The sequence below is a fragment of the Roseovarius sp. B08 genome, from assembly GCF_051417955.1.
GTDB lineage: Bacteria > Pseudomonadota > Alphaproteobacteria > Rhodobacterales > Rhodobacteraceae > Roseovarius.
In genome coordinates this window covers 3,746,693-3,969,663 of sequence record NZ_JBPRLW010000001.1, presented here as the reverse complement: position 1 = coordinate 3,969,663, position 222,971 = coordinate 3,746,693, and the positions used below count along the sequence as shown (strand labels likewise).

Sequence of the window (222,971 nt, the reverse complement as noted above, 5' to 3'; positions counted from 1 at the left end):
CGCTGATCCGCGCCGCGAAGAGCCATGTGCAGGCCCGCGTGCTGCGGATCTCGAACCGGCGGCTTCAACTGGCGGGGGCGGACCTGTGAAGCCGGATTTCAATCAGTTGACCGAGTTCGTGATGGGCGATGCCCAGGCCGACCGGGTTGTGCCGCCCACGGGGTACACGGCCTCGCTGACCGTGTTCAGTGCCGGGGCGATGGCGTTCCTGGCAGTGTTCGCGCTGGCCCTTTCGATGGCGACAGGGCGGCTGGCCGACCGCTGGGGATCGGAACTGGCCCGGTCCTCCACCATCCGGATATCGGCGCCCGAGGGACAGATGGCGGCGCAGACGGCGGCGACGCTCAAGATACTGGAGACAACCAAGGGCGTTGCCTCGGCCCGGGCGCTGGACGCCGACGAGCAGCGCGCCTTGCTGGAGCCGTGGTTCGGCCCCGACCTGCCGGTGGATACCCTGCCGATCCCGCAATTGATCGAGGTCATCGAGGAAGGCGAGGGATTCGACGCGGGCGGGCTGCGGCTGCGGCTGTCGGCCGAGGTGCCGGGCGCGGTGCTGGATGACCACACGCGGTGGCGCAGACCGCTGGTGAGCGCCGCGACGCGCCTGCGTATGCTGGGGTATATCTCGATCCTTCTGATCGCGGCGGCGACGGCCGCGATGATCACGCTGGCGGCCAATGCGGCGCTGGCAGCGAACACGCAGGTGATCGGCGTGCTGCGCCTTGTGGGCGCGCGGGACAGTTATATCGCCCGGGCTTTCGTGCGGCGCTTCACCCTGCGGGCTCTGACCGGGGGCGCGGTGGGCACCGTGGCCGCCGGTGTGGCGGTGTTCCTGTTGCCCGCGGCGCAGGAGGATGGTGGCTTTCTGACCGGCCTGGGCTTTCGCGGCGCGCAGTGGCTGTGGCTCCTGGTCATCCCGCCGCTGGCCGCGGCCGTCGCCTTTGCCGCCACCCGCGCCGCCGCGCGCAAGACGTTGAAGGACACGCCATGAGATACGCGTTTCAATGGGTCCGATCGGCTGTCTTCGTGGGGCAGATCTATTTCATGATGCTGCCTATCGGCATCGTGTTCCTGCCCTGGGCGCTGGTGTCCTCGAAGGGGGCGAACGCGGCCTGCAAGACGTGGTGTGCCTGGGTGCGCTGGACCGCCCGCTGGATGGTGGGGCTGAAGACCGAGGTGCGCGGCACGCCCCCCACGCACGAATGCCTTATCGTTGCCAAGCACCAGTCTTTTCTGGATATCATCCTTATTTTTGGCAGCGTTCCGGCGGGCAAGTTCATCATGAAACGCGAGTTGATGTACGCGCCGATCATCGGGCAGTACGCGCTGAAACTGGGCTGTGTTCCGGTCGACCGGGGCAAGCGCAGTCAGGCCATCAAGAAGATGATCGCGGATGTGGGGCGGGGGCGTCTGCGGCCCGGTCAGCTGATTATCTACCCGCAGGGCACGCGGATCGCGCCGGGGGTGAAGGCGCCCTACAAGGTCGGCTCGGCCATCCTTTACGAAGAGATCGCGCAGGACTGTATTCCCGTGGCGACGAATGTCGGGCTGGTCTGGCCCCGCAAGGGGTGATGCGGCATCCCGGAACCGGGGTGGTGGAGTTTCTGCCGGCCATCAGGGCGGGGCTGCCGAGGGAGGAATTCATGACGCGGCTGGAAGAGACGATCGAGAGCAATTCCAACCGTCTGATGGGCGAAGCGGGGTTCGAGCCGGATGAAATTCATTGACGATATCAAGGGGTTGGAGTCGCTTTACGGCACGCCGGGGGCGGCCAGTACGCGCAAGGTGGTGCATCGGCTGACGCCGCTTTACCGGAAATGGATCATGACCTCGCGCTATTGCGTGCTGAGCACTGTGGGGCCGGGCGGCACCGATGGCAGCCCGCGCGGCGATGATGGCCCGGTGGTGCTGGAACTGGACGAGACGACCCTGGCGATGCCCGACTGGCGCGGGAACAACCGACTGGATTCGCTGAGGAATATCGTGTCGGACGGGCGCGTGTCGTTGATGTTCATGGTGCCGGGATCGAACACGGTGGTGCGGGTGAATGGCACCGCGAAGCTGACCGCAGACGAGGGGTTGCGCGCCCGTTTCGAACGGAAGGGCAAGCACCCCGCGACGGTGATCGTGATCGCTATTTCCGAGATATACAGCCAATGCGCACGGGCCACGATCCGGGCAGGTCTGTGGAGCCGGGACGACAGTGACGGCTTGCCGACGGTGGGCGAGTTGCTGGCCGAGGCCTCGGACGGGGACGAGGGCGGCGCGGAGTATGACGCCGGATGGAGTGCCCGGGCGGCGAAGACCATGTGGTAGCTGGTGCAGGGGTGGTTAACGCGATTTGGCGCGTCGGTATTTCAGTAGCATCGCGTCGGTGGAAGTGACGCCGGGCGGGACGGGTTAACATTCGCTGCTGTCCGCCGATGAGAAATCGCGCTCGCTACGGCGTAGGTCTGCTTAGAGCCCTTTGCGGACAAATGTGATTTATATCCCCGAGCGCCATCGACGGGCCGCGGCGCGGCGATCCGACGGTAGTTCGGCAGCACTTTATCCAGCCAAATCCAAAACAGGATTGAGCGATGCACCGAACTTCACCCAATCGCCGGGCCGTGGGGGCGGCCCGTCGATGGCGCGGGGCCTGCGGCCTGTTTCCGCGCCGGGTCTGTAGATCAAATGTCTTTTATGTCCGCAAAACCGACATTCTTGCCCTCCGCAACGAACGACGGGTTCCAGCCCTTGTGAGACGCTGGTTTCGAGCACCCAGCCGGTTAACAGCCGCGAAGCGGCCTGGCCATCGTCAGCCCCTCCCTTGGGCTGACGATTTGGCGAGGCTGGGCGCAACAATCATTCTGAGGATGTGTTTGGCAGGCATAAAGTGCTTCAGAATTTCCGTCGGATCGCCACCCCAGGGGCTGACGATGGCCTCAGTCGTGAATGGCGGCTTTGTACGCAAAGCGAACGTCCAAGGCGAAGCACCCCGCGCGGACTCCAGGTGCTGCTTGCTGCACCGCCGCGCATCGCGCCAGAGGCGCGTCACTTTATATGCGCGCCTTCGGCGCGACGGGCCGCCCCGTCACGCCAGAGGCGTGCCGACTATAGTTGGCGCACCCTTGGTGCGACGGCCCGGCGATTTGGCTGGTGACGTGCCACGCTCTCAGGTTGGATGTGCTTGGCCGGCATAAATTGCCCATCACAATCGTCGGTTCGCCGCACCACGGCCCGTCGATGCGCGTCTCCTCACCGTGGGAAAATGACGTCCGCTTCGTCCGTACGCCAGTCGTAGTTCCCTCTGACGCGTAAACCGTCCGGCGCGTGGGTTTTCACCCACCCTACGAGATGCCGGACCGGGCTTGTGATTGGACGGGCGGGGCGAACCCCGCCTGCTGGGACGCTTACGAGTGGATCGGGCCGTCGCCGCAGGCCAGGGCCGCTTCGCGCACCGCTTCGGAATAGGTCGGGTGGGCGTGACAGGTCAGGGCCACGTCCTCGGCGGCGGCGCCGAATTCCATGGCGACGCAGATCTCGTGGATGAGATCGCCGGCCATCGGCCCGATGATATGCGCGCCGAGGATGCGGTCGGTTTCCTTGTCGGCGAGGATCTTGACGAAGCCGTCGGCGGCGAAGTTCGCCTTGGCCCGGCCATTGCCCATGAAGGAGAACTTGCCGGCCTTGTAGGCGCGGCCCTCCTCCTTCAGCTGTTCCTCGGTCTTGCCGACGGCGGCGACCTCGGGGTGGGTGTAGATCACGCTGGGGATGACGCCGTAATTCACGTGACCGTGCTGGCCCGCGATGACGCAAGCGGCGGCCATGCCCTCGTCCTCGGCCTTGTGGGCCAGCATCGGGCCGGAGATGCAGTCGCCGATGGCGTAGACGCCCTTGACGTTGGTCTGCCAGTGGTCGTCGGTCTTGATCTGGCCGCGCTCGGTCATCTCGACGCCAAGGGTGTCCAGCCCCAGCCCGTCGGTGAAGGGCTTGCGCCCCGTGGCGACCAGCACGACGTCGGCATCGAGCGTTTCCTCGCTGTCGTCCTTGCGCAGCTTGTAGGTGACCTTGGCCTTGGTCTTCATCGCCTCGACGCCTTGTACGGCGGCGCCCATGATGAAGTTCAGGCCCTGCTTTTTCAGCAGCTTGTGGAAGTTCTTCTGCACCTCGCCATCCATGCCGGGGGTGACATGGTCGAGATATTCCACGACCGTCACGTCGGAGCCCAAGCGGGAATAGACCGAGCCAAGCTCCAGCCCGATGACGCCGGCGCCAATGACGACCAGCTTTTTCGGCACCTTGGACAGTTCCAGCGCGCCGGTCGAGGAGACCACGGTTTTCTCGTCGATCTCGACGCCCGGAAGCGTGCTGACCTCGGAGCCGGTCGCGATGATGGTGTTCTTGGCCTCGTGCGTATCGTCGCCGACCTTGACGCGGCCCGCCTCGGGGATGGAGCCCCAGCCCTTGAGCCAGTCGATCTTGTTCTTCTTGAACAGGAACTCGATGCCCTTGGTGTTCTGGCCGATGGTCTCGTCCTTGTAGGAGAGCATCTGTTTCCAGTCGACAGACGGGCTTTTGCCCTTGAGGCCCATGGCGGCGAAGTTGTGTTCGGCTTCGTGCAGCATGTGGCTGGCGTGCAGGAGCGCCTTGGAGGGGATGCAGCCCACGTTCAGGCAGGTGCCGCCCAGGGTTTCGCGGCCCTCGACACAGGCGGTTTTCAGGCCAAGCTGGGCGCAGCGGATGGCCGCGACATAGCCGCCGGGGCCGGAGCCGATTACGATGACGTCATAGGAAGCCATTTGATATTCTCCTTCGCGTGTCGGGCGTGTTGGTCCCGAACCTATGCTTTTTGTGGTGCAGTGTCACGATGCGGGCGGGGCGCAGTCCGGCACGGTTTTCAGGATTTCGTGCAGGAGGTCCGTCCACTCCGCGTCAGGATTGTTTTCCATGAAGGCGGTGGCGGGAACGAAGGCGTTGCTGAAGCCGGGATGAAAGGTTCTACCGTCCGCCCACCAGGGGGTGATGGTGCCGCTGACGAGGGTGAAGTCGATGATCTCGTCGGCAAGGTCCACCCGGGTGATCCGGAAGCAGCCGTTGCCTTCGCCGTCGGCCGGGGTGTCGGTGAAGGTGTTGGTGACATGGTCGTAATCACGGTGCATGACGAAATGCGTGCTCTCGGCGATCACGAACTCTGCCGAGGCCTGTGGGGCCGCGAGGACGAGGGCGAGGGCGGACGCGCGGATCATACCAATGCCGCGACGTACATCAGCGCGGTTGCGGCGAAGCCCACCATCCAGATCAGCGAGCGCCACGGGCGCAGGCCCAGGTAGTAGGCCGGGATATAGGCGATGCGCGCGATCAGGTAAGCCCAGGCGCAGGCGGTCGTGACCCCGGTGGATTGACCCGAAACGCTGATCACGACGCAGGCGATGGTGAAGAGGATCAGCCCCTCGAAATGGTTGTCCATCGCCCGGCCCAGGCGGGCGGTGCCGTCCGACATCCGGCGCGACGGTTCGCGGTCGCGCGCCGAGGTGGTGTAGCCCGGCCCGAGTTCGAGATTGGCGGGCACGGCGTAGAGGGCGAATTGCACCACTTGGAGCAGGGCGGCGAGGGTGAGGACGGTGAGTTCCGGTGTCATGTGCGGTAACACGTCCCGGGCTTGACCCGGGACCTCCTTGTTGCGGGGGCGGGCTCCCGGATCAAATCCGGGGCGGTGTGAGATGGGCCTGACGTCATGTCGCTTGGATCGCCTCTGCTATCGCCCCGGCCTTGGCATCAAACGTGCCGGTGCGGGCCGAGGGGTGGGGCGCACGGATGTGCGGGACGTCGAAGTGTTTCAGCACGCGGGCGGCATCGTGGCCGAGCGCGACGGGGCGGCGGCCGAGGCGTTCGTGCTGGCCGATGGCCTCCCAGCTGGCGCGGGCGTGGGCCGGCGGGATGGTGGAGGACCGCTGCGGTGTCAGAAGGTGAAAGACCGGCGTGATATAGATGTCGGCGCGGGCGAGATTCAGCAGCGCCAGCACCTTGTCGATGACCCGGTTGAAGGGGTTGGTGGAGAGATAGCCTTGCCGCGTGAGTTCCGCGCGGTGGCGGCGGACGGAGGGCGCGTCGAGCCAGTCCTTGGACACCAGCATGGGGCCGGTGAGGCTGCCGGAGGTCATCTGGATGGGCGAGACATAATGGCCGTCGAAGCCTTCCTCGGCCAGCGTAGGATAGCCGGGCAGGCGGAAGGCGCGGCGCGCGGTGACGGCGCGGGCATATCCGGCGGCGGGGGTCATCGGTGGGTCGCGTCCAGGGACCCGCTCGGGGTTTCTTGCCCTGGGAGGCCCCGGATCAAGTCCGGGGCGGGTAGCTCTTGGTTCATGCCGTCTCCAGCATGTGGGAGGCGGACGGGCCGTGCCCGAGGCCGGTTTCCTTGTCAACCCAGGCCTTGACGCGGGCCGCGTCGTTGACGCCGAAGAGGACCCAGCGGGTGCCCGTGCCCTCGCGCCACATCTGAAGCTGGGTGAGACCGGCATTGGCCCGGTCCTCGGCATGGGACTCGTGGGCGCTTTGGTCGAAGCTGTCGTAGCGGAGGAGGAGTTGGGTGGTCATGAGGTGTGTCCCGTATGGTGGAAGGGGCGGGGTGAACCCCGCCCTACCGGAAGTAGGGCGGGATTTATCCCGCCACCGATTTACAAATCCATCAACAACCGCCGCGGATCTTCCAGCGCGTCCTTCACGCGGACGAGGAAGGTCACGGCGCCCTTGCCGTCGACGATGCGGTGGTCGTAGCTGAGGGCGAGGTACATCATGGGGCGGGCCTTGATCTCGCCGTTCACCACCATCGGGCGCTGCTGGATCTTGTGCATCCCGAGGATGCCCGATTGCGGCGGGTTGAGGATGGGCGAGGACATCAGCGAGCCGTAGACGCCGCCGTTGGAGATGGTGAAGGTGCCGCCCTGCATTTCGGCCATGGAGAGCTTGCCATCGCGGGCGCGGGCGCCCTTCTCGGCGATGGCCTTTTCGATGTCGGCGAAGCCGAGCGCGTCGGCGTCGCGGATCACCGGGACCACGAGGCCGGTGGGCGTGCCTGTCGCGATGCCCATGTGCACGAAGTTCTTGTAGACGATATCGGTGCCGTCGATCTCGGCGTTGACCTCGGGCACCTCTTTCAGCGCGTGGCAGCAGGCCTTGGTGAAGAAGGACATGAAGCCCAGTTTCACGCCATGCTTCTTCTGGAACTCGTCCTTGTACTCGTTCCGGAGCGCCATCACCTCGGTCATGTCCACCTCGTTATAGGTGGTCAGCATGGCGGCGGTGTTCTGGCTGTCCTTGAGGCGGCGCGCGATGGTCTGCCTTAGCCTTGTCATCTTGACCCGTTCCTCGCGGCTGGCATCCTCGGCCGACACCGGCGCGCGGGGCGCCTGTGCGGGGGCCGACGAGGCGGCGGGCGCGGCGCTGCTGGCGGCGGACACCGCCTTGGCGACGTCCTCTTTCATCACGCGGCCGTCGCGGCCCGAGCCCTGCACCTGGTCGCTGCTGAGGCCCTTTTCGGCCATCGCCTTTTTCGCCGAGGGCGCGTCCTCGATATCGCGGCCCGCGGGCGGGGTGGTGTACTGGCCGCCATTGGCGGTGGCCGGGGCGTCATCCGTCTTGGCCGTGGCATCCTTTGGCGCGGGACGTTCGGCGGGTTCCACCGTGCCGTCCGCGCCGCCCGAAATCACGGCCAGCTTGGCGTTTGCCTGTACCGTGTCGCCTTCCTGGGCGAAGATATCGGTAAGCGTCCCGGCCGCGGGCGCGGGAACCTCGACCGAGACCTTGTCGGTTTCCAGCTCGCAGAGCATTTCGTCCTGGCTCACAGTGTCGCCGACCTTCTTGAACCATGTCGAGACGGTCGCCTCGCTTACGGATTCGCCCAGGGTCGGAACCATGACATTGGTGTCGCCTCCCGATGCGCGGCCGCCGCTGCCGCCGCTTTCGCCGCCGGACTTGCCGGACTCGGACTCGGCGCTTTTCTCTTCTGTCTTCTCGGCCTTCCTGGGCGCGCTGTCGGAGCCGCTGTCGCCTTCGGACAGGGTGGCGAGCAGGGCGTCGACGCCCACGGTCTCGCCCTCTTGCGCGACGATCTCGGCCAGTGTGCCGGCGGCGGGCGAGGGCACCTCGACGGTGACCTTGTCGGTTTCCAGCTCGCACAGCATCTCGTCGGCCTCGACCTTGTCGCCGGCCTTTTTGAACCAGGTGGCGACGGTGGCTTCGGTCACGGATTCGCCCAGGGTGGGCACGCGTACTTCGGTGGTCATTACGTGTTATCCTTCGATCGTCAGCGCGGCATCAATCAGCGCTTCTTGTTGGGCCTTGTGTTGGCTGGCAAGCCCGGTTGCGGGCGAGGCGGAGGCGGAGCGCCCGGCATAGACCGGACGGGTGTGCTTGGCCTTGATGCGTTCGAGCACCCACTCGATATTGGGCTCGATGAAGCTCCAGGCGCCCTGGTTCTTGGGTTCTTCCTGGCACCAGACCATCTCGGCCTTCTTGAAGCGTTCCAGCTCCTTGACCATGGAGATTGCGGGGAACGGGTAGAACTGCTCGACGCGCAGGAGATAGACATCGTCCAGCCCGCGGTTGTCGCGTTCTTCCAGAAGGTCGAAATAGACCTTGCCCGAGCACATGACGACGCGCTTGATCTTGTCGTCGGATTTCAGCTTGAGCTCGGAATTGCCGTATTGGGCATCGTCCCAGAGCACGCGGTGAAAACTGCTGCCGGTGGTGAATTCCTCGGCCTTGGAGACGCACAGCTTGTGGCGCAGAAGCGATTTCGGCGTCATCAGGATGAGCGGCTTGCGGTAGGTGCGGTGCAGCTGCCGGCGCAGGATGTGGAAATAGTTCGCCGGGGTCGAGCAGTTGGCGACGATCCAGTTGTCTTGTCCGCACATCTGCAGGAAGCGTTCGAGGCGTGCGGAGGAGTGTTCCGGGCCTTGCCCTTCGTAGCCGTGGGGCAGCAGGCAGACGAGGCCGGACATGCGGAGCCACTTGGATTCGCCTGAGCTGATGAACTGGTCGAACATGATCTGGGCGCCGTTGGCGAAGTCGCCGAACTGGGCCTCCCACAAGGTGAGCGCGTTGGGCTCGGACAGGGTGTAGCCATACTCAAACCCCAACACGGCGTATTCCGAGAGCATCGAGTCGATGACCTCGTACTGCGCCTGGCCTTCGCGGATGTGGTTGAGCGGGTAGTAGCGTTCTTCCGAATCCTGGTCGATCAGGCCGGAGTGCCGCTGGCTGAAGGTGCCGCGGGTGCTGTCCTGGCCGGACAGGCGCACGCGGTAGCCCTCGGTCAGGAGCGAGCCGAAAGCCAGCGCCTCGGCGGTGGCCCAGTCGAAGCCTTCGCCGGTTTCGAACATCCTGGCCTTGGTTTCCAGGAGCCGTGACACGGTCTTGTGCAGCGGCGTGCCCTCGGGCGGGGTGGTCAGGGCGCGGCCGATTTCGGCCATGGTCTTTTTCTTGATGGCGGTTTCGCCGCGCTGGTAATCCTCGTCCTTGCTGTCGAGGTGGGACCATTTGCCGTCCAGCCAGTCGGCCTTGTTCGGGCGGTATTCCTTGCCGGCTTCGAACTCGTCGGCGAGGTAGGACTGGAACGCGGCCTTCATGTCGTCGATCTCGCCCTCGGGGATGAGGCCGTCCTTGACCAGCCGCTCGGTGTAGAGCGACAGCGTGGTCTTCTGCGACTTGATCTTCTTGTACATGATCGGGTTGGTGAACATCGGCTCGTCGCCTTCGTTGTGACCGAAGCGGCGGTAGCAGATGATGTCGATCACCACGTCCTTGCGGAACTTCTGGCGGAACTCGGTGGCGACCTTGGCGGCGTGCACCACGGCCTCGGGGTCGTCGCCGTTGACGTGGAAGATGGGCGCCTCGACCATCAGGGCGATATCCGTGGGATAGGGCGAGGAGCGCGAGAAGTGGGGCGCAGTGGTGAAACCGATCTGGTTGTTCACCACAAGGTGCATGGTGCCGCCGGTCTTGTGGCCCTTCAGCCCCGAGAGGCCAAAGCATTCGGCCACGACGCCCTGTCCGGCAAAGGCCGCGTCGCCATGCAGCAGGAGCGGCATGACCGCGGTGCGCTCGCGGTCGGCCAGCTGATCCTGCTTGGCGCGGGATTTGCCCAGCACGACGGGGTTCACGGCCTCGAGGTGGCTTGGGTTGGCCGTGAGCGACAGGTGCACGGTGTTGCCGTCGAATTCGCGGTCCGACGAGGCGCCGAGGTGGTATTTCACGTCGCCCGAACCGTCCACGTCCTCGGGCTTGAACGAGCCGCCCTGGAATTCGTTGAAGATGGCGCGGTAGGGTTTGCCCATCACGTTGGCCAGCACCGACAGGCGGCCGCGGTGGGGCATGCCGATGACGATCTCCTTCAGGCCCAGCTGTCCGCCGCGCTTGATGATCTGTTCCATGGCCGGAATCAGCGCCTCGCCCCCGTCGAGGCCAAAGCGCTTGGTGCCCATGTATTTCACATGCAGGTACTTCTCGAAGCCCTCGGCCTCGACCAGTTTGTTCAGGATCGCCTTGCGGCCTTCGCGGGTGAAGGTGATTTCCTTGTCGTAGCCCTCGATGCGCTCTTTCAGCCAGGCGCTCTCTTCGGGGTCGGAGATGTGCATGTATTGCAGGGCGAAGGTGCCGCAATAGGTGCGTTTGACGATGGCGAGGATCTCGCGGATCGAGGCGACTTGAAGGCCCAGCACGTTGTCGATGAAGATGGGCCGGTCCATGTCGGCATCGGTGAAGCCGTAGGACTTGGGATCGAGCTCGGGCCGGTCGGGGCTTTCGCGCAGGCCGAGCGGATCGAGATCGGCGGCAAGGTGGCCGCGGATGCGGTAGGCGCGGATCAGCATGAGGGCGCGGACGCTGTCCAGAACGGCGCGTTTCACCGCGTCGTCCGAGACCTCAACCCCCGTCTCGGCGGCCTTCGACTTGATCTTGTCGCCGGCTTGTCGCGCCTCGATTTCGGTCGGGTAGTCGCCGGTCAGCGCACTCGTGAGGTCGTCCGCGGGCTGCGGCGGCCAGTCGGGGCGCGCCCAAGAGGGGCCTGCGGCCTCTTTCTTGACGTCCGTGTCCCCGTCGCCCAGTTCCCGGAAGAAGGCCTGCCACGCCTCGTCGACCGCACCCGGGTCATTGGCGTATCGCGCGTAAAGCTGTTCGAGATACTCGGCATTGTGCCCCTGCATGAAGCTGGAGGCGTGGAACTGGTCGTTGGGGGATTGGTCGGTCATCTCAGGCTCCCTCGTTGGGGTTGACCGTAGGGCGGGATTTCATCCCGCCGCTGCGGAAGGGCGGGTGGGGTGCAACCCCACCCTACGGGTCATTTTCCAATCGCTTTCAGCACGGCCTCGCCGAGGCCTGCGGGGGATTCGGCGACGGTGATGCCGGCGGATTTCATCGCCTCGATCTTGTCGTCGGCGCCGCCCTTGCCGCCCGCAACAATGGCGCCGGCGTGGCCCATGCGGCGGCCCGGAGGCGCCGTGCGCCCGGCGATGAAGCCGGCGCAGGGCTTGGAACGGCCTTTCTTGGCTTCGTCTTTCAGGAACTGGGCGGCGTCTTCCTCGGCGCTGCCGCCGATTTCGCCGATCATGATGATCGATTCCGTTTCATCGTCGGCCAGGAACCATTCCAGCACGTCGATATGCTCGGTGCCCTTAATGGGGTCGCCGCCGATGCCGACGCAAGTCGACTGGCCGAGGCCCACATCGGAGGTCTGCTTCACGGCCTCGTATGTAAGCGTGCCGGAGCGGGAGACGACGCCGACGCTGCCGCGCTTGTGGATATGGCCGGGCATGATGCCGATCTTGCACGCATCCGGCGTGATGATGCCGGGGCAGTTGGGGCCGATGAGGACAGAGCTGCTGCCCTCGAGCGCGCGCTTGACGCGCATCATGTCGAGCACCGGCACGCCCTCGGTGATCGCGACGATCAGCGGAACCTCCGCGTCGATCGCCTCGAGGATCGAATCGGCGGCAAAGGGCGGCGGCACGTAGATGACGGAGGCGTTGGCGCCCGTCTTGTGGACGGCTTCGTGGACCGAGTTGAACACGGGCAGGTCCAGATGCGTCTGGCCGCCTTTGCCGGGGGTCACGCCCCCGACCATTTGCGTGCCGTAGGCGATGGCCTGCTCGGAGTGAAAGGTGCCTTGCGAGCCGGTCAGGCCCTGGCAGATGACTCTGGTATTCTTGTCGACGAGAACGGCCATTGTGGCGTCTCCTTCCTTGATGATCTCTTCCCCGGCAACCGGGGTCTTGTTGGTCTTGGCGCGGGGTTCAGCCCCCGCGCGAGGATATCTTCGGGGCCTCAGATGCCCGTGGCATAGCCGAGGTCATAGGCGGTCACGGTGCGGCCCGGCGTGTCGCGGATCACCAGGATCATGTTGCCCTTGGCGCCCAGGTTGTAGACGCGCGCGGGCGGGGTGATCCGATCGGTCATGCGCGGCGCGCCGAAGCGTTCGGTCATGGCCTGTTCCAGCGTGTAGACATTGCCCGGGAACCGCGCGCTGACGGCACAGAAGGTGCGGCCCTCTGGCGTGCGGGTGACGGCGGCGGAAACGGCCTCGGTGGGCGAGAAGTTGCGCCCGCCCTCCTCGACCGTCAGGCCCTCGGCCACCATGCGCGCCTTGGCCCCGGCAAAATCCGGCCGGGTCGGGCCGCAGATGCTGTCGTTGAGCGTGATCACGCGGTCGAGGCTGACCGGGTCGGTGTCGGAGCGCGAGATCCCGTCGCCGCCGGTTCCGCAGGCGGCAAGCAGGAGCGTGGCGCCCAGGACGCCAAGGTTTATCGAGCGCGCCATCGTCAGCCTTTAACGGCCTTGACGATCTTCTGGGCGCCGTCCTTGAGGTCGTCGGCGGCGATCACGTCAACGTCGGAGTTGTTGATGATCTCCTTGCCCTTCTCGACATTGGTGCCTTCGAGGCGCACCACGAGGGGAACCTGCAGGCCCACTTCCTTGACGGCCGCGACCACGCCCTCGGCGATGACGTCGCAGCGCATGATGCCGCCGAAGATGTTCACCAGGATGCCCTTCACCTGCGGGTCGCTGGTGATGATCTTGAAGGCTTCCGTCACCTTGTCCTTGGTGGCCCCGCCGCCCACGTCGAGGAAGTTGGCCGGCTCGGCGCCGTAGAGCTTGATGATGTCCATCGTCGCCATGGCGAGCCCCGCGCCGTTGACCATGCAGCCGATCTCGCCGTCGAGCGCGATGTAGTTGAGGTCGTACTTGGACGCCTCCAGCTCCTTGGGGTCTTCCTCGGTGGTGTCGCGCAGCTCGGCGATGTCCGCGTGGCGGTAGACCGCGTTGGAGTCAAAGCCCATCTTGGCGTCGAGGCACTTCAGCTCGCCGCCCTCCGTGAGGATCAGCGGGTTGATCTCGAGCATCTCCATGTCCTTTTCCAGGAACATCTTGTAGAGCGTGCCCATCAGCGTGACGCATTGCTTGACCGCCGCGCCCTCGAGCTCGAGCATGAAGGCGATGCGGCGGCCATGAAAGGGCTGATAGCCGGTGGCGGGATCGACGCTCAGGCTGAGGATCTTTTCGGGCGTCTTTTCGGCCACTTCCTCGATGTCCATGCCACCCTCGGTGGAGGCGACGAAGCTGACGCGGGACGTCACCCGGTCGACCAGAAGTGCCAGGTAGAATTCCCTGGCGATGGCGGCGCCTTCCTCGATATAGATGCGGCCCACCTGCTTGCCGGCCTCGCCGGTCTGCTTGGTCACCAGAGTGCGGCCCAGCATCTTCTTGGCTTCCTCGGCGGCCTCGGAGACCGATTTGGTGATGCGCACGCCGCCCTTTTCGCCGGCGCCTTCCTCCTTGAAGGTGCCCTTGCCGCGGCCGCCCGCATGGATCTGCGCCTTGACCACCCAGACGGGGCCGTCAAGCTCACCCGCCGCCGTCTTCGCCTCTTCCGCGCGCAACACGACACGCCCGTCCGAAACAGGCGCCCCGTAAGAGCGCAGCAAGGCCTTCGCCTGGTATTCATGGATGTTCATGCGGATTTCCCATCTTTCTGTACGTTTGCATCTGGTATAGCCATAGGATGAAGCGGGACTTAACCCCTTTCGTGACATGGCCCGCGTTTTGCGGCGAATTTCCGCCATTTGTGATCACACGATTTTGCGCTGTGATCACAAAACAGGGCGTTGATATGCATGACGAATCGAAACGCTGGCGGTGTCAGCCCGCGGTCTGCCGAAACGAAAAACACGCGGGCCGATCCGGACCGCGCGTTCTGATTGCAGGCTATGGGCCGGAGTTCAGCCGAGCGAGCTGTCGATGCCCTTGCAGGCCTCGACCAGGCCCTTTACGGCCTTGACGGAGGTGTCGAACATTTCCTGCTCTTGCTTGTTGAGCTTGATGTTGACGATCTTCTCGATCCCGCCGGCGCCGATCACGGTGGGCACGCCCACGTACATGCCCTTGAGGCCGAACTCGCCGTCGCAATGGGCGGCGCAGGGCAGGACGCGCTTTTGATCCTTGAGGTAGGCTTCGGCCATTTCGATGGCCGAGGTGGCGGGGGCGTAGAAGGCCGAGCCGGTTTTCAGCAGGCCGACAATCTCGGCGCCGCCGTCGCGGGTGCGCTGCACGATCGCGTCAAGTTTTTCCTGCGTGGTCCAGCCCATGTCGACGAGGTCGGGCAGGGGGATGCCGGCGACGGTAGAGTAGCGCACGCAGGGCACCATGGTGTCGCCGTGGCCGCCCAGCACGAAGGCGCTGACGTCCTTCATCGAGACGTTGAATTCCAGGCTGAGGAAGTGGCGGAAGCGGGCGCTGTCGAGCACACCAGCCATGCCGCAAACCTTCTCTGGCGGAAGTCCCGAGAATTTCTGAAGCGCCCAGACCATCGCGTCGAGCGGGTTGGTGATGCAGATGACGAAGGCGTCGGGGGCGTTGGCGGCAATGCCCTCGCCCACGGATTTCATGACCTTGAGGTTGATGCCCAGAAGGTCGTCGCGGCTCATGCCGGGCTTGCGGGGGACACCGGCGGTGACGATGCAGACGTCGGCGCCGGCGATGTCGGCATAATCCTGCGTGCCCTTGAGCGCGGCGTCGAAGCCTTCGGCAGGGCCGGATTCGGCGATGTCGAGCGCCTTGCCCTCCGGCGTGCCCTCGGCGATGTCAAAGAGGACGACATCGCCCAGTTCCTTGATGGCGGCGAGATGGGCGAGCGTGCCGCCGATTTGTCCGGCGCCGATGAGGGCGATCTTGGGTCTGGCCATGGAAATTGATCTCCGGTGGGGTTGTTTTCGCGCTACGGGGTAGTCGCAAACCGGGGTCAATTCAAGTGTGCTGCACTGCGGCGCGTCGACGGCAGGCGGCCGAGGCACGGTAGGCTTGCCGAAAGCCGGTGAATTCTCAGGTGCTTAGGGTGCGCGCCTTGATGGCGGCGGGGCGCATCTAATTGGTTGCCCCCGGGACTGCGGCGGCGAATCTGCTGCGCGGCGGCGCACCGCCCGCGCGGTGTCAGGCGTCGTCGCCATCGACAGGCAGCACCTCATCCAGTTCCTCGAAGGACTGGCCGCTGGCGACAAGGCAGGTCACGCCATGCACCGAGGTGACGGTGATCGTCCAGGTGCCGGTCTCGGACGAGGCGAACACCTCGATCACCGCGTTGTTGGCGCCAAGGCCCATGGATTTCCGCGACTCGCCATACTTGGAGGCGAGCCGGTCGACGACCGCATCGCGGGGCGCGCAGTTCGCGGCGAAGGCGGGACCGGACAGACCCGTGGCCACGAGCGTGGCAATCATCATCAGTGTGGTCTTCATCGTCTTACCCTTTCTGCGTTGGGTCCCTGCCGTTTTTCTGGTGCAGACAGCGTGGAGGCGACAGTATCAAGCCAGGGTTAACGGACCGTTCGCAGTCGCTGGGGAGGGAGGCGCGGCAGGGGGCTATTCTGCAATGCGGCGAGAAAGGTCTTGAACTTTCGTTCCAAAAATGGCGAATTCCCGCGCAAGAAAATTTCGACCAGACAGCGGGGCACGCCATGGACCTGACCACCCATCCTTACCGATCCGTCCTTTACATTCCCGGCTCGAAGGAACGGGCGCTGGACAAGGCGCGCACCCTGCCCACCGACGCGATCATCTTTGACCTGGAGGATGCCGTGGCCCCCGATGCCAAGGCCGAGGCGCGCCAGACGCTGGCGCAGGCGCTGAGCGACGGGGGCTATGGCAACCGCGTGAAGGTCGTGCGGATCAACGCGCTGACCACCGAATGGGGGTTCGAGGATGCGCGCGTGCTGGGCGATGCGGGCGCGGACGTGATATTGCAGCCCAAGGTGAACACCTATGCGGATGTCGACAACCTGTCGGACCTCATTGGCACCGAGATCCCGATCTGGACGATGATGGAAACCCCCGCCAGCGTGTTCAACGCCCGCGAGATTGCGGCGCATCGGCAGGTGACGGGGCTGGTGGCCGGCACGAACGACCTGACCAAGGAGTTCGGCTGTCGGTTTCGCGCCGACCGGATGCCACTGTTGGCGTCTTTGCAGATGATCGTGATGGCGGCGCGGGCGGCACGGGGCGTGGTGGCGCTGGACGGGGTCTACAACCGCTTTCGGGATGGCGACGGGCTGAAGCTGGAATGCGAGCATGGCCGCGACCTGGGCTTTGACGGCAAGACGCTGATCCATCCCGACCAGATCGACATCGCCAACACGGCCTTTGCGCCCACGCAGTCCGAGATCGACATGGCGATGCGCCAGATCGAGGCCTACGAGGAAAGCAAGAAGCAGGGGCAGGGGATTGCCGTCGTGGACGGGCAGATCGTGGAAAACCTGCATGTCGTCGCGGCGCAGCGGACGCTGGCCAAGGCCGAGGCGATTGCACAGATGGCGGCGGAGTAGATCATGGGATTGCTGATCGCAGGTGTGCTGCTGTGGACCGGGGCGCATTTGTTCAAACGGATCGCGCCGGGGCCGAGGGCGGCGATGGGCAACGCGGGCAAGGCGGTGATCGCCGTGGTGCTGCTGGTCAGCATCTGGATGATGACCAAGGGCTACCAGGCCGCCGATGGCGCGTTTTTCTGGGGGCGGCACCCGGCGACGGTGGGGATCAACAACCTGTTGATGCTGCTGTCTGTTTACATGTTCGCCGCCGCCGGCATGAAAACCGCGCTGGCGCGCAGGATGCGGCATCCGATGCTGGGCGCGGTCAAGGTCTGGGCGCTGGCGCACCTGTTGGTGAACGGCGACGTGCCGTCCTTCGTCCTGTTCGGCGGGCTGCTGGCTTGGGCGGTGATCGAGATGATCGTGATCAACAAGGCGCAGCCGGAATGGGTGCGCCCCGACCCGGCGCCGAAATCCAAGGAGATCGCCGCGGTGGCGGGCAGTGTCGTGGTCTACGGCCTGATCGTGGCCGTGCATTACTGGCTGGGCTATCCGGTGTTTGGGTGAGCATATGAAACTTTATCGATTCCTGTCGGCCGATGACACGTCGGCCTTTTGCCACAAGGTGACCGAGGCGCTGAACAAGGGGTGGGAGCTCTATGGCAGCCCGACCTATGCGTTCGACGCGGCCAACGGCGTGATGCGGTGCGGGCAGGCCGTGGTGAAAGAGGCCGAGGGCACCTATACGCCCGACACCAAGCTGGGAGAGCAGTGAGCATGGCCAAGACCAATGCGGGGCGGTTCTTCGAGGATTACAGCGTCGGTGACGTGATCCCGCATGCGGTGCCGCGCACCGTGTCGGGGGTGAGCGGGCGCTTTACCATGCGCTTTATCCGGCGCGCCACGCGCTTTATTCCTCGGACGCGTTCGCGCGGGCGTGTGGCCTGCCCGAAAGCCCGATCGACGATCTGGCGGCGTTTCACATCGTCTTCGGCAAGAGCGTGCCGGACATCTCGCTGAACGCGGTGGCGAATTTGGGCTATGCCGAGGCGCGGTGGCTGCGGCCGGTCTATGCGGGCGATACGCTGCGCTCGGAATCCGAGGTGATCGGGGTCAAGCAGACCTCCAGCGGCAAGACCGGGATCGTCTGGGTGCGGACCACGGGCCTGAACCAGCGGGACGAGCCGGTGTTGCAGTTCGTCCGCTGGGTGATGGTGCGCAAAAAGGATGTGGATGCGCCCGCGCCCGAGCCCGTGGTGCCGGAGACCGCGCCGCATGTGGCGGCGGAGGATCTGGTTGTTCCAGCGGAGCTGGATTTCTCGGAATACGACCTGACGCTGGCGGGCGAGCCGCATCGCTGGGGTGATTACGAGGTCGGCGAGACGATCGACCACGTGGATGGCGTGACCATCGAGGAAGCCGAGCACATGATGGCGACGCGCCTGTGGCAGAACACGTCGAAAACGCATTTCGACGCGACCCAGCGCGAGGACGGCAAGCGGCTGATCTATGGCGGGCACGTGATTTCCATGGCGCGGGCGCTGAGCTTCAACGGGCTGGCCAACGCGCAGATGATCGCGGCGATCAACGCGGGCAGTCACGTGAACCCGTGCTTTGCCGGGGATACCGTCAGGGCGTGGTCCGAGGTGCTGGACCGCGCCGAGACCGACGCGCCGGGTGTGGGCGCGCTGCGGCTGCGGCTGGTGGCGACCAAGGGCGGCGAGGCGTTCAGCCTGCGCGGCGAGGACGGCAAGTACTTGCCCCATGTGTTGCTGGACCTGGATTACTGGGCGCTGATGCCGATTTGAGGCATGGGTGGCGTTTTCGCTTTGTTAACAGGTGGTCTGTAACCTTCGGTCCTGTGCGAAAGGAGGTTGCCATGCCTGATCCAACGCCAATTGAAGGCCCGCGCCTGCGGTGCCTCGTCCTCGAAGACAGTGCCCATGACCAGGAGATGATCCGCCGCGCGATGCGCGGGGCGCGGGTAGAGGCCGAGATTGACTTCGTCTCGACCATCGAAACCGCGCGCAAGGCGCTGTCGCAATCGCGCTACTCGGCCATCCTGTGCGACAACAGCGTGCCCGATGGCTCCGGCAGCGAATTCGCCGGTGAACTGGCCGGCGCGCCGGAGCTGTCGGACGTGCCCATTGTCATCGTCTCGGGCTGGCCGTCGCCCTTCATGTGGGACAAGGCGCGCGCGGCGGGGCTGTGCGTGATCGACAAGACGGACGATCCGATGCGCAAGCTGCGTGATTTCTTCCGCGAGTGCGTGGGGGACCTGATCACGCGGCGCGTGGCGGGACCGGTGCGTCGAAGCGCCTGACCGCCGGACAACGCGAATGTGAGCCGCCGAGCGGTTTTGCTGGGCAGCGGCGCCGGTTCGGCGCATGCTTTGGCCATGAAACGCGCTTTCCCGTGCCTGTGGCTGTCGGCCGCCGTGGCCTGTGGCGCGGCGGTATCCGCCGCCGCCTGCGAGGTGGCGTTGGTGCTGGCCGTGGACGTGTCGGGTTCGGTCGACGAATCCGAATACCGTATCCAGATGCAGGGATTGGCGGACGGGTTGCGCGATGGCGCGGTCAGCGAGGCGCTGGTCGTGGGCGAGGCGGCGGTGCTGGTGCTGCAATGGACCGGCACCTCTCGCCAGCGCGTGGTTGTGCCGTGGCAGCGCCTGAACGATTTCGATGCGGTCGAGGCGCTGGCGTCGCGGATCGAGACGACGCCGCGCGTGTGGCGCAACTTTTCCACCGCGATCGGCGAGGCGCTGGAGGTCGGCGCGGCGCAGTTCGCGGAGGTGCCCGATTGCGAGAGGCGGGTGATTGACGTCTCGGGCGACGGGTCGTCGAACGAAGGCCCGGAGCCGCGCGACATGCATGACCTGTTGACCGAGCAGGGAATCGTGGTCAATGCGCTGGTCATCGAAGGGGCGGAGCCGAGGATGACCGAGTATTTCTGGGAGAACGTCATCCACGGGCCGGGCGCTTTTGTGATCACAGCCAACGATTACGACGAGTACCCCGCCCGAATGCGTCGGAAACTGCTGCGCGAAGTCACCAAACCGATCTCGAAAGCGGTGAGTGATTCCTTTTTGCCAAATTTGTGATCACGCAGTTGGTGATGTGATCACGAATTTCCGATTTGCGACGAAATGCCTGCACTATTTGAAGAATACGGGTTTGCAGACGCCCCGGATGATTGGATAAAACGAACTCAAATCGCGGGGCAGGTCGGCCCACCCGGGTCGGCGCCACATCGCGACGAGAAAGGGATTGCCAATGGCAGACGTAAATCGCGGCAACCGGCCGCTTTCGCCCCACCTCACGATCTATCGCCCACAGCTGACGTCGATCACCTCGATCCTGACCCGGATCACCGGCAACGCCCTGATCGTGGCGGCGCTGCTGACGGTCTGGTGGCTGCTGGCCGCCGCGACCTCGGCCGACTATTTCGCGACCGCCGACGCGGTGATGACCGGCTGGTTCGGTGACGTGGTGATGTTCCTGTCGCTCTGGGCGCTGTGGTATCACACGCTGGCGGGGGTCAGGCACCTGATCTGGGACAGCGGGAAGATGCTGCAGATCGACCGCGCCGAGATGCTGGGCTGGATCGCGATCGGCGGATCGGTCGTGCTAACCATCCTGACCGTGCTGTTCATCTGAGAGGGCCGGACATGCGTTACCTGACAGACCGCAAGCGCGCCATGGGCCTGGGCTCGGCCAAATCCGGCGTTGGCCATTTCTGGGCGATGAAGCTGCAGAGCGTCGCGCTGCTTATCCTGATCCCGCTTTTCGTGTTCACCTTCGGCGGCATTCTGGGCAGTTCGTTCGAGGAGGTCACGGCCTATTACGCGCGGCCCTTCCCGGCCATCGTCGCGGCGCTGACGCTGGTGGTCGGCTTCAAGCATTTCGCCGATGGGTGCCAGGTGCTGATCGAGGACTATGTGCATGGCACGGCGCAGAAGGTCACGATCATTTTGGTGACCTGCCTGAGCTATGGCGCCATGGCGACGGGGCTGTTCGCCATCGCGCGCATGGCACTCTGAGCGATATTCAAGGGCAAGGCGCAGGCCGCCTTGGCACATGAGACCATACAGCCGGGGCCCGATGGCCCGAGCAGACGAACCGGAAAAGGCACGAAGCATGGCGGCTTACGAATACGAGACACATGATTACGACGTGGTTGTGGTGGGCGCGGGCGGCGCGGGGCTGCGCGCGACGCTGGGCATGGCCGAGCAGGGCCTGCGCACGGCCTGCGTGACCAAGGTGTTCCCGACGCGTTCGCACACCGTGGCGGCGCAGGGCGGCATCGCGGCCAGCCTTGGCAACATGGGACCCGATAGCTGGCAGTGGCACATGTACGACACCGTGAAGGGCTCGGACTGGCTGGGCGACACGGACGCGATGGAATACCTGGCGCGCGAGGCACCCAAGGCGGTCTACGAGCTGGAGCATTACGGCGTGCCGTTTTCGCGCACCGAGGAAGGGCGGATCTATCAGCGCCCCTTTGGCGGGCACACGACAGAGTTCGGCGAAGGCCCTCCGGTGCAGCGGACATGCGCGGCCGCCGACCGCACGGGCCACGCGATCCTGCATACGCTTTACGGGCAAAGCCTGAAGAACAACGCCGAGTTCTACATCGAGTATTTCGCCATCGACCTGATGATGAGCGAGGACGGCCAGTGCACCGGCGTTGTCTGCTGGAAGCTGGATGACGGCACGATCCATGTGTTCAACTCCAAGATGGTGGTGCTGGCCACGGGCGGCTATGGCCGCGCCTATTTCAGCGCGACGTCAGCGCACACCTGTACTGGCGACGGCGGGGGCATGGTGGCGCGCGCGGGCCTGCCGCTGCAGGACATGGAGTTCGTTCAGTTCCACCCCACCGGCATCTACGGCTCTGGCTGCCTGATCACAGAGGGCGCGCGGGGCGAGGGCGGTTACCTGACCAACAGCGAAGGCGAGCGGTTCATGGAGCGCTATGCGCCCAACTACAAGGACCTGGCGCCGCGCGACTATGTCAGCCGGTCGATGACGATGGAGATCCGCGAGGGGCGCGGCGTGGGCGAGCACGGCGATCACATTCACCTGAACCTCAGCCACCTGCCCGCCGAGGCGCTGAACCTGCGCCTGCCGGGGATTTCGGAGAGCGCCAAGATTTTTGCCGGGGTGGACGTGACCCGGGAGCCGATCCCGGTGTTGCCGACCGTGCATTACAACATGGGCGGCATTCCGACGAATTATTGGGGCGAAGTTCTGAACCCCGTCGAAGGCGACCCGCACGCGGTCGTTCCCGGTCTTATGGCCGTGGGCGAGGCGGGCTGTGCATCGGTGCATGGCGCGAACCGGCTTGGATCGAACTCGCTCATCGACCTGGTGGTGTTCGGCCGGGCTGCGGCCATTCGCGCGGGCAAGGTGGTGAACCCCGAGAGCGCCGTGCCGGCGACGAATACCGCCCAGGTCGACAAGGCATTGGATCGCTTCGACCATTTCCGCCATGCCGATGGCGGCATGCCCACGGCAGAGCTGCGGCTGGAAATGCAGCGCACGATGCAGGAGGACGCCGCCGTCTTCCGCACCTCGAAGACGCTGTCCGAGGGCGTCAAGAAGATGGATGCGATCGCGGCCAAGGTGGGCGACCTGAAGGTGACCGACCGCAGCCTGGTGTGGAACAGCGACCTGATGGAGACGCTGGAACTGACCAACCTGATGCCCAACGCGCTGGCCACCATCGCCGGGGCCGAGGCGCGCAAGGAAAGCCGCGGCGCGCACGCGCACGAGGATTTCTCGAAGCGCGATGACGAGAACTGGCGCGTGCACACGGTTGCGCGGGTGGATGGCACATCGGTCGAATTGAGCTATCGTCCTATCATCGAGGACCCGCTCACGACCGAATCCGAGGGTGGGATCAATCTGAAGAAGATCGCACCCAAGGAAAGGACATTTTGATGAAAGCCATTCTGAGAAGCGTCGCCGCCATTGGCGGCCTGACGATGCTGGCAGGCGCGGCGCAGGCCGTCGACACCACACCGGCCAACGTGGACCGCGTCGTGCAGGCATGCTTTGCCGAGGTCAGCCCCGAGGGGTCTTACGTGACGAACGTGCGGGGCAATGATGTTATCCTGACGCCCGTGCGCGGGTCCGGCGCGTCCACCTACGAGGCGCAGGCGCTGAACAGTTGCATCGCCTATCGCTTCGGCGCGTCGACCGTCACCGCGGCGGCGAAGCCGGACCGGTATATCTCGGTCGGTGAGCAGCGCAGCGCGATCCTGGACTGCAAGCACAAGTTCGGCATTGGCGGCGGTGTCCGTCTGGGCGGGCAATGGCAGGAGATTCCGATCGGTCAGCAGACGCGCATCTGGATCGTGCCGCATGGCCGGGTGACCGCCGAGGCGGCGAACCGGATCAATGCCTGTGCCGATCAGGCGCTTGGCCGTGGCGGCAGCCCGGTCCTCAAGGTGGTCGGTGTCGCGCGCAAGGCGGGGCTGTGCCCGAAACACGCGCCGGTCATGTATGGCGGCACGCACTACTGCATCGGCAACTGATCGCGATGCCCAAGGCCGCCACGCATATCACGGCAAAGCCTGTCCGCCCGGCGGGCTGGCCGCGTGCGCGGGGGCGGCATTACCTCGATGCGCTGGAGGTGCTGCACCGGACGAGACGCCCGGAGTGGTATCTGGAGATCGGCAGCGGGCGCGGGCATTCGCTGATGCGGTGCCCGGGCAGGGCCATCGCGGTGGACCCGGCATTTCGCCTGAGCGGCGACGTGATGGGCGACAAGCCGGCACTGCACCTGATCCGACAGACCAGCGGTGATTTCTTTGCCAGCGGGCAGGCGCAGGAGATTGCGCCGCGCATCGACATGGCGTTCATCGACGGGATGCACCTGTTCGAGTATGTGCTGGACGATTTCATCGCCACGGAAAGGCTGTGCCATCCCGAGGCGGCGATCCTGCTGCATGACCTTGTGCCGTTCTCGCCCGCCGCCGCCGAGCGCGAGTGGGACCCTGAGCGCACCAAGGGCTGGTCGGGCGACGTGTGGAAGATGACGCTGATCCTGCGCGAATACCGCCCCGAACTGGCGTTCGACGTGCTGAACCCGCGGCCCTGCGGGCTGGGGATCGTCACCGGACTGGACCCGCAGAACCGGGTGCTGGAAGACGCGCGGGACGAGATCGTGGCGAAGTTCATGGACCTGACGATCGAGGATTTCGGGCCGAGGAACCTCAAGCAGATCATGCAGATGTGCAAGGTCGAGGACGCTTTGCCGGAGCTGTCGGAACTGGAGGCGGCGGAATGAGGTGGCTTGCCATTCTTGCGCTGCCCCCGCTGCTGGCGGGGTGCGACGCGGCCAACGACGCCGCCGACGCCATCGCGCGGGAACGGGCGAAAACCGTGGTCAACGGCATCGTCGCGCGGCGCTTTCCGGGCGTCACCGTGGCGCCGGTCACCGACTGCATCATCGACGCGGCCTCGGCCGGGGAAATCATCACGATTGCCCGCGACACGGTCGGCGGGGTCCAGCCTGCGACGGTCGAGCTGGTGGTGGACATCGCGAGCCGGCCCAGTGCGGTTCAATGTATTGCTGAAAACGGTCTGGTCCTGCTGGGCCGTTGAACGGAGAGGACACGTAAATGGTACAGCTGACGCTTCCGAAGAATTCCCGGATCACCAAGGGGAAGACGTGGCCCAAGCCCGAGGGCGCGAAGAACGTGCGCAAGTTCCAGATCTACCGCTGGAACCCCGATGACGGGAAGAACCCGCAGGTCGACACCTATTTCCTCGACATGGACAAGTGCGGGCCGATGGTTCTGGACGCGCTGATCAAGATCAAGAACGAGGTCGACCCGACGCTGACCTTCCGGCGGTCCTGCCGCGAGGGGATTTGCGGGTCGTGTGCGATGAATATCGACGGGATCAACACGCTGGCCTGTATCTACGGGCTGGACGAGGTGAAGGGCGACGTGAAGATCTATCCGCTGCCGCACATGCCGGTGGTCAAGGACCTGATCCCGGACCTGACGCATTTCTACGCCCAGCACGCCAGCATCATGCCGTGGCTGGAAACCAAGACGAACCGCCCCGCGAAGGAGTGGAAGCAGTCGATCGAGGATCGCGAAAAGCTGGACGGCCTGTATGAATGCGTGATGTGCGCGTCCTGCTCGGCGGCCTGCCCGAGCTATTGGTGGAACGGCGACAAGTATCTTGGACCGGCCGCGCTGCTACATGCCTATCGCTGGATCATCGACAGCCGGGACGAGGCGACGGGCGAGCGGCTGGACGATCTTGAAGATCCGTTCAAGCTGTATCGCTGTCACACGATCATGAACTGCGCCAAGACCTGCCCCAAGGGGCTGAACCCCGCCAAGGCGATTGCCGAGATCAAGAAGCTGATGCTGGAGCGCGCGGTATAATGATGAAGCCGCGTCCCGAGCTCGATTTCAAGTCGAAGGAAGAGTTTCGGGACGTGTGCCGCCGCCTGTCGGGGCGGCTGCATTACCTGAACCGGACGGCGATCGGGGAGAGCAAGTTCGTCAGCGAACTGGCCGAACTCGTGAAGCGCGCCGGAAAGGTCTTTGACGAGCATTACGATGACAAGGATGTCTTCGCGGCCTTCGGCGACGGATGGGAGCCAGGCACCTTGTCGCGCGACGAGCGGCCCCTGGCGCTGTTCGGTCTGCTTTATCCCGAGGTCGGGTCGGACAAGTCCTGATCCAGCAGGCCGACAAGATCGGTGATGCGATCCAGTTGCCCCGGCTTGGCGCGCGGGGCGAGGAACGCGTCGAGCGCGGCATCGCGGGTCTGGACCATGGCGGCACGCGTGGCGCGGCCCGCCTCGGTCAGGTGCACATGCTTCAGGCGCTTGTCGGTGGCATCGGCAACACGGCGGATCAGACCATCCTTTTCCATACGGTCGAGCAGTCGCGAAACGCCGTATTGCGGCAGCATCAGGCCTTTTTCCAGTGATTTCGCGGTCTGGCTGTCGGGCCCGGCATCCAGGGCCGCCAACGCATCCAGCACGTCGAGCGGCGGCAGGCCCTCGGCCTTGAGCGCGGACTCCAGATGGCTCTGGAGGCGGCGATGGGCGCGCGACAGGACCTGCCACGCGGAAAGGTTCTGGGGTGTTCTGCTCATGCCCGGACCTTAAATGCAGGTGCATTTGCGGGGCAAGGGGCGTTCGCCGGCCTGCACGAAATCTGCGCAACCGGGGCTGGGGCGTCTGCACGGGCGCCTGTGCAAAACGAAGCATCGGAATAAGAAACGAGAGGACATTCCAATGCTGCGTTCCCCCGGATTGCGGTTCATCATCGTGGGCCTGCTGGTGCTGCTGATGACCATCCCCGTGTTTTTCGTCGGTGCGATCATCGACAGCCGCGCCGATTACAACCGCCAGACCATCGCCTCGGTCGGGCAGGAATGGGGCGGGCAACAGCTCTTGTCCGGCCCCGTCCTGATCATCCCGGTCCAGGAGACGGTGATGGTGCGCGAACGGGAAGAGGTGGTCGACCCACAGACCGGCGAACAGAAGCTGGATGGCGACGACCAGCCGGTGTTTCGGTTCCGCGAAGTGGAGCGCACTTTGCGCCGCGATCCGGTCTATGTCTATCCCGGTCTGCTGGAGTTGGGCGTGGAGAAGACCACGCAGGAACGCAGCCGGGGCATATTCTCGGTCCCGGTCTATACCGCCAAGGCCGAGGGCGCGTTCGATTTCAATGCGGAGGAGGCCGAGGAAGCGCTGCGCGGCGAGGAGGTGCTGCTGTGGGATCAGGCGGAGGTGCGGGTGTACGTGAGTTCCAACCGCGCGCTGCGGGGCGAGACCCGGCTGATGGCCGATGGCCGCGCGCTGGAGATGGAGCCGGTGGCGAGCGAGAACCGTTACATCGGCGGGCTGCGCGCACCGACGGGCGACCCGCGAGAGATCGGGGCGTTCGATCTGAAGATGGGGCTGAATGGTGCCGAGGCACTTTCGTTCACGCCGGTGGGGCGCGAGACGCGCGTGACGCTGACCTCGGACTGGCCGCATCCGGAGTTTCAGGGCGCGTTCCTGCCCGACAGCCACGCGGTGCGCGACGACGGGTTTCAGGCCAATTGGGTGATCCCGCATCTGGCGCGCCCCTTGCCGCAGGTCAGCCGCGCGGATCAGAACGAGGTGGCGCGGAATTCGTCGAGCTTTGGTGTGGGGCTCTATCAGCCGAATGACTTCTACCAGAAAGCCTATCGCGCGGCGCGGTACGGCGTGCTGTTCATCGGCCTGACGTTCCTGACAATCTTTCTGGTCGAAGGGCAAACCAAGCGGCCGACGCACCCGGTGCAGTATATCCTGATCGGGCTGGCGCAGTCGGCGTTCTTCCTGCTGATGCTGGCCTTGTCGGAACAGGTGGGGTTCGGCATGGCCTACCTGGTGTCGGGCGCGGCGACGGTTGGGTTGGTCACGGCCTTTGCCGCGACGGCGCTGAAGCTGGGCCGCCGTACGCTGGTGGTAGGGGCGATGCTGGCGGTGCTTTACGGCGTGCTCTATCTCATTCTGCGCAGTGCGGATTACGCGTTGCTGGCCGGGTCGATCCTGCTGTTCGCGGCCATCGCGGGCACCATGTTCGCCACGCGGAACGAGAACTGGTACGGCGAGCCGCGCGAGGGGCCGCGCCGGGGCTGGTTCCGCAAGCCCGAACCGCAGCCGCAGGCGCCCCAGCCCACAAGCTGACGCGACGTTTCCTTCCATGAGGCGGGGCGGCCGGGTTAGGCTGCCCCGTATGCTTGGGAGGAGATCATGTTGAAGACCGATATCGCGATCGTGGGCGGCGGGCTTGCCGGGCTTGTGGCTGCGCATGAGGCGGTGCAGCGCGGGCGCAAGGTGGTGCTGCTGGACCAGGAAGGGCCGCAATCCCTGGGCGGGCAGGCGTTCTGGTCCCTGGGCGGGTTGATGATGATCGACACGCCCGAGCAGCGGCGCATGGGCATCCGCGACAGCCGGGATCTGGCGGCACAGGACTGGATGGGCAGCGCCGGGTTCGACCGGCCCGAGGATGACAACCCCCGCCGCGTGGCCGAAGCCTATCTGGACTTCGCCGCCGGGCCGATGCGGGGGTATCTGCATGGTTTGGGGATGCGCTGGTTCCCCGTGGTCGGCTGGGCCGAGCGGGGCGGGGCCAAGGCCGATGGGCATGGCAATTCGGTCCCGCGCTTTCACGTCACTTGGGGCACGGGGACGGGCGTTGTTGCCCCGTTCGTGCGGCTGGTGCAGGAGGCCGAGGAGGCGGGCAAGCTGCGGTTCGCGTTCCGGCACCGGGTGACCGGGCTGGACGTGACCGATGGGCGCGTGACGGGGCTGCGTGGGGACGTGCTGGCCGAGGATGACGCGGTGCGCGGAGCCTCGACCAATCGCGAGGTGACAGGGCAGTTTCAGGTGCAGGCCGAGAGCGTGATCGTCGCCTCGGGCGGAATCGGCGGGGACCACGAGAAGGTGCGCAAGCTGTGGCCCGTCGACCGGCTTGGGCCTGCGCCCAAGGTCATGGTCGCGGGCGTGCCGGATTACGTCGATGGCCAGATGCAGGACGTGGCCAAGGCCGCAGGCGCCGGGGCGATCAACGAAGACCGGATGTGGCACTATTGCGAGGGGCTGAAGAACTGGGACCCGATCTGGCCCAACCACGGGATTCGGATCCTGCCGGGGCCGTCCTCGATGTGGTTCGACGCGAAGGGCGTGCGAATGGAGGCACCCTGTTTGCCGGGGTTCGACACGCTGAGCACGTTGAAGCGTATCCTCAGCACGGGGCACGAGCATTCCTGGTTCATCCTGACACAGAAGATCATCGAGAAGGAATTTGCCCTGTCGGGCAGCGAGCAGAACCCCGACCTGACCTCGGGCAAGTGGCGCGAGGTGCTGAAGGAGCGGCTGGGCAAAGGGGCGACGGGCGCGGTGGAGGCGTTCAAGGACCGCGGCGAGGATTTCGTCGTGGCAAAGGATTTCGAGACGCTGGTGAAGGGGATGAACGAGATCACCCCGGAGGCGCCGCTGGACGCAGGAGCATTGCGGGCGCAGGTGGCGGCGCGGGATGCGCAGCTGGCCAACCCGTTCGCCAAGGACGCGCAGGTGATCGCCATAAGGCAGGCGCGGGCCTATCGCGGCGACCGCTTGATTCGTACGGCAAAGCCTCATGCGATTCTCGACGCTGCCAACGGCCCGCTGATCGCCGTGCGGCTGAACATCCTGACGCGCAAATCGCTGGGCGGGCTGCATACCGATCTCAATGCGCGGGTGCTGCGCCCGGATGGCACAGTGCTGGACGGGCTTTACGCCGCCGGAGAGGTCGCGGGATTTGGTGGCGGAGGCTATCACGGCTACAATGCGCTGGAGGGGACCTTCCTTGGCGGGTGCATATTCTCGGGGCGCGCGGCGGGGTCGAGCGCCTGAAACTGATGTAGCGAAAACACAGTTCGAATCGTGCGGAAAAAATATTGGGCCGGCTCGCGAAAACTCTTGCACGACTCGGGGATTGGCCCCATGTGCACGATCAGACGCCAACGCACGCGCCTCTGTCCCGAAGGCCTTATACCCCAGCGGTTACGTAGCGACGGTAACGTCTCTGAACATTACCTCGCGGCCTCGCGCCGCCTCGTGACCTTTGGAGATGTCCATGACCGCTTTCGTCACCGACCTGTCGGGTGATTTCCGCCATGCTTGCGCCGCCCGTATCGAGGGCTTCCTGCGTACCACCACATTCGACCGCCCGACCCTGGTGATCGACACCGAAGTCGTGCTGCAAAACTATCGCGCGCTGGCGCAGGGGCTGGGCGACGCGCATATCCACTATGCCGTGAAAGCCAACCCCGAGCCGCAGGTGATCGAGGCGCTGGTGCGTGAAGGCAGCCGTTTCGACGCTGCCAGCCGGGGCGAAATCGAGCTGTGCCTGTCGCAGGGCGCCGCGCCCGAGCATATTTCCTTTGGCAACACCGTGAAGAAACCGGGCGATATCGCGTTTGCCTACCATGTCGGCGTGACGCTCTTTGCCGCCGATGCCGAGGAAGAGCTGGACAAGATCGCCGAGCACGCACCGGGTGCCGAGGTCTATATCCGCCTGATCGTCGAGGCGTCGGGCGCCGACTGGCCGCTGACGCGCAAGTTCGGCTGCGCGCCGGATCATGCCGTGGCGCTGATGGATTATGCCGCATCGCTGGGCCTGCGCCCGGTGGGCGTGTCGTTCCACGTCGGCAGCCAGACCCGCAAGCCCGAAATGTGGGCGCCGGTGCTGGACCGGATTGCGGACGTGTGGCGTGCGGCGCAGAAGGCTGGCCACAAGCTGGACCTGCTGAACATCGGCGGCGGCTTTCCGGCCTTCTATGGCGAGGAAATCGCGGCGCCGGCGATCTATGCAGCCCAAGTGCGCGAGATGGTGGCCGAGCGTTTCGGCGACGTGCCGCGCGTGATGGCAGAGCCGGGCCGGGGCCTGGTGGCCGAGGCCGGCATGATCGCCGCCGAGGTTGTGCTGGTGTCGCGCAAGTCGCCCGACGATCTGCACCGCTGGGTGTACCTGGATATCGGCATGTTCTCGGGCCTTGCCGAGACCATGGACGAGGCCATCCGTTACCAGTTCGTGACCGCCCGCGATGGCGAGCGCGCGGGCCCCTGCATCCTGGCCGGGCCGTCCTGCGATTCGGCGGATGTGCTGTATGAAAAACGCATGATCGACCTGCCGCTGGGCCTGAAGGCCGGGGACCGGGTGTTGATCCGCAGCTGCGGTGCATACACCTCGTCCTATTCCAGCGTGGGCTTCAACGGCTTCCCGCCGCTGGACGTGGTCGTGCTGTAGCTGCCCCCCGATCCGGGGCGGGCCGGTTGGCCTTGCCCCGCGGGACAGTGTAAGACCCACGGCATGTTCATTGTCGTGGGTCTTGTCATTGCGTTCATACTGGTGGCGATTTACGCGCGCCCGAAGATGCGCAATTGCCGCTGGCGCGAGGACCGGGGCGCGTCGAAGCCGGGCCAGACGGCCTTTCGCTGTGCGTTCTGCGGGGCGCGGGCCTTTACATCGGATGGCAAACCGCCTTTGGATTGCTTCAGGAACACGCCGCACTCCTGAGGAGCCCATGCCGGAACCCACCGATGCCGATCTGCGCCGGGCCGTCGCGCCTGTCGTCTGTTATCCCAACGAGACCCTGCCGGTGCCGGATTTGGACCTGTACCGCATCGCGCAGGAGGGGGCCGAGAAAGTGGGTGAGGTGATCGCGCCGCCGCGGGAGGCCGCCTGCTTTCGCGTGGCGGCGGGGCAGTTCTTTCGCATCACCAGTGTCGAGGGCCCGCAGGTGGGGGACCTGAACCTGTGGAACGCGAATGACCCGGGCGAGCGGTTCTATTCGGGCAAGTCGCGGGCGCTGCATGGCACGCACCTGACGACCGGCGAGCGGATGTGGTCGGGCTTTCCCTATCTGCGGCCCATGGCGACGATCGTGGAGGATACGCTGGATTGGTACGGGATCGACGAGTACGGCGGGTCGGTGCATGACGTGATCGGCACGCGCTGCGATCCCTATACGGGCAACCTGCTGGCCGGGTCGCAGTATCACCATTGCTGTCATTCCAACCTGATCCGGGCGGTGGCCGATGAACTGGAGGTGTCGCTGGAGGAGGCGGAGCCGCTGGTGCATGACGTGCTGAACGTGTTCATGTGCACCGGGTTCACGCGGGACACAGGCCAGTATTTCATGAAGGCCAGCCCGGTTCGGCCCGGCGACTACATCGAGTTCTTTGCCGAGATCGACCTGCTGGGGGCGCTGAGCGCCTGTCCGGGCGGGGATTGCTCGGCCGAGCATTCCAGCGACGCGGCGGCGTGCTATCCGCTGAAGGTGGAGGTCTTCGCGCCGGCTGAGGGGGCCTTGGGCGATTGGGTCAGCCCGCCGGTGAACGGGTATGACCGGACCCACGGGAGATAGCGGCATGGACCGGGTCGAGGGCGGGTGCCTGTGCGGGGCGGTGCGGATCACGGCGGAGGGCGCGCCCGACCGGGTGGGGCTGTGCCATTGCCTGGACTGCCGCAAGTGCCCGCGCTGCGGCGGGTCGGTGTTTTCGGTCCGCGACGGCGAGGTGGAGGTCCACCTTGGGGCGCTGGACGCGCCGAATGTGTTCGAGCCGACCTATGAGCTGTGGTGCGTGCGGCGGGAAAAGTGGTTGCCGGAGGTGCCGGGTCTGGCGCGGTTCGAGCGGGATGAAGAGTAGTGTCCCGCGAAATTCCTAACGACGTGTGAAGAGTGCGCTCCGCGCGGAATCGAAGCGCGGCCAGGCCGCGCCGCCGCGCGATCGTCTGTCGACCGAAAGGCGATTGCCTGCAATCGCCGAAAGGGGGCCCCCCCGGGCTGGCGATTAGGTGACGTGAGCGCCTCGATTTGAGGTTTTGCGGCTGTGGCAGGGATAAAGTGCCTTGAACGACCGTCGGATCGCCACCCCGCGGTCTGGCAATCGCGCGGCTCCCTACCGTCGGCTTGAGCCAAACGAAAAAACCCCGCCGAGGCGGGGTTCGTTCAGCAGAACCGGATCGCGGTCTCAGCCCTGGCGGGCCTTGAAACGCTTCTGGGTCTTGTTGATCACGTAAACGCGGCCTTTGCGGCGCACGACGCGGCAATCGCGATGGCGGTTCTTGAGCGAACGCAGCGAGTTCCGGACTTTCATCACTCGTCTCCAATGTCGTGGCGCGGGGCGCCGGGTTGCGGGTGCACCGGCAAGGCCGGGCAGTGAATATGGTGGGCGATACTAGGATCGAACTAGTGACCCCTTCGATGTCAACGAAGTGCTCTACCGCTGAGCTAATCGCCCTGATACCGGATTGGCATGGCCCCTAACGAATAGGGGCGCGGGAAACCGCGCCGGTGAGGCGTGTCTATAAAAGGAGTCGGGAAGGGGATCAAGGGCTTTTAGAACCTGATTTTCAGACTATTATGTCTGGGCAGGAGACAGAATGCCAAAAGCCGCGTTTACCCTTACACATCCTGAGCGTCGCACGACCTCGGTGGTGTTCGCGTCGCCCCATAGCGGGCGGGATTACCCGTGGTCCTTCGTGCGGCGCACGAACCTCAACGAGTTGAGCGTGCGCAGCTCCGAGGATGCGTTCGTCGACGACCTGTTCGAGGCCGCCCCGCGCAACGGGGCGCCGTTCATCAAGGCCGGCGCGCCGCGGGCGTTCGTGGACCTGAACCGCTCGACCGAGGAGCTGGACCCGGCGCTGATCGAAGGGGCGCGGCGGACGGGGCACAACCCGCGCGTGGCCTCGGGCCTGGGGGTGATTCCGCGGGTGGTGGCCAACGGCAAGGCGATCTATTCCGGCAAGATCAGCATGGACGAGGCGCAACGGCGCATCGACACCTATTGGCGGCCCTATCATGCGGCGCTGAAAACCCAGATGGACCAGGCGATGGGCATGTTCGGGCAGGCGATATTGATCGATTGCCACTCGATGCCGCACGAGGCGATGGACGCGGTCGCGCGCAGCGGGGCGCGGCGCCCCGAGGTGGTGCTGGGTGACCGGTTCGGCGCGGCGGCGAGCGACGAAGTGGTGGACCGGATCGAGGCGGCGTTCAGTGCCGCCGGGCTGAAGGTGGCGCGCAACGCACCCTTTGCCGGAGCCTATATCACGCAGCATTACGGCCGCCCGCAGGAGAACCGGCACGCGGTGCAGGTCGAGATCGACCGGGCGCTTTACATGAACGAGCGGCTGATCCGACCCAATGGCAATTTCGAGGCGTTCAAGATGCTCTTGGAGGGTGTCATCGCGCAGATCGCCGAGGTCGGGCGGCCCAAGCCGCAGCAACTGGCGGCCGAGTGAGGCGAATCGAAGCTTAACGGCGCAGAGTTCCCGAAATGTGCATCGGTATCGCGTCGGTATTTTCGACTGTATCGCGACGGTGCGGCTTGTCGACGGCCCGAGTTAGGACACCGGGCGCCGGAATCCGCGCGACAGGTCAGTACCGGCGCGTGTAGGTGAAGTGGACTTCCTCGTCGGCCTTGGTGTCGGTGACGGCGAAGGTCACGTCCGAGCGATCCTGGAAATCGTAGCGGGCGGCGAGCCCGTAGGCGGAGGTCGTGCTGCCGCGCGTGACCTCGCCGAATCCCGAAAGCGTCAGGTCGCGCCAGACATTGTAGTTCACGTCGAAGGCCACCGCGTCGGGGCGCTGGTTGGCGTCGGGGTGCAGGAAGGCCGCGCCGATATCGAGCTTCCCGTCCTGCCAGCGGGCGCCGAGCTTGGCGTTGATGCCGTCGAAATCATCCTTGGGGTCCCAGACGCCCTCGACCGCGGCGGCGAGGGTCACGGGCTGCGCCTGCCACTGGGCGGACGCGGCGGCGGAGCGGAAATTGCCGTCGCTGGCATCGAGCAGCGAGACGGCCCAGCGCATATCGCCCGTGGTGTCGCCATAGGAGACGCCCACGGGGACTGAGTTGAACCGAAGCGCCTCGGTCGTGGCGCGGGCGCGGGTGTATTCGGCGCGGGTCTCGGCGACGGAGGCGGCGGTGAAGTCGAAGGGCGAGATAAGCACCTGGTCATAGGCGGGTTTCACCACGCCGAGGCGGAACCGGTCGTCATAGACGAAGGCGGCATAGGTCTCGTGCGGGCGGTCGCCCTTGTAGTAATACCCGAAGGTTCCGAATTCGAACGCGACGGGGCTGTCGCCGATGTCGAACAGCGTGAAGGTCAGCATCGCGTCGATGCGGGACATGAAGGCGTTGTCCTGGATGCTGTTGGCGCCGACCGAGATGTCGCCGGAAAAGTCCACCCAGTCGGCGGCGGTGGCGGCATCGGGGCGCAGGCCGGTGGCGCAGAGCGCCAGAGCGGCGAGACAGGGGATGGGATGGGGCATTGCGCGTTTCATGACCGAAGCAACGTGACACGGGCCGGAAAGTTGCGCGAGTGTTCATCTGCGACGTCAATGTGATTTTCGTGCAACAGGGGATTGCCGGTAACAGTCTGCCATGGCAGGGAAAATCCGGCTCAGCGCAGGGAGCGGCCCTTGAGGATGGCGTCTGCGCCGAAGCGGGCGCGGATCTCGTCGGTGGCGCGTTCGGCGCGGCCGCGCTGGCGGGCCTGGGGGTCGAGCAGGTCGCCCGAGATCTCGGCCGCGGTTTCGGGAACGAGGTCCGACAGGCCCACGCCCAGCAGTCGGTAGGGCTTGGTGTGATCGACCTGGTCGAAGAGCGCGCGGGCGGTGCGGTAGAGCGTGTCGGCCAGCTGCGCGGGGTCGCGCAGCGAGACGCGGCGGGTCAGGAGTGAATGGTCGGAGCGCTTGAGCTTGAGCGTGACGACGCGGCCCGCCAGATGCTTGGCCTTGGCGCGGTCGGCGACCTTTTCGGCCATGCGCCAGATGTGACCGTCGAGGATGTCGGCGCTGGCGGTGTCCTCGCTGAAGGTGGTCTCGTTGGAGATCGACTTCATCGGGGTATGGGCCGAAACGCGGCGGTGATCCTGCCCGCGGGCGAGGTTCCAGAGCCGCTCGCCCATGGAGCCGAAGCGGGCCACCAGGTCGGTTTTCTCCCAGCGCAGCAGGTCGGCAAAGGTGCGGATGCCCGCCGCATCCAGCGAGCTGCGCGCGGCCTGTCCGACGCCCCAGATCAGGCTGACGGGCTTGTCGCGCAGGAAATCGGCGGTGTCGGCCTTGCCGATGATGGAAAAGCCGCGCGGCTTGTCGAGGTCGGAGGCGATCTTGGCCAGAAACTTGTTGTGCGAAAGGCCGATGGAGCCGGTGAGGCCAAGCTCGTCCTTCATACGTTTGGTCAGGCGGGCCAGCATCACGGCGGGCGGCGCGCCGTGCAGGCGATGGGTGCCGGTCAGATCGAGAAACGCCTCGTCCAGCGACAGCGGTTCGATATCGGGGGTCAGATCCTGCATCATGGCGCGGATCTGGCGGGAGATCTGGGCGTAAAGCTCCATCCGCGGCTTGATGATGACGGCGTCGGGGCAGAGTTTCAGCGCCTGGAACATCGGCATGGCCGAGCGCACGCCGCGGATGCGGGCGACGTAGCAGGCGGTGGAGACAACGCCGCGCCGGCCGCCGCCGATTATGACGGGTTTGTGCGCCAGGTCGGGGTTGTCGCGTTTCTCGACCGAGGCGTAGAACGCGTCACAATCCATGTGCGCGATGGAAAGTTCGAAGAGTTCCGGATGCGACAGCACGCGCGGGCTGCGGCAGGCGGGGCAGCGCGGGCCGGTGTCGAACCGGGTCAGGCAATCGCGGCAGAAGGCAGGCATGGGCGGGCTGGGCATTGGTTGCGATGGCGCTATTCTAGGCGCGAGGCGTGGCAGGGGAAAGACGCGATGCAGGCGACGGGCGAAGAAGAGATGTTCGAGGGCACCAAGCTGGCGCTGTTTTTGGGCGACTATCTTGCGGTGATCGAGCGCGACAACCTGGGCCATATCCCGTGGCCCGGCTTTCTGGACCTGCCGGGCGGCGGGCGCGAGGAGGGCGAGAGCGCCGAGGCCTGCGTTCTGCGCGAAACCCGCGAGGAGCTGGGCTTGACCCTGTCGCCCGGTGTGCTGCGCTGGCGACGGTATTATCCCGCGCCGACGCGGATGTGGTTCTTTGCGGCGCATTGCCCGGCCGGACTGGCGCAGAAGGTGGCGTTCGGCCGCGAAGGGCAGGGGTGGTGCCTGATGCGGCCAGAAGATTTCGTGAGGCACGACAAGGCGGTGCCGCATTTTGCCGAGCGGGTGGCGGCGTATCTGGATCGGTAGGGCGCCATGGTGGGGCGACGGTGGGTTTCACCCACCCTACGTCAGGCGATCTCGTTCAGGATCGCCTGGGTTGCCGCGCGGGGTCGTCGGCGGCCCATACGGGGCGGCCCACCACGATGTGATCGGCGCCGTCCGACAGGGCCTGTGCCGGGGTGGCGACGCGTTTCTGGTCGCCCAGGGCGGCGCCCGAGGGGCGCACGCCGGGGGTGACGATCAGCTTGCCCGCGGCCTCGGGCAGGGCGCGGATCATCGCGGCCTCCTGCGGGGAGGCGATGACACCGTCGGCCCCGGCCTCGAGCGCGCGGGCCGCGCGGGTGGCGACGATGTCTGGGATGTCGCCGGGGGCGATCAGCGACGCGTCGAGATCGGACCGGTCGAGCGAGGTCAGCACGGTGACGGCGAGGATCTTCATCGGCTTGCCCGCCGCGCCTTCGCGGGCGGCGCGGACCACGTGTGGGTCGCCATGTACGGTAAGAAAGTCGAGGTCGAACTGCGCCAGCTCGCGCACGGCGTTTTCCACCGTCGCGCCGATGTCGAACAGCTTCATGTCGAGGAAGATGCGCTTGCCGTGATCCTGCTTGAGCTCGTTGGCGAGCGCGAGGCCGCCGCCGGTGAGCATCCCGAGGCCGATCTTGTAGAACGACACCGCGTCGCCCAAGGTTTCCGCGAGGCGCAGGCCCTCGAGCGCGTTGGGCAGGTCGATGGCGACGATCAGGCGGTCATCGGCCGGCCGTTTGGGTCTGAGCTGGACGGGTTCGGGCATGGGCGCAACCTTTCGCGTCTGGTCGCGCCCTTCTTGCGGGCCGTGGCGGCGGCGTCAAGCCTGTTCGGCGGAGAGCGGCCAGGCCGTATCCTCGACCACGATGGCCTGGGGGGCGTTGCGAAATTCGGGCATCCGCCGGAGTTGGCGCAGAGCGTCCTGAACCAATGCGCGGGTCACGATCGCCGTTTCGGTCAAACCGCCGAGCATGGTCGCCGGCATGGCCGAGGCGCGCAGACTGAGCGAAGCCGTGTCGCCGTGCAAGAGAACCGTGGCGACGTGGGCCCCTGAATGTGGTGAAACCGCTACATTTTCCAGGGAAATTCGCTCGATCTTCATGACACACCCAACTTTACACTCGCAGAAATTGTGCCTCAATCGGGCACGGGTTGCGAGGGAAAAAAGGTTAACTGGTGTTCCCTCGCAATTTTTCGCCTGTTTTTCAGGCGGCTGCGGCGGCGCCTTGTGCGGATTCCGGCAGCGCTGAGCGCAGGTCATGTGCCTTTTGCGTGTGGCGCAGGCTGGCCTTTTGCGTGAGGCCACGGGCGATCAGGCCGTATTCCGCGTTGAGCGGGGCCCTGAGGTGCACCGGGTAGCGATAGATGTGACCGGAGTCGTGGATACGAACGGCCGCCTCGAACGCTTCCAGTTCGGGGTTGTAGCGGATTGCGTCGAATTCAAGCTTCTCGATCTGCATGGGTCTGCTCCTGTTTTGCGAGTTACCCGGGACACTTGGCCTGTGGATAACTGTGTGGATAACGTTGGGTCGGTCGAAATGGTTGCAAGGTTCACAAAAATCATGAGCAAGTTTTCGCGCATGTGGTGGTGTTGGCTTGCAGCCACCTCAACATCTGGGTGCCGCATCCGGGATGCGGACAATTTGCAGGGCCGACTTGAAGCTCACATGCGTGTTACCCATCTAATGGTCTGAGGTTCCCGAAGCCGCATGCCTAATGCTGGGTGCGCCACCGGGGTAACGCTTGTGAGAAGGAGAGACGGGATGGACTTGTCGAAGTTCACCGAGCGGTCGCGCGGTTTCATTCAGGCCGCACAGACGATCGCGATCCGGGAAAGCCACCAGAAACTGGCGCCCGAACACATACTGAAAGCACTGATGGACGACCCCGAGGGGATGGCCAGCAACCTGATCAAGCGGGCGGGCGGCAAGCCCGAGCGCGTAATGCAGGCTGTCGATCTGAGCCTGGGCAAGATCCCCAAGGTCTCGGGCGACTCGGGGCAGATCTACATGGACGGGCAGACCGTGAAGCTCTTGGACGAGGCTGGCAAGCTGGCCAAGAAGGCCGGTGACAGCTTTGTGCCCGTGGAGCGCCTGCTGACCGCGCTGGCGATGGTGAAGGGCCCCGCCAAGGATGCGCTGGAACAGGGCGGGCTGAGCGCGCAAAGCCTGAACGAGGCGATCAACGATATCCGCAAGGGGCGGACCGCTGACAGTGCCTCGGCCGAGGACAGTTACGAAGCGCTGGAGAAATACGCCACCGACCTGACGAAACGGGCCGCCGACGGCAAGATCGACCCCATCATCGGCCGTGACGACGAGATCCGCCGCGCGATGCAGGTGCTGAGCCGTCGGACCAAGAACAACCCGGTCCTGATCGGCGAACCGGGCGTGGGCAAGACCGCGATTGCGGAAGGCTTGGCCCTGCGGATCGTCAATGGCGACGTGCCGGAAAGTTTGCAGAACAAGAAGCTGTTGGCGCTGGATATGGGCGCGCTGATCGCCGGGGCGAAGTATCGCGGCGAGTTCGAGGAGCGGCTGAAAGCCGTTCTGAACGAGGTCACCGATGCGGCGGGCGAGATCATCCTCTTCATCGACGAGATGCACACGCTGGTGGGCGCGGGCAAGGCGGATGGCGCGATGGACGCGGCCAACCTGATCAAGCCGGCGCTGGCGCGGGGTGAGTTGCACTGCGTCGGGGCGACGACGCTGGACGAGTATCGCAAGCACGTTGAGAAGGACGCGGCCCTCGCACGCCGGTTCCAGCCGCTGATGGTTGAGGAGCCCACCGTGGAGGACACGATCAGCATCCTGCGCGGCATCAAGGAGAAGTACGAGCTGCACCATGGCGTGCGGATCTCGGACAGCGCCCTGGTGTCGGCGGCGACGCTGAGCCATCGCTATATCACCGACCGTTTCCTTCCGGACAAGGCGATCGACCTTGTGGACGAGGCCGCGAGCCGGTTGCGCATGGAAGTGGACAGCAAGCCCGAGGAACTGGACGCGCTGGACCGCGAAATCCTGCAAAAGCAGATCGAGGCCGAGGCCCTGAAGAAAGAGGACGACGCCGCCAGCAAGGACCGGCTGGAAAAGCTGGAAAAAGAGCTGGCCGACATGCAGGAGAAATCCAGCCAGATGACCGCGAAGTGGCAATTCGAGCGCGACAAGCTGGCGGGTGCCCGCGACCTGAAGGAACAGCTGGACCGCGCGCGGATCGAGCTGGACCATGCCAAGCGGGAAGGCAACCTGGCGAAGGCTGGGGAGTTGAGCTATGGCGTGATCCCGCAGCTGGAAAAGCAGCTGGCCGAGGCCGAGAAGGCCGAGGAGGACGGCGTGATGGTCGAGGAGGCCGTGCGGCCCGAGCAGATCGCCCAGGTGGTCGAACGCTGGACCGGGATTCCGACGGCGAAGATGCTGGAAGGCGAGCGCGAGAAGCTTTTGGGCATGGAAGGCAACCTGCACCGCCGGGTGATTGGCCAGGATGCCGCCGTGAAGGCGGTGGCCAATGCCGTGCGGCGGGCGCGCGCCGGGCTCAACGACGAGAACCGCCCCTTGGGCAGCTTCCTGTTCCTTGGGCCGACCGGCGTGGGCAAGACCGAGCTGACCAAGGCGGTGGCGGAATTCCTGTTCGACGACGACAGCGCGATGGTGCGGATCGACATGAGCGAGTTCATGGAGAAGCACTCGGTCGCCCGTCTGATCGGCGCGCCTCCCGGCTATGTCGGCTATGACGAGGGCGGCGTGCTGACCGAGGCCGTGCGCCGGCGGCCCTATCAGGTGGTGCTGTTCGACGAGGTCGAGAAGGCGCATCCGGAGGTCTTCAACGTGCTGTTGCAGGTTCTGGACGATGGTGTGCTGACCGACGGGCAGGGCCGGACGGTGGATTTCAAGCAGACGCTGATCATCCTGACGTCGAACCTTGGGTCCCAGGCGCTGAGCCAGTTGCCGGAAGGGTCGGACGCGGCATCGGCCAAGCGCGACGTGATGGACGCGGTGCGGTCGCATTTCCGGCCCGAGTTCCTGAACCGGCTGGACGAGATCGTGGTCTTCGACCGGCTGAACCGCGACCAGATGGACGGGATCGTCGATATCCAGATGGCCCGCCTGCTGAAGCGGCTGGCCGCGCGGAAGATCACGCTGGAGCTGGACGATGCGGCCCGCAAGTGGCTGGCGGATGAAGGCTATGACCCGGTCTATGGCGCACGACCGCTGAAGCGGGTGATCCAGAAGGCGTTGCAGGACCCGCTGGCCGAAGGATTGCTGGCCGGGGATATCCTGGATGGCGCGACGGTACCGGTGAGTGCCGGGCCCGAAGGGTTGATCATCGGCGAGCGCGTCGGGTCGACCAACCGCGAGCGGCCGGACGACGCCGTGGTGCATTGAGCGCGGTGACCGCGTGAACGCGGCCCCCGCCGGAGAGATCCGGCGGGGTTTTTCGTTTTTTGGGGGCGGTGAGTGTCGGCCTGCAATGGTGGGTTGGAAACCCACCCTACGAGGTCCCGGATCGGGTCCGGGACGGGGTGGTCCTGGTGCGTGCGATGGGGCAGCTCCCGAACGCAGGTTGGATTGGGGGCCAGCCCCCAAACCCCCGGGGATATTTATGGCCAGAGGAAGATGGAACGCGGGGCTGCTTGCGTGGGTGTTGCGGAAATGGCCTTTGCGCCAACAAATCGACACGGGTGTTGCGCGGATTCGCGGGGCGGGCGTATAGTGCCGCCAAAGGCGGAATGGCGCGGATTCACCGCGCGATAACCACATCAGATACAAGATCGGGCCATGGCCGAGCAGGACAGTTCAGCAGACGACATGCCAGCGATGCCGCGCTGGTTCGACGAGCTTCGCCCCGGCGGCGAGGGTGAGGGGTTCATGGAGCGGCATCTGCGGCATTCGCTGATGTTCGTGCGGCGGCCGGTGAACCGCCTGCTGGTCACCTTCGACAACCTTTCCAACGTCAACGACACCTCGGTGGAGCGGGAGCCCTGGGCGTTCAAGTTCGCGCGGGACGTGAATATCTCGCACCTCGGGGTCATGGCGCATGTGGCGGACTGGTACCGGGATTCCGACCTGATCGCGCGGTTCGAGAAGCTGCGCGACGAGGGGTTCTTCGAGGGGTATGACCGGGTGATCTTTGCCGGCGTGTCGATGGGGGGCTATGCCGCGATCGCCTTTGGCTCGCTGGTGCCGGGGGCGCATGTGGTCTCGGTCAACCCGCAGAGCACGCTGGATACCGAGCTGGTGCCGTGGGAGACGCGCTATGAGAACGGACGGCGGCAGGACTGGACGCTGCCCCTGTCGGATGCGGCGGCGCTGACGGCGGGGCTGGGGCCGGTCAACATCTTCTACGATCCCTATCATGCGCTGGACAAACAGCATATCGGGCGGTTTTCCGGCGACAACATCCGGGTCTTTCACTGCCGCCATTCGGATCACAAGACCGCCGTGTTCCTGCGCAAGATCGGCGCTCTGAAGCCGGTGATGCAGGCGGCGATATTCGACGAGCTCACCCCGCTCGAGTTTCATCGCCTTTACCGCGGTCGGCGTGACCTGCCCTGGTACAAGAACCAGGTGGCGGTCTATTTCACGGAAAAAGGCCGGGACGAGGTCGCGAACGGGTTCGGCATCGCGTTCCGCAAGCGGCTGAGGCGCAAGCAGCGCGAGGAGGAGCGCGCGGCGCCGGAGGACGATGGGCTGGGCGGCGAGGCCGAAGCGGACGATGCCGTGGACCAGGAGGCGGGCGAGGCGGCGCGCGATGCGGCCGAGGAGACGCCCAGGGCTAAGACCGACAAGGCGGTCAAGGCGAAGGGGCCGGGGACGCCCGAGCAGACGACAGAGGCCAGGCCCGAGGCCGCGCCGGACAAGAAGGCGCGCCCCATTCCCCGGTTCAACCCGAAATCGGTCCGGTCGGATCGGCCCATGGGCGAGCGGCGCAACGATCGCTGCGCCATCGTCACGACGATGAAGAACGAAGGGCCGTTCATGCTGGAATGGATCGCCTATAACCGGGCGATCGGGTTCCGGGACATTCTGATCTACACCAATGACTGCGACGACGGCACCGACAGGATCGCCATGCGGCTGGAGGAACTGGGCGTCGCGTCCCATTCCGACAACCAGTTCAAGAAGGGTGAGAGCCCGCAGCGGGTGGCCCTGCGCCGGGCGTTGAAACACGAGGCTTTCGAGAAGGCGGACTGGATCATCTGCGCCGATTGCGACGAATTCCTGAACATCCGGGTGGGCGCGGGGCGTTTGCCCGACCTGTTCGAGGCGACGGGGGACGCGGATGCGATTTCGCTGTGCTGGAAGCTGTTCGGCTGTGGCGATCAGGTGGCATACGAGGATAGGTTCATCCACGAACATTTCGTCTGGGCCGCGCCGGAGGATTTTCGCGCCAAGTACCGCGCGCTTGGCCTCAAGACGCTGTTCCGCCCGTCCGAGGTGATCCGCAAGTTCGGCGTGCACCGCCCGAAATTCTATGCCGACATTCCCGAGGGCTTCATCTGGAAGGATGCCGGGGGCCAGCCCATGCCGGATGCGTTTTTCCATCAAGGCTGGCGGGCGCACCCGACCTTTCGCCACGATTTTGCGCGGCTGCATCACTATGCCGTGCGGTCGGTCGACAGTTTCCTGGTAAAGCGCGACCGGGGGCGCACCAACCATATCGACCGCGACCAGGGCGTCGCCTATTGGTCGGACATGAACATCAATCTGGAAAAGGACGCGAGCCTTGTGCCGATGGCCGCGGCCACGCGCCGCGAGTTCGACGCGCTGATGGCCGACCCGGAGATCGCGCGCCTGCATGCGGAGGCCTGCGCGTGGCACCGCGCCAAGATCGCCGCGCTGAAGGCCAATGACGATTGGGCCGCGCTGCATGAGCTGCTGAAGATGATCAACCGACCCGGTGAAGATCTGGTCAACAGCGAAGAATTGCTGACGGATCTGGCGGGCGAATGAGCGCGCGGCCCTACATCGTCTTGCACGGTGGCTTTCACAAGACGGCCACCAGCCACATCCAGTCCATGCTGGCGCGCAATTCCAAGATGCTGGAACGGGCCGGGGTGCATTACGTGCATCACCGCAAGACGCGCAAGGAAGTGACTATTCCGGTTCAGTGCAACGCGTATATCAAGCTCGGCATCGGCTGGGATCCGAAGATATACGACGAGGAACTGTCCGCGATGACGGGCGCGTTCTTTGCCGATATCCTGGAAAACAAGCCCAGGCGGATCATCCTGTCCGACGAAAATCTTGCCGGGCATTGCGGACATTGCGTGCGCTTCGGCAAGCTGTATCGCTGGGGCGAGACGCTGATGCAGGTGTTTGGTACGCAGGTCCCGTCCGGCCCCGACGAGGTGCATTTCGGATTGCGCAACTACGCGGATTTCTTTTCGTCCGCCTATGTCGAATATCTGCGCTCGGTCAGCGGACAATGGTTCATCGACGAGCGTCACATGCGCCGCGCCGTGACCGCGCGGATGCCGAACTGGCACAAGGTTCTGGATACGGCGAAGAAAGCCTTTCCGACCGCCAAGGTCCATGTCTGGCGTTACGAGGATTTCCGCCAGCTTGACCTCGCGATTCTGGGCAACCTGTGCGGTCCGGATATAGATGTCACGAAGCTCAAGGAGCCGAAGGACAAGAACAAGCGCCCGACCGCGTCGGGCCGTGCCGTGCGGGAGTTGTTGCAGATGATCCACAAGGACGGGGCCGACGCGGCGCTGTCCCGGCGGATGGAGATCCAGGAGCGGTATCCGCGCGGCAAGGAATATGGCGGGTATGACCCTTGGACCCGCGGCGAGCGCGAGCATCTGACACGCATTTACGAGCGCGACGTTCGCGCGATCGAGGCGGACCCCGACATCACCTTCCTGCGCCCCGCGCAGGGCGAGATGCGCAAGGCGGTCTAGCCCAATGGAGACACGTGATGAGGGATAATGCCCAATCGGGTTACGAGATCGGGATGCTTTGGGTGGAAGGCCCGCTGAGCTATGTCGAGGTCCTGTGTGCCCAGTCATTCCTCGACGCCGGACACCACGTTAAGCTGTACCACTACAAGGACGTGCAGAACGTGCCCGAGGGCGTCGAGCTGATCCATGGCGACAGCGTGCTGAAGATCGACCGGTTCATCCAGCACGGGCGCACGGGCAGTTTCGCGCTGTTTTCGGACGTGTTCCGGTACCATCTGCTGCAACAGAACGACCGCATGATCTGGGCCGATCTGGATGCCTACTGCGTCAAGCCGTTCGAGACGCCGACGGGCCATTTCTTTGGCTGGGAGTCCGACAGCCACATCAACGGCGGTGTGCTGGGATTGCCCCCTGACAGCGAGGCGCTTGGCCTGATGCTGGAGATGACGGAAGATGAGTACGGCATCCCGGAATGGTTCGAGCAGGAGGAACAGGACCGGCTGCGCCAGTTGCAGGACGAAGGCAAGCCGGTTCACGTCAGCGAGATGAAATGGGGCACGTGGGGGCCGCACGCGGTCACGCATTACCTGCACAAGACGGGCGAGGCGAAATATGCGCTGCCGATCGAGGGGCTTTATCCCGTAAACTTTCGCGACCGGCGCAAACTGATGCTGAAACGCGCGACGCAGGAAGCGAAGGATATGGTGACCGAAAACACCTATTCGGTGCATTTCTACGGGCGGCGTGTGCGGGAATTCCTCTCGAACAAGGGCGGCCTGCCGGAACCGGACAGCTGGATGGATCTGGCGCTGAAAAAGCACAAGGTGGATTGCGACGCGGCCCCGGTGCTGTCGCGCGAGGAAAAGGAAGAGATCAAGCGTCGGAAACTGGCTGACGAGGTCGAAACCGCACCGCGCCTGCCCACGGGCAAGGGCGGCGAGAACCTGACCGACCTGGCCGACCGCTTCGGCTCGGATCAGGGAACGGCCAAGCATCGGTACACCGAGCTTTATCACATGCTGTTTCACCCCTACCGGCAGCGCCAGATCACCTTTGTCGAGATGGGCCTGCTGGCCCAGGGGCCGGAGCCGGGCCATGACGCGGACAGCGAGACAAAAGATTGCCCGTCGGTCCGTATGTGGCTGGAGTATTTTCCCAAGGCCGAGATTCATCGGCTGGACGTAGCGGATCTCTCGGGGTTCGGGCATGAGCGGTTCACCTATCACCGCTTCGACATGGACGAGCGCGACAGTATCGCGGCTGCGATCGAGGAGATCGAGACCCCGCCCAGCATCGTGATCGACGATGCGAGCCATGCGAGCCATCATCAGCAGAACGCCTTTCTGGAGGTTTTCCCGAGGCTGGAGTCGGGCGGGCTTTACATCATCGAGGACCTGCGCTGGCAGCCCGACGCCCATGAGCGGCCGGGGATCACCAAGACGGCCGAGTTGTTTCGCAACTGGGTCGAGACGCGCCATTTCGTGCATGAGGACCCGAAGGTCGCCGCCGAGCTGAACAAGCTGGCCGAAGATATTTCGGGCGTGCATCTGGCGCCGGCGCGGATGGTGCCGGGCAAGCGGCTGCAAATGGCGGTGATCCACAAGAAGTAGACCAACCCCGGAGGGCCATAACCATAATAATGCCCCCGGACCCAAGGAGCAGAGCAGGCCGCACAACAACGCGGCGGAGAGTGAGGCAGAATGAAACGCAGGATTTGCGCCGCGGAAGCGGTGTGTGACGCCAATGGTTGGGATTTCGACGAGACCTTTCCGTTTCAGTTCAGGTTGTCGAAGTCGCGTACAAGCCCTTCTGAAACGTGGATGCATTTCCGGCTGGGCGATTGGAGTTTGCATCATTGCCCACGGCTTCCGTGCCACGAGCTTGTCTTTGGGAGTGGTCGGACCGTTGGCATAGTCCTCGGCGTTGCAGTCGACCAGGACGGAGCCTGCCTGAATGGGCGGGTTGTTCTGGAAGGCAAGGGAACAATCGACGCGGTTGAAACCTATATCGAAGGGCTGGCCGGCCGGTTCATCGCTGTCGTGGCGGCATTCGGCACGAGGCGGGTCTATTTCGACCCCTCCGGAGGGCTGAGCGCCGTCTACTCGAACAAGGACAAGGCTGTTGCGTCAAGCGTCCATCTGGCGGTGAACCGGGACATCGAACCGCTGACGGCTGTTTCGGCCAAAGGCGTGCAGGCCCGCAAGGCGCAGTTTGCCTTGGGAGAGACCTGCGATATCCATTGCAGGCGCATCTATGCCAATCACTATCTGGATCTTGCCGATTTCGAACTGAAACGGCACTGGCTTGGTCCGGAGGATGACTTTCAAACCGCAGGTGAGGACCGCAACGGTCTGGCCGAGAGGATAACCGGGCGACTCGGGCAGGTGATGGCTGCACTGGCCGGCGGCTACACGACGGCGCTTCCCATATCGGGTGGAACGGATTCGCGGCTGTTGCTTGCCGCGGCAACGCCCGTGCTCGATCACATCGAACGGTTTTTCATGCACGACATAAAGTGGATCACCCAGTTCGATCGGCAGGTCGCAGTCGCAGTGGCGCAAGAAGTCGGCGTAAAGCTTGAAGTCATCGAGCGTGACGATCCCGAGTTTGAACGGTGCCTGACCGACGATCAGCTGACCACCTTGCGAGACGTCATGGCCCTGAGGACAAGCCGTACGTTCAACGGTATAGATAGCGCGACGGTACGTGCCGTGGAAATGGCCCCGGCGACAGAGCTTGTTCTGCGCGGAAACGGCGCCGAGATGACGCGGGCGAACAAGTGGACGCGAGCGACAGCCGCAAACGGGTGTTCCCTCGACGACGGTCTTGCAGCATTGCTCAATATGCGGGCTGAAGACCTGTCAGACCGTCTTGCGCCGGACCGGCTCGAGAGCTTGCGGGAGCGTTATGGCGCGTGGTGCGACGGTCTGCCGGAACCCGCCCGGGAAAGACTGCCGGACATGGCGCATACCGAAGTCTTCATGCCGTCTGCGCCGAACAACGTCTATTATGCGTTTGCACCAAGCTTTTACGTCAACCCGTTCAACGACCGGCGGATGTTCTTCGACACTGCCGCCTTTCATCCCCTTGCGCGCCGTCGCCGCAGGTTGGTCGGCAAGATGATAAAATTGTCCAAACCAAGCCTGAACCAGATGCCGTACAAGGACGATGCGTTGCAGCAGTTCCGGCAGTCGGCCTGAGACAAAGCGCGGACTTCAGCGCCGCTCCGCGGAGCCGTCGGATGCGTTTCAAAGAGAAGGCGAGCCAGGGATGCCCGGCTCGCCCTCGGAATGTCACTCGGGCATGATCACGGCGTCGATCACGTGGATGACGCCGTTCGAGGCCTCGATATCGGGGGTGACGACATTGGCGTCGTTGACGGTGACGCCGCCCTCGGTTTCGATGGTGAGGGAATTGCCCTGCACGGTTTCGGTCTCCATCCCGTCGGTCAGGTCGCCGGACATCACCTTGCCGGGAACCACGTGGTGGATGAGGATACTTGTCAATTGTTCGACGTTCTCGGGCAGCATCAGTGTGTCCACCGTGCCTTCGGGCAGTGACTCGAAGGCCTCGTCGGTGGGGGCGAAGACGGTGAAGGGGCCGTCCCCCTTCAACGTTTCGACAAGGCCGGCCACCTCGGCCGCGGCAAGAAAGGTCGAAAACTCTCCCGCCTCGGTTGCGGTGTCGATGATATCCTTGCCGCTGTCGGCAAAGGCGATGGTGGTGCCGCCAAGAATGGTGGCGGCGGTGACGGCGAGATAGGTCCTGCGAAGCATGGTCGTGTCTCCTGGCGGCCGGGTTGATCGGTAGGCGCGTCGGTCGATGCCGGCCTGAGCATCACCGGGAAAACGCCGGATCGCAGCGATAGGTTCACCGCGGGCTTTCCCCCGATGCGCGTCGACGAAATGCGGCATGCGCTCGGACCGGGGCCGCGACGATACTCCGATGAATGAATGTGACCGAGGCGTGCGAAGAGGCCCCTTTCGCGTCGGTAATTCCAGTTGAGGTGCCATGCGACTGTGGCATAAGGGAGCCACCGTTCTTTCGGAGAAGCAAAGATGGAACTGGTATTCGATATCCTGGGACTGCTGGCGCTGGTCTTCGTGCTGGCGGTCGGCGTCGTCATCGCGCTGGTGGTGCTGTTTTACGTCATCGACAAGACCCAGACCGGCGACGCGATCCGGCGCAATTACCCGGTGATCGGGCGGTTCCGCGGCCTGTTCACCACGCTGGGGGAATTCTTTCGCCAGTATTTCTTTGCCATGGACCGAGAGGAGATGCCGTTCAACCGGGCGCAGCGCGACTGGGTGGGGCACGCCTCAAAAGGCAAGAGCAACACCATCGCCTTCGGCTCGACCCGGAACCTGAACGTGGTGGGCACGCCGATCTTCGTGCCGGCGGCCTTTCCGCCGCTGGACGACCAGTTCGCGGTGACCGAGCCGTTGCAGATCGGGCCGTATTGCCGCGAGCCCTACATGGCGCGGTCGATCTTCAACATCTCGGGGATGAGTTACGGCGCCATATCGCGCCCCGCGGTCGAGGCGCTGAGCCGGGGTGCCGCGGAGGCGGGGGTCTGGCTGAACACCGGGGAGGGGGGCTGAGCCCCTATCACCTGAGCGGCGGGTGCGACGTGGTCTACCAGATCGGCACGGCGAAATACGGAGTGCGGACGCCGGACGGCGCGCTGGATGACGACAAGCTGCGCGCGATGGGAGACATTCCGCAGGTGAAGATGTTCGAGCTGAAGCTGGCGCAAGGGGCCAAGCCCGGCAAGGGCGGCATCCTGCCCGGCGAGAAGGTCACCACCGAGATCGCCGGGATCCGCGGCATCGCGGTGGGGCAGGACAGCATCTCGCCCAACCGGCACCGCGAGGTGAACACCTTTGCCGAGTTGCTGGATTTCATCGGGCATATCCGAGAGATCACGGGCAAGCCTGTCGGCTTCAAGACGGTGATCGGGTCGAGCGAAGCCTGGGACGAGATGTTCGAACTGATCGTCGCGCGCGGAGACGAGAGCGCGCCGGATTTCATCACCATCGACGGCGGCGAGGGCGGCACGGGGGCGGCGCCGATGCCGCTGATGGACCTGGTGGGGATGCCGATCCGCGAGGCGTTGCCCCGGATGGTGGACCTGCGCGACCGGCACGGGCTGAAGGGCCGCATCCGGATCGTGGCGGCGGGCAAGCTGGTCAACCCCAGCGACGTGGCCTGGGCGCTGTGCGCCGGTGCGGATTTCGTGACCTCGGCGCGGGGGTTCATGTTCTCGCTGGGCTGCATCCAGGCGCTGAAATGCAACCGCAACACCTGTCCCACCGGGATCACCACCCATGACAGGCATTTGCAGGCGGGTCTGGTGGTCGAGGACAAGTACGTGAAGGTGGCCAATTACGCGCGGCAGGTGATCAAGGAGGTCGAGACCATCGCCCATTCGGTGGGCGTGGCCGAACCGCGCCTGATGCGGCGGCGGCATGTTCGGATCGTGCAGGCGGACGGCAGCTCGATCCCGCTGACCAAGATCCGGCCGAGCGTGGACGCGGCGCAGTATCCATAGAGGTGGTGCCCTACCGCAGGAGGTCCCGGATCAGGTCCGGGACGGCCCGGCCGCGGTGTCCCGCGCGCGTGCGCGCGCGAAAAGAATGCCGCCGCCATTGTTACCGTGCCTCAACGTCTTCGTGAGACAGCTTGTTTTGCCCGCGAAATGCGCTTTGCTTATGTGAGACTGACAGACATGCCCGCGAGAAGAGGAGAGCCCGCATGGCCTATCGTTGGAAGAACACGCTGCGCGACAAGGATGTGACCGACGAGGCCGCGTTCCTGAACCGGCGGCAGTTGATGGCGGGGGCGGCCGCCGGGATGGGACTGGCCGGAATCGGCGCGGCCCAGGCGCGGGCGCAGGGCCTGGAGCCGACCTCTTACGAGGATATCACGACCTACAACAACTACTACGAGTTCGGCACCGGCAAGGGCGACCCGGTGGACCATGCCCATATGCTGACCACCGAGCCGTGGAGCGTGACCATTGACGGACTGGTGGACCGGCCCGGCGATTATGCCTTCGAGGATATCATGGCGAAGATGACGGTGGAGGAGCGGATCTATCGCTTCCGCTGTGTCGAGGCGTGGTCGATGGTTGTGCCCTGGAACGGGTTCGAGCTGGCCGATCTGCTGGAGATGGCGGGCGTGCAGTCGGGCGCCAAGTATGTCGCCTTCGAGACCGCGCTGCGCCCCGACGAGATGCCGGGGGTGAAATACCCGGTGCTGGACTGGCCCTATGTCGAGGGGCTGCGGCTGGACGAGGCGACGCATCCGCTGACACTGATGGCGACGGGGATATACGGCAAGGAGATCCCGAACCAGAACGGCGCGCCGCTCCGGCTGGTGGTGCCGTGGAAATACGGCTTCAAGTCGATCAAGTCGATCGTGCGCATCACGCTGACCGAGGCCGAGCCGCCGACCAGCTGGAACAAGGCGAATGCGCGGGAGTACGGATTTTACAGCAACGTGAACCCGCAAGTGGACCACCCGCGCTGGAGCCAGGCGAGCGAGCGGGTGATCGGATCGGGGCTGTTCGCCCGCCGGCAGGACACGCTGATGTTCAACGGCTACGGCGACGAGGTGGCGAGCCTCTATGAAGGGATGGATCTGAAAGCCAACTTCTGATGGCGGCCGTCGATCATATCAACAAGGCGCTGCGCCGGGTGCCGGCGTGGCCCATTTACGTGGCGAGCCTGGGCTATGCCGCGTGGATGCTGTGGCTGGGCATTCAGAACCGGCTGGGCGCGGACCCCGTGAAAGTGCTGGAGCACGAGATGGGGCAGATGGCGCTGTACCTGCTAGTGGCGGGATTGGCGGTGACGCCCCTGCGCAAACTGGCGGGGGTGAACCTGCTGAAGTTTCGCCGGGCGCTGGGGTTGGCCTGCTTCTTCTTCGTGGTGTGTCACCTGCTGGCCTGGGCGGTGCTGGACGTGCAGAGGATCGACCGGGTCTGGGCCGATATCGTGAAGCGGCCCTACATTACTGTTGGCATGGCCGCGTTCGTGCTGTTGATCCCGCTGGCGGTGACCTCGAACAATCTGTCGGTTCGCAAGATGGGGGCGGCAGGTTGGGCCCGGCTGCACCAGCTGGTCTATCCGGCGGCGATTCTGGGCGGGGTGCATTACGTGATGCTGGTGAAGGGCTGGCAGATCCGGCCGCTGGTGTTTCTGGCGGTGATCGCGGGGCTGATCGCGTGGCGATTCCTGATGACGCGGAAAAAAGCGGCGAGTCGGGTGCGGACTGCTTCGTGATTCCGCGATTTCCGAAGGCCGATTCCGGGATTTTCGCGGAATCGGGCGATTCATTTTCCGAAATGTCGCGAGTCGGCGGATGATTCCGGGCCGAGTCGGGGGTGACTCGGGCAAGATTCCCGTCAGTGACTCGGCAGATTCCGGAAAAATCGCTGTGGATAACCGGATTCTGGCCCGATTGCCCCTGCGTAAAGCCGCCTGCGGCGCGGGCCGGAAACAGGACAGGCAAGAAAATCGCATTTTTAAGACTCTGATTTTAAACGATAAATGAGATTTTTGAAAAAAACATGACGTTTCCCGAAAAAGGGGTTGCGAGGTTCGGCCCCAATCCGTAAATACCCCCTCACCGGCGGCGCTGAGGCGCACAACGGAACGCCAGACGGAACGACGGAGCGACGCTCCAGAGGGACAGAAGGCAACAAACACTGAGGTATCTGACGCAGGTTGCGCCAAAAAGGAATGGCGCTTCGTGTTGATTTTGTCTCTGCGCTCTTTGAAATCGATAGTTTCTGAAGAGATATGTGGGCGGTTTGGTCTATTCGATGGATCAGCCAAACGCATATCAAACTACCTAGGAGAGGGTTTCGACCTGATCCGATGATGGATAGTCAGCTTCACTGTTTGGACGGTTTCCGGTTTTCTGATGAAAACCAGAAGCACAACAAACAGAGACAAGTCCCGGATCACAGTCCGGGATTGATGTGCAGAGGTTCGAACGTCAAGGATAAGCTGGTAACAGCTTTTCAACTTGAGAGTTTGATCCTGGCTCAGAACGAACGCTGGCGGCAGGCCTAACACATGCAAGTCGAGCGAGAACTTCGGTTCTAGCGGCGGACGGGTTAGTAACGCGTGGGAACGTGCCCTTCACTACGGAATAGTCCCGGGAAACTGGGTTTAATACCGTATACGCCCTTCGGGGGAAAGAATTTCGGTGAAGGATCGGCCCGCGTTAGATTAGATAGTTGGTGGGGTAATGGCCTACCAAGTCTACGATCTATAGCTGGTTTTAGAGGATGATCAGCAACACTGGGACTGAGACACGGCCCAGACTCCTACGGGAGGCAGCAGTGGGGAATCTTAGACAATGGGCGCAAGCCTGATCTAGCCATGCCGCGTGAGTGATGAAGGCCTTAGGGTCGTAAAGCTCTTTCGCCAGGGATGATAATGACAGTACCTGGTAAAGAAACCCCGGCTAACTCCGTGCCAGCAGCCGCGGTAATACGGAGGGGTTAGCGTTGTTCGGAATTACTGGGCGTAAAGCGCGCGTAGGCGGATTAGAAAGTTGGGGGTGAAATCCCAGGGCTCAACCCTGGAACTGCCTCCAAAACTACTAGTCTAGAGTTCGAGAGAGGTGAGTGGAACTCCGAGTGTAGAGGTGAAATTCGTAGATATTCGGAAGAACACCAGTGGCGAAGGCGGCTCACTGGCTCGATACTGACGCTGAGGTGCGAAAGTGTGGGGAGCAAACAGGATTAGATACCCTGGTAGTCCACACCGTAAACGATGAATGCCAGTCGTCGGCGCGCATGCGTGTCGGTGACACACCTAACGGATTAAGCATTCCGCCTGGGGAGTACGGTCGCAAGATTAAAACTCAAAGGAATTGACGGGGGCCCGCACAAGCGGTGGAGCATGTGGTTTAATTCGAAGCAACGCGCAGAACCTTACCAACCCTTGACATCCTGATCGCGGTTTCTCGAGAGAGATTCCTTCAGTTCGGCTGGATCAGTGACAGGTGCTGCATGGCTGTCGTCAGCTCGTGTCGTGAGATGTTCGGTTAAGTCCGGCAACGAGCGCAACCCACATCCCTAGTTGCCAGCAGTTCGGCTGGGCACTCTATGGAAACTGCCCGTGATAAGCGGGAGGAAGGTGTGGATGACGTCAAGTCCTCATGGCCCTTACGGGTTGGGCTACACACGTGCTACAATGGTGGTAACAGAGGGTTAATCCCTAAAAACCATCTCAGTTCGGATTGTTCTCTGCAACTCGAGAGCATGAAGTCGGAATCGCTAGTAATCGCGTAACAGCATGACGCGGTGAATACGTTCCCGGGCCTTGTACACACCGCCCGTCACACCATGGGAGTTGGGTTTACCCGAAGACGGTGCGCCAACCTGTTCGCAGGGGGCAGCTGGCCACGGTAAGCTCAGCGACTGGGGTGAAGTCGTAACAAGGTAGCCGTAGGGGAACCTGCGGCTGGATCACCTCCTTTCTAAGGATGCGTCCATATCGACGAGATCCCGGATCAAGTCCGGGATGCGTCATTCGACGCACTTAGCAGATCGGTAATCAAAACCGATCAAACATCATACGGTCCAGGCCGTCCTCATATCTCTTCAGTCAAGGCTTTCGCACCGCGAAAGCCGTAGCCGTTAAAGTGGATTGATCTTCGATCCGCGGCAGCGGTCGGCGGCCCTCTCGGCATTTCCTGCGGAAACGCCTGCCGGGCTACGTCGATTTTACCTTTGGTAAAATCAACTTGGGTCGGTAGCTCAGGTGGTTAGAGCGCACGCCTGATAAGCGTGAGGTCGGAGGTTCAAGTCCTCCTCGACCCACCAACGTCCTTTTCGCGCCGCGAAAATGACGCCCGCGTAAGTCGATTGCTTGCAATCGACGCAGCGGACACGGGCATATCGGCATTTCCTGCGGAAACGCCTGCCGGCTTACGCGCGTTTCGCCTTCGGCGAAGCCACGCTTAGGGGCCTTAGCTCAGCTGGGAGAGCGCCTGATTTGCATTCAGGAGGTCAGCGGTTCGATCCCGCTAGGCTCCACCATATCCCGATTTGACCGTTAAGCAGCATCGCTGCTTTGCCGTCCAATCGGACGCTTTGAAATCGTAAAGAGAGATACAAGTTGCTTCGAGAGAAATCTCGAAGTGACAATCAACACTGTTTGATCCTTGCAAGTACGCAAGCGATCTCGGTCTGGTTCCACTTCGGTGGAAGGCATGCTGAAAGGTGCATCCACGCCTTTCCTTATGTATCCCGGGCTGAAAAGAACAGAGTTGTCCAAGTCAAGTACTATAACCAAGTTCCGGAGTAATCCGGAGCGGGAAATGTACGACTTTTGGTCCAGGATAGGGGGTCTGGAAGTTACCAGCTACGGACCCGCGCAAGACGCAAATCTTGCTTTTTCTGGATCAAATCAAGCGCGAGAAGGGCGTTTGGTGGATGCCTTGGCAGTAAGAGGCGATGAAGGACGTGATACTCTGCGATAAGTCATGGGGAGCTGAGAATAGGCTTTGATCCATGAATTTCCGAATGGGGCAACCCACCTGACAGTTCGCTATAATAGCTTCGGCTATTTATAGGGTTCTGAAACAGGTACTTAAGGACTGAATACATAGGTCTTTAAGAGCAAACCCGGAGAACTGAAACATCTAAGTACCCGGAGGAAAGGACATCAATTGATACTCCCCTAGTAGCGGCGAGCGAACGGGGACCAGCCAAGCCTTGAGAGTGACTAGAACATGTTGGGAAGCATGGCCATAGCGGGTGACAGCCCCGTATAGGAAGCTCGATAGGATGTATTAAGTAGGGCGGGACACGTGAAATCCTGTCTGAAGATCGGAGGACCACCTTCGAAGGCTAAGTACTCCTTACTGACCGATAGCGAACCAGTACCGTGAGGGAAAGGTGAAAAGCACCCCGACGAGGGGAGTGAAACAGTACCTGAAACCGAACGCCTACAATCAGTCGGAGCTTGACTGGACTCTAATGACAATCTGCGTCACACATGGAAAAAATTCCATGGAGATCGGGACATGTCAGACATCGCTTTCATCACGGACGGCACCGCTGCGGTGGTCGGCTTGGCCCTTGGCCTGCTGAACATGGCAGTCAATCACTGTCCCAACGAAGGCTGCCTGGCAAAGAACGATGTGGTGCCGTTTACCAGCGTTTCAGCTGGCGAGGTTTACTTCCAGGAAAACGCCGTTGGCGAGGAAGTGTTCATCCGCCGGCAGACATCGACGGCACGCGGCCCGTTCCAATTCACCTACGGTGGGTCCATCACGGATGATGGCGGCCTGTGGGTGGGTCTTGGAAACACCACCACATACACGACGCCGAACGAACGGTGGTACGCTCAGTTCCACTCGATGCCCGGGCTTTATGCCGAGGGCAGCGATGTCGACCTGGGTGGCCCTATCATCTTTCGATCGGGTGTCGAATTCGGGTATCAGGCACGCAACGGCGTGCGCATGAGCCTGAGTTTCGATCATCGGTCGAACGCCGGGATCTACAGCGACAATCCTGGCCTCGAAACCGTTCAATTCCGGGTGTCCATCCCGACAAAATGACCAGAGATGGTTGTCATTAGTGTCCAGTCTTGTGACGGCGTACCTTTTGTATAATGGGTCATCGACTTGGTCTATCTAGCAAGCTTAAGCCGTTAGGTGTAGGCGCAGCGAAAGCGAGTCTTAATAGGGCGTCGAGTTAGATGGATCAGACCCGAAACCGAGTGATCTAGGCATGACCAGGCTGAAGGTAAGGTAACACTTACTGGAGGGCCGAACCCACATCTGTTGAAAAAGATCGGGATGAGTTGTGCCTAGGGGTGAAAGGCCAATCAAACTCGGAGATAGCTGGTTCTCTGCGAAATCTATTTAGGTAGAGCGTCATCCGAATACCCTCGGGGGTAGAGCACTGGATGGGTAATGGGGCCCCACAGGCTTACTGATCCTAACCAAACTCCGAATACCGAGGAGTACTAGATGGCAGACACACTGCGGGTGCTAACGCCCGTAGTGGAGAGGGAAACAACCCTGACCTCCGGCTAAGGCCCCCAATTCATGGCTAAGTGGGAAAGCAGGTGAGACGACCAAAACAACCAGGAGGTTGGCTTAGAAGCAGCCATCCTTTAAAGATAGCGTAACAGCTCACTGGTCTAAATAAGTTGTCTTGCGGCGAAGATGTAACGGGGCTCAAGCCATGAGCCGAAGCCGAGGAGTGCGTATGCACTGGTAGCAGAGCGTAGTGTGACATAGTCTCATTCCTCCTTAGCGGGTTCGCCCGCATTGGAGGAGAGAGGCTTTCGATGAAGCGGGCGCGTGAGCGATCCCGTGGAGAGATCACTAGTGAGAATGATGACATGAGTAGCGACAAAGAGTGTGAGAGACACTCTCGCCGAAAGTCCAAGGGTTCCTGCTTAAAGCTAATCTGAGCAGGGTAAGCCGACCCCTAAGGCGAGGCCGAAAGGCGTAGTCGATGGGAATCAGGTTAATATTCCTGAGCCAGGTGGAAGTGACGGATTGCGAGGGTTGTTCATCCTTATCGGATTGGATGGGCAGCTTAGCAGTCCCTGGAAATAGCTCCATCATAAGATCGTACCCTAAACCAACACAGGTGGACTGGTAGAGAATACCAAGGCGCTTGAGAGAACGATGTTGAAGGAACTCGGCAAAATACCTCCGTAAGTTCGCGAGAAGGAGGCCCGGGTTTCAGGCAACTGAAGTCCGGGGGCACAAACCAGGGGGTGGCGACTGTTTACTAAAAACACAGGGCTCTGCGAAGTCGCAAGACGACGTATAGGGTCTGACGCCTGCCCGGTGCCTGAAGGTTAAAAGGAGATGTGAGAGCGTCGAATTGAAGCCCAGGTAAACGGCGGCCGTAACTATAACGGTCCTAAGGTAGCGAAATTCCTTGTCGGGTAAGTTCCGACCTGCACGAATGGCGTAACGACTTCCCCGCTGTCTCCAACATCGACTCAGCGAAATTGAATTGCCTGTCAAGATGCAGGCTTCCCGCGGTTAGACGGAAAGACCCCGTGCACCTTTACTACAGCTTCGCACTGGCATCAGGACTGCATTGTGCAGGATAGGTGGTAGGCTTTGAAACCATGACGCCAGTCGTGGTGGAGCCATCCTTGAGATACCACCCTATGCATTCTTGATGTCTAACCGCGGTCCGTTATCCGGATCCGGGACCCTGCGTGGCGGGTAGTTTGACTGGGGCGGTCGCCTCCTAAAGCGTAACGGAGGCGCGCGAAGGTTGGCTCAGAGCGGTCGGAAATCGCTCGTTGAGTGCAATGGCATAAGCCAGCCTGACTGCGAGACTGACAAGTCGAGCAGAGTCGAAAGACGGCCATAGTGATCCGGTGGTCCCAAGTGGGAGGGCCATCGCTCAACGGATAAAAGGTACGCCGGGGATAACAGGCTGATACTGCCCAAGAGTCCATATCGACGGCAGTGTTTGGCACCTCGATGTCGGCTCATCTCATCCTGGGGCTGGAGCAGGTCCCAAGGGTACGGCTGTTCGCCGTTTAAAGAGGTACGTGAGCTGGGTTTAGAACGTCGTGAGACAGTTCGGTCCCTATCTGCCGTGGGTGTAGGATACTTGAGAGGAGTTGCCCCTAGTACGAGAGGACCGGGGTGAACGTTCCACTGGTGGACCAGTTGTCGTGCCAACGGCAGTGCTGGGTAGCTATGAACGGACAGGATAACCGCTGAAGGCATCTAAGCGGGAAGCCCCCCTCAAAACAAGGTATCCCTGAGGACCGTGGTAGACCACCACGTCGATAGGCCGGAGATGTAAGCGCAGCAATGCGTTCAGTTGACCGGTACTAATTGTCCGATAGGCTTGATTTGATCCAGTAAAAGCCAGATTGGCTTATGCGGATCCAGAAGCCGTACACTTAAACAAGTGTGCTGACTTGGAGTTCAAGGATCTTTCTCGGTTTGGTGGTCATAGCACGAGCAAAACACCCGGTCCCATCCCGAACCCGGCCGTTAAGTGCCGTAGCGCCAATGGTACTGCGTCTCAAGACGTGGGAGAGTAGGTCACCGCCAAACCTAGTAAGGTCCTTGAAATTGTATCTCTCTTTCGATTTTCCCCTTCAATTCACTCTCTGACGGCCGGATGCGCTGTTGCGCATCGTGCCCTGGCACCGTCGCGTACGCTGGGTCAGCCATCGTGGCCTGCGGGTGATGGGCGGCGTCGTTCAGACCGGAACTTTACGGCCCAGCCGTTCGTTCCCTTCGGAACGACCAGGGCGACGTCATGGCGAAAAAGACAAAGCGACGGCCGCAGAGCGGCGACGCCACCCCTCCGACCGAGCAATCCATCGAGGCGCGCTATGCGCAACGCTCCAAGGCGTTCGCGCGGTTGAGCGCCGGGATCGAGACCGGCAAGTATGTGGTGCCGCCGCGGTTTCTGCATGGCGAGGACCGCCGGCATCACGTACGGTCCACCGTCCGCGAGGACCACGCGGCGCGCATCGCCGAAAGCTCGAAGGGCGCACGCGACAAGTTCGACAAGCTGGCCGACTGCCCGTTCAATTTCTTTCGCGGCACCGCCCTGCTGTTTTACCGCGACATGGTGGGCGAGGATGGGCACATGCCCTCGGTGATGGCGCTGGGGGACGTGCACCCGGAGAATTTCGGTGTCATGCCCGACCGCAACGGCGCGCCGATCTTCGGTGTGAACGACTTTGACGAGACCACATACGCGCCGTTCAGCTGGGACATCAAGCGCGGCGCCGTGGGGTTCTGGATCGCGGCGCTGACGGAAGGCGAACTGAAGCCCGGAAAGGCACGCAAGATCGTTCGCCGGTTCGTGCGCGGCTATGCCGAGGCGATGCAGGATTACGCCAACAACTCGACCGAGCGCAACAACGCCTACCGTATCGACAATTCGCCCAAGGTGATCCGTCGGCTGTTCGAGGAGGCGTGGGAGAACCGGCAGGAATGGCTATGGTCAGATTACCTTAACGAGAACGGCCGGGGCTTTCGCGCCGGCGAGGAACTGCAGCCGCTGTCGTCGGAAATCGAGAAGTTTCAGAAGGCGATCAATGATCTGGCCAGGTCCAATGGCATCGACGCGCCTGACCGCGCCGGTGAATTGAAGGTCAAGGATGTTTGCGTGCGACACGGGCAGGGCACGGCCTCGCTGGGTCTGCCGCGCTATTACGTGCTGATCGACGGGCCGTCGAAGGACGCGACCGACGACCTGATTATCGAGTTCAAGGCGGCGCGGCGGTCGGCGCTGGAGGGGCTGACCCCGCCCAACGCCTTTAACGCCGGCAAGCAGGCCGAGCGCATCAAGCACGGTCAGAGCGTGCAACTGGCGCACGGGGATATCTTCTATGGCGCGGTGGAGATCGACGGCAAGAGTTTCATGAGCCGCGAACGGGCGCCTTTCCGTCATGACATCGACCTTGACGACCTGAGCTTCAAGTCCTGGAAACGCTATGCCAGGGTCTGCGGTGCCGCATTGGCGCAGGCGCATGCCCTGTCCGACGACCTGGGCCGCATCGATTATGACGTAGAGCCCTCGATCATGGAGGCGATGTCCCCCCTGCGACTGTTCGAGGATGATATCGTGCGCTTTTCCGAGGAAGCGGTGGCGCGGCTGAAGCGGGATCACGCGTTTTTCCGCGAAGATCACGCCCATGGCGCCTTCGACAGCCTGGACGTGGTGTTCCGCTGACCCTTCGTGGGCAGGCTTGTAAAAAAAATGTAATAAATGCCCGCGCGGCCCCTTGCGGAGGTCCCGGTGCAGGAGTAGATAGCCCGCATTGGCGCGGGGTGGAGCAGCCCGGTAGCTCGTCAGGCTCATAACCTGAAGGTCGTAGGTTCAAATCCTACCCCCGCAACCAAACTTCCGAACCACGGTATCGATCATCCGCCGCCGGCGCGCGGATATCGGTTCTTGCGCTTGCAGTCGGGGCTGGCGGGCCCCATAAGGCGGCACAACCCAGCGGCGAGGGAACAAATTCATGCGAATGCGCGATACATTCATCAAGCCGATGCATCCGGAAGGCAGAAAGTTCGTTGCGATCTTTGCCGGTGCGACCCTTCTGCTGTTTCTGGTGTCCGACATACTGGGGTGGCTCGGCGTCGGGCTGACGATCTGGTGCTATTATTTCTTTCGGGACCCCGAGCGTGTGCCGCCATTGCGAAGCGGTGTCATCGTCAGCCCTGCGGACGGGATCGTGTCGTTGATCGAGCAGGCGGTCCCGCCCAAGGAGCTGGGGATGCCGGGCGAGGCCCTGACCCGCATCAGCGTGTTCATGAGCGTGTTCAACTGCCACATGAACCGAATGCCCGTCGGCGGCCGGATCGAAGCGATCGCCTATCGGCCCGGCAAGTTCTTCAACGCCTCGCTGGACAAGGCCAGTGCGGACAACGAACGCAACAGCCTGCGCATCGCGATGCCGGACGGGCGGGACGTGGCCGTGGTGCAGATTGCGGGGCTGGTGGCCCGGCGGATCGTGTGTTTCGTCAAGCCCGGTGATACCCTGTCGACATCGGAAAGATTCGGGCTGATCCGGTTCGGCTCCAGGCTGGATGTCTATCTGCCCGACGGAGTCGTGCCCTCGGTCCGCGTGGGGCAGACCATGATCGCCGGAGAAACCATTTTGGCCGACCTCACCCTGCCTGATGCCACGCGATAACCAGACCCCACGGAACAGCGCCGGCAAGAAACGGAACGACGCCGCGCTTGTCCAGTTGTTGCCCAACCTGATCACGCTTGCCGCGATCTGTGCCGGCATGACGTCGATCAGGTTCGCGGTGCAGGGGGATTACATTTTCGCGGTGCAACTGGTGCTGCTGGCCTGTGTTCTGGATGGTATCGACGGTCGCGTCGCGCGTTTCATGCGCAGCGACAGCAAGATCGGGGCGGAGCTCGATTCGCTTGCGGACTTCCTCAACTTCGGTGTCGCGCCGCCGCTGATCCTGTATTTCTGGGGGCTGCAGGAGATCCGAAGCGTGGCGTGGATCTTCGTGCTTTTCTTCACGGTCTGCTGTGTCATCCGGCTGGCCCGCTTCAATGTCGACCACAAGGTCGAGGAAGCGCCGGGGCCGAGTGGCCATTTCACCGGGGTGCCGTCGCCGGCCGGTGCGGTGCTGGTCATGGTGCCGCTCTACCTGTCCTTCGCGTTCGAGACCGTGCAGGTGCCGGGCCTTGCCGTATGCTTCTATATGATGCTCGCCGGCCTGTTGATGATAAGCACCGTGCCGACACTCTCGCTCAAGGGCGCGTCGATCTCGCGGTCGAACGTGAAGTTCTTCCTGGTCGGCGTGGTCCTGGCCGGGGCCGCATTCTTTACATTCACCTGGACTGCATTGTCTGTGTTGTCCTTGTGTTATCTGCTCATGGTGGCATGGTCCGCGGTGACGAAGGCGCGACAGCCCGGCAAGTAAGGAGAACGCATGGATATCGATGCCGTCAGTACGTCCTATGCCCGGTGGGCCCCCATCTACGACCGGACATTCGGCGCCGTGACGAATGTGGGCCGAAAGCGTGCTGTGGAGTATATCAACACCCGCCCGGGCAGCGTACTCGAGGTAGGCGTGGGCACGGGGCTTGCGCTGGCGCATTACGATCCGGCGCTACAGGTCACCGGGATCGACTTCAGCGAAGAGATGCTGGCCAAGGCGCGCGACAAGGTCCGGCGCCTGGACCTGGGCCATGTGAGGGAATTGCGGCAGATGGATGCGCGCACCCTCGATTTCCCGGACAATCATTTTGACACGATCGCGGCGATGCATGTCCTGTCGGTCGTCCCCGAACCCGAACGCGTGATGGGCGAGATCGCCCGGGTCTGCAAGCCGGGCGGCAAGGTGGTGATCACCAACCATTTCGTGCGCAAGACGGGCGCGCTCGCCGTGCTGGAGCGTGCCCTGGCCCCGGTGGCGAATTTCATCGGCTGGCATTCCGATTTCGAGATGGACACGGTGCTTGGCGAGGGCTGCCTTGAGGTTGACGCGCAGAAGTCGTTGCCCCCGCTTGGCATGATGACGTTCCTGGTGCTGGAGAAACGGGTCGATCGGCAGCCTACGGGCCTCACCGAAAATTAGATAGTCTAAGCAAGAATCGTTGCGGCCCCCGAGTGCGTTTTTGCGGGGGTGCCGCCTGTGAGCCGTAACGATGAACATTTAAGCATCACAGATTTTCGAGTTTACGCAGGGGTTTGGCGCGAGAGTTCCCGAATTTCATGAAAATTTCGCACACAAAGGTTGAATGCGCGTCACTTGAGAATGTAACCAATGGTACATTAGCGGTCGGGCGAAACTTCCATAAGCGAAATTTCCGACCGGGTGGTAAGGCCAGACCCGGCCCGACCGCCAGCGATCACAGGGATCTGCCCACGCAACGACGTGCGGACTGAACAACGACAACCCTGACGGCACCGCCTTCGTATTCCGCGCCGCGGAATCCGGAAGCCCGGTTGCGGCCAAGTGCGGGCTGCCGTCATCAAAAACGGAGAGAGACATGACCAGCGATGTCGCCGGCAACGCCGAACTGACGATGACCACGCAGACCTACAGCAAGGATCCGCTGGCAGACCGCGAGACGGGGCATTATCGCAAGGAATACGTCACCAGCTTCGTCGACAAGTGGGACGAGCTGATCGACTGGGACGGTCGCGCCCAGAGCGAGGGTCAGTTCTTCATCGACATCCTGAAGGCGCGCGGCAAGGAGCGCGTGCTGGACGTGGCCTGTGGCACCGGCTTTCACTCGGTGCGTCTGACCGAGGCGGGTTTCGACGTGACCGCCGCCGACGGCAACGCCGCCATGGTCGCCAAGGCTTTCGAGAACGGTCAAAGCCGCGGCCTGATCCTGAAGACGGCGCAAGCGGACTGGCGCTGGCTGAACCGGGACATTCACGGCAAGTACGATGCGATCATCTGCCTGGGCAATTCCTTCACCCATCTGCACGAGGAGCAGGACCGCCGCCGCGCCCTGGCCGAATTCTATGCCGCGCTCAAGCACGATGGCGTGCTGATCCTCGACCAGCGGAACTATGACGCGATGCTCGACAGCGGGTTTTCCAGCAAGCACAAGTATTACTATTGCGGCGATGACGTCAGCGCCGAGCCCGAGCATATCGACGAGGGCCTGTGCCGGATGCGCTATGACTTTCCCGACGGGGCGTCCTATACGCTGAACCTGTGCCCGATCCGCAAGGACTACATGCGCCGCCTGTTCCGCGAAGCCGGGTTCGAGCGGGTGCGCACCTATGGCGACTTCCAGGACACCTACGCCGAGGAGGAGCCCGACTTTTTCATCCACGTCGCCGAGAAATCGGCCGAGCATGTGGCCCGCTGGGGCGGCAACGGTGCCGATGGCAAGGCGGATATCCGCGATGTCGCGGAAACCTATTATGACAGCGACGATGCCGATACGTTCTATTCCACCATCTGGGGTGGCGAGGACCTGCATATCGGGCGTTACACGACCACCAGGAACATCCGCGAAGCCAGCGACCTGACGATCGAAAGCATGATCGAGGCGCTGCCCGACCTGAAATCAGGCTCCCGCGTGTTGGACCTGGGCGCGGGCTATGGCGGGGCGATGCGCACCGTCGTGAAGAAGACCGGCTGCGAGGCTGTCTGCCTGAACATCTCCGAAACGCAGAACGAGTATAACCTGGGCAAGGTCCGGGCGGCCCGGCTGGCCGATAAGATCAGCATCCGCCACGGCGTGTTCGAGGACGTGCCCGAGGCCGACGAGAGTGTCGATGTTGTCTGGAGCCAGGATGCCTTCCTGCACTCGGACCAGCGCGACCAGGTCCTGGCCGAAGCGTTCCGCGTGCTCAAGCCGGGTGGGCACCTGATATTCACCGATCCGATGCAGGCCGATGACGTGCCCGAGGGCGTTCTGCAACCCGTCTATGACCGGCTGCAACTCAACAGCCTGAGCTCGCCGGCGTTCTACCGCCAGACGGCCGAGGGGCTCGGTTTCGAGACGGTGCAGCAGGAGGATGCGGTCGGCGACCTGCGGGCGCATTACGCCCGGGTCCGCGAAGAGCTGCTGGCGCATTACGACGAGCTGCGCGAGAAAGGCTGCTCGGCCGAGTATCTCGACAAGATGGCGGTTGGATTGCAGAACTGGGTGAAGGCTGCCGATGACGGCCACCTTGCCTGGGGCATCCAGCATTTCCGCAAGCCCGTCAAACACTGAACCATGCGACGGGGGTGCCATGATGCGCCCCCGCGCCCCCGCCTCATCCCGCAAGATCAACGAGATGGAGACACGCACATGACAGGTACGTCCGACACGCCGTCGATTTCATTCGAGCTTTTTCCGCCCAAGACGGAGGCCGGAGTGACCCGACTGCGCGATACCGTGGCGCAACTGAGTGCGGCCGATCCGGAGTATTTCTCGGTCACCTACGGCGCAGGGGGCAGCACGAGGGACCGCACCAAGCGCATCGTCGAGATGGTGGCTAACCGCACGGGCCTGCCGGTGGCGCATCACTTTACCTGCGTCGGGGCCAGCCGGGCCGAGATCGACCGCCAGGCCGAGGTGTTCTGGGACAGCGGAATGCACCGGATCGTCGCGCTGCGCGGGGACCTGCCCGCGGGCCAGAGCCTGCCCGAGGATGGCTATAACGACGCGGCGGAACTGGTCGCGGCGCTGCGCCGCAAGGGCGATTTCGACATCTCGGTCGCGGCCTATCCGGAAGTGCACCCGGAGGCCCGCGATGCCGCCGCCGACATGGACCACCTCAAGCGCAAGATCGACAACGGCGCGGCGCGGGCGATCACGCAATATGCCTTCGACACCGACACCGTGCTGCGGTTCGTCGAGCGCGCACGTGCCGCGGGCATCGAGGCGCCGATCGTGGCCGGGATCATGCCGGTGGCCAATTTCGAGGGGCTGAAGCGATTTTCCGCGGGTTGCGGCGCCTCGGTCCCCGACTGGATGGGCCAGATGTTCGACGGGCTGGACGATGCGCCAGAGACCCGCGCGATGGTCGCGACCGGCGTTGCCGCCGAACAATGCCGCCGCCTGATGGAGGCCGGGATCACCGACTTTCACTTCTATACGCTGAACCAGCCGAAAGTGACGCTGGCTGTTTGCAGGACATTGGGGCTGACACCCAGTATTGTGGCCGAGAACGCCGCTTGAAGGATTGAAGAACGCATGACCAAGACACACGACATAGCCGCCGCCAACGCCGACCGCATCCTGGTGCTGGACGGGGCGATGGGCACGATGATCCAGCAGCAAAAGCCCGACGAGGCCACCTATCGCGGCGAGCGGTTCAAGGATCATCCCAGCGACGTGGGCGGCAACAACGAGCTGCTGACCCTGACCCAGCCCGACATGATTCGGAAAATCCACGAGGATTTCCTGGAGGCCGGCGCCGATATCCTTGGGACCAACACCTTCGGGGCCAACGCGATCAGCCAGGCCGACTACGACATGACCGACCTGGTGGTCGAGATGAACGTCGAGTCCGTCCGTCTTGCGCGGGAAGCCGCCGACGCGGTGGCCACACCCGAGAAACCCCGCTGGGTGGCCGGCGCGATCGGGCCGACCAACCAGACGGCCAGCATCAGCCCGGATGTGAACGACCCCGGTTTCCGGGGGTGACCTTCGACGATCTGGCCCGCGCCTATGGCGAGGCGGCGCGCGCGCTGATCGAGGGCGGCGCCGACCTGCTGCTGATCGAGACAATCTTCGACACGCTCAACGCCAAGGCCGCGCTTTTCGCCATCGACAGCCTGTCGGACAAGGGGCTGACCATTCCGCCGCTGATGATCTCGGGCACCATCACCGACCGGTCGGGCCGAACCCTGACCGGCCAGACGCCCGAGGCTTTCTGGGTGTCGATGAGCCACGCGCGCCCGTTTTCCATCGGGCTCAACTGCGCGCTGGGCGCGGGCGAAATGCGCCAGCACGTGCGCACCTTGTCCGGGGTGGCGGACACGCGCATCAGCGCCTATCCCAACGCCGGCCTGCCCAACGAGATGGGCGGCTATGACGAAACGCCGGAGGAGACCGCCGAGCACCTGGCCGAATGGGCGTCGTCGGGGCTGGTCAACATCGTGGGCGGCTGCTGCGGCACCACGCCCGAGCATATCCGCGCCATCGCCGAGGCGGTCGCGGGCAAGGCACCGCGCAAGATCCCGCAGAAAGTAAGGCACATGCGGCTGAGCGGCCTGGAGATGTTCGAGACACAAGGCGCGGACGTGAAGGAGGGCGCAGCATGAGCACCGGAGTTGCCAGTTTCATCAATATCGGCGAGCGCACCAACGTCACCGGGTCGGCCAAGTTCAAGAAGCTGATCATGGAGGACGATTATGCCACCGCGCTCGACGTGGCGCGCCAGCAGGTCGAGAACGGTGCGCAGATCATCGACGTGAACATGGACGAGGGGCTGCTCGATTCAGAGCAGGCGATGACGACCTTCCTGAACCTGATCGCGTCCGAGCCGGATATCAGCCGCGTGCCGGTGATGATCGACAGCTCGAAATTCGAGGTGATCGAGGCCGGGCTGAAATGCGTGCAGGGCCGCGCCGTGGTCAACTCCATCTCGCTCAAGGAAGGCGAGGAGGCGTTCCTGGAACAGGCCCGCACGGTGCGCCGCTATGGCGCCGCCGTGGTGGTCATGGCGTTCGACGAGAACGGCCAGGCCGAGACCGCGCAGCACAAGTTCGACATCTGCAAGCGGTCCTATGACCTCTTGGTCGAGAAGGCAGGGTTCGAGCCTTGGGATATCATCTTCGATCCTAACATCTTTGCCGTGGCAACGGGGATCGAGGAGCATAACGACTATGCCAACGCCTTTTTCGAGGCGACCCGGATGATCAAGGAGGCGATGCCGGACGTGCATGTCTCGGGCGGTCTGTCGAACGTGTCTTTCAGCTTTCGCGGGAACAACGCGGTGCGCGAGGCGATGCATTCGGCGTTCCTCTACCACGCGATCCCGCTGGGTCTGGACATGGCGATCGTGAATGCCGGGCAGATCACGGTTTACGACGACATCCCCGACGAGCTGCGCGAGCATGTCGAGGACGTGCTGCTGAACCGCCGCGACGATGCGACCGAGCGCCTGCTGGAGATTGCCGACAAGTACAAGGGCACCGGTGAGGCCTCCAAGAAGGAAGACCCCAAGTGGCGCGAGCTGCCGGTGGAAAAGCGGCTGGAACACGCGCTGGTGCATGGCATCACCGACTACGTCGTCGACGACACCGAGGAATGCCGCCAGCGCGCCGACAAGCCGCTCGACGTGATCGAGGGGCCGCTGATGGACGGCATGAACGTGGTGGGCGACCTCTTCGGCGCGGGCAAGATGTTCCTGCCGCAGGTGGTGAAATCCGCCCGCGTGATGAAGGCCGCCGTGGCGCATCTGCTGCCCTTCATGGAAGAGGAAAAGCGTCTGTCGGGCGACACCTCGGCCAAGGGCAAAGTGATCATGGCGACGGTCAAGGGCGACGTGCACGACATCGGCAAGAACATCGTCGGCGTCGTGCTGCAGTGCAACAACTACGACGTGGTCGATCTTGGCGTGATGGTCCCGGCCGAGGATATCCTTGCGGCGGCCAAGAAGGAGAAGGCCGATATCATCGGGCTCTCCGGTCTGATCACGCCCTCGCTTGACCGGATGGTAGACGTGGCCGCCGAGATGAAACGGCAGGAGTTCGACCTGCCGCTGCTGATCGGGGGGCGACCACCTCGAAAAAGCATACCGCGCTGAAGATCGCGCCGGAATACGAGCATGGCGTGATCCATGTCGATGACGCCTCCAAGGCCGTTGGCGTGGTCTCGAGACTGCTGTCCAAGACGGCGCGGCCCGAGTTTCTGGCCGATGTCGTCTCCGAGCAGGACAAGCTGCGCGACGGGATGAAAGGCGCCGGCGACCGGCCCACCGCCGCGCTGGCCGAGGCGCGCAGATCGAAATTCGACGGCGGCTGGGACAGCTACACGCCGCCCGCGCCGCAGACGCCGGGCCTGACGGTAATCGACGACATGGGCATCGCCAAACTGCGGGAGTTCATCGACTGGACGCCGTTCTTTAACACCTGGGAGATGAAGGGCAAGTATCCGGGGATCCTCGACGACCCGGACAAGGGGCCGGCGGCGCGCGAACTGTTCGACAACGCGCAGAAGATGCTGGACCGGATCGAAAAAGAGGACTGGTTCAGCCCGCGCGGCGTGGTGGGCCTCTGGCCCGCCAACGCGCAGGGCGACGATATCGTCGTCTGGGCGGACGAGGACCGCAAGACCCTGCGCGCCCGTATGCCGCAACTGCGTCAGCAACGCAGCAAGGCGAACGGCCGCCCGCAGATGTGCCTTGCCGATTTCGTGGCGCCCGAAGGCACCGAGGATTGGGTCGGCGGCTTTACCGTCACCGCCGGGCGCGAGGTGCACGACATCGCCGACCGGCTGAAGGCCGAAGGCAATGATTACGACTCGATCATGGTGCAGGCGCTGGGCGACCGGATCGCCGAAGCCTTCGCCGAGGCATTGCACGCCCGTGTACGCCGCAGCCTGTGGGGCTATGCCGCGGACGAGACGCTGGATAACGAGGCGCTGATCCGCGAGCAGTATCGCGGCATCCGCCCCGCGCCCGGCTATCCGGCCAACCCCGACCACACCGAGAAGCGCACGCTGTTCGACCTGCTGGATGCGCCCGAGCATACCGGCGTGACGCTGACCGAAAGCTGCGCGATGTGGCCCGCCTCGGCGGTGTCGGGGCTCTATTTCGCCCACCCGGATTCGGCCTATTTCGGGATCGGCCGGATCGGCCCCGACCAGGTGGCCGACTATGCCGAGCGCAAGGGCATGGAGATTGCCGAGGTGGAAGCATGGCTGCAACCCAGCCTGGCCTACACCCCCGACAAGTCATCGGCCGATCGAAAGATCGCCTGACCCCCCGCAAAAATTCGATTTTTGCCAAAAGCGACCCAACCCCACGACAGTGGAGAAAGGAACGATTATGAGCGACAGATCATGGCTTTTCACCAGCGAGTCGGTGTCCGAAGGGCACCCCGACAAGGTGTGCGACCGAATCTCGGACGCGGTGCTGGATGCCTACCTCGCCGCCGATCCGCAATCACGCGTGGCCTGTGAGACGCTGGCCACCACCGACCACGTGACCATCGCCGGCGAGGTGCGCGGCCCGGAGAGCGTGCTGAAGGAGGTCGAGCAGATCGCCCGCGATGCGATCCGCGACATCGGCTATGAACAGCATGGCTTTTCGTGGAAGGATGCAGAGATTGTCTGCCGCCTGCACGCGCAATCGGCCGATATCGCCATGGGCGTGGACGAGGGCGACAAGGGCGAGGAAGGTGCCGGCGACCAGGGCATCATGTTCGGGTATGCCTGCAACGAGACCGAAGAGCTGATGCCGGCCCCGATCCAGTTCGCCCACAAGATCCTGCGCACGATGGCCGAGGACCGGAAATCCGGCAAGCAGCCGAATTTCGGGCCGGATGCCAAGAGCCAGGTGACGCTGAAATACCAGAACGGCAAACCGGTCGGCCTCGACACCGTGGTCGTTTCGACCCAGCATGCCGAAGGCCTGAGCCAGGACGACGTGCGCGCGCTGGTCGCGCCCTACATCACCGACTGCTTCAAGACAGAGGGCTGGAACCTGCCGTCGCCCGACAAGATCATCGTCAACCCGACCGGCAATTTCGTCATCGGCGGCCCGGACGGTGACGCGGGCCTTACCGGCCGCAAGATCATCGTCGACACCTATGGCGGCGCGGCCCCGCATGGCGGCGGCGCGTTTTCCGGCAAGGACCCGACCAAGGTGGACCGCTCGGCGGCCTATATCTCGCGCTACATGGCCAAGAACGTGGTCGCCGCCGGGCTGGCCGACAAGTGCCAGATCCAGCTGGCCTATGCCATCGGCGTGCCCGAGCCGGTCGCCATCTACGTCGACACGCTGGGCACCGGCCGGGTCGACGAGGCCAAGCTGGCCGACACCCTGCGCGAGATGGTTCGCCTGACGCCGCGCGGCATCCGCGAGCATCTGGGCCTGTTGAAGCCGGTCTATGCCCGCACCGCAGCCTATGGCCATTTCGGACGCGTCCCCGACGACGAGGGCGGCTTCAGCTGGGAACGCACGGATCTGGCCGACGAACTGGCCCGCACCTTCGGCGTATCCGCCGCGGCAGAGTGATCCGAAACACCAGAACGAAGAAAGGAGACGCGACATGAACAAGCCAGAGAGAGTCAGTCCCGCGGACAGCGCGATCCGTGACATCGCTCTTGCCGGTTTCGGCCGCAAGGAGCTGGACATCGCCGAGACCGAGATGCCGGGCCTGATGGCCCTGCGCGAGGAATACGGGGCGGAGAAGCCGCTCAAGGGCGCGCGCATCGCGGGGTCGTTGCATATGACGATCCAGACCGCCTGCCTGATCGAAACGCTGGTGGCGCTGGGCGCGGAGGTCCGCTGGGCCTCGTGCAACATCTTTTCCACGCAAGACCACGCGGCTGCCGTGATCGCCGAGGGCGGCACGCCGGTCTTCGCGGTCAAGGGCGAGACGCTGGAGGAATACTGGGATTATTGCGACCGCATCTTCCAGTTCGAAGACGGCGGCGCCAACATGATCCTGGACGATGGCGGTGACGCCACGCTCTATATCCTGATCGGCGCACGGGTCGAGGCCGGTGAAACCGGGTTGATCGAGACGCCGACCTCGGAAGAAGAGACGTTCCTGTTCGCCCAGATCAAGAAGCGCATGGCCGAAAGCCCCGGCTGGTTCACCAAGCAGCGCGAGATGATAAAGGGCGTCAGCGAGGAGACGACGACCGGCGTGCATCGCCTTTACAAGATGATGCAGGAAGGGCAGCTGCCGTTCCCCGCGATCAACGTGAATGACTCTGTGACCAAGTCGAAATTCGACAACAAGTACGGCTGCAAGGAAAGCCTTGTCGACGGGATCCGCCGCGCCACCGACACGATGATGGCCGGCAAGGTTGCCGTCGTGATGGGTTATGGCGACGTGGGCAAGGGCTCTGCCGCCTCGCTGAAAGGCGCCGGCGCGCGGGTGATCGTGACCGAGGTCGACCCGATCTGCGCGCTGCAGGCCGCGATGGACGGGTTCCAGGTGACGACGCTGGAGGATGTGGTGAAAACCGCCGACATCTTCGTCACCACCACCGGCAACAAGGATGTCATCCGCATCGAGCACATGCGCGAGATGAAGGACATGGCGATCGTCGGCAATATCGGCCATTTCGACAACGAGATCCAGGTGGCCAGCCTGAAGAACCACAAGTGGACCAACATCAAGGAACAGGTCGACATGATCGAGATGCCCTCGGGCAACCGCATCATCCTGCTCAGCGAAGGGCGTCTGCTGAACCTCGGCAACGCGACCGGACACCCGTCCTTCGTGATGTCGGCCAGCTTTACCAACCAGGTGCTTGCCCAGATCGAGCTGTGGAAGAACGGCGGCGAGTACGAGAACAAGGTCTATATCCTGCCCAAGCATCTGGACGAGAAAGTGGCCCGTCTGCACCTGGACCGGATCGGCGTGAAGCTGACCGAGCTGGCGAAAGACCAGGCGGATTATATCGGCGTGCAGCCCGAGGGGCCGTACAAGCCGGAACACTACCGGTATTGAGGAGCGAGACATGACCGAACGAACACCGCATATCGTGGGTTTGGGCAACGCGCTGGTCGATGTCGTCGCCGCGGTCGAGCCCGATGTCGTCACGCGGCACGGGCTGACCCCGGGAGGCATGCACCTGGTGGATGCCGACGCGGCCCACGCCCTGTTCGAGGAGGTCGCCCCCGGCATCCGCCAGTCCGGCGGATCGGTGGCCAACTCCATCGCGCACCTGGCCGACATGCCTGTCCGGGGGACCTACCTGGGCAAGGTGGCCAATGACGACCTCGGCGAGGCCTTTTGCGAGGAAATGTCGGGCATGGGGCTGGCGGCGCCGGTTGCCGTTGCACAGAACGGCGATCAGGGCACCGGCCGCTGCGTCGTGCTGGTCACGCCGGACGGCGAGCGCACCATGAGCACCTACCTGGGGGCGGCGACAACGCTGATGCCTCCGGAGGCGCTCGCGGCGCTGCCCGAGGCGTTCGATATCCTGTTCATCGAAGGCTACATCTGGGACGCCCCGCACGGCGCGGCGGTGATCGAACGCCTGGCCGAGGCGGCGAAAGCCGCCGGGGCTAAGGTGGCGCTGACGCCGTCGGATGCCGGCTGTGTCGAGCGCAACATCCACGTCATGCGCAACACCGTCTCGCGCCATGTCGACATCCTTGTCGGCAACCATGTCGAGGTGGCCGCGCTGGCGGGATGCGAGGGCGCCGAAGCCGCTCTGGACTGGGCCATGACACAGGTGTCCGTCGCGGCGGTGACCGAGCACGAGAAGGGCTCGATCGTGGCCGATGCCGAAGGCCGCCACCAGATCCCGGCGGTCACCGTGCCCCGGGTCGTCGACAGCACCGGCGCGGGCGATGCCTATGCCAGCGGTTTCCTTGCCGGACTGGCCCGAGGCCTGCCCGTGCAGGAGGCGGGCAGGCTGGGTGCCGAATATGCCGCCCGGGTGCTGGTGCATTTCGGTGCGCGCGACGGTGATGCGGCCAGGGCGATCGCCCTGCCGGCGGCCTGAGCCCGAGCACGACCATCCGTCACGTGCGGGCCGTGTGCGTACTTGCCGGAGCGACTGGCGAGGCGTATATTTCACCCAGTGTCCGGGGGCATTGCGAGGCCCCCGGCGCGACTCATCGAAGTCATCGCCCGCTTTAGGCAACCTTGATCTTCCTGAGGATCGACCCGTCCGGCATGTCGCCGGGCGGTTACTCAAACCGTGAGGTCATGATGGGAAAAGGCAATAACAGGCGCGGCAACCGCGAAGTGAAGAAGCCGAAACAGGAAAAACCGAAAGTTCTGGCAACGGCAAATTCCGGCGCGGCGGGTCCGGTCACGCTTGGGGAAAAGAAGAAGAAATAGCGGCGACGCTCTGCCCCGCGCGCCCCGGGCCTGACCCGGGGCCTCCTGTGGCCGGGAGCTCCCGGATCAGGTCCGGGAGGGTGCTGCGCCAAGGCGAAAAGTGACCTGCCACGGGATTTTTCCTCCATTTGGAATTAGAGTCCGCCCCAACGAAGGGACGGACAATGAAGCGAACGAGATACAGCGAAGAACAGATCATCGGCATCCTTACCGAGCATGAGGCAGGCGCGAAGTGCGCCGATCTGTGCCGCAAGCACGGGATGTCGGAAGGCACCTTTTATGCCTGGAAAGCCAAGTTTGGTGGGATGACGGTTTCGGACGCCAAACGACTGAAGGCGCTGGAGGACGAGAACGCCAAGCTGAAGAAGTTGCTGGCGGAGCAGATGCTCGACGCTGCGGCGATGAAGGAACTGCTCTCAAAAAAATGGTGAGGCCCGCCGTGAAGCGCGAAGCCGTTGCGCATCTGCGGGCCAGGCTTGGCCTGTCGGAACGGCGGGCCTGTCAGATTGTTGGAGCGGACCGCAAGATGATCCGCTACCGGTCCGCGCGACCGCCCGAGACCGGGCTGCGCCAGCGGCTTCGGGATCTGGCCAATGAACGCCGCCGGTTCGGTTATCGGCGGCTATTTGTGCTGCTGCGCCGGGAGGGAGAACCCTCCGGGATCAACCGTATCTACCGGCTGTATCGAGAAGAAGGTCTGGCGGTGCGCAAACGCCGGGCCAGGCGCAAGGCGGTAGGAACCCGGGCACCGATCCTGGTCGAGGCCCGGCCCAATGCGCGCTGGTCGCTGGATTTTGTCCATGACCAGCTCGCCTGTGGCCGGCGGTTCCGCATCCTGAACGTGGTCGATGACGTGACGAGGGAATGCCTGGCGGCCGTTCCGGACACATCGATCTCGGGGCGGCGTGTCGCGCGGGAATTGGCGGCCCTGATCGAACGGCGTGGAAAGCCCGGCATGATTGTCTCGGACAACGGCACCGAACTGACCAGTAACGCGATCTTAACCTTCGCTACCGCGCAGGGGATCGAATGGCATTACATCGCCCCGGGCAAGCCGATGCAGAACGGGTTTGTGGAGAGTTTCAACGGGCGCATGCGCGATGAACTCCTCAACGAAACCATGTTCCGCAACATGCCCCATGCGCGCGCCGTGATCCGTGCCTGGGCAGCAGATTACAACGAGGAGCGCCCACATTCGGCGCTTGGCTATCAGACGCCCAAGGCGTTCGCCGAGCGCCTGTTCACCGCAACCGACACCCGCGCTGCGCCATCTGAAAGCTCCGCGCGGATGTCGGTTGCTCCACCTGCGCCAATCGGCGTATCAACCCGAAGGGCTCTGGTTCCGGATGGGTGAAAGTTCAGTGGCAGGTCAGGTGGGATGCCTTGGGTTAGGCTCGATAGGTCACGAATGTGTCTGGTCATTTGAGATATCTCCTTGAGTAATAAATTCTGCGGTCACGAAAAAAGTGGTGAATGGATGGTGATCCTTCAAATACGTCCGCTGTCCATAGTGATCCCCCTCTTCGCGAGGGGAAGGATCGTCATCTTGATCAGAGAAATCGGTGTTGGCGATGATGGACGAAGGCGATGCGTGCCATAAGTCTTGATAACGATCTGAAAGTCTCCGGTTGCAGAAACCTTCAAAGCGGTAAAGAAAAAATTGAGAGCAGCGCACCGGTTTTGAACCACGTCTACGCATCGTCTCGAACGACCTCGAGGTGACAAATGTAAACCTCGCCGCCATCGGATGAAGCGGCAGGCAGAATGCCGATAGCGAGGCAGACGCCGGGTAAATCAATGTTCCCTAGAAACACGTAGGGGCCCTCAGAATTGCGAGTGAGATCGAAGCATCGGCTAGCCCTCGAAATTGGGAGGCCGAGCAGGATACCTCTTATACTCACCTTGAGCCGCACGCCATTTGGGAGGTCGAGGGGCGTAAAGAGGATACTGTCTGTCTGGTCGTGGTTCATGCGCGCCTCATCCTTTTGAAAGTGCCGCCGCCAGGGACACCTGGGGCAACAGCGACGGGTTTTGTTGCTGTTGCCCGCTACGTGCAATCAGACACCGGCCCGTCGCGCGGAGCTATTCCGCTGCTTGGGACGCGGGTGCTGGCCACGCATTGGCTTCGAATGCCGTATCCAGGTCCGTATCCGCGATATGGTTGGTGTAGTTGGACAGGGTTTTCAGTGCCGTGCCAAGAATAACCTCGAGCACGGTTTGCCGCGTGTAACCGACCTGCAGAAAACGCTCGATCTGCGCGTCAGTGGGCCATCCACGGCTTTCGTTGATCACGATGACAAACTGGCGCAGGGTCTCCAGCTTGCTGTTCGCGATGGGGGTATCGTTGCGCAGCGCCGCAATGACATCCTCCGCAACTCCGGCCATCTGCGATAGCGTCGTATGTGCTGCCATGCAGTATTGGCAGCCATTCAAACGGTTGTTGGTCATCAGAATGATCTGACGCTCGGTTTCCGACAGCTCCGTTTTGCCGAAGATGGCCGATAGCGTTGTGTAACCTTCGAGGATGGTCGGAGCCTCCGCCATGGTGGCGTAGAGGTTGGGCACGAAGCCGTACCCGTTCAGCGCAGCTTGCAGGATCGGTTTTGCGTCTGCGGGAGCGGAATCGATCGTGTGCGTAGGAAAGTCTGTCATTGGTTTGTCCTTTTTCTTGGGTTGGTCAGGCAGGTGAAGAGTCGTTTGTTTGGCGGGTCTGCCAAACTGCTGTGCAAGTGCACGCGTCGCTTCTTTGGCAGCGCTGACCGAACGGTCATGCCGTGCGTCCTTGAACTCCTGATATTCAATGGCAACGGTTTGGATGTCTGCGACGTCGACACCAAAGTAATGCGCGCAGGCAGCAATGGCGGGATCCAATGCGTTCAGGTGCGCCCGTGGCCCGCCGGGCTCAAAACCGAACTCGCCCCGCGACGACAGCACGACGAGCTGCTTGTCCTTCAGGATCGGTTCGATGGGGAAGTCGCCACGTCCCAGATCGAACGAGAAGGTTCGACCGATCCGTGCAACGTGGTCAATCCAGCCTTTCAGCGCGGCGGGCATCCCGTAATTGTACATGGGCGCCCCCAGAACGATGATATCCGCAGCCACCACCTCGTCGATCAGGGCATCTGAAAGGGCCAGCCGCTCGGTCATCCAGTCTTCGCGGTCCTCGGGCGGGGTGAAGGCTGCATGGATGAATCGGTGATCAATCGCCGGAACCGGATCCTGTCCGATATCACGGACGATCACCTCTGCGTCCGGATTGGCATGCAAGAATTCGGTCGTGAATAGATTTGTCAGCATACGCGTCAGCGAACGGTCTTGCCGTTGGGCGCTGGCATCGATGCGAAGCAGGGTTGTCATCGCTTTATCCTGTAGTTTCCGAGAAGAGAGGGGGACGGCCCGGGCATCTGCGCGAGCCGCCAGGTTTTTCGGGCTGCCTGGATCAGAGATCGCTCACAGGCGTATTCACAATACTGGGCCATTTGGCGTTGGCGCCGGCGATAACCGCCTCCGGATCTTCGAGGTATTTTTCGAGGGTCGCGGCGTTCACGAAGAGATAAAGCTTCCCCTCGACGATATCCGCGTAACGAACGTCGCCGTCGAGCTTCTTGCCGACTTGGACACCGAAGGCGCAGAAGCCGCCGAACTGGGGAAGATACTGCTCCGGCACAGCGTCGAAACTCGCTTTGGCCTCCGCAGACGTGAAGTAGTAGTCCACGCCGTCATAGGTCGACGTATGGACAGCGTTTCCTTGTGTCGGAGCGCTGCTTTCAAACATGGACACGGGATCGACCCCATGCATGCCGAGCGGATTGCCATTGAGTGTCAAGCCATTGCCAACGTTGGCTTCATCTGCCGCGAAGGCGGCGGTCGAAATCGCGATGGACAAGGACAAAGCCTTGAGGAAAACAGAGGGTCTCATGGAAAAGATCCTTTCTGAGGGAAGGTAGGGTTCTTGCTCGGGGTGCATCAGGCGGAGTTGCCGATGCGTTCGACGGCCTCGTCGGTCCACCAGACACCGTTCGCCACCATCCGGAAGTTGATGATCGCGGCGAGGTAGCCATCGCCTTCGGGCACCTTGGCGCCGGCCGTGGCATCGCGCACGACGGCGACCTCAAAGCCGAGCTCCAGCAGCTCGTAAAGATGCGCCTGGGTGCAGAGGTTCGCGGACATGCCCGCAAGGATCACCTTGTCGATCCCGCGCTTGCGCAACTGCAGGTTCAGGTCGTTCTGAGCGGGGCTGTAAACCTTGTGCGGCGAGCAGACGATGGTCTCGCCGTCCTCGATGTACTTTTTGTACTGTGGCATCCAGTCGGCGCCGGAGCCTTCGAAATTGTCGAGATTCAGGGGGTCGAGCCGGTCGAACATGCCAATGGAGTGCATGGTCTTTTCCAGGGTTCCCTCGAACTGCCACTTGTGGTCGTGCGGGTAGTAGTAATGCGGCGAGATGAAGACCGGCATCCCGGCGGTCTTGGCGGCCGCGAACAGCCGTTCGATATTGTCGACGGTGCCCTGTTCTGTCACGCTTTCGCCAACGACGCCCCATGTGACGCCGTCCTCGGACAGGAAATCAATCTGGGGATCGGTGACCACGAGGGCCGTTCGGCCCGGCGCGATGTCCATGTCGACTTGCGGCAGACCTGGTTCGTCAGGATCGGCGTAGTGCGCGCGTGCCTCCGGCGTTGCGGCACTGGCCGAAGCGCCGATAGCGGCGGCGGCCCCGGCAGCGGCACCGCCCGCGGCACCGGCGATAAGACGCCTGCGCGCCATGTCTACCCGCTCGGGGGTGGCGTCGCAGCCGCAGACGTGGGTCTGGTCATGAGAGTGATCGTGGTCCATTTCAAGTCTCCTTCTCGGTGGTGGGTGTTGACGGCGCGCCCGTTGGCGCGCCGCTTGGGGTGGTAGGGTCGAGGCGTTCCGCGCCAGGGGCGGTCTTGCCTCTCGTGGCCGGGAACCGGCCGTGTCCGGGCAGGCACCGTGTCGCTCTGTGGGGCGGCACGCCTGAGATCCAAGCAAACAGGCCGGTCGCTTCGAGGCCGGGAGGGTGACAGTCCGGTGGCTCGAAGGCGGGGCCGACATCGGTCGTGTCGATGTCGGTCAACGGTTTCGCAAAGGTCCTGCCCGGCATCGTTATCGGAAAGGTCAGGACGCCGGTCAGAAGGCCGGCGGCGATTGTGATCAGCACCATGTGTGTCATTTCGCCTGTGCCGCTTGGGCGCTTTGAACGAACTGCAGACCGGCGATTGTCACGCAGCGTTGCCAGAGTATGGGTCGTACTTTTATTGTCAGTCATGGCAGTGGCCTCTCGGTTGGCGCAGAGGAGGAGCCGGGGGTGCCGGGTCCCGACCTATCCAAGGTCGATGGCCTTACGTAAGGGAATTGGGCGCATCCGGTATTGGCCGACCCTGCCAAGCGCATGGCCGGGTCTGCCAATGCGATTTGACCGCTCAGCCTCGTCCTTGGGCGGCGGCCATCCGGACGGGCGCGGGCGTCACCCTATCCTCGACCGCGCGGCGCGGGCGTTGGTCGTTGCGCTCTGTCATGCAGGCTTCCCGGATGTCGGCGGGCGCGGGAGGCTCTGGCGCGCCTGGGCACCGGTCTTGATCGAGGCCGGCTCCGCCAATGTCATGCCCAATCCCGCAAGGACCGAAGCGACCGGATGGCGCTAAGGATCCGGAAATTGCTGCCGGAACTGCGCGGGCGCCTGTCCGACCCAGCGCTTGAACGCTCGGCTGAACGTGCTTTGTTCGGAAAATCCGGTGAGGAACGCGATCTCGGCGATGGAACTCGTGCTGTCCCTCAGAAGCTCCTGGGCGAGCGAGGATTGCGCCTCGATGAGCACGTCACGGAAGGTCAGCCCCTCTTCGGCGAGGCGACGGTAGAGCGTGCGTTCGCTCAGCCCCATGTCGCGCGCGACCTCCGCCGCCTGCGGGACGCCGTTGCTGAGCGCCGGTGTCAAGCGACGTAGAAGGGCCGCCCGGAGCGAGGGGTCGTCCTTGAGCGAGCCGATCTCCGTCTCGAGATGGGCAGTCAGGAAGTCCGACACCGCCGCATCGCCCAGCCGGTTCGGCAGGTCGAGCATTTCGGGCTTGAAGGCTATGGCGTTACGATCCGCCTCGAAGTAGACAGGGCAACCGAAATGCGCGGCATAGCGATCCGGATCGCTGCGGCACGCGTGGCGGAACGAGACATGTTCGAGGACCAATTCGCCTTCCACGATCTGGCGCATGTTGTGCGCAGACCCGGCCAATGCGCCTTCGTTGCGAAATTCGAGCACCGGGTGATGCCCCGTGCGCGCCTCGAAGAGGAGACATGCCGGGTCGCCGGAGTCGTCCAGGCGGTAGACCGCGGTGTCGGTAACCACCCGCCAGTAACGTTCCACGCGTTCCAGCGAGGCGCGCAGCGTCGGCGCCGTCTTCATCGACAGCCCGAGCACGCCGATATCGTCGACGCGAATTACCTTGGCATAGGCTTCGAGCAGCGCGACCTCGTCTTCTTGCTGACGACGGATCCAATCCAGAAGATCGAAATAGTCAGTATCTGCAAGCCTGCCGTCCGTCGGCTGCGGCAAACGGCGCACGACCACTCCGCCGGAGACAAGAGCCCCGTCATCTCTCAGCGTCATCCCGGCCGCTTGGGCCATCGCGCGCGCAAATGCGGCTGTCACGCTCGGCATGGCCAAAGCTAAGCCGAAAGCGTCGTGAAAACCAGTCTTTCCATGATGCCTGACAAACCACCGCTTCATTCAGGCACTCAATTCACGCTCGGGGAGGCCTTTGGGAATATCGTTGATCGACGCAACACGCCTCCGCATCAGACCGTCGATGTTGAACTCCCAGTTCTCGTTGCCGTAGGCGCGGAACCAGGCGCCGCTGTCGTCGCGATACTCGTAGGCGAATCGCACGGCGATCAGGTTGCCGCGATAAGCCCATAGTCCCTTAATTAGGCGGCACTCCAACTCGCGCGCCCATTTGCGGATCAGAAATTCGACGATCAGGTCGCGCCCCGCGAATATCTCCGCCCGGTTCCGCCACTGGCTGTCAGGCGTGTAGGCGAGCGACACAGGTTCGGGCTCGCGGCTGTTCCAGGCGTCTTCGGCCAGACGCACCTTGATCCGGGCCGAGACGTCGTCGAAAGGCGGCAACGGGGGGCGTGTCATCCGTAAGACCTTCTGTTGGAGAGCAGAGTGCGCCCCGGTCGCGGGGGCGGGGGGAGCGGGGGAAGCGCGACCGGGGCGTCCGCGGTGTCACGCCGCCGTGGCGCTGACGACCGGGAAGTCGATGGGCGTGTCGAACGCATCATTGAGGTAATTAGTGAGGGTATTAAGCGCGACATGTGCGACGATATCGGCGTCGCTGTAGCCCGCCATCTTCACCGCCGAGACGTCGGCGTCGGAGACCTGTCCGCGTTCGCGCACAAGTTTGGCCGCGAAGCGTAGGGCCGCATCGGCCTTCGCGTCGGAGGAGCCGCCGGCGCGGTTCGCGGCGATCTCGGCCTCGTCGAGCCTCGCGAGGGTCCTTGCAAGGTAGGCGTGCGTCGACAAGCAGTAGTCGCACCCGTTGATCTCTGTGACCGCCAGCGCGACGCGCTCACGGGTCTGCGGTGTCAGCACGCCCTTCGCGAGCGCACCGCTCAGCCCGAGATAGCCCTCGAGCGCGGCGGGGCTGGTCACGGTGATGCGAAACAGGTTCGGGACACTGCCGAGCATCTTCCTGCCCCCCTCGAGGAAGGGTCGAGAGGCGGCTGGTGCGGCGTCGATCGAGGCGGGAAGCTGGATGCGGGACATGCTGGGGTTACTCCATTTGGCTCGATGTCCCCAATATAAGGATGGACCTCGCCATCGTATTGGCATGCTCTGCCAAGCGTTTGGCTCGATCTGCCACGCCGGCTGTGATATGCACTCATTGAGGGCCAAAGCCGTGACGACCGACACGATCATCGATGTAGCTGTTCCCGTCGCGGTCTTCGTGATGATGTTCGCGCTTGGCCTCGGTCTGACGGGCGCCGACTTCCGGTCCTCCCTGAGACGGCCGAAGGCTCTCTTTCTCGGGGTGGCGAGCCAGGTGTTTCTGGTTCCTGTAGTGGGTTTCCTGTTCGTCTCGGCCCAGCAACAGGATGCGGAGCTTGCCCTCGGCATCGTGCTCCTCACGCTCTGCCCCGGCGCCGCGATGAGCAACCTGCTGACGCGGATTGCCGGCGGTGATGTGGCCCTGTCCGTTTCTCTGACGGCGGTCAGCAACCTCCTTTCGGCGGCGACCTTGCCGGCGCTGTCCCTGCTGGCGGCGGGCCATTTCCTTGGCATAGAGGCGCTCCGGGTCGAATTCGGGGATCTCACGCTGCGCGTTGTGGCGGTCGCCACGATTCCCGTGCTTCTGGGCATGGCGATCCGCCACCTTGCGCCCCGCGTCGTCGGGCGACACGAGCCTGCCGTCTTCCACATCTGTTTCGCCGTGTTCATCGCGATCATCGGCTGGTCCTTCATGGAAGTCGCCGACACGTTGCAATCCGGCCTGATCCTGATCGGGTGGCAGCTTGCGCTTCTGAGCTTCCTCCTTCTGGGCCTCGGTCTTGCCGTTGGGCAGGTCTGCGGTCTGTCCGGGTCGCAACGGACAACCATCGCCGTCGAGACAGGCGTGCAGAACAGCGGGCTGGGGCTTGCCGCCGGGGCGATGCTGTGGGGCGATGCGGCGGGTTTTCCACTCTTCGCGACGCCTTCGGTGGTCTATGGCGCGCTGACCTATGCAATGACCTTTCCGGTGGTCATCCTGCTCTCGCGCGCATGGCAGCGCGTTTGAGGGCGGAACATCGAACAAGTGGCTATCCGGTCAAGAGTCGACTTCCGAGAAAAGCAGCGGTAATTGGATCAGGTCGCAGAGAAGGTCTATTGCCCGCCCTTGCTTCCGAACGGCTTCGCGTTTGCAGTGCGGGTCGAGCGACTGCAGCGAACTTCATGAAAGTCCGCGGTCCCGCCATCGAACACGTAATAATGCTGCGCGACGCACCAATGGCAGCAATGCCAAGGCTGCGCCGCGGCGTAAAGACGGTCCACGAGCGGCAGGAATGGGCCGTCATTCATCTATTTGCCGAACAACCAGAATGTGAGGTCTCTTATCCGTCACCCTGACCTGATCAGCGCCGGCTTCAGCTCGCTCTTTTCGGTCCGTCGCGGCTGTCAGCGGCATCCGGAAGGATCGGCGGGTGGGCGTCCATGTAGGCATGCGCGGCGCGCAGCACGCGGGTGTCGTCGTGCTTGCCGCCGGCCAGCTGGAAACCCACCGGGAGGCCTGCTTGCGTGAACCCGCAGGGCACCGAGGCCGCCGGCTGCTGGCTGAGGTTGAACGGATATGTGAAAGGCGACCACTCGGTCCAGTCGGTCATGGCGCTGCCGGGAGGAACATCGTGGCCGGCCTCAAAGGGCGGGATCGTTACGGTCGGCGTCATCAACAGGTGATAGTCCTGGTTGAACCGCTCGAGATGGCGGGTGAACTCGGCACCTCTGGTCTGCGCGCGAAAATAGTCGACCGCGTCCCAAGCCTCCGCCCGAAGGGCGTTGTCCACGAGGCCAGGGTCGAGCATGTCACGCTCTTCCTCATCGCATTGGCGGTAGAGATCGAGCGAGGCGGTGAACCAGATCATTTGAAAGATCTCGATCGGGCTCTCGAATCCGGGATCGATCTCGACCATGTCCGCACCGAGCGCGGCCATGCGCTCGGCGGCCTCGCGAACGCGCGCCGCCACCGCGGGATCGACCGACGCATAGCCGAGGTCGAGCGACCAGGCGATCCGCAGCCCATCGAGGCCCCGGCCCAAGTCTTCGCCCCAGTCGGTCGGCTGGCCACGGTGCGCATAGGGGTCAACCTGGTCGTATCGGCCGATCACGTTCAGCATCAGGACCGCGTCCTCGACAGTCCGCGTGATGGGGCCGATCTGGGACAGGGTCGGTGCCCGGGACGGCGGCCATTGCGCCGCCCAACCGAAGGTCGGCTTGAACCCGAACGTGCCGGTGAAGGAGGCCGGGATGCGGATCGACCCGCCGCTGTCCCCGCCCTGGTGCAGGACACCCATGTTGAGCGCTGCCGCGGCGGCGGCTCCGCCGGACGATCCTCCGGGCGTCAGTTTGGTGTCCCACGGGTTTCGGGTCGCGCCGAAGACCCGGTTGTCGGTCACGCCTTTCCAGCCGAATTCCGGCGTGTTGGTCTTGCCTAGGATCACCGCTCCGGCCTCGCGCAGCATGCGTGCCGGCGGGGCGTCGGTGTCGCAGGGCCCGTCACCCGTCAGGACCGAGCCGTCCCGGGCGGGCATGCCGGCGACCTCGGTGAGATCCTTCATCGAGACCGGCAGCCCGTCGATTGCGCTCAGCGGAGCGCCGTCCGCCCAGCGTTGGTCCGAGGCATGGGCGGCCTCCTCGGCGCCGGTATAATCGACGTGGACATAGGCATTCACCGCCGGGTTGTAGCGCGTGATCAGATCCAGAGCGGCCCGAACGGCGTCGCTCGGAGTGGCGCGATCTTCCCGAAAGGCCTGCGCGAGTTGCGTGGCGTTCAGGCTTCCGATGTCGTTTGTCATTCCGGTCCTCGTGATTGCCATCACCGGAGCAACGCACGAGTTGTTCCTGGGGTCCCGACGTCTCGCGCAACGGCAAGCAAGGCATCGCACTGCGGGGTTCGGCCGTAATATGAGCGTCAATCTGAAGCGGGGAAGATGCACGTGCAGCGAATGGCTTGTGTGGATGGCTCCTGCATAGCAAGTCCTTTTTGGTCTGATTTGTGCGTTTGTCAGAAGCAGTCATGTGTCCGGCCTGTTTGCGCGGTTTCGACCGCTGGCCCTGATGGGTTCCGCAAACCAGGTCCCTTACAGCTTAGCGGGCTATGAAGCCCGGGCCATTCGGCGGGGTGTCCTGGTTTTGGCGGCTGACTTATGCACCATCATCTCGCAGGTCTTGCTAACTCTTTGTTCCTTTCGTCTCAGGTTGCGACACGAGGGTTGTAGGGCTCATCGCGGGTCAGAACAGCCCAAACGATCCTGGCGGTCTTGTTTGCCATGGCGACTGTCGCGACACGGGCGGGTTTGCGTTCGAGCAACGACCTCAGCCATTTGCTGGCCCGCTCTGGATGCGATCGTGTTTGTCTGACCAGTGAGGTCATCCCGACGACCAGAAGTTGTCGGAGATACTGATCGCCCATCTTGGTGATCCGCCCCAGCTTTTCTTTGCCACCGCTGGATTTGTTCGCAGGCGTCAGGCCCAGCCAGGCGGCGAACTCTCGACCGTTTTTGAACTGATGGCCATCTCCGATGCTGGCGATGATCGCAGAGGCCGTCACGGCCCCGACACCAGGTACCGTGCGCAACAGTCGCACACGCGCATCTTCTTTGGCCACTTGCTTGAGGCGCTCTTCATACCAGCGGACCCGCTTATGCAAAGCCATGAGCTGTTCGGACAAATTGAGGATCACTTCATTGGCAATGTCGGGCAGATCGAGAACTTCCCCCAGCGTAATGTCTTCGGCGAAGCCAATCACCCGAGCCAGCCCCCTTGGGATGTAGATGCCAAACTCGGCAACCAGTCCGCGCAAGCCGTTGATCAACTGCGTCCTTTGACGAACCAAAAGGTCGCGAGCCCGATGCAGTGATAGCAAGGATTGTTGCTCAACCGTTTTGATCGCGACAAACCGCATGGTCGGTCGGGTCACTGCTTCGCAGATGGCCTCGGCATCGATCGCGTCGGACTTCCCACGCTTGACATACGGCTTCACATACATCGGAGGGATCAGCCGAACCTCGTGACCCAAGACAGTGAGTTCGCGTGCCCAGTGATGGGCGCTGCTGCACGATTCCATGCCAACCAGGCAGGGATCCAGTTTTTCAAAGAACGATAGAAATTGCGCTCGTCGCAGCGGGCGGTTGAGCACCACTTCTTCGCTTTCTGTAATACCGTGGACTTGAAAGACGTTCTTCGCCAGATCAACGCCGATTGTGGTAACTTGCATGGGGTGGCTCCTCTCATAAGCAGATTTTGACACCTGCAATATGGCGCATAGCGACGCCGGTTGGAGCAGGAGCCATCCACCCCATCAGCTTCGGTGAAGCTGCGCCGCGGCACCAGACTGGCTGACCAACGGCCGCAATGGGCCGAGAGCCGCCTGGCACGAAATAATGCCGGGCGGGTGTGGGACCTACGAAGTCAAACCTCTTGGCGATCCGCGATCCATTCAGAAATCGTGCTGTGGCGCCATCCGATGAGACGCTCCGTCAATTTTACGGGTGCTGGAAATGTGCCAGCGTTGATGTGCCTGTAGATTGTCGAGCGGCTGAGCCCTGTGAGTTCCTGAATATCTTTCTGCCTTAATATTTTATCGGTCATGCATGTCCTCTATTTCTTTGGATGCAATCACCTTAGCAGCGAATGATTTAAGCCAAGTTTACGTTTGTTCAGGAATTGCCGGTAACAAAGTTTGCCCACCCTTTCATCAAGGGTGTGCGCTTGGGCAGGTAAGTTGAACGTTTGTATGCATCGAGCTTAATCGTCCGTTCTGACGTGACCGATGCAAGCTTCGGCAATCTCTTCCTCACAGTGAATTTCATCCATAAGCCATGTGCGCAAAGAAGAGCGAAACCCTTGTAGGCGTGCCGGGATGTTGTTGTCCACCAGGAAATTGCGCATGCCCATTTTGTTCAGGGGGCCGCCTGTCGAGTTGGGAAACAAGTATCCGTTTTGTGAGTTTTTCTTTGCGAGTTCGATCACGTGCAAATGTTCTTCACTCAAGGGTACGTCAAAAAGCGAAGTCGCTGTCTGCGCGACCTTTGACGTGGAGCGGGGGAATAATCCAGACGGAACTCATAAGCTGACCCAATCGCATGTGGTTGATCGAATCCGACCGCACGCCCGTCAAGATCAGCATCCGCAATGCCAGTTGCGTGGGGTCGTCATCCGAGAGGGTCGCGTAGAACGCAGGTACGTCTTTCCAGTGGAGCGCTTGGTGTGGCGTCGAGCGTTTCTTGTTATAGCCGAGGATCACCACAGCATCGTCAATAACTGCTGTGCTCACGCGGAAGCGTTTTGCGCTTGCGTAGTTGAATACCGTTCTCAACCTGGAAACGCACTTTTTGGCGGTAACCGGCTTCTCATGCCAGATGGGTTCCAGCGCACGCGCGATGTCTTCCTGATCAATCTTCACAATCGGCATCTTGCCGAGCTTCGGCAGGACGTGGAGCCGAAGAGGGCTGAACCATTTGCCATCGGACCCCACCATGTTTGAGGCTTCTCTTGTGTTTCTCGTATGCGTCCAATGCAAGGTGCTCGAGGCGGCCATCAGTTGAATTCGCTTGTTGGCGGTTCAATTGGCGCTGCTTGATCGGGTCTACCTCCCGTAGTACCTGCTGACGTGCCAGTTCGGCTTGCTTTCTTGCTTCGGCGAGACTGACGCTTCTATATGATCCAAGACCCATCTCGCGTTGGCGTCCCTAGAGCTGAAAGCGAAAGATCCATTGGGCACCGCCGTCAGGGCGTTTATAAAGCCATAGGCCTAGCCCATCGCAATGCTTGCCTGTGGGGAGAGATTTCAGTTGTGCGACTGTGAATGCATTAGATTTTGCCATGAAAATATCCTCCGTTTTATATACGTTCTGGCGTAGCACTTCCCGGGTCATTCCGGGACGTTCTGAAACCTTAAATTATTACGATTAAAGGAAGATTTATTCCGATGACATGCAGTGAGAACGTATGACACAACAAGTATACCCTTCCGGCGGGAGTATTTCGGGTGCAGTGAAATTTTGATTGATTTTTTCACGCGGCTCGCGCAGCGTGAAAATTGATCGAAGAATTTCACGGGAAGAGTGCCCTTTGGAACAGAGCCAGATTTCCGCCATGCGCAGCCTCGGGGCCGATCTGCGGGCCTTGCGCAAGGCGCGGGGGCTGACGCTGAACGACCTGGCTCAGGCGTTGGGCCGGTCGGTGGGCTGGCTGAGCCAGGTGGAGCGGGACCTGTCCGAACCGTCGATTTCCGACCTGCGGGCGATTGCGGGCGCGTTCGACGTGCCGATGTCGTTTCTGTTCGCCCATGCCAGCGCCCCGGCGGAAGAGCAGGGCATCATCGTGCGCGAGGGCTCGCGGCGGCGGATGGGGTCGGGCGAGGAAGGGCTGATCGAGGAGTTGTTGTCGCCGGACCTGAGCGACGATTTCGAGGTGATCCACTCGACCTTCCGGCCCGGATCGAAGATGCAGCGCCCTGCCACGCGACCGACGCAGGAGGTGGGCTACGTGGTGTCCGGGCGGCTGGACCTGAGCATTGGCGGGCAGGAGTTTACCGTCGGGCCGGGAGACAGTTTCCGTATCCGGCATGAGACCTATGCCTGGGCCAACCCTTATGACGCGCCGTGCGTCGCGATCTGGGTGATCGCGCCGCCGGTTTATTGAGGGGGCGGGGATGAGCCTGGAAGGATGGACCGTCTTCGCGCTGTTCTGGGTGGTGTTCGTGACCACGCCGGGGCCGAACGCGGTGAACTGCATCACCAACGGCATGACGCTGGGCTTCCGGCGCAGCCTGTGGGGGTGGCGGCGATCCTGACGCAGGCGGCGCTGTTCCTGACGTTGTCGGCGGCGGGGGTGACGGCGCTGATCGCGGCCTCGCCCGCGGCGTTTCAGGTGGCGAAATTCATTGGCGCGGGGTTCCTGATCTATCTTGGTGTGCGCGGCTGGATCATGGCGCTACGCCGCGTCGTCGTGGCCGCGCCGGACGGGCGCGGCATCTACTGGCGGGCCTTTGCCATCGCCACGATCAACCCCAAGAGCGTGGCGGGATACCTGGCCGCCTTCAGTCAGTTCGTTCAGCCGGACGTGCCGATCTGGAGCCAGATGTGGGTGATCTTTCCCACCGCGCTGAGCCTGACGGCGCTGAGCTACATCGGATACACCGCGCTGGGCGCGGGGCTGGGCCGGGCGGCGCTGGGGGCGGTGTTCAACGTGTGGCTGCGGCGCGGGCTGGCGGCGTGTTTCGTGGTCTACGGCGTGCTCTTGGGCGCGGCCTCGACGCCGGGGAGGGCGTGAGATGATCAAAGGCGCGTGCCTGTGTGGTGCCGTGGCGTTCCGGCTGGAGGGCAAGGCACGGGACATCCTGGGGTGCCATTGCGGACAGTGCCGCAAGCAGTCGGGGTTTTACTGGGCGGCGACGTCGGTTGCCGACGACTGCCTCGTACTGGAGCGGGACGAGGGGCTGGCGTGGTTCCGCGCGAGCGACACGGCGCAGCGTGGGTTCTGCCGGCTGTGCGGGTCGAGCCTGTTCTGGAAGCCGGAGGATGCGCCGCGCACGGTGGTGGCGGCGGGGGCGCTGGAGCCGGGGCATGGGCTGAAGATGGCGTGCCATGTCTTCATGGAAGACAAGGGTGACTATTACGAGATCGGCGACGGGCTGCCGCAGTTCGCGCGTTTCAGTGGAGGTGAGAATGCTTGAGGGAAGCTGTTTGTGCGGGAACATCCGGTTCAGCGTGACGGGCGCGCCGCAGGGGTGTCGGCCTGTCATTGCGGCCAGTGCCGCAAGCAATCGGGGCACGTCTGGTCCTCGGCCTATGTGCCGGAGACGGACCTGCACATCACGGGCGAGGTGACTTGGTACGAGGCGACGCCGCAGGCCAAGCGCGGGTTCTGCGCGACCTGTGGGGCGTTCCTGTTCTGGAAAGCGCATGACGAGGACACGATGAGCTTTGCCCTGGGCGCGCTGGACGGGCCGACGGGGCTGCGGCTGGAGAAGCATATCTTCACCGCGGACAAGGGCGATTACTACGAGATCGCGGACGGGGTTCCGCAGGAATGAACGGGCCGCGGGGCGGCATCCGAACAGGGAGAAACGGACATGGCTGATCTGCCCAAGAATGCGAAAGTGGTCGTCATTGGCGGCGGGGTCGTCGGGTGTTCGGTGCTGTATCACCTGGCCAGGAAAGGGTGGAGCGACTGCGTTCTGCTGGAGAAGAACGAGTTGACCGCCGGGAGCACGTGGCATGCGGCGGGCAACGTGCCGACCTTCTCGACCAGCTGGGGCATCATGAACATGCAGCGGTATTCCACCGAGCTTTATGCCCGGCTGGGGAACGAGGTGGACTACCCGATGAACTATCACCAGACCGGCTCGATCCGGTTGGCGCATTCCAGGGAACGGATGCAGGAGTTCGAACGTGCCAAGGGCATGGGCAAGCATCAGGGGATGGATCTGGAAATCCTGACCCCCGACGAGATCAAGGCACGGTATCCGTTCATCGAGACGCATGACATCGTGGGGGCGCTGTACGATCCCAACGATGGCGATATCGACCCCGCGCAGGTGACGCAGGCGCTGGCCAAGGGCGCGCGGGACATGGGTGCGACCATTGCGCGGTTCTGCCCGGCGACGGGCGTGACGCCAGACGGTGACGGCTGGATCGTGCATACCGACAAGGGCGATATCGCCTGCGATTACGTGGTGAACGCGGCCGGGTACTATGCCCAGAAAGTGGGCGAGTGGTTCAAGCCCTATGGCGGGCGGACCGTGCCGATGATGGTGATGAGCCATCAATACGTGCTGACCGACGAGATCCCCGAGATCGAGGCCTATAGCAAGGAGACGGGTCGCAAGCTGCCGCTCTTGCGCGACGTGGATGTGTCCTATTACTTCCGGCAGGAGAAGCACGGGTTCAACATCGGCCCCTACGAGCCCAATTGCCGGGCGCATTGGGTGGAGCCGTCGGATCCGATGCCTGACGATTTCAGCTTTCAGCTGTGGTCGGATGATCTGGAGCGGATCGAGGATATCGTGGCGGATTCGATGGAGCGCGTGCCGGTGGCGGGTACGGCGGGGATCAGCCGGATCATCAACGGGCCGATCCCCTATGCGCCCGACGGTTTGCCCCTGCTGGGGCCGATGCCGGGGGTGAAAAACGCGTTCGAGGCGTGTGTCTTTACCTTCGGGATCGCGCAGGGCGGCGGTGCGGGCAAGGTGCTGGCCGAGTGGATCGTGGACGGCGCGCCCGAGTGGGACATGTGGGCGGTCGATCCGCGGCGGTACACCGATTACACCGATCATGATTACTGCGTGGCCAAGGGGATGGAGGTCTACGGCAACGAGTATGCCATGCATTTCCCGTGGCACGAATGGCCCGCGGGGCGCGACAAGAAGCTGTCGCCGAACCATGGCCGCGTGCTGGAGCTGGGCGGCGTGATGGGGGCGTATAACGGCTGGGAGCGGGCGAACTGGTTCGCGCAGCCGGGTGACGACACGTCGGAGGAAAGTACGCATACGTGGAACCGCAAAGGGCCGTGGGAGCGGCGCATCCGCGAGGAATGCGAGGCGGTGCGGGATGCCTGCGGCGTGCTGGACCTGCCGGGGTTCTCTAGGTTCCGGGTTCATGGCGCGGAGGCCGACGACTGGCTGCGCGGCTTCGTGACCGGGGGGCTGCCCAATGTGGGGCGGATGAACCTTGTCTATGTCGCCAACGCGCAGGGGCGGATCGTGACGGAGTTTTCCTGCATCCGGCTGGCGGAGAACGATTTCGTGCTGATCACCGCGGCGACGGCACAGTGGCATGACGGAGAACTGATCCGCGGGAGCGTGCCGCAGGGTGTGACCGTGACGGAGACGACGCGCGAGCGATCGGCACTGCTGGTGGCGGGGCCGAAGAGCCGCGAGGTGCTGGCGGGGATCAGCGATGCGGATCTGGAGGCCGGGTGGCTGAGCCATCAGCACTGCACCGTGGCGGGGCGGCCCGCGTTCCTGATCCGGGTGAGCTTTACCGGCGAGTTGGGGTGGGAGGTGCATGCCGACAATGCCGAGATGCCGGCGATCTACGACGCCATCCTCGAGGCAGGCGCCAAGCCGTTCGGGATGTATGCGCTGAATTCCTTGCGGATCGAGAAAGGGTACCGGGCGTGGAAGGGTGATCTGAGCACCGATTACTCGATGCTCGAGGCCGGGCTGGAGCGGTTCGTGAAGTTCGACAAGGAACAGGATTTCACGGGCAAGGCGGCGTTGATGGCCGAGAAGCAGGAGGGTCGCAAGAAAGCCTTTGCCCCGCTGATCATCGACGCGGGCGCGGCCGACGCGCCCTACATGTCGACGATCTGGAGCGGGGACGAGATCGTGGGGGAGACCACGAGCGGCGCCTGGGGGTACCGGGTGAAAGCCAGCGTTGCGCTGGCGATGTTGCGAACGGATGTGGCGACGGCGGGTACGGAGCTGGAAGTGGAGATTTATGGCGAGCGGAGGCGCGCCGTGGTGCAGCCGGATCAGCCGCTTTGGGATCCCGAGAACGCACGACTGACGGCATGAGCTAGAGATCCCCCCGGGGTCAAGCCCGGGACGCGAAGGCGAAAGGGCGGATGATGAGTATCGAGACCTACCTGATCTATTTGGGCGTGCTGGCGGCGTTCTTCCTGACGCCGCCGGATACGAGCCAGCTGCTGATCATTTCCAACAGCCTGCGGCACGGGCTGCGCCGGTCGCTGGCGACGGTTGCGGGCGACCTGAGCGCCAACGCGGTGCAGATGACGCTGGCGGCCTTTGGTCTGACGGCGGTGATCTCGGCCAATGCCGACGCGTTGTGGGTGGTGAAATGGGTGGGCGTGGCGTACCTCGTCTGGATCGGGCTGCGATTGATGCTGAGCAAAGCCGGGGGCGAAGCGCCGGGCGCGGCAGAGTCGGGGCGGCTTTTCCGGCAGGGGTTCGTCACCTCGTCGGCCAATCCTTATGCGGTTGTGTTCTTCGGAGCGTTGTTCCCGCAGTTCATCGACGCGGGTGCGCCCATCCTGCCGCAACTGCTGGTGCTTGGCGTGACCTACCTGGTGGTGGACGGTCTGGTGCTGCTCTTGTGGGGCTGGGCGGCAACGCGGACGCTGGGGCGTGTGAAGGCGCTGACCGGGGTGTGGATCAACCGGGTGAGTGGCGCGCTGATGGTCGGGGCGGCGGTGCTGCTGGGACTGAAGGATCTGGACAAGGAGGCGGCGCGATGAGCCTGTCCGCGATCATGTCCGGCGTCTACCTGACCGGCCACGGCGGGCCGGGGAGGGGTCATCCGGGACAGCGTCGACAGCCGAACAAAGGTGCGAAAGGAACGGCATGGCACGGGTAACGCTTTTGGACGGCTCGATCGGGCAGGAGCTGGTGAAACGGTCGGGCGACCGGGCGACGCCGCTGTGGTCGACGCAGGTGATGATCGACCATCCCAAGCTGGTGGGCGAAGTGCACCTGGATTACTTCGCCGCCGGCGCGACGGTGGCCACGACCAACACCTATGCGGTCTTGCGCGACCGGCTGGAGCGGATCGGGATTGAGGACCGGGTCGGGCAACTGACCGACACGGCGGTGCGGGCCGCGCGCCGGGCCCGGGCGGCGAGCGGCGGCAAGGGCCGGGTTGCGGGCGCCATCGGACCGCTGGTGCAGTCCTACAAGCCCGAGACCTGCCCGCCTGCCGCCGAGGCCGCGAAGATCTATGCCGAGCCGGTGGCGCTGATGAAGGATCACGTGGACCTGTTCCTGCTGGAGACGATGTCGTCGGTGGACCAGGCCGAGGGCGCGTTGCGGGCGGCCACAGGGCAGGGCCTGCCGGTGTGGCTGGCGGTCAGCGTGGAGGACCACGACGGCACCCGCCTGCGCTCGGGCGAGCCGGTCGGGGCGCTGGCAGAGACGGTGGGCCGGCACGCGCCGGACGCGGTGCTGGTGAACTGTTCGCGCCCCGAGGCGATCGGGGCCGCGCTGGACATTATCAAGGGGTTCGGCGTGCCCTTCGGCGCCTACGCCAACGGGTTCACCGAAATCAGCGAAGGGTTCCTGGGCGATGCGCCCACCGTGGACGCGCTGGAGCAGCGCAAGGACATGGGGCCGCTGGAATACGCGGAATATGTCATGGGCTGGGTCGCGCAAGGGGCCACCATCGTCGGCGGCTGCTGCGAGATCGGGCCGGCGCATATCGCCGAGATCGCGCGCTGCCTGCAGGCGGCGGGACACGAGATCGTATGAAAGAGGTGACGGGATGACGGACGGCACGCTTCCCCCGGCATGGTCCCGGCAAGCGGGCGGTTTCGTTATGACAGCAAGGAATTCGGGCAGGTGGATTTCGAGGTGAGCCACGCGAAGTTCATCCTGTGGAAGAGTTTCGAGCAGGAGCAGGAGACCGACGGGGTTCAGTTGAACATCATGATCGCGGCGCGGCCGCAGGAGATACCGGACGAAAGTGGTGACGCGGACATGGCGTACCTGCTGGAACCGGCGCTGACCGTGGAATGGCTGACGATCAGGGAGGCCGACCTGGCCAGCCGGGACCGGGCCGCGCTGGACGGTGTGACGGTCGATTTCGACTGGGACCGAACGCCTGATGTGCCGGAGGCGCCGGCGGCGATCCAGGAGGGCTCTTATGGCTCGACCGACCTGCTGAAACTGTCGCTGAGCCATGTGCCGCCGGATCGCTACAGGCTTCAGGTGCAGGCGAAGGACGAGTTCGGGCGGTCCTGCGAGATCGACGCCGACCTGCCGCTCTTCCAGATCGGGGCAAGCAATTTCTCGATGTCGCGGCCAAGGGCGGTCGAGGACTGGGTCGACCGCCACTTCGAGCGCGACACGCTGCGCGTCGAGTGGCGCACGGTGGGGCCGATGACCAACCAGTGGCAAAATCTTTACGCCTCGTTCAAGGAGACAAGGGATGAGTAACCTTCCGAGACACGCCCGCGTGGTGATTGTCGGCGGCGGTGTGGTGGGCTGTTCGGTGGCCTATCACCTGGCCAAGCTGGGCTGGAAAGACGTGGTGCTGCTGGAGCGCAAGCAGCTGACCAGCGGCACGACATGGCACGCCGCGGGGCTGATCGCGCAGCTGCGGGCCAGTGCCAACATGACGAAGCTGGCGAAATACAGCCAGGAGCTTTACGGCAACCTGGAGGCCGAGACCGGGGTCGCGACCGGGTTCCGGCGCTGCGGGTCCATCACCGTGGCACTGACCGACGAGCGGCGGGAGGAGATTTACCGGCAGGCCGCGATGGCCCGGGCCTTTGGCGTGGACGTGGAAGAGATCGGCGCGGCGGAGGTCAAGACACGCTATCCGCATCTCAACACCGACGACGTGACCGGGGCGGTCTATCTGGACAAGGACGGACAGGCGGACCCGGCCAATATCGCGCTGGCGCTGGCCAAGGGCGCGCGGCAGAACGGGGCGCTGGTCAAGGAGCGGGTGAAGGTCACCGGCATCGCCCGGCAAGGCCGCCGGGTGACGGGCGTGGACTGGGCCGCCGACGACGGCAGTGAGACGGGGCATATCACCTGCGACATGATCGTGAACTGCGCGGGCATGTGGGGCCACGAGGTGGGCCGCATGGCGGGTGTGAACGTGCCGCTGCATGCCTGCGAGCATTTCTATATCGTGACCGAAGGCATCGACGGGTTGGGGCAGTTGCCGGTGCTGCGCGTGCCGGACGAATGCGCCTATTACAAGGAAGACGCGGGCAAGATCCTGCTGGGCGCGTTCGAGCCCAATGCCAAGCCGTGGGGGATGCAGGGCATTCCCGAGAGTTTCGAGTTCGACCAGTTGCCCGAGGATTTCGACCATTTCGAGCCGATCCTGGAAGCGGCCTGCCACCGGATGCCGATGCTGGCGGAGGCGGGGGTGCACACGTTCTTCAACGGGCCGGAGAGTTTCACGCCGGATGACGCCTATCACCTGGGGCTTTGCCCGGAGATGGACAATGTGTGGGTGGCCGCCGGGTTCAACTCGATCGGGATTCAGAGTGCCGGGGGCGCGGGTCACGCGCTGAGCCAGTGGATGGACAGTGGCGAGAAGCCGTTCGATCTGGGCGATGTGGATATTTCCCGGATGCAGCCCTTCCAGGGAAACCGGCATTATCTTTACCAGCGTTCGAAGGAAACGCTGGGGCTGCTTTACGCCGATCATTTCCCCTATCTGCAGAAACGCACGGCGCGGGGGGTGCGGCGGTCGCCGTTCCATCACCACCTTCTGGAACACGGCGCGGTGATGGGCGAGATTGCTGGCTGGGAACGCGCGAACTGGTTCGCCGAGGGCGGCCAGGAGCAAGAGTACCGATATAGCTGGGGGCGGCAGAACTGGTTCGAGAACGCCGCCGCCGAGCATCAGGCGATCCGCACGGGCGTGGGCATGTATGACATGTCGAGTTTCGGCAAGATCCGGGTCGAGGGGCCGGATGCGGAGGCGTTTCTGAACCATATCGGCGGCGGCGACTATTCGGTGCCGAATGGCAAAATCGTTTACACGCAGTTCCTGAACGACCGCGGCGGGATCGAGGCGGACGTGACCGTCACGCGGCTGAGCGAGACCGCGTACCTGGTGGTGACGCCCGCCGCGACGCGGCTGGCCGACCAGACGTGGATGGCGCGGCACAAGGGCGAGTTCAGCGTCGTGATCACCGATGTGACGGCAGGCGAGGGCGTGTTGGCCGTGATGGGGCCGGGTGCGCGCAAGCTGATGCAGGCGGTCAGCCCGGATGATTTTTCCAACGAGGCAAATCCGTTCGGCACGGCGCAACAGATCGAGCTGGGCGTGGGCCTCGCCCGTGTGCACCGGGTCAGTTACGTGGGCGAGCTGGGCTGGGAGATTTATATGAGCGCCGACATGGCAGGCCACGTGTTCGAGACGCTTTACGAGGCCGGGCAGGAGCACGGGCTGAAACTGTGCGGTATGCACATGATGGATTCGTGCCGGATCGAGAAGGGATTCAGGCATTTCGGGCATGACATCACCTGCGAGGATCACGTCCTGGAGGCCGGGCTGGGCTTTGCCGTCAAGACGGACAAGCCTGATTTCATCGGACGCGATGCGGTGCTGCGCAAGAAGCAGGCGGGTCTGGCGAAGCGGCTGGTGCAGTTCCGGCTGACCGATCCCGAGCCGATGGTCTATCACAACGAGCCTGTCCTGCGGGACGGCGAGATCGTGGGGTACCTCAGTTCGGGGGCGTATGGTCACCACCTGGGCGGCGCGATCGGTATGGGTTACGTGCCGTGCGCCGGGGAGAGCGCCGAAGAGGTGCTGGCCTCGACCTACGAGATCGATGTGGCGGGAACGCGGGTGAAAGCCGAGGCGTCCTTGCGTCCGATGTACGATCCGAAATCCGCGAGGGTGAAGGTTTAGCGCCTTTGGCGGGAGGGGTCCCGCCGGGAATAAGTGGTTGGCTGTTCAAGGCGTACGCGACGGGATCAGGCGCAGCTTGAAACCGTCACGGTTTACCACCCCAGCTGACATCTCCGAGGAAGATGTAGCCGGCGCCGTAGATCGTCTTGATCAGACGGGGGTTCTTGGGGTCTTCGCGCAGCTTGGTGCGCAGGCGCGAGATGCGCACGTCCATGGCTCGGTCGAAGCTTTCGCCGGCCGCGCCGCCGAGCGCCTCCTGCATCGCCTGGCGCGAGATCAGCCGCTTGGGGCGGTCGAGGAAAAGGCGCAGCACTTCGCCTTCGGCGTGGGAAAACGGGGTCTCCTGCCCGGACTCGTCCTCGAGCACGTAGCGGTCGAAATGCGCGGTCCAGAGCCCGAAGCGGGCGGTCTCGCCGGTCTGCGAGGCGGGCGCATTGCGGCGCAGGCGGGCGCGGATGCGGGCCACGACCTCGGCCGGATCGAAGGGCTTGATGATATAGTCGTCGGCACCCAGTTCCAGCCCCGTGACGCGGTCCTGCACCTCGGCCCGGCCCGAGATGATGATGACCCGCGCGCCCTGCTCCAGCGCCAGCCGATGCACCAGCGTCAGCCCGTCACGGTCGGGCAGGGACAGGTCCACGAGGCAGACGTCGGGAGAGTTGACGCGCAGTGCGGCCTCGAACTCGGTCGCGCGGGCAAAGGTGAGGGTGCGAAAGCCGGCCTCTTCCAGCGCCTGCGCCAGCATGGTGCGGATCGCCGGTTCGTCGTCGAGGACGGTGACAAGAGGCGCCTTGATGGTCATGAGGCGACCCTTGCGGCGAGGGCCGTGCGCAGGGCGCCGGGATCGAACGGCTTGCGCAGCACGGGCGTCCTGGCAAGGGCGGCGACGTGCAGCGGATCGGTGGGCGGCAGGGAGGTCATCAGCACCGCCGGCGGGTGCGATGGCGGCAGGGCGTCGAGCAGGTCAAGGCCCGTCGCCTCGCCTTCGAGCGTGATGTCCGACAGGATCGCGGTGATCTCGGGCAGACCCTGAAGCAGCGCCTGCGCCTCGGAAACGCTGGCGGCCTCGATCACCTGGTGGCCGTCGGCACGCAGCATGGCGCGGATGCTTTCGCGCAAATCGGCGCTGTCCTCGACCAGCAGGACGAAGCCGGGGGCGTCCTCGGCTTCGGCGGTGCGCAGCGGCAGGCGCAGCGTGACCTGGCCGCCTTTGTCGGTGTTCTCGATCATGACGCGCCCCCCGGCAAGCTTGGTCATGTTGTAGACCATGGTAAGGCCCAGCCCCGAGCCCTCGCCGCCCTTGGTGGTGAAGAACGGGTCGAACGCATGGCTGCGCACGTGATCGGAAAAGCCGGGACCGGTGTCGGAGACCGTCACGTCGAGCCAGGTGTCCTGGACCGCCCTCGCGGCAAGCGTGATGCGGCCGGGCCCTTCTGCCACGCCACCGATGGCGTCGCGGGCGTTGAGCAGCAGGTTGATGAGCGAGTCCTGCAACATGCCGGGATCGAGCAGGCAGGTGCGCGGCGCGTCGGTGGGCCGGATATCGAGGGTGATCGTCTCGGGCAGGACGGAGCGGGCGAGCGGTTCCAGATCGTGCAGGAAGGCGGGCAGGTCGGTGGGCACGGGGGTATGTTCGCGCGGGCCGGTCATGTCGGCGATGCGGTCGAGCAGCCGGCCGCCGCGCCGCGCCGCGCCCAGGGTGGCGGCGATAAGGTCGGCGGCCTCTTCGGGCAGGGACATGGATTGCAGGCGCGATTGCATCCCGAGGATGATGGTCAGAAGATTTGAAAAGTCATGCGCCAGCCCCGAGGTCAGTTGCGCGGCCATCTCGCGGCGGCGGTGCTGGCCCAGGGCGGCGCGGGTCTGGGCCTCTTCGGTGATGTCCATGGACAGGATGTAGACTCCGCCGGTGGCCGGATCGGGGGTCAGCGCCACGCGGATCCGGCGCGAGCTGGCCGCGTGGGTGAACTCGAAGACCGACGCCTCGCCGGCAAAGGCGCGGTCGAGATGCGGGGCGATATTGGCGAAGGTCTCAGGCCCCAGCGCCTCGGCGGGGGCAAGGCCGACCGGGTCGGCGGTACTGCCCGGCATGATGAGCGACAGGCGGCGGTTGGAATAGGTGTAACGCCGGTCGGGTCCGACATGGGCGATATGCGCCGGCACCATTTCGGTCGTCAGGCGCATGCGGGCTTCGGCCTCGGACGCCTGGCGCTTGGCCTCCTCCAGCGCGGTGATGGTGGATTCAAGTTGTCGGTTGGCCGCCGCCAGATCGTCGGAATAGGTAACGAGACGGTCCGACAGTTCCTCGGACCGGGCGGCGAGCAGCGCCTCCTGCTGCTTGGTGCGGGTGATGTCGGTATAGACGGTAACCCAGCCGCCCTGCGGCAGGGGGGACCCTTCGACGCTGATGATGCGGCCGTTGGCGCGGGTGCGTTCCATGTAATGCGGCTCGAACGCGCGGGCGATTTCCACGCGGTCGGTGACGAAGCGGTCGAGGTCGGTCACCTCTCCATAGTCGCCGCGCTCGGCCAGAAAGCGGATCGTATCCTCGAAACGGGCGCCGGGGGTGACCAGCCGGTCGGGAAGGTCGAACATTTCCTGAAAGCGCCGATTGCAGACGGCGAGATCGAGATCGGCGTCATAGATCGTCAGGGCCTGCTGGATGAGGTTGAGGCCCGCCGTGGTCATCCTTGTCGTGTCGCGGGGGTCATGCCGCATGCTCCACAGCCCAGGCCAGCGCGGTCTCGAGCTGGTCGTCGCCCCAGAAAAGCTCGTCGCCCACGGTGAAGCTGGGGGCACCGAAGAGGCCGCGGCGCATCGCCTCTTCGGTGGTATCGCGCAGGCGGTGCTTGTTGGCGTCGGCCTGCGCCTTTTCCAACAGGTCCGCGGGCAGGCGGGCCGCCGACAGACAGGCGGCCATGACGTCGGTGTCGGCGATGTTCATGCCTTCGGCGAACTGCATGAGATAGACGTTCTGACAAAAGGCGATGCCTTGCGGCGTTTCGAGCGCGAGCTGGGCCGTGCGGGCGGCCAGCACACTGTGCTGGGGCATCGTGTCGGACCGCTGGAACGTGAGGCCGAGGGCGGCGCAGCGTCGCTCCATGTCGCGCCACATGTAGTTGCCCTTGGCGGCGTAGATTTTGAACGGCGAGGTGTCCCAGCCTTGCGATGCAAAAATCGGGCCGAGCAGGAAGGGGCGCCAGCGGACAGTGACGCCGGCCTCGGCCGCGTGGGCGGGCAGACGCATGACGCTGAGATAGGAATAGGTCGAGGCGAATTCGAACCAGAAATCCATCTGTGGTTTGGTCATGGTTGCGGTCCTCTTGCGAGAGAGGCAATCGACGGGGAAATGGCGGGTATGTCAAGGGTGGTGGGCATGCCGGAGCAGCAGATCCCGGATCAGGTCCGGAATGACGTGGGGCGGTGTGGCGCGCGGAATCAAGGCCGCAGGCCGCCGCGCGATCGTCCGCTGACCGAAAGGCGATTGCCTGCAATCGCCGAAAGGGGGCCGCCCGTCACGCCGGAGGCGTGCCGACTATGAACGGCGCACCTGCGGTGCGACGGGCTGGCGATTGGCGGACGTGGGCGCTTCGATTGGAGGTTTTGCGGATTTGGCATGGATAAAGTGCTGCGAAACACCGTCAGGTCGCCAGCCCGCGGTCTGGCGATCGCGCGGCTCCGGTGCATTACGTGGCGTCTGTTACAATTCGTAAGGATTGGGCAAAGATCAGGAAAAAGTTGACGATCAGCGTCGGCTGCGCACTCTATGGAGGATCAAGAATCGTCCCCAGGGGGAGCGGTCTGTTCGCGGGCGAGAGCGGACAAAGGGAGGACACAATTTGGCACAGTCGTCGAGAGGCGCGGATGGGCTTTCGTCCATTCCGGCCCTTTTGCAGCGCAATGCCGCGCAGTTCGGAGCCAGGCCCGCATACCGGGAAAAGGAATACGGGATCTGGCAAAGCTGGACCTGGGCCGAGGCCGAGCAGGAAATCGAGGCGCTGGCGCTGGGCCTGCTGAACCTTGGCGTCGACAAGGGCGACTTCATTGCCATCATCGGGCGCAACCGGCCCTATTTCTACTGGTCCATGGTCGCCGCGCAATCGGTGGGCGCGATCCCGGTGCCGGTCTACCAGGACAGTGCCAGCGACGAGATGGCCTATGTGCTGGACCATTGCGGCGCGCGGTTCGCCATTGTCGAGGACCAGGAGCAGGTCGACAAGATCATCGATATCCAGGACCAACTGCACCAGTTCGAGCACATGATCTATGTCGATCCAAGGGGGCTGAGGAAATACGATCATTCCAAGCTGCACCAGTTTGCCCAAGTCCAGGAGCAGGGGCGTGCGGCGAAGGACAGCCTGATGTCCGAGCTGACGGCGCGGCGGGACGCCCTGGATTACGACAGCACCTGCGTGATGCTTTACACCTCGGGCACGACCGGCAAGCCCAAGGGCGTGGTGCTGTCTAACCGCAACATCATCGAGGCGTCGAAATCCTCGTCCGAGTTCGATCACCTGACGCGCAGCGAGGAAGTGCTGGCCTACCTGCCGATGGCGTGGGTGGGGGACTTCATCTTTTCCATCGGGCAGGCGTATTGGTGCGGGTTCTGCGTGAACTGCCCCGAAAGCCCGGATACGATGCAGGTGAATCTGCGCGAGATCGGTCCGACGTATTATTTCGCGCCGCCGCGGGTGTTCGAGGGCCAGCTGACCAACGTGATGATCCGGATGGAGGATGCCAGCCGGATGAAGCAATGGCTGTTCCACACCTTCATGGCGCATGCGCGGAAGGTGGGGCCGGCCATCCTGGACGGCAAGAGCGTGAGCGGATGGGACCGGCTGAAGTACAAGCTCGGCGGGCTTCTGGTGTACGGGCCTTTGAAGGATACGCTGGGGTTCGGCCGGGTGCGCGTGGGCTATACGGCGGGCGAGGCGATCGGGCCGGAGATCTTCGATTTCTACCGCTCCCTGGGGATCAACCTGAAGCAGCTTTATGGGCAGACGGAGGCGTCGGTGTTCATCACGCTGCAGCCCGATGGCGAGGTTTACAGCGATACGGTCGGTGTGGCAGCACCCGGCGTGGAGTTGCGCATCGCGGAGAGCGGCGAGGTGTTCTATCGCGGCGATGGCGTGTTCGAGGAATACTACAAGAACGCCGAAAGCACGGCGAGCACCAAGGATGCCGAGGGCTGGGTCGCGACGGGCGATGCCGGGTTCATCGACGAGGCGACCGGACATCTGAAGATCATCGACCGGGCCAAGGACGTCGGAAAAATGGCCGATGGCAGCCTGTTTGCGCCCAAATACGTGGAAAACAAGCTGAAATTCTATCCCAACATCCTGGAGGCCGTGGTGTTCGGCAACCAGCGGGAGCAGTGTACGGCCTTTATCAACATCGACCTGAATGCCGTGGGCAACTGGGCCGAGCGGAACAATATCGGCTATGCCTCCTACCAGGAACTGGCGGGGCATCCGAGGGTGCTGGAGACGGTGAAGGAACACGTGGAAGAGGTGAACCGAAGCCTGGCCGAGGACCCGATGCTGGCGCATTGCCAGGTGCACCGCTTCCTTGTGCTGCACAAGGAGCTGGATGCGGATGACGGCGAGATGACCCGGACGCGGAAGGTGCGGCGGGGCGTGATCTCGGAGAAGTTCGAGGAGTTGCTGGGGGCGCTCTACGACGGCTCGGAGGAGAAGTTCACCACGACGGAAGTCACCTATGAGGACGGGCGCAAGGGCAGCATCTCGGCCACGCTGAAGATCGTGGACGCCGAGGTGGTGCCGGTGGCGCAGGAGAAGGTGGCGGCGGAATGACGGGACGACGCTCAGCTTCGCTTTCGCCCCGCCCGCCATCCCGTTTCGCGTTGGGAGAGTTGTGATGTTGGATCAGACCGGAGGATACACCACCGAAGACGGCCGCAAGATTGGCGGCGTGGTGATGGAGATGAAGAACATCACGCTGCGGTTCGGCGGGGTGGTGGCGATCCAGGATATCAGCTTTGACGTGCGCGAGGGCGAGATCCGGGCGATCATCGGGCCCAATGGCGCGGGCAAATCCTCGATGCTGAACGTGATTTCCGGCTTCTACAATCCGCAGGAAGGCGAGGTTTGGTACAAGGGCGAAAAGCGCCCGCAGATGAAGCCCTACCAAGTGGCGCAGCAGGGGATTGCGCGGACGTTCCAGAACATCGCCCTCTTCGAGGGGATGAGCGTGCTGGACAACGTGATGACGGGGCGCATCCGGCAGATGAAATCGGGGCTGCTGGCGCAGTCGCTCTGGAAGGGCAAGGCCGAGCGCGAGGAGGTCGAGAACCGGGCCTTTGTGGAGCGGATCATCGACTTTCTGGAGATCCAGCATATCCGCAAGACACCGGTGGGGCGGCTGCCCTACGGCTTGAAGAAGCGGGTGGAACTGGCGCGGGCGCTGGCGGCCGAGCCGTCGATCCTGCTCCTGGATGAGCCGATGGCGGGGATGAACGTCGAGGAGAAGGAGGACATGAGCCGCTTTGTCCTTGATGTGAATGACGAGTTCGGAACGACTATCGTGCTCATCGAGCATGACATGGGGGTGGTGATGGATTTGTCCGACCGTGTGGTGGTGATGGATTACGGCAAGAAGATCGGGGATGGAACGCCCGACGAGGTGCGCAGCAACCAGGCGGTGATCGACGCCTACCTGGGGGTGGCGCATGATTGATGTGGGGCGCGAAGCTTGGGTTTTTACCCGCCAAAGGCGCGTGATTGATGCGGGGCGGCACCCCGTCCCGGCCTTGAGCCGGGACCTCTGTGGCCGGGAGGCCCCGGATCTGGTCCGGGGCGGGAATGCGAAGGAGGTTCGTGATGCCTGATCAGCTGATTTTCGGAATGGAAGTGTTCCTGAACGGTCTGATGGCCGGGGTGCTGTATGCGCTGGTCGCGCTGGGCTTCGTGCTGATCTACAAGGCCAGCGGCATCTTCAACTACGCCCAAGGCGTCATGGCGCTGTTCGCGGCGCTGACGCTGGTGGGGATCATGGAAGGGCAGGTGCCATTCAGCCACTTGATCAACGCGATCTTCGGCACGGAGGTACACCATTTCGGCTGGCACGTGCCGGCGCTGGCGGCGATCCTGCTGACGATGGTGGTGATGGTCGCGCTGGCCTGGGTGGTGAATGTGCTGATCTTCAAGCACCTGGTGAACCAGGAGCCGATCATCCTGTTCATGGCCACGATCGGGCTTGCCTATTTCCTCGAAGGATTCGGCGACATGATGTGGGGTCGGACATCAAGACGATGGATGTGGGCCTGCCGCAGGGGATCAACGAGGTGATCGACACGACCACGGCGGGCTGGTTCGGTTACGGCTTTTTCATCGACAACCTCGATATCGTGGCGACGGTGATCGCCGCGGCGCTGGTCTTCACGCTGATCGTCTTCGCGCAATACACCAAGCAGGGGCGCGCGATGCGGGCGGTGGCGGACGATCACCAGGCGGCGCTGTCGGTGGGGATTTCGCTGAACTTCATCTGGGTGATGGTCTGGTCGCTGGCGGGTTTCGTCGCACTTGTGGCGGGGATCATGTGGGGCACCAAGTCGGGCGTGCAGTTCTCGCTGTCGCTGATCGCGCTGAAGGCGCTGCCGGTGCTGATGCTGGGGGGCTTCACCTCGATCCCCGGGGCCATCGTCGGCGGGCTGGTGATCGGCGTGGGCGAGAAGCTGTTCGAGTTCGCCATCGGCGCGCCGTACCTGGGCGGGGCGACGGAGATCTGGTTTGCCTACGTGCTGGCGCTGATCTTCCTGGTGTTCCGGCCGCAGGGCCTCTTTGGCGAGAAGATCATCGAGAGGGTATGAGCGGTGCGCCTTGAGCAGAGCATAGACTGCCCGGATTGCGGCACGCCCATCGCGATAGAGACGCGGGCGCTGATGGAGGGAGCGTCGTTTGCCTGTGGCAATTGCGGTGCGGAGATCTCCATGGCCGGGCCGGCCGGGGAAGGCTGGGGCGCGGCGCAGGCGAAGTTCGCGGCGCTCAAGGCGGACATGCTGAAGGCCGGGGAGGGCAAGGCATGACCCACAAGGCGCGTATCAGCGTGGTCTGCATTGATTGCCAGACCGACGACCTGGCGGAGGCGACGGCGTTCTGGTCGGCGGCGCTGGGCAAGGATGGAAAGATAGACGAGCGCGGGAAATACACCGAGTTCGACGGGAATGAGGGCCATCCCAAGGTGCTGTTGCAGGCGGTGGATCACGCGCCACGCGTGCATCTGGATATCGAGACCGACGACCAGGAGGCGGAGTGCGCGCGGTTGACGGCGCTGGGCGCGCGCGAGGTCGACCGGCTGCGCGGCTGGATCGTGATGGAGGCGCCGACCGGACATCGGTTCTGCCTGGTGGGGCCGCAGGGCGACGACTGGCCCGGCGACGCGGGCACGTTCGAGGGAGAGACCGGGACATGAGACAGTTGATCGCGATTCTGAATGTCGTGGCGTGGTCGGGGTTCTGGGCCTTCGGATACCTGGCGCTGACCTCGGGCGTGGATCAGAGCGGCCAGATGGTGGTGGCCGCGATGCTGGCCGCGCTGGGCGGCGGCACGGGGATGCTGGCCTATTTCTGGCTGGTGCGGCACGCGGAGGAGACGGGCTATGCCCGGCCCGCGAACCGGGTGGTCCAGCGGGAGGATGACGATGCGGAACTGGTTTGAAAGGTCGCGGTCGGGCGACCGCGTGTCCCTGCGGGCCACGGCACCCGCCCGCCCGGGACCTTCGATGGGCGCATGTGACTTTGGTGAAGGAGAGATCTGATGTTTTATCGTGAGGCGGGCGATTTCAAGACGTCCTACGTGGCAGACAGCCAGACCTTTCCGATCAAGTTCGACAGGTTCCGATATTACGCGGTGTTGCTGGTGGCCTTCGCCATCGTGCCCTTCGTGATCAACGACTACTGGGTCAACGCGGTCTTCCTGCCGTTCCTGATCTATTCGATTGCCGCGATCGGGCTGAACATCCTGGTGGGCTATTGCGGGCAGGTCAGCCTTGGCACCGGCGGCTTTATGGCCGTGGGGGCCTATGCCTGTTACAAGCTGATGACCGGGTTCCCCGAGGTGAACATCTTTTTCCACGTGATCATCTCGGGCGGGATCACGTCGGGGGTCTGTGTGCTCTTCGGTCTGCCCAGCTTGCGGATCAAGGGGTTCTACCTGGCGGTGGCGACGCTGGCGGCGCAGTTCTTTCTTGTCTGGCTCTTCAACAGGGTGGGGTGGTTCTACAACTACTCGGCCTCGGGGCAGATCAACGCGCCGGAGCGGACGGTTCTGGGTGTGCCGATCACGGGGGCCGAGACCGCGCCCTGGGCCGCGTATCTCTTCTGCCTGGTGTTCACCGTGGTTTGCGCGCTGGTCGCGCGGAACCTGACGCGGGGGATGCAGGGGCGGCAGTGGATGGCCATCCGGGACATGGACATCGCCGCCGAGATCATCGGGGTGAACCCGCTGAAGGCCAAGCTGAGCGCCTTTGCCGTGTCGGGCTTTTTCGTCGGCATCGCGGGGGCGCTTTTCTTTGCCGTCTACCTGGGCGCCGTGGAAGTGGGCGAGGTGTTCGGCATCAACAAGTCGTTCCTGGTGCTGTTCATGGTGATCATCGGCGGGCTTGGGTCGATCTTCGGCTCGTTCGCCGGGGCGGCGTTCCTGGTGCTGTTGCCGGTGCTGCTGAAGAACGTGCTGGTGGGGGGCTTGGGCTGGCCCACCGACCTGGCGGCGCATTTCGAGTTCATCATCGTGGGCGGGCTGATCGTGATATTCCTGGTGGCCGAGCCGCACGGGCTGGCACAGCTGTGGCGGGTGGCCAAGGAGAAATTGAGACTGTGGCCCTTCCCGCATTAGGGGGCGGCATGGCGGGATGAAATCCCGCCCTACGGGTTGGGCGCTTGCGCCCATGAAGAGACATCGGACATACCAAGGGAGGAACAAACCGATGAAACAGAGACTGCTGACAGCGATTGCGGCTGTGGCGATGGTGGCGAGCCCCGCGCTTGCGGAGCTGACCATCGTCGATACCAGCTATCGCACCGGGCCGTATGCGGCGAACGGGATTCCGTTCTCGGATGGCTACCAGGATTATTTCACCCTGCTGAACCAGCGTGATGGCGGCATCGGCGGCGAGATGATCAACCTGATCGAATGCGAGACCGGGTACAACACCGAGAAGGGCGTGGAATGTTACGAGGCCACCAAGGGCGAAGGCTCTCTGGTGTATCAGCCGCTTTCCACCGGCATCACCTATCAGCTGATCCCCAAGGCGACGGCCGATGGCATTCCGCTTCACACGATGGGCTATGGCCGCACCAGCGCCAAGGCCGGCGAGGTGTTCAAGTGGGTGTTCAACTATCCCGCCAACTACTGGGACGGCGCCAGCCTCGCGATCACGCACCTGGCAGAGCAGAATGACGGCGACCTGAGCGGCAAGAAGGTGGCTCTGGTCTATCACAACTCGGCCTATGGCAAGGAGCCGATCCGCACGCTGGAAAAACTGGCCGAGAAACACGGCTATGAGCTGATGCTGCTGCCGGTGGACCACCCCGGCCAGGAGCAGAAGTCACAGTGGCTGCAGGTGCGCCAGCAGCGCCCGGACTACGTGATCATGTGGGGCTGGGGCGTGATGAACCAGGTCGCGATCCAGGAAGCCGTGAACATCCGGTTCCCGATGGAGAACTTCATCGGCATCTGGTGGTCCGGCTCGGAGAACGACGTGAAGTCCGCCGGGGCCGGCGCCGATGGTTACAAGGCGCTGACCTTCCACAACCTCGGGTCGGATTACCCGGTCTATGACGATATCCAGACGCATGTGGTGGATACCGGCAACGCCGCGGGTGCGGGCGACCAGATCGGCTCGGTCCTGTATAACCGGGGCATGTATGCCGCGATGCTGGCCGCCGAGGCGATCAAGACCGCGCAGGAGATGCATGGCACCGCCGCGATCAACGCCGCCCAGATGCGCGACGGCATGGAGAACCTGGAGATGACCGAAGAGAAGATGGCCGCGCTTGGCCTTCCGAACTTCGGCCCCGAGTTCAAGGTGTCGTGCGAGAACCACGGCGGCAACGGTTTTGGCGCGGTGTCGCAGTGGAACGCCGAGACCGGCGAGTTCGACCTGATCACCGAGTACTACCAATCGGACCAGGAGATCATCCAGCCGCTGGTTGAAGAGGATTCGACCGCGTTCGCAGAGGAGAACGGCATCGAGCCGGGTTGCTGATCGGGCGCTACTTCCCCGGCCGCTGCACGCGGTGGCGGCCGGGGCATTTTGAGTATTTGAAGAACAGTGAAAGCCGGGGGCGCGCATGTGCCCCGGGGTGAGCGCGGGAGAGTTGAGCCATGGCCGAGGCCGCCGTCGAGACGCAGGAAGACCTGCTTGAGGTGAACAATATCGAGGTGATCTACAATCACGTGATCCTCGTGCTGAAGGGCGTGAGCCTGAGCGTGCCGAAGGGCGGGATCACCGCGCTCTTGGGCGGCAACGGGGCGGGCAAGACCACCACGCTGAAGGCGATTTCCAACCTGCTCAAGTCCGAGCGGGGCGAGGTGACGAAGGGCAATATCCGCTACCGCGGCGAGCGGGTTCAGGACCTTGTGCCCTCGGAGCTGGTTAAGAAGGGCGTGATCCAGGTGATGGAGGGGCGTCATTGCTTCGAGCACCTGACGGTCGAGGAAAACCTGCTGACCGGGGCCTATACGCGCGGGTCGAGCAAGGGCGAGATCGAGAAGGATCTGGACCTTGTGTACGAATATTTTCCGCGCCTGAAGGAGCGGCGGCGGAGCCAGGCGGGATATACGTCCGGCGGGGAGCAGCAGATGTGCGCGATCGGGCGCGCGCTGATGTCCCGGCCCGAGACGATCCTGCTGGACGAGCCCAGCATGGGGCTGGCGCCGCAGCTGGTGGAGCAGATTTTCGGCATCGTGAAATCGCTGAACGAGGAGGAGGGTTATACCTTCCTGCTGGCCGAGCAGAACACCAACGTGGCGCTGCGGTTCGCGCAGTATGGATACATCCTGGAATCCGGCCGCGTGGTGATGGACGGGCCCGCGAAGGAGCTTCGCGAGAACCCGGATGTGAAGGAATTCTACCTCGGCATGTCGGACGAGGGGCGCAAATCGTTCCGCGACGTGCGCAGCTATCGCAGGCGGAAGCGGTGGCTGAGCTGAGAGACAGGGTCGCAATGGCAGGCAAGGGCCGGTGGAGAGCAAAGAGATGAGCCAGTATTACGACAATCTTGAGACGCAGAGCCTTGACGCGCGGGCGGCGGCCATTGCCGAAGCGCTGGCGGCGCAGGTGCGGCGGGCGCAGGCGTTGCCGGGCTATGGCGATACACTGCGCGGCGTGATCCCGGACGACATCAAGAGCGTGGCCGACCTGGCGGGTTTGCCGGTGCTGCGCAAGGCGGACATGGGGCAGGCGCAGAAGGCCGCGCCGCCCTTTGGCGGGCTGACGATGGGCCCGGCCTCGGGCTTTGCGCATGTGTTTCAGAGCCCCGGGCCGATCTACGAGCCGGGTGGCGCCGGAACCGACTGGTGGCGGATGGGCCGGTTCCTGCATGCCTGCGGGATCGGTGCGGGCGATATCGTGCAGAACTGCTTCGGCTATCACCTGACGCCGGCGGGCATGATGTTCGAGAACGGCGCCCGCGCGGTCGGGGCCACGGTGCTGCCTGCCGGGACCGGCCAGACCGAGTTGCAGGTGCAGGCCGCGCATGACATCGGGACCACGGCCTATGCCGGCACGCCGGATTACCTGAAGGTGATCCTGGACAAGGCGGACGAGATGGGGCTGGCGCTGAAGATCACCAAGGCCGCCGTCGGGGGCGGGGCGCTCTTTCCGTCGCTGCGTCAGGAGTACGCGGACCGGGGCATTCAGTGCCTGCAATGCTACGCCACCGCCGACCTGGGCAACATCGCCTATGAGAGCCCGGCGCAGGAGGGGATGATCGTCGACGAGGGCGTGATCGTGGAGATCGTGACGCCGGGCACCGGCGACCCGGTGGCACCCGGCGAAGTGGGCGAGGTCGTGGTGACCACGCTCAACCCGGATTATCCGCTGATCCGGTTCGCCACGGGCGACCTGAGCGCGGTGATGGAAGGGGAAAGCTCCTGCGGGCGGACCAACATGCGCATCAAGGGCTGGATGGGGCGCGCCGACCAGACCACCAAGATAAAGGGCATGTTCGTGCGCCCCGAGCAGGTGGCCGCGCTGGTGGCCAAGCATGCCGAGATCGCCCGCGTCCGCGTGGTGGCCAGCCGCGAGGGCGAGATGGACGTGATGACCGTGCAGATCGAGGCCGATGGCGGCGCGCCCGAGGCCTATGCGGCGACGGTCAGCGACGTGCTGAAGCTGAAGGGCAAGATCGAGGTGGTGGCGCGGGGCAGTCTGCCGAACGATGGCAAGGTGATCGAGGATCTGCGCAGCTACGAGTGATGCGCACCGTCGGGCGGGTCTACTGTTCGTCGCGGATGAACGCCGGTTCGTCCCCGGTCGAGCGCGCAGCGTCGTAGCGATAGCCGCCGCTATCGAAATCCTTCAGGCTTTCGGGATCGGTCAGGCGGTTCTGGACGATGAAGCGGGCCATGGCGCCGCGGGCTTTCTTGGCGAAGAAGCTGATGACCTTGGCCTCGCCATTCTTGGTGTCGAGAAATGTGGGGGTGATGACCCGCAGCTTGAGCGCGTCGCGGTCGACGGCGCCGAAATATTCCTGGCTGGCGCAGTTGACGAGGGTCTTGCTTCCGGTCTCTTTCGCCTGCCGGTTCAGAGCCTTTGACAGCCGGTCGCCCCAGTAATCGTAAAGCGATTTTCCGCGCTCTGTCTTGAGGCGGCTGCCCATCTCGAGCCGGTAGGGTTCGATATTGTCCAAGGGGCGCAAAAGGCCGTAGAGGCCCGAGAGGATGCGCAGGTGATCCTGCGCCCAGTCGAGTTCATCCGCATCCAGCGAGCCCGCCTCGAGCCCCTGGTAGGTGTCGCCGGCGAAGGCCAGGGCGGCGGGCTTTTTGTCCTGAGAGCCGAAATTGCTGAACCGCTCGGCGTTGAGCCTGGCAAGGTCGTCGGAGATGCCCATGAGTTTCTTCAGATCGCTCTGGGACAAGTCGCGGGCCACGTCGGCCAGGGCGTGGGCGTCCTTGGCGAAGGCCGGGCCGGTGGGGTGGATCCCCTCGGCCGGGGACATGTCCAGTTTCTTGGCAGGCGAGACGACGACGAGCATATGTGACCCTTGGCTGGTTCCGTGTTCGGGCTGATCTAGGGCGTTTCGAGGAAAAATGGAATCGCCAATACCCTGTCACGCCTTCGGCGTTCTCGGGACATTGGCGATATTCTGGTCATGTTGTCCTCGAAACACCTCAGTCCGCCGCGTGCAGAACGTCCAGAAAGGCCGGGCCGAAACGCTCGGTCCTTTTGTCGCCCAGCAGGCGTTCGAGGTCGCCGAGGTCGCGGGGTTTAGAGGCCGCGACACGGGCCAGAAGGCTGGCGGAGCAGGAAAGCGGCTTGGCGATGCCGTCTTCGCCGCGTTGGAGGTTGGCCTGAACCTCCAGCAGGCGGTCATAGACCGTGCCGGTTTCGCGGCCTGCAAGTTTGCGGCGAGTGGGGTGCATCACCTCGGCCTCGCCGTTGATGACCTCGAGGAAGGCCGCGCCGTACTGTTCCAGCTTCTTGGAGCCGACGCCGGAGATGCGGGCCATGTCGTCCAGCGTGCGGGGCCGGGTCTCGGCCATCTCGATCAGGGTGCGGTCGTTGAAGACGATGTAGGCGGGCATCTTGGCGGCTTCGGCGAGCGCGCGGCGCTTGGCCTTGAGCGCGGACAGCAGCGGCGCGTCTTCCTCGGCCACCAGCGTCTTGGCGGCGGGGCGGCGGGACTTGGGCGCGAGGGTGTCGCGGCGCAGGGTGATCTCCTGCTCGCCCTTGAGGATGGGGATGGCCCGTTCGGTCATGCGCAGGGCGCCGTGGCGCTCGGGGTCCGGGCGGATGAGATCGCACCCCATCATCTGGCGGAAGATGCCCTGCCAGGTGCGGCGGTCGGTGTCGCGACCGACGCCGAAGGTGGGCAGGCCATCGTGGCCGCGGGCGCGTATCTTGTCGGTCTCGTTGCCGGTGAGGATGTCGATCAGGTGACCCGCGCCGAAGAACTCCTCCGTGCGCAGGATGGCCGAGAGCGCCTTGCGCACGTCCTGGGTGCCGTCGAAGGTTTCGGGCGGCGTGGTGCAGGTGTCGCAATTGCCGCAGGGCGCAGGGTCCTCGCCGAAATAGCGCAGCAGGGCCTGACGGCGGCAGGCGTGGGTTTCGGCAAGGCCCAGCAGGGCGTTCAGGCGGGCGTGATCGGCGGCGCGGCGTTCGGGCGGGGCGAGGCCTTCGTCGATCTGGGACCGGCGCAGGCGGATGTCGTCGGGGCCGAAGAGCGTGAGCGTGTCGGCGGGGGCGCCGTCGCGGCCCGCGCGGCCGATTTCCTGGTAGTAGGCCTCGATCGACTTCGGCAGGTCGGCGTGGGCGACCCAGCGGATGTCGGGCTTGTCGACGCCCATGCCGAAGGCGATGGTGGCGACGACCACCAGCCCGTCTTCGGTGCTGAAGCGGTGTTCGACATGGCGGCGGTCGTCCGGGTCCATGCCGCCGTGATAGTGGCAGGCGCTGTGGCCGTCTTCGCGCAGGGCTTTCGCAAGCGTCTCGGTCTTGGCGCGGGTGCCGCAGTAGACGATGCCGGACTGACCCTTGCGGGCGGCGGCAAAGCTCAGGATCTGCTGCCGCGGGCTGTCCTTGGCCGAGAAGGCGAGGGTGATGTTCGGCCGGTCGAAGCCACGCAGAAAGGTTTGCGGTTGCTGGCCTTCGAACAGTTTCTCGACGATTTCGGCCCGGGTTTCCGCATCGGCGGTGGCCGTGAAGGCGGCGAGCGGCACGTCGAGGGCGCGGCGCAGCTCGCCGATGCGCAGGTAGTCGGGGCGGAAGTCGTGGCCCCACTGGCTGACGCAGTGGGCCTCGTCCACGGCGATAAGGCTGACGCCGATGCGGCGCAGCATCCCCATGGCAGAGCCGGCGGCGAGGCGCTCGGGGGCGATGTAGAGGAGTTTCAGGCGGCCCTCATCGAGCGCGTCCCAGACGGCCTGGGTTTCTTCCTCGGTATTGCCGGAGGTGAGTGCGCCGGCCTCCACCCCCGCCGCGCGCAGGGCGCGGACCTGATCGCGCATCAGCGCGATGAGCGGGGAGATGACGACGGTCACGCCGTCGCGCAACAGCGCAGGCAATTGATAACACAGGGATTTGCCGCCACCGGTGGGCATGATGGCAAGAGTGTTGGCGCCTTGGGCGACGGTCTGGACGATCTCTTCCTGCCCGGGGCGGAAGGCGGAGAATCCAAAGACGTCTTGCAGCAGCGTGGCAGCGCTTTGCATGGGAAACCTGTAAGATTTTAGTTTTCTGCTCTTACAGGTGACAGTCCCACACTAAGGAATCGTAAACAAGTCCGGATTGGCGATCTCGGGCTTCCCCGGCCCGGCGGACGGCAATTGGATTGAAGAAAGCACCCGTCCCGGGCTTGACCCGGGACCTCGCGTTCAGAACCTAACCCTTCACCACCATCTGCGGCGAAATCACATCGATCCCCAGCGCCTTGCCCACGGCGAAATAGGTCAGCTGCCCGGCATGGACGTTCAGACCGTTCAACAGGTGCGGATCCTCGGCACAGGCCTGTTTCCAGCCCTTGTCGGCCAGCGCCAGCATGAACGGCATCGTCGCGTTGCCCAGCGCAATCGTCGAGGTCCGCGCCACGGCGCCCGGCATGTTGGCCACGCAATAATGCATGATCCCGTCCACGTCATAGATCGGGTCGGCATGGGTGGTGGCCTTCGACGTCTCGAAGCAGCCGCCCTGGTCGATTGCCACGTCCACCAGCACCGCGCCGGGCTTCATGTCGGCGAACTGCGCGCGCTTCACCAGCTTGGGCGCTTCCGCCCCGGGGATCAGCACCGCGCCGATCACCATGTCGGCCTGGGTCAGATGCTCTGCCAGCAGGCCTTGCGACGAATACCCGGTGTTGAATGCTCCCGAGAACACGTCATCGAGATACCGCAGACGCGGCAGCGAACGGTCCAGTACGGTCACGTCCGCGCCCATGCCCGCGGCGATCCGCGCGGCATGCGTGCCCACGACACCGCCGCCGATCACCAGCACCTTGGCCGGCCCCACGCCGGGCACGCCACCCATCAGCACGCCGCGCCCGCCATTGGCCTTTTGCAGCGTGTAGGCCCCCACCTGCGGCGCGAGACGCCCCGCAACCTCGGACATCGGCGCCAGCAGGGGCAGCCCGCCGCGCTCGTCCGTCACGGTCTCGTAGGCAATCGCGGTGCAACCGCTTGCCAGCAGATCCCTGGTCTGCTCCGGGTCCGGCGCCAGGTGCAGGTAGGTGAACAGCAACTGCCCCTCGCGCAGCATCTTGCGCTCGCCGGCCTGCGGTTCCTTCACCTTCACGATCATGTCGGCGGTGGCAAACACCTCTTCCGCCGTGTCGATGATCGCGGCACCCGCGGCGACATAATCCGCATCCTCGAACCCCGCGCCCTTGCCGGCACCGGATTGAATAATAACTTCATGCCCATGGGCCACGGCCTCTCCGGCGGCGTTGGGGGTCATCCCCACGCGGAATTCCTGCGGTTTGATCTCTGTCGGGCATCCGATTTTCATGTCGCACTCCTCTTTGCGCTATAGACTAGAATACAGCGCCGCCAAAGAAAGGGGTTTGATATTTTGCCCACACATGCCGTAATAAGCTGAAGATTATTCGAAGGAATGGCGCATATTGCACAGGATTTGCCTCGAATGACGCTCGACATGATGGATCGTCGCCTGCTTGGCGTCTTGCAGAAACGCGGGCGTATTTCCAACGCGGACCTGGCCGAGGCGGTACACCTGTCGCCTTCGGCCTGTCATCGCCGGATGCAGCGCCTGGAAACCGAAGGCTACATAACGGGTTATGTCGCCCTGCTGGATCCGCGCCGCATGGGGGTTCCCACCACCGTCTTTGTAGAGATCACCCTCACAACTCAGGCCGATGAGGTGCTGGACGCGTTCGAGATCTCCGTCGCCCGCATCCCCAACGTGCTGGAATGCCACCTGACGGCGGGCACCGCCGATTACATACTCAAGCTCGTGGTCGAGGATACCGAGGATTTCGCCCGCATTCACCGACAGTACCTCACCCGCCTGCCGGGAGTGTCCACCATGCAATCCAGCTTTGCCCTGCGCACCGTGCTGCAAACAACGGCCCTGCCGGTCTGAAGTTTTGCTTTTCTCGGGACCTCGATCTGGAATCTTGGCACTTTGCCGACTTCCACAAAGACCCGTCGCCCAGGTTTCATCCCTCGGACCAGATCTCTTGCCCATATGTGAAATCGGCGAAAAGGCCCCGATACGTTGATCGGGGCCCCGTCCGGTGCGCGTGATCCGTGAGTGACAGCGCAGCCAGATACCCATTCGGGCGCCCCCCTCTCAAGCTCGGGAGGTAGCGTGGTGTATGCGTTCAAACGCCGGCTTTGGCGCGTATGGAAAACCTTACCTTTGGCTGTGACGTGACGTCACTTTCCCACGAAAAAACCCCGGTGTCGCCACCGGGGTCCTCGATCCTGCAAAACCGGCGGATTTACTCCTCCGCGGGTTCCTCTTTCTTGGCTTCCTCGCCGGTCTCCTGGTCGACGACCTTCATCGACAGGCGCACCTTGCCGCGATCGTCAAAGCCCAAGAGCTTGACCCACACGTCTTGGCCTTCCTTCAGAACGTCCGAAGGATGGTTCAGGCGGCGGTTCTCGATCTGGCTGACATGCACCAGGCCGTCGCGCTTGCCGAAGAAGTTCACGAAGGCGCCGAAATCCACGATCTTCACGACCGTGCCCTTGTAGACCTTGCCCTCTTCCGGCTCCGCCACGATCGAGTGGATCATGTCGTATGCCTTCTGGATGGCCTCGCCGTTGGGCGACGCGATCTTGATGACACCCTCGTCGTTGATATCCACCTTGGCGCCCGACACTTCGACGATCTCGCGGATCACCTTGCCGCCCGACCCGATCACTTCGCGGATCTTGTCGGTCGGGATCTGCATCGTCTCGATGCGCGGCGCGTGAACCGAGAAATCACCGGCTTCCGACAGGGCCTTGCCCATCTCGTTCAGGATATGCAGCCGGCCGGCCTTGGCCTGTTCCAGCGCCTTTTCCATGATCTCCGGCGTGATGCCCGCGACCTTGATGTCCATCTGCAGCGACGTGATACCGGCTTCGGTCCCCGCCACCTTGAAGTCCATGTCGCCCAGGTGATCCTCATCACCCAGGATGTCGGTCAGGATGCCATATGAGCCGTCGTCTTCCAGCACCAGGCCCATGGCCACTCCGGCCACCGGCGCCTTCAGCGGAACGCCGGCGTCCATCATGGACAGAGAGCCGCCGCAAACCGACGCCATCGACGAGGAGCCGTTGGATTCGGTGATCTCCGAGACAACGCGCACCGTGTAGGGGAAGTCCGTCGCCGCAGGCAGGACCGCCTGAAGCGCACGCCATGCCAGTTTCCCGTGCCCGATCTCGCGGCGACCCGGAGGGCCCACGCGACCGGCTTCACCGACCGAGTAGGGCGGGAAGTTGTAGTGCAGCAAGAAATTCGAGCGGAAGTTGCCGTGCAGCGCGTCGATGATCTGCTCATCGTCGCCCGTGCCCAGCGTGGTCACGACCAGGCCCTGCGTCTCGCCGCGCGTGAACAGCGCCGAGCCATGCGTCCGCGGCAGCAGGCCGGTTTCGCAAACGATCGGGCGCACCTCGTCGAGGTTCCGTCCGTCGATCCGCTTGCCCGACTTCACGATGTCACCGCGCAGGATCGACGCTTCCAGCTTCTTGAGCGCGGAGCCGAGGTTCGCATCCTCGAGCTGCTCTTCCGAAAGCGATGCCTTGATCTCTTCCTTGGCGGTCGAAACGGCACTCGTGCGTTCCTGCTTGTCCTGGATCTTGTAGGCCGCGGCCAGCTTGTCCTGGCCCGCCGCCTTAACGGCCTCGTAAAGGTCGCTGTAATCCGGCGGCTGAAAGTCGAACGGTTCCTTGGCGGCGTCTTCGGCCAGGTCGATGATCATGTCGATCACCGGCTGGATCTGCTCGTGCGCGAAGTTCACCGCGCCCAGCATTTCGGCTTCCGACAGCTCGTAGGCTTCGGATTCCACCATCATCACGGCACCCTTCGTGCCCGCAACCACCAGGTCGAGCCGCTGCTCGGGGTTGTTGCGCAGGTCGTGCATGTCCTCGACCTCGGGGTTCAGGATGTACTCACCACCCTCATAGCCCACGCGGCAGCCCGCGATCGGCCCCATGAAGGGTGCGCCCGAAATGGTCAGGGCGGCGCTGGCCGCGATCATCGCCACGATGTCCGGGTCATTGACCAGGTCGTGGCTCAGCACGGTGCACATCACCAGCACTTCGTTCTTGAACCCGTCGACGAACAGCGGGCGGATCGGACGGTCGATCAGGCGCGCGGTCAGGGTTTCCTTTTCCGTGGGCCGTGCCTCACGCTTGAAGAATCCGCCGGGCACCTTGCCCGCGGAATAGTATTTCTCCTGGTAGTGAACGGTCAGCGGAAAGAAGTCCTGACCTTCACGCGGGGACTTTGCAAAGGTCACGTTCGCCATGACCGAGGTTTCCCCGTATGTGGCGATGACCGAGCCATCCGCCTGGCGGGCAACCTTGCCCGTTTCCAGTGTCAGCGTATCCTCGCCCCACTGGATGGATTTTTTCACTTCGTTGAACATCTATCGTTTCCTAGCTGGAGGCCCTCCCGGGCGTATCCCGGGTCCTCCGTTACATTGGTGGCCCCATTGCCACCGACCCCTCCATCATCTCATGCGCCGGGGTCTAAGGCGTCACGTTTCAGATACGTGCGCCCATACAGCAGATCGGCGCGAAATGAAAGCGGGGATGTCCCGACGCGCTCGCTTCCGCGCCGGGCCGTCAATCCTCGATCCTCCGCATGGCCCAGTTGACGCTGAAGCCGTGCAGGATCGTCGACAGCAGGATGACCAGCCCGACTAGCGACCAAAGCTCGCTCTCGTTCACGAACTCCACGTGGCTCATCGCATAGCACAGATAATAGATGGAACCTATTCCGCGTACCCCGTAGACCGAAATGACCGCCCGGTCCCGGTGCGGCATGTGCGACCCCATCAGGCTGATCCACCCCGACACGGGCCGGATGACAAGGATCAGGATCAGCGCGATGACCACGTGGCGCCACGTCAGATCGGCAAAAACCATCGGCAGAACGGACCCCAGCGCGATCAGCAGCAGGGCGGTCAGCGCGTGTTCGATCGATTCCGTGAAATTATGCAGTCGCCGGTGAAAGCGGTGGTCCTTCTCCTCTCTCCGCAGGGTCAGCCCCATTACGGCGACCGCGATGAACCCATAGCCTTCCACCATTTCCGTCGAGCCATAGCACAGCAGCACACCGGCCAGTGCCAGCACCCCCGAACCCGTGTCGGCCAGCGGCGCGTTCCGCGGCACCGAGAACAGCATCAGCGCAAGCGCGCGGCCACCGGCCCATCCGGCGACGGCCCCGACGGCAATGCGATAGAACACATCCCAGACAAGCCAATCCAGCGCCCATGCACTCGGGTTCAGGCCTTCTGCCGCCACGACCAGCCCCAGGTACACGAACGGAAACGCCAGCCCGTCGTTCAGCCCTGCCTCCGTCGTCAGGGTAAAGCGCACGGGATGTTCCTGGCCTTCCTGCGGCGGGCCGACCTGCACGTCCGCCGCCAATACCGGATCGGTGGGCGCGATGACCGCCCCCAGCAGGACCGCCCCGGCCACGGTCAGGCCCTCCAGGCTGATACCCAACAGCGCCACCGCGGCGATGGTCAACGGCATGGCAATGCCCAGCATCCGCGCGGTCGGACTCCACTTTCGCCATGGGCTGATCGTGTCGATCCGCATCCCCGTGCCGAACAGCGCCACGATCACGGCCAGCTCGCTTATCCTCTCCCACAGCAGCGGCGCTTCGCGCGGGTCGGGCATGAAGGCCGCGGCCGGGACCAGCATCGCGGCCCCGGCCCCGAAGATGATCATCAGCGGCGCAAAGACCGGCTCCGCCCGGGACACAAGCCGCGGCAGCCACCGCGCGCTGATGACGATCATCCCGGTTACGGCCAGCACGATGTGATAGGGATCGAGGGTGAAGAAATCCGGGCTCATGCGTACATCTACTTCATTGCCGCCGTGAAGTAAGATCGGACATCCAGTTTCGTTTGCAAGGGTCTTGCGCCAGACGGCGCAGAGCGTGCCTCAAAGCACGATTGCCGGACGTCGCTTGAACCGAGCCTTGAAACGCGCGCGCCACCCTCGCCCGGTCGCCCGGCCCCAGACGCGAACGTCAGTAATCCGTCTCGCTTGGAATGGTCCCGGTCCTGATGGCGTTGCCATTGGGTGCCAGCGCGATCCACCATCCGCCATGCGTGTGGATACCGTGCCCGCTCGGACCTTCGCTCTCGCCTTCGCGATTGAAATAGAAGAGCGGATGACCGTTGTAGCTCGCCACAAGCTTGTCTCCATCCGTGACCGACCCGGCAAGGTTGGGATCCAAGCCATCGGATACGCTCAAGTTCTTGGTTGTCACCGGAGCGACGACGAGCGGTGGCCAGGCTTCCCTGCACCGGGGCCCACAGGATTCCAGCGGCGGCAACCCGTCGCCTCCGCGTGTCTGCGTATCGAACATGTAGACCGCACGCCCGTTGGGGCCCACGATGTAGGGTCCGATATCTTCGTCATTCGCCACGGAAAAGAACGGTTCTTTCTCATCCGGCCCGTCAGAGGCCAGGGCGGCGGGCGCAAGGGTACTGGCGAGCAGAGCGACTAGAATGAAGCGCGGCATGGTTTCTCCTGTTTGCAAGCCTTCCGTGGACCAACCCGCGGATCGGCGGGCATGTTCCCGGAAACATCGCGCAATACGGAAAAACCGACATCGCCAACCATCTCAAGGTAAAGAAAGGGCCGCTCAGGATGCGGAAAGCTGGTCCCAAGGCAGCCGTCCCCGAGCCGACACCCGCGTTCAGGACACAAGCCTCACCCGGTCAGGATACCACTCACCTTCAGCGCCCGCTGCGCGTTGCCCTCGACCTTCAGCTTGCCCGACATGTAGGCCATCACCGGGTTCTGCTCGCCCGACAGGATGTTGCGGAACACCGCGTCGCTGGCCATCAGCACCACGTCCGCCGCCTCGTCGCCCTCCCGCGCGCCGGCCTCGTCCAGCATCACGCTGCCTTCGCCCTCGATCACCAGTTTCGCGGTGCCGCGAATGGTGCCTTTCGCTTTGGGGTCCAGCGTTTCGACATAGCTTCGGATGATCTCGTTCATGGAATGGCGCGCCTTTCAAAATGATGCGCAAAGCTCTCCACGCAGGGCCTGCCCCGGTCAACGCGAACCTTGCGTCACCAGCGGCTCAGCGCATCCTCGTCCGCGTCCCTGGCATCCACCCAGTCCGCCCCGTCGCGGGTCACTTCCTTCTTCCAGAAAGGCGCGCGCGACTTCAGGTAATCCATCAGAAACTCGGCGGCCTGGAACGCATCGGCGCGATGCGGCGAGGAGGTCGCCACCATCATGATCATCTCGTCCGGGCGCAGAGCGCCATGACGATGGATGACCAGCACATCGCCCAAGGACCAGCGCGCCTGCGCCTCCTTGGCGATCCCGGCCAGCGCCTTTTCGGTCATGCCCGGATAATGCTCGATCTGCATCGCCTCCAGGCCGGTAGCGATATCCCGCACGATGCCGGTGAAACTCACCACCGCGCCCATGCCGCTTTGCCGCGCGGCAAAGCCATTCACCTCCGCGCCAAGGTCGAACGCCGCTTCCTGAACCCGGATATCCACGTCCCTCAGCCCCCCGTCATCGGCGGAAAGAACGCCACCTCGCGCACGCCCGCAAGCGGCGCATCGAAATCCGCCAGCTCCTGGTCCACCGCCACGCGCAATGCGTCCAGGTCGGCAAACGCCGCCTCGTAGCGCGCCTCGCGGGCCCGCAACTCCGCGACCAGCTCCCGTACGGTCGCGGCGCCGGTCTCGACCTTGTCCTTGGGGTGCCCGATCCGTTCCCGCACCCAGGCGAAATACAGCACGTCCATCTCTCAATCCCTCAGATACGGCACCGCCTTGCGAAAATAATCGATGCCCGTGATCAACGTCAGCGCGGCGGCAATCCACAGCAGCCACAGACCCGCATGCGATGCGATCACCATGCCCTCGAACTTCCAACGCAGGCCCATCACGTCCTCTTCCTCGCCGGCCAGCACATCGGCCACCAGCGCCTCGTCCATGCCCAGGCTGGACATGCCGAAATAGTGCTCGAACACGCCCTGCGCGAAGAGCACCGCAATCGCCACCATCTGCAGCGTCGTCTTCCACTTGGCCAGCTTGGTCACCTTGAGTGTCCCCGCCGTGTCGCCCAGGTATTCCCGCAGGCCCGACACGAAGACTTCGCGAAACAGGATCACCGTCGCCGGCAGCACCAGCCACGGTGACATCGACGAATAGCCCAGGATCACCGCCAGCGCGATCACCACCATCGCCTTGTCGGCGATCGGGTCCAGCATCGTGCCCAGCTTGGTGGTCTGCTTCCACAGCCGCGCCAAGTAGCCGTCGAACCAGTCGGTCACCGCCGCGCCCACGAACAGCACCAGCGCGAACCAGTCCGCCCAGGGCCGATGGAAATACAGGAACATCACCGCTACCGCCGGCGCCGCCAGCAGCCTCAGCACGGTCAACACGTTGGGAATATTCCACGTCATGCGCTTGTATCTAGTGCGAACCGCCTCTGTCCGAAAGCCCCGAATCCAAAAGCGCCACGCACAGGCAACCAACTTTCATCGTTCCCCAAATACTCCGGGGAGCGCGAGGGGCTGGCCCCTCGCACCAAACCTGTAGCGCGAGGGGCTGGCCCCTCGCATCAAACCTGTGGCGCGAGGGGCTGGCCCCTCGCCCCCGGGCCTGCCGCTCAACCCTTCTCGTGAAAGTGGTCATAAACCTTCTGAGCCAGCGCCGCCGAAACGCCATCCACGGCCTTCAGATCCGCGAGATTCGCCCGGCTCACCGCCTTGGCCGACCCGAAATGCGCCAAGAGCGCCCGCTTGCGCGCCGCGCCCACCCCCGCGATCTCGTCCAATGGCGAGGCACTGACCGCCTTGGTGCGCTTGGCCCTGTGGGTGCCGATGGCGAACCTGTGCGCCTCATCCCGCAGCCGCTGGATGAAATACAGCACCGGGTCGTTGTGGCGCAGCGCCATGGGCCGCTTGCCCATCCTGTGAAACTCTTCCTTGCCGGCGTCGCGGTCCAGCCCCTTGGCCACGCCCACCATCGGCAGGTCGCGCACGCCCATCTCCTGCATGATCGAATGCACCGCGCTCACCTGTCCCTGCCCGCCGTCGATCAGCAACAGGTCGGGCCACAGCCCCTTGTCGCGGTCCGGATCCTCCTTGATCAGCCGCTTCAGCCGCCGGGTCAGGACCTCCTTCATCATCCCGAAATCGTCCCCGGGGGTCAGCTCGTCGCCCCGGATGTTGAACTTGCGGTACTGGTTCTTCATCAGCCCCTCGGGCCCCGCCACGATCATCGCCCCCACGGCATGCGCCCCCTGGATGTGGCTGTTGTCATAAACCTCGATCCGCTCCGGCGGGGCCGGCAGGTCGAACGCCTCCGCCACGCCCTTCAGCAGCTTGGCCTGCGTCGCGCTCTCACTCATCTTCCGCGCCAGGCTCTCGCGCGCGTTGCGCAACGCGGCCTCCACCAATTCCGCCTTCTCGCCCCGCTGCGGCACCAGCAGTTCCACCTTGCGCCCCAGCTTGCCGCTCAGCGCCTCGGCCATCAGGTCGGGGCTCTCGATCTCGTGGCTCAGGATGATCTGCCGCGCGGGCTCCTTGGTGTCATAGAACTGGCCCAGGAACGCCTCCAGCACCTCGGCCTCGGCCACGTCCGCACCGACTCGCGGATAGAAATCCTTGTTCCCCCAGTTCTGCCCCGCGCGGATGAAGAACACCTGCACGCAGGCCTGCCCCTTCTCCAGGTGCAGCGCCACGAGATCGGCCTCGCCCACGGTTCGCGGGTTGATCCCCTGCGCCGTCTGCACCTGCGTCAGCGCCTTGATCCGGTCGCGCAGCGCCGCGGCCTTCTCGAACTCCATCGCCTCGGAGGCCGCCTGCATGTCGGCCGCCAGCTTCTCCTGTATCTCGGTCGACCGCCCCGACAGGTAGCGCTGGGCGTCCTTCACCTGCGCGGCATACTCCTGTTTCGAGATATACCCCACGCAAGGCGCGGTGCACCGCTTGATCTGGTATTGCAGACAAGGCCGCGTGCGGCTCTCGAACTGCGTGTCGCTGCAATTGCGCAGCTGGAACACCCGCTGCAACTGTCCCAGCGTCCGGTTCACCGCCCCCGCGCTGGCGAAAGGCCCGTAATACTGTCCCTTCTCCTTCTTCGCGCCGCGATGTTTCTTGATCATCGGAAAGTCGTGGGCCGTCACCAGGATATTCGGAAACGACTTGTCGTCGCGCAAGAGCACGTTGTACCGCGGCTTCAGCTGCTTGATCAGGTTCTGTTCCAGCAGCAGCGCCTCGGTCTCGGTCGCCGTGGTCAGGAACATCATCGATGCGGTTTCCGCGATCATCCGCGCGATTCGCGGCGTGTGTCCGGTGGGCCGGGCATAGCTCGACACCCGCGCCTTCAGGTTGCGCGCCTTGCCGACATACAGCACCTGGGACTGCGCCCCCAGCATCCGGTACACCCCGGGTGAGCCGTCCAGCGTCTTGAGGTAGGACTGGATCACCTTGTGCCCGGTTTCCGGGGCGGCATCGCCGTCTGACTCGTGATTCGGTTTGTTAATCATTCATTAACGTTTGATTCTGCGCGTGGGCTGCAATGATTAGCACACACGCCGCAATAGGAAACATCTCCACGGATCGTGTGGATAACTCTGCGGACAAGTTTTGGTTACCCGGAATTTTTCGTTGTTTTCGGCCCGGTTCGTTGAATTGCTCAAAAAATAGGCACAAAAACAAAGCATTGATTTTAAACGATAAAATATCCGTGGTATCCCAAATATATGAAAACATTAAACCTTTTGTAACGCGTCGGTAACGGCCCCGCGCCACGTGCACAACTTGTCGCGGCCGTTCATACATCGACCCCGAGAACGTCCGGAGTCTGCCAGGCCAGGTGCTGTCCGCCATCGACGCAAATCAGCTGTCCGGTGACCGCCTTCGCCTCCAGAAAATAGCCCAGCGCGGCGGTGATATCCTCGGGATTCACCCCACGCTTCAGGATCGTTCGCGCCCTCTGATCGAAGAACTGCTTTTCGCTCTGCTCGGTGCTTTTCAGCGTCGGTCCCGGGCCGATCCCGTTCACCCGGACACGCGGCGCAAAGGCCTGCGCGGCCGTGCGGGTCATCGTCCACAGGCCGGACTTGGCGATCGTGTAGCTGGCGAAATAGGGCGTCAGCTTGCGCACCCGCTGGTCGATCATGTTCACCACCAGCCCCTGCGCCACCGGCTCGCCGTTGCCGTCCTCCACCGGGTCCGGCACCTGTGCGGCCAATCCTTGCGTCAGCGCGAAGGGCGCGCGCAGGTTCGATTCCAGGTGCCGGTCCCAACTGTCGCGCGTTGCCGTCTCGTATGTCTCGTCCTCGAAGATCGACGCGTTGTTCACCAGCACGTTCACCGGCCCGCCCAGCCGCGCGGCCGCCTCGGGCACCAGCGCCTGTACCGCGTCCTCGTCCAGAAGATCCGCCTGCACGGTCACGGCCTTCCGGCCCTTGGCCTCGATCTCACCGGCGGTTTCCTCGGCGGCATCGGCCGAGCCGCCATAATGCACCGCCACGTCATAGCCGCGTGCGCCCAGGTACAGGGCCATCGCCCGCCCAAGGCGCTTGCCGCCCCCGGTCACGAGAGCGCGGGGGGGCTGGGTGTCTTCGATCATCCAGTGGGCTCCGTTCAGTTCAACACGACCATGACATAGACCCCGTAGAGGACGGTCAAGGCGATGCCCCACAGCCGGTTGATATCCTGGCCCAGGAACACGAACGGAATGATCAGCAGCGACGCGCCCAGCATCACCCACAGGTCAAACTGCAAAAACTCCGCATCGACCGGAATCGTGCCCACGAAAGACGTGATGCCGATGATCGCCAGAAGGTTGAACATGTTCGACCCGATGACGTTGCCCAGCGCCACGTCGGCCTGCTTGCGCAAGGCCGCCATCACCGTCGTCGCCAGTTCCGGGAGGGAGGTGCCCAGCGCCACCAGCGTCAGGCCGATCACCGCGTCGCTTACGCCGAAGCGCCTGGCGATGATCGAAGCGTTGTCCACCAACAGGTCCGCACCCAGCGGCAGACCCACAAGGCCCAGCGCCAGGAAGACGAAGATCTGCCACCACGGCATGTCGGGGTCCGCGCCTTCGACCTCTTCCTCTTCTTCGGCAACCGCGGTGGCACTCCTGCACGCCCGCCGGTGGTTGCGCGCATCGCGGAACGCATCGCCCAGCACCAGCCCGAGGCAGGCCAGCAGCACCGCGCCCGCCAGCATGTCGAACGCGCCACGGAACGCCAGCCCGATGAAGATCACCGTGGCCCCGATCATGAAGAGGTAGGTCTTGCGCGTGTTGCACCCCGAGGTGTGCAGCACCGACAACAGCGCGGGCACCCCCAGCACCAGCAGGATGTTCGCCGTGTTCGACCCGATCACGTTGCCCAGCGCCAGCCCCGGCTTGTTCTCCAGCACCGCGTTGACCGAGATCAGCAGTTCCGGCGCCGACGTCCCGAACGCCACGATGGTCAGGCTGACGATCAGCGCGGGGATGCCCACCCGCAGGCTCAGGTTCACCGCGCCTTTCACAAGCGCATCACCCGCCAGCAGCAGGATCAGCAGCCCCAGCCCCGACATCAGCCATGGCCACATCAGGATTTGTCCTCCCGGCACTGGCACGGCCCCTTGCCGATGCGGAACCGCTTGCAATGCGGGCACCGGGCCGATTCCAGTTGTTTCTGTCCGGGAAACCGCACGCGTCCGAACATCGCCAGCACGGCGATGAAGGCCAGGAATATGAGGGCGATCTTGCTCAGCACGTCACAGGCCGAACCGGGCAAAGGCCGCGCGTTCCTCGACCGAGGCAAAGGCATCCTCGACCACCCTCGCCCCGAACCGCTGGAAAAGGCCCTTCTTCTTGCCGTAGGTGGCAAGCCGCACCTTGTCGCCGTAAAGCTCCTTCAGCTTCGGCACCATGTGCGCCACCCCGTCGGCCAGGCCCAGTTCGACGCCACGACGGCCCAGCCAGAACTCGCCGGTGAACAGGTCCTCGTCCTCGCTCAGCCGGTCACCCCGCCGCGCCCTAATCTGCGCGATGAAGTTGCCGTGCATCTCTTCCAGGATGCGCTTGAGGCGCGCCACGTCTTCCTTCTTTTCCGGCTGGAACGGGTCGAGCGTGCTCTTCGACTTGCCGGCGGTATAGACCCGCCGCTCGACGCCCTGCCGCGCCAGGAAGATATGCGCGCCGAAACCGGCCGAGATCACCCCGATGCTGCCCACGATGGAATTGTCGTCGACCCAGATGTCATCCGCCGCCGAGGCCAGCCAATAGCCGCCCGACGCCGCCACATCCTCGACAAAGGCATGAACGGGCACCTTGTGTTCGTCCGCCAGCCGCCGGATGCGCCCCGCGATCAGCGCCGATTGCACCGGCGATCCGCCGGGGCTGTTGATCAACAGCGCAACCGCCTTGGGCTTGCCCCGCTTGAACGCCTTTTCGATGGCGGGCGCCATCGCCTCGTCGCTCAGCGGCATCCGCGCTCCGGCGCCGATGGCACCCGACAGGCGGACGACCGAGACCACCGGCCCGGTTTTCAAAAACGGGATAAATCGCTTCATGGCAAGCGATGTAGAATGCCCGCACCGGACAAACAAGGTGGCGGGGCGTATCAATACGGTCCGAAGGCAAGAAAGCCACGTAAACGACGCGGGGTCAGGCCGCGCGTTTGCCAGACCGCCGCCGCCCTCTCCTCGGTCGGCGCACATCCTGCGTAGGGTGGGTGAAAACCCACGCGCCTCCCGACGCTCCCCTCAACTCTTGATCCGGTACCCCGTCCTGAAGATCCGCCAGATCAGGAACAGGCACAGCGCCGTGAACCCCGCGATTGCCAACAGGCTCAGGCCAATGGACACGTCCGCCTGCCCGAAGAACGCCCAGCGGAACCCCGAGATCAGGTAGACCACAGGGTTGAACAGCGTCACCGTCTGCCAGAACGGCGGCAGCATCGAGATCGAGTAGAACGAGCCCCCCAGGAACACCAGCGGCGTCACGATCAGCAGCGGCACCAGTTGCAACTGCTCGAAATTCTGCGCCCAGATCCCGATGATGAACCCGAACAATGCAAAACTGATGCAGGTCAGCAGCAGGAAGGCCACCATCGCGCCCGGATGCTGTATCGTCACGTCCACGAACAGCGCCGAGGTCGCCAGGATCACCACCCCGATGAACAGCGCCTTGGTGGCCGCCGCCCCCACATATCCGATCACGATCTCCAGGAAGTTCACCGGCGCCGACAGCAACTCATAGATCGTCCCGATGAATTTCGGGAAATAGATCCCGAAGGAGGCGTTCGAAATCGCCTGCGTGATTACCGACAGCATGATCAGCCCCGGCACGATGAACGCGCCATAGCTCACCCCTCCACCTGGTCGATCCGGCTGCCGATGGCGGCACCGAACACCACGAAATAAAGCGAGGTCGAAATCACCGGCGACACGAAGCTTTGCAAGAGCGTGCGAAAGAACCGCTGCATCTCGAACTTGTAGATCGCCCTGATGGCCAGAACATTCATGCCGCGTCCTCCTTCACCAGCCCGACGAAAATCTCTTCCAGGCTCGACTGGCTGGTCTGGATATCCCGGATCACCAGCCCCGCCTCGGTCAGTTCCCGTACCAGCCGGGCGATCCCGGTCCGCTCGGCATTGGTGTCATAGGTATAGGTCAGGCTCTGCCCGTCGGGGCTCTTCCACAAATCGTAATCCGACAGGTTCTCGGGCACCGCCTCCACCGGCTCCACCAGGTCGATCCGCAGGCTCTTGCGCCCCATTCGCTGCATCAGCGCCACCTTGTCCTCGACCAGCAGGATCTCGCCTTTGCTGATCACAGCGACCCGGTCGGCAATCGCCTCGGCCTCTTCGATGTAATGCGTTGTCAGGATGATCGTCACACCATCCTGCCTCAGCCCCTCGACCACCTCCCACATGTCGCGGCGCAGCTCCACGTCGACACCCGCGGTCGGCTCGTCCAGAAACAGAACCCGCGGCTCGTGCACCAGCGCCTTGGCGATCAGCACCCGCCGCTTCATGCCGCCCGACAGCTCCTTGACCTGGTTGCTGCGCTTGTCCCACAGGCTCAGCTGCCGCAGGATCTTCTCAACCAGCGCGTCGTCGCGCCCCTTGCCAAAGAGACCGCGGGAAAACCGCACCGTGTTGATCACCTTCTCGAACGGCTCCAGCGCGATCTCCTGTGGCACCAGCCCCACCAGCGACCGCGCCGCGCGATAGTCGTCCAGGATATCGTGCCCGCCCACGCGCGCCGTCCCGCCCGTCGGAGTCGTGATCCCGCACAGCGCCGAAATCAGCGTCGTCTTGCCCGCGCCGTTGGGCCCCAGCAGCGCAAGGATCTCGCCCTCGCGGATCTCCAGATCCACGCCTTTCAGCGCCTGGAACCCGTCGTCATAGGTTTTTTCCAGGCCGTTCACCTCGATAAACGCCGCCATGTCCCGCGCTCCTTCTTGCGTCATTGCGGCAAACTAATCCGGCCGCGATCGGGCGCAAGCCGGTAGGAAAACACACCCTCATGTGCATTCCTGCTGGCCGGCACACCCGCCGCGCCCCAACCAAAACGCAGTGTTTCCAGATTTCGCATTGCACCTTTCGCCTCCTACGGGAATCCTGCATGCGGTTGGGGGCGCATGATGCCGTGCGCATCACGAAAATTGCAGGACAGACATGAAACGCCTCTCTCGTTTTGTCTGGCCGCTCATCATATTCGCGCTCGGTGCCTGCACCGAGACGGTGACGCGTGCCGATAACCCCCGTATTCTTCTCATGGGCGATTCCATGATGGCCCTACACGGAATGGCCGGAAAATCCGTCTCCCACGCCATGGAACGCCGCCTGGGCGAGCCGGTGATCGACCGCTCCGTCTCCGGCGCGCGCTTCCTCTACGCCCTGCCCATCTCGGGCGCGGCCGGCATGAACATCACCAAGCAATACCGCTCGGGCGACTGGGACTGGATCGTGATGAACGGCGGCGGCAACGACATCCTGTTCGGCTGCGGCTGCGGCTTCTGCGACCGTCGCATCGACCGGCTGATCTCCGAGGATGGCACCACCGGCGTCATTCCGGGCTTCGTCTCGAAGATGCGCAGGACCGGCGCCAACGTGGTGATGGTGGGCTACCTGCACACCCCCGGCTTTCGCTCGCCGATCGAAGGCTGCGTCGATGAGGGCCACGAGATGGACGCCCGCATGGCCCGCCTTGCCGCCCTCGATCGCGGCGTGCATTTCATCCCGATGAGCGACGTGGTCCCGACGGGCGACCGCACCTATCACGCCGTCGACCTCATCCACCCCTCGCCAAAGGGGTCCGACGCCATCGGAGGCCGCATCGCCGAACTCATCCGCCAAAGCCGCCCGCGCCGGCAATAGCAAAGCCTTGGAGGCGTCCCGACAGGCGCCTCCCGGCCCCTGCGCCCGGATCACGCGCCCCCTCTTCCTCTGGCCAAAAATATCCCCGCCGGAGGCTCCGACGGGGACGCAAATTACTACACGACGAAAAAAGGCTCACCCCTTCGAGATCATCCGCTTCAGCCAACCTTTCTTCTCGGCCTGCTCTTCCGGTTCGTCCTCCTTCGGCCCCTCGATGACCTCCTCGAGGTTGGAAAAGAACTGGTCCGCCATCTTCTTGGCGAACCCGTCGACGATCCGGCTGCCCAGCTGCGCCAGCTTGCCGCCCACCTTGGCCTCAACGTCGTAGGACAGCCGCGTGCCGCCCGGCACCTCTTCCAGCCGCACATCCGCGGCGCCCTTGGCGAAGCCGGCGGCACCGCCCTTGCCCTCACCTTCGAGGCGCAGGCTCTCCGGCTCGTTCATCTCGCTGAACGTGACCATGCCCTTGAACGTCGCCTTCACGGGCCCGACCTTCTGGGTCACCGTCGCCTCGTACCCGTCCTGGGGGTTGCCCGTGACCTCCTGCGCGCCCGGCACGCATTCCTTCAGCACTTCCGGCTCCATCAGCGCGGCCCAGACCGTCGCCCGGTCCGCCGCGATCTCGCGCTCCCCGCTCATCTGCATGGCATGTCTCCTCCGTGACTGGCCCGATCCTACCGCACCGCCCGCATTCCTCCAAGCGCGCCGCGCGGTATAAATTGACAGAGACAGGCCCCCCTGCGCATCAAGACCTTAGTCGCATCGGGGAGGTCCTATGCCGGGCACGCTCTGCCTTACCTTCGACGATCTCTTCGTCGCCAACTGGGTCGCCGCCCGGCCCGTTTTCGATGCGCATGACGCTCGCGTCACCTTCTGCGTATCGCACCTGCACGAGGCCACGCCCGCGCAGATCGACGGGCTGCGCCTGCTGCAAGCCGACGGCCACGAGATCGCCTGCCACACCCGCACCCACCCTAGGCTGAAACCCTACCTTCAGACGCGCGGCCTCGATCACTGGCTAGAACACGAGGTCGACCGCGCCATCACCGAGCACCGCGCCGCGGGCTTTCCCGCCCGCACCTTCGCCTGCCCCTTCCACGCCTCCACACCCGAGACCCGCGCGGCCCTTGCCTCCCGCTTCGAGATCATCCGCGCCGCCGGCCCCCGCAGCCTCGACCACGCCAACCCCGCCAGTCGCATCTACACCGAAATCCCCGCCTCCGGCTGCCTCGACACCCTCGGCTTCGCCGACATGCAGCACAAGGCCTTCCCCGGCTGGCCCCGGCAGCACACCCTGCTTGACCTCATCGCCCAGACCGATGGCCTCGCCGTCTTCACCGGCCACGACATCAGGGACCGCAAATCCGGCCCCGGCTTCTACAGCACGCAGGCCCAGATCGGCCGATTGCTTGAGGCGGCGGCTACGCGAGGCATCACGGTCAAGCCTGCGTAGGGTGGGTGAAAACCCACGCGTGCTCTTCCCGAACCCCGCCCCATGCCATCAAACCCCATCCACCTTTCCCCTCAACGCCTTCACCTCTGCCCGCTTCTTCTTCGCCTCGACACGCTTGCGCTTCTGGTTCTTCGACACTTTCGTCGGGATCCGCCGCTTCGGCTTTTCGCAGGCCTTGGCGATCAACTCCGCCAACCGCTCCCGCGCGATCTCTCGGTTGCGGGCCTGCGACCGTTCCTCCGACACCTGCAGCACCACCGCCCCGTCCTTGGTCCAGCGCCGCCCGGCCAGCCGCCGCAGCCGCCGTTTCACCGGGTCGGGCAGGTTGGGCGAGCGCTCGGCCTCGAACCGCAGCTCCACCGCCGAGGACACCTTGTTCACGTTCTGCCCGCCGGGGCCGGACGCGCGGGTGAACTGCTCGGTCAGCTCCCAGTCCTCGATGGTGATCTGTTCGTTGATCTTCATGATGCCCTGTCAAATAGCACCGACGCGATGCCACTCAAATACCGACGCAATACCGACGCGCCCTTTTCATATCAAAAGGGCCGCTCCAACCTCGTGGAACGGCCCTTCTAAAGATTTCGGAGGCGGGGCGGTTAGGCCATGCCAATCCGGGTGTTCACGCGCCCAAGGGCTGCCTCAGACACGAACCTCCCCGACTGTTCCGACACCTCTCTCCAATCCCTTTATAGACACTGGATCACCTCCTTTCAGCTGTTGAACTCAAGTACAGCCTGCCACAGTTTTCGCGTTTGTCAAAACAAAATCATGTGGTCCTGCCACTAAGTGACCCCACGATGATGCGAAACGGCACAAGTGCCAAAATTGCCAGCACCAGCTTCACCAGCCAATCCGCCACCGCCAGCGACACCCACAGTGGGACCACAGGCCCCATGCCCAACAGCGGAAGCGCCTCTCCGGCCCACCCCACATCGTTGCCCGGCTCCAGGAATGTCAGGCTGGCGGAGAACGCGATGGTAAAGAACAGGCCCGTGTCCACGCTGCCCCCGATCAGCGACGACACCACCGGCGCCCGCCACCAGGCCCCCGCCCTGAACCGGTCGAACACCGCGATATCCAGCAGTTGCGCGGTCAGAAACGCCACGGCCGAGCCCAGCGCGATCCGCAATGTGACCAGCGGCCCGAACTCCCCCGAAATCTGCGTGCCGATGAAGGAACAGATCAGCCCCACCACGAACCCCGCCAGCACCACCCGCCGTGCCGCCGCGCGGCCATAGACGCGGTTCATCACATCCGTCACCAGGAACGCCAGCGGATAGGTGAACGCCCCCAATGTCAGCCACTGGCCGAACAGGAATTGCACCAGGATGTTCGACGCGACGACAATCGCCGCCATCGCCAGAACACCGGGAAGGATCTTGGATGTCATGCGCACAGGCCCCCGATACGCGGCAATATCAGGGGCCTGCGCCTAGTCACTTTGCGGCATAACCGCAAGACCTCACTCCGATTGCAGCACGCCCAAGCACTGCGCCGGCAGATCCGCCATGGTCAGCTCGCGCCGCGGCTTGGGCGGCGGCGCGTCGGGGTCGGGCGGCGGCGGGTTCAGGATGTTTCTCTGCCATTGGCGCGCATCGGCGCAGCCATCGCCCGCCGGCGGTGCGGCCTGGTCGACGCATCCTCTCGCCCCGCGCGGGCATTTCAGCCGCACGTGGAAATGATAGTGGTGGCCGTACCATGGCCGGATCTTGCGCAGCCAGCTGCGGTTTCCGGTCTCTTCCTCGCACATCCGCACCTTGGCCCCCGGAAAGACAAAGATCCGCGCCACCCGCGGATCCTGCGCGGCGGCCTTCATGATCTCGTGATGGGTACGGTTGTAATTGTCGTTCGTGTAGGCCCCGTTCGCCCGCCGCAGTGAAATCGACGAAAGGCTTTCCCGCTGCGCCCGGCTGAGGTTCAGGTTGTTCGCCGGCCGCAGCCAGATATCTGCATCAAGCCCCACCTGGTGGCTGGCATGGCCGGTCAGCATCGGCCCGCCCCGAGGCTGGCTGATATCGCCCACGTATAGCCCGTTCCAGCCCGGCTGGGTCGCGGCAAATCGCGACAGCTTCTGAATGAAGTCGATCACCTCGGGATGGCCCCAGTTGCGGTTCCGGCTCAGCCGCATCGCCTGCCAGGTGGGTCCCGTTTCCGGCAGTTGCACACCACCGGCCATACACCCCTTGGAATAGCCGCCATAGGGCGCCGCCGCCTGTTGCGAGCCGCTCCGCTTGGCGCCGAACAGCTGCTTTGCCTGTACCCCACGCATTTCCGCCGGAATGTTCTGCGTCGACAGAACCGCGGGCTGCGCGTTCTCCGCCTCCTGCGTGGACCCGCCACACCCTGCCAGCACCAGCGCCAGCAGGACCGGCTTTACGATACGGACCATGTTTCACTATCCCCTTTTGCCTGAACCCAGCGTAGCAATATCAACCCCACGAGGAAAAGCAGAATGAGCGGCGTGACCCCGATCCGCGCGCTTCCGCTGATATAGGTGACAAGGCCGATCAGCGCCGGTGCGACAAAGGCCGTCGCCCGCCCCGACAAACCGTAAAGGCCGAAGCTTTCGGTCGGCACCGCCGGGTCCGTGTGTCGCACCATCAAGGACCGGCTTGCCGCTTGAAGCGTGCCGCCCAGACCGCCGATCAGGATGCCGCAGCCGAAGAATACCATGTCGGGCAGGGCCGAGCCGTCCTCCAGCGGGATGCCGAAAATCATCGTGCGGTCCATGCTGACGATCGTGACGCACACTCCGATCAGGATCCACACCGCGCCCACGATGACCGGCTTTGGGCCGTACCGCCGGTCTAGCCGGCCGCCGACCCAGCTGAACGCCGCCGCGGCGATGACGCTGACGATGCCGAAGATCCCCACTTTCACGATCGACCAGTTCAGCACCAGCGTCGCATAGGTGCCGCCAAAGCTGTAGAGCCCGTTCAGCGCGTCGCGATAGAACATCGACGATCCCAGGTAAGCCAGCAGGCTGCGGCGATTGGGCAGGTTCGCCAGCGACTTTCTCAGCAAAGCCATCGCGCCCACGAATCCCGCTCCCTTGGGCGCGGTGTCGGCATCACGCACCCACAGGAAGTAGGGGATCATGAAGATCACGTACCACACGGCGGTCAGCGGCCCGACGACGCGTTTGTCCTCGTCCTGGCCCGCATCCAGCCCCAGCGCGGGTTCCAGCCCGACGATCGTGCGGCCCCCGTCCATTGTCTGAAAGAACACCAGCATGATCGCCAAGGAGACCAGCCCGCCGAGGTAGCCAAAGGCAAAGCCGCTGCCAGAGGTCGACCCCACATCCTCTGCCGTTGCTACGGACGGCAGCTGCGAATTGACGAAGATCAGCGCGTATTCCGCACCGATGAACCCGATTCCGAACATCACCAGCATTGCGATCATGTTGGATCCGTCGGGAGTGGTCCACCAAAGGCCCGCGGCGCCCACCACGTAAAGCACCGAAAAGAACAGCATCCAAGGAATGCGCCGCCCGGCGGAATCCGCCATCGCCCCGATCACCGGCGCGCCGAAGGCGATCACCAGCCCCGACAACGCCAGGCACCACGACCAGAGGGTCTGCGCCCGCGCGTCCGCCGATTCTTCCGCCAGCCCCGTGCCAAGGAAATAGTTGGAGGCTACCGCGGCAAAGAACGGCCCGAAGACGAAGGTCACCAAGAGGGTGTGATAGGGCTGGCTGGCCCAGTCGAAAAAGAACCAGCCCCAGATCCGCTTGCGTGCCGAAACCTCTGCCATCTCGCCCCCTCGTTTGGGGCCGATCAAACGCGCTTCGCGGGGCGGTGGCAAGCCCTTCCTGCCGCTTTCCGCGTCAGTCCTGCATCGGTGGCCAGGGCCGCTTGGCATCCGCCTCGATCCACGCGGCCACCCATTCGGGCGCCTCGGGGCGGCTGACCTGGCCACCCAATGCCGTCATCACATCATCGGGCGGGACGATCCCTTCCTTGCCGGTCACGGCCGAGCGATAGACGATATGGTTGGCGCATTCGCCGTTCTTTTTCCACATCGACTGTTCAAGATAGACGAAGCGGTCGTCCCACCAGACCGCGCGCGACCGCATCTCGACCGTCTCGAACACCCGGATGCGGCGACGATACCGCACGCTCGCCCCTGCCATGGTCAGCCCCCAGCGGTTCTTCTTCAGCACATCGACCAGACCGACCCGCCGGGCCAGCGGGATGCGCCCCAGGTCATAGAATGTCAGCGTGCGTCCGTTGTTCAGCTCCATCCACAAGTCGATATCCCACGGCAGGCACACATGCCGCGACACATGCGTGCCGGTCGGCGCCAGGGGCGGCGAGTTGCGGTGCTTGTAAAGCTGCCAGAACATGCGGATGACGGGGTACATCGGGCGCTCCTTTTGCAGGTGGTCTTTACGCAACTCACCTCCACGTCAACCACAACCTCGCGTAAAGCTTGCGGAATCCCGCCATGACGCTTACCTATTCCGCGCAGCAAGAAAGAGGTTTTCCAGATGCAGGCAATCGCAGGTCCCATCGGGCTCATTCTGGACGTGGTGTTCTTCATCATGATCATCCACATCATCATGAGCTGGCTGATCAATTTCCAGGTCCTGAACCTGAACCAGCAGTTCGTCGGCCAGATCTGGTACGGCCTGAACCGCCTGCTGGAGCCGATCTATCAGCCCATTCGCCGCATACTGCCGGACACACGGCCGCTGGACCTCGCGCCGCTGGTGGCTTTCGTTGCCCTCATCTCGCTGCGCGACTTCATCCTGCCGGAACTGCTCTGCAACGGACGCCCGCTGGGCTACTGCGGATAAGCCGGCCCAGCGAACCCTTCGAGTTGTGGAAAATGCCGGGGGCCTGCGCCTTCGATTCCGCCTGAAATGACTTTCACTGCTCGATATCCGCGCCCCCTTCTTCGGTGCGTTTCGCGATGAAGGCGTCGATGGCTTCCAGCCGGTCCGACGGCATGGCCGGGTTTTCGTGGGCGGCGAGCGTCTTGAAAAAAATGCGGTTGGCGCGTTCGGTCGTATCCACCGCGCCCTTGTCGCGAAAATTCTCGTAATTGGTCCAGTCGGACAGCAATGGCGAATAGAAGGCCGTCTCGAACCGGTCCAGCGTATGCTGCGTACCGAAGAAATGACCGCCGTGACGGACGTCCGCGATGGCGTCGTAGGCGAGCGCCGCCTCGTTGACCTCGACCGGTTTGAAAAGCTCGGCGAACATTTGAAGCACCTCTACGTCGATGATGAACTTCTCGGCCGAGATGGTCAGCCCGCCCTCCAGCCAGCCCGCGCCGTGCAGGATCAGGTTGGCCCCGCCCATCAGTGCGCCCCAGAGCGACATCTGCGATTCGTAAGTGGCTTGCGCGTCCGGCGCGTTCGAGGCGGTGGGCGCGGACGAGCGGAGGGGTAGGTTGTAACGCCGCGCGAGTTGGCCCGAGGCGAAGGCGGCCTTGACGTACTCCGGCGTGCCGAAGGCGGGGGCGCCGCTGCGCATGTCGACGTTGGAGGTGAAGCTGCCGTAGCAGACAGGCGCGCCGGGGCGGACGATCTGGGAGAGGCAGAGGCCCGCGAGCGCTTCTGCGTTCTGCATGACCAGCGCGCCGGGGATCGTCACCGGGGCCATGGCGCCGGCCAGCGTGAAGGGCGTGAGGATCATCATCTGGCCCGCGCGGGCCGAGTCGATGATGCCGCGACACATCAGGGCGTCCAGTTGCAGAGGCGAGTTGGAGTTGGCGACGGAATAGCTGACCGTCGTGCTGCGAAACTCATCGGGGCTAAGGCCGTGGGCGAGGCGCAGGATCTCGTAGCTGTCGGCGATGGCCTGGCGTCCGCGGAAATAGACGAAGGGGATCTTTTCGGTCAGCGCGGCGATGGAGCGGGTCATATGCAGATGTCGCAAGCCGAGGGCGATGTCCTGCGGCTCGACCACCGGGCCGATAAAATGGATCACGTCGAAGGCCTGAGCGACCTTGCAGAAATTATCAAAGTCCGCTTGCGTGCCGGGGCGGCGGCCGCCTTGCAGGTCGGAACAGTTGGGCGACCCGGCGGAGGTGGTAATTCCCACGTTCGGCCCGCCGAGGGTTTGCGTGCGGGTGGGGTTGCGGCTGTGCAAGGTGATCTCGCCCGGCGCGTGGGCGATGAGCGCCATCAGCGTGTCGGGGTCGAAGCGAATGATGTTGTCGTCCACCTCGGTCATGCCGGCGGAACGGTAGAGCGCGCGGGCCTCGTCGTTGAGAACCTTGATGCCGATGTCCCGCAGGACCCGCAGCGAGGTTTCGTGGATCGCCTCGATCTCGTCAGTACTGAATTGTTCGATGGGCGGGTAGGGGCGTTTCCATTGACGCCAAGCGGCGTCGAAGGTCTGTTCCGCCACAGAGGCGCATCTGGCGGCACGGCCGCGGCGGCCGCCGGAGCGTTGCGTTTTCATGACGGGGTCGCCCCGCGAATCAGCATGTCGCGATAGGCGTCCGCCGTGGCGGGATGGATGTCGCGCCCGGTGAAGCACCTGAAATACGCTTCGAGATAGCTCATCCGCTGAGCCTCGGTTTCCTCGGAGGCGATATCGAGCGCGTAATAGGTGATCTGGGTGAAGCAGATGACCCGTGCGCGGATGAATGCCTCGGGCTGAGGGTAGCCGAAGCGTTCAAACATGGCAGCGACGGCGTCGATCCGGGCATCATCCTCGGTTTTCAGGCGGATGCGCAGGGCGTCGTCGTAACGCGCCCAATTGCGGATCGCCTGGTCGAGCTTGGGGTCGAAACGGCTGTGATCGGTCCAGACGGCGAATAGGGCAAGGATGCCGTCATCAAGGCTGTCGGCCTTCGAGACTGCGTCGACGATGACGCCGGTATTGCGGGAGCGCCACCGATGAACAAGCGCGTCGAGCAGCGATTCGCGGGACTCGAAGTGCCAGTAGAAGCTGCCGCGTGTAACGCCGAGGGAGCGGGAGAGAACTGTGATCTGAACCGCGTCGATGCCGCTGTCGATCAGCAGGCGAAGGGCCGCGTTGATCTAATCGTCGCGCGTGAGGCGGATTTGTCGGTCCTCTGTCTGGGTGGCGGGCATCGGCGTCTCCGTACAGGGCTGCATGGATGCATACAGGGTTGTATTGTTGTCGTCAATCGCCGGCGAGACTCCAACGGGATTTGCGCGGCGTAAGTCGTGGCGGAGACAAGGAATGCGGCACCGAACGACGTAATCAGAGTGGGAAGAAAAAGCTTATGGCCAGCGTCGCGGTTAGGCCGACGATGATGTTCATCGGCACGCCGACCTTCAGGAAATCGGTGAAGCGGTAGTTCCCGGCGCCGTAGACAAGCGTGTTGGTCTGATAGCCGATGGGCGTGGCGAAGCTGGCGCTGGCGGAGAACATGACGGCGACGACAAAGGCGCGGGGGTCGACGCCCAATTGGCTGGCCAGCGCCACGACGATGGGGGTGAAGATGACGGCTACGGCGTTGTTGGTCACCACTTCGGTCAGGATCGAGCCGACGGCGTAGATCGCCAGCAGGGTCAGAAAAGGTGGCAGGCCTTCCAGCCACGGGGTGAGCGCGGCGACGAGCAGTTCCACTGCGCCGGTATGTTCCAGCCCGGCGCCGACGATCAGCATGGCGAAGATCAGCACGAGGATCGAGCCGTCGATGGACGACCATGCCTCATCGCTGTCGATGCAGCGCAGTACGAGGATGGCGGCGACGCCGATAAGGGCGAGGATGCCGATGGGCATGACGTCAAAAGCGGCAAGGCCGACGATACCGAGAAGCGTCAGGATCGCAACTGGCGCCTGTTTGCGTCGGAACGCGCGGCCGCCCGGTTCGCTGACCGAGACCACATCGCCTGACTTGCGCAATTCCTCGAAGCCTTCGGCGCTGCCTTCGAGCAGCAGCTTGTCGGCGGGGCGCAGGCGCACGCCCGAAAGGTCGGCCCCAGCGATATGGCCGGCACGGAACGCACCAAGCACGCGCATGCCGGCCCGGCGTCCGAGTGCGAGGTCGGCGATGCGAACGCCGGTGCTGCGGCGCGACGGGGTGACGATGGCCTCGGCCACGCGGACCTCGGCCTCGGGGTCAAGCTCGACCGTGCGGCGCAGGCCGACGCGCAGGCCGGGCGTTTCGGAAAAGGTCAGGATCTCGGACGTGGGCGCGAGCACGATGACGGCATCGCCCCTTGCGATGACCTGATCGGCCAGGTCCCTGCGCACGATCTGGCTGCCTCGGCGCAGGCCGGTAACGCGGATGCTGTTGCGCTGGAAATCGGCTATCTCGGACAGGGGCACCCCGATCATGGGGGAGTCGCCCAGCACCGTGATCTCGGATAGGAATGCGGTTTCGGACGACTCGGCCTCGCCCTTGTGCGAACTGCGGTCAGGAAGCAGGAAACGCCCGAGCAGCATCATCGCGGCCCCCCGACGACGGCGACGGTGATGCCTACGGGAGCAATTTCGAAAATCGAGAACGCGTCCAGCCCGGCCTCGCGCGCGACACCGTCGACCAGAAGGTTGGTGGAGGTGCCGATGAGGGTACAGGTCCCGCCCAGCACGGCGGCATAGGAGAGCGGGATGAGCAATCGGGTCGCGGCGATGTTCAGGCTGGCGGCGAGGCGCATGACCACGGGGATCAGGACCAGCACGACGGGCGTGTTGTTGATGAAGGCCGAGGCCGCGATGGTGGCGAAGATGAAGATGCCGATCGCCAGGAGCGGTCGGTCCTTGGCGCGGCCGATGACCAGCCCGGCAATGGCGTCCAGCACACCGGTGCGCACCAGCGCGCCGGAGACCACGAACATCGCGGCGATGGTTATGGGCGCGGAGCTGGAAAAGACATCCATCACCTCGTCCGTGGGCACCAGTCCGAGGATGATGAAGAGCGCGGCGGCGCCGGCGGCGGTCACTTCTGGCGGGTATTTTTCAAGCGTGAAGGCGACGAAGAGAAGAGCGAGGAGAACCAGCGCGATGACAGGGGCGTTAGCCCCGATGATGCCGTACATGTCCACAACCCGGAACGAGATACCCTGCGGCGGAGCATAGGCGTATTGAGTGCAATGACCAGAGCGATCTGCGCCGGCAGCGGTGGGGTGCCGAAACGGCGGCGCGGCAGGCGGGCGCTTTCACCGGGCCCGCCGATATCGGAGTTCCGAGAATCTGGCCTCAGCGAGCCTTCAGCGCGTCGCGGATCTCCACGAGCAGGTCGATCTCGTTCGGGCCGGGGGCCGCTTCGGGCTCTTTCTCCTTCTGCTTGAAGGCGGCGTCCTTCACCTTGTTCACGTAGCGCACCAGCATGAACACGACGAAGGCGATGATCAGGAAGTTGATCACGGCCATGACGAAAGCGCCCCAGGCGAAGACGGCGGCGCCGGCCTCGCGTGCCGCCTCGAGCGAGGCGCCCTCGGCCACGTCGCCGGACAGGATGATATAGTTGTTGGTGAAATCGAGCCCGCCGGTGAAGAGACCGATGATCGGGTTGATCAGGTCGGCCACCATGGACGAGACGATGGCGGTGAACGCCGCGCCTATGATGATGCCGACGGCCATGTCCATGACATTGCCGCGGGCAATGAAATCCTTGAATTCGCTGAGCATTGTTGTGTCCTCTTTCCGTGGCGAGGCTTTTGCCGCCTCTGCCGGAGCTTCCATTAGCACAAGTTAGGGAACGAATGGGACGATTTGTTCGGGGAAAGGTGCCGGGTGTGTCCCCGAGATTGACTTTTGCCGGCCCCTCGCGGACGTTCCGAGAGCGCAGGCAAGGGACGGCGATGACAGACCGGCAGAAGGGCACGATCGTGGGGATCGACGTGGGCGGGACGTTCACCGACCTCGTGCAGCTTGATCCGGCCAGCGGCAAGGTGAAGTTGGCCAAGGTGCCGACCACGGTCGAGAACCAGGCCTTCGGCGTGATGGATGCGCTGACGGCGGCAGAGGCGGAGCTGGCGGCGATCGACCTGATCGTGCATGGCACCACCACGACGACGAACGCGGTGCTGGAACGCAAGCTGAGCCGAACCGGGCTGATCACGACGCAAGGTTTCCGCGACGTGCTGGAGCTGGGGCGGCGGACACGGCCGCAAGCCTATGGCATGACGGGGCAGTTCACCCCGATCATCCCGCGCGACCTGCGGATCGAAGTGCCGGAGCGGATGGATGCCGCAGGTGAAGTCGTGGTACCGCTGGAGGATGACGCGGTGCGGATGGCGGCGGAGCGGTTGCTGGCCGAGGGATGTGAAGCGGTGGTGGTGCATTTCCTGCACGCCTATGCCAACCCCGGGCATGAACTGCGCGCCGGGGAGATCATCGCTGAGGTCTGGCCCAACGGGCATATCACCCTGGGCCATGCGATCTTGCAGGAAAGCCGGGAATACGAGCGGGGTGTGACGGCGGCGGTGAATGCCAGTGTGCAACCGATCCTGGACCGCTACCTGAAGCGGCTGACGGACAGCCTGTCGGAGGGCGGATATGACCGCGACGTTCTGGTGATGAACGGCAATGGCGGCATGGTCTCGGCCCGGCTGGTGGCGCGCGAGGCGGCGAAGACGGTGATGTCGGGCCCGGCCTCGGGCGTGATGGCGGCGGCCTATACCGGGCGACAGGCGGGGCTGGTCAACCTGATCACCTATGACATGGGCGGCACCTCGACCGACGTGGCACTGATCCGGGGGGGCGAGCCGCCGGTGTCGCACGAGATCGAGATCGAGTACGCCATGCCCATTCACGTGCCGATGGTGGACGTGCGCACGGTGGGGGCCGGGGGCGGGTCCATCGCGAAGGTCAACGCGGCGGGACTTTTGGATGTGGGGCCGGAAAGTGCCGGGGCGGATCCGGGGCCGATCTGTTACGGGCGGGGCGGGACGCGGCCGACGATTTCGGATGCGAACCTGATCCTGGGGCGGCTGGATGCGGCCAAGCTGGCCAAAACCGGCGTGGTGAGCGCGGGCGACGTGGCGCAGGCCTTTGCCCGGGACCTGGCCGAGCCGCTGGGGCTGGACGTGACCGAGGCAGCGCTGGCGGTGATCCGCATGGCGAACACCAAGATGGCGGGGGCCATTCGCATGGTGTCGCTGTCGCTGGGGGCCGATCCGCGGGATTTCGCGCTGTTCGCCTTTGGTGGGGCGGGGCCGCTTCATGCCTGCGCGCTGGCGCGGGAACTGGGTGTGCCGCGCGTGCTGGTGCCGGCCCGGCCCGGGATCACCAACGCCTTGGGCTGCGTGGTGGCCGACCTGCGGCATGATTTCGTGCAGACGGTGAACAGGCCAGTGCACGCGCTGGAGGCGGGCGAACTGGCGGCGGTCTTCGCCGGGCAGGCGGCGGCGGGCAAGGCGATGCTGGACCGCGAGCGTGTGGCGATGACCGGGGTGCGGCATGTCTATAGCGTGGACATGCAGTTTGCCGGGCAGACGCATTTGTTACGTGTTCCGCTGGAGCGGCCGGACGTGACGCCGGATGAGTTGCAGGCGCTGTTCGAGGACGTTTATTTTGCACGTTTTAAAGTGCGGCTGCCCGAGATTCGGGCGCATGTGGTGAATGCCAATTGCTCGGTCATCGGAGTGCGGGCGCCGCTGGATTTGTCGGTGCTTGTCGACCCGGCGGGGCGGAAGGCGACACTGGAAGAGGCCCGGCAGGGCTCGCGGCGGGTGCGCTTCGAGGACGGCTGGCACGAGACGCCGATCTATTGGCGCGACCACCTGCCGCCGGAGTTTCGTCTGGAAGGGCCGGGGGTCGTGGCGCAGATGGATACGACCGTGCTGATAGAGCCGGGCTGCGTGGCGACGGGAGACGCGCATGGCAATATCCTGATCGCCGTGGGAGAGGCGCCATGACGATGGATCCGATCACGCTGTCGGTGATCCAGGCCGGGTTGCAGCAGGTCTGTGACGAGATGGACCTGGCGTTTTCACGGGCCGCGTTTTCGCCGGTGATCGCCGAGGCGAATGACCGTTCGGACGGGATATACGCCGCTGCCGATGGGGCGTTGATCGCGCAGGGCGCGGGTGGCCTGCCGGTCTTCGTGGGCACGATGCAATATTCCACGGCCACGCTGATCGAGATGATCGGGGACGGGCGCGTGGGCGCGCCGGAGCCGGGGGATATCTATATCGTCAACGATCCCTATCTGGGTGGCACGCACCTGATGGACGTGCGGTTTGCGCGGCCCTTCTATCGCGGGGATCGCCTGTTCTGCTGGCTGTCGAATACCGGGCATTGGCCCGACACAGGGGGTGCGGTGCCCGGAGGCTTTTCCGCCAGTGCCACGGCGGTGGAGCAGGAAGGGTTGCGCCTGCCGCCGGTGAAGCTGTTCAAGCGGGGGCGGATGGATGCGGAGATCTACAGCATCATCTGTTCCAATATCCGCGTGGCGGACCAGCGGATCGGGGATGTGCGGGCGCAGGCCGCGGCTTTGGACCTTGGGGCCGAGCGGCTGGGCGCACTGATGGACCGTTATGGCGACGAGGTGGTCGAGGCGGCGATTGACGCGCTGCGGGACCGCGCTGCGCAGCAGATGCGGCGGTTCATCCAGAAGATTCCGGCCGGAGCTTACGACTCCGTCGCGTGGATCGACAGCGACGGCGTGGTCGATGAGCCTTTGGTGATAAGGCTGACGGTCACGCGGGAGGCCGAGGGGTTGGTGTTTGATTTCACCGGGTCGGCACCGCCGTGCCTTGGGCCTATGAATTCGGTTCGGGCGACGACGCTGAGCTCGGTCTACCTTGCGATGCGGCATATCTTTCCCGACGTGCCGATCAGCGCGGGGGCCTTCGAGCCGTTGGAAGTTGTGGGAATCGAAGGCACGTTCTTGGATGCGCAATATCCGCGCCCAGTGTCGGGCTGTGCGGCGGAGGTCAGCCAGCGGATCGCGGAGGCGGTATTCGCCGCGCTGGTTCAGGCGCTGCCCGAGCGGGTGACGGCGGCGCCGGCGGGGACCAGCGGAAACTTCGCGCTGGGCGGACATGACCCGGCAAAGGGGCGGAACTTCGTGATGTACCAGCTGTCGGGCGGCGGTTATGGCGGCTGGGCCGAGGGGGACGGGATCACCAACGGCTGTTCCACAATCGGCATTTCCAAGGCGCCGCCGGTGGAGATCATGGAGCAGGCCTTTCCGGTGCTCTACCACCGCTACGCGCTGCGCGAGGGGTCGGGCGGTGCGGGCCGGATGCGCGGCGGGTTCGGCCTTGATTACGAGGTGGAGTTACGGCGCGGTCAGGCCAAGGCGAGCTTTGTGATGGATCACGGTCGGTTCGGACCGCAGGGCGCGATGGGCGGCGGCGACGGCGCGCCCAACGAGGTGACGGTGTGGCAGGCGGGCGTGCCCTATACGCCCGCGCACTTGTCGAAGGAGCAGGACATTCCGCTTGGCCCCGGCGACCGGGTGCGGGTGAGAACGCCGGGCGGCGGCGGGTATGGCGATCCGATGCAGCGTGACACGCAGCTTGTGGTCGAAGATGTGCGGCTGGGCCGGTACTCGGTTGAGGAAGCAGAGCGGCTGTTCGGCGTGGTGATCGAGGATGGCGTGGTGGATACGGTGGCGACGACGCAGAACCGTCTGGGGTGACAGGAAAGGCCGCGCGCCGCGGAAATGAGATGCTACCGCGGTGGCGGGTTCAGGGCCTTGTTGTAGGGCTTCCAGTCTGTGATCTCCGGATAATATCTCTCGCGCCAGCGGCGGACGCGGGGGTTCATCACCCGACGCCAGAGCGGCGGGATCATCGCGGCCACGGTCATCACAGGGTAGCCAAAGGGCAATTGCGGCGCCTCGTCCTCGGAGTAATTCTGCAACAGCGGGAAGCGGCGGCTGGGCTTGTAGTGGTGATCCGAATGGCGTTGCAGGTTGATCAGCAGCCAGTTCGACGCCTTCTGCGCGGCGTTCCAGCTGTGCTGGGGTTTGACGTGCTCGTACTTGCCGTCGCCCAGGTGCTTGCGGGTGAGACCGTAATGTTCGACGTAATTCACCAATTCCAGTTGCCAGATCGCGATGAACGCCTGCCAGACAAAGAGCGCGAGACCGATCCAGCCGCCGATCAGCGCAGCGAGAAGCAGCATGAAGCCTTGCAGCGCCCAATACTTCCAGAACGGGTTCTTGAGGGCCCACCACGGTTTGCCTTTGCGGGCCAGCATGGCCTTTTCGGCCTCCCACGACGAGACCAGGCTTTCGCGCAGGACGCGCGGGAAGAATCGGTGGAAGCCTTCGTTGTAGCGGGCCGTCACCGGATCGCGCGGGGTGCCGACATGGCGATGGTGGACTTGCAGGTGTTCTGACCGGAAATGCGAATAGAGCACCATCGAAAGGAGCGTATCGCCGAGGAAGCGCTCGCCCTTGCCCTTCTGGTGCATGAGTTCGTGCGAGAAATTTATGCCAACCGTGCCGGAAATCACGCCCATGCCGAAGAACAACACGATGGTTTCCAGAGCATTCAGATGCGCGTCGCCGGGTCCGGTCGCGTACCAGATCATCCAGTAGAGCAGGCAGAACTGCACCGGCGGCCAGAGCACGGTCACGAGGGTGTACATGCGAATGTGCCGCTCGTGCGTTTCGGGGTTCAGGTTGTCCAGCTCCAGCCCCATAACGGCATCGAGCGCAGCGAAGAAGTACCAGGTGAAGAGCGGCAGCAGAATGACGGTCCAGCCGCCCTGGGTGGCGCTTATGATCGCCAGCGGCACGAGCGAGAAGGCGGCCCAGAAGGGCAACGCGCGCTTCAGCGTCTCGACCTTCTCGGCGGGAAGATACTTGGGCGTGGTGGTCTGCATGGCCTTCGCCTTTTTGCCCCCCGATTATAACGCGGCGCGCGGGCGGGCGATTGCGCAAATCGCCTCAGCGCGGGTTCTGGCCGCAGTTTTGCAGGGGTTCGCGGGCCAAGTCAAAAACCTTGCGCATGACGGTGGGTAACTCCGTCGGTTTAAAGGCATGGGCGGGGATAAATCGGGTGGAGTCGGAGGGATTGCCCGCCCCCGGGCCAAGGCAGGTCCAGGCGATTTTCAGGCGCAGGTGGAAATGGGTGAAGGTGTGGCGCGCTTCGGCGCCGAGTATCTGCCAGTTTGCGTCGAGCGGCGGGGCGGGGGTGGGTGCATCGGACCAGTCGCTGCCGGGCCAGCCGAGCATTCCGCCCAGAAGGCCGCTGTCGGGGCGGCGTTCCAGCAGCCAAGCGCCATCGGCGCGGCGGGCGACATAGGCGATGCCGAGGCGGGTGGGCTTGGCCTTTTTCGGAGTCTTTTTCGGCAGGTCGGCCTGCGTGCCGTTCTTGCGGGCAATACAGGGCGTGCGCCACGGGCAGATGCCGCAGGCTGGCGAGCGGGGCGTGCAGATGGTGGCGCCAAGGTCCATCACCGCCTGGGCATAGTCGCCGGGGCGGGTATGCGGCGTGAGTGAGGCCGCGGCCGCTGTCAGTTCGGGCTTGGCGGCGGGCAGAGGGGTGTGAATGTCGTGCAGGCGGGCCATGACCCGCTCGACATTTCCGTCCACCACGACGGAGGGTTCATCAAAGGCGATGGCCGAGATAGCGGCGGCAGTATAAGGGCCGATGCCGGGAAGTTTCAGCAACTCGGCGGCGGTGCCGGGGAATTGCCCGTCATGCTCGGACGCCACGACGCGGGCGCATTTCAGCAGGTTGCGGGCGCGGGCGTAATAGCCAAGGCCTGCCCATTCGCCCATCACGTGCGCATCTTCTGCCGCGGCGAGGTCGGTCACGGTGGGCCAGAGCGCAGTGAACCGCTCGAAATAGCTTTTGACCGCGGCGACGGTGGTCTGTTGCAGCATCACCTCCGACAGCCAGACGGCATAGGGATCGGGGCGCACGCCGGCCTTTTTAGCATCGGGAGGCACGCGCCACGGCATCTGGCGGGCGTGGCGGTCGTACCACTCCAGCAGCTTGGCGCTCATCTCGCTGTCACGCATCTGTTATACTGCCTTTGCCAGCTTTGCGTTTGTCGTTCATCCTCTTACCCCTACATTAGGGCGAGGAAACGGGAGGTCAGCCATGCCCGCATATCGGGGCACGACGAAAGGCTTCAAGCGCAGCGGCGCCCTACTGGGGGCGCAGATCCGGAAAGCCTCGGAAAGCCGGGGCTTTGCCGTGTCGCGCGTGGTGACCCACTGGCCCGAGATCGCGGGCGAAGAGATCGCCGCGATCTGCCGCCCCGTCAAGGTGAGCTATGCACGGCAGGGGTTCGGTGCGACGCTGGTCGTGCTGACCACGGGCGCACAGGCGCCGATGCTGGAGATGCAGAAGGAAACGCTGCGCGCGCGGGTTAACACCGCCTATGGCTATAACGCCATCGCGCGGGTGCAGATCACGCAGACCGCGCCCACCGGCTTTGCCGAGGGGCAGGCCAGTTTCGAGCACCGGCCGAAGGCGGTCGAAAAGCCCGCGCCCAGCGAGATGACTGTGGCCGCCGCCGCCAGGCTGGCGCAGCCGGTCGGCGACGACGGGCTGCGCGATGCGCTGGAAAAGCTGGGTCGGAACGTACTATCGAAAAGCAACACGCAGAAATCGTAAGGTGATGAGATGAAAAACGTGCTTCTTTCCGGGGCCGCGGCCCTTGTCCTGGCGGCCGGCGGCGGCTGGTGGCTGAGCGGGCAGACCGGAAAACCCACCGAAAGCAGCGGTGTGATCGACCTGCCGGGCGCCGCCAATGCGCAAGAGGCGTCGGACGCGCCGGCCGAAGAGATCGACACGTCCTCGATCGTGGAAATGACGCTGGGCGAGGAAAGCGCGCCTGTGAAGATCGTGGAATACGCATCCTTCACCTGCCCGCACTGCGCGAATTTCCACGAGAACCAGTTCAAGCAGTTGAAATCCGAGTATATCGACGAAGGTAAGGTGCATTTCACCTATCGCGACGTCTATTTCGATCGGTACGGCCTGTGGGCGTCGATGGTGGCGCGGTGCGGCGGCGAAGAACGGTTCTTTGGCATCACCGAGATGATTTATGACCAGCAGAAGGACTGGATCGGCGACGGTCAGGACCCTGTGGCGATTGCCGAGCGGCTGCGCAAGATCGGCAAGGTCGCGGGGCTGGACGACGATCAGCTGGATTCCTGTCTGAACGACGCCGACAAGGCCAAGACGCTGGTGGCATGGTTCCAGAAGAACGCCGAAGCCGACGACGTAACCTCGACGCCGACGCTGGTGATCAACGGCGAGACGCATTCCAACATGTCCTATGACGAGTTGAAGGCGATGATCGACGAACAATTGGCCGAATGAAGCCCGCGCCGCTGGCCGGGCTGAAGGTCGTCGAATTGGCGCGGATCCTGGCCGGCCCGTGGGCCGGGCAGGTGCTTTCCGACTTGGGCGCTGACGTAATCAAGGTGGAAAGCCCCGCCGGCGACGATACACGCCAGTGGGGACCGCCCTTTATCGAGCGTGACGGCGACCGGTCAGCCGCCTATTTCCATTCGTGCAACCGCGGCAAGCAGAGTGTCACGGCCGATTTCCGCACCGAGGCGGGGCAGGCCCGTGTCCGTGAGTTGGTAGCCGGGGCCGACATCCTGATCGAGAATTTCAAGGTTGGCGGGCTGGCCAAGTACGGGCTGGATTATCCTAGTCTTACGAAAGTAAACCCGGGGTTAATTTACTGCTCGATCACCGGGTTCGGGCAAGATGGGCCCTACGCGGGCAAGGCCGGCTACGATTACATCATCCAGGGCATGTCGGGGCTGATGAGCATGACGGGCGAGCCCGAGGGCCAGCCGGTAAAAGTAGGTGTGGCGGTGACCGATATCTTCACCGGCGTCTATGCCAGCACCGCGATCCTTGCCGCGCTGCACCAGCGGCAGGCGACGGGCAAGGGCCAGCATATCGACATGGCGCTCTTGGATACGGCGGTGGCGGTGACGGCGAACCAGGCGATGAACTACCTTGCCACGGGCACGCCTCCGCAAAGGCTGGGCAACCAGCATCCGAACCTGGCGCCCTACCAGGTGTTCGAATGTTCTGACGGTTTCCTGATCGTGGCGGTGGGCAATGACGCGCAGTTCGGCCGGTTCTGCGACGTGCTGGGCGCGGCGGAGATGAAGGCGGCAGCGGACTATGCTACCAACGCTGACCGTGTGGCGCATCGCGACACACTGACCGAAGCGCTGACCAGCTATACAAAGCGTTTGAGCAAGGCTGACCTGCAATCCGCATGTGAGGCACAAGGTGTGCCCGTCGGACCGATCAACGACATGGCGGAAGTGTTCGCCGATCCCCAGGTGCAGGCGCGCGGTATGCGGGTGGAGGTGGACGGCGTGCCGGGTGTGCGCAGCCCGATCCGATTTTCGGACGCGGACCTGTCGCTGGTGCGGCCCTCGCCCAAGCTTGGCGAGGATGATCCGGCGTGATCCGGTCGTATGGCTTCGCCACGCTTTATTCTTTGGTTTGAGTGTTTAGGCCAAGAAGAAGCAGGGTCACAGGCCGAGGGCGTCGAGTTTCTTGTCCAGCGGTGACCAGTCCGACAGGCTGAGGCGAACCGGCAGGGTCAACACCTTGCGGCGGAATGCCGGGGGCAGGCGGACGGCATCCTTTTCGGTGGTGACAAGCTGGGCATGGATGAGTGCCGCCTCGTTTTCCAGCCGGGTCATCAGCGCTTCGGTCAGGGGCTGGTGATCGTCCAGCGCCTCGGCCCGCGAGAGCGTCGCGCCAAGACCGCGGAGCGTGGCGAAGAACTTCTCGGGGTGCCCGATGCCGGCGAAGGCGAGAAATCGGGTGTCGGTCCAGTCCATTCCGGTTTGCAGCGGCTCCAACCTGCCGGCGACATGGGGTATCAGGATGACGTGGCCCCATGTCTTGCGAAACTCGATCTGGGCTGCGTCGGGTCCGATGGACAGCAGCAGATCGGCGCGATCGAGGCCGACCTCTACGGGTTCGCGCAGGGGGCCGGCGGGCATGCAGCGGCCGTTGCCAAAGCCCTTGACCGCGTCGACGACGACGAGCGAGAGGTCGCGGGCCACTGACGGGTTCTGGTGGCCGTCATCCATGATGATCACGTCGGCGCCGGACGTGGCTGCGGCCTCGGCGGCAAGTGCCCGGTCTCGGGCAATCCAGGTACGGGTGAAGGCAGCGATCAGCAGGGGTTCGTCGCCGACCTCGGCGGCGGTGTGGCTGCGCTCGTTCACCTCGACGGGATCGTCGAGACTGCCGCCATGACCGCGCGAGATGACGGCAGGGGTGCGCCCGCGCGCCTGCAGGTGCTGGACGAGGGCAATGACCGTGGGGGTCTTGCCGGTACCGCCGGCGTTGATGTTGCCGACGCAGATCACCGGGACGGGCGCGCGGTAGTCGGGCGCCGTGGCCACGCGGCGGGCGGTGGCACGGGCATAGAGCGCGCCCAAGGGCGACAGCAGGCGGGCCCGCAGGGACGGGCGGTCTGGCGGGGTGTCCCAGAAGGCGGGCGCACGCATCAGCGGACCTCCAGCCGGTCAAGCCGGTCGTTCAGAAGATCGGCGATCCGGTCGGTCAACTCGGCGCTGCGCGAGGCGACCTCCCAGGCGGCATGGGCCATGGCAGCGGATTGATCCGGAGGGATCAGGCGTTTGACGGCGGCGGCCAGCGTTTCGGCGTCGCCCACGATCCGGGCGGCGCCGGCCTCGGCAAAGCGCGAATAGCTGGGCAGGTAGCGGCGGATATTGGGACCGTAGAGGATGGCGGAGCCGTGGGCGGCAGGCTCGTTCGGGTCGCAGCCATGGGCGCCGGAGACCAGCGAGCTGCCCATGAAGGTGATTGGCGCAAGGCGGTACCACAAGCCCATTTCGCCATAGGTGTCGGCGAGAATGACCTGTGTCGTTTCGTCGGGAAAGGTGCCGGTCGACCAGGCGATATGACGCATCCCGGCCTCGGCCAGGGCGTCGGTGAAGGGCGTCGTGACTTCGGGCGTGTCGGGAACGACGATCAGAAGGGTGCGGTGGGAAAAGCGGCTGACCTCGCGGTGGGCGGCGAGGATCGTGCCGATCTCCTCGGGGCGGAGCATGGCGGCGAGCCAGATCGGGCGACCGAGCAGCAGGGCGGCGAGATCGGTGCGGTCGGTTTCGTTATGGGGCAGCGAGACGGTGCCTTCGAGCAGGGGGCCGGTAACCGAGAGGGCGCGCTCGGGCACGCCCATGCGGCGCAGGTAGCGGGCCGATGCCTCGTCGCGGGCCATGACGAACTCGAACTGCCGCAGAAGGGCGCGGGGCAGGTCGGGAAACCAGCGCCAGGCCGGGCGGGACATGGCGGTTTCGGTGGCGTCGATCAGGGCCATGGGGATGCCGCGCTCGGCTGCGCAGTCCATCAGCGCGGGGTGCAGAGCACCGCCTGTCCACAGGGCGAGGTCGGGTTGCCAGTGGTCAAGGAAGGAAGTGGCGTTGGCGACGGTGTCTTCGGGGAGTTGCTCGACCATGACCTCGGTCCGGGCCTTGAAGGGGGTGTCGGGCACGGGGCCGGCGGTGGTGAGCAGAAGCGACAGGTTGGGCCGGTGCAGGCGCAGCCGGTCGAAGAGTTGCAGGAGCGCGTCGGTATGGCCGGTGTCAGCAGCGTGGGCCCAGAGCAGCCGGCCCGGCGGGCGCGGTGCCGTGGGTGAGTGACCGCGCGCGGGGCCGCGCCTTGCATAGGCAAGATAGGCAGCGAGACTGAGCGAACGGCTCATGGCCGGCTTCCGCAGGATTGCGTGAATAAGTGCCGGAAAACAGGGCTGTAGGGACGCTGCACCATTGGGTCCTTCGCGGCGGGCCGGGGTCTGCGCAGGGTATTGGATTGCCGCGCGGGGTCAAGGGAGGGCGACGGGTTGACCCGGGGGGCCGGAATGGGGCCAATGGACAAAGAGAGACCGGAGAAAGCTCGATGATCAAGCCCTTCCTGATCCTGCAATTACGGCCCGAGACAGAGGCCGCGGATGATGAATTTGCCGCGATCCTGCGCAAGGGCGGGCTAGAGGCGGGCGACACGCGCCGGATCCGGATGGATCAGGAGAGGTTGCCGGAAGATATTGAACTGGATGATTTTTCCGGCGTGATCGTTGGCGGCGGGCCCGGCTGTGTCAGCGACGCGCCGGAAGACAAATCCGAGGTCGAGGCGAAGATCGAGGCGGATGTGCTGGGGCTGATGCCACAGGTGACGTCGCGGGATTTTCCTTTCCTTGGATGCTGTTACGGGATCGGTATCCTGGGTGCGCACCTGAAGGGCGATGTCGACAAGCGGGCGTTTGGCGAGGCGGTGGGCACCTCGGCCTGCGAAGTCACGCCCGACGGCAGGGAGGACGCGTTGCTGGCCGGTGTGCCGACGGCGTTCGATGCCTTTGTGGGTCACAAGGAGGCATTGCAGGACCTGCCGGACGGATGCGTACATCTTGTGAGGTCCGAGGCGTGCCCCTACCAGATGGTGAGGTACAGAGAGCATGTCTATGCCACGCAGTTCCACCCGGAGGCGGATGCGGACGGCTTTGAGACGCGTATCAGGATCTACCGCGACCGAGGCTATTTTCCACCCGAGGATGCCGATGGTCTGATCGCCATGTGCCGGGCGGCGGACGTGTTCGCGCCGGAGATGATCTTGCGGAATTTCGTGCAGAGATACGCGAAGGGTTAATGCCTCTGACGGTCTTAAAATCCATGTCGGTATCGCGTCGGTATTCGGGTTGCATCGCGTCGGTGTCATGTTCACCCATCGCGGATATAATGCGGTTAATGACCTAGAGTCGGAGAGGGCCACCGTATATCGCTCTGCGCGGGTTCGGGGCCTGCTGTCCGTCCCAACGTCGCAGCATCCAGTAGCATTGGCCCGGATCGGCCATGTTCCGCGTTTAGCGGGCATGATTGAATGCGCGAAGAGCCGACCAGACGGACAGGTAGCGGGCGTATCGGGCTTAGACTTAAACGGTGCAGTCTATAGGTTCCGGCCAGGGAGCGTCAGGGCCTGCCGAACCCAGCTTGCAAGTTGCCTGGCATCGAAAGCTTCGTCCTCGTGAATATCAAGATACCGGGTGCCTTCGTCTTTGGATGCCTTGGGCGGCACAGGGTCGAGCGACGAACCTGTCAGGAAGGTAATTTGCACGTAATTCTTGTAACAATACATCGCAAGAAACCATCCGTCTTCTTTCCCGTAGAACGGCGTGTTCCATCGCACCTGCTTGCGGACCTCTGGAAAGACCTTCTCTACTGTTTCGTCGATCTGCTTGCCGAGGGCGCTCTTCCAGCCTGGCATGGCGGAAATATAAGCTTGCACGGCCTCGTCCCCATCACCCTTCGGAATATAGGGATTCGTGCTCGAGGAATGAGTTGGATTTTCTGTTTCCGACATGTGCGAACATTAGCACAGGAATTGCGCAAAGCCGACCTTCGATGTTCGACGGCATCGAACACTGCGGAGGTACCGCGGAAAGACCTGCCGGAGTGGCAGGCCAATGATCCCATCGGCGACGCAGACCGGCTCGACAGGTCAGATGCGCAGGAACGGTTGCGCGATGCGTGGAATGAGGCCGCGGAAGCGCAGGGGCGCGTCGGTGACCGCGAGGCAGATGCAGTCGGCACCGATCTCGGCCACGGGGGTGTGGTCGAGGTCCTCGTCCGCGATTTCTATGTCGCCGGGCCCGAAGCGGTCGACCTCGTCGGCGAAGGCGCCCTGCAGCACCAGCGTCAGTTCGGTGCCGCGGTGGCCGTGGTCGGGGACGGCGGCGCCGGCGGGAATGAAGAGGAGACGGGCGGTGGCCTCTTTCGAGGTGGGCAGGATTGCCTGTTTCACGCCCATCCCGACGGATTTCCATTTGACCGCGTCGAGGTCGCCGCCAATGTACTCCTGCACGGGATGGGGCAGCGTTCCGGTCTCGTGCACGGTGGGTTCGGGGACGGGCAGATCGATCGCGTCAATGCGAGCCAGCGTGTCGCTGAAGGCGGTATCCGACAGGTCGGCATCGCCACAGCCTTCCATCAGGGCGCCGCCAACCGCATCGAAGGCGGCGAGCCGAGCGCGGCATTCGTCGCACATGGAGACATGCGAGGCCACGGCGAGGCTGAACGCCTCGGGCAGGGCGCCTGCGGAATAGCCCATGAGCAACTTGTCACTCAGGTGGTGTCTGATCGTGTCTGTCATCGTCGGTTTCACTTCATCTGGTGGCGCAGGCGATCCAGTGCCAGTCTGATCCTCGATTTTATGGTCCCGAGCGGGAGACCCGTCTGCTCGGCGATCTCGGTATGGGAGAGGTCGCCGAAATAGGCCTTTTCGATCAGGTCCTTCTGTTTCTCGGGCAGCTGCGCGATGGCGGCGCCCAGTTTTTCGCTTTCCTGTTGCAGGGCCAGGGCATCGGCCTGGTCCGGCTCCTGCTCCGGGCCCCAGGGCAGATCCTCGGGCTCGGGGCGTCGTTGCTTGCGGATCGCGTCTATTCGGCGGTTCCGCGCGATGGTGAAGATCCAGGTCGCCGCGCTGGCGCGGGTTGGATCGAACATGTGGGCCTTCTGCCAGAGGGTCGCCATGACCTCTTGCGTACATTCTTCGGCCAGTGACGCATCGGTGCCCGACTTCATCAGGAAGGCCTTTACCCGGGGGGCGAAGTGCGCGAACAGGCGCCGGAAGGCGGCCCGGTCGCGTTGATCGCGGATTCGGGCGATCACGTGCGCCCAGTCCTGGGTATGCTCTTCCGTCTTCTCGATCACCGTTTCAATACTCTTGCCGTTGCCACGCAAGGACGACAGCACGCCCGCGTGAGGCGGGGCGTCGGCCCGGGCGCCGGTGATCTCGATGGCGTCAGCGTCACTGAACATATCCTTGCTACGCGACCGCTGACGGGTCGGATCAAAAAATTCAGACGTTTTATATGCATCCGATTCCGGCGCACGGTCGTACCTTAGACAGGGGTAATCAAAGGTACTACACGGAATGCCAGTCAAGAAAGTTGCGCTGACGCGCAAGAAAGTCGCAGTTATCGGCGCGGGGATCAGTGGATTGGGGGCCGCGTGGCGGCTGGCCGGGGACTGCCATGTCACGGTTTTCGAGGCCGCGGCGCGGCTGGGCGGCCATGCCCGCACGAAGATGGCCGGGAAGCACGGAACGCAGCCGGTGGATACCGGATTCATTGTGTTCAATTATGCCAACTATCCCAACCTGGCGAACCTTTTCGACGTTCTGGACGTGCCGGTGGTCAAGAGCAAGATGAGCTTTGGCGCATCGTTTCGTGACTCGCGGTTCGAATATGGGTTGGACGGGGCGCAGGCGTTTTTTGCCCAGACGCGCAACGTGCTGGACCCGCGCATGTGGATGATGCTGCGCGATATCTTCCGGTTCAATGCCCGGGCTGTCCGCACCGCCGAGGCCTATCCCGAGGCCAGCATCGGTGAGCTGTTGCGGACGATGGGGATGGGGCGGTGGTTTCGCGAACGGTATCTGAGCCCCTTTACCGGCGCGATCTGGTCGACGCCGACGGAGAAGGTGATGGATTTCCCGGCCCACGCGCTGATCCGGTTCATGGAGAACCATGCGCTGCTGGGGTACGAGGGGCAGCACCAATGGTACACGGTCGATGGCGGGTCGATCCAGTACGTGCATCGCCTGGCCAAATGGCTGGAACGTGCGGGGGTGGAGATCAGGACCAGCGCGCCGGTCGCCGCCGTTCGGCGGTTCGATGGCGGCGTCGAGCTGCGGGCGCGGGGCGGCGTATGGGAGACATTCGACGAGGTGATCTTCGCCACCCATGGCGATGACAGCCTGAAGATGCTGTCCGACCCGACCCCCGAAGAGAAGCGCGCGCTGGGCCGGGTCAAGTATCAGCCCAACGACGTTGTGCTGCATTGTGATACGTCGGTGATGCCAAAGCGGCGGGCGGTGTGGTCGTCCTGGAACTACATGGAGGGGCCGGCCCGGCGGGACGGGCAGATCGATCTGACCTACTGGATGAACAGCCTGCAGCCGATCCCGATGGACGACCCGCATTTCGTGACATTGAACAGCACGCGGCCGATCAGGGAGGAAAAGATCTATGACAGCTGCGTGCTGCGGCACCCTGTCTATGACATGGACATGCTGCACGCGCAGGCCGAGGTGGCCCGGATCAACGGCGCGAACGGCACGTGGTACTGCGGCGCGTGGATGAAGAACGGGTTTCACGAGGACGGGTTGTCGAGCGCCTGCGACGTGGCGGACGCGATGCTGGCGCGCGAGGCGGCGCTGGCGGCTTGAACGGTGCGGATCATATCGCAGGCCATACGTGGCACGGGCGCAAGGGCGAGATCCGCAACGCGTTCCGCTATAGCATCGATTACGTGATGGTGGATGCCGAGGCGGCGCTGCCGCCCAGCCGGGTGTTCGGGCGCAACCGGGCCGGCCTCTTCAGCCTGCGCGACCGCGATCATGGAGGTCCGCCCGGGCAGGGGCGCGGCGCGGCCTGGGTGCGCGAGGTTCTGGAGGCGCACCAGTTCGCGGCGCCGGTGCGGATCGAGCTGCTGGCCCAGCCGCGGGTGCTGGGGCATGTCTTCAACCCGGTGGCGTTCTGGCTGTGCTATAACGCGGCGGATGACCTGATGGTGGTGATCGCGGAGGTCACAAACACCTATGGCGACCGGCATTCCTATCTGTGTCACCACGAGGACCGCAGTCCCATCGGCCCCGAAGACAGGCTGCGGGCGCAGAAGGTGTTTCACGTCTCGCCGTTCCAGACGATTCAAGGGGAATACACCTTTCGGTTCGACATCCGGCCCGACCGGATCGGGATCTGGATCGACCTCAGCCGGGGCAAGGGCGGGGTGATTGCGACGCTGGTGGGGGATCGCAAGCCTTTGACGACCGCCGGTGTGCTGAAGGCGCTGGTGCGGCGGCCGCTGGGCTCGCGCAGGGTGCTGGCGCTGATCCACTGGCAGGCGCTGAAGCTGTGGTGGAAGGGGGCCAGGTTCCAGAACCGGCCCGAGCCGCCGACGCAGGATGTGAGCCGGTGAGCGGGTCAGGCCCGGCGCCGCGCTTGCCGGCCTTTGCGCTGTTCGCGGCGATGCTGTCGGCGGCGGGGCTGCCGCTCTATATGCACGCGCCGAAGTTTTTCGTCGACGAGTACGGCGTGTCGCTGGCGGCATTGGGCACTGTCCTGGGTGTGCTGCGGTTGCTGGATTTCGTGCAGGACCCGCTGCTGGGGCGGGTTTCTGCGATGACCTCGCATTATCGCGGAGTGACCGTGCTGATCGCGGGGGCCGCGATGATTGCGGGGATGCTGGGGCTGTTCGCGGTGGAGCCGATGCTGCCGCCCTTGTGGTGGTTCGCGGTGATGCTGACGCTGGTCTTTTCGGCGTTCAGCTACCTGACGATCTGTTTCTACGCGCAAGGCGTGTCGGTGGCGGGCCGCATTGGCCAGGGCGGCCATCTGCGGGTGGCGCGGTGGCGCGAGACCGGGGCGCTGTTGGGGATCTGTGCCGCCGCCGTGGCCCCCGTGGCGCTGGGCGGGTACGCGGCCTTTGCGATGGCGTTCGCCGGGCTGGGGCTGGTGGCGCTGTGGGCGATGGGGACCGAGTGGCGCGGGCGGCCGCCCGAGGAAGGCGTGACCTCGCAACTGGGGACCGTGCTGCGCGATGCGAAGGCGCGGCGGCTGTTGTTGGTGGCGCTGGCCAACTCGGCGCCGGTGGCGGTGAGCAGCACGCTGTTCCTGTTTTATGTCGAGGACCGGCTGGCGGCGCCGGGCTTGGAAGGGCCGCTGCTCTTGGTGTTCTTCCTGAGCGGGGCGGCGGCGGCGCCGGTGTGGGGCAAGCTGGCCGAGGCGCACGGGCCGCGCCGGGTGCTGATCTGGGCGATGGTGCTGGCGATTGCGGCCTTCGGCTTTGCCGTGATGCTGGGCGCGGGGGATGTCTGGGCCTTTGCGGTGATCTGCGTGCTGACCGGCGTGGCGCTGGGGGCCGACATGACGCTGTTGCCGGCGCTGTTCGCGGACCGGATGGCGGAGGTGTCGCCGGGCGCGGCCGAAGGGTTCAGCCTGTGGTCTTTCGTGTCGAAGATCACGCTGGCCATCGCGGCGGTGGGCTTGCTGCCGCTTCTGGAGACGGTCGGCTATGCCTCGGGGCAGGAGAATTCGGAAGACGCGTTGTGGGCGCTGAGCCTGCTTTACGGGGCGGTGCCCTGTGTTCTGAAAGTGGCGGCGATTGCGCTGCTGGCAACGGTGCCCGGGGGCGGGGACGCGCCCGTGGGGACCATGGTTGAAGCGGGGAGACAGCGATGATGTTCGAAGGATTTCTGATCATGTGCGGCGCGGCGTTGGCGACCGGGCTTGCGATGCTGCGCAACCGTTTCGCGGGGTTCCGGGCGCAGAGCGTCGAGGATTACGCCGAGACGCTGCCGCGGTTCGACCTGCGCCAGCATCTGAACGGGGCGATGCGCTATGAAGGCGTGATCTATGGGCCGCTAGGGCGCGTGGCATCGCGGTTCTCCGCCCGGTTCGATGCGCGCTGGGAGGGCAACAGGGGCGTGATGTCCGAGCGGTTCACCTATGACAGCGGGACCGTGCAGGACCGCGAATGGCGTCTGGAACTGGGCAATGACGGGCGTATCCGGGCCGAGGCCGATGACGTGATCGGGACCGGGCAGGGGCGCCACGCGGGAGCGGCGGTGCAATTGTGCTATGACATCCGCCTGCCGGACGCGGCGGGTGGTCATGTTCTGAGCGTGAAGGACTGGATGTACCTGACGCCGGGAGGAACCATTGTGAACCGCAGTCAGTTTCGCAAGTATGGGATCAAGGTCGCCGAGCTTGTGGCGACCTTGCACAAGTTGGACGACACTGAAATTCAGAAAGCGGCATAATGGACTGGACTGGAAAACGCTATTGGCTGGTGGGCGCCAGCGAAGGGCTGGGCGCGGCATTGGCACGGAAACTGAGCGCGGTGGGGGCGGAAGTGATCCTGTCGGCGCGCAGCGAGGACCGGCTGAAAGAGGTGGCGGAGATGCTGCCGGGACGGGCGCGTTGCGTGACCGTGGATGTCACCGACGAGGACAGCGTGAAGGCCGCCGTGGAAGAGGTGGGCGAGATCGACGGGGTTGTGACGCTGGCCGGGGTCTATTGGCCGATGAAGGCGACCGAGTGGGAGCCCGAGCAGGTTACTGCCATGGCGGATGTGAATTTCACCGGCACGGTGCGCGTGCTGAACCACGTGGTGCCCAAGATGGTCGCGCGCGATCACGGGCATATCGTGATGACCGGTTCGCTGGTGGGGTTCCGCGGGTTGCCGGGGGCGATCGGGTATGGCGCGAGCAAGGCCGGGATCATGTCCTTGGCCCAGAGCATGCGCGCGGACCTGTGGCGGACGGGCGTGGTGGTCCAATGCGCCAATCCCGGGTTCATCCGCACGCGGCTGACCGACAAGAACGATTTCAGGATGCCGGGCCTGATGGAGCCCGAGGACGCGGCGCAGGCGATGTTTGAACTGATGAACGACGAGAACGCGTTCGACCGCAATTTCCCCAGCTGGTTCAGCCTGGTCTTCCGCGGTGCGCGGTTCCTGCCCAACTGGCTGTATTTCCGCCTGTTTGCGTGAGATCAAGGTCGCGGCCTGTCTTTGAGACCATGTTTCCGGTAGACTGGTAGCCGGAAAAGGAGGTCGGGACATGCTGGATATCAGCACTTACAAGGTGGCCCAGGTGATCCTTATGTCGCGCGAACTGGACCGCGCGGAGGGAGAATTGCGGGCCTTCATCGAGCGGCTGGCCGAGGAGGAGCAGGCGAGCCTGGTGGCGCTGATGTGGATTGGGCGCGGCAGTTTCGGGGCCGACGAGTTGGACGAGGCCAAGGCGACCGCGCGGGACGAGGCGACGACGCCGACGGCGGATTACCTGCTGGGTACGCCGCATGTGTCGGATCATCTGGAAAACGGGCTGGACGAGCTGGGCCTGTCGGCGCAGGACGACGAGGACGACCTGGTGCGCGGCGGGTGATTTTCGCGGCGTGGTGGGGTTTCATCCACCAGAGGTGGGTTTGCATCCACCAGAGGTGGGTTTTCACCCACCCTACGCGGTGTTGCGACTTTGCCCGCGGGGGCGGGAAAATGCAGCCGGCAGCCCGGAGAGGGCCCGAAACGGCGCGGAATGTGATATGGTCCGGGGCAAAGGCGTTTTCAGGAGGATGAAATGAAAGCATCTGTCGTCGTCGCAGCCATCGTTTCAATCACGGCCGCCCCCGCACTGGCGGGCAACCTTACGCCGCCGGCGGATCCCTACGTGCCGCCGCCGCCCGTGCCGGTGTCGGACTGGGCCGGACCCTATGCCGGTGTGCAGCTGGGGTTCGGCGATCTTGATCTGAGCGGCATCGCTTTGCCCGGGGCCAACGTGCCGAGTCAGAGCGATGACGGGTTTCTGGGTGGTCTGCATGTTGGCTACAACTGGGATCGCGGCACGCTGGTTTACGGCGTCGAGGGCGATATCGACTTTACCGACATTTCCTTCAACACGACCGATGTCGACACGATCGCGCGTCTGCGGCTGCGGGCGGGTGTGGATACCGGCAGCGCCTTTGTCTATGGCACGGCGGGTGCCGCGCACATGACCGGTGGCGGCGGCGGCGTCAGCCTGGACGGCTGGGGCTGGGTGGCCGGTGCCGGGGTCGATTTCAAGCTGAGCGAAACGTGGGTCGCGGGCGCGGACGCGCTGTACCACGAGTTCGACGACGTATCGCCTACCGGCAGCGTCGACGGCATGACCTACCGGCTGCGGGTATCTTACCAGTTCTGACGCGCGGGTTTCGGGACGGCGGAGGACGCGTGGGCTTTCGCCCACCCTACGCGTGTCGCGGGCGCCTCAGGCGAGGTGGTCGACCACCTGAAGATGCTGGGCGAGGCGGTCGACCTCTTGCAGCAAGCGTTCCACGAGTCTCGGGTCGCTGGGGGCCGGACTGACGCCGGCGGGGATTTCGCGGTTGGCCACGGCCTCGATTGCGAGGGACACGGGGATCGAAACCAGGCGCGACATGGCGGTGCCGCGGGCGTCGCCCCAGGCATCCATCACATAGGTCTTGTGCCAGACCGCTTCGCCGCCGCGCTCGGCCTTGAGGTCGACGCAGAGCACGACGCGGTCGGGGTCGTCCTCGCCATAGGCGTTGTCGCGCCAGAACTGGTCTGACATTTCCTTGAGCCTTGCCTCGCCTTCGGGGCCTTCGAGCGTCTCGATCTCGGCGAAGACATCCGACCAGGCCTCGGACCAGCCGTCGAGGCGCAGCGTGCCGCGGACGAATTCCTTGACCCGCCACGTGGGCTCGAACCCGTAATCGTCGAGGAAGGGCAGGCTGTCGCGGTTGGGATAGACCTCGAACGTCTCTGGCGTGGGCAGGGGGGCGGTGTAGGTGCCGAGCGCATCCCACGGGCGTTGAACGTTGAGTTCCGAGAAGTTGCGGATAGAGCGGGAGGGCGAGCGCAGGGCCTTGAGCACGCCAAGGGGCGACCAGCTGAATTTATAGCGGAACGGGTTGGGGTTTTTCGGGATGCCGCCGCAATAGCTGAGGAAGGAGAGGTCGTTTTCCGGGTTGAACGCGTGCGAGGCGCGGTAGTCGGCCATCAGGTGATGGGCCATCAGGTGGTCGATGCCGGGATCGAGGCCGATTTCGTTGACCACCGACACGCCGCGCAGGAGCGCCTTGGCGTGGAGCGCGCGCATTTCGGGCGCGATGTAGGAGCTTGAGACGAAGTGCGCGCCCTTGTTGATGCACATCTCGGCGATCGGCACATGCCAGTCGCCGGGCAGCATGGAGACGGTGATGTCGCCCTCCTGCACCTCGGCCGACAGCATGTCGAAATCGAAGGCGCGGATGCGGTTCGTCAGGTCTCCGACCGCCGCCTCGGCCTTGTCCAGGGAGCGGTTCCAGACGGTGACCTCGTGGCCCGCCTCGATCAGCCTGCGCAGGCCGGGCACCGCCGAAAGGCCGGTGCCGCACCAGTGGATTGTCATGTCTGTGCCCCCTTCAAACGTGGGCGCGGAACGTCTGTTCCGCGCGCGCCCATACTCCGCCGTCCAGTTTGTCGAGCGTTTTCAAGGATGGCAAGAGTTGGCTGGCATAGTCCTGCGAGGATTCCAGCGGCAGGAGCGAGGGCAGGTTGTCGATGGCCATGACGTCAAGCGGGGGCGCGTCGTGCACGCGGGTCACGGGCGCGTCCCAGGTGGTGGCCAGGCAATAGACCGGCACGGGGTTGTAATCACTGTCGGGGTCGCAGGCGACGTCGCCGACGACGGTCAGGCGGCGGGGCGCTGTCAGGGCCTCTTTTGGCACAAAGACCGGCGTGCCGGGGCGGGCGAAGATGCAGTTGAGAAAGAGGTCGTGGGCGAGGATTTCCGGGAAGGGGCCGCCATGCGCGGTCTCGTCCATGTCCCACCTGGTGGGGGTGACATCGATCGCAGTGCAGAGGTCGGCCGCGCCGGTGCCGACGCGGCCAAGCGCGCCGATGACGATGGCGGAAGGGCGTTCGTGGTTCGTGGCGTCGAGCGTTTGGGCCAGATCGGCCAGAAGCGCGTCCTTGTCGGGATAGGCGGACACGGGCCCGCAGGTCTGACCCTGTTGCTGCGCGGCCCAGGCGAAAAGGCTGACGGCGGCCCCCGCATAGCCCGCCCAGTAGCCGAAGGCGGCGACGCGGCGGCCCTGCTCATCCACCAGGTATTCCAGGTCGTAGAGCGTGCCGCCGCCTGCCTTGAAGCGGTCCAGCAGGCGGCGGCCGGAATGCTGGCCCTTGAAGGCGTGGCCGAACATGATGTGGCGGTGCGGCAGGGGCGTGCCGTCGTCGGGCAGTTCCTTGAGCCCGAAGATGATGGCATCGCGGGGCGCGTCGGGCCACGAGTTCTGCGGCACGATCTTGGCGCCCGCGTCGGCATAGCGGTCGGTTGGGATAATGCGGTCGGGGCTGTCCTCGACGCTGATTTTCACGCCCTGCGCGATGAGGGCGGCGGCGCCGTCGGGGGTGAGGCCGGTGCGGTCTTCGTTGTCGCGCTGTTCGGCGCGGAGCCAGAGATGGGTCATGCGAAGTCCTTCGTCAGCAGGCCATAGTCGCGGATGGCGGCAGCCGAGGGGCGGGCGGCCATCATGGCGCGGTGGGCCTTGATCCTGGGGAAGCGGTCCACGTCGACATTGTCGGTCTCAAGCCAGCAGCAGATGGCGAAGAGCCAGGGGTCGGCGATGGTCATGGTCTCGCCCATCACGAAGGGGGCGAAGGCGCAGGTGTCTTCGATGAACGTGCAACTGTCGGTCATGGTTTGCGGCATCTTGGCCTTCATGTCGGCCAGCGCCGCGTCGCTGTCGGCCCAGCGGATGCCGCGGGGGCCGTGGGCGTGGTTCACATGCATGGTGGCGGCGAGGTAATAGCAGATGCTGCGCATCTGGGCTGCCAGCCACGGGTCGGCGGGCACGAGGCCTTTGTCGGGCACTCGGGCGGCGATGAACTCTGCGATGGCGCCGGTCTCGGTCAGGATGCCCTGATCGGTCACCAGTGCCGGGACGCGGCCCTTGGGGTTGATGGTGAGGTAGTCGGGCCCGGTCTGCTCGGACTTGGCGAAGTCGACGGAGACTGGGGTGTGATCGAGGCCCGATTCCTGAAGCAGGAAGCCGGTCGCGACGGAGATCGTGCCGGGGGCGTAGTAGAATTTCATGCGCGGGGTCCTTCAGACATAGGTGCGGGCATGGGCCCGGTCGGGGCGGTCGAGATGCGGGGTACCGTTGAAGCCCGCGACCATCAGCGTGTCGTGCACGTAGCTGAGACGGTGCATCGAGGAATTGTTGATCTGCAGCATGACCCGGGCCATGGCGGTGTTGTCGAGGTCGAGCACGTGGCGCATGGCCATGCCGATGACGCCGCCCGAGGTGACCAGCAGGGTGCGGCCCGCGTCGGCGCATTGCTCGGTCAGCACCTCGGTGATGCGGGCGGCGAAATCATCGAAGCTTTCCGGGACGCCGGGCAGGTGGCCTTGGGTCCAGAGGGTGATGACCCGCGGCAGGTGGTGGGCGAATTCCGAGGGGTCGGTGGGCACCGGGATGGCGTGGGCGTCGAAGGCGGCCTGCGCGAGGGCGAAATAGCTGAGCTCATTGAGGCGCGGGTCCCGCGTGGTGACGGTGACGCCCATGTGGCGGGCGGTGTCGACCTGGCGCTGCAGCGTACCGGTGAGGACGCGGTCGAAATGGGGATTGGTGGCGGCGATATGCTCGCCCAGCCAGCGGGCCTGGTCGGTGCCCAGAGGGGAGAGCCGGTCGTAGCTGTCTTCGTCCGTGGCATGGCTGTTGGCCTGCCCGTGCCGGACCAGGATGAGTTCCGCCAAGGTGGGTGCTTTCGTCGTATCAGATGGGGGCAACCTAGCGCCGGGGCGCCGGAGGGTGAAGGTGGTGGCGCGGAATATTTCGCCCGGAGTGAAGATGGGAGGTGTCGGAGCCTCCGGCGGGAGTATTGTCAACCGAAAAATTATTTATTGTCAGTTGTTTATCTGAAGGGGGGTGAAGGGTATCCCCCTTTCTGTCCACGTTCGACATTGCACTTAAACCCCTATGTGCGTCTTCCGTAGCTCGCTCATTTCGTTCAGAAACTCTGCTGCCGTGGTCTCGAAGATATGTTCCCCAGAGCAATGGTCTATAAAGACCCATCTTCATACAGTTAGTCTGTAAGTTGCGGCATGGAGCGAAAGGCTATTCTGTGACTTAGAGTTGCCCCAAAAAATTAAATGAGGCTTTCGATACAAAGGGCGCACAGCTGCCGTTCGCGAACGCCACACACAAATGTCTGCAGTAAGTGATCGACCGTTATTCTTGCAACCTATTCTTATTGTGTCCGATAAGGCAAACTTATTGGACATAGCGAGCTGCGGCGGAGTGGGGCGGTTTATACCGTATATTGTGAGCCGGGTTGTCTGCGTTACGACCTGCACCGAGACCGCGACGATCCCGCACGCTTCGTGATGCTGGAGGCCTGGGCCGATGCGGAGGCCCTCGAGGCCCATGGCAATGCCGCCGCCTTTACGGGGCTTGCGGCACGGTTCGACGAACTTCTGATGACATCGCCCGACCTGCGGTGCCTGGAACATCTGGCCTGAGGAGGCGATCATGACAAAGTTGAAAAGCAAGCGCGTTCTGGTGATCGGGGGCAGTTCCGGGATCGGGGTAGCCGTGGACGCCGCGGCTCTGGCCGAGGGCGCGGATGTCACCATTGCCGGGCGGACAGAAGAACGGCTGGCCTAGGCATCCGGCGCGCTTGGCAATGTCCGGGCCGTACAATTGGATACGGCGGATGCGGATGGCGTTGCCGCGTTCTTCGAGACCGAGGAGAGGTTCGACCACATCCTTGTCTCGGCCTCGCAGACGCCCACGGGGCCGGTGCGCAGGTTGGGCGTGGCAGACGCGCGGGCCGCGATGGACAGCAAGTTCTGGGGCGCCTGCACGGTGGCTCGCGTTGCAAAGATCGCGGAAGGCGGGAGCCTCAGTTTTGTCTCGGGCTCTCTTGCCGATCGTCCTTCGGCAAGTTCAGTGCTTCAAGGCGCGATCGACGCCGCGCTTGAGGCGCTGGCGCGCGGACTTGCCCTGGAACTGGCGCCTGTACGGGTGAATGCGATCTCGCTTGGCCTCGTTGATACGCCACTCTGGTCCAAGAGGGACAAAGAGGCCCGCAAGGGGTTGCCAACTTGCTGCGCGCCCTGATCCCCTTTTGTTGCATCATTGGCCCGCGTTTCATTGGGGTGATGCTCTCCGACGAGCGTTGATATGTCTGTAAATTGTCGAGCGGCTGAGCCCGGTCAGTTCCTGAATATCTTTCTGCCTTAATATTCTATCGGTCATGCATGTCCTCTATTTCTTTGGATGCAATCACCTTAGCAGCGAATGATTTAAGCCAAGTTTACGTTTGTTCAGGAATTGCCGGTAACAAAGTTTGCCCACCCTTTCATCAAGGGTGTGCGCTTGGGCAGGTAAGTTGAACGTTTGTATGCATCGAGCTTAATCGCCCGTTCTGACGTGACCGATGCAAGCTTCGGCAATCTCTTCCTCACAGTGAATTTCATCCACAAGCCATGTGCGCAAAGAAGAGCGAAACCCTTGTGGGCGTGCCGGGATGTTGTTGTCCACCAAGAAATTGCGCATGCCCATTTTGTTCAGGGGGCCGCCTGTCGAGTTGGGAAACAAGTATCCGTTTCTTGAATGTTTCTTTGCGAGTTCGATCAGGGGCAAATGTTCTTCACTCAAGGGTACGTCAAAAAGCGAAGTCGCTGTCTGCGCGACCTTTGACGTGGAGCGGGGGAATAATCCAGACGGAACTCATAAGCTGACCCAACCGCATGTTGTTGATCGAATCCGACCGCACGCCCGTCAAGATCAGCATCCGCAATGCCAGTTGCGTGGGGTCGTCATCCGAGAGGGTCGCGTAGAACGCAGGTACGTCTTTCCAGTGGAGCGCTTGGTGTGGCGTCGAGCGTTTCTTGTTATAACCGAGGATCACCACAGCATCGTCGATAACTGCTGTGCTGACACGGAAGCGTTTGGCGCTTGCGTAATTGAATATCGTTCTCAGCCGGGAAATGCACTTTTTGGCGGTAACCGGCTTCTCATGCCAGATGGGTTCCAGCGCACGCGCGATGTCTTCCTGATCAATCTTCACAATCGGCATCTTGCCGAGCTTCGGCAGGACATAGAGCCGAAGAGGGCTGAACCATCTGCCATCGGACCCACCATGCTTGAGGCTTTTCTTGTGTTTCTCGTATGCGTCCAATGCAAGGTGCTCGAGGGGGGAACCGTGAAACCGTGATCGACTTCACTGTTCGACCAATACTCCGGGGGTGCTCGAGGAGCTGGCCACTCGACGAAAATTAGAGCGCGGCGCAGCCGCACCTTTGTATCAGGCCTTCTCGTCCAGCTCGCGCAGATAGTCGGCGCCGCGGTCGGCCAGCGGGCCGGTGCCGTCTTTCCAGCGGCGGTGGATCCAGAACCATTGTTCCATGTTGTCGCGCACGGCCGCTTCAAGGCGGGCATTGAATTCGCGGGTCATGGTGACCGGGTCGGAATGGGCGATGGGTGTTTCGGTGTGGATGGTGAAGTGGAGGCCATCGGGGTCGCGCAGGCCCCAGACCGGAACCAGCAGCGCGTCGAATTTCAGCGCCATTTCGGCAGTGGCGAGCGAGGTGAGGGCCGGCTTGCCGAAGAAATCGAGCGGCACGCCGTCATGGGCGTTGAGATCGTTGAGGATCGCCAGCACGCCGCCCGAGCGCAGGTGCTTGACCATCTGCATCATGCCCTTGCGGCCCTGTTCGAACATCGGCTCGGAGAGCGCGGCCATGGCGCGGACGTAATGCGCATTGAAAGGGCGGTTGGCCATGGGGCGGTAGAAAACGCCCATGTTGAAGCCCTGTTCCATCATCGCCATGCGCGCGGCATTGAAGCTGCCGAAATGGCCGGTGACGAAGATGACCGGTCGGCCGGAATCGCGGGCGGCGCGCACATCCGGCAGGCCGGGGCCGACCACCGGCGACTTGCGGGCATGGTCGGGGAACTCGGGCGAGTAGAGCTCCATCATGTTGCGGCCGGCATTGTCCGGCACGCGGCGGGCGAGCGTCTCGATCTCGGCCTGCGACAGGTCGGGACGGACGAGGGCGAGGTTGTCGCGCACGCGTTTGCGGTAGCCCGCGAGGGGCGCCAGCACCCGCGTCGTCAGCCAGGCCGCGAAGGGGATGCGCCAGCGATAGGGCAGCAGGCGGGCCATGCGGATGGGCGCGACGAGGGCGGCGCCGGTCAGGCGTTCGACGAGGGGGATCTTTTCAGGCGCGCTGCTCATGGGCAGGGGATACGCCGGGGGCGGGGCTGCCTCAAGTGTTTTCAGGCGCGAGGGGCAGGCCGGTGCCGATCATGGAGTCGCGGGTGACCAGCTTGGCCAGCGCGGCCTCGGTCATGTCGTCGGTGCCCGAGGGCCTGGCGGGCAGGACGATGTAGCGCATGTCGGCGGTGCTGTCGTGGACGCGGATGCGCGTTGTGTCCGGCAGGTCCACGCCGAACTCGCGCAGCACGGCGCGGGGTTCGCGGACGGCGCGGGAGCGGTAGGCTCGGGTCTTGTACCAGTCGGGCGGCAGGCCCAGGAGGTTGCGCGGGTAGCACGAGCAGAGCGTGCAGACGATCATGTTGTGGATGTCGGCGGTGTTCTCGACCGCCACCAGGTGCAGGGGGCCGATGTCGAAGCCCATTTCGCGCGTGGCATCGCCGGCGTTTTCCATGAGCCGGGCCTTGAAGGCGGGGTCGGTCCAGGCGCGGGCGACCACGGCGGCGCCGTTGGCGGGCGAGCGGGCATCCATCTTGTCGATCTGGGTGGCGATCTCTGCCGGGGTGAGGTGGCCCTTTTCGATCAGAAGCTCGCGCACGGCGATTTCCATCCGCTGGAAATAGGTGAGGGGGGCGTCGTTGTCCTGCCGGTAGGGGTGGCCGGAGGGCGAGAGGTGGTCATGGTGGTCGTGGGGCATGTCAGGCCTCTTCCAGCCAGTGGTCGTAAATCTCGGCATCCACTGTATCAGCGGGGTTTTCCGCCGCGTCGCCCCAAAGCTCGGCCATGGTGAAGCGGACGCGGTAGAGGGTCTTTTCCGGGGCGGGCAGGCCGTAGGCGAGCTGTTCGGGGTTGCGAAAGCGGCCCAGGATGCGCTCGACCTCGCCGGTCTTGCCGCGCAGGTAGAAAGGCGCGCGGACATGGCCCGGAGGATACATGGCCTTGACGCGGACGCGGTTTCCTTTCGGGGTCATTCCTGCGCCTCGCCATAAGTGGGGCCGCGGCGGGCGACCTCTTCCATGCGCTGGCCCAGTTCCTCGAGCGTGTAGACGCCCGCCTCGATGAGGTTCTGGTTGGTGGCGGCGATCCAGCGGTCGTAGTAGCTGAGCGTCTCGAACGCGTCCTCGCCCATGTCCTCGAGCGCGCGGCGGAGGCCGTCGACGGTGAAGAGACCCTTGGCGCCGCAGAGCACCATGAGCGCGTCGACGCGTTTTTCCCAAAGCGCGAAGTCGTGGCCCTCCATCGCGATGGGGCCGGCGGATCGTCCGCCCATGTCGTGCCAGCGGTGTTCGGGTGTGTCTGTCATGCGCCGAAGGGTAGGACGGTGGGGCGGCGTGTGTCCATGGGGATTGCGCCAGCGCGTGGGTTTTCACCCACCCTACCACGCCGGGTTTTCAGGAAATGTAGCCCTCGCCGTTGCAGAGCCCGCAGCGGGTGGTCTTGCGGCCGAAGCAGCCGTCGCAGCGGTCGTGGACGGGTTTGCCCAGGCGGTCCAGGCGCCGGTGGGTGGTGCCGCGGCCGAAACAGATCTGACAGGGTGCCTGGCCAGAGCCGGTGCAGCGATGGCACCGGCGCAGCTGCGCGTGTTCGCGGGAAGGTCTGTTGAAACCGACTGACATTCTTTCGCCTTTCGCTACTCCGGCGCAGGTGCCTAGCATGCGTTTGGGGCGATTCTTGGGCGGTGCGCGGGATGCGCGCGGGTCAGGCGCGAGGCGTGTCGTCCTTGGGTCTGCCGGTGTAGAGCAGCAGCCCCACGCCGACGGCCATGACGATGGCGATATAGAGCGCGGGCGAGCCGATGCAGCCTTCGGCGGCGGCCGCGGGGCGCTGGCCGCCGGTGGGATCAAAGAGGGTGAAGGCCGAGACAAGCAGGCTCCAGCCGACGAAGACGGCGAGCGCGCCCCAGGCGCTGCGGAAGCGCAGGACGAGGGCGGAGGCGAAGAGCAGGACGAGCGAGGCGGGAGAGCCGAAGAGCAGGATCGCCTCTTCCCACGCCGGAACCGGGGCGCCGTCCCAGCCGGGACGGACCTTGGCGCAGACGTCCTGCGCGCGGGCGGCCACGGGCCGGGTCAGGAGCGCGGCAAGGATCAGTCCTCTTCGAAGGGGTCCCATTCCTCGTCCACTTCGGGCAGCGCGTCGGCCTGGGCCTCCGCGGCGATGTCCTCGGGCGTGCGGATCTCGTCGATGCGGGCCTCGGGGAAGGCGGCGAAGACAGCCTGGACCAGCGGGTGTTCGCGGGCCTGCGCCTCCAGCGCGTTGCGGGCGGCGTCGCGGATTTCGGCAATGGTCTCGGCGCCGCCCTCGTTGACGACGGAAACGGCCCAGCGGTTGCCTGTCCAGGTCTGCAGGCGGGTGCCGAGGCGGGCGGCGAGGTCGCGCGGTGCGTCCTTGGTCGGCACGAATTCGATGCGGCCCGGCTGGTAGGCGGCGAGGCGTAGCGAGGTCTCGACCTCGACCAGCAGTTTCACGTCGCGGTGGGCGCGGATGAGTTCGACGACGTGATCGAAGGTGGGATAATGTGCCAGGGCGGCCTCGGCCTGGGTGGCGAGCGCGGTGACGCCGCCGCCGTTACGGCCGCCGTTACCACCTCCGGCGGTGTGCGTCGGGGCGTATCCGCCGGCCTGCGGCGCAGGTGCGCCGTGGCTCGCGCCGCTATTGCCGCCGCCGGGCGGTGTGGGCGCGGGACCCGAGGGCGGGTTGTCGCGCAGGCGGCGCACGAGGTCCTCGGGCGTTGGCAGGTCGGCCACGTGGGTGAGACGTATGATCGCCATCTCGGCGGCCATCATGGAATTGGGGGCGGCGGCGACCTCCTCCAGCGCCTTCAGCAGCATCTGCCACATGCGGGTGAGCACGCGCATCGGCAGCGCCTCGGCCATCTGGCCGCCACGGGTGCGCTCATCGGGGCCGATGGTGGGGTCCTCGGCGGCTTCGGGCGTGATCTTGACTACGCTGACCCAGTGGGTGACTTCGGCCAGATCGCGCAGCACCGCCATCGGGTCGGCGCCTTCGGCATATTGCGACGACAGTTCGGTCAGGGCGCCCGCCGCGTCGCCCTTCATGATGAGGTCGAAGAGGTCCATGACGCGGCCGCGATCGGCAAGGCCCAGCATGGCGCGGACCTGTTCGGCGGTGGTCTCGCCCGCGCCGTGGGAAATCGCCTGGTCCAGAAGGGAAGTGGCATCACGCGCGGAGCCTTCGGCGGCGCGGGTGATGAGGGCGAGCGCGTCCTCGGCGATCTGGGCGTTCTCGTTGCCGGCGATGCGGCGCAGGAGGTCGAGCATCACCTCGGGTTCGATCCGGCGCAGGTCGAAGCGCTGGCAGCGCGAGAGGACCGTCACGGGAACCTTGCGGATCTCGGTGGTTGCGAAGATGAATTTCACGTGGGCGGGGGTTCCTCGAGCGTCTTCAGCAGCGCGTTGAACGCGCCCGTGGACAGCATGTGAACCTCGTCGATGATGTAGACCTTGTAGCGGGCCGAGGCGGCGCGGTAGTGCACGCTTTCGATGATTTCGCGAATGTTGCCGACGCCGGTATTCGAGGCCGCGTCCATTTCCAGCACGTCGACGTGCCGGCCTTCCATGATCGCCTTGCAATGTTCGCACTGGCCACAGGGATCGGTGGTTGGGCCGCCGTTGCCGTCGGGGCCGATGCAGTTCATGCCCTTGGCGATGATCCGGGCGGTGGTCGTCTTGCCGGTGCCGCGGATGCCGGTCATGATGAAGGCCTGCGCGATGCGGTCGGCGGCGAACGCGTTCTTGAGCGTGCGCACCATGGCGTCCTGCCCGACGAGATCGGCAAAGGTCTCGGGGCGGTATTTCCGGGCCAGGACCTGGTAGCCTTTGTCTTGGGTCTCGCTCATGCCACGCCTTTTCGGATTCGGGTTTCCGGCCAGAGTAGAGGCGTGGCACGCCGGGGTCCAGCAGGCGGTGCGGAGATCAAAGGCTCCAGAGGATGGCGCCGACAGCGGCGGTGGCGAGCGTCATCAGGCTGGCCAGCAGGGTGAAGTTGCGCGTGGGCATGGGCGCGGAATCGTGATTTTCCATGCGGCGCATTGTTTTGCGCGCCTGTATGCGGGCGGCCCAGAACACCACGATGGCGATCCCGAGAAACGCGCTTGCGACGGCCTTGGCGGCCCAGGTGGGCTCGAACTCCCCGAATACGGCCTTGAGACCGATGGCGACGGCGACCGCGCCCAGGCCGGTGCCCATCCAGCTATTGAAAGTGCGCTCGTTGGCCAGGATCGTGCGGTCGGAGGCCCAGTCGGTGCGCTCCTCGGCCCATTCGGTCTTCTTGTCCAGTTCGTCGGAGTTGGTGTCGTCCTGGGGCATTCCCGTCTCCTTGCGGATTGTCCGTATGAGATTCAATATATCCGACAGAACGAAAACCGGGCTATGTTGGTTGCGATACATCGTCCTTGGGGGGCATCATGCGGTTGAAAGGGTTTCGGCGCAGCCGGAATGTGGAGGATCGGCGGGGCATGGGCGGCGGCGGTCTGCGCCTTGGCGGTGTCGGGTTGCTAATCGTGCTGGCAATCGGGTATTTTACCGGGATCGACATCACGCCGTTGCTGGAGGGTGCGGGCGGCCAGCAGACCGCCCCGCGCGAGATCAGCGCCGAGGACGAAGCGGCGGCAGAGTTCACCTCGCGCGTGCTGGCCACCACCGAGGAGGTCTGGACAGGTGTGTTCGAGGCACAGCTTGGCAGGGAATACGTGCCGCCGGTGCTGGTGCTGTATTCGGGGGTCACGCAGAGCCCCTGCGGCGGAGCGTCGGGGGCGACGGGGCCATTCTATTGCCCGGCGGACCGCAAGGCGTACCTGGACACGGAGTTCTTCGGCACGCTGTCGCGGGATCTGGGGGCGAAGGGGGATTTCGCGGCGGCCTACGTGATTGCCCACGAGGTGGCGCATCACGTGCAGAACGAGCTAGGCATCCTGCCGCAGGTCAACCGCGCGCGGCAGCAGGCAAGCCCGGTGGAGGCCAACCAGCTGACGGTGCGGCTGGAGTTGCAGGCCGATTGCCTGTCGGGGGTCTGGGCACGGTCGGTCGAGGGGTTGCTGGAGCCGGGCGACATCGAGGAGGCGCTGAACGCGGCGCGGCGGATCGGGGACGATCACTTGCAGAAACGCGCGGGGCGCGTGCCGCAGCCGCATACCTTTACCCACGGCACGTCGGAACAGCGGTCTCGCTGGTTCGCCACCGGTTACGAGAGCGGCGACCTTCGGTCCTGTGATACGTTCGCGGCGGACCGTCTCTGAGGAGCCGGGGGCATGTCGAACTTCGTCATATACGCGCTGCCGGTGGCCGAGGGGATCCTTGGCATCGCGCCGATGCCGGGACGGGGTGGGCACTGGGCGGACGACTTGCAGCATCTGGCGGACTGGAAGCCGGCGCTTGTGCTTTCGATGACGACGGTGTCCGAGCAGGTCAGTCACGGCCTGTCGGATTTGGGGGCCGAAATCCAGGACAAGGGTACGCGGTGGATCCACCTGCCGGTCGAGGACATGGGGGTGATCGCGCCCGAGCGGATCGAGGACTGGCATGTCGCCAGCAAGACCGCGCTCAGCGCGCTGCAAGGCGGGGGGCGCGTACTGATCCACTGTTTCGGTGGCTGCGGGCGGTCGGGCATGGCGGCGCTTCGCCTGATGGTGGAGGCCGGCGAGGACGCGGACGCGGCGCTGGCACGGTTGCGCGCGGTGCGGCCCTGCGCGGTGGAAACGAACGAACAGTTACAGTGGGCGCGGGCGGGCTGAGGCCCGGGCAAGATCTTCTTTGAAAAACTCAGTTGGCGGTGCTTTATCCGGGAGCAGTATGGACAAGGCTTGCAAATTCAAATGCAAATGCCCGCCTTGAGGCGGGCATTCGGTTCAGTCTTGTTCAAGGAGTTCAGCCTGCGCAGTCTCGCAGTGCGGCGACGTCCGGGCCGTTGGGCGTGCGCCCAAGGTTGAACGGGGCCGAGGCGTCGCGCCATTGGGCATAATCCTCGAGATATTCCACCATGCTGAGATAGACCTTGGCCGAGTTCGGGTTCTCGCAGGCAGTCTCGACGATCACCTCATTCGCCATCTGCTGGACTTGCTCCAGAGTTTCGTCATCGTAGCGGTTGATCTCGACGGCTTCGTCGAACTTGGCATAGGCCTCGGTGGCGCGCTTTTCGGTGAAGGCCAGCGACCACAGCAGTGTCGCGTCTGCCGCAATCTGCAATTTCTCCTGGGTCTCGGGGCTCAGCGCGTCCCAGGCGGACTTGTTGATCATCACGCCGAACACGGAGGCCGACTGGTGCCAGCCAGGTGTCGCCCAGTATTGGGTGACCTGTTGAAAGCCGCCCGACCAGTCGACATTGGGCGTCGAGAACTCGGCACCGTCGATCACGCCGCGCTCGAGCGACTGATAGATTTCGCCGCCGGCCATCGACACCTGGTTCCCGCCGAGCCGCTCGAGAAGCTTGCCCTGCTCGAGGCCCGAAAGACGCAGGCGCTTGCCCTGCAGGTCTTCCAGATTGACGATCGGCTCGTTGGTGCGGAAGCCGGATTCGTTGTTGGTCACGCCGTAGGGCAGGTAGACCATGTCGAACTGGCCGTAGATCTCGTTATAGAGTTCCGCGCCGCCCCATTGCTGAATCCAGTTCACGTAGTCGACAGCATTGAAGAGGCTGGGGGTGGTCGCCAGCGGCGAAAAGGCGGCGTCGCGTCCGGCCCAGTAGCCGGGCCAGTCTGCGCCGGCCTGGATCGTGCCGGATTCGACAGCACCGAACACCTCGCCCGAAGGGACGAGAGCGCCGCCCTCGAAGAACTCGATGGTCAGCTCGCCTTGCGTCAGCTTGTTGGCCAGGTCGACAAAGTGCTTGTCGGTTTCGATCAGTTCCAGAGACGAGGGCCAGGTCGTGGTCATCGTCCAGTTTTCCTGCGCCGTGGCATGGCTTGCCACCGCTGTCGCGGCCGCGGCCGCCAATGTTATCACCTTCATAGTCATGGTCTCTCCCTTTTCCATGGTTGAGGTTACTGGGTATAGAGGACGTCCGGCAGCCATGTGACCAGCGCCGGGAACAGGGCGACGAGCAGACACATCACCACGATCAGCGCGATGAACGGCAGAACGCCGCGAATGATCGCGCCCGTGCGCAATTCCTTGGGCGCAATGGCCCTGAGGTAGAACAGCGCATATCCGAATGGTGGTGTCAGAAACGAGGTTTGAAGGACCACCGCCATCAGCACGACGAACCACAACAGGTTCACATCGGGCATTTCCTGGATGATGGGCAGGAAGATCGGGAAGGACAAGAGCACGATCCCGGTCCAGTCGAGGAACGCGCCCAGAATGAACACGATCACCATCATCATGGTGATCAGCATCCACGGTTCCATGTCCAGGGTCCGGATGATCTCCTGTGTTGCTCGCAGACCGCCGGTAATATTGAAGACGCCGGTGAAGGCGGTCGCCCCCACCACGATGAAGAGGATCATCGCAGAGGTCCGCCCGGTTTCGAGCATCGCGCCGTAGAAACTGCCAAGCCGGAACCGGCCACGCGCAATCACGATGAGGAGCGCCAATGCTGCGCCGATGGCCGACGCTTCGGTCGCGGTGGCGATCCCTGCCAGAAGTGACCCGAGAATGCCGAAGATCAGAACCAGCGGCGGCAGCGCCTCGACCACCAGCATACGCAGGAGCGTGGCGCGTTCGACCTTCTCTTCGGGCTCGACCGCCGGGGCCAGGTCCGGTCTTATCACGGAAATGAAGTAGACATACACGGCATAGCTGAGCCCGAGCATGACACCGGGGATCATCGAGCCGGCAAAGAGTTCGCCCACCGACAGGGGCGAATAGCTGGCCATCAGGATGAGCATGATGGACGGAGGAATGAGGATGCCGAGACAGCCAGATGCGGCGATCACCCCGGCGGTGAGCGAAGGCGCGTAGCCGTACTGCAGCATCGGGCGCAGGGCCATGACGCCCATAACCGTGATCGAGGCACCGATGATGCCCGTCGTCGCGGCCAGAAGAATCGAGATGAAAACCACCGCGAGGGCAAGTCCGCCCCGAACCTGGCTGAGCAGCAGGCGCAGGGTTTCGAACATCCGGTCCGTTACGCCCGAATCCGACAGGAACCGCGCCATGAGGACGAAAAGCGGAATGGCGATAAGGGTGTAGTTGTCCAGAACGTCGCCGAAGATCCGGTTGATGACGATGCCCAGGACCATCGGCTTGCCCGCGATGATCGCAGTCAACACGGCCGTGCCGCCCAGGACGAAAGCCAGCGGATGCCCGAGGAATAAGCCCGCCAGCAGCAGGCCGAACATCAGAACCGCGATAAACTCGGGATTCATTCAGAGACCTCCTGCCGGTCGAAGATGATTTTCAGAACCTCCGAGATCCCTTGCAGCAGCAAGAGCCCCGCTGCCACGCACATGGCCATCTTGAGCGGATAGACCGGCATCTGAATGGCGCCGTATGTCACTTCGCCCTGCGACCAGGAGCGCATGGCAAATTCCCAGGATCGGGTCAGAAAGACCCAAGCGAACGGAAAGAAGAAGATGATATAGCCCAGAAGGCTTATGATGCGCTGCGCATTGTGGCCGAATCTTTCCGTCAGGATGTCGACACGCACATGCGCGTTGTGCCGCAATGCGTAGCCCCCGAGCAGCACGAAATAGAAGCCGAACAACTGCTTGGAAACATCAAAGGCCCAGCGTGTCGGCTCGCTGAACACGTAGCGCAGAACGACGTCATATATGATGATCGCCGCGAATATGATCGCCAGAACAGAGACGATCCTGCCGACTATTTCGTTCAAGCCGTCGATTGCACGCACCAGAACCACTGCGATGTCTCCTCCCTGGTGATCCGCGAATGTCATGGTGCCCTGCAACCACGATCCCCGTCTCCGGCACGAACATCGGGCAATTCGCATGGAAGTGCAAGCGATCGGGGAAGGCTGTGTAAGTCTATGCTTTCATTGCGCTAAATTAAACTTGGCAGTCCCCGCTGGAGATTGGATTCGAGCGTGATGCGCTAAAACCGCAAAATACGCGGTTATGAACTCGCAGATTGTAGTAGGGGTGCTGGATCGAACCTGGCCTGACTTCAAACGAAAATTGATAGGACCTGTCGTGGAACCGATCTGTCGTACACTGGCCGCTGCATCCCTCGCCACTCTCCGCAAAGAAAACGTGGAGTAACTGATGGCATTTTTGGCCCGCTCCCCCGGGGTTGGAGCAAAAGGTCACCTTGACGCCGTATTCTAAGCAAATTCGAATGCTCTTGTAATTTGATAACCAGCAGTTGGGGACTCCATGGCTTGCTTTGAAAGAGCATTGTTAGACCCGGTCTTTCTAGTGGCCGCGGCGGTGATCGCACTTGCTGGATTCACCATGATCTGGACCCTCAAAACGCAGGATTTCAACGGAAAGCGTTTCTACGCGCTCACCTTCATCGGTGTCATGTGGACTCTTCTCTGCGTTGGTCTCGAAGCGGCGTCAACGACGTATGTCTGCAACATGCAATGGGCGACGGTCGCCTGGCTGGGGCACGGATTGGTGACGATCTCGTGGTGTTACTTTGTCTTCAATTACGTCGGAAACGCCAAATGGGTCCGGACGCGTCGTGCAACTGCGCTCTTGCTTGGCCTCACGCTGGGAATATTTGCCCTGGTCGCCACAAACTCATGGCACCAGCTCGTCTATACCGAAGGCACGATACTTCCGGTCGGAAGCGATCAAATCGAATACGTTCACGGGCCGGGCTTCTACACGATCATCGCCTTGCTCTACACCTTCGTCATGGCCACCTTCGTTTGCCTGATTAGGGGGTTTGTCCGGGCCAGGCGCAGCGCCTGGCCACTGCTGAGCATGCTGACCGCCATCACCTTGTCCCCGCTGGTGGTGAACGCCGCCTATATCGGTCTGGACTTCACCTTCTTCGGTCTCGATCCCACCGCCTTCATGTTCTCGCTGGGCGTTCTGGCTTTTTCCTGGATGCTGGTGGTGAGCAAGACGATGGACATGGCCGCGGTCGGTCAGTCGGTCCTCTTCGATACGAGCAGCGAACCGGTCGTCCTGATCGACCGCAAGCGAAACATCGTGCTGATGAACGCCGCTGCCCGCAAGCGCGAGCTGAACAATGGCAACAGTCAAATGCTGCGCGATCTCTTCGCCGGGCAGGACGAACTGGCCACTGCCGCCGATGGCTCTCATCTGCGCATTGGCGACCGGGACTACGAACCCCGCATACAAAAGGTCCGCAATCCATTGAACCCATCGGACGCCATTCTTGGATGGAGCGTGACCCTGGTCGACGTCACCGACCGCATGGCGATAAATGCCTCGTTGCAGGAGGCCCTTAGGGCCGCCGACGCCGCCAACCGCGCCAAGGACGAGTTCGTCTCGGTGGTCAGCCACGAGATGCGCACGCCGCTGACGTCTCTGAAAGGCGGTCTCGCGCTCGCCCTTGGCGGTCATATCGGCGAGATGAGCGACCAAATGCGCTCCCTGCTGGAAATCGCCCACCGCAACGGTCTTCGCCTGTCACGCCTGATCGACCAGATTCTCCTGGCGCAGAAGATGGACATCGGAGCACTTCAACTGGAGGAGGATACTGTCGATCTCGACAGGCTTCTTACCGACAGTATAGAGGAAAACCGCATCTTCGCCGCAGAGCGCAAGGTAACGCTTGTCAAGACATCGGCTGTCTCACACGCGTTGGTCCAGGGCGACGCCTTCGCCATTCGCCAGATCATCGACAACCTTCTGTCCAACGCCATCAAGTTCTCGCACGAGAACGGCACCGTGGAAGGCGCGTTGCATATGGCCAATGGCAAGCTGCGCTTGTCGATCAAGGATGCCGGCCACGGCATCCCCGACGGGATGGAGGACCGCGTTTTCGGACGCTTCGGACAGGTCGCCAACCAGACCCAGCATTCGACGCAAGGTTCGGGCCTTGGATTGCACATTTCCAAACGGCTGGCCTGTCAGATGCAGGGCGACCTGACCTATGACAGCACCGTGGGCGTCGGCACGAATTTTCACCTGGAGTTCACCGCGATGGAGCAGAATGAAGACCGGTTGGCCGGCTAGGCCAATGAGCGGGAGGCCGAGTTTCAAGCGAAAAATCGCGGCGATGAATGGTCGGGGCGCAGGGCTGGTCTGTGTGGGCCTTTCGGGGATGCGGTGCATCGCCTTTCGGCCGATGTAAACCGGACTGCGTCGGGTTTACTTGGGTGAGAGGCTGGACAACGACCCAAGCGGGGCTCGTTACGGCTGCTTCCTTCCGGACCTGACCGGGTTGGCGAGGCGCCTGCCCGCGCCAACCTCTCACCGGGCTATCTAGGGTGTATGATCGGGATTCGCAAGATCTGCCAGTTTCGCAAGCGGAATCGCTAGCTGCAGGAACCCGGCCGGATCCAGGCCGATTTCGCGGGCGCCCAGTGCCGCCAGGTCGCCCGGGTGATTGCGCACGCCCGGGCCTGTCCCCAGCAAAACGGTTGCATCGCGCGGGCCGTCGAGGTGCCAGCTGTCGCGAGAGGGCCCGGTGCTGTCAGACCCGTTCTGGACGAGATACGCGGTGAGATGATCGCGGACCGGGCGGGAGCTCCGGTGCACCACCATCCGGGGCGCGGCGGCGGGATAGGGGCCGCCGCCGAAGGCGCGGAAATTGTTGGTGGCGACGCAAAAGACCGCGTCGCGCGCCAGCGGCGCGCCGTCGCGCGTGAGGTCGCGGATGCGGCCTGCGCCGGGGTTCAGCAACTGGCCCTGCGGGTCGTAGCGCGGCGGTTGCGCCAGGTCGATGCGGTAGCCAAGGCCGGAAATCGTGTCGAAGGCATGGCTGGCAAAGGCGGGGTTCCACAGCGGCTGCGGCGTGTCGCCCCGGCCCGGCAGGACCTGGTGAAAGCACGAGGCGGCGCGTTCGAGCCAGTCGGCGATTTGGGCGCCGGTCAGGCGCAGGCCGATAACGGTGTTGGGAAAAGGGTAGAGCTCGGCCATGTGCCCCAGGGTCAGCGGACCGGGGGGGATGTCGATGAAATCGCCCGGGCCGGCATGGCCGCCGGATTTGAAGCAGGGCGTCGCGGCCAGCACCGGGAGGTGCGCGTCCTCGGTGCCCTCGAGCGCCGCGATGAGCGCGGCGGTCTTGGCTTCGAGCACCGGACGGACCGAATTGCTGGGCCGCGCCAGGGCGAAATAGCTGTGAATGGCATGGTCGGTGTGCGCGACGGCCCGGGACGTGATCTTGAGCGTGGCCATGTGGGCCGGATGCACGACGGCGGAAAGGTCCGGGTCGGCGGCGGCCGGGGCGCTGTCATCGGGGATCGCCACCGGGCGGGCGTGGCTGTGAAAGTCATGGACCGACCAGCGGGCCGTCTTGGCATCCTGCACAAGGCAGAGATCGAGCACACCCAGATGCGAGCCGCGATACCCCGCCATGACCGCGGGAACCCCGGCCAGGGTACCGGCGTGGTGATCGACCCCGGCGCAGGCGGAACGGCCGCAGTCGTGTCGGGAAACACCTGATGACTGTGCCCGGCCAGAACCGCGTCGATTCCCGGCACGGTGGCCAGTGCGAGGGCGGCGTGTTCCTGGGCCGGGTCGGCCGTTTCGGGCGCGGACGTGGCGGGGCCTATGCCGGTATGGGCCAGTGCGATGACGATCTCGGCGCCGGCGTCGCGCAGGCGGGGGACCTCGATCATCGCGGTCTCGACGATGCCGCGGGTGGTGACACGGCCCGCGAGGTGCTGGTGATCCCACGTGGTGATCTGCGGTGGCAGCAGGCCCAGCACGCCGATGCGGATTGTGTGTTCATTGCCATGGCTGTCGCGCAGGACCGAGGGCAGGATGACTGAGGGCGGGCGCAGGGGCACAGGCTCGGGCCCGGCCCGCAACGCGTTGGCGCAGAGCACGGGGAAGGAGGCGTCGGACAGGGCCCGGGCCAGCCAGTCGAGACCGAAGTTGAATTCGTGATTACCCAGGGTGGCGGCGTCGTAGCCCAGCCGGTTCATCGCCGCGATGACAGGCGACGGGCCGGTCCAATCGCTGTCCGGCCCGGTGCCGATATCAGCGAGCGCGGAGCCCTGAAGGAAATCGCCGTTATCGAAGAGCAGGCTGTTGGCGGCCTCGGCGCGGGCGCGGGCGATCAGCGTGGCGGTGCGGGCCAGGCCATAGCCCGAGACCTGCGTATCGCGGTGATAGTCGTAGGGTGCCAGATGGGCGTGGACGTCGGTGGTTTCCAGCAGCCGCAGCCAGACATGCCGCTCGGGCACGGGGCACTCCGTGGATGCGGGCGCGTACGGCCATGTCTGGTCAAGCGCGTCGTCACTCATAAGCTCTGTCGAAATCTTCCTCGCCCCGGCCTCCCGCCGGGTTGCGCCGACCTTGGCACAGGCGACAGGGGGCGGCAATCGCCTTTTGGTTGATATCACTTATTTAGGATCGCGCTTTGATTGGGTTCCTGCGAACGTGCGCAAGTTGGTGCCGCTTGCCGTCGGCGGGGGGCTGTGGCAGGTCTGCCGCCCAAAGGAGATGCGCATGCGTCATGCTGAAACGGTCACCTTCGGCGGATCGGGTCTGGACCGGGCCGCCGAACTGCGGGGCAGACCGGAGGAGATCGCGGCCGCGCCGCGCGACGTCGTGCTGTTGTGGCGCGGCAAGCCGCTGGTCGAAGGGCCGGGGCTGGACCGGCTGGTGCGGTTGCCGGTGGATCATCCGGTGCTGTCGCAGGCCGATCCAGAGGCAGTGCTGCTGGGGCGGCAGGAAGACGGGCGTCTGATCGAGGCGCGCGAGTTGGTCGACTGGGACCCCGAGGACGTGGATCCGGCCCAGATGAACAGTTTCGTGGACGTGACCGAGCAGCGCCATCCCCTGATGCGCGAGACGGAAGTGTTTGCCGAATTGCGCCGGGTGATGACCCGGCTGAGCCCGCGCGACGCGGAACTGGCGGCGACGGCCAAGGGCGTGCTGCACTGGCATGTCAGCCACCGCTTCTGCGCCCGGTGCGGCGCGCGGAGCGCGCTGGCGCAGGCGGGCTGGCAGCGTGTGTGCCCGTCCTGCGGCGCACATCACTTTCCACGGACCGATCCGGTGGTGATCATGCTGATCACCCATGGCAACAGCGTGCTGATGGGTCGATCGCCGCATTGGCCCGAAGGGATGTTTTCGCTGCTTGCGGGCTTTGTCGAACCGGGTGAGACGATGGAAGCGGCGGTGCGCCGGGAGGTCCGCGAAGAGGCGGGCGTCAAGGTGGGCGCGGTCGAATATCTGGCCAGCCAGCCCTGGGCGTTTCCGGCGTCGTTGATGTTCGGCTGCCGGGGCGTGGCGCTGAGCCGGGAGATCACCATTGACCCGGTCGAGATCGAGCAGGCTATGTGGGTCAGCCGGGAGGAGATGATGCAGGCCTTTGCCGGGGCGCATTCCGTCCTCAGCCCCGCGCGAAAAGGTGCAATTGCGCAATTTTTGCTGCGCAACTGGCTGGCGGATACGCTATAACGCCGGTAATCGACAGTTTTCCGGAACCCAGCCCGGCGCGAAAGACCGGAGGGGACAAGAGAAGAAGAGGCGCAGATATGAAGTTCGTGGCCCACGAGGATGTAGAAGCCCCGATCGAGTTCGTGTTCGAGCAGGTGACCGATTTTGCTGCGATCGAACGGTCCGTGTTGCGGCGCGGAGCCGAAGTGCAGCGTGTCGACGACCTTGACGCAACGCAGCCGGGCATGAAGTGGGACGCGGCCTTTACCCTGCGGGGCAAGCGGCGCGAAATGCAGTTGGAACTGACCGAGCTGGACCGGCCCAATGGCCTGGTCATTGCATCGCGCTCGCCCAACATGGGCGGCAAGATGGTGCTGGACCTGGTGGCGCTGTCGCGGTCGCGCACGCGGATCAGCGTGGTGATCGACATGGCGCCCAAGACGCTGGCGGCGAAGCTGCTGGTGCAGTCGATGAAGCTGGCGAAGGGTAACCTGAACAAGCGGTTCAGCCTGCGTGTGGCGGGCTATGCCAAGGAACTGGAAGACCGCTACAAGAGCATCGCCTGAGGACGGTGGCGGGCCGAGCGCAAAACGGGTCGCCTAGGAAGGCGACCCGTTTTCCCGTTTCAGGCAGGGCCGGTATTAGCCCAGCTGATTGTCTTTCTCCTGGTCGAAGTAAGGTGCGCCATAGCCGTAGGCCAGGCCCAACTGGTTGTCCTTCTCTTCATCGAAGTAGGGAGCGCCGAAGCCGAAGCCCAGCTGGTTGTCCTTCTCTTCGTCGAAGTAGGGAGCGCCGAAGCCGAAGCCCAGCTGGTTGTCCTTCTCTTCGTCGAAGTAGGGAGCGCCGAAGCCGAAGCCCAGCTGGTTGTCCTTCTCTTCATCGAAGTAGGGAGCGCCGAAGCCGAAGCCCAGCTGGTTGTCCTTCTCTTCGTCGAAGTAGGGAGCGCCGAAGCCATAGCCCAGCTGGTTGTCCTTCACTTCGTCGAAGTAGGGAGCGCCGAAGCCGAAGCCCAGCTGATTGTCCTTTTCTTCATCGAAGTAGGGAGCGCCGTTGGTCAGGACGCCGCTGTTGAGCGGGGTGCTGTGCTGGCCCAGGACGTTGACGACCTGAAGGGCGGCGGCGGGGGTGGCGAGAGCTGCGATGACCGCGACTGTACTGATGATACGCATGACGTGTTCCTTTCTTTGTTTGTGTCTGGGCGGCGCGGTCCGTCCGCGTCGTCTGGCAGCAAGATGGAGACACGCAGGGCGCCGCCACAGGGGGGCTCCGCTTCTCGTTACTGGCGCTTCACGTGAATGCACAGAAGCGTGAGAAATGCTGTGGTGATGCTCTCGACCTGCGTGTTCTGCGCGCGCAGATCTTTTAAAAATAACTGTAAAACAAAGAAAAATACTGAAACACACAGAATGTGCACACACGCACGAAATTGGTGCGGTTTTGAGCGTGACGGTACGTTTGTAACAATTGACGTGCCGACGCGCGGCGCGGCCGGTCGTTCCGGCTCAGTGGCGACGCGGATCGGCGGGATAAACGCCCAGCAGCGTGACGTCGGAAGTGAAGTAGTCCAGCTCTTCCAGCGCCAGCTTGACGCCGGGGTCTTCGGGATGGCCCTCGATATCGGCGTAGAACTGGGTCGCGGTGAAGGAGCCGCCGACCATGTAGCTTTCGAGCTTCGTCATGTTGACGCCGTTGGTGGCGAACCCGCCCATCGCCTTGTAGAGCGCGGCGGGAATGTTGCGGACCTGAAAGACGAAGGTGGTCATCATGCCGTCATCGCCGCGGCGGGAGTGGTCGGGCTCGCGCGACATGACGAGAAAGCGGGTGGAATTGTTGCCCTCATCCTCGATCTCGCGGGCGAGCACGTCGAGGCCGTAGATCTCTCCGGCCAGTTCCGAGGCCAGCGCGGCCATCTCGGGGTCGCCGGCCTGGGCGACCTCGCGGGCCGAGCCGGCGGTGTCGGCGCCGGTGACGCGCTGGATGTCGTGCTGCGCCAGAAACTGGCGGCACTGGCCCAGGAGCATGGTGTGGCTCTTGGCGCGCTTGATCTGTTCGAGCGGAACCCCGGGCAGAGCCAACAGGTTGATGTGCACGCGCACGAAGGCCTCGGCAATGATGTGCAGGCCGGAATCGGGCAGGAGGTGGTGTATGTCTGCCACGCGGCCGAAGGTGGAGTTTTCCACTGGCAGCATGGCCAGATCCGCCTCGCCCGAGCGGACCGCCTCGATCGCGTCCTCGAAGGTGCGGCAGGGCAGGGTATCCATGTCGGGATAGGTGTCGCGGCAGGCCTGGTGGGAATAGGCGCCGGGCTCTCCCTGAAAGGCGATGCGTTTGGTCATGTGATTGGTTCTTCGCCCGTTTTTTACCATTTCCCGCTTAGTTTTGCCGAGGGCGGGCGTTTGGTCGCGGAAACTACACCTTGCGCCGCCCGAGGGGAAGCGGATAGATACCGCGCGAGAGATTAAGATGGAAGCGGGCTATGTTTGACACAATGACCTTCACAAAGATCATGGGGGGCCTTTGCGGCACGTTCCTGGTCTTTCTTCTTGGCAAGTGGGCTGCGGAAGAAATCTATCACGTCGGTGGCGGGGGCCACGGCGAGGAGCATCAGGCGGCCTATGTCATCGAGGTGGACGAAGGCGAAGGCGGCGGTGAGGAAGAAGAGGAAACGGTGACGTTGGCCTCTCTCTACTCCGAAGCTGACGTGGGCGCGGGCGAGCGCGTGTTCGGCAAGTGCAAGGCCTGTCACCAGGCGGAAGAGGGCGCGAACGGCGTCGGCCCGCATCTGTACGGAGTGGTCGGGCGCGATGTCGGGGCTGTCGATGGCTTCAGCTATTCCGGAGCGCTGAGCGAGGCGGCGGACGTGTGGACGCCCGAGAACCTGTACGCGTTCCTGGAAGATCCGTCGGGCTATGCGCCCGGGACGTCGATGAGCTATAACGGCTTGGCCAAGCCCGAGGACCGCGCCAACGTGATCGCCTTTCTCGATCAGACCGATGGCGACATGACCGAGGTTGCCGCCGAGGAAGGCGCGGAAGAGACCGCGTCGGCCGAGGAAGGCACCGAGGGAGAGGCGACCGAAGAGGCGTCTGCCGAAGAGGGCACGGAGGAGGACACCACCGAAGAGGCGTCGGCCGAAGAAGGTTCCGAAGAGGACACCACTGAAGAGGCGTCTGCCGAGGAAGGCGCTGAAGAGGAAGCCACGGACGAAGCTTCCGCCGAGGGCGGCTCTGACGAGGAAGCCACCGATGAGGCCGCTGCCGAGGAAGGCTCTGACGAGCAAGCCGCCGAGCAAGCCGCAGCCGAGGAAAGCGCCGAAGAGGGCGGCTCGGAAGAGCAGGCCGCCGAGGAAAGCTCGGGCGGCGAGGGCGAAGGATCGGCCTTTGCCGAACTGGTCGCTGCCGCGGACGTCGCAGATGGCGAGCGGGCGTTCCGCAAATGCGCCGCCTGCCACAAGGCCGAGGAAGAAGCCAACGGCGTCGGCCCGCATCTGGTGGGTGTGATCGGTCGCGACATCGCATCGGTCGATGGCTTCAACTACTCCGACGCGCTGGCGGGCCTCGATGGGGCGTGGACGGCCGACGAGATGAACGCGTGGCTGGAAGATCCCAAGGGCTATGCGCCGGGCAACAAGATGGCCTATCGCGGCGTGCGCAAGGAAGAAGAACGCGCGGCGCTGGTCAAGTACCTGGAATCCACCGGCAACTGAGCCGAGACAATCTGACGACCAGGCCGCCGTTCCTGTCCGGAGCGGCGGCTTTTTTATTGGGACGGCGATGGGCCCAGGGGCGGCAAGTCGCTTGCTGTCGGAAGTTTGAACGGGAATCCGCCTTTCGGCGCTTGAATCCCGTTTCGTTCCTCCTTTAGCTTGCCTTGCAAGGACACCGACCCCACATCAGGCAGGTCAAGAGGAGAGAAGAATGACCCGACGCCACAGCCGGGCCACGACCCGGGCCGTAGCCGTTTCCCGCATCCGTTTCATGACCGCCGCCCTGACCGGGCTTTGCATCGCGGCGCTCGCCGCGACCACCGCGCTGGCGCAGGACGAGGGCGCGGACCAGACCATCATAAAGAGCCACGGCTATTCGTATTTCGGAGAGTTGAAATACCCCGAGGACTACGAACATTTCAGCTATGTGAATCCGGACGCGCCGAAGGGGGGCGAGATTTCTATCGCGCTGCCGGGCAGTTTCGATTCAATGAACCCCTATACCCGCAACGGTCGCGCCTCGGCCCTCTCGACGATCATGTACGAGAGCCTTCTGGGTCAGGTGCTGGCCGGGTCGGGCAGCCTGCCGGGCGACGACATGAACGGATTGTATGGCCTTGTCGCGCACACGGTCGAGTACCCCGAGGACAAGTCGTGGGTGATCTTCCACATGCGGCCCGAGGCCGAATTTTCCGACGGCACGCCTGTCACGGCGGAAGACGTGGCGTTTTCGCACAACCTGCTGTTGGACCAGGGGCTGAAAAGCTATGCCGAGGCGGTGCGCAAGCGGATTCCGAAGGTCGAGGTGCTGGACGATCACAGGGTCAAGTTCCATTTCGCGGACGGCATTTCGCGCCGCAGCCTGATCGATCAGGTGGGCACGGTGCCGATCTGGTCCAAGGCGTGGTACGAGGAGACCGGCGCGCGGTTGGACGAACCGCGACTGGACATCTCGCCCGGCTCTGGCCCGTACGTGATCGACGAGGTGGTGCCGAACCGCCGCGTGGTGATCAGGCGCAACCCCGATTACTGGGGCTGGGACCTGCCGATCAACAAGGGCCGGCACAATTTCGATACGATCCGGCTGGAGTATTTCGCGGATGCCACCGCCGCATTCGAGGCGTTCAAGGCGGGCGAGGTGACCTATCGCACCGAGGCCGACCCCAAGCAGTGGGCCAGCGCCTATGATTTCCCCGCCGCCAACAAAGGCTGGGTGAAGCTGGAGGCGATCCCGGATGGCTCGCCGCCGCCGATGACGGGCATCGTGTTCAACACCCGTCGGGACGTGTTGCAGGACAAGCGCGTGCGGCAGGCGGTGGCGCTGATGTTCAATTTCGAGTGGACCAACGAGTCGCTGTTCGCGGGGTTCTACGAACAGCAGCGGTCCTTTTCCACCGGCACGCCGCTGGAGGCGACGGGCGTGCCAGAGGGGGACGAGCTGGAATTCCTCAACTCGCTGGGCGACGCGGTGCCCGAGGAGGTCAAGACGACCGAGCCGTGGGTGCCGCATGAGAGTGATCCTTCGCGGCTGAGCTCGCGCAAGAACAAGCGCCAGGCGCTGCGGCTGTTGCAGGAGGCAGGCTACACGGTTGGCGAAAACGGCCAAATGCGGGGCGAGGACGGCAAGGTGCTGCGGCTCGACTTCCTGCTGAATGCGTCGGGGCAACCGACGCAAAAGGCCGTGGCCGAGAATTTCGTGTCGAACCTTCAGGACCTGGGAATCGATGCCCGGGTGGAGGCCGTGGACAGTGCGCAGTTCACCAAGCGCGAGCGGGATCACGACTATGACCTGGTGTTCGATGGATATCCGGCGCTGATGGGAACGGGTACGGGCCTGGCGCAGCGGTTCGGGTCCGAGGCCGCCGACGACCTGTTCAATCCTGCCGGGCTGCGCAGCGAGATGGTGGACCGCATCATCGAGGAATCGCTGATGACCGAGAGCCAGGAGGAAGAGGACATGACGATCCGCGCACTGGACCGGGCGCTGCGGCATGAATTCATGTTGATCCCCGACGGCTATGCCCCCAATCATTGGGTCGCCTACTGGGACCAGTACGACCATCCCGAGGAAATTCCGCCCTACCTGCTGGGAACGCTGGATTTCTGGTGGTACGACGCCGAGAAGGCCGAAAAGCTGAGAGAGGCGGGCGCATTTTGATGAACTTGCAGGTCGTGGACGGCGGCGCGTTGACGCGCATCCCGCGGGCATAGGGGGCCAAGGGTGGGCGCCTATATCGTAAGACGGCTGTTGCTGATCATCCCGACGCTGATCGGGATCATGATCATCAATTTCGCGCTGGTGCAGTTCCTGCCCGGCGGTCCCGTGGAGCAGGCGATTGCCGACATCCAGGGACAGGGCGACGTGTTCGGCGGCTTTGCGGGCGGCGAGCAGGACGGAGCCGTGACCGGCAACGAGGGCGACAGCGGGTATATCGGCTCGCAGGGCTTGCCGCCGGAGTTCATTGCCGAGCTTGAGGCGCAGTTCGGGTTGGACAAGCCACCGCTGGAGCGGTTCCTGACCATGCTGGGGAATTATGCCACCTTCGATTTCGGAGAGAGCTATTTCCGCAAGATCGACGTGATGGACCTGGTGCTGGAAAAAATGCCGGTCAGTATCACGTTGGGCATCTGGACGATGTTGCTGTCCTATCTCGTGTCGATCCCCTTGGGTATCCGCAAAGCGGTGAAGGACGGGTCCTCTTTCGACACCTGGACGAGCGGGATCATCATCGCGGCCTATGCGATCCCCGCGTTTTTGTTCGGGATCATGCTCCTGGTGTTGTTCGCGGGGGGCAGTTACTGGCAGATCTTCCCGCTGCGGGGGCTGACCTCGGATGGGTGGGAGGACATGAGCGTGATCGGCAAGGTGCTGGACTATCTGTGGCACATCGTGCTGCCGGTCACCGCGCTGAGCATCGGCGGGTTCGCCACGCTGACGATCCTGACCAAGAACTCTTTCCTCGACGAAATCAAGAAGCAATACGTGATGACTGCGCGGGCAAAGGGCCTGACAGAGCGCAGGGTGCTCTATGGTCACGTCTTCCGCAACGGGATGCTGATCGTGATCGCGGGCTTTCCGGGCGTTTTCGTGAGCGTGTTCTTCACGGGCAGCCTGCTGATCGAGACGATCTTTTCGCTGGACGGTCTGGGGCGGCTGTTTTTTGAGGCTGCAATCGGGCGCGATTACCCGGTGATGTTTGCCACGCTCTACCTGACAACGCTGATCGGGCTGATCGTGGCGCTGATCGGGGATTTGACCTATGTGCTGATCGACCCGCGCATCGACTTCGAGAAGAGGTCGGGCTGAGATGATCAAGCTCAACCCCTGAACCAACGTCGCTGGCGCAATTTCAAGCGCAACAAGCGGGCGTTCTGGTCGCTGATCATCTTTGCGCTGCTGTGCGTGATTACCCTGCCCGCCGAGTTCGTGGCCAATGACAAGCCGCTGTTGGTGAAGTACCGGGACGGCTATTACATGCCGATCTTCAAGTTCTATCCCGAGACGGCGTTCGGCGGGGATTTCCGCACCGAGGCGGTCTATGCCGACCCGGAGGTCGAGTGCCTGATCGTGTCGGGCGGGTTGGAGGATTGTTTCGACGATCCCGAGGGGGTCATCGAGGACGCGCAGGACGGCGAGGTGATGGGTGAGCAGATCGAGAAAGGCTGGACGCTCTGGCCGCTTATCCCCTACAGCCACGACACGCCGGTGGACCGCCCCGGGGCAGCGCCGCTGCCGCCGAACGAGCAGAACCTGCTGGGTACGGACGGGACCAAGCGGGACGTGCTGGCGATCGTGATCTACGGCTTCCGGCTGGCGGTGATGTTCACGCTGGTGGTGACGTTCTTTTCGTCCGTGATCGGGGTCGTGGCGGGGGCCGTGCAAGGGTATTTCGGCGGGCGGATCGACCTGTTCTTTCAGAGGTTCATCGAGATCTGGGCGTCGACGCCGCAGCTTTACGTGATCATCATCCTGTTCTCGATCCTGCCGAGGGGGTTCTGGCTGCTGGTCGGGATCATGGTGGCGTTCGGGTGGATGGCGCTGGTGGGCGTGGTGCGGGCGGAGTTCCTGCGGGCGCGCAATTTCGAGTACGTGCGCGCGGCCAAGGCGCTGGGCGTGGGCAACATGAAGATCATGTTCCGACACATGCTGCCCAATGCGATGGTGGCGACGCTGACCTTTCTGCCGTTCATCATAACCGGCACGATCAGCTTGCTGGCGACGCTGGACTTCCTTGGGTATGGCCTGCCGTCGGGGGCGCCGAGCCTTGGTGAGCTGACGCTTCAGGCCAAGCAGAACCTGCAGGCGCCGTGGCTGGCCTTTACCGCGTTCTTCACCTTCGCGATCATGCTGTCGCTGCTGGTCTTCATCTTTGAAGGCGTGCGCGATGCGTTCGACCCACGGAAGACCTTTCAATGAGCCTGCTTGAAGTCAAAGACCTGAAGGTGGGCTTCCGCCAGGATGGCGCGGTGACGCAGGCCGTGCGGGGCGTGTCGTTCAGCGTGGACCGGGGCGAGACCGTGGCGCTGGTGGGCGAAAGCGGGTCGGGCAAGTCGGTGACGGCGCTGAGCACCGTGTCGCTGCTGGGGGAAAGTGCAATCGTCGAGGGCAGCGTCACCTATGACGGGCAGCAGATGATCGGGGCGAATGACAAGTTGCTGCGCAAGGTGCGGGGCAACGACATCAGCTTCATCTTCCAGGAGCCGATGACCAGCCTGAACCCGCTGCACACGCTGGAAAAGCAGCTGACCGAGTCGATCGAGCTGCACCAGGGGCTGCGCGGTGCGGCGGTGCGGGAGCGTATCCTGGAGCTGCTCAATCGCGTCGGTATCCGCGACCCCGAGAGCCGGCTGGGGGCGTATCCGCACCAATTGTCGGGCGGGCAAAGGCAGCGGGTGATGATCGCCATGGCGCTGTCGAACAAGCCTGACGTCCTGATCGCGGACGAGCCGACAACGGCGCTGGACGTGACCATTCAGGCGCAGATCCTGGAGTTGCTGGCGGAGTTGAAGCGCGAGGAGGATATGGGGCTTCTCTTCATCACCCATGACCTTGGCGTGGTAGAGCGGATCGCCGACCGGGTCTGCGTGATGAAGGACGGCGAGATCGTCGAGACCGGCCCCACCGAGGAGATTTTCGGCAACCCGCAGCACGCCTATACCAAGAAGCTGCTGGGGGCCGCGCCGTCGGGCGTCCCCGAGCCGGTGCCGGAGGGGGCCGAGACGCTGGTCGAGACGCATGGGCTGCGCATCTGGTTCCCGATCCAGAAGGGGTTGCTGAAGCGGACGGTGGGCCATGTGAAGGCGGTGAACGAGGCCGATATAGAGGTGCGCCGCGGTGAGACGCTGGGCATCGTGGGCGAAAGCGGGTCGGGCAAGACCACGCTGGCGCTGGCGCTGATGCGGCTGATCGAGTCCGAAGGCGAGATGAGGTTCGAGGGCGAGGACATGCGCGAGTGGTCCACCCGCAAGCTGCGCCGCAAACGCTCGGACATCCAGATCGTGTTCCAGGATCCGGTGGGCAGCCTGAGCCCGCGGATGACCTGTGAACAGATCATCGCCGAGGGGCTGGGTGTGCATGGCAACCCCGACGGGCGGCCGGTGCGCGAACTGGTGGCCGAGGTGATGCGCGAGGTCGAGCTGAACCCCGAGACGATGGACCGCTATCCGCACGAGTTCTCCGGCGGGCAGCGGCAGCGGATCGCCATCGCCCGCGCGATGATCCTGCGGCCCAAGCTGGTGGTGCTGGACGAGCCGACGAGTGCCCTGGACATGACGGTGCAGGTGCAGATCGTGGACCTCTTGCGCCGGTTGCAGGTGAAGTACGGGCTGACGTATCTCTTCATCAGCCACGACCTGGCCGTGGTGCGGGCAATGAGCCACAAGGTGGTGGTGATGAAGCAGGGCGACATCGTGGAATACGGGGCGTCCGAGGAGATCTTCAACAACCCCAAGACGGAGTATGCCAAGACGTTGTTGCAGGCGGCGTTGGATTTGAAGGTTTAGGGGGCGCGTGGGTTTTCACCCACCCTACGCAGTCAGGTCGTGCGATTGTGTCAGGAGGTCCCGGATCAGGTCCGGGACGGCGGTTGCGTATAGTCTCGTGCGGCTTTCGTGGGGCGGCGCAGGGCTTACCTTGCGGCAGGCTGCGCACCACCTTGACCCACGCCGCCAGTTGCGGCCTACTTGCCGAAATCAAAAAGGGGGCGGGCGTGATTCAACCCTTCCGGTCAGCCGCGCACAGCCCCCGCACCTCAGGGAGAGACGCATGACACTGATGAAGAACCTTTTGGGCGCAGCGGCGACGCTGGCGCTGTCGGCCGCCGGCGCACTGGCCGACCCGGCGTTGATCTACGATCTTGGCGGCAAGTTCGACAAATCGTTCAACGAAAGCGCCTATAACGGTGCATCGCGCTGGGCCGAGGAAACCGGCGGCAGCTACAACGAGGTCGAGCTGCAATCCGAGGCGCAGCGGGAGCAGGCCCTGCGTCGCTTTGCCGAGAACGGCAACAACCCGATCGTGATGGTGGGCTTTGCCTTTGGCGACATCCTGGGCGAGGTGGCGCCGGATTATCCCGACACCAAGTTCGCCATCATCGACATGGTGGTCGAAGAGCCCAACGTGCGCTCGGTAGTCTTCAACGAGCACGAGGGCAGCTACCTGGTGGGGATGATGGCGGCGATGGCGAGCGAGTCCGGCACGGTCGGCTTTATCGGCGGCATGGATATTCCGTTGATCCGCAAGTTCGCCTGCGGTTACGTGCAGGGCGTGAAGGCGGCCAACCCGGACGCGACCGTGATCCAGAACATGACCGGCACGACGCCGGCGGCGTGGAACGACCCGGTGAAGGGCTCGGAACTGACCAAGGCGCAGATCAGCCAAGGGGCGGACGTGATCTATCACGCGGCGGGGGGCACCGGCACGGGCGTGTTGCAGACCGCCGCCGACGAGGACGTGCTGGGCATCGGCGTGGATAGCAACCAGAACTACCTGCATCCGGGTCATGTGCTGACCTCGATGGTCAAGCGCGTGGACAACGCCGTGTATGACGCAATGATGGCGGGTGAGGACCTGGAGACCGGGGTGAACGTGATGGGCTTGTCGAATGACGGGGTGGCCTATGCGCTGGACGAGCATAACGAGGACCTTGTCACGGCCGAGATGAAAGAGGCCGTGGACGCCGCCGCCGAGCAGATCGCGAATGGCGAGCTGGAGGTGCACGACTACATGTCCGACAATACCTGTCCGGCGTCGTAAGGACTTGCCGCCGGGCTGCGAGGGTGGCCCGGCCCCTGCCGGAGACCGCCATGAGTGACAGTGTCAGACGGTTCTTCAACGCCTGGGGCGACGGCGACGCGGAGGCGCGGATGGCCGTACTGAACGACGTGCTGGCGACGGGCGTGCGGTATGCCGACCCGAGGCTGGACGAGGCGTTGGTCGGGCCTGCGGCGGTGATGGAATATGTCGGGCAATACTCGGCCATGGCCCCCGGCGCGATCGTGCAGATCGCCAGCATGGAAACCCGCGACAGCATCACACGCGCGACCGTGGAGTTCATCATGGCCGACGGTCATATCCAGTTGGGGCAGTTCGTGATCGAGATGGACGGGGACCAACGCCTTACCCGGGTCGTAGGCTTCAAGGGGACGGGCGCATGAGCGTAGCGCCGGCAATCGAGTTGCAGGGTATTTCCAAGGCCTTCGGGCCGGTGCAGGCCAACAGGGATATCTCGATCAAGGTGGCCCCCGGCACCATTCACGGGATCATCGGCGAGAACGGTGCGGGCAAGTCGACGCTTATGTCGATCCTTTACGGGTTCTACAAGGCCGACTCCGGCCGAATTTTCATCAAGGGGCGGGAGACCCGCATCCCCGACAGCCAGGCTGCGATTGCGGCGGGCATCGGCATGGTGTTCCAGCATTTCAAGCTGGTGGAGAATTTCACCGTGCTGGAAAACGTGATCCTAGGGGCCGAGGATGGCGCGCTGCTGCGGCCGAGCCTGGCCAAGGCACGGCGCGAACTGGCGGCGCTGGCGCAGGAATACGAATTGAACGTGACGCCCGACGCGCTGATCGAGGATATCGGCGTGGGGATGCAGCAGCGGGTCGAGATCCTGAAGGCGCTTTACCGGCAAGCGGATATCCTGATCCTGGACGAGCCGACGGGGGTGCTGACGCCTGCCGAGGCGGATCAGCTGTTTCGCATCCTGGCGCGTTTGAGGAACGAGGGGAAGACGATCATCCTCATCACTCACAAGCTGCGCGAGATCATGGAGATCACCGATGAGGTAAGCGTGATGCGCCGGGGCGAGATGGTGGCGACGGTCAGGACCGCCGAGACGGGGCCGGAAGAGCTGGCCGAGTTGATGGTGGGGCGCAAGGTGCTGTTGCGTGTCGAGAAGGAGGCCGCACGCCCCGGCGACGTGGTGCTGGAGGTCGAGAATCTGCACGTGGTCGACGGGCAGGGGGTGGAGCGGCTGCGCGGGATCGATTTGCAGGTGCGCAAGGGCGAGATCGTGGGGCTGGCCGGGGTGGCCGGGAACGGGCAGTCGGAACTGCTGGAGATTCTGGGCGGCATGCGGCCCGCGACGGGCCGGGTGACGGTGAACGGCGTGGATCTGCCGCTCAGCGGCGCGGGTACTGACGGCAAGGCGCGGCGCGAGGCGGGGGTGGGGCATGTGCCCGAGGACAGGCAGCGTGAGGGGCTGATCATGGCTTTTTCCGCGTGGGAAAACAGCGTTTTCGGGTATCACCGGGATCCGGCCACGGGGGGCGGTCTGCTGATGGACAATGCCGGTATCCTGACCGAGGCGGCGGCGAAGATGGAGCGATTCGACGTGCGTCCGCGCGACGCGAAGCTGTCGGCCAGGCATTTCAGCGGCGGGAACCAGCAGAAGATCGTTCTCGCGCGGGAGATCGAGCGGAACCCGGACCTGCTGTTGGTGGGGCAGCCGACACGGGGCGTGGATATCGGGGCGATCGAGTTCATCCACCAGCAGATCATCGCGCTGCGGGATGCGGGCAAGGCGATCCTGCTGGTGAGCGTGGAACTGGACGAGGTGATGGCGCTGAGCGACCGGATTGCCGTCATGTTCGACGGGCGGATCATGGGTGAGCGCCTGCCCGGTGAGACGGAGGAAACCGAGCTGGGCCTGTTGATGGCCGGGATCGAGGGACGGCCCGAGGATGCCGCCGCCGCCGTGCAGGAGGCCCAGGCGGCGCAGGCGCAGGAGCACGCCGAAGAACACGGCACGGCGCACAGGGCCGGTCAGGGAGGCGGGCATGGATAGGCTGCCGGGCTGGGCCGACGCGGTGCTGGTGCCGCTGGTGTCGCTGTTGCTGGCCGCGATCCTGTCGGCTCTGGTGATCCTTGGTATCGGGGAAAGCCCGGTCGAGGCGCTGCGGATCATGATCACGGGGGCGTTCGGGTCGACCTATGGGTGGGGCTATACGCTTTATTACGCGACCACGTTCATGTTCACCGGCCTTGCCTTTGCCGTGGCGAGCCATGCGGGGATGTTCAATATCGGGGCCGAGGGGCAGGCGATGCTGGGGGGCCTTGGCGTGGCACTGGTGTGCCTTGCGCTGCCGTGGCCACACTGGGCGCTGGCCTTGCCTGCGGCGCTAGTGGGCGGCGCGATGTTCGGAGCGCTTTGGGCGCTCATTCCGGCCTGGTTGCAGGCGACGCGGGGCAGTCATATCGTGATCACGACGATCATGTTCAACCTCATTGCGGCGGCACTTCTGAACTACCTGCTGGGTGGGATGTTGCGCCCGACGGGATCGGTCGAGTCCGCCACGGCGCGGTTCCCGGAAGGGGCCACTTTGCCCACGCTGCACGACATGCTGGCGCCCTTTGGCATTTCGTTTTCCAAGGCGGCGCCGGTGAATATCAGCCTGTTCGTGGCGGTGCTGGCGTGCGTTTTCGTCTGGCTGCTGATCTGGCGGACGCGGCTGGGATACGAGATCCGGGCGCTGGGGTATTCGCAGACAGCCTCGCGCTATGCCGGGATCGGGCCGGTCAGGATCGTCGTGGTGGCCATGCTGATCTCGGGCGGGCTGGCCGGGCTGATGGCGGTGAACGTGGTGATGGGCGAGGCGGAACGGTTGCTTTTGAACCCGACCGAGGGCGCGGGTTTTATCGGGATTGCGGTGGCGCTGATGGGGCGGAACCATCCGTTGGGGGTGTTTTTGGCGGCGATCCTGTTCGGGTTCCTGTACCAGGGCGGCGGCGAACTGGGCCTATGGACGTCGATACCGCGGGAGTTGATCGTGGTCATACAGGCGCTGGTGATCCTGTTCACCGGCGCGCTGGACAACATGGTGCGGATGCCGATGGAAAGGGCGTATGGCGCGATGCGGCGGAGGCGGAAGGCATGAGCAAGCATGGTTTGGTCCGGAGCGAAGTGTTTTGCGTCGTGACGCGCCGCGGTGTGTGGCACCCTGCGAGCGTCACACCTTTCCGGAGCCTCAAACCATGATCGAGTTCGCGCCTTACCTTCCCGGCTTTGTCGCCGCCTATGCCATCCTGCTGGTTGGGGCATCCTCGCCCGGCCCGGCGGTGGCGATGCTGCTGGGCATCTCGACCAACCAGGGGCGGGGGCCGGCACTGGTGACCTGCGCGGGGATCGCCACGGGTAGCATGACGATCAACATCCTGACCATGCTGGGCGTGGGGCTGATCCTGTCGCAGGCGGCGTGGGCGATGAGCCTTTTGAAGCTGGTGGGCGCGGCCTATCTGGTGTGGCTGGCCTTTGGCGCGTTCAAGAAGGCGCTGAACCCGCCAAAAGTGGCGGTGATGAAGACGCCGAAGCAGGCGCATGCGAAACTGTTTGCGCAGGGCTACGCGTTGCAGGTGACAAACCCCAAGGCGATCGTCTTCTGGCTGGCCATCGCGGCGGTGGGCGCGGTGGAGGGTGCGCCGGGGACGGTAATTGCCGCCTTCGTCGCGGGGGCCTTCGTGATCAGTTTCACCATGCACGCGGCTTGGGCGCTGTTCCTGTCCTCGGGCCCCATCCGCGCGGCCTATGCCGGCGGACGGCGGTGGATCGAGGCGGGGTTGGGCAGCTTCTTCACTTTTGCCGCCTACAAGATGGCCACGTCGGAGAGTTGACTGCATGGAGTTCCTGACCCTTCTGCAAGTTCTCGACAGCACGGTGCGGCTGGCCATACCGCTGTTGCTGGCGTGCCTTGCGGGGCTGTTCAGCGAAAGGGCGGGGATCTTCGACATCGGGCTGGAAGGCAAGATGCTGATCGCGGCGTTCTTTTCGGCCGCCGTCGCCTATGTGTCGGGGTCGGCCTGGGTGGGGCTGCTGGCGGGGATCGGGGCGTCGATGCTGCTGTCGGGGTTGCACGGGCTGGCCAGCATCACGTTCCGGGGCAACCAGCTGATCTCGGGCGTGGCGATCAATTTCCTGGCGGCGGGGCTGACGGTGCTGATCGCGGCGGACTGGTTCCAGGAGGCGGGGCGGACGCCGTCGCTGGGGTCAGGGGCGCGGTTCGTGCCGATCGACCTGCCTTTTGCGGACAGTCTGGGGCCGGTCTATGGCGAGCTGGTGTCGGGGCATACGATACTGGTTTACCTTGCTTTTCTGTGTGTGCCGGTCAGTTGGTGGGTGCTGTATCGCACGCGGTTCGGGCTGCGTTTGCGGGCGGTGGGCGAGAACCCCGAGGCGGTGGACACGGCGGGCATCAGCGTGCCCGGGATGCGGTTCGCGGCGCTGGCGATCTGTGGCGTGCTGTGCGGGGTGGCGGGGGCGTACCTGTCGACCGCATTGCAGGCCGGGTTCGTCAAGGACATGACGGCGGGGCGCGGATATATCGCGCTGGCGGCGCTGATCTTTGCCAAGTGGCGACCGTGGTATGCGCTGTGGGCGACGCTCCTGTTCGGGTTGTTGCAGGCGGTGGCGCTGCGATACCAGACGCTGGAGCTGGGCGGTATCGCGGTTCCGACGCAGCTGATGGATGCGGCGCCGTATATCCTGACGGTGGTGATCCTGGCTGGGTTCGTGGGCAAGGCGATTCCGCCGAAATCGGGCGGGGTACCTTACGTGAAAGAGCGCTAACTGCCTCGGTTGTCTCAAAAATTTTTGAAACGGAGAGACATGGACCGATGCGTTCACACTTCGTAAGGCCAGTTCACATAAATTGATCAGACCTGAGCCGGCAAAGCCGATGCCGCACTTGCAAAAAGCCCTGAGCCGGGGCTAACACGGGTTATGCAGATCTACCTTCCCATCGCCGAGGTTTCGGTCAACGCGTTCCTGCTTTTGGGGCTGGGCGGGTTGGTCGGTGTGCTGTCGGGCATGTTCGGAGTGGGCGGCGGGTTTCTGATGACGCCGCTGCTGTTTTTCATCGGCATCCCGCCCGCTGTGGCGGTGGCCACGGAAGCCAACCAGATCGTCGCGTCGTCGTTCTCCGGCGTGCTGGCGCATCTGAGGCGAAAGACCGTCGATCTCCGAATGGGCACGGTGCTGCTGATCGGCGGGCTTATAGGGGCCGCGCTGGGTGTCGTGGTGTTCAACTACCTGCGCTCGCTGGGCCAGGTCGACCTGCTGGTGCGGCTGTGCTACGTGGTGTTCCTGGGCATCATCGGCGGGATGATGTTCTTTGAGAGCCTGCGGGCGATCCGGCGCAGCAAGTCGGGCAAGCCCGCGGCGCGCAAGAAACACACCTGGATTCAGAAGCTGCCGTTCAAGATGCGGTTCCGCACGAGCGGGCTTTATATCAGTGTGATCCCCCCGGTGATCGTGGGCATTTGCGTGGGTATCCTGGCCGCGATCATGGGCGTGGGCGGCGGGTTCATCATGGTGCCCGCAATGATCTATTTGCTGGGCATGCCCACCAAGGTGGTCGTGGGCACATCGCTGTTCCAGATCATCTTCGTGACGGCCTTCACCACGCTGCTGCACGCCACGACGAACTTTACCGTGGATGTGGCGCTGGCGGTGTTGCTGCTGATCGGGGGCGTGATCGGGGCGCAGATCGGGACGACGATCGGCACGCGGATGAAGGCCGAGCAACTGCGCATCCTGCTGGCCCTGATGGTGCTGGCGGTGTGCTTCAAGCTGGCGCTGGACCTTTTGATCATGCCCTCGGAGCTGTATTCCATCGGCGCGGCGGAGGGTCATTGATGCGCTGGCTGATTGCCCTTGTTTTCATGGCCGGGCCGCTGATGGCCGAGGAGGTCGTGCTGGGCCTGAGCCGGGACAAGGTGGCGATCACGGCAACCTTTGACGGCTCGGAAATCCTGGTTTTCGGGGCGGTCAAGCGCGAGGCGAAGATCCCCGAGGAGCCGCTGGACGTGATCGTGGCCGTGGCGGGGCCGAGCAAGCCCGTGGTGGTGCGACGCAAGGAGCGGCGGTTCGGCATCTGGGTGAACACCGACTCGGTCGAGGTGGACCGGGCGCCGTCCTTCTATGCCATCGCCACGACCGGGCCGCTGGACAAGGTGCTGTCGAATGTCGAGGACCTGAGGCACAGCGTCTCGATCCCGCGGGCGATCCGGTCGGTAGGGACGGCCAGTGCGACAGTCGATCCGCAGGCCTTTACCGAGGCGATCATCCGGATCCGCAAGGCAAACGGCGCTTACAGCCTGCAGGAAGGCGCGGTGTCGCTGGACGAGCAGACCCTGTTCCGCACCTCCATCGCGATGCCGGCGAACCTGACGGAAGGGGCCTATACGACGCGGATCTTTCTGACCCGGGGCGGGGAGGTCGTGTCGACCTACGAGACGGCCATCGGGGTGCAGAAAGTTGGGCTTGAACGGTGGATCTTCACCCTGTCGCGGGAACAGCCGCTGATCTACGGGCTGATGTCGCTGGCCATCGCCATCGCGGCGGGTTGGGGCGCGTCGGCGGCGTTCCGGGCGATACGGGACCGCTGAGGACGGGTACCATTCAAGATTACCGCGCTTTCGATGTCGGTATCGTGCGAGTTCACCGGGCGAGCACGACGTCGGCGCGGATGTCGAGACCGTTCTCGACAGCGTCGATCAGGTAGCAGGCGGTGTCGGCACGCGAGATGAGGCCGTTGCGCCACGCCTTGGGCTCGCGCAACACGTTGTAGCTGCCGGTGCGGGTGCTTTTCGTGAGGATGACGGGGCGCGCGATGGTCCAGTCGAGGGGACTGTCCATGATTAGCGTCTCCTGTCGGTCCTTGTCGGCGTAAGGCTTGCCGAGGATGGCCTTGTGCCCGAAGATCTCAAGGCTGCTCATGGCCTCGCGGCTGCGGCCTGCACCGAAGCCGGTGACGGCGACGAGACGCGTGACCCCCGCCGTCTGCATGGCGTCGAGGAGGATGCGGGTGGTTTTCGAGAACAGCGTGACCTCTTTCCAGAGCATCGAGACGCTTTCCTTGATCCCGAGCGCGTAGATTACCGCGTCGGTGCCCTTGAGCGCCCCGGCCACGCTGGCGGGGTCGAGCGCGTCGCCGGGATACGGTTCCAGCCCCGGGCGGGAGGCCATGTCGCCGGCGGAGCGGGCGAAGGCCCGGACCGTGTGATCACGGCGCAGCGCCTCGTCGACGGCGCATTGGCCGATGCCGGAAGTGGCGCCGAAAATGGTGATGTGAGTGCTCATGCGGATCCTCGTGTCGCTGTCCCTCGGGGACGTAGCGGCGCGGTGCGGGGAGTAAAGACCGCCCTCAGTCGGACAGGATCAGGTTCCACGCGGCGGCGAGCCATTCGGTGCGAAAGCGATGCGCGCCGGGATGCAGGCATTTGAGCAGGCTTGTGTCGTTGGGGGCGGTCCACGCCTGACAGGTCAGGCCGTCATCCAGGGCGGGGGCCTGGGATGGGGCGTGCCCGCCTGTTTTGCGGTACATGGCGAGTACGGTGTCGACATCGCCTTGCCGGGTGTCGCCGATGGGACGGCCCGCCAGCGGCACGATCCGGTCCGAGGTGCCGTGGATGTGGACAATATCGGCGGGCGGCATCTTGCAGGTCACGGGCGAGGGCGCCCAGAAGGTGCCGGCGACGGGAATGAAGCCGGCATAGTCGGCAGGCCGGTGGCAGGCCAATGTCCAGGTCACCATGCCCCCGGCGGAAAAGCCGCTCATGACGATGCGGCCGGGGTCGACGGCGTGAGTAGCCACGATATCGTCGCGCAGGGCGTCGAAATAGGCGAGCGCCGTATCGGGAGAGGAGACCTTGCCGGCGGGCGCGTTGGGCAGCAGCCAGTCGTCGCCCTTGGCGTTGGCCGCCACGAGCGCGATGCCCAATTGGTCGGCCATGGCCCGAAGCGCGCCGTTGCGCATGGTGCCCGCTGCCGAGCCCTTGTAACCGTGGGCAAAGACCAGCGCGCCCAGGGGCGTGGTGCCGTCATGCCCCTGTGGCAGGTGGATGCGATACATGCGGTCGCCGAGCGGGCAATCGGTTTCGGTGCCACAGGCCATGGCCGGACCAGCGGCAAGACAGAGGGCGAGGGCGAGCATGGGGCGTTTCATGTTTTCACCGGTAGCATCCGGCGTACGATGAAGAGGCGACATTCGCGGCATTTCACGGCGATTTTACTTCTTGGGTCAACGCGAACGCCCCGCGGCGGAACCGCGGGGCGCTGCAAGTCAGCGGTGTGCGCTTACTTGTGTTTTTTGTACTTGGTGGCCTCGATGCCGTTGCCAAAGAGCAGGGCGGCGATACAGATGCCGATGGCGATCAGGCTGTAGACCAGCGTGTGGCCGCCGGCGCCGCCGACGAAGATCACGCCGCTGACGCCGTCCCAGGTTGCGTTTTCAAAGGGAAATCCCATGGTTCTTTCCTTTCGTTACTGCGACGCCGGGGGCGACGCCATGATGCCTTCGGGATAGGCCTGTGCCGGTACCTTGACCGTGTCCAGACCCGCGATTTCGGCCGCCTCGGGCACGCGCAGCATGCCCACCATTTTCAGGATGAGCGAGCTGACATAGCCGGTGCTGAAGCCGATCGCCACGAAAACGACGATGCCGACAAGCTGGCCGATGAAGCTGACCGTCGGGGCGCCTTCACCGATGAGGGCGGGGTAGCCGGATGCGAAGATGCCCAGCATCAGCATGCCGAAGACGCCCATCGTGCCGTGCACGGTGACGGCACCCACGGCGTCGTCGATCCCCATGTTCTCCAGGATCGTGGCGGCAGGTTTCAGCATGATGCCCGCGACGATGGCGATGATGAAGGTCAGCGACGGAAAGTAGATGTCGAGACCCGAGGCCACCGAGATGAGACCCGCCAGTGCGCCGGACATCATCCAGAACGGATCGCGGGTGAAGAGCCATGCGCCGATGATGCCGCCGGCGACACCCATCAGGATGTTGAAGCTGAGTGCCCCGAGGTTGGTGGGCGTGCCGTAGATCGTGGTGAAGTTGCCGCCCCAGGACCACGCTTCGCCACCGACGACGAGGCAAGCCATGAGAAAGCCCCAGAAGCCCACGACGATGAGCATCAGGCCGGTCGCCGTGAAGGGCATGTTGTGGCCTGCAAGGTGGTTGGCCGTGCCGTCGGGGTTGAACTTGCCGATGCGCGGGCCGAGGTTGATCAGCACGCCGAGCGCGAAGAAGGCCGCGACCGCGTGCACCAGGCCTGCCGCGCCGAAGTCGTGCACGCCCCAGTTCTGCACCAGCCAGCCATCCGCGTGCCAGCCCCAGGCCGCCGCGAGCGTCCAGCTGAAGCCGCCGAGGATGATGGCGAGGATGACGAAGCCCACGGTCTGGATGCGTTCGATCACGGCACCAGACATGATCGAGGCGGTGGTGGCGGCAAAGAGCGTGAACGCGCCCCAGAAGACGCCGTCGATCTGGTCCTCGGTGTTGGGGCCCATATAGGCCGCCGACTCGCCCCAGGGCCAGGCGATGGCGTTGGCATAGCCCGCGCCGGAAATGCCGTTCGGGCCCTCGGAGAGCGAGAAGCCCGTGGGGAAGCCCCAGTAGACCCACCAGCCAAAGAAGTAGAAGGCCGGGATGACGAACGCGATGGCGAGGATGTTCTTGACCCCCGACGACAGCGCGTTCTTGGCGCGCGAGGCGCCCATTTCATAGGCCAGGAAGCCTGCGTGGATGATGATCATGAGGGGAATGGAGAGGTAGTAATACGTCTCCGCGAACATGGTGTTTGTCAGGTTCCCCTTCGCCTCGATCGCGGCCACCTGGGCCGCAAGTTCCGCGAGTTGTTCTTCCATTTTTCTTTTAACCTCCGTGTTGGCCGGAGTGCGCAGTCCCGTACGCTTCGATTCCGGCGACGCCATTACTGAAGCGGGTCGAGGGCGTTCCGCCAAACGTTTTTTTGGAGCTGTTGACGCGCAGAAAAGAGCACGGTCTCAGCGATGCCCGAAGGAGTCGGCAATGGGGCCCCGGCGGGCGAGGCGGGATAAGGTTTTGAAATTTTGTCGTAAAATCCGGAATCCTGCGGGGCGCGTTTCACAGCCGGAGTTTGCCGAGATGTAAAATTATCTACCTATGATTGTGGCGGAAATTTTTCCGGCGGCTTTATGTGTGTACCAAATATGATCCAAAAAATGCGTAAATTTTAGGCGTCAAGCGGTGACTTGGCGTGCATTTGTACCGGATGTGTACCAGGTTGTCCGCATCGCCTGTGCCGGATCAGCCTTCGGACGGAGGCAGGACCTTGCCAGGATTGAGGATGTTCTGCGGGTCGAGCGCGGCCTTGATGCGGCGCATGACATCGAGCGCCACCGGTTCCTTGTGGCGGGCCATGGCGGGGCGCTTGGACAGACCGACGCCATGTTCCGCCGAAAACGATCCGCCGAGCGAGACCGCCACATCCTCGACCGCGCGGACGATGGCGGCGTGGGTGTTGGTGTCGCCGGTGGAGGGCCAGCCGGAGAAATGCAGGTTGCCGTCGCCGAGATGGGCGACATGCAGGAAGCGGATCCCGGGGTCGATGGCGCGTGTCGCGGACTCGATCCCGGCGATGAGGTCAGCCATGCGGTCGAGCGGCACGGCGATATCGTTGTCGACGACGGGCGAATGCAGGCGCGTGAGCTCGGCGGCGGCCTCGCGTCTTGCCCACATCTCGGACCGCTGGGCGGCGTTTTGTGCCACGGTGGCGTCGAGGATGTCGCCGGCCTCCAGCATGTCGGCGAGGACAGTTTCGAGGTGGCTGGCCATGGGCACGGCGCCGGTTGCGTCGGGTGCGGCGTCGCGGGCGGACAGCGCGCCGAGTTCGAGGAAGATGTTGACGTCGTGGCGGCCCTCGAAGGGCGCACGGGCGTCGGGGTGGCGGGTGAGATGAGCGTCGATGTAATTGCCGGGCATCAGTTCGAACGCCTCGACCGAATTGGCGGTTTCGGCCTGAAGGCGGTGCAGCAGCCTGAGCGCCGCGTCGATCGAGGGGCAGGCGGCCATGGCGCTGACATAGGCGCGGGGCCTGGGCGCGAGTTTCAGGACGGCGGCGGTGATGATGCCCAAAGTGCCTTCGGCGCCGATCAGGAGGTCGCGCAGGTCGTAGCCGGAATTGTCCTTGTGCACCGCGCTCATCAGGTCGAGTACGCGGCCATCGGCCAGTACCGCCTCGATCCCGAGGCAGAGGCCGCGGGTGGAGCCGTACCGCACCACATTCGAGCCACCCGCGTTGGTGGAAAGCGCGCCGCCGATCATGGCCGAGCCGCGCGCGCCGAAGGTCAACGGAAAGATCAGGTCATGGGCATCGGCGGCCTCGTGCAGGGTCGACAGGATCACCCCCGCCTCGACCACGGCGACGCGGGCGTCGGGACGGATCTCGCGGATGGTGTCGAACCGGTCGAGCGACAGGAGCAGTGCGCCGCCCGCGTCGGTGCCATGGGTCAGCCCGGTGTTGCCGGAGATCGGCACGACGGGGGTCCCGTGGCGCGCGGCGCATTGCATCGCCTGCGACACCTCGCCGGTATCCGCGGGGCGCGCAGCACGGCCAGCGGTTCGGGGCGCGTGTCGCCCATCCAGTCGGTGCGGAAGGGCATGGTGGCGTCGCCGGTCAGCACATAGGTCTCGCCCAGGGCGCGGCGCAGGTCGGTGAGCAGGGCAGCGGTGTCTGTCGTCATGGCGCGCAGACTGCGCCGGAGCGCGGGCCGCTGCAAGTTGGAAATCGGGCGATTCCGGTCTTGACGCCTTGGTGCACCTGTCTTAACTAGCGCCACGGTTTGGCGGAGTAGCTCAGGTGGTTAGAGCAGCGGAATCATAATCCGCGTGTCGGGGGTTCAAGTCCCTCCTCCGCTACCAAAACATCCCTTCAGGTACTTGAAATTAAACGATAAACCGGTATGCTCCGTGCTCTGTCCCATCATTTTTACCATCATCGGGTCTGACTTAAGGTCGATGCTGGGGGCTGTCGTAGGGTGCTCCCTGAGAAATAAGCGTCGGATTCGTGGGGCGGCGCTAGGGGCGGGTGTGGGTTGTTACTTAGCGTCCGGGTGAATCCAGCCAGGAGGCGGATCATACTCAGCAGGTCTTTGAACTGCTCCTACACGGGTAGGTATCCTAGCTGGCAACACGCAGCGTTCCAGGTGCCCTTCTTTTATTGACATCTTATTGTGCGCGAATTCCATTATGTGCTTTGAGAAGTTTTTTGATGGTGGGCGTACAGTCGTAAGCTTAATATCGGGAAGCTCTTCCCTTATCATCTTTGCGGTAGCTGCTTGGTCTGAGTCTGAGGTCAACAAATATCCGTGTTCAAAGGTACCTAAACCGGCATCTCTAATCATGTTGATGGCGACATTTATATCGCCTTGTTTTTCGGTTGGATGCCACCAATGGCCACCGCAATGGCCGCAATCGCGTCTCTCATGCGCGTAGTGGCCTTTCTTGACTGTAACTCCACAACGTTCCTGTACATTCAGAAACCTTCTGTGGCGTTCTTTTTTTGCCTCGTCATCGGGGTAATACGCGGTGCAGTAGACAACTTTTACCAACTCTTCGCTAACTTGAGGAATCAGTAATTGGGCCAATTTCCAATAATTAATCCACTTCAGGTGATCTTTGCCCAAGTCCTTGATGCCATGGTACAAATTAAACCCATCAATGTAAAAAGCTGCGCTAACTGGAATGAGGTTCACCTTGACAATCTTGGATCTACACGCTAACTAACCACCATCAACGCGAAGCGGCAAGGCCGTTAGCCCCCCTCAGTTCCGGCTGGGGGTTTTTATTTATGAGGTCCGTAGCCAGTACCCTTTCCAGCTACGGCTAACCGGCGTACTTATCGCGTTGTCGACCAGTCAGTGCGCCAGTTCGACTGGAATAAATCACACGTCAGCTTGACCTAGCCACCACCAACGGCGGATCGGCCGGAAAGCTGCGCACATCAAACCAGGTGAACCGCGTTCCGTCTGGGTTGCACTTGTTACCCCAAGCCAGTCCCTCGGCACCTTGCCGTATCAGAGCCGCACGGAAGGCGTTGAGGTCGATCAGATACCAGCGCTCTACAGCCGTCTGGGAGGCGTTGGCGTGGCCGTAGAACAGCCAGTCGCCCTTGCCGTTCACTATCTTGGAAAGCTCCGTTTCTGCGCCAGAGGGAAGCCGTGAGCGGATGGTGAACTGATAGGGGTAGCGGTCAGCATATCCCGGCCTGCGTACCCGTGCCGCAATCCGCATGTCACGTGCATCGAGCATCACAAGATCCGTTGCTTGTGTCATGTCGAGCATATCGGGAGCCGCCTGCAACAGGTGACTGCCAACGATGCTCTTGATCTGCGGTATGAACTGGTCAGACCACTGGCGGTTAATGTCGTACTGAAATGTCATTTTTGAAATAGCCTTAATGGGGAAAGGCAGCCCACGATTGCAGGCTGCCTCCGACGACAAGGAAAAGGGCGATTTTCAGTGCTCACCTCCTTCTACACCCTGGATCCTATTTCGGCTTTCGCTTGAAAGTGTCTGAAGGGCCATGCTGAGTTCGTTCATCATCGCTTCCGCAACCTCAGCGACCGCCACACGGGCGTTGCTGTGTCCCTCACTGTCGAGGTGGTTCACGCCCTCCATTACGCCACACAGCATGATCGAGTAATGCTCACAGTCGGAAAGCGTGGCGTCTTTGGGCAGGCTCAAGTCATTCATTTGTGTTCCCTCCTGATTTCCTGGTTGGAAGTAATTTCTGCTGTTTCTGATCCGTTCGCCGAACCTAGTCCCATCCCCGCTTGTGGTGCGCCTGCAGCGCCTCCTGTGCTTTCTCACGCGCAATTTCCAGCAGGGTCATTAGCCGCACCGCTTCAGGTTCAGAATTGCCGAGCGTGTCACTGTCCATCGCCAGATCATATAGCGTGTCCAAGAGACTGGTGGTCTGGTGCAGCAGACCGTCGGTTTCTTCGAAGGCTTCACGTTGCGCGTTCATGCTGAGCTTCCTTTTCCCGTAGTCACTTGCATCTCACGCAGGTCGTCTATTCGCTTCTGCGCGTTCTCCATTGCTTCGGACAAATCAACCTTGCCGCTTGCGTTGTCCTTGAGTGCGCCAACGATGACCTCCCGCTCTTGCGGATCGAGCTTCCGGAGCAAGTCAAAGAAGTGAGCGGTTTCAGGATCCATTTTGTGCTTCTCACGAAACACCGATGCCATCCCTGCAACGCCGCCACAGAACACCCAATCCATGGATGCGCCTTGTACTCTGATCCACGTCATAAGCTCGTCAGTGAGCAGGATCGCGTCGGGTTCATCGTCGTCGTGCTCCAGTGTCGGGGGCGAAACATCAAAATGCTCGCAGAACCAAGCGATGCGTTTGCCAGCGGTGTCTATGTTTTCAGGGCAGTCTTTCATTGCGGAAACCTCCACTCGTGATATGATACCAAAAGTATCACCATAGGGGCGGGCGCGTGTCAATACTAAAAGTATCAATTGAGCAGGTGAAAGCTGCACGAGCGTTACTGAAATGGTCCCAAAATGACCTTGCTGAAAAGTCAGGAGTGTCCATTCCAACGATCAAAAGGCTCGAAGCTTCTACCGGGCCTATTGGCGGTCGAACTGAAACCGCCGATGCTATCCGAGAAGCTCTAGAAGCTGCCGGGGTGGAGTTCATTCCAGAGAACGGAGGAGGCGTAGGTGTGAGATTGAAGAAGGATAAACCATGAAGTGGTTTAGGTTCGCCTCTATGGCTTGTTGCCTGACGGCAATAGCGACGAGTTCCAGCGCGCAGCAGATTACTGGCAACCAATTGCTTGATACCTGTACGAGCGATAACCAGGTCATGGCCGGGTTTTGCCTTGGCTACATCATCGGGTATTCGGAGGGCGCTCCTTGGGGCGGCACTCTGGCTGTAATGCAGGCCAACCCTCGATTGGGCACAGATGCTGTAAATGATGCAGTCGGGGTCATTACAGGCAGCTGCGTTCCGTCTGAGGCTTCAAACGAACAACTGATGGACGTCGTGATAAAGTACCTCACAAATAACCCTGAAACTCGCCACACCAGTGCCCGGACCTTGATCTGGACTGCATACTCCGAAGCCTTCCCCTGCGGATAGGGCGAATCCTGCAATCGATTGCCAGACAGTTCAGTTTCTCGATAACGGCCAGGTAGCCGCAGGCCCAGGCGTGGCTTTGAAAGCGATAGACTAGAGCTGCTTCAGCCATTGTTTTGGCATAAACAGTCTCCAGAAAATGAAAAATGCGGCAACCGCAAATCACACACGGTCGCCGCTTTCGTCATGGAAATCAGTTGTAAACACTCGTTACTGATAGCCATCTTTGCGTTTTGTCCGTGCGCTAAATGTGGCGCGAAAGTGACCTAAATTGGCCGTTCGGGGGTTTCTGCGAAACAACCCGTTTCGGAAAACGAACTGTAACGTAAGTCTTCGAATTTTGTTTCAATCGCATGTCACGCCTGAATAAGGGCCAGGCAGAAGTTTTTGCTGCTTTCTTTCCCACTCGTCGTCACAATATCGCCCAGTTCTCCTTCTAGTTGTCAGAGTAGGTAGGAAGCACGAAGTGCATCTGACCGCGCGCTGTACAAAGAGTATCTAGTTGTGGGAGGAAAAAAATGCACCTTCTTGTTGTAGATGACGAACCGGCAATCCTTCAGCTCATCGAGCTGTTGGTTCAGTTCAGTGGAGAACACACGATATCCACTGCAGAATGTGCAGTTGATGCACTTGACTTGTTGGCGCAGCCCGACGCCGAGCCAGTTGACTGCTTCCTGGTGGATATTCAGATGCCCGGAACAGATGGTATTGAGCTTTGCAAGATCCTGCGCAGTCGGCATGATCACAAAAACACGCCAGTCCTGATGCTGACGGCAATGTCGGACAAGTCTTACATCGACCGGGCTTTTTCGGCTGGGGCCACTGACTACATCACCAAACCATTCGAAATCGATGATGTGCGCGGGCGGATCAAACTGATGGAAGAGATTGTCGTCAGTCGAAAGAAGCAAAACCAACAGCCAGATTTGAGTAACACAGGTGCGAGCGAAATCGACGCGCCACTGGCACTGCATGAACCGTTCCACGTGCGCAATGTTAACGGGATGATCGACTATCTGGCGCTTGAGAATTACATTTCCCTAATGGCACGCAAGAAGCTGTTCGGTTCAGCTGTGTTTGCGTTCAGCATTCGCGACATCGAAGACCTGTTCCAACAAACCTCGCGCTACGAATACGAATGTCTCGTGGCTGATGTTGCCGAGGCCATCACAATGTGTCTGAGTGAACATCCACATTTGATATCTCATGCCGGGAACGGCACTTTTGTATGCATTGTTGAGGGCGGATGGCAACCGGATGCAGAAGCTTTGGCCGACAAGGTGAATATAGCCATTCACAGCCTAGGCCTCTATTTCAATGACGGCAGGCCGATGTCTGTCAAAGTGTCTGCTGGCGATGTCATACGCTTGGTTTGGAAAAGTGGCGACAGCGCAATGAACGCCCTGTCAGCCGCGCACCAAAGCGCCGAAAACGAAAGCCGACGTTACGCAGAAGACCTCAAAAACTTCTGGGACGATAGGCACAGCGTATCACGCTGACCGGGGCTGTCCGCTGTCAGCGGCCTAGTAGTAGGCTTGGCTCCATGTGACAGGCGCTCGAAGCTGAGTGCTAGTATGGAAATTACGTGGAGCGGTAACAGATTTGTTGAAAATTCCCGCTCAACATTTCCGTTACCAAATTCAACGCAAATCGTTATTGAATTGAGGAGTAATGGGGAGAGGGGCCAAAAAAATTCAAACAAAACTGCAGCCTTACCATGCCACCGAACGTAACCAGCTACCAACGTAGAGTGGCTAACGCACCGCTTCAGAGAAAATCTATAGGTAAGGATTGCAACCCATCAGTCTCGCCTGTGTCTCCTTATCACTGCGACCGGGCGCGTCTCGGTTGCTCATTTAAGCGCAATCTGGCTCTTTAAACTGGGATCTGCATCCACAAATGTTGCTCCGAAACGGCGCGGCGGATTGATGCTTAACGCGAGCACCTCCAACTCTGGCCCTTTTAAGTCTGTTGTGATGGGCTAACATTCCCAGAATGGAAAAAGACAAGCCTCAATGCGCCAGGTTTAAGAAACCTACCCAGCAGCTAGAGACTGACGACGATGCAGAACGGTTTGCGAAGCAATTGAAAAAGCAAGTGAAGCGTTCTTGTGAGATGAGCGAGCATGAAATTTCAGTTCATAACCGTCGGGTCATGGCCCAAAATAGAAAGTCTGCTCGAAAGTTGTTCGAGAAGGGCTGATGAGCACTGGCCTTTGCTGGACTCAAAACGGCATCGGCCCAAGCGTTGCCGTTAATGCCTTAGGTCACCAGGGACTGTCCTCAGGTATTCCTTAAAGGGCCAGCGGTCAGGGTAAGCAAATTTTGGCTGCATACAACTACCGCGAGAACCGACCCTTGAGATAGAACGGAGAATCATGAATGCTGTGAGCAAATGAAGGTACGAGGGCAGTAGCAACTCATCATGTTAGGAATGCAACATGTCGACCGAATGGACGAACCTTCAAATCTTGGAGTGTGAATCTGGAAACGGATCGCTTCTTACCGTTTTTAAACAGTCAAACGGAAGCGAGCAGCGCTACGTTTTGGGCAACGGAACCCCCGTCTCGCCCAACCCTGACGGAACGTTTCATACTCCAGATTCCTCAGACGTTCTGAACGTTGTTGGCTTCTGATTATCACCTACCCATTGCCGAAACCCGAGTTGTCGGCTTTGCGTAGAGCCGCCGTGGCTAGTCCCCAGGTCACGGCGGCTTGTTAACAGGCTGTCCAATCTGTCGGAATGTCGCTGTGAAAACTCGGCTTGGTCACACTCTGCCATGTCCTTCAAGCGGTCCAGGAACACGCCAGTGGCGGGGCGCGTGACACCGCGCGGCTGGACTCTAGGCGTGCCTGATTTTTCGGAGGGCCTGAAGTAAGCTGGCGTCGGACACCGGTTTAGCAAGCATCGGCGCTGAGCGCAGATTGGATCCAGAGATTGAAGCGCTCGGCGTGGCTGTCAGCACGAGAAATGGCACACCTTCCTTCGCCAACGCTGATGCCACAGGCTCCGATTCCTCACCGTTCAGGTTCACGTCCAGCAAAGCTACATCCGGGTTGCATTCGTGGAGAAGATTAAGAGCCTGTGCATTGCTTCCTGCCGTCCCTAGAATCTCATAGCCCTGATTTTCGAGCGCGTGTACATACCCGAATGCTATGATCACGTCGTCTTCGACAATGATGACTTTGTGAACGGGCATAAGCGTTTACGCCTTCATTCGTGGGTGGAGAAGGTTAACGTGTATTCCAAACCCTTGATGTTTGAGTTGAGTTCCGCTCGTCCGCCCAGTTCGGTAGGGCAAATCTGTTCAAGTAACCGTGAACCGAACCCTTTCCGCTCGGATTTCTTCACCGGCGGACCGTCGCGCTCTGCCCATGAAAACGTTATGTGGCCTTGCTCGTCGTCAACCTTCCAGCGGACCTCTACCGTCCCGCCAGGCTTGCTAAGCGCTCCATGTTTCGACGCATTGGTGGCCAATTCGTGCAATGCCAGGCCCAACATCCGTGCGGAGCGAGAGGGAAGGAATACCGGGGGGCCATCGACAGAGACGCGTTCTTCGGAATCGGCTTGGTAGGGAAGCAGCAAGACTTCAACTACGTCCGAAAGTTTGACGTCACTGTAGTCAGCTTCAAACATCAAGTTTTCTGCCTTCATCAATGCACCCAGCCGTCCGATGAAGGTTTGTTTGAAATCTTCGGCGGTCACACCGTCCGTCCCAACCTGGTTCGCGACAGCCTGGACAAGTGCGAATAGGTTTTTTGCCCTGTGCCCCAGTTCTTCAACGAGGATACGCTGTTCCCGCGCGTATCGCTCTCGCGCTTCGCGAAGACGCATTCTTTCGATAGCCGCCGCGATAAGGTTTGCGAGGCTGCGCAGGAAGTCTACGTCCTCTTCATCGAACATGTTTGGCGAAAGACCGTCAGCTTCGAAAACGCCGAAAGGCGCGTCGCGGCCCGCGATGATCACGTTGACCATACATTGAACACCGGTCCGCTTTAACAATGAAGGAGTGCGGAAACGCGTCTCTTTTGAAAGGTCGCGAGATACCACCGGGCCTTCGCTCACGAGCGCATAACCTGCGGGCGAGTCGAGGTCCGCCCCGATTGTTTCCTGCCCGACGACGCCTTCTGGCCAATTAACACCAGACCGCACGAGAAAGTCGTTCATGTCTGGCCGGTGCTCAAGGACTTTAATTTTCGCTTCTTTGTGTTCCAGAGCCTTGAGTGCAGCTTTGCACGCTTCGAGAAGAATGTCGTCGAGATCAATGGAAGAAAACGCGCAAGAGCCGAATTCGGCGAGTTCGGTCCGCCGCAGACGTAGCCTGTCTAGCTTTGATTGATCATCTGGCATTGAACCCTCCTTGGGTTGCATTAGCCAAACATGGGTGTACCTGTCTTACCAGCAGATTTATAATTTTCGGCGGATATCTCATCGGCGCGAGATACGGCGCGGTTCACTGTGCGCTTATCTACGCCTGTTGTTTCGGAAGTTTCAGCCGCGAACCTTTTGGGTTGGCCGGGGCCGGCAATACTGGGGCAAGTTGTCCCACTTTGTTGTCTCGCTTCCCACAGTTCATTTCGTTTGGCGAGGTGTTCGGCCATCTGCCTTGGGGTAACGGTTTGTTAACATTCCGGTGCGATACTCCCTGCCAAGAGAGCTACAGATGACCAAAGAACGACTAAAAGAAGTAGAGCGGATCCTTGCGGATTACGTTGCGAAGTATGGGCTGACGGATGAAGCCAGGGCCTATTTTTCGTCATCATTTGGCTCAGCGGACAGGGAAACGGTGAATGTCGTTCCTTCGCCTTCTGCTGTGTCGAACTCGATTTTTCCACCGTGATGATCAACAATCGCCTTAACAATACTCATGCCGAGACCGGTGCCCCGCTGTGTGGCCATGTAGCTTTCCGGAGCGCGAGTAAAGCGTTCGAACAAACTTTGCTGAAGGGATTTCGGAATGCCGTTTCCATGATCACGAACCCAGAAACCATATCCGTCAGGTGTATTTCCCGCCTCAACGTTATCGCCAGGAGATGAAGCTTTCACCGCGTTCGAGAGCAGGTTTGTCAGAACCTGAAGCAGACGGGTTTCGTCTCCGGCGACTGGCCGTGCATCTGTTTTGTCGGTAAGTGCTTTCACATGTACACCATGCTGTTCGGCATACGGTCGAATATCCTCGACTGCACGCTCGACAAGTGCTGACAAATCGACATTCATTTGATCGATGTCGAACTCATTAGACTGTAGTTTCTCTAAATCCAGGATGTTCTCGACAAGGTGCACAAGCCGATCCACGTTTCGCGTAGCTGCGTCCAGCGCCGGTCGCATCTTCTCAGAAAGGTTTTCGCGTTCCATCAACAGGAGTTTCACAGCGCCATTTATCGAAGTAATCGGCGTACGAAGTTCATGCGATACAGTCGCTATGAGTTCGTCCTTGGCCTTACGAAGTGCTGTTTCCTCACTGATGTCTCGTACAACACCTACCACGCCAAGCTTTGCATCAGCGTCGCCTTTAAGAGGAGCCATGAAGACTTCGCCAGCAAATATTGATCCATCTTTCTTGCGAAGATTCATTTCGAAACGGTTTACGGACTTTTGCATCGCCGTGTCGTAGACCCGTTCACCTTGGCGTTCGTATTCATCGACGCTGGGATAAAGAACCGATGTGCTTTGCCCCACAAGCTTGTCTCGGTCTAAGCCAAATAGCTTCTCGCCAGACGAATTTATCATCTGGATCCTGCGCTCATCGTTCGCGGTAATGATTGCGTCTGGAACCGCCTCGACAATGGCATTGAGAAGCATTGTCTTCTCCGCAATTTCGCGTGCGCGTTCCGACTTAAGCCATTCTTGACCGAGCCAGCGCCCGAATAGTCGCACCAACTCGGCTTCCATCGCCCGAAATGGCTTCCGCTCATCCGGACCTGAGAAGTTCAGAGTTCCGACACGTTCAGTTCCTATTTGTAGGGGGACACCAATGTAGCTTTCTAGGCCAAAATTCAGGTAGCAAGGATGGTTCGCAATCTCGGACTCACCGGCATGATGGAAATAGCTTACATCGTCAGCGACCAACGTATGCGTGCAGTAAGTTTCCGTTAAATCGAACGTCGCGCCTGGCTCCGGAGCCCATTCGGGCCCGGTCACATGGCGTACTTTGTAGATGTTTCCATCGATAAGACTAACGATGCCAAGAGGCAGGTTTAAGGCGTAGCAGCCTAACCGAAGAAGGCTCGAGACTTTTTCGTCCATACCAATGTCTGGATCGAGCGACAGCATGAACAATTGCCGTAATGCGCCATCATGGCGTTCGCGGAACTCCGTCCACTCTTGTGCAGGATTTTCGAGACCATAATCTGGCATGGGTTCTCCGCCGAGGCTTTGGGAGTAACTGAGGCTTTCTCTACAAAGGTAAATAGCACCAGTCCAACCCAACGTTCATTTGCTCGCCAAGTAGGCTGAAATCTTCTTCAACCGGGCTCTTCCGCTCAATTTGGGTAATGTCACACTAGGTGCTCTGCCCTGCGTCCATCAGCGATGGAAGGCGTTGATCCTATGGCAACAAGATGATGCGCAAAGCGAGTACACAGTGGCTTTGTGCACCCAATCTCTTGCGTTTTCACGAGAATTGCGTGGTACTGTTGCCAATACGCCTTCGCTGCTCAGTCACGCTTTTCAGCGTCTTGCACAGGTCGTCTGTGGCGTACACGATGGACACGTCAGAAGGACCGTCCTGCCTGCGGAAATCTACAGTCACATCAGCCTGATCGAGGTCACCCTGCAGCAACTCGAAGGCTCGCTTAAGGCATCTTTCTTCCGGCCAATTCGCGGGGGCATCCGCGAGGATCCAGCCTTTCCTGGACGTGCGGTTGCCCTCCAATCGGGCAACACGCTTGGCAAATCCGGTCATCTGCTTTCCTCCATATCTGCCGCAACTGTAGCCGCGCCGCCGATAACATAGGGCAGGAGGTACGGCACGAAGTCATCCTGCGCCTTCGCCGTGCCGCGCCCACGCAGCAGGGCCTTCATCAAATCGGGATCCGTGATGGCATCTGAGATAAGCTGCGAAGCTTTGTCAGATGCGAGGCGGTTCAGCATGTCCCGCGTTCGACTGGACGCCATCTGTGCAGTCTGAATCGATCCGCCAGAGCCACCGCCAAGCTGTGCCCCCTGTCGTGCCGCAATGATGCGCGCGATTGTGGAAAGCATCTGGTTTGCCTGTGCACCTGAAAGGCTCTCGCCAACGTTGGAGGCATTGGCCTGGGCGTTCTCTGCCCTGGAAAGAGCACGGGCAATCGTGCGCAGTCGCGCCCGCTCATTCTCCGTCAGGATCTGATTGACGACCCGCTTGATTTCAGGCTTTTCAATTTCTGCCGCAAGGGCATTGCCGGAGAACACACTCTCGCCCTGCACATTCTTGCTGGCGCTGGAAATCAGGTACTTAGCAACAGCACCCTTAAGGCCGCGAGTAGCCGCCCCAGTCTTGTCTTTGCGGGCCGCGTTGGCTGTGAGACGCGCTGCCCGCGTCGGGTTCTGCGCATTGAACAATGCCCCTATGGCTTTTTCCGGCTGTTCCCCAAGGAACCTTTGGGTAGTGCTCCTCTTTGCATTCTCAATGTCGGCAATGCGTCGCGACATGCGTGCCGAGAGGCTTTCTGCCGTTTCCCGCTGGCCTACCGCTTCAAGCAATTCAGTCCGCAACTCCGGGTAACGGCGCAGCAGTTCCTCGTTCTTCCGCATGAAACCACGCGCACCCGCGCTTGTAAATTCGCCCCTCGCGGTAAAGGCTTTCTCGCCAAACCGGCTTTTTACGAATTCTTCAATGCCGTAATCCGCCCGGTCGCCACCTGCCCGCGAAAGCCGTTCTGCGTCCTTTGCGCCCTGCGGGCCGCCACGCCCAACCGTTGAACGCAACGCGGCCTCCGGTTCAACGGCAGCTTCGCCAGACCGTTTTTGCTGCGTAATCCGACCAACCGCGCCTTGGTCGAAAACCTCGTGCATTTCCGCAGAATAGGCACGCGCCCGATTTATAGCCGCACCTGCCGCCGTCGAGCCGTCAAACGCGCCCATATCTTCCAGCAGTGAATCCGCCAGCCTGTCCGTCAGCGCGATTTGCCGCCTGTTCGGCTCCGGTTGCGCACGCAATTCCCGCGCCTTTTGGCGTAGCGCCGAATACGCGCCGTGCATTTCCTTGACCGAAGCCAGATCCCCGAAAACCTGATCGGCCTCCAGGATGTCTCTGGCTTCGCGGGGAATGATGCCGCGCAGTGCAAATGGCGTATCTTCAATGATGCTTTGCGCAGTTGCCTTTGCGTTTGTCGTCGGCACCATTTCCGAAAAATCAACCTCGGCCCAAAGGTCCGCTTCTTCCAGCTTTGCGGTGCTGAACGCATTATCAACGGCGCGAACCACGTCATCGCTAATGTCGCCTTCCAGTTGGCGGGACCGCAATTCGGAAAGTCGCGTGTCCGCTTGTGAGAGGGCGTCGTTTACCTGTCCTTCAATTCGCTTTTTGAAGTCCTGGCGCTGCCTCGCAAAGAAACGCTGTGCGTCCTCGACGTCGCCCCCAAGAGCATCGACCTGTTCCCTGCCGACTTGCTGCGTGCGCCGCCCTTGTTCCGCAACGCGTTCGCGAACATCAACGCTTTGCCGTGCGGCCAGGTCTTCCAGCGCCAACAGGTTCGGGTCGCCGGTCTGCTGCGCGGGCGTCAAACCAAACTCATCATCCGGGTTGATGCCTCGGCCCAACTCATCTGCGCGCTCCGGTCCACCTGCAAGGGTCTGAACGCGCTCCCGCGCCACTTCCGTTGCGCCGCTCTTGGTGTAAGGGGCCATCTCCGCCTTCACACGCCCCGCAAGAGCCCCCATGGGCGTCCTGGAGGCCGTGTAGCCCGCTGCGCGCCCGAGGCCCGCCAACGTGCCCGCAGCCGCCACAGGAGCCGCTACAGCCGCCGTGTTCTGCACCCACTCCGGGGCACCGGCCCTTTCCGCCGCATCCTCGGCCACGCGTGACACGCCGCCTGCCGTCATTTCCGCGCCGACACCAAGCTTAGAGGAAATGGAGCGCAAGGCATCATCGGCATACTGGCCGACTGCACCACCCGCCTGGCTGAGCATTCTCAACCCGAGTGCAACAGAGGGAAGGGAGCCTGCGGCGTCCCCGGTGCCAAGCGCAAAGCTCTCAATGAGGTTCTGCGGGTCACGGTCTGCGACACGAATACCGCCCGCCTCCATGACGTTCTCCAGGCCCTGCGCAGCCGATCCTGTACCTTCGTCAAATGGATTGAGCGCGTGCGGCTCATCGAAGGGATTGAGCAGATCCACAGCCCCGCCGACCGTGCGGGCAATGCCCTTGTTCACGAACGCCATCGGGTCGGATTGATCCTGCGGCTGACCCTTCCGCATCTTTAGCGCGATTTCAGCCACGCGGCGCGCGTCGTCCTTTCTGCCCGCAGCGTTCAGCTCTTTAGATTTGGTAATGAGGGTTTCATAAGTGGCCATCAGTCGACCTCCAGTCCAAGGCTTTCGAGGTACTCGCGGTCTTCCTGCGAGATTTCGCCGCCAGTGCCGGGTTCATCGAGGCTGGCAATGCCCCGATCAATCCGACGAATGACCTGCTGCAAAGCGAGGGCCTTGCTCCTGATTTCGCTGATTTCACGGCGATTCTGCGGGCTGATAACCTTTTCCTGCTGCTCCAGGGTTGCAAGGTCGTCCATGAACCGCTGCCGTAATTCGTTCATGCGGTTTCGCGCACCTGCCGGACCTTGCGTAAGGTTTCCGGCGCGGGGAAGCGTGTCCCGGATGATTTCCATGTATCGCTGCGCAGGTTGGCGGTCGAAGCTTTGCGAGATTTTCGCGAGCAGGTCAGTTTCGAGGTCCGCAAACAGTCGGGATTGACGCGCCGCCTCCGGGAACGCTTCTGTGCCGGTCGCAACGTCAGTCACGATATTTGCAACGCCCTTCAGGATTCCTTCCAAGCCGAACGCTTCATTTCCGACCGCCTCTTCATCCGGCGTTTCAACATCAGTCGTTGGGATCGGTTGATCATTGCCCGCCGGGGGCGAACCTACGCCGGTTCGATAACTGAAACCGTCGCCTTCGAATTCTGTGAACTCTGCGGGGCGTCCACCCGTGCGCATGAATTCCTGGTATTCCGGCGTGCCCGGTTCAAGACCGGCTTCGCCTGCTCGAATGCGAAGGGTCTGCATGGCTGCGGGGTCTTGCGGTCCCTGGGCATACTCCTGAACCTCTGTCAGCGCCTCGATGGTGCCAGTGGCCTGCGCGAGGTGCGCCGGGAATTGCTCGAACGGGTATTGGTTCGGGTCGAGCCCGTTGTGCTGCACCCACGCGTTGTAGGTATCGCGGTCACCCGCTTGGTACATCGCAGCCGCACCACGAAGGATACCCGAGAGCTTGTCAGCCGTCGCCTTGCGCTGCTCTGCTGAGAGGTTGGCCGCATCAAGTCGGGCCTGGCGCTTCGCTTCGTCACGCAGCATCGCCATTTTCTCACGATCAATCTGCATGCTCTGGCGGGTCCGCTCCATGCCCAGACGGTTGCTCTGCACATCCATTGCGGCCATCGGATCCACCTGTGACAGTGCGTTCAGCGCGTTCTGATCACCTTGCATGATGGCAGGGCCTTGGGTCCGGTAGACGTCAGCCAAGGCGTTCCTGCGCTGGTTTTGGTTGGTCAGTGCTGCCGCCTGTGTAGACCGCGCGAGGGTATTGACCAGATCCGGGCTTTGACCGCCTAGAATAATTCGGGCGTCCATATTCATTTTACTGCTCCTGATTTCTTTCCTGTGAGGCTGTTTCCTTCAGCCGGTTGATGACGGTGTTCAGAACATCGTCGGGAATGCTCCCTGTCTTTCTCAGGGAAAGCGCTGCTTCCTCGTCTTGTGATGCAACGAGGATTTCCAGTTCATCGTCTGTCTGGTGTTCGATGGGTTTGTCCGCGCAACGAGACGCGTAGACCCGCATGAGGAATTCGCCCTCGGTTTCGCTGTCTGTTCGTTTGAACTTCATGCCGGACGTGAGCGCCAAAGAGCATTCCGCGTCTTCGTCCTGCGTAGCGACGAAAGACACCAGGAATATCGGCATCTCGAAGCCAGTGCCGTTCGCGCCCTCAAGCTTTTCGATTCTTCTCTTAATCGACATGCTTGCCTCCAGCTTTCCTACGGATGCGCTCCAAGATTGCGGGCCATTCGTTTTTGAGAAATTCGGACGCACGTTCTCGTTCGGGGTCATCGGGCGGTTCCTGCCGCTCAGCGATGCGGTCTAGGTATTCGGCTAGCCGCCGTTTGCCTTCACCCTCCGGCGGAGGCTGTCGGCTGATTTGCGTTTCCAGCGCTTTGATGCGGTGTCTCAGGTTCATGCTGTATCCCTTCGTTCTTTCCGGCTGGTCACAGGTTGATTGCGTCAGCTTCGAGCACGACCAGGTTGCGGTTTGCGGACTGGACGCGTGCGACGAAATCGGCATCGGTCTCCCCAAACTCTTGCTGCCACGTGCGTCCACCGACGACGACGGATGCGCAGTCGGGTGATCCAAGGGTCGTTTCCTCGTTGAGAAGCACAACCACGAGGCCCGAGCCCGCTTGCCGCTCCAGTCGTTCCAATCTGTTTCTGATCCCGGTCATTTCGTTGCCTCCAATGCTGCGATGCGTTGTTCCAGTTCCGTGGTTTCCAGGGCTTTCCGATAGCCCTCCACGAGCGCCATGACGCTTGCGCCTTCCAGCGGGGTTAGCTGACCCTCGGAGACTGCCTGCAGAACCGCCTGAGCGGCCTGTGAGGCGTCCTGCGCGGATTTCATGGCCGGGAGGTTGAAATTGACCGGCGTGTCCTTCCTCGCGGGCGCTATGCGCTCCATGCAGAGGCGCAGGGCCGTGGTGTCGCCGTCCAGGGCCAGATCCACAGCTTTCTGAGTCAGACCTTCCGCTTGCCCGTCCAGAAGATCCTCGACCGCGCGCGTTGCCTTGTGGCGCGCGCCTCGCTGCTTTCCGGGATTGCCGGGAGCAAAGGTGCCGTCGGGGTTGCGACCTTCCGTATTCGCCCCGCTGTTACGGTCGTTTTTACGTGTCATCACGCACCCCTTTCTTGCCACCGTGGGGGCGGCAGACGGGCAGGGTGACGGGGGTGACACTTCGCTACATATCGACCGTATGCGCGCGCGTATGTGTGTGCGCGCACGCGCGTATACGGTGGATAAGGGCCAAACCGTCACCTCCGTCACCCTAAGCAAGTTTCACCCCCTCGAACCCACGTCCGTATTTGCGGCGCGAGTGCTGAAAGCCGCGCGATTTCAACTCCTTACGCATGGTGTTCTGCGTCCAGGGGTGCAGCCCCTGGCGTTCGCACCAAAAGCTGAACCGCTGGTGCAGTTCGCCGGTCGTGACGAAGCCGTCAGGCGTTGAGACGGTTTCGTCGGACAGGAATTGTCCCAGCGTGTCCTCGTCATCCATGTATTCGGTCGAGGCAGCTGCCACGCTGGCTGGTACATCCAGACCGCGCTTCTGCCATTCAACAGCACCGTCGATGGCCCAGCGAAGGATCTTCGGACCTTCTACCCGAAGCTTGTCGGCAAGGTCAGGATCCCGCTTTTCTGCGGGGATAGTGACTGTGAACGGAACCAGGACCACGCGTGCCCGGATTGCTTCATCGACCCCCGGAACGATGGCTGGTTGTTTCCTGCAATCATCAGGGTCAGTTGGGGATCAAAGTCGAAGAAGTCGCCGCGCATGAAGCGTGCTGTCATCCGGTCGCCGCCGGTCAGGTCTTTGATGACCGACTCGTCCCAGGTCTTTCCTACAGGCAGCTCCGACCCCGCCACCAAGCGCGCGCCTTGAAGCCCTGCAAGTCCCGTGGAGTGCTTTTCGACCGCGCTGTTGAGGAAGGTTTCAGCCGCCGCTCTGCGCGCATAATCGCCCCAGAGGTCGAACAGCGTGTTCAGGAAGACCGACTTGCCGTTCCGGCCCGTGCCATAAAGGAACAGCAGCTTATGCTCGGTCGTTTGGCCGGTCAGGGCGTATCCAGCCGCGCGCTGCATGAAGGAGATAACCTCCTGGTCGCCTGCGAACACGTCATTAAGAAAGCGAAGCCATAGTTCGGGCTGCTCGCCTGTTGGAGCAGGAGCGCATGCCGTCAGTTTGGTGATGTTGTCCATGCGCAGTGCATCGCGAATCTGGCCGGTGCGCAGGTCAACCGTACCGCCAGGAGTGCCCAGAAGCATCCTGTCGCCGTCGAAGTCTTCCGCCCCCGCCACACTTGCCGGATTGGACCTTGCAAGGCTCTCTACCGCCGCAACAGTGACTTTACTGCGAAGGGCGCGGGCCTGCTCTTTTGCCCAGCGGCGTAGCTTGTCGCCTTCACCTTCGCCCTTGTCCTGGTCGAGCTTTGCAGCCTTGTGCTCTGAGGCCTCTACAAGGTCACTGGCACGATCCCGAAGAAAGGCGCGCGTGCGGGTGAGGTGGCCCAACTTGTCGTCGGCCTCCCATCGCGAACCACTCCAGAACAGCCACTTGCTCCATATGGCGACGTATCTGCCGTTCTGGTCGAAATCCTGGCTGCCAAGGTCGGTCGCAAGCGCGTCGTGGCTAAGGTCAAAGTCGCCTGTTTCGGCACCACCTTCTGGCTGCGGTGTGTTGGCCAGGTTACTGCCGAAATCCCATCCGGTAGGGGCACCGGGGGCGCGACCAAGGTTTTCACTCTTCGCGTAGGCGCGCACGGCTTCGGTAAAGTCTCCGTCATGCTCGAAATGAACGAATAGATCAAAGGCATCGCCTGTTCTGTAACCGCTCTGCGTGCCGCGCCCGATATCTGCCGCTGCATCGCTGCCTGAGAGACTGACCCAGTAGTCCCCGTAGCACCGGGTTGCATGGCTCCCACTCGACTGCATCGGGCTTTGCCAGTCGTCGGTGCTTGGGAGGTGCTTGTAGCCATAGTGTCCAAGAAGCTGCTCAACCGTGTGAGCGCCGTTGAAGTGGTCAACGGGGCTAACATCACCTCCCGAAGCCTGTACGCCTCTTTGAGCGGCTATACGGTCCCTCTCGGCCTGAGCTTCCGCCTCGGCTTCTGCCAACGCCCTGCGGTTTGCCTCGCGGCGCTGAATGATCGGGTGCTCGGCATCCAGTGAAATCCTTGCTTCCCTGCAAATGTCGAACTGGTAATGCTCACCACGGTTCGGCAGGTAGACGAGTTGTCCGGGACGTTCCAAACCCCGATCCGGGATCAACGAGCCGTCACTTGCTTCTTCCAGGAGGTCGAAGAAAGCGCGTTGCGTATCCGGGAAATCCTTCCCGGATATAGGCTCTAACAAAGGCAGTAGCGCCCGCCATTTCTTGTTTTCAGGTGTCGCGGATTTGCTGCTGTAGACCACCCTGCGGGCGTTGCCCACAACACCCTTGATGGCCGATACGACGTCGGTCAGGTCGAGGTTGTTCTCGTCAATGTCGAGCGTCAGCCACCAGAAGCAGCCTCGGTCCCGCTGTGCCTCATGAGAACGTGCATCCGTCTGGCAGTAGTTGGACGGGATAAACCACTGCGCGCGGTCCTTCACCACGTTGGAAGGGTCCTCGACCATGCGCACGATTTCCTTGCCAGTTACTGAGCCGTAGGCCTGCCCGGCAGACTTGTGCGGGTTTCGCCGCCCATCGCTCAGGATTTCGGCGTGGGTGTCGCTTTGACCGAACCCAGTGCAATACTCCCTTGCTACCACCCCCTCGGCGTAGCCCTGCATTTCGATTACGGCTGCGGTGGAATTCATCATGCAGCCCCGCTTTCCCGACGAAGAGGGATAACCTCTGCCGTCGCCAGATCCCGTTCATGGGCTTCGGCCCACTCTTTTGCGAACGCGATGGCTTTGGGGCGCGTGTCGAAGCTACCTACGATTGCCGCGCTGTCCCGGTGGCGTGACCAGTCATAGACGTAGTAGACCGTCAGGTAGCGGTATGGGGCGATTTCCTCGCCCCAACCTTCGCGGACCTCCACGTACCCCCTCAGGTCGTCCTCGGGTTTTCGCGAACACTCGGTCATGCAGCCTCGCTTTCCGCAGCGGGACTGGCGACCGTGCTGACCTCGCCGAGGTAACGCACCCGATCCACAAGGACGTAGATGCCAAAGCGCGTGTTCTCGATTCCGTCAT

Annotated in this window: 211 protein-coding genes, 5 tRNA genes, 3 rRNA genes, 1 other RNA gene and 14 pseudogenes (2 of these 234 running past the window's edge); 116 read left to right on the top strand and 118 right to left on the bottom strand. The window is 63.5% G+C overall.

Annotation, left to right across the window (positions count from 1 at the left end):
- From ACSQ76_RS20205 to ACSQ76_RS20190, 4 genes and pseudogenes are all read left to right on the top strand, one after another.
- A pseudogene (locus tag ACSQ76_RS20205) lies at positions 1-89 on the top strand (cell division ATP-binding protein FtsE) (it extends 588 nt beyond the left edge of the window).
- 32 nt (positions 90-121) lie between these two features.
- Entirely contained in the window at positions 122-991 is an 870-nt protein-coding gene (locus ACSQ76_RS20200; protein ID WP_306127685.1) for a cell division protein FtsX, read from the top strand.
- Positions 988-1,727 (top strand): annotated as a pseudogene (locus ACSQ76_RS20195) (lysophospholipid acyltransferase family protein). The gene ACSQ76_RS20200 and the pseudogene ACSQ76_RS20195 overlap by 4 nt, the downstream one beginning before the upstream one ends.
- Positions 1,714-2,316 carry a pyridoxamine 5'-phosphate oxidase family protein gene (locus ACSQ76_RS20190; protein ID WP_437157965.1) on the top strand — a complete coding sequence of 201 codons (603 nt, stop codon included), beginning with the start codon at positions 1,714-1,716 and terminating at the stop codon, positions 2,314-2,316. Before ACSQ76_RS20195 ends, ACSQ76_RS20190 begins: the two are co-directional and overlap by 14 nt.
- Positions 2,317-3,392: 1,076 nt before the next feature.
- Here ACSQ76_RS20190 and lpdA read toward each other — a convergent pair.
- From lpdA to ACSQ76_RS20130, 12 genes are all read right to left on the bottom strand, one after another.
- Positions 3,393-4,781, bottom strand: coding sequence for a dihydrolipoyl dehydrogenase (gene lpdA / locus ACSQ76_RS20185; RefSeq protein WP_437157964.1), 1,389 nt, complete (start codon positions 4,779-4,781; stop codon positions 3,393-3,395).
- Positions 4,782-4,844: 63 nt separating this feature from the next.
- Positions 4,845-5,294, bottom strand: coding sequence for a hypothetical protein (locus ACSQ76_RS20180; protein ID WP_437157963.1), 450 nt, complete (start codon positions 5,292-5,294; stop codon positions 4,845-4,847).
- Positions 5,225-5,620 (bottom strand): MAPEG family protein, encoded by a 396-nt coding sequence (locus tag ACSQ76_RS20175; RefSeq protein WP_437157962.1) that lies wholly within the window; start codon positions 5,618-5,620, stop codon positions 5,225-5,227. Before ACSQ76_RS20175 ends, ACSQ76_RS20180 begins: the two co-directional genes overlap by 70 nt.
- A gap of 94 nt (positions 5,621-5,714) precedes the next feature.
- On the bottom strand, positions 5,715-6,260 hold the full coding sequence (locus ACSQ76_RS20170; protein WP_437157961.1) for a hypothetical protein: 546 nt from the start codon (positions 6,258-6,260) through the stop codon (positions 5,715-5,717).
- An 82-nt stretch (positions 6,261-6,342) separates the two neighbouring features.
- On the bottom strand, positions 6,343-6,576 hold the full coding sequence (locus ACSQ76_RS20165) for a hypothetical protein (RefSeq protein ID WP_437157960.1): 234 nt from the start codon (positions 6,574-6,576) through the stop codon (positions 6,343-6,345).
- Positions 6,577-6,656: 80 nt separating this feature from the next.
- Positions 6,657-8,264: a 2-oxoglutarate dehydrogenase complex dihydrolipoyllysine-residue succinyltransferase gene (gene odhB, locus ACSQ76_RS20160; RefSeq protein ID WP_437157959.1), complete on the bottom strand. Its 1,608-nt coding sequence runs from the start codon at positions 8,262-8,264 to the stop codon at positions 6,657-6,659.
- A 6-nt stretch (positions 8,265-8,270) separates the two neighbouring features.
- Positions 8,271-11,228, bottom strand: coding sequence for a 2-oxoglutarate dehydrogenase E1 component (locus ACSQ76_RS20155; protein WP_437157958.1), 2,958 nt, complete (start codon positions 11,226-11,228; stop codon positions 8,271-8,273).
- 89 nt (positions 11,229-11,317) lie between these two features.
- Complete coding sequence (sucD, locus tag ACSQ76_RS20150) at positions 11,318-12,202, bottom strand: succinate--CoA ligase subunit alpha (RefSeq protein ID WP_437157957.1); 885 nt, start codon at positions 12,200-12,202, stop codon at positions 11,318-11,320.
- Between the two features lie 98 nt (positions 12,203-12,300).
- Positions 12,301-12,792 (bottom strand): hypothetical protein, encoded by a 492-nt coding sequence (locus ACSQ76_RS20145; protein WP_437157956.1) that lies wholly within the window; start codon positions 12,790-12,792, stop codon positions 12,301-12,303.
- A gap of 2 nt (positions 12,793-12,794) precedes the next feature.
- Positions 12,795-13,988, bottom strand: a complete 1,194-nt coding sequence (gene sucC, locus ACSQ76_RS20140; RefSeq protein ID WP_437157955.1) for an ADP-forming succinate--CoA ligase subunit beta — start codon at positions 13,986-13,988, stop codon at positions 12,795-12,797.
- Positions 13,989-14,252: 264 nt separating this feature from the next.
- Positions 14,253-15,215 (bottom strand): malate dehydrogenase, encoded by a 963-nt coding sequence (gene mdh / locus ACSQ76_RS20135; protein ID WP_306127530.1) that lies wholly within the window; start codon positions 15,213-15,215, stop codon positions 14,253-14,255.
- A gap of 244 nt (positions 15,216-15,459) precedes the next feature.
- A complete protein-coding gene (locus tag ACSQ76_RS20130; RefSeq protein WP_437158247.1) occupies positions 15,460-15,747 on the bottom strand; it encodes a hypothetical protein in 288 nt (95 codons plus the stop codon).
- A 233-nt stretch (positions 15,748-15,980) separates the two neighbouring features.
- Here ACSQ76_RS20130 and ACSQ76_RS20125 point away from each other — a divergent pair, with 233 nt between their 5' ends.
- The 14 genes and pseudogenes from ACSQ76_RS20125 to ACSQ76_RS20060 all read left to right on the top strand — a co-directional run bounded on the left by ACSQ76_RS20125 (position 15,981) and on the right by ACSQ76_RS20060 (position 25,532).
- Positions 15,981-16,844 (top strand): HpcH/HpaI aldolase/citrate lyase family protein, encoded by an 864-nt coding sequence (locus ACSQ76_RS20125; RefSeq protein WP_437157954.1) that lies wholly within the window; start codon positions 15,981-15,983, stop codon positions 16,842-16,844.
- Between the two features lie 3 nt (positions 16,845-16,847).
- Positions 16,848-17,393: an NnrU family protein gene (locus tag ACSQ76_RS20120; protein ID WP_437157953.1), complete on the top strand. Its 546-nt coding sequence runs from the start codon at positions 16,848-16,850 to the stop codon at positions 17,391-17,393.
- Positions 17,394-17,397: 4 nt separating this feature from the next.
- On the top strand, positions 17,398-17,601 hold the full coding sequence (locus ACSQ76_RS20115) for a DUF1737 domain-containing protein (RefSeq protein ID WP_437157952.1): 204 nt from the start codon (positions 17,398-17,400) through the stop codon (positions 17,599-17,601).
- Between the two features lie 2 nt (positions 17,602-17,603).
- Positions 17,604-18,634, top strand: a pseudogene (locus ACSQ76_RS20110) (MaoC family dehydratase).
- A gap of 71 nt (positions 18,635-18,705) precedes the next feature.
- Positions 18,706-19,149, top strand: a complete 444-nt coding sequence (locus ACSQ76_RS20105) for a response regulator (RefSeq protein ID WP_437157951.1) — start codon at positions 18,706-18,708, stop codon at positions 19,147-19,149.
- A 75-nt stretch (positions 19,150-19,224) separates the two neighbouring features.
- On the top strand, positions 19,225-19,926 hold the full coding sequence (locus ACSQ76_RS20100; protein WP_437157950.1) for a DUF1194 domain-containing protein: 702 nt from the start codon (positions 19,225-19,227) through the stop codon (positions 19,924-19,926).
- A 172-nt stretch (positions 19,927-20,098) separates the two neighbouring features.
- Positions 20,099-20,482, top strand: coding sequence for a succinate dehydrogenase, cytochrome b556 subunit (sdhC, locus tag ACSQ76_RS20095; RefSeq protein ID WP_437157949.1), 384 nt, complete (start codon positions 20,099-20,101; stop codon positions 20,480-20,482).
- 11 nt (positions 20,483-20,493) lie between these two features.
- Positions 20,494-20,865 (top strand): succinate dehydrogenase, hydrophobic membrane anchor protein, encoded by a 372-nt coding sequence (gene sdhD, locus ACSQ76_RS20090; protein WP_437157948.1) that lies wholly within the window; start codon positions 20,494-20,496, stop codon positions 20,863-20,865.
- 97 nt (positions 20,866-20,962) lie between these two features.
- The gene (gene sdhA, locus ACSQ76_RS20085; RefSeq protein WP_437157947.1) at positions 20,963-22,768 is read left to right on the top strand and encodes a succinate dehydrogenase flavoprotein subunit; all 1,806 of its coding nucleotides are present in this window, start codon (positions 20,963-20,965) and stop codon (positions 22,766-22,768) included.
- Positions 22,768-23,364 (top strand): hypothetical protein, encoded by a 597-nt coding sequence (locus ACSQ76_RS20080; RefSeq protein WP_437157946.1) that lies wholly within the window; start codon positions 22,768-22,770, stop codon positions 23,362-23,364. Before sdhA ends, ACSQ76_RS20080 begins: the two co-directional genes overlap by 1 nt.
- The gene (locus ACSQ76_RS20075) at positions 23,307-24,119 is read left to right on the top strand and encodes a class I SAM-dependent methyltransferase (protein ID WP_437157945.1); all 813 of its coding nucleotides are present in this window, start codon (positions 23,307-23,309) and stop codon (positions 24,117-24,119) included. The genes ACSQ76_RS20080 and ACSQ76_RS20075 overlap by 58 nt, the downstream gene beginning before the upstream one ends.
- Positions 24,116-24,436: a succinate dehydrogenase gene (locus ACSQ76_RS20070; protein WP_437157944.1), complete on the top strand. Its 321-nt coding sequence runs from the start codon at positions 24,116-24,118 to the stop codon at positions 24,434-24,436. The genes ACSQ76_RS20075 and ACSQ76_RS20070 overlap by 4 nt, the downstream gene beginning before the upstream one ends.
- A 17-nt stretch (positions 24,437-24,453) precedes the next feature.
- Positions 24,454-25,233: a succinate dehydrogenase iron-sulfur subunit gene (locus tag ACSQ76_RS20065; protein ID WP_437157943.1), complete on the top strand. Its 780-nt coding sequence runs from the start codon at positions 24,454-24,456 to the stop codon at positions 25,231-25,233.
- The gene (locus tag ACSQ76_RS20060) at positions 25,233-25,532 is read left to right on the top strand and encodes a hypothetical protein (RefSeq protein WP_437157942.1); all 300 of its coding nucleotides are present in this window, start codon (positions 25,233-25,235) and stop codon (positions 25,530-25,532) included. Before ACSQ76_RS20065 ends, ACSQ76_RS20060 begins: the two co-directional genes overlap by 1 nt.
- Here the strand turns inward: ACSQ76_RS20060 and ACSQ76_RS20055 are convergent.
- Positions 25,502-25,954, bottom strand: coding sequence for a MarR family winged helix-turn-helix transcriptional regulator (locus ACSQ76_RS20055; RefSeq protein WP_437157941.1), 453 nt, complete (start codon positions 25,952-25,954; stop codon positions 25,502-25,504). The two genes, ACSQ76_RS20060 and ACSQ76_RS20055, sit on opposite strands and share 31 nt — an antisense overlap.
- Positions 25,955-26,096: 142 nt before the next feature.
- On the opposite strand from ACSQ76_RS20055, the gene creD reads away from it, so the two are divergent.
- From creD to ACSQ76_RS20025, 6 genes are all read left to right on the top strand, one after another.
- The gene (gene creD, locus ACSQ76_RS20050; RefSeq protein ID WP_437157940.1) at positions 26,097-27,521 is read left to right on the top strand and encodes a cell envelope integrity protein CreD; all 1,425 of its coding nucleotides are present in this window, start codon (positions 26,097-26,099) and stop codon (positions 27,519-27,521) included.
- A 66-nt stretch (positions 27,522-27,587) separates the two neighbouring features.
- Complete coding sequence (locus ACSQ76_RS20045; protein ID WP_437157939.1) at positions 27,588-29,231, top strand: FAD-binding dehydrogenase; 1,644 nt, start codon at positions 27,588-27,590, stop codon at positions 29,229-29,231.
- Positions 29,232-29,454: 223 nt separating this feature from the next.
- Complete coding sequence (locus tag ACSQ76_RS20040) at positions 29,455-30,627, top strand: type III PLP-dependent enzyme (RefSeq protein ID WP_437157938.1); 1,173 nt, start codon at positions 29,455-29,457, stop codon at positions 30,625-30,627.
- A 63-nt stretch (positions 30,628-30,690) separates the two neighbouring features.
- Positions 30,691-30,897, top strand: a complete 207-nt coding sequence (locus tag ACSQ76_RS20035; protein ID WP_437157937.1) for a hypothetical protein — start codon at positions 30,691-30,693, stop codon at positions 30,895-30,897.
- Between the two features lie 7 nt (positions 30,898-30,904).
- Positions 30,905-31,747: an urea carboxylase-associated family protein gene (locus ACSQ76_RS20030; protein ID WP_437157936.1), complete on the top strand. Its 843-nt coding sequence runs from the start codon at positions 30,905-30,907 to the stop codon at positions 31,745-31,747.
- 4 nt (positions 31,748-31,751) lie between these two features.
- A complete protein-coding gene (locus tag ACSQ76_RS20025) occupies positions 31,752-32,030 on the top strand; it encodes a GFA family protein (RefSeq protein WP_437158246.1) in 279 nt (92 codons plus the stop codon).
- Positions 32,031-32,354: 324 nt separating this feature from the next.
- Here ACSQ76_RS20025 and ykgO read toward each other — a convergent pair whose 3' ends face one another.
- Both ykgO and ACSQ76_RS20015 read right to left on the bottom strand, forming a co-directional pair.
- Complete coding sequence (gene ykgO / locus ACSQ76_RS20020; protein WP_025058716.1) at positions 32,355-32,480, bottom strand: type B 50S ribosomal protein L36; 126 nt, start codon at positions 32,478-32,480, stop codon at positions 32,355-32,357.
- A 69-nt stretch (positions 32,481-32,549) separates the two neighbouring features.
- A tRNA-Val gene (locus tag ACSQ76_RS20015) sits at positions 32,550-32,624 on the bottom strand.
- A gap of 142 nt (positions 32,625-32,766) precedes the next feature.
- On the opposite strand from ACSQ76_RS20015, the gene ACSQ76_RS20010 reads away from it, so the two are divergent.
- A complete protein-coding gene (locus ACSQ76_RS20010; RefSeq protein WP_437157935.1) occupies positions 32,767-33,630 on the top strand; it encodes an N-formylglutamate amidohydrolase in 864 nt (287 codons plus the stop codon).
- Between the two features lie 136 nt (positions 33,631-33,766).
- Here the strand turns inward: ACSQ76_RS20010 and ACSQ76_RS20005 are convergent, their stop codons facing one another.
- Both ACSQ76_RS20005 and ACSQ76_RS20000 read right to left on the bottom strand, forming a co-directional pair.
- Positions 33,767-34,660, bottom strand: coding sequence for a hypothetical protein (locus tag ACSQ76_RS20005; RefSeq protein WP_437157934.1), 894 nt, complete (start codon positions 34,658-34,660; stop codon positions 33,767-33,769).
- Positions 34,661-34,791: 131 nt separating this feature from the next.
- The gene (locus tag ACSQ76_RS20000) at positions 34,792-36,045 is read right to left on the bottom strand and encodes a DNA polymerase IV (RefSeq protein WP_437157933.1); all 1,254 of its coding nucleotides are present in this window, start codon (positions 36,043-36,045) and stop codon (positions 34,792-34,794) included.
- A gap of 66 nt (positions 36,046-36,111) precedes the next feature.
- Between ACSQ76_RS20000 and ACSQ76_RS19995 the strand changes: the two genes are divergently transcribed.
- Positions 36,112-36,528, top strand: coding sequence for an NUDIX hydrolase (locus tag ACSQ76_RS19995; RefSeq protein ID WP_437157932.1), 417 nt, complete (start codon positions 36,112-36,114; stop codon positions 36,526-36,528).
- 41 nt (positions 36,529-36,569) lie between these two features.
- Here the strand turns inward: ACSQ76_RS19995 and pyrF are convergent.
- From pyrF to ACSQ76_RS19980, 3 genes and pseudogenes are all read right to left on the bottom strand, one after another.
- Positions 36,570-37,291, bottom strand: a pseudogene (gene pyrF, locus ACSQ76_RS19990) (orotidine-5'-phosphate decarboxylase).
- Between the two features lie 54 nt (positions 37,292-37,345).
- The gene (locus tag ACSQ76_RS19985; protein ID WP_306127555.1) at positions 37,346-37,627 is read right to left on the bottom strand and encodes a hypothetical protein; all 282 of its coding nucleotides are present in this window, start codon (positions 37,625-37,627) and stop codon (positions 37,346-37,348) included.
- Positions 37,628-37,730: 103 nt separating this feature from the next.
- Positions 37,731-37,985 (bottom strand): hypothetical protein, encoded by a 255-nt coding sequence (locus ACSQ76_RS19980; RefSeq protein WP_306127556.1) that lies wholly within the window; start codon positions 37,983-37,985, stop codon positions 37,731-37,733.
- A gap of 303 nt (positions 37,986-38,288) precedes the next feature.
- Here ACSQ76_RS19980 and clpB point away from each other — a divergent pair, with 303 nt between their 5' ends.
- The 5 genes from clpB to ACSQ76_RS19955 all read left to right on the top strand — a co-directional run bounded on the left by clpB (position 38,289) and on the right by ACSQ76_RS19955 (position 47,628).
- Positions 38,289-40,907, top strand: coding sequence for an ATP-dependent chaperone ClpB (clpB, locus tag ACSQ76_RS19975; RefSeq protein ID WP_437157931.1), 2,619 nt, complete (start codon positions 38,289-38,291; stop codon positions 40,905-40,907).
- Between the two features lie 393 nt (positions 40,908-41,300).
- Positions 41,301-43,475 (top strand): glycosyltransferase family 2 protein, encoded by a 2,175-nt coding sequence (locus ACSQ76_RS19970; protein WP_437157930.1) that lies wholly within the window; start codon positions 41,301-41,303, stop codon positions 43,473-43,475.
- Positions 43,472-44,428: a hypothetical protein gene (locus ACSQ76_RS19965; RefSeq protein WP_437157929.1), complete on the top strand. Its 957-nt coding sequence runs from the start codon at positions 43,472-43,474 to the stop codon at positions 44,426-44,428. Before ACSQ76_RS19970 ends, ACSQ76_RS19965 begins: the two co-directional genes overlap by 4 nt.
- Positions 44,429-44,445: 17 nt before the next feature.
- Positions 44,446-46,038, top strand: a complete 1,593-nt coding sequence (locus tag ACSQ76_RS19960; RefSeq protein ID WP_437157928.1) for a hypothetical protein — start codon at positions 44,446-44,448, stop codon at positions 46,036-46,038.
- 90 nt (positions 46,039-46,128) lie between these two features.
- A complete protein-coding gene (locus tag ACSQ76_RS19955; protein ID WP_437157927.1) occupies positions 46,129-47,628 on the top strand; it encodes a hypothetical protein in 1,500 nt (499 codons plus the stop codon).
- Positions 47,629-47,721: 93 nt separating this feature from the next.
- Here the strand turns inward: ACSQ76_RS19955 and ACSQ76_RS19950 are convergent, their stop codons facing one another.
- On the bottom strand, positions 47,722-48,204 hold the full coding sequence (locus ACSQ76_RS19950) for a fasciclin domain-containing protein (RefSeq protein ID WP_437157926.1): 483 nt from the start codon (positions 48,202-48,204) through the stop codon (positions 47,722-47,724).
- A 282-nt stretch (positions 48,205-48,486) separates the two neighbouring features.
- Between ACSQ76_RS19950 and ACSQ76_RS19945 the strand changes: the two are divergent.
- The 21 genes and pseudogenes from ACSQ76_RS19945 to ACSQ76_RS19845 all read left to right on the top strand — a co-directional run bounded on the left by ACSQ76_RS19945 (position 48,487) and on the right by ACSQ76_RS19845 (position 74,729).
- Positions 48,487-49,979 (top strand): annotated as a pseudogene (locus ACSQ76_RS19945) (FMN-binding glutamate synthase family protein).
- A gap of 203 nt (positions 49,980-50,182) precedes the next feature.
- Positions 50,183-51,088, top strand: coding sequence for a protein-methionine-sulfoxide reductase catalytic subunit MsrP (gene msrP, locus ACSQ76_RS19940; protein WP_437157925.1), 906 nt, complete (start codon positions 50,183-50,185; stop codon positions 51,086-51,088).
- Positions 51,088-51,714: a protein-methionine-sulfoxide reductase heme-binding subunit MsrQ gene (msrQ, locus tag ACSQ76_RS19935; protein ID WP_437157924.1), complete on the top strand. Its 627-nt coding sequence runs from the start codon at positions 51,088-51,090 to the stop codon at positions 51,712-51,714. The genes msrP and msrQ overlap by 1 nt, the downstream gene beginning before the upstream one ends.
- 744 nt (positions 51,715-52,458) lie before the next feature.
- A 16S ribosomal RNA gene (locus ACSQ76_RS19930) occupies positions 52,459-53,926 on the top strand.
- A 269-nt stretch (positions 53,927-54,195) separates the two neighbouring features.
- A tRNA-Ile gene (locus tag ACSQ76_RS19925) sits at positions 54,196-54,272 on the top strand.
- 140 nt (positions 54,273-54,412) lie between these two features.
- A tRNA-Ala gene (locus ACSQ76_RS19920) sits at positions 54,413-54,488 on the top strand.
- Positions 54,489-54,856: 368 nt separating this feature from the next.
- Positions 54,857-58,300, top strand: a 23S ribosomal RNA gene (locus ACSQ76_RS19915).
- Positions 58,301-58,389: 89 nt separating this feature from the next.
- Positions 58,390-58,504 (top strand): 5S ribosomal RNA (gene rrf / locus ACSQ76_RS19910).
- The 16S, 23S and 5S rRNA genes sit together here with 2 tRNA genes alongside, the layout of an rRNA operon.
- 208 nt (positions 58,505-58,712) lie before the next feature.
- Positions 58,713-60,140, top strand: a complete 1,428-nt coding sequence (locus tag ACSQ76_RS19905; protein WP_437157923.1) for a DUF2252 domain-containing protein — start codon at positions 58,713-58,715, stop codon at positions 60,138-60,140.
- Between the two features lie 92 nt (positions 60,141-60,232).
- Positions 60,233-60,309, top strand: a tRNA-Met gene (locus ACSQ76_RS19900).
- 120 nt (positions 60,310-60,429) lie between these two features.
- Positions 60,430-61,107 carry a phosphatidylserine decarboxylase gene (locus ACSQ76_RS19895; protein WP_437157922.1) on the top strand — a complete coding sequence of 226 codons (678 nt, stop codon included), beginning with the start codon at positions 60,430-60,432 and terminating at the stop codon, positions 61,105-61,107.
- Complete coding sequence (pssA, locus tag ACSQ76_RS19890) at positions 61,094-61,858, top strand: CDP-diacylglycerol--serine O-phosphatidyltransferase (RefSeq protein ID WP_306127567.1); 765 nt, start codon at positions 61,094-61,096, stop codon at positions 61,856-61,858. Before ACSQ76_RS19895 ends, pssA begins: the two co-directional genes overlap by 14 nt.
- A gap of 9 nt (positions 61,859-61,867) precedes the next feature.
- Entirely contained in the window at positions 61,868-62,515 is a 648-nt protein-coding gene (locus ACSQ76_RS19885; RefSeq protein ID WP_437157921.1) for a class I SAM-dependent methyltransferase, read from the top strand.
- Between the two features lie 415 nt (positions 62,516-62,930).
- Positions 62,931-64,622 (top strand): glycine/sarcosine N-methyltransferase, encoded by a 1,692-nt coding sequence (locus tag ACSQ76_RS19880; protein ID WP_437157920.1) that lies wholly within the window; start codon positions 62,931-62,933, stop codon positions 64,620-64,622.
- A gap of 78 nt (positions 64,623-64,700) precedes the next feature.
- Entirely contained in the window at positions 64,701-65,573 is an 873-nt protein-coding gene (metF, locus tag ACSQ76_RS19875; RefSeq protein ID WP_437157919.1) for a methylenetetrahydrofolate reductase [NAD(P)H], read from the top strand.
- A 15-nt stretch (positions 65,574-65,588) separates the two neighbouring features.
- Positions 65,589-69,323: pseudogene (gene metH, locus ACSQ76_RS19870) on the top strand (methionine synthase).
- A gap of 67 nt (positions 69,324-69,390) precedes the next feature.
- Complete coding sequence (metK, locus tag ACSQ76_RS19865) at positions 69,391-70,581, top strand: methionine adenosyltransferase (protein WP_437157918.1); 1,191 nt, start codon at positions 69,391-69,393, stop codon at positions 70,579-70,581.
- A 34-nt stretch (positions 70,582-70,615) separates the two neighbouring features.
- Positions 70,616-72,031 carry an adenosylhomocysteinase gene (gene ahcY / locus ACSQ76_RS19860; RefSeq protein WP_437157917.1) on the top strand — a complete coding sequence of 472 codons (1,416 nt, stop codon included), beginning with the start codon at positions 70,616-70,618 and terminating at the stop codon, positions 72,029-72,031.
- 10 nt (positions 72,032-72,041) lie between these two features.
- Positions 72,042-73,034 carry an adenosine kinase gene (locus ACSQ76_RS19855; RefSeq protein WP_437157916.1) on the top strand — a complete coding sequence of 331 codons (993 nt, stop codon included), beginning with the start codon at positions 72,042-72,044 and terminating at the stop codon, positions 73,032-73,034.
- A 143-nt stretch (positions 73,035-73,177) separates the two neighbouring features.
- The gene (locus tag ACSQ76_RS19850; protein WP_306127574.1) at positions 73,178-73,375 is read left to right on the top strand and encodes a hypothetical protein; all 198 of its coding nucleotides are present in this window, start codon (positions 73,178-73,180) and stop codon (positions 73,373-73,375) included.
- A gap of 164 nt (positions 73,376-73,539) precedes the next feature.
- A protein-coding gene (locus tag ACSQ76_RS19845) for an IS3 family transposase (protein ID WP_437155805.1) occupies positions 73,540-74,729 on the top strand; the annotation gives its coding sequence in 2 pieces (ribosomal slippage) (positions 73,540-73,801 and positions 73,801-74,729; 1,191 coding nt in all).
- Between the two features lie 728 nt (positions 74,730-75,457).
- Here ACSQ76_RS19845 and ACSQ76_RS19840 read toward each other — a convergent pair.
- The 3 genes from ACSQ76_RS19840 to ACSQ76_RS19830 form a co-directional block, all read right to left on the bottom strand.
- Positions 75,458-76,732, bottom strand: coding sequence for an NAD(P)H-dependent oxidoreductase (locus tag ACSQ76_RS19840; RefSeq protein ID WP_437157915.1), 1,275 nt, complete (start codon positions 76,730-76,732; stop codon positions 75,458-75,460).
- Positions 76,733-76,814: 82 nt separating this feature from the next.
- Positions 76,815-77,294, bottom strand: a complete 480-nt coding sequence (locus ACSQ76_RS19835; RefSeq protein WP_437157914.1) for a YHS domain-containing (seleno)protein — start codon at positions 77,292-77,294, stop codon at positions 76,815-76,817.
- 47 nt (positions 77,295-77,341) lie between these two features.
- Positions 77,342-78,211 (bottom strand): cysteine hydrolase, encoded by an 870-nt coding sequence (locus ACSQ76_RS19830; protein WP_437157913.1) that lies wholly within the window; start codon positions 78,209-78,211, stop codon positions 77,342-77,344.
- Between the two features lie 593 nt (positions 78,212-78,804).
- Here ACSQ76_RS19830 and ACSQ76_RS19825 point away from each other — a divergent pair.
- Positions 78,805-79,041, top strand: a complete 237-nt coding sequence (locus ACSQ76_RS19825; protein WP_437157912.1) for a hypothetical protein — start codon at positions 78,805-78,807, stop codon at positions 79,039-79,041.
- Here the strand turns inward: ACSQ76_RS19825 and ACSQ76_RS19820 are convergent.
- The 3 genes from ACSQ76_RS19820 to ACSQ76_RS19810 all read right to left on the bottom strand — a co-directional run bounded on the left by ACSQ76_RS19820 (position 79,038) and on the right by ACSQ76_RS19810 (position 81,158).
- Positions 79,038-80,117 (bottom strand): helix-turn-helix domain-containing protein, encoded by a 1,080-nt coding sequence (locus ACSQ76_RS19820; protein WP_437157911.1) that lies wholly within the window; start codon positions 80,115-80,117, stop codon positions 79,038-79,040. The genes ACSQ76_RS19825 and ACSQ76_RS19820 overlap by 4 nt on opposite strands.
- A complete protein-coding gene (locus tag ACSQ76_RS19815) occupies positions 80,118-80,531 on the bottom strand; it encodes a DUF1348 family protein (protein WP_437157910.1) in 414 nt (137 codons plus the stop codon).
- An 87-nt stretch (positions 80,532-80,618) separates the two neighbouring features.
- Positions 80,619-81,158, bottom strand: coding sequence for a carboxymuconolactone decarboxylase family protein (locus ACSQ76_RS19810; protein ID WP_437157909.1), 540 nt, complete (start codon positions 81,156-81,158; stop codon positions 80,619-80,621).
- A gap of 133 nt (positions 81,159-81,291) precedes the next feature.
- Here ACSQ76_RS19810 and ACSQ76_RS19805 point away from each other — a divergent pair, with 133 nt between their 5' ends.
- Positions 81,292-82,167, top strand: a complete 876-nt coding sequence (locus tag ACSQ76_RS19805) for a bile acid:sodium symporter family protein (RefSeq protein WP_437157908.1) — start codon at positions 81,292-81,294, stop codon at positions 82,165-82,167.
- A gap of 346 nt (positions 82,168-82,513) precedes the next feature.
- Here ACSQ76_RS19805 and ACSQ76_RS19800 read toward each other — a convergent pair whose 3' ends face one another.
- The 6 genes and pseudogenes from ACSQ76_RS19800 to ACSQ76_RS19775 all read right to left on the bottom strand — a co-directional run.
- Positions 82,514-83,938: an amidase gene (locus tag ACSQ76_RS19800; protein ID WP_437157907.1), complete on the bottom strand. Its 1,425-nt coding sequence runs from the start codon at positions 83,936-83,938 to the stop codon at positions 82,514-82,516.
- A 398-nt stretch (positions 83,939-84,336) separates the two neighbouring features.
- Positions 84,337-85,359, bottom strand: coding sequence for an IS110 family transposase (locus tag ACSQ76_RS19795; RefSeq protein ID WP_437155812.1), 1,023 nt, complete (start codon positions 85,357-85,359; stop codon positions 84,337-84,339).
- Positions 85,360-85,553: 194 nt separating this feature from the next.
- Positions 85,554-85,733, bottom strand: coding sequence for a helix-turn-helix transcriptional regulator (locus tag ACSQ76_RS19790; protein WP_274593170.1), 180 nt, complete (start codon positions 85,731-85,733; stop codon positions 85,554-85,556).
- Between the two features lie 156 nt (positions 85,734-85,889).
- Positions 85,890-86,114 (bottom strand): hypothetical protein, encoded by a 225-nt coding sequence (locus tag ACSQ76_RS19785; RefSeq protein WP_437157906.1) that lies wholly within the window; start codon positions 86,112-86,114, stop codon positions 85,890-85,892.
- 28 nt (positions 86,115-86,142) lie between these two features.
- Positions 86,143-86,622 carry a tyrosine-type recombinase/integrase gene (locus tag ACSQ76_RS19780; RefSeq protein ID WP_437157905.1) on the bottom strand — a complete coding sequence of 160 codons (480 nt, stop codon included), beginning with the start codon at positions 86,620-86,622 and terminating at the stop codon, positions 86,143-86,145.
- Positions 86,537-86,821, bottom strand: a pseudogene (locus ACSQ76_RS19775) (integrase arm-type DNA-binding domain-containing protein); the annotation flags it as partial. The gene ACSQ76_RS19780 and the pseudogene ACSQ76_RS19775, both read right to left, overlap by 86 nt.
- Positions 86,822-87,239: 418 nt before the next feature.
- On the opposite strand from ACSQ76_RS19775, the gene ACSQ76_RS19770 reads away from it, so the two are divergent.
- The 9 genes and pseudogenes from ACSQ76_RS19770 to ACSQ76_RS19730 all read left to right on the top strand — a co-directional run bounded on the left by ACSQ76_RS19770 (position 87,240) and on the right by ACSQ76_RS19730 (position 96,481).
- Positions 87,240-87,788, top strand: coding sequence for a helix-turn-helix domain-containing protein (locus ACSQ76_RS19770; RefSeq protein ID WP_437158245.1), 549 nt, complete (start codon positions 87,240-87,242; stop codon positions 87,786-87,788).
- A 10-nt stretch (positions 87,789-87,798) separates the two neighbouring features.
- Positions 87,799-88,418, top strand: a pseudogene (locus ACSQ76_RS19765) (LysE family translocator).
- A gap of 1 nt (position 88,419) precedes the next feature.
- Positions 88,420-88,821 carry a GFA family protein gene (locus ACSQ76_RS19760; RefSeq protein ID WP_306129761.1) on the top strand — a complete coding sequence of 134 codons (402 nt, stop codon included), beginning with the start codon at positions 88,420-88,422 and terminating at the stop codon, positions 88,819-88,821.
- Positions 88,814-89,181, top strand: a pseudogene (locus ACSQ76_RS19755) (GFA family protein). Before ACSQ76_RS19760 ends, ACSQ76_RS19755 begins: the two are co-directional and overlap by 8 nt.
- Positions 89,182-89,220: 39 nt before the next feature.
- Positions 89,221-91,665 carry a GcvT family protein gene (locus ACSQ76_RS19750; protein WP_437157904.1) on the top strand — a complete coding sequence of 815 codons (2,445 nt, stop codon included), beginning with the start codon at positions 89,221-89,223 and terminating at the stop codon, positions 91,663-91,665.
- Between the two features lie 50 nt (positions 91,666-91,715).
- Positions 91,716-92,345: a LysE family translocator gene (locus ACSQ76_RS19745; RefSeq protein ID WP_437157903.1), complete on the top strand. Its 630-nt coding sequence runs from the start codon at positions 91,716-91,718 to the stop codon at positions 92,343-92,345.
- 106 nt (positions 92,346-92,451) lie between these two features.
- Entirely contained in the window at positions 92,452-93,351 is a 900-nt protein-coding gene (locus tag ACSQ76_RS19740) for a homocysteine S-methyltransferase family protein (RefSeq protein WP_437157902.1), read from the top strand.
- Between the two features lie 39 nt (positions 93,352-93,390).
- Entirely contained in the window at positions 93,391-94,038 is a 648-nt protein-coding gene (locus tag ACSQ76_RS19735) for a hypothetical protein (RefSeq protein WP_437157901.1), read from the top strand.
- A complete protein-coding gene (locus ACSQ76_RS19730) occupies positions 94,031-96,481 on the top strand; it encodes a GcvT family protein (RefSeq protein ID WP_437157900.1) in 2,451 nt (816 codons plus the stop codon). Before ACSQ76_RS19735 ends, ACSQ76_RS19730 begins: the two co-directional genes overlap by 8 nt.
- Before the next feature lie 85 nt (positions 96,482-96,566).
- On the opposite strand, the gene ACSQ76_RS19725 is transcribed toward ACSQ76_RS19730, so the two are convergent.
- From ACSQ76_RS19725 to ACSQ76_RS19715, 3 genes are read right to left on the bottom strand one after another with little or no spacing between them, the layout of a single operon-like run.
- The gene (locus ACSQ76_RS19725; RefSeq protein ID WP_437158244.1) at positions 96,567-97,277 is read right to left on the bottom strand and encodes a response regulator transcription factor; all 711 of its coding nucleotides are present in this window, start codon (positions 97,275-97,277) and stop codon (positions 96,567-96,569) included.
- Positions 97,278-97,279: 2 nt separating this feature from the next.
- The gene (locus ACSQ76_RS19720) at positions 97,280-99,199 is read right to left on the bottom strand and encodes a PAS-domain containing protein (protein ID WP_437157899.1); all 1,920 of its coding nucleotides are present in this window, start codon (positions 99,197-99,199) and stop codon (positions 97,280-97,282) included.
- A complete protein-coding gene (locus ACSQ76_RS19715; RefSeq protein ID WP_437157898.1) occupies positions 99,189-99,791 on the bottom strand; it encodes a 2-hydroxychromene-2-carboxylate isomerase in 603 nt (200 codons plus the stop codon). Before ACSQ76_RS19715 ends, ACSQ76_RS19720 begins: the two co-directional genes overlap by 11 nt.
- Before the next feature lie 529 nt (positions 99,792-100,320).
- On the opposite strand from ACSQ76_RS19715, the gene ACSQ76_RS19710 reads away from it, so the two are divergent.
- From ACSQ76_RS19710 to ACSQ76_RS19665, 10 genes and pseudogenes are all read left to right on the top strand, one after another.
- Positions 100,321-102,294, top strand: a complete 1,974-nt coding sequence (locus tag ACSQ76_RS19710; RefSeq protein ID WP_437157897.1) for an AMP-binding protein — start codon at positions 100,321-100,323, stop codon at positions 102,292-102,294.
- 64 nt (positions 102,295-102,358) lie between these two features.
- The gene (locus tag ACSQ76_RS19705) at positions 102,359-103,177 is read left to right on the top strand and encodes an ABC transporter ATP-binding protein (RefSeq protein WP_437157896.1); all 819 of its coding nucleotides are present in this window, start codon (positions 102,359-102,361) and stop codon (positions 103,175-103,177) included.
- A gap of 143 nt (positions 103,178-103,320) precedes the next feature.
- Positions 103,321-104,309 (top strand): annotated as a pseudogene (locus tag ACSQ76_RS19700) (branched-chain amino acid ABC transporter permease).
- A 3-nt stretch (positions 104,310-104,312) separates the two neighbouring features.
- Positions 104,313-104,525, top strand: coding sequence for a hypothetical protein (locus ACSQ76_RS19695; RefSeq protein WP_437157895.1), 213 nt, complete (start codon positions 104,313-104,315; stop codon positions 104,523-104,525).
- On the top strand, positions 104,522-104,911 hold the full coding sequence (locus tag ACSQ76_RS19690; protein WP_437157894.1) for a VOC family protein: 390 nt from the start codon (positions 104,522-104,524) through the stop codon (positions 104,909-104,911). Before ACSQ76_RS19695 ends, ACSQ76_RS19690 begins: the two co-directional genes overlap by 4 nt.
- Complete coding sequence (locus tag ACSQ76_RS19685; RefSeq protein ID WP_437157893.1) at positions 104,908-105,156, top strand: hypothetical protein; 249 nt, start codon at positions 104,908-104,910, stop codon at positions 105,154-105,156. The genes ACSQ76_RS19690 and ACSQ76_RS19685 overlap by 4 nt, the downstream gene beginning before the upstream one ends.
- Positions 105,157-105,255: 99 nt before the next feature.
- Positions 105,256-106,332 (top strand): branched-chain amino acid ABC transporter permease, encoded by a 1,077-nt coding sequence (locus ACSQ76_RS19680; RefSeq protein WP_437157892.1) that lies wholly within the window; start codon positions 105,256-105,258, stop codon positions 106,330-106,332.
- A 91-nt stretch (positions 106,333-106,423) separates the two neighbouring features.
- Positions 106,424-107,704, top strand: coding sequence for an ABC transporter substrate-binding protein (locus ACSQ76_RS19675; protein WP_437157891.1), 1,281 nt, complete (start codon positions 106,424-106,426; stop codon positions 107,702-107,704).
- A gap of 119 nt (positions 107,705-107,823) precedes the next feature.
- Complete coding sequence (locus ACSQ76_RS19670; RefSeq protein ID WP_437157890.1) at positions 107,824-108,651, top strand: ABC transporter ATP-binding protein; 828 nt, start codon at positions 107,824-107,826, stop codon at positions 108,649-108,651.
- Positions 108,652-108,697: 46 nt separating this feature from the next.
- Entirely contained in the window at positions 108,698-109,918 is a 1,221-nt protein-coding gene (locus ACSQ76_RS19665) for a phenylacetate--CoA ligase family protein (RefSeq protein WP_437157889.1), read from the top strand.
- Between the two features lie 19 nt (positions 109,919-109,937).
- Here the strand turns inward: ACSQ76_RS19665 and yaaA are convergent, their stop codons facing one another.
- The 3 genes from yaaA to ald form a co-directional block, all read right to left on the bottom strand.
- Entirely contained in the window at positions 109,938-110,696 is a 759-nt protein-coding gene (gene yaaA / locus ACSQ76_RS19660; protein ID WP_437157888.1) for a peroxide stress protein YaaA, read from the bottom strand.
- Positions 110,697-110,832: 136 nt separating this feature from the next.
- Positions 110,833-112,872: a DNA helicase RecQ gene (gene recQ, locus ACSQ76_RS19655; protein WP_437157887.1), complete on the bottom strand. Its 2,040-nt coding sequence runs from the start codon at positions 112,870-112,872 to the stop codon at positions 110,833-110,835.
- Positions 112,873-113,041: 169 nt separating this feature from the next.
- Complete coding sequence (gene ald / locus ACSQ76_RS19650; RefSeq protein ID WP_437157886.1) at positions 113,042-114,160, bottom strand: alanine dehydrogenase; 1,119 nt, start codon at positions 114,158-114,160, stop codon at positions 113,042-113,044.
- A 135-nt stretch (positions 114,161-114,295) separates the two neighbouring features.
- Here ald and ACSQ76_RS19645 point away from each other — a divergent pair, with 135 nt between their 5' ends.
- A complete protein-coding gene (locus tag ACSQ76_RS19645; protein ID WP_437157885.1) occupies positions 114,296-114,754 on the top strand; it encodes an Lrp/AsnC family transcriptional regulator in 459 nt (152 codons plus the stop codon).
- 361 nt (positions 114,755-115,115) lie between these two features.
- Here ACSQ76_RS19645 and pnp read toward each other — a convergent pair whose 3' ends face one another.
- From pnp to ACSQ76_RS19575, 14 genes and pseudogenes are all read right to left on the bottom strand, one after another.
- Positions 115,116-117,251: a polyribonucleotide nucleotidyltransferase gene (gene pnp / locus ACSQ76_RS19640; RefSeq protein ID WP_437157884.1), complete on the bottom strand. Its 2,136-nt coding sequence runs from the start codon at positions 117,249-117,251 to the stop codon at positions 115,116-115,118.
- A gap of 199 nt (positions 117,252-117,450) precedes the next feature.
- Entirely contained in the window at positions 117,451-118,689 is a 1,239-nt protein-coding gene (locus tag ACSQ76_RS19635) for a cation:proton antiporter (protein ID WP_437157883.1), read from the bottom strand.
- A gap of 178 nt (positions 118,690-118,867) precedes the next feature.
- Positions 118,868-119,365 carry a hypothetical protein gene (locus tag ACSQ76_RS19630; RefSeq protein ID WP_437157882.1) on the bottom strand — a complete coding sequence of 166 codons (498 nt, stop codon included), beginning with the start codon at positions 119,363-119,365 and terminating at the stop codon, positions 118,868-118,870.
- Between the two features lie 191 nt (positions 119,366-119,556).
- Positions 119,557-119,847 carry an SCP2 sterol-binding domain-containing protein gene (locus ACSQ76_RS19625; RefSeq protein WP_437157881.1) on the bottom strand — a complete coding sequence of 97 codons (291 nt, stop codon included), beginning with the start codon at positions 119,845-119,847 and terminating at the stop codon, positions 119,557-119,559.
- A gap of 74 nt (positions 119,848-119,921) precedes the next feature.
- Positions 119,922-120,362 carry a molybdenum cofactor biosynthesis protein MoaE gene (locus ACSQ76_RS19620; RefSeq protein WP_437157880.1) on the bottom strand — a complete coding sequence of 147 codons (441 nt, stop codon included), beginning with the start codon at positions 120,360-120,362 and terminating at the stop codon, positions 119,922-119,924.
- Between the two features lie 5 nt (positions 120,363-120,367).
- Positions 120,368-120,613: a molybdopterin converting factor subunit 1 gene (gene moaD / locus ACSQ76_RS19615; protein ID WP_306128616.1), complete on the bottom strand. Its 246-nt coding sequence runs from the start codon at positions 120,611-120,613 to the stop codon at positions 120,368-120,370.
- A gap of 3 nt (positions 120,614-120,616) precedes the next feature.
- Positions 120,617-121,276, bottom strand: coding sequence for a CDP-diacylglycerol--glycerol-3-phosphate 3-phosphatidyltransferase (pgsA, locus tag ACSQ76_RS19610; protein ID WP_437157879.1), 660 nt, complete (start codon positions 121,274-121,276; stop codon positions 120,617-120,619).
- A gap of 206 nt (positions 121,277-121,482) precedes the next feature.
- Positions 121,483-123,366 (bottom strand): excinuclease ABC subunit UvrC, encoded by a 1,884-nt coding sequence (gene uvrC / locus ACSQ76_RS19605; protein WP_437157878.1) that lies wholly within the window; start codon positions 123,364-123,366, stop codon positions 121,483-121,485.
- A gap of 287 nt (positions 123,367-123,653) precedes the next feature.
- The gene (locus ACSQ76_RS19600) at positions 123,654-124,454 is read right to left on the bottom strand and encodes an SDR family oxidoreductase (protein ID WP_437157877.1); all 801 of its coding nucleotides are present in this window, start codon (positions 124,452-124,454) and stop codon (positions 123,654-123,656) included.
- Between the two features lie 14 nt (positions 124,455-124,468).
- A complete protein-coding gene (locus tag ACSQ76_RS19595; protein ID WP_437157876.1) occupies positions 124,469-125,431 on the bottom strand; it encodes a calcium/sodium antiporter in 963 nt (320 codons plus the stop codon).
- On the bottom strand, positions 125,431-125,598 hold the full coding sequence (locus tag ACSQ76_RS19590) for a hypothetical protein (RefSeq protein ID WP_437157875.1): 168 nt from the start codon (positions 125,596-125,598) through the stop codon (positions 125,431-125,433). Before ACSQ76_RS19590 ends, ACSQ76_RS19595 begins: the two co-directional genes overlap by 1 nt.
- A gap of 1 nt (position 125,599) precedes the next feature.
- Positions 125,600-126,397 carry a S49 family peptidase gene (locus ACSQ76_RS19585; protein WP_437157874.1) on the bottom strand — a complete coding sequence of 266 codons (798 nt, stop codon included), beginning with the start codon at positions 126,395-126,397 and terminating at the stop codon, positions 125,600-125,602.
- Positions 126,398-126,589: 192 nt separating this feature from the next.
- Positions 126,590-127,350: pseudogene (locus ACSQ76_RS19580) on the bottom strand (ABC transporter permease).
- Positions 127,347-128,276 (bottom strand): ABC transporter ATP-binding protein, encoded by a 930-nt coding sequence (locus ACSQ76_RS19575; RefSeq protein ID WP_437157873.1) that lies wholly within the window; start codon positions 128,274-128,276, stop codon positions 127,347-127,349. Before ACSQ76_RS19575 ends, ACSQ76_RS19580 begins: the two are co-directional and overlap by 4 nt.
- Positions 128,277-128,508: 232 nt before the next feature.
- On the opposite strand from ACSQ76_RS19575, the gene ACSQ76_RS19570 reads away from it, so the two are divergent.
- Positions 128,509-129,210, top strand: coding sequence for an SGNH/GDSL hydrolase family protein (locus tag ACSQ76_RS19570; protein WP_437157872.1), 702 nt, complete (start codon positions 128,509-128,511; stop codon positions 129,208-129,210).
- A gap of 135 nt (positions 129,211-129,345) precedes the next feature.
- Here ACSQ76_RS19570 and ACSQ76_RS19565 read toward each other — a convergent pair whose 3' ends face one another.
- Positions 129,346-129,855 carry a CoxG family protein gene (locus ACSQ76_RS19565; RefSeq protein ID WP_306128605.1) on the bottom strand — a complete coding sequence of 170 codons (510 nt, stop codon included), beginning with the start codon at positions 129,853-129,855 and terminating at the stop codon, positions 129,346-129,348.
- A 130-nt stretch (positions 129,856-129,985) separates the two neighbouring features.
- Here ACSQ76_RS19565 and ACSQ76_RS19560 point away from each other — a divergent pair, with 130 nt between their 5' ends.
- Positions 129,986-130,663 (top strand): polysaccharide deacetylase family protein, encoded by a 678-nt coding sequence (locus ACSQ76_RS19560; RefSeq protein WP_437157871.1) that lies wholly within the window; start codon positions 129,986-129,988, stop codon positions 130,661-130,663.
- A gap of 48 nt (positions 130,664-130,711) precedes the next feature.
- Here the strand turns inward: ACSQ76_RS19560 and arfB are convergent, their stop codons facing one another.
- From arfB to ACSQ76_RS19535, 5 genes are all read right to left on the bottom strand, one after another.
- The gene (gene arfB / locus ACSQ76_RS19555) at positions 130,712-131,128 is read right to left on the bottom strand and encodes an alternative ribosome rescue aminoacyl-tRNA hydrolase ArfB (protein WP_420557248.1); all 417 of its coding nucleotides are present in this window, start codon (positions 131,126-131,128) and stop codon (positions 130,712-130,714) included.
- A gap of 301 nt (positions 131,129-131,429) precedes the next feature.
- Positions 131,430-132,053: a queuosine precursor transporter gene (locus tag ACSQ76_RS19550; RefSeq protein ID WP_437157870.1), complete on the bottom strand. Its 624-nt coding sequence runs from the start codon at positions 132,051-132,053 to the stop codon at positions 131,430-131,432.
- 72 nt (positions 132,054-132,125) lie between these two features.
- Positions 132,126-132,932, bottom strand: coding sequence for a penicillin-insensitive murein endopeptidase (gene mepA, locus ACSQ76_RS19545; RefSeq protein WP_437158243.1), 807 nt, complete (start codon positions 132,930-132,932; stop codon positions 132,126-132,128).
- A gap of 104 nt (positions 132,933-133,036) precedes the next feature.
- Complete coding sequence (locus ACSQ76_RS19540; protein WP_437157869.1) at positions 133,037-134,416, bottom strand: MFS transporter; 1,380 nt, start codon at positions 134,414-134,416, stop codon at positions 133,037-133,039.
- 73 nt (positions 134,417-134,489) lie between these two features.
- Positions 134,490-135,026, bottom strand: coding sequence for an acyl-CoA thioesterase (locus ACSQ76_RS19535; protein ID WP_306128595.1), 537 nt, complete (start codon positions 135,024-135,026; stop codon positions 134,490-134,492).
- Between the two features lie 126 nt (positions 135,027-135,152).
- Between ACSQ76_RS19535 and ACSQ76_RS19530 the strand changes: the two genes are divergently transcribed.
- A complete protein-coding gene (locus ACSQ76_RS19530; RefSeq protein ID WP_306128594.1) occupies positions 135,153-135,461 on the top strand; it encodes a YggT family protein in 309 nt (102 codons plus the stop codon).
- A gap of 73 nt (positions 135,462-135,534) precedes the next feature.
- Here the strand turns inward: ACSQ76_RS19530 and ACSQ76_RS19525 are convergent, their stop codons facing one another.
- Both ACSQ76_RS19525 and ACSQ76_RS19520 read right to left on the bottom strand, forming a co-directional pair.
- Positions 135,535-137,076 (bottom strand): trimethylamine methyltransferase family protein, encoded by a 1,542-nt coding sequence (locus ACSQ76_RS19525; protein WP_437157868.1) that lies wholly within the window; start codon positions 137,074-137,076, stop codon positions 135,535-135,537.
- On the bottom strand, positions 137,073-137,609 hold the full coding sequence (locus ACSQ76_RS19520; RefSeq protein ID WP_437158242.1) for a TetR/AcrR family transcriptional regulator: 537 nt from the start codon (positions 137,607-137,609) through the stop codon (positions 137,073-137,075). The genes ACSQ76_RS19525 and ACSQ76_RS19520 overlap by 4 nt, the downstream gene beginning before the upstream one ends.
- On the opposite strand from ACSQ76_RS19520, the gene ACSQ76_RS19515 reads away from it, so the two are divergent.
- Positions 137,517-137,807, top strand: a complete 291-nt coding sequence (locus ACSQ76_RS19515; RefSeq protein ID WP_437157867.1) for a hypothetical protein — start codon at positions 137,517-137,519, stop codon at positions 137,805-137,807. The genes ACSQ76_RS19520 and ACSQ76_RS19515 overlap by 93 nt on opposite strands.
- A 40-nt stretch (positions 137,808-137,847) precedes the next feature.
- Here ACSQ76_RS19515 and ACSQ76_RS19510 read toward each other — a convergent pair whose 3' ends face one another.
- The 3 genes from ACSQ76_RS19510 to mscL form a co-directional block, all read right to left on the bottom strand.
- Positions 137,848-139,041, bottom strand: coding sequence for an SLC13 family permease (locus ACSQ76_RS19510; protein WP_437157866.1), 1,194 nt, complete (start codon positions 139,039-139,041; stop codon positions 137,848-137,850).
- Complete coding sequence (locus ACSQ76_RS19505; RefSeq protein ID WP_437157865.1) at positions 139,038-139,631, bottom strand: SLC13 family permease; 594 nt, start codon at positions 139,629-139,631, stop codon at positions 139,038-139,040. Before ACSQ76_RS19505 ends, ACSQ76_RS19510 begins: the two co-directional genes overlap by 4 nt.
- Positions 139,632-139,791: 160 nt before the next feature.
- Positions 139,792-140,223 carry a large conductance mechanosensitive channel protein MscL gene (mscL, locus tag ACSQ76_RS19500; protein WP_437157864.1) on the bottom strand — a complete coding sequence of 144 codons (432 nt, stop codon included), beginning with the start codon at positions 140,221-140,223 and terminating at the stop codon, positions 139,792-139,794.
- A gap of 173 nt (positions 140,224-140,396) precedes the next feature.
- Here mscL and ACSQ76_RS19495 point away from each other — a divergent pair, with 173 nt between their 5' ends.
- Together ACSQ76_RS19495 and ACSQ76_RS19490 are read left to right on the top strand one after the other, a co-directional pair.
- On the top strand, positions 140,397-142,454 hold the full coding sequence (locus ACSQ76_RS19495) for a hydantoinase/oxoprolinase family protein (protein WP_437157863.1): 2,058 nt from the start codon (positions 140,397-140,399) through the stop codon (positions 142,452-142,454).
- Positions 142,451-144,184, top strand: coding sequence for a hydantoinase B/oxoprolinase family protein (locus ACSQ76_RS19490; protein WP_437157862.1), 1,734 nt, complete (start codon positions 142,451-142,453; stop codon positions 144,182-144,184). Before ACSQ76_RS19495 ends, ACSQ76_RS19490 begins: the two co-directional genes overlap by 4 nt.
- 32 nt (positions 144,185-144,216) lie before the next feature.
- Here the strand turns inward: ACSQ76_RS19490 and ACSQ76_RS19485 are convergent, their stop codons facing one another.
- Positions 144,217-145,377 (bottom strand): alkane 1-monooxygenase, encoded by a 1,161-nt coding sequence (locus ACSQ76_RS19485; RefSeq protein WP_437157861.1) that lies wholly within the window; start codon positions 145,375-145,377, stop codon positions 144,217-144,219.
- A 64-nt stretch (positions 145,378-145,441) separates the two neighbouring features.
- Positions 145,442-146,521, bottom strand: a complete 1,080-nt coding sequence (gene mutY, locus ACSQ76_RS19480) for an A/G-specific adenine glycosylase (RefSeq protein ID WP_437157860.1) — start codon at positions 146,519-146,521, stop codon at positions 145,442-145,444.
- 82 nt (positions 146,522-146,603) lie between these two features.
- Here mutY and ACSQ76_RS19475 point away from each other — a divergent pair, with 82 nt between their 5' ends.
- Genes ACSQ76_RS19475 through ACSQ76_RS19465 form a run of 3 tightly spaced genes read left to right on the top strand, consistent with a single transcriptional unit; the run spans position 146,604 to position 148,951 of the window.
- Positions 146,604-147,122 (top strand): DUF721 domain-containing protein, encoded by a 519-nt coding sequence (locus ACSQ76_RS19475; protein WP_306128584.1) that lies wholly within the window; start codon positions 146,604-146,606, stop codon positions 147,120-147,122.
- Positions 147,123-147,131: 9 nt separating this feature from the next.
- A complete protein-coding gene (locus ACSQ76_RS19470; RefSeq protein ID WP_306128583.1) occupies positions 147,132-147,833 on the top strand; it encodes a DsbA family protein in 702 nt (233 codons plus the stop codon).
- The gene (locus ACSQ76_RS19465; RefSeq protein ID WP_437157859.1) at positions 147,830-148,951 is read left to right on the top strand and encodes a CaiB/BaiF CoA transferase family protein; all 1,122 of its coding nucleotides are present in this window, start codon (positions 147,830-147,832) and stop codon (positions 148,949-148,951) included. Before ACSQ76_RS19470 ends, ACSQ76_RS19465 begins: the two co-directional genes overlap by 4 nt.
- 66 nt (positions 148,952-149,017) lie before the next feature.
- On the opposite strand, the gene lpxK is transcribed toward ACSQ76_RS19465, so the two are convergent.
- Positions 149,018-150,010, bottom strand: a complete 993-nt coding sequence (lpxK, locus tag ACSQ76_RS19460) for a tetraacyldisaccharide 4'-kinase (RefSeq protein ID WP_437157858.1) — start codon at positions 150,008-150,010, stop codon at positions 149,018-149,020.
- A complete protein-coding gene (locus ACSQ76_RS19455) occupies positions 150,010-151,230 on the bottom strand; it encodes a 3-deoxy-D-manno-octulosonic acid transferase (RefSeq protein ID WP_437157857.1) in 1,221 nt (406 codons plus the stop codon). The genes lpxK and ACSQ76_RS19455 overlap by 1 nt, the downstream gene beginning before the upstream one ends.
- A 197-nt stretch (positions 151,231-151,427) precedes the next feature.
- Here ACSQ76_RS19455 and ACSQ76_RS19450 point away from each other — a divergent pair, with 197 nt between their 5' ends.
- Positions 151,428-152,168, top strand: a complete 741-nt coding sequence (locus ACSQ76_RS19450) for a glutamine amidotransferase (protein WP_437158241.1) — start codon at positions 151,428-151,430, stop codon at positions 152,166-152,168.
- A 297-nt stretch (positions 152,169-152,465) separates the two neighbouring features.
- On the opposite strand, the gene ACSQ76_RS19445 is transcribed toward ACSQ76_RS19450, so the two are convergent.
- The 3 genes from ACSQ76_RS19445 to ACSQ76_RS19435 form a co-directional block, all read right to left on the bottom strand.
- The gene (locus ACSQ76_RS19445) at positions 152,466-152,879 is read right to left on the bottom strand and encodes a DUF1801 domain-containing protein (RefSeq protein ID WP_437157856.1); all 414 of its coding nucleotides are present in this window, start codon (positions 152,877-152,879) and stop codon (positions 152,466-152,468) included.
- 138 nt (positions 152,880-153,017) lie between these two features.
- On the bottom strand, positions 153,018-153,668 hold the full coding sequence (locus ACSQ76_RS19440; RefSeq protein ID WP_437157855.1) for a ChrR family anti-sigma-E factor: 651 nt from the start codon (positions 153,666-153,668) through the stop codon (positions 153,018-153,020).
- An 8-nt stretch (positions 153,669-153,676) separates the two neighbouring features.
- Positions 153,677-154,336, bottom strand: coding sequence for a sigma-70 family RNA polymerase sigma factor (locus ACSQ76_RS19435; RefSeq protein WP_437157854.1), 660 nt, complete (start codon positions 154,334-154,336; stop codon positions 153,677-153,679).
- A gap of 115 nt (positions 154,337-154,451) precedes the next feature.
- Between ACSQ76_RS19435 and ACSQ76_RS19430 the strand changes: the two genes are divergently transcribed.
- The 7 genes from ACSQ76_RS19430 to ACSQ76_RS19400 all read left to right on the top strand — a co-directional run bounded on the left by ACSQ76_RS19430 (position 154,452) and on the right by ACSQ76_RS19400 (position 160,262).
- Positions 154,452-155,747 (top strand): NAD(P)/FAD-dependent oxidoreductase, encoded by a 1,296-nt coding sequence (locus ACSQ76_RS19430; RefSeq protein WP_437157853.1) that lies wholly within the window; start codon positions 154,452-154,454, stop codon positions 155,745-155,747.
- Positions 155,744-156,499: a DUF1365 domain-containing protein gene (locus tag ACSQ76_RS19425; RefSeq protein ID WP_437157852.1), complete on the top strand. Its 756-nt coding sequence runs from the start codon at positions 155,744-155,746 to the stop codon at positions 156,497-156,499. Before ACSQ76_RS19430 ends, ACSQ76_RS19425 begins: the two co-directional genes overlap by 4 nt.
- A 50-nt stretch (positions 156,500-156,549) precedes the next feature.
- On the top strand, positions 156,550-157,761 hold the full coding sequence (locus ACSQ76_RS19420) for an MFS transporter (RefSeq protein WP_437158240.1): 1,212 nt from the start codon (positions 156,550-156,552) through the stop codon (positions 157,759-157,761).
- Positions 157,761-158,342 (top strand): DUF3833 family protein, encoded by a 582-nt coding sequence (locus ACSQ76_RS19415; protein ID WP_437158239.1) that lies wholly within the window; start codon positions 157,761-157,763, stop codon positions 158,340-158,342. The genes ACSQ76_RS19420 and ACSQ76_RS19415 overlap by 1 nt, the downstream gene beginning before the upstream one ends.
- Positions 158,339-159,073 carry an SDR family NAD(P)-dependent oxidoreductase gene (locus ACSQ76_RS19410; protein WP_437158238.1) on the top strand — a complete coding sequence of 245 codons (735 nt, stop codon included), beginning with the start codon at positions 158,339-158,341 and terminating at the stop codon, positions 159,071-159,073. Before ACSQ76_RS19415 ends, ACSQ76_RS19410 begins: the two co-directional genes overlap by 4 nt.
- 70 nt (positions 159,074-159,143) lie before the next feature.
- The gene (locus ACSQ76_RS19405; RefSeq protein ID WP_437157851.1) at positions 159,144-159,470 is read left to right on the top strand and encodes a DUF3775 domain-containing protein; all 327 of its coding nucleotides are present in this window, start codon (positions 159,144-159,146) and stop codon (positions 159,468-159,470) included.
- Positions 159,471-159,662: 192 nt separating this feature from the next.
- Positions 159,663-160,262, top strand: a complete 600-nt coding sequence (locus tag ACSQ76_RS19400) for an outer membrane protein (RefSeq protein ID WP_437157850.1) — start codon at positions 159,663-159,665, stop codon at positions 160,260-160,262.
- Positions 160,263-160,328: 66 nt separating this feature from the next.
- On the opposite strand, the gene ACSQ76_RS19395 is transcribed toward ACSQ76_RS19400, so the two are convergent.
- The 4 genes from ACSQ76_RS19395 to ACSQ76_RS19380 are packed head-to-tail and all read right to left on the bottom strand — an operon-like array spanning position 160,329 to position 163,820.
- Positions 160,329-161,471, bottom strand: a complete 1,143-nt coding sequence (locus tag ACSQ76_RS19395) for a saccharopine dehydrogenase family protein (RefSeq protein WP_437157849.1) — start codon at positions 161,469-161,471, stop codon at positions 160,329-160,331.
- Positions 161,472-161,484: 13 nt separating this feature from the next.
- On the bottom strand, positions 161,485-162,531 hold the full coding sequence (locus tag ACSQ76_RS19390; RefSeq protein WP_437157848.1) for a saccharopine dehydrogenase: 1,047 nt from the start codon (positions 162,529-162,531) through the stop codon (positions 161,485-161,487).
- The gene (locus ACSQ76_RS19385; protein WP_437157847.1) at positions 162,528-163,157 is read right to left on the bottom strand and encodes a glutathione S-transferase family protein; all 630 of its coding nucleotides are present in this window, start codon (positions 163,155-163,157) and stop codon (positions 162,528-162,530) included. Before ACSQ76_RS19385 ends, ACSQ76_RS19390 begins: the two co-directional genes overlap by 4 nt.
- A gap of 12 nt (positions 163,158-163,169) precedes the next feature.
- Positions 163,170-163,820 (bottom strand): histidine phosphatase family protein, encoded by a 651-nt coding sequence (locus ACSQ76_RS19380; protein WP_437157846.1) that lies wholly within the window; start codon positions 163,818-163,820, stop codon positions 163,170-163,172.
- Between the two features lie 519 nt (positions 163,821-164,339).
- Between ACSQ76_RS19380 and ACSQ76_RS19375 the strand changes: the two genes are divergently transcribed.
- The 3 genes and pseudogenes from ACSQ76_RS19375 to ACSQ76_RS19365 all read left to right on the top strand — a co-directional run.
- Complete coding sequence (locus ACSQ76_RS19375; protein ID WP_437158237.1) at positions 164,340-164,585, top strand: putative quinol monooxygenase; 246 nt, start codon at positions 164,340-164,342, stop codon at positions 164,583-164,585.
- Between the two features lie 10 nt (positions 164,586-164,595).
- Entirely contained in the window at positions 164,596-164,730 is a 135-nt protein-coding gene (locus ACSQ76_RS19370; protein WP_437157845.1) for a hypothetical protein, read from the top strand.
- Positions 164,731-164,760: 30 nt separating this feature from the next.
- A pseudogene (locus ACSQ76_RS19365) lies at positions 164,761-165,186 on the top strand (SDR family oxidoreductase); the annotation flags it as partial.
- A gap of 30 nt (positions 165,187-165,216) precedes the next feature.
- Here the strand turns inward: ACSQ76_RS19365 and ACSQ76_RS19360 are convergent.
- From ACSQ76_RS19360 to ACSQ76_RS19310, 11 genes and pseudogenes are all read right to left on the bottom strand, one after another.
- Entirely contained in the window at positions 165,217-165,324 is a 108-nt protein-coding gene (locus tag ACSQ76_RS19360) for a helix-turn-helix transcriptional regulator (protein WP_437157844.1), read from the bottom strand.
- Between the two features lie 156 nt (positions 165,325-165,480).
- Positions 165,481-165,726, bottom strand: a complete 246-nt coding sequence (locus ACSQ76_RS19355; protein WP_437157843.1) for a hypothetical protein — start codon at positions 165,724-165,726, stop codon at positions 165,481-165,483.
- 7 nt (positions 165,727-165,733) lie between these two features.
- Positions 165,734-166,249: a tyrosine-type recombinase/integrase gene (locus ACSQ76_RS19350; RefSeq protein WP_437157842.1), complete on the bottom strand. Its 516-nt coding sequence runs from the start codon at positions 166,247-166,249 to the stop codon at positions 165,734-165,736.
- A 126-nt stretch (positions 166,250-166,375) separates the two neighbouring features.
- The gene (locus ACSQ76_RS19345; RefSeq protein WP_437157841.1) at positions 166,376-167,308 is read right to left on the bottom strand and encodes a lysophospholipid acyltransferase family protein; all 933 of its coding nucleotides are present in this window, start codon (positions 167,306-167,308) and stop codon (positions 166,376-166,378) included.
- A 31-nt stretch (positions 167,309-167,339) separates the two neighbouring features.
- Positions 167,340-167,984, bottom strand: coding sequence for a nitrile hydratase subunit alpha (gene nthA / locus ACSQ76_RS19340; RefSeq protein WP_437157840.1), 645 nt, complete (start codon positions 167,982-167,984; stop codon positions 167,340-167,342).
- A 1-nt stretch (position 167,985) separates the two neighbouring features.
- Entirely contained in the window at positions 167,986-168,258 is a 273-nt protein-coding gene (locus tag ACSQ76_RS19335; RefSeq protein WP_437157839.1) for an SH3-like domain-containing protein, read from the bottom strand.
- Entirely contained in the window at positions 168,255-168,557 is a 303-nt protein-coding gene (locus ACSQ76_RS19330) for an SH3-like domain-containing protein (protein WP_306130178.1), read from the bottom strand. Before ACSQ76_RS19330 ends, ACSQ76_RS19335 begins: the two co-directional genes overlap by 4 nt.
- Before the next feature lie 121 nt (positions 168,558-168,678).
- Positions 168,679-168,903, bottom strand: a complete 225-nt coding sequence (locus ACSQ76_RS19325) for a hypothetical protein (protein ID WP_437157838.1) — start codon at positions 168,901-168,903, stop codon at positions 168,679-168,681.
- Between the two features lie 82 nt (positions 168,904-168,985).
- Entirely contained in the window at positions 168,986-169,396 is a 411-nt protein-coding gene (locus tag ACSQ76_RS19320; RefSeq protein WP_437157837.1) for a hypothetical protein, read from the bottom strand.
- Positions 169,372-171,143: pseudogene (locus ACSQ76_RS19315) on the bottom strand (DNA polymerase III subunit gamma/tau). The gene ACSQ76_RS19320 and the pseudogene ACSQ76_RS19315 overlap by 25 nt, the downstream one beginning before the upstream one ends.
- Before the next feature lie 76 nt (positions 171,144-171,219).
- Positions 171,220-171,612, bottom strand: coding sequence for a YidH family protein (locus ACSQ76_RS19310; RefSeq protein ID WP_437157836.1), 393 nt, complete (start codon positions 171,610-171,612; stop codon positions 171,220-171,222).
- Between the two features lie 98 nt (positions 171,613-171,710).
- Here ACSQ76_RS19310 and ypfJ point away from each other — a divergent pair, with 98 nt between their 5' ends.
- Positions 171,711-172,541 carry a KPN_02809 family neutral zinc metallopeptidase gene (gene ypfJ / locus ACSQ76_RS19305; RefSeq protein ID WP_437157835.1) on the top strand — a complete coding sequence of 277 codons (831 nt, stop codon included), beginning with the start codon at positions 171,711-171,713 and terminating at the stop codon, positions 172,539-172,541.
- A gap of 12 nt (positions 172,542-172,553) precedes the next feature.
- Positions 172,554-173,036, top strand: a complete 483-nt coding sequence (locus ACSQ76_RS19300; protein WP_306130166.1) for a phosphatase domain-containing protein — start codon at positions 172,554-172,556, stop codon at positions 173,034-173,036.
- A 133-nt stretch (positions 173,037-173,169) separates the two neighbouring features.
- On the opposite strand, the gene dctP is transcribed toward ACSQ76_RS19300, so the two are convergent.
- From dctP to ACSQ76_RS19285, 3 genes are read right to left on the bottom strand one after another with little or no spacing between them, the layout of a single operon-like run.
- Complete coding sequence (gene dctP, locus ACSQ76_RS19295; RefSeq protein WP_437157834.1) at positions 173,170-174,255, bottom strand: TRAP transporter substrate-binding protein DctP; 1,086 nt, start codon at positions 174,253-174,255, stop codon at positions 173,170-173,172.
- 26 nt (positions 174,256-174,281) lie between these two features.
- Positions 174,282-175,607 (bottom strand): TRAP transporter large permease, encoded by a 1,326-nt coding sequence (locus ACSQ76_RS19290; RefSeq protein WP_306130164.1) that lies wholly within the window; start codon positions 175,605-175,607, stop codon positions 174,282-174,284.
- Positions 175,604-176,137, bottom strand: a complete 534-nt coding sequence (locus tag ACSQ76_RS19285) for a TRAP transporter small permease subunit (protein WP_437157833.1) — start codon at positions 176,135-176,137, stop codon at positions 175,604-175,606. Before ACSQ76_RS19285 ends, ACSQ76_RS19290 begins: the two co-directional genes overlap by 4 nt.
- A 436-nt stretch (positions 176,138-176,573) precedes the next feature.
- On the opposite strand from ACSQ76_RS19285, the gene ACSQ76_RS19280 reads away from it, so the two are divergent.
- Positions 176,574-178,352: a histidine kinase N-terminal 7TM domain-containing protein gene (locus ACSQ76_RS19280; RefSeq protein ID WP_437157832.1), complete on the top strand. Its 1,779-nt coding sequence runs from the start codon at positions 176,574-176,576 to the stop codon at positions 178,350-178,352.
- A gap of 142 nt (positions 178,353-178,494) precedes the next feature.
- Here ACSQ76_RS19280 and ffs read toward each other — a convergent pair.
- The 3 genes and pseudogenes from ffs to ACSQ76_RS19265 all read right to left on the bottom strand — a co-directional run.
- An RNA gene (ffs, locus tag ACSQ76_RS19275) (signal recognition particle sRNA small type) lies at positions 178,495-178,591 on the bottom strand.
- Positions 178,592-178,601: 10 nt separating this feature from the next.
- On the bottom strand, positions 178,602-179,696 hold the full coding sequence (locus tag ACSQ76_RS19270) for a 5'-nucleotidase C-terminal domain-containing protein (protein WP_437157831.1): 1,095 nt from the start codon (positions 179,694-179,696) through the stop codon (positions 178,602-178,604).
- A 143-nt stretch (positions 179,697-179,839) separates the two neighbouring features.
- Positions 179,840-180,589: pseudogene (locus ACSQ76_RS19265) on the bottom strand (metallophosphoesterase); the annotation flags it as partial.
- A gap of 205 nt (positions 180,590-180,794) precedes the next feature.
- Between ACSQ76_RS19265 and nudC the strand changes: the two are divergent.
- Together nudC and ACSQ76_RS19255 are read left to right on the top strand one after the other, a co-directional pair.
- On the top strand, positions 180,795-181,751 hold the full coding sequence (gene nudC / locus ACSQ76_RS19260; RefSeq protein WP_437157830.1) for an NAD(+) diphosphatase: 957 nt from the start codon (positions 180,795-180,797) through the stop codon (positions 181,749-181,751).
- Positions 181,752-181,828: 77 nt separating this feature from the next.
- Complete coding sequence (locus ACSQ76_RS19255) at positions 181,829-182,296, top strand: SRPBCC family protein (RefSeq protein ID WP_437157829.1); 468 nt, start codon at positions 181,829-181,831, stop codon at positions 182,294-182,296.
- Positions 182,297-182,371: 75 nt separating this feature from the next.
- Here ACSQ76_RS19255 and ACSQ76_RS19250 read toward each other — a convergent pair whose 3' ends face one another.
- The gene (locus ACSQ76_RS19250; protein ID WP_437157828.1) at positions 182,372-182,899 is read right to left on the bottom strand and encodes a hypothetical protein; all 528 of its coding nucleotides are present in this window, start codon (positions 182,897-182,899) and stop codon (positions 182,372-182,374) included.
- A 333-nt stretch (positions 182,900-183,232) separates the two neighbouring features.
- Positions 183,233-184,066 (bottom strand): prephenate dehydratase, encoded by an 834-nt coding sequence (locus ACSQ76_RS19245; RefSeq protein ID WP_437157827.1) that lies wholly within the window; start codon positions 184,064-184,066, stop codon positions 183,233-183,235.
- Positions 184,067-184,206: 140 nt separating this feature from the next.
- On the opposite strand from ACSQ76_RS19245, the gene ACSQ76_RS19240 reads away from it, so the two are divergent.
- The 13 genes from ACSQ76_RS19240 (at position 184,207) to ACSQ76_RS19180 (ending at position 199,318) form a co-directional block, all read left to right on the top strand.
- Positions 184,207-185,436, top strand: coding sequence for a c-type cytochrome (locus ACSQ76_RS19240; RefSeq protein ID WP_437157826.1), 1,230 nt, complete (start codon positions 184,207-184,209; stop codon positions 185,434-185,436).
- A gap of 211 nt (positions 185,437-185,647) precedes the next feature.
- Positions 185,648-187,594: an extracellular solute-binding protein gene (locus ACSQ76_RS19235; protein ID WP_306130155.1), complete on the top strand. Its 1,947-nt coding sequence runs from the start codon at positions 185,648-185,650 to the stop codon at positions 187,592-187,594.
- A 63-nt stretch (positions 187,595-187,657) separates the two neighbouring features.
- Entirely contained in the window at positions 187,658-188,743 is a 1,086-nt protein-coding gene (locus ACSQ76_RS19230) for a microcin C ABC transporter permease YejB (RefSeq protein WP_306130154.1), read from the top strand.
- Positions 188,744-188,761: 18 nt separating this feature from the next.
- Entirely contained in the window at positions 188,762-189,853 is a 1,092-nt protein-coding gene (locus ACSQ76_RS19225; protein ID WP_437158236.1) for an ABC transporter permease, read from the top strand.
- Positions 189,850-191,439, top strand: coding sequence for an ABC transporter ATP-binding protein (locus ACSQ76_RS19220; RefSeq protein ID WP_437157825.1), 1,590 nt, complete (start codon positions 189,850-189,852; stop codon positions 191,437-191,439). The genes ACSQ76_RS19225 and ACSQ76_RS19220 overlap by 4 nt, the downstream gene beginning before the upstream one ends.
- A gap of 262 nt (positions 191,440-191,701) precedes the next feature.
- A complete protein-coding gene (locus ACSQ76_RS19215) occupies positions 191,702-192,691 on the top strand; it encodes a BMP family lipoprotein (protein ID WP_437157824.1) in 990 nt (329 codons plus the stop codon).
- Positions 192,692-192,741: 50 nt separating this feature from the next.
- Positions 192,742-193,092 (top strand): molecular chaperone GroEL, encoded by a 351-nt coding sequence (locus ACSQ76_RS19210; protein ID WP_437157823.1) that lies wholly within the window; start codon positions 192,742-192,744, stop codon positions 193,090-193,092.
- A complete protein-coding gene (locus ACSQ76_RS19205) occupies positions 193,089-194,723 on the top strand; it encodes an ABC transporter ATP-binding protein (protein WP_437157822.1) in 1,635 nt (544 codons plus the stop codon). The genes ACSQ76_RS19210 and ACSQ76_RS19205 overlap by 4 nt, the downstream gene beginning before the upstream one ends.
- Positions 194,716-195,813: an ABC transporter permease gene (locus tag ACSQ76_RS19200; RefSeq protein WP_437157821.1), complete on the top strand. Its 1,098-nt coding sequence runs from the start codon at positions 194,716-194,718 to the stop codon at positions 195,811-195,813. Before ACSQ76_RS19205 ends, ACSQ76_RS19200 begins: the two co-directional genes overlap by 8 nt.
- A 97-nt stretch (positions 195,814-195,910) precedes the next feature.
- Positions 195,911-196,546 (top strand): LysE family translocator, encoded by a 636-nt coding sequence (locus ACSQ76_RS19195; RefSeq protein WP_437157820.1) that lies wholly within the window; start codon positions 195,911-195,913, stop codon positions 196,544-196,546.
- A gap of 4 nt (positions 196,547-196,550) precedes the next feature.
- Entirely contained in the window at positions 196,551-197,498 is a 948-nt protein-coding gene (locus tag ACSQ76_RS19190; RefSeq protein ID WP_437157819.1) for an ABC transporter permease, read from the top strand.
- A gap of 153 nt (positions 197,499-197,651) precedes the next feature.
- Positions 197,652-198,566, top strand: a complete 915-nt coding sequence (locus tag ACSQ76_RS19185) for a sulfite exporter TauE/SafE family protein (protein WP_437157818.1) — start codon at positions 197,652-197,654, stop codon at positions 198,564-198,566.
- The gene (locus tag ACSQ76_RS19180) at positions 198,566-199,318 is read left to right on the top strand and encodes a TIGR02186 family protein (protein WP_306130145.1); all 753 of its coding nucleotides are present in this window, start codon (positions 198,566-198,568) and stop codon (positions 199,316-199,318) included. The genes ACSQ76_RS19185 and ACSQ76_RS19180 overlap by 1 nt, the downstream gene beginning before the upstream one ends.
- A 52-nt stretch (positions 199,319-199,370) precedes the next feature.
- Here ACSQ76_RS19180 and ACSQ76_RS19175 read toward each other — a convergent pair whose 3' ends face one another.
- The 6 genes from ACSQ76_RS19175 to ACSQ76_RS19150 all read right to left on the bottom strand — a co-directional run bounded on the left by ACSQ76_RS19175 (position 199,371) and on the right by ACSQ76_RS19150 (position 204,437).
- Positions 199,371-200,012 (bottom strand): NAD(P)-dependent oxidoreductase, encoded by a 642-nt coding sequence (locus ACSQ76_RS19175; protein ID WP_437157817.1) that lies wholly within the window; start codon positions 200,010-200,012, stop codon positions 199,371-199,373.
- A 64-nt stretch (positions 200,013-200,076) separates the two neighbouring features.
- Complete coding sequence (locus tag ACSQ76_RS19170; protein WP_437157816.1) at positions 200,077-200,877, bottom strand: alpha/beta hydrolase family esterase; 801 nt, start codon at positions 200,875-200,877, stop codon at positions 200,077-200,079.
- Between the two features lie 131 nt (positions 200,878-201,008).
- Complete coding sequence (locus tag ACSQ76_RS19165; protein WP_306130142.1) at positions 201,009-201,179, bottom strand: hypothetical protein; 171 nt, start codon at positions 201,177-201,179, stop codon at positions 201,009-201,011.
- Between the two features lie 15 nt (positions 201,180-201,194).
- Complete coding sequence (locus ACSQ76_RS19160) at positions 201,195-202,580, bottom strand: ammonium transporter (protein WP_437157815.1); 1,386 nt, start codon at positions 202,578-202,580, stop codon at positions 201,195-201,197.
- 421 nt (positions 202,581-203,001) lie between these two features.
- Positions 203,002-204,264: an FAD-binding oxidoreductase gene (locus tag ACSQ76_RS19155; protein WP_437157814.1), complete on the bottom strand. Its 1,263-nt coding sequence runs from the start codon at positions 204,262-204,264 to the stop codon at positions 203,002-203,004.
- On the bottom strand, positions 204,204-204,437 hold the full coding sequence (locus ACSQ76_RS19150; RefSeq protein ID WP_437157813.1) for a hypothetical protein: 234 nt from the start codon (positions 204,435-204,437) through the stop codon (positions 204,204-204,206). Before ACSQ76_RS19150 ends, ACSQ76_RS19155 begins: the two co-directional genes overlap by 61 nt.
- A 101-nt stretch (positions 204,438-204,538) precedes the next feature.
- On the opposite strand from ACSQ76_RS19150, the gene ACSQ76_RS19145 reads away from it, so the two are divergent.
- Positions 204,539-204,615 (top strand) — tRNA-Met (locus ACSQ76_RS19145).
- A 176-nt stretch (positions 204,616-204,791) separates the two neighbouring features.
- Here ACSQ76_RS19145 and ACSQ76_RS19140 read toward each other — a convergent pair.
- From ACSQ76_RS19140 to ACSQ76_RS19120, 5 genes are all read right to left on the bottom strand, one after another.
- Positions 204,792-205,448, bottom strand: a complete 657-nt coding sequence (locus ACSQ76_RS19140; protein WP_437157812.1) for an NYN domain-containing protein — start codon at positions 205,446-205,448, stop codon at positions 204,792-204,794.
- A gap of 196 nt (positions 205,449-205,644) precedes the next feature.
- Positions 205,645-206,136, bottom strand: coding sequence for a hypothetical protein (locus ACSQ76_RS19135; protein WP_437157811.1), 492 nt, complete (start codon positions 206,134-206,136; stop codon positions 205,645-205,647).
- 75 nt (positions 206,137-206,211) lie between these two features.
- Positions 206,212-206,448: a hypothetical protein gene (locus tag ACSQ76_RS19130; protein WP_437157810.1), complete on the bottom strand. Its 237-nt coding sequence runs from the start codon at positions 206,446-206,448 to the stop codon at positions 206,212-206,214.
- Between the two features lie 64 nt (positions 206,449-206,512).
- On the bottom strand, positions 206,513-206,722 hold the full coding sequence (locus tag ACSQ76_RS19125; protein ID WP_437157809.1) for a hypothetical protein: 210 nt from the start codon (positions 206,720-206,722) through the stop codon (positions 206,513-206,515).
- Positions 206,719-207,300, bottom strand: a complete 582-nt coding sequence (locus ACSQ76_RS19120) for a hypothetical protein (protein ID WP_437158260.1) — start codon at positions 207,298-207,300, stop codon at positions 206,719-206,721. The genes ACSQ76_RS19125 and ACSQ76_RS19120 overlap by 4 nt, the downstream gene beginning before the upstream one ends.
- Between ACSQ76_RS19120 and ACSQ76_RS19115 the strand changes: the two genes are divergently transcribed.
- From ACSQ76_RS19115 to ACSQ76_RS19105, 3 genes are all read left to right on the top strand, one after another.
- Entirely contained in the window at positions 207,198-207,452 is a 255-nt protein-coding gene (locus ACSQ76_RS19115; RefSeq protein WP_306127324.1) for a helix-turn-helix domain-containing protein, read from the top strand. The two genes, ACSQ76_RS19120 and ACSQ76_RS19115, sit on opposite strands and share 103 nt — an antisense overlap.
- Positions 207,449-207,844 (top strand): Rap1a/Tai family immunity protein, encoded by a 396-nt coding sequence (locus tag ACSQ76_RS19110; RefSeq protein WP_371931276.1) that lies wholly within the window; start codon positions 207,449-207,451, stop codon positions 207,842-207,844. The genes ACSQ76_RS19115 and ACSQ76_RS19110 overlap by 4 nt, the downstream gene beginning before the upstream one ends.
- Before the next feature lie 515 nt (positions 207,845-208,359).
- The gene (locus ACSQ76_RS19105) at positions 208,360-209,340 is read left to right on the top strand and encodes a response regulator transcription factor (RefSeq protein WP_437157808.1); all 981 of its coding nucleotides are present in this window, start codon (positions 208,360-208,362) and stop codon (positions 209,338-209,340) included.
- A gap of 1,343 nt (positions 209,341-210,683) precedes the next feature.
- Here the strand turns inward: ACSQ76_RS19105 and ACSQ76_RS19100 are convergent.
- The 13 genes from ACSQ76_RS19100 to ACSQ76_RS19040 all read right to left on the bottom strand — a co-directional run.
- Positions 210,684-211,040 carry a response regulator gene (locus ACSQ76_RS19100; protein ID WP_437157807.1) on the bottom strand — a complete coding sequence of 119 codons (357 nt, stop codon included), beginning with the start codon at positions 211,038-211,040 and terminating at the stop codon, positions 210,684-210,686.
- 14 nt (positions 211,041-211,054) lie between these two features.
- The gene (locus ACSQ76_RS19095) at positions 211,055-212,191 is read right to left on the bottom strand and encodes a sensor histidine kinase (protein WP_437157806.1); all 1,137 of its coding nucleotides are present in this window, start codon (positions 212,189-212,191) and stop codon (positions 211,055-211,057) included.
- A gap of 396 nt (positions 212,192-212,587) precedes the next feature.
- Complete coding sequence (locus tag ACSQ76_RS19090; protein WP_437157805.1) at positions 212,588-214,198, bottom strand: ATP-binding protein; 1,611 nt, start codon at positions 214,196-214,198, stop codon at positions 212,588-212,590.
- A gap of 256 nt (positions 214,199-214,454) precedes the next feature.
- Complete coding sequence (locus ACSQ76_RS19085) at positions 214,455-214,745, bottom strand: hypothetical protein (RefSeq protein ID WP_437157804.1); 291 nt, start codon at positions 214,743-214,745, stop codon at positions 214,455-214,457.
- Entirely contained in the window at positions 214,742-217,336 is a 2,595-nt protein-coding gene (locus ACSQ76_RS19080; RefSeq protein WP_437157803.1) for a hypothetical protein, read from the bottom strand. Before ACSQ76_RS19080 ends, ACSQ76_RS19085 begins: the two co-directional genes overlap by 4 nt.
- Positions 217,336-218,613, bottom strand: a complete 1,278-nt coding sequence (locus tag ACSQ76_RS19075; protein ID WP_437157802.1) for a hypothetical protein — start codon at positions 218,611-218,613, stop codon at positions 217,336-217,338. Before ACSQ76_RS19075 ends, ACSQ76_RS19080 begins: the two co-directional genes overlap by 1 nt.
- Position 218,614: 1 nt before the next feature.
- On the bottom strand, positions 218,615-219,082 hold the full coding sequence (locus ACSQ76_RS19070; RefSeq protein ID WP_437154953.1) for a hypothetical protein: 468 nt from the start codon (positions 219,080-219,082) through the stop codon (positions 218,615-218,617).
- Between the two features lie 155 nt (positions 219,083-219,237).
- Positions 219,238-219,471: a hypothetical protein gene (locus ACSQ76_RS19065; RefSeq protein ID WP_437157801.1), complete on the bottom strand. Its 234-nt coding sequence runs from the start codon at positions 219,469-219,471 to the stop codon at positions 219,238-219,240.
- Positions 219,468-219,914, bottom strand: a complete 447-nt coding sequence (locus ACSQ76_RS19060) for a hypothetical protein (protein WP_437157800.1) — start codon at positions 219,912-219,914, stop codon at positions 219,468-219,470. Before ACSQ76_RS19060 ends, ACSQ76_RS19065 begins: the two co-directional genes overlap by 4 nt.
- Before the next feature lie 151 nt (positions 219,915-220,065).
- Positions 220,066-220,317 carry a primase-like DNA-binding domain-containing protein gene (locus ACSQ76_RS19055; RefSeq protein ID WP_437157799.1) on the bottom strand — a complete coding sequence of 84 codons (252 nt, stop codon included), beginning with the start codon at positions 220,315-220,317 and terminating at the stop codon, positions 220,066-220,068.
- Between the two features lie 77 nt (positions 220,318-220,394).
- A complete protein-coding gene (locus ACSQ76_RS19050; RefSeq protein ID WP_437157798.1) occupies positions 220,395-222,596 on the bottom strand; it encodes a phage/plasmid primase, P4 family in 2,202 nt (733 codons plus the stop codon).
- The gene (locus tag ACSQ76_RS19045) at positions 222,593-222,862 is read right to left on the bottom strand and encodes a hypothetical protein (protein WP_437157797.1); all 270 of its coding nucleotides are present in this window, start codon (positions 222,860-222,862) and stop codon (positions 222,593-222,595) included. The genes ACSQ76_RS19050 and ACSQ76_RS19045 overlap by 4 nt, the downstream gene beginning before the upstream one ends.
- Positions 222,859-222,971: the end of a hypothetical protein gene (locus ACSQ76_RS19040; protein WP_437157796.1), read on the bottom strand. The gene runs 388 nt beyond the window's last position; 113 of the gene's 501 nt are visible here — the last part of the coding sequence; the start codon falls outside the window, past its right edge; it ends in the stop codon at positions 222,859-222,861. Before ACSQ76_RS19040 ends, ACSQ76_RS19045 begins: the two co-directional genes overlap by 4 nt.

What these genes read in the sequence shown, in the direction of transcription:
- ACSQ76_RS19180 (WP_306130145.1), top strand. Translation starts at nt 198,566, where the DNA reads ATGCGCTGGCTGATTGCCCTTGTTTTCATGGCCGGGCCGCTGATGGCC.
- ACSQ76_RS19830 (WP_437157913.1), bottom strand. Translation starts at nt 78,211, where the DNA reads ATGGACCACGATCACTCTCATGACCAGACCCACGTCTGCGGCTGCGAC.
- ACSQ76_RS19745 (WP_437157903.1), top strand. Translation starts at nt 91,716, where the DNA reads ATGATGAGTATCGAGACCTACCTGATCTATTTGGGCGTGCTGGCGGCG.
- pnp (WP_437157884.1), bottom strand. Translation starts at nt 117,251, where the DNA reads ATGTTCAACGAAGTGAAAAAATCCATCCAGTGGGGCGAGGATACGCTG.
- ACSQ76_RS19105 (WP_437157808.1), top strand. Translation starts at nt 208,360, where the DNA reads ATGCACCTTCTTGTTGTAGATGACGAACCGGCAATCCTTCAGCTCATC.
- ACSQ76_RS19280 (WP_437157832.1), top strand. Translation starts at nt 176,574, where the DNA reads ATGGCTTGCTTTGAAAGAGCATTGTTAGACCCGGTCTTTCTAGTGGCC.
- lpxK (WP_437157858.1), bottom strand. Translation starts at nt 150,010, where the DNA reads ATGCGTGCGCCCGCCTTCTGGGACACCCCGCCAGACCGCCCGTCCCTG.
- ACSQ76_RS20105 (WP_437157951.1), top strand. Translation starts at nt 18,706, where the DNA reads ATGCCTGATCCAACGCCAATTGAAGGCCCGCGCCTGCGGTGCCTCGTC.
- ACSQ76_RS19235 (WP_306130155.1), top strand. Translation starts at nt 185,648, where the DNA reads ATGACCCGACGCCACAGCCGGGCCACGACCCGGGCCGTAGCCGTTTCC.
- ACSQ76_RS19405 (WP_437157851.1), top strand. Translation starts at nt 159,144, where the DNA reads ATGCTGGATATCAGCACTTACAAGGTGGCCCAGGTGATCCTTATGTCG.
- pgsA (WP_437157879.1), bottom strand. Translation starts at nt 121,276, where the DNA reads ATGACGTGGAATATTCCCAACGTGTTGACCGTGCTGAGGCTGCTGGCG.
- ACSQ76_RS20080 (WP_437157946.1), top strand. Translation starts at nt 22,768, where the DNA reads ATGAAAGCCATTCTGAGAAGCGTCGCCGCCATTGGCGGCCTGACGATG.
- ACSQ76_RS19200 (WP_437157821.1), top strand. Translation starts at nt 194,716, where the DNA reads ATGGATAGGCTGCCGGGCTGGGCCGACGCGGTGCTGGTGCCGCTGGTG.
- ACSQ76_RS19335 (WP_437157839.1), bottom strand. Translation starts at nt 168,258, where the DNA reads ATGACCCCGAAAGGAAACCGCGTCCGCGTCAAGGCCATGTATCCTCCG.
- ahcY (WP_437157917.1), top strand. Translation starts at nt 70,616, where the DNA reads ATGAACAAGCCAGAGAGAGTCAGTCCCGCGGACAGCGCGATCCGTGAC.
- ACSQ76_RS19090 (WP_437157805.1), bottom strand. Translation starts at nt 214,198, where the DNA reads ATGCCAGATTATGGTCTCGAAAATCCTGCACAAGAGTGGACGGAGTTC.
- ACSQ76_RS19515 (WP_437157867.1), top strand. Translation starts at nt 137,517, where the DNA reads ATGAACAAGCGCGTCGAGCAGCGATTCGCGGGACTCGAAGTGCCAGTA.
- ACSQ76_RS19440 (WP_437157855.1), bottom strand. Translation starts at nt 153,668, where the DNA reads ATGACAGACACGATCAGACACCACCTGAGTGACAAGTTGCTCATGGGC.
- sucD (WP_437157957.1), bottom strand. Translation starts at nt 12,202, where the DNA reads ATGGCCGTTCTCGTCGACAAGAATACCAGAGTCATCTGCCAGGGCCTG.
- ACSQ76_RS19435 (WP_437157854.1), bottom strand. Translation starts at nt 154,336, where the DNA reads ATGTTCAGTGACGCTGACGCCATCGAGATCACCGGCGCCCGGGCCGAC.
- mdh (WP_306127530.1), bottom strand. Translation starts at nt 15,215, where the DNA reads ATGGCCAGACCCAAGATCGCCCTCATCGGCGCCGGACAAATCGGCGGC.
- ACSQ76_RS19600 (WP_437157877.1), bottom strand. Translation starts at nt 124,454, where the DNA reads ATGATCGAAGACACCCAGCCCCCCCGCGCTCTCGTGACCGGGGGCGGC.
- ACSQ76_RS19470 (WP_306128583.1), top strand. Translation starts at nt 147,132, where the DNA reads ATGAAAAACGTGCTTCTTTCCGGGGCCGCGGCCCTTGTCCTGGCGGCC.
- ACSQ76_RS20025 (WP_437158246.1), top strand. Translation starts at nt 31,752, where the DNA reads ATGGACCGGGTCGAGGGCGGGTGCCTGTGCGGGGCGGTGCGGATCACG.
- ACSQ76_RS20130 (WP_437158247.1), bottom strand. Translation starts at nt 15,747, where the DNA reads ATGATGATTGCCACGCTCGTGGCCACGGGTCTGTCCGGTCCCGCCTTC.
- ACSQ76_RS19110 (WP_371931276.1), top strand. Translation starts at nt 207,449, where the DNA reads ATGAAGTGGTTTAGGTTCGCCTCTATGGCTTGTTGCCTGACGGCAATA.
- ACSQ76_RS19820 (WP_437157911.1), bottom strand. Translation starts at nt 80,117, where the DNA reads ATGAAGCGGTGGTTTGTCAGGCATCATGGAAAGACTGGTTTTCACGAC.
- ACSQ76_RS19780 (WP_437157905.1), bottom strand. Translation starts at nt 86,622, where the DNA reads ATGGTGGGGTCCGATGGCAAATGGTTCAGCCCTCTTCGGCTCCACGTC.
- ACSQ76_RS20055 (WP_437157941.1), bottom strand. Translation starts at nt 25,954, where the DNA reads ATGAGCAGAACACCCCAGAACCTTTCCGCGTGGCAGGTCCTGTCGCGC.
- ACSQ76_RS19810 (WP_437157909.1), bottom strand. Translation starts at nt 81,158, where the DNA reads ATGTCCCGCATCCAGCTTCCCGCCTCGATCGACGCCGCACCAGCCGCC.
- nudC (WP_437157830.1), top strand. Translation starts at nt 180,795, where the DNA reads ATGCGTCATGCTGAAACGGTCACCTTCGGCGGATCGGGTCTGGACCGG.
- ACSQ76_RS19210 (WP_437157823.1), top strand. Translation starts at nt 192,742, where the DNA reads ATGAGTGACAGTGTCAGACGGTTCTTCAACGCCTGGGGCGACGGCGAC.
- ACSQ76_RS19400 (WP_437157850.1), top strand. Translation starts at nt 159,663, where the DNA reads ATGAAAGCATCTGTCGTCGTCGCAGCCATCGTTTCAATCACGGCCGCC.
- ACSQ76_RS19645 (WP_437157885.1), top strand. Translation starts at nt 114,296, where the DNA reads ATGACGCTCGACATGATGGATCGTCGCCTGCTTGGCGTCTTGCAGAAA.
- ACSQ76_RS19760 (WP_306129761.1), top strand. Translation starts at nt 88,420, where the DNA reads ATGATCAAAGGCGCGTGCCTGTGTGGTGCCGTGGCGTTCCGGCTGGAG.
- ACSQ76_RS19970 (WP_437157930.1), top strand. Translation starts at nt 41,301, where the DNA reads ATGGCCGAGCAGGACAGTTCAGCAGACGACATGCCAGCGATGCCGCGC.
- ACSQ76_RS19675 (WP_437157891.1), top strand. Translation starts at nt 106,424, where the DNA reads ATGAAACAGAGACTGCTGACAGCGATTGCGGCTGTGGCGATGGTGGCG.
- yaaA (WP_437157888.1), bottom strand. Translation starts at nt 110,696, where the DNA reads ATGCTCGTCGTCGTCTCGCCTGCCAAGAAACTGGACATGTCCCCGGCC.
- ACSQ76_RS19740 (WP_437157902.1), top strand. Translation starts at nt 92,452, where the DNA reads ATGGCACGGGTAACGCTTTTGGACGGCTCGATCGGGCAGGAGCTGGTG.
- ACSQ76_RS19185 (WP_437157818.1), top strand. Translation starts at nt 197,652, where the DNA reads ATGCAGATCTACCTTCCCATCGCCGAGGTTTCGGTCAACGCGTTCCTG.
- ACSQ76_RS19895 (WP_437157922.1), top strand. Translation starts at nt 60,430, where the DNA reads ATGCGAATGCGCGATACATTCATCAAGCCGATGCATCCGGAAGGCAGA.
- ACSQ76_RS19825 (WP_437157912.1), top strand. Translation starts at nt 78,805, where the DNA reads ATGCGATTTGACCGCTCAGCCTCGTCCTTGGGCGGCGGCCATCCGGAC.
- creD (WP_437157940.1), top strand. Translation starts at nt 26,097, where the DNA reads ATGCTGCGTTCCCCCGGATTGCGGTTCATCATCGTGGGCCTGCTGGTG.
- ACSQ76_RS19575 (WP_437157873.1), bottom strand. Translation starts at nt 128,276, where the DNA reads ATGGCGGCGTTTATCGAGGTGAACGGCCTGGAAAAAACCTATGACGAC.
- ACSQ76_RS19125 (WP_437157809.1), bottom strand. Translation starts at nt 206,722, where the DNA reads ATGAACGCGCAACGTGAAGCCTTCGAAGAAACCGACGGTCTGCTGCAC.
- ACSQ76_RS19100 (WP_437157807.1), bottom strand. Translation starts at nt 211,040, where the DNA reads ATGCCCGTTCACAAAGTCATCATTGTCGAAGACGACGTGATCATAGCA.
- ACSQ76_RS19270 (WP_437157831.1), bottom strand. Translation starts at nt 179,696, where the DNA reads ATGGCGGGGTATCGCGGCTCGCATCTGGGTGTGCTCGATCTCTGCCTT.
- ACSQ76_RS19950 (WP_437157926.1), bottom strand. Translation starts at nt 48,204, where the DNA reads ATGCTTCGCAGGACCTATCTCGCCGTCACCGCCGCCACCATTCTTGGC.
- ACSQ76_RS19715 (WP_437157898.1), bottom strand. Translation starts at nt 99,791, where the DNA reads ATGACCAAACCACAGATGGATTTCTGGTTCGAATTCGCCTCGACCTAT.
- ACSQ76_RS19045 (WP_437157797.1), bottom strand. Translation starts at nt 222,862, where the DNA reads ATGACCGAGTGTTCGCGAAAACCCGAGGACGACCTGAGGGGGTACGTG.
- ACSQ76_RS20070 (WP_437157944.1), top strand. Translation starts at nt 24,116, where the DNA reads ATGAGGTGGCTTGCCATTCTTGCGCTGCCCCCGCTGCTGGCGGGGTGC.
- ACSQ76_RS19690 (WP_437157894.1), top strand. Translation starts at nt 104,522, where the DNA reads ATGACCCACAAGGCGCGTATCAGCGTGGTCTGCATTGATTGCCAGACC.
- ACSQ76_RS19360 (WP_437157844.1), bottom strand. Translation starts at nt 165,324, where the DNA reads ATGACCGATAGAATATTAAGGCAGAAAGATATTCAGGAACTGACCGGG.
- sdhA (WP_437157947.1), top strand. Translation starts at nt 20,963, where the DNA reads ATGGCGGCTTACGAATACGAGACACATGATTACGACGTGGTTGTGGTG.
- ACSQ76_RS19750 (WP_437157904.1), top strand. Translation starts at nt 89,221, where the DNA reads ATGGCTGATCTGCCCAAGAATGCGAAAGTGGTCGTCATTGGCGGCGGG.
- ACSQ76_RS19840 (WP_437157915.1), bottom strand. Translation starts at nt 76,732, where the DNA reads ATGACAACCCTGCTTCGCATCGATGCCAGCGCCCAACGGCAAGACCGT.
- ACSQ76_RS20190 (WP_437157965.1), top strand. Translation starts at nt 1,714, where the DNA reads ATGAAATTCATTGACGATATCAAGGGGTTGGAGTCGCTTTACGGCACG.
- ACSQ76_RS19240 (WP_437157826.1), top strand. Translation starts at nt 184,207, where the DNA reads ATGTTTGACACAATGACCTTCACAAAGATCATGGGGGGCCTTTGCGGC.
- ACSQ76_RS20010 (WP_437157935.1), top strand. Translation starts at nt 32,767, where the DNA reads ATGCCAAAAGCCGCGTTTACCCTTACACATCCTGAGCGTCGCACGACC.
- ACSQ76_RS19455 (WP_437157857.1), bottom strand. Translation starts at nt 151,230, where the DNA reads ATGAGCCGTTCGCTCAGTCTCGCTGCCTATCTTGCCTATGCAAGGCGC.
- ACSQ76_RS19215 (WP_437157824.1), top strand. Translation starts at nt 191,702, where the DNA reads ATGACACTGATGAAGAACCTTTTGGGCGCAGCGGCGACGCTGGCGCTG.
- ACSQ76_RS19150 (WP_437157813.1), bottom strand. Translation starts at nt 204,437, where the DNA reads ATGACGACAGACACCGCTGCCCTGCTCACCGACCTGCGCCGCGCCCTG.
- ACSQ76_RS19345 (WP_437157841.1), bottom strand. Translation starts at nt 167,308, where the DNA reads ATGAGCAGCGCGCCTGAAAAGATCCCCCTCGTCGAACGCCTGACCGGC.
- ACSQ76_RS19570 (WP_437157872.1), top strand. Translation starts at nt 128,509, where the DNA reads ATGAAACGCCTCTCTCGTTTTGTCTGGCCGCTCATCATATTCGCGCTC.
- ACSQ76_RS19255 (WP_437157829.1), top strand. Translation starts at nt 181,829, where the DNA reads ATGAAGTTCGTGGCCCACGAGGATGTAGAAGCCCCGATCGAGTTCGTG.
- ACSQ76_RS20040 (WP_437157938.1), top strand. Translation starts at nt 29,455, where the DNA reads ATGACCGCTTTCGTCACCGACCTGTCGGGTGATTTCCGCCATGCTTGC.
- ACSQ76_RS19980 (WP_306127556.1), bottom strand. Translation starts at nt 37,985, where the DNA reads ATGCAGATCGAGAAGCTTGAATTCGACGCAATCCGCTACAACCCCGAA.
- ACSQ76_RS20145 (WP_437157956.1), bottom strand. Translation starts at nt 12,792, where the DNA reads ATGGCGCGCTCGATAAACCTTGGCGTCCTGGGCGCCACGCTCCTGCTT.
- ACSQ76_RS20035 (WP_437157937.1), top strand. Translation starts at nt 30,691, where the DNA reads ATGTTCATTGTCGTGGGTCTTGTCATTGCGTTCATACTGGTGGCGATT.
- ACSQ76_RS19735 (WP_437157901.1), top strand. Translation starts at nt 93,391, where the DNA reads ATGGTCCCGGCAAGCGGGCGGTTTCGTTATGACAGCAAGGAATTCGGG.
- ACSQ76_RS19485 (WP_437157861.1), bottom strand. Translation starts at nt 145,377, where the DNA reads ATGCAGACCACCACGCCCAAGTATCTTCCCGCCGAGAAGGTCGAGACG.
- odhB (WP_437157959.1), bottom strand. Translation starts at nt 8,264, where the DNA reads ATGACCACCGAAGTACGCGTGCCCACCCTGGGCGAATCCGTGACCGAA.
- ACSQ76_RS19530 (WP_306128594.1), top strand. Translation starts at nt 135,153, where the DNA reads ATGCAGGCAATCGCAGGTCCCATCGGGCTCATTCTGGACGTGGTGTTC.
- arfB (WP_420557248.1), bottom strand. Translation starts at nt 131,128, where the DNA reads ATGAAGATCAACGAACAGATCACCATCGAGGACTGGGAGCTGACCGAG.
- ACSQ76_RS19730 (WP_437157900.1), top strand. Translation starts at nt 94,031, where the DNA reads ATGAGTAACCTTCCGAGACACGCCCGCGTGGTGATTGTCGGCGGCGGT.
- ACSQ76_RS19670 (WP_437157890.1), top strand. Translation starts at nt 107,824, where the DNA reads ATGGCCGAGGCCGCCGTCGAGACGCAGGAAGACCTGCTTGAGGTGAAC.
- ACSQ76_RS19285 (WP_437157833.1), bottom strand. Translation starts at nt 176,137, where the DNA reads ATGACATTCGCGGATCACCAGGGAGGAGACATCGCAGTGGTTCTGGTG.
- ACSQ76_RS19510 (WP_437157866.1), bottom strand. Translation starts at nt 139,041, where the DNA reads ATGATGCTGCTCGGGCGTTTCCTGCTTCCTGACCGCAGTTCGCACAAG.
- metK (WP_437157918.1), top strand. Translation starts at nt 69,391, where the DNA reads ATGAGCGACAGATCATGGCTTTTCACCAGCGAGTCGGTGTCCGAAGGG.
- ACSQ76_RS19665 (WP_437157889.1), top strand. Translation starts at nt 108,698, where the DNA reads ATGAGCCAGTATTACGACAATCTTGAGACGCAGAGCCTTGACGCGCGG.
- ACSQ76_RS19770 (WP_437158245.1), top strand. Translation starts at nt 87,240, where the DNA reads ATGCGCAGCCTCGGGGCCGATCTGCGGGCCTTGCGCAAGGCGCGGGGG.
- ACSQ76_RS19095 (WP_437157806.1), bottom strand. Translation starts at nt 212,191, where the DNA reads ATGCCAGATGATCAATCAAAGCTAGACAGGCTACGTCTGCGGCGGACC.
- ACSQ76_RS20115 (WP_437157952.1), top strand. Translation starts at nt 17,398, where the DNA reads ATGAAACTTTATCGATTCCTGTCGGCCGATGACACGTCGGCCTTTTGC.
- ACSQ76_RS19320 (WP_437157837.1), bottom strand. Translation starts at nt 169,396, where the DNA reads ATGGGACCCCTTCGAAGAGGACTGATCCTTGCCGCGCTCCTGACCCGG.
- ACSQ76_RS20175 (WP_437157962.1), bottom strand. Translation starts at nt 5,620, where the DNA reads ATGACACCGGAACTCACCGTCCTCACCCTCGCCGCCCTGCTCCAAGTG.
- ACSQ76_RS19325 (WP_437157838.1), bottom strand. Translation starts at nt 168,903, where the DNA reads ATGTCAGTCGGTTTCAACAGACCTTCCCGCGAACACGCGCAGCTGCGC.
- ACSQ76_RS19430 (WP_437157853.1), top strand. Translation starts at nt 154,452, where the DNA reads ATGCCAGTCAAGAAAGTTGCGCTGACGCGCAAGAAAGTCGCAGTTATC.
- ACSQ76_RS19155 (WP_437157814.1), bottom strand. Translation starts at nt 204,264, where the DNA reads ATGCAATGCGCCGCGCGCCACGGGACCCCCGTCGTGCCGATCTCCGGC.
- ACSQ76_RS19560 (WP_437157871.1), top strand. Translation starts at nt 129,986, where the DNA reads ATGCCGGGCACGCTCTGCCTTACCTTCGACGATCTCTTCGTCGCCAAC.
- ACSQ76_RS20165 (WP_437157960.1), bottom strand. Translation starts at nt 6,576, where the DNA reads ATGACCACCCAACTCCTCCTCCGCTACGACAGCTTCGACCAAAGCGCC.
- ACSQ76_RS19175 (WP_437157817.1), bottom strand. Translation starts at nt 200,012, where the DNA reads ATGAGCACTCACATCACCATTTTCGGCGCCACTTCCGGCATCGGCCAA.
- metF (WP_437157919.1), top strand. Translation starts at nt 64,701, where the DNA reads ATGACAGGTACGTCCGACACGCCGTCGATTTCATTCGAGCTTTTTCCG.
- ACSQ76_RS19505 (WP_437157865.1), bottom strand. Translation starts at nt 139,631, where the DNA reads ATGTACGGCATCATCGGGGCTAACGCCCCTGTCATCGCGCTGGTTCTC.
- ACSQ76_RS19075 (WP_437157802.1), bottom strand. Translation starts at nt 218,613, where the DNA reads ATGAATATGGACGCCCGAATTATTCTAGGCGGTCAAAGCCCGGATCTG.
- uvrC (WP_437157878.1), bottom strand. Translation starts at nt 123,366, where the DNA reads ATGATTAACAAACCGAATCACGAGTCAGACGGCGATGCCGCCCCGGAA.
- ACSQ76_RS19465 (WP_437157859.1), top strand. Translation starts at nt 147,830, where the DNA reads ATGAAGCCCGCGCCGCTGGCCGGGCTGAAGGTCGTCGAATTGGCGCGG.
- ACSQ76_RS19300 (WP_306130166.1), top strand. Translation starts at nt 172,554, where the DNA reads ATGTCGAACTTCGTCATATACGCGCTGCCGGTGGCCGAGGGGATCCTT.
- ACSQ76_RS20100 (WP_437157950.1), top strand. Translation starts at nt 19,225, where the DNA reads ATGAAACGCGCTTTCCCGTGCCTGTGGCTGTCGGCCGCCGTGGCCTGT.
- ACSQ76_RS19540 (WP_437157869.1), bottom strand. Translation starts at nt 134,416, where the DNA reads ATGGCAGAGGTTTCGGCACGCAAGCGGATCTGGGGCTGGTTCTTTTTC.
- ACSQ76_RS19535 (WP_306128595.1), bottom strand. Translation starts at nt 135,026, where the DNA reads ATGTACCCCGTCATCCGCATGTTCTGGCAGCTTTACAAGCACCGCAAC.
- recQ (WP_437157887.1), bottom strand. Translation starts at nt 112,872, where the DNA reads ATGCAAAGCGCTGCCACGCTGCTGCAAGACGTCTTTGGATTCTCCGCC.
- ACSQ76_RS19080 (WP_437157803.1), bottom strand. Translation starts at nt 217,336, where the DNA reads ATGGCCACTTATGAAACCCTCATTACCAAATCTAAAGAGCTGAACGCT.
- ACSQ76_RS19050 (WP_437157798.1), bottom strand. Translation starts at nt 222,596, where the DNA reads ATGATGAATTCCACCGCAGCCGTAATCGAAATGCAGGGCTACGCCGAG.
- ACSQ76_RS20060 (WP_437157942.1), top strand. Translation starts at nt 25,233, where the DNA reads ATGATGAAGCCGCGTCCCGAGCTCGATTTCAAGTCGAAGGAAGAGTTT.
- pssA (WP_306127567.1), top strand. Translation starts at nt 61,094, where the DNA reads ATGCCACGCGATAACCAGACCCCACGGAACAGCGCCGGCAAGAAACGG.
- ykgO (WP_025058716.1), bottom strand. Translation starts at nt 32,480, where the DNA reads ATGAAAGTCCGGAACTCGCTGCGTTCGCTCAAGAACCGCCATCGCGAT.
- ACSQ76_RS19835 (WP_437157914.1), bottom strand. Translation starts at nt 77,294, where the DNA reads ATGAGACCCTCTGTTTTCCTCAAGGCTTTGTCCTTGTCCATCGCGATT.
- ACSQ76_RS20125 (WP_437157954.1), top strand. Translation starts at nt 15,981, where the DNA reads ATGGACCTGACCACCCATCCTTACCGATCCGTCCTTTACATTCCCGGC.
- msrQ (WP_437157924.1), top strand. Translation starts at nt 51,088, where the DNA reads ATGGCGGCCGTCGATCATATCAACAAGGCGCTGCGCCGGGTGCCGGCG.
- ACSQ76_RS19415 (WP_437158239.1), top strand. Translation starts at nt 157,761, where the DNA reads ATGTTCGAAGGATTTCTGATCATGTGCGGCGCGGCGTTGGCGACCGGG.
- mutY (WP_437157860.1), bottom strand. Translation starts at nt 146,521, where the DNA reads ATGCGTGACAGCGAGATGAGCGCCAAGCTGCTGGAGTGGTACGACCGC.
- ACSQ76_RS19855 (WP_437157916.1), top strand. Translation starts at nt 72,042, where the DNA reads ATGACCGAACGAACACCGCATATCGTGGGTTTGGGCAACGCGCTGGTC.
- ACSQ76_RS19070 (WP_437154953.1), bottom strand. Translation starts at nt 219,082, where the DNA reads ATGACCCCGAACGAGAACGTGCGTCCGAATTTCTCAAAAACGAATGGC.
- sucC (WP_437157955.1), bottom strand. Translation starts at nt 13,988, where the DNA reads ATGAACATCCATGAATACCAGGCGAAGGCCTTGCTGCGCTCTTACGGG.
- ACSQ76_RS20200 (WP_306127685.1), top strand. Translation starts at nt 122, where the DNA reads ATGGGCGATGCCCAGGCCGACCGGGTTGTGCCGCCCACGGGGTACACG.
- ACSQ76_RS20120 (WP_437157953.1), top strand. Translation starts at nt 16,848, where the DNA reads ATGGGATTGCTGATCGCAGGTGTGCTGCTGTGGACCGGGGCGCATTTG.
- ACSQ76_RS19475 (WP_306128584.1), top strand. Translation starts at nt 146,604, where the DNA reads ATGCCCGCATATCGGGGCACGACGAAAGGCTTCAAGCGCAGCGGCGCC.
- ACSQ76_RS19905 (WP_437157923.1), top strand. Translation starts at nt 58,713, where the DNA reads ATGGCGAAAAAGACAAAGCGACGGCCGCAGAGCGGCGACGCCACCCCT.
- ACSQ76_RS19165 (WP_306130142.1), bottom strand. Translation starts at nt 201,179, where the DNA reads ATGGGATTTCCCTTTGAAAACGCAACCTGGGACGGCGTCAGCGGCGTG.
- ACSQ76_RS19995 (WP_437157932.1), top strand. Translation starts at nt 36,112, where the DNA reads ATGCAGGCGACGGGCGAAGAAGAGATGTTCGAGGGCACCAAGCTGGCG.
- ACSQ76_RS19565 (WP_306128605.1), bottom strand. Translation starts at nt 129,855, where the DNA reads ATGCAGATGAGCGGGGAGCGCGAGATCGCGGCGGACCGGGCGACGGTC.
- ACSQ76_RS19420 (WP_437158240.1), top strand. Translation starts at nt 156,550, where the DNA reads ATGCTGTCGGCGGCGGGGCTGCCGCTCTATATGCACGCGCCGAAGTTT.
- ACSQ76_RS19985 (WP_306127555.1), bottom strand. Translation starts at nt 37,627, where the DNA reads ATGAAGATCGAGCGAATTTCCCTGGAAAATGTAGCGGTTTCACCACAT.
- ACSQ76_RS19595 (WP_437157876.1), bottom strand. Translation starts at nt 125,431, where the DNA reads ATGTGGCCATGGCTGATGTCGGGGCTGGGGCTGCTGATCCTGCTGCTG.
- ald (WP_437157886.1), bottom strand. Translation starts at nt 114,160, where the DNA reads ATGAAAATCGGATGCCCGACAGAGATCAAACCGCAGGAATTCCGCGTG.
- ACSQ76_RS19245 (WP_437157827.1), bottom strand. Translation starts at nt 184,066, where the DNA reads ATGACCAAACGCATCGCCTTTCAGGGAGAGCCCGGCGCCTATTCCCAC.
- mepA (WP_437158243.1), bottom strand. Translation starts at nt 132,932, where the DNA reads ATGCGTGGGGTACAGGCAAAGCAGCTGTTCGGCGCCAAGCGGAGCGGC.
- clpB (WP_437157931.1), top strand. Translation starts at nt 38,289, where the DNA reads ATGGACTTGTCGAAGTTCACCGAGCGGTCGCGCGGTTTCATTCAGGCC.
- ACSQ76_RS19130 (WP_437157810.1), bottom strand. Translation starts at nt 206,448, where the DNA reads ATGAATGACTTGAGCCTGCCCAAAGACGCCACGCTTTCCGACTGTGAG.
- ACSQ76_RS19880 (WP_437157920.1), top strand. Translation starts at nt 62,931, where the DNA reads ATGACCAGCGATGTCGCCGGCAACGCCGAACTGACGATGACCACGCAG.
- ACSQ76_RS19385 (WP_437157847.1), bottom strand. Translation starts at nt 163,157, where the DNA reads ATGAAATTCTACTACGCCCCCGGCACGATCTCCGTCGCGACCGGCTTC.
- ACSQ76_RS19250 (WP_437157828.1), bottom strand. Translation starts at nt 182,899, where the DNA reads ATGCGTATCATCAGTACAGTCGCGGTCATCGCAGCTCTCGCCACCCCC.
- ACSQ76_RS19885 (WP_437157921.1), top strand. Translation starts at nt 61,868, where the DNA reads ATGGATATCGATGCCGTCAGTACGTCCTATGCCCGGTGGGCCCCCATC.
- ACSQ76_RS19815 (WP_437157910.1), bottom strand. Translation starts at nt 80,531, where the DNA reads ATGACACGCCCCCCGTTGCCGCCTTTCGACGACGTCTCGGCCCGGATC.
- ACSQ76_RS19625 (WP_437157881.1), bottom strand. Translation starts at nt 119,847, where the DNA reads ATGAACGAGATCATCCGAAGCTATGTCGAAACGCTGGACCCCAAAGCG.
- ACSQ76_RS19790 (WP_274593170.1), bottom strand. Translation starts at nt 85,733, where the DNA reads ATGACCGATAAAATATTAAGGCAGAAAGATATTCAGGAACTCACAGGG.
- ACSQ76_RS19965 (WP_437157929.1), top strand. Translation starts at nt 43,472, where the DNA reads ATGAGCGCGCGGCCCTACATCGTCTTGCACGGTGGCTTTCACAAGACG.
- ACSQ76_RS19495 (WP_437157863.1), top strand. Translation starts at nt 140,397, where the DNA reads ATGACAGACCGGCAGAAGGGCACGATCGTGGGGATCGACGTGGGCGGG.
- ACSQ76_RS19085 (WP_437157804.1), bottom strand. Translation starts at nt 214,745, where the DNA reads ATGACCGGATTTGCCAAGCGTGTTGCCCGATTGGAGGGCAACCGCACG.
- ACSQ76_RS19205 (WP_437157822.1), top strand. Translation starts at nt 193,089, where the DNA reads ATGAGCGTAGCGCCGGCAATCGAGTTGCAGGGTATTTCCAAGGCCTTC.
- ACSQ76_RS19220 (WP_437157825.1), top strand. Translation starts at nt 189,850, where the DNA reads ATGAGCCTGCTTGAAGTCAAAGACCTGAAGGTGGGCTTCCGCCAGGAT.
- ACSQ76_RS19630 (WP_437157882.1), bottom strand. Translation starts at nt 119,365, where the DNA reads ATGCCGCGCTTCATTCTAGTCGCTCTGCTCGCCAGTACCCTTGCGCCC.
- ACSQ76_RS19800 (WP_437157907.1), bottom strand. Translation starts at nt 83,938, where the DNA reads ATGACAAACGACATCGGAAGCCTGAACGCCACGCAACTCGCGCAGGCC.
- ACSQ76_RS20000 (WP_437157933.1), bottom strand. Translation starts at nt 36,045, where the DNA reads ATGCCTGCCTTCTGCCGCGATTGCCTGACCCGGTTCGACACCGGCCCG.
- ACSQ76_RS19065 (WP_437157801.1), bottom strand. Translation starts at nt 219,471, where the DNA reads ATGACCGGGATCAGAAACAGATTGGAACGACTGGAGCGGCAAGCGGGC.
- ACSQ76_RS19135 (WP_437157811.1), bottom strand. Translation starts at nt 206,136, where the DNA reads ATGACATTTCAGTACGACATTAACCGCCAGTGGTCTGACCAGTTCATA.
- ACSQ76_RS19395 (WP_437157849.1), bottom strand. Translation starts at nt 161,471, where the DNA reads ATGACAATCCACTGGTGCGGCACCGGCCTTTCGGCGGTGCCCGGCCTG.
- ACSQ76_RS19170 (WP_437157816.1), bottom strand. Translation starts at nt 200,877, where the DNA reads ATGAAACGCCCCATGCTCGCCCTCGCCCTCTGTCTTGCCGCTGGTCCG.
- ACSQ76_RS19445 (WP_437157856.1), bottom strand. Translation starts at nt 152,879, where the DNA reads ATGTCGGAAACAGAAAATCCAACTCATTCCTCGAGCACGAATCCCTAT.
- ACSQ76_RS19190 (WP_437157819.1), top strand. Translation starts at nt 196,551, where the DNA reads ATGGAGTTCCTGACCCTTCTGCAAGTTCTCGACAGCACGGTGCGGCTG.
- ACSQ76_RS19490 (WP_437157862.1), top strand. Translation starts at nt 142,451, where the DNA reads ATGACGATGGATCCGATCACGCTGTCGGTGATCCAGGCCGGGTTGCAG.
- ACSQ76_RS19635 (WP_437157883.1), bottom strand. Translation starts at nt 118,689, where the DNA reads ATGAGCCCGGATTTCTTCACCCTCGATCCCTATCACATCGTGCTGGCC.
- ACSQ76_RS19955 (WP_437157927.1), top strand. Translation starts at nt 46,129, where the DNA reads ATGAAACGCAGGATTTGCGCCGCGGAAGCGGTGTGTGACGCCAATGGT.
- ACSQ76_RS19685 (WP_437157893.1), top strand. Translation starts at nt 104,908, where the DNA reads ATGAGACAGTTGATCGCGATTCTGAATGTCGTGGCGTGGTCGGGGTTC.
- ACSQ76_RS19060 (WP_437157800.1), bottom strand. Translation starts at nt 219,914, where the DNA reads ATGACACGTAAAAACGACCGTAACAGCGGGGCGAATACGGAAGGTCGC.
- msrP (WP_437157925.1), top strand. Translation starts at nt 50,183, where the DNA reads ATGGCCTATCGTTGGAAGAACACGCTGCGCGACAAGGATGTGACCGAC.
- mscL (WP_437157864.1), bottom strand. Translation starts at nt 140,223, where the DNA reads ATGCTCAGCGAATTCAAGGATTTCATTGCCCGCGGCAATGTCATGGAC.
- ACSQ76_RS20005 (WP_437157934.1), bottom strand. Translation starts at nt 34,660, where the DNA reads ATGCCCCATCCCATCCCCTGTCTCGCCGCTCTGGCGCTCTGCGCCACC.
- ACSQ76_RS19960 (WP_437157928.1), top strand. Translation starts at nt 44,446, where the DNA reads ATGAGGGATAATGCCCAATCGGGTTACGAGATCGGGATGCTTTGGGTG.
- ACSQ76_RS20045 (WP_437157939.1), top strand. Translation starts at nt 27,588, where the DNA reads ATGTTGAAGACCGATATCGCGATCGTGGGCGGCGGGCTTGCCGGGCTT.
- ACSQ76_RS19525 (WP_437157868.1), bottom strand. Translation starts at nt 137,076, where the DNA reads ATGAAAACGCAACGCTCCGGCGGCCGCCGCGGCCGTGCCGCCAGATGC.
- sdhD (WP_437157948.1), top strand. Translation starts at nt 20,494, where the DNA reads ATGCGTTACCTGACAGACCGCAAGCGCGCCATGGGCCTGGGCTCGGCC.
- moaD (WP_306128616.1), bottom strand. Translation starts at nt 120,613, where the DNA reads ATGGACGTGCTGTATTTCGCCTGGGTGCGGGAACGGATCGGGCACCCC.
- sdhC (WP_437157949.1), top strand. Translation starts at nt 20,099, where the DNA reads ATGGCAGACGTAAATCGCGGCAACCGGCCGCTTTCGCCCCACCTCACG.
- ACSQ76_RS19330 (WP_306130178.1), bottom strand. Translation starts at nt 168,557, where the DNA reads ATGGGCGGACGATCCGCCGGCCCCATCGCGATGGAGGGCCACGACTTC.
- ACSQ76_RS20170 (WP_437157961.1), bottom strand. Translation starts at nt 6,260, where the DNA reads ATGACCCCCGCCGCCGGATATGCCCGCGCCGTCACCGCGCGCCGCGCC.
- ACSQ76_RS19390 (WP_437157848.1), bottom strand. Translation starts at nt 162,531, where the DNA reads ATGACCCATCTCTGGCTCCGCGCCGAACAGCGCGACAACGAAGACCGC.
- ACSQ76_RS19370 (WP_437157845.1), top strand. Translation starts at nt 164,596, where the DNA reads ATGACAAAGTTGAAAAGCAAGCGCGTTCTGGTGATCGGGGGCAGTTCC.
- ACSQ76_RS20065 (WP_437157943.1), top strand. Translation starts at nt 24,454, where the DNA reads ATGGTACAGCTGACGCTTCCGAAGAATTCCCGGATCACCAAGGGGAAG.
- ACSQ76_RS19160 (WP_437157815.1), bottom strand. Translation starts at nt 202,580, where the DNA reads ATGGAAGAACAACTCGCGGAACTTGCGGCCCAGGTGGCCGCGATCGAG.
- ACSQ76_RS19705 (WP_437157896.1), top strand. Translation starts at nt 102,359, where the DNA reads ATGTTGGATCAGACCGGAGGATACACCACCGAAGACGGCCGCAAGATT.
- dctP (WP_437157834.1), bottom strand. Translation starts at nt 174,255, where the DNA reads ATGACTATGAAGGTGATAACATTGGCGGCCGCGGCCGCGACAGCGGTG.
- ACSQ76_RS19195 (WP_437157820.1), top strand. Translation starts at nt 195,911, where the DNA reads ATGATCGAGTTCGCGCCTTACCTTCCCGGCTTTGTCGCCGCCTATGCC.
- ACSQ76_RS20030 (WP_437157936.1), top strand. Translation starts at nt 30,905, where the DNA reads ATGCCGGAACCCACCGATGCCGATCTGCGCCGGGCCGTCGCGCCTGTC.
- ACSQ76_RS19290 (WP_306130164.1), bottom strand. Translation starts at nt 175,607, where the DNA reads ATGAATCCCGAGTTTATCGCGGTTCTGATGTTCGGCCTGCTGCTGGCG.
- ACSQ76_RS19310 (WP_437157836.1), bottom strand. Translation starts at nt 171,612, where the DNA reads ATGCCCCAGGACGACACCAACTCCGACGAACTGGACAAGAAGACCGAA.
- nthA (WP_437157840.1), bottom strand. Translation starts at nt 167,984, where the DNA reads ATGCCCCACGACCACCATGACCACCTCTCGCCCTCCGGCCACCCCTAC.
- ACSQ76_RS19720 (WP_437157899.1), bottom strand. Translation starts at nt 99,199, where the DNA reads ATGCGGCATGACCCCCGCGACACGACAAGGATGACCACGGCGGGCCTC.
- lpdA (WP_437157964.1), bottom strand. Translation starts at nt 4,781, where the DNA reads ATGGCTTCCTATGACGTCATCGTAATCGGCTCCGGCCCCGGCGGCTAT.
- ACSQ76_RS19585 (WP_437157874.1), bottom strand. Translation starts at nt 126,397, where the DNA reads ATGAAGCGATTTATCCCGTTTTTGAAAACCGGGCCGGTGGTCTCGGTC.
- ACSQ76_RS19550 (WP_437157870.1), bottom strand. Translation starts at nt 132,053, where the DNA reads ATGACATCCAAGATCCTTCCCGGTGTTCTGGCGATGGCGGCGATTGTC.
- ACSQ76_RS19680 (WP_437157892.1), top strand. Translation starts at nt 105,256, where the DNA reads ATGTTTTATCGTGAGGCGGGCGATTTCAAGACGTCCTACGTGGCAGAC.
- ACSQ76_RS19795 (WP_437155812.1), bottom strand. Translation starts at nt 85,359, where the DNA reads ATGCAAGTTACCACAATCGGCGTTGATCTGGCGAAGAACGTCTTTCAA.
- ypfJ (WP_437157835.1), top strand. Translation starts at nt 171,711, where the DNA reads ATGCGGTTGAAAGGGTTTCGGCGCAGCCGGAATGTGGAGGATCGGCGG.
- ACSQ76_RS20155 (WP_437157958.1), bottom strand. Translation starts at nt 11,228, where the DNA reads ATGACCGACCAATCCCCCAACGACCAGTTCCACGCCTCCAGCTTCATG.